Raw genomic sequence first — 219,049 nt, 5'->3', positions numbered from 1 at the left:
CCAGAGCGCGGCGGTAACCCCGCGCATCTATACCCGCCAACCCCGCATCGCCGATGACTGGCATGTCCTGATCGCCGGCGAGGCATCTGGCATGCGCACGCTGGACGACCTTCTGCTGGCCGAGAATTTCATCTCCATCAGCCGCACTGTCGCCATCGGCCCCGGTCGCGTGCCGGGAGAATGTGACGACCTTCTGGTGTTTCGTGCCGACCCGGTGAAGGTGCCGGAATGGTTCCGCGAGCGGCTGTTCCCGCCGGAACTGGAGCGCGCCTGCCGAACCCTGCTGGAGGATGCCCGCGCCGTCGAGGCGCTGCTTTCCACGGCGCCGGCGCCGCTGGAGGTGGCGGTGTTGCGGACGCTGGTGGTGCATCGCTGGCGGCGTGTCGTCCTGCGCCTCCCGGATCTTCCCCCCCAATACCTGCCGCCGGACTGGCCGGGCGAAGCGTGTCGCAATGCCGTCTTCCGCCTTCTCGACCGCCTGCCGCGCCCCTCGCTTGCCGAACTCGAAGCCGGGTGACCGGGTGGTGCCCTGTGCCTAGGCGGGCTCGGGCAAGGTGCGCATTCGGCATCCGGACCCGGATGCATCGTGGCTGCGAACCAGTTGGGAAAGTGGTCGGAGTGAGAGGATTCGAACCTCCGGCCCCTGCCTCCCGAAGACAGTGCTCTACCAGGCTGAGCTACACTCCGACCGTGGGCGCTGCATTAGCGCCCGCGTGCGGGTTTTGCAAGCGCATTATCGCATTTCTTCCCGCCCTTTGCGGGGCGGTGGAATGTCTTCGCCACCGGTCGGAAAATGACGGGTCCGGTGCTTTCCGGAGGTTTCCGGCAGGGCTGCGAACGAACGAAAAACAACGGCCTGCACCGGCAAGGGCAGGCCGTCTGTCGTCGCAATCCCCCGCGGCGGGGGGCGATTACAGGCTGTCGTCCAGTGCCGCCACGATCGCGTCGCCCATCTCGCTGGTGGAAACCGGTGTCGCGCCCTCCTCGGCCAGCAGGTCGGCAGTGCGCACCCCGTCGGCCAGAACCCGGTCCACCGCCGCCTCCAGCCGGTCGGCCTCGGCCCCCTGGTCGAAGGAATAACGCAGCGCCATGGCAAAGCTCAGGATGCAGGCGACCGGGTTGGCCTTGCCCTGCCCGGCAATGTCGGGGGCCGAGCCGTGGACCGGCTCGTACAGCGCCTTGGGCCGGCCGTTCGCCATCCGGGCCCCGAGGCTGGCCGAAGGCAGCATCCCGAGGCTGCCGGTCAGCATCGCGGCGGCATCGGACAGCAGGTCTCCGAACAGGTTGTCGGTCACGATCACGTCGAACTGCCGCGGATTGCGCACAAGCTGCATGGCGCCGTTGTCGGCATACATGTGGCTCAACTCGATATCCGGGTAGTCCTGGTCATGGACCTTCTGCACGACCTCGCGCCACAGCAGCCCCGATTCCATCACGTTGGCCTTTTCCATCGAACAGACCCTGCCCGACCGCTTGCGGGCAAGGTCGAAGGCCGCCCGCGCCACGCGCTCGATCTCGGATTCGGTGTAGCGCTGGGTGTTGATGCCCACGCGTTCGTTGCCTTCCTCGAAGATGCCGCGCGGTTCGCCGAAATAGATGCCGCTGGTCAGCTCGCGCACGATCATGATGTCGAGGCCGGCCACCACCTCGCGCTTGAGCGAGGAGAAATCCGCCAGCGCGTCGAAGCATTGCGCCGGGCGCAGGTTGGCATAAAGGTCCATCTCCTTGCGCAGGCGCAGAAGGCCGCGCTCGGGTTTGACGCTGAAATCGAGATCGTCATATTGCGGCCCGCCCACGGCGCCCAGAAGAACCGCGTCCACCTCTTGCGCACGCGCCATGGTCTCGTCGGTCAGCGGCGTGCCATGGGCATCATAGGAACAGCCCCCCACCAGCCCTTCCTCGACATCGAAGGCCAGGCCGCGCCGGGCGCCGAACCAGTCGATGATCTTGCGCACCTCGGCCATGACTTCGGGGCCGATCCCGTCGCCGGGCAGGATAAGAAGGGAAGGGTTGGTCATCGGGGCTCTCCTTGCACGTCGTTGCCGAGGCCCTAGCGCGCCGCTGCCGGAGGGTCAACCGGGGTGGCGGCCCGGCAGGCCCGCTCCAGCCCCCGGGCCAGCAGATCCCACACCCGGCGGATGCGGGGGGTGTTGCGCATGGCCTGATGGGTTGCCAGCCACACCGGAAGCGGGTCGATCGGAAAGCCCAGGTCCAACTCCTCGACCAGCGGGTCGTCTTTCGCCACGCCCTTCTGGGAAAAGCCGATGCCGCATCCGGCGCGCACCAGTTCCCAGTAGGTCGCCTGGTTGTCGCAGCGGGTGGCAAAGCTTTCCCGCTTCACCGGCCAGCCGCGTTCGCGCATGGCGCGCAGGATCAGGTCGTTTCGGTCGTATCCAACCAGGTCGTGATCCGTCAGCTCCTGCGGCGTGGCAGGGCGCCCGGCCCGTTCCAGATAGCTGCGCGCGGCGAAGACGCCCAGCTCCAGCGTGCCCAGCTTGCGCGCAATGATGTCCAGCTGATCGGGCCGATACATGCGCACCGCGATGTCAGCTTCGCGAAACAGAAGGTTCTCCGAGCTGTCGGTCGGCACCAGTTCAAGCTGGATCGCCGGTTCGCGGGCCCGGATGTCGGCAAGGATCGGCGGCAGGATGTAGTGCGAGGCGAAGATCGAGGCGGTGATGCGGACGGTTCCCCCCACCTCCTGCGCGCGCCCGGCCGCAGTCAGCGAGATTGCGCTCATTGCCTCCCGGATCCGGCGCGCATGAGGGATGAGCGCCGCGCCCGTTTCGGTCGGGCGCAAGCCGCGCGGGTGGCGGGTGAACAGCGCGACCCCGAGCTGCCTTTCAAGCTCGGCGATCTGCCGGCCAAGCGTCGGCTGGCTGCGGCCAAGCCTGCGCGCCGCGCTGGAAAGCGAGCCGGCCTCGGCCACGGTCAGAAAGCTTTGAACGAGCGACCAGTCAAGGGTTTCGAGTGCAATATCCATTCATAAATGAATAGCAGACTTGCAGTTTTTGCCAATATCCCCGTTGATGATGAATGGGCAGGATGAGGCATCACGGCTTCAACCACCTGTTCGGGAGGGCAAGACATGACGGGAACCGCATTGATACTGGGCGCTACGGGGCGCTTCGGACGCAACGCGACAGAGGCATTCGGGGCCGCCGGCTGGCATGTGCGCGTTTTCGATCGGGGGCGGGACGATCTGGAGCGGGCGGCCCGGGGGGCGGATGTGATCGTCAGCGCCTGGAATCCGCCCTATCCCGAATGGCGCCGGCTGGTGCCGGGCCTGCACCGCCGGGTGATCGAGGCCGCCCGGCGCTCCGGCGCCACGGTCATCCTGCCGGGAAACGTGTATGTGTTTGGGCCGGACGTGCCTGCCCCGTGGTCGGAAATGTCGCCCCACCGGGCCTTCAACCCGCTTGGCCGGGTGCGGATCGAACTGGAGGAGGCCTATCGCGCCTCGGGGGTAAGGACAATCGCGCTGCGGGCGGGGGATTTCCTTGATAGCGCGCCGTCGGGCAACTGGTTTGACCGGATCATGGTCGCGAAACTGGACAAGGGTATTCTCGTCTGGCCGGGCGAGCCGGACATCCCGCGCGCATGGGCTTTCCTGCCCGATCTGTGCCGCGCGGCGGTCGAACTGGCGGGAATACGCGCCGAGCTGCCGCGATTTTGCGACGTGCCGTTTCCCGGATACACGCTGACGGGGGACGAGATTGCGCAACATCTCGGCCACCTGACGGGGCGTCCGGTGCGGCTGCGGCGCATGTCGTGGCTACCCTTCCGGCTTGCCCGGCCGTTCTGGCCCATGGGGCGGTGCCTGCTGGAGATGCGCTATCTGTGGAACACGCCGCACCGGCTGGACGGGGCGCGGTTTTCCGCCCTGTGCCCCGGGTTTCACGCGACGCCGCCCGCCGAGGCTCTGTCGGCGGCGATTGCGCATATTTCCGGGCCGCAACCGGGTGGCGCCGCCCGGCCGTTCGAGGCGGACCCGGCGAAAAGCGGCGGATCGGCCTGACCCCACCTCGGGCACGCAAAAAGCCCGCGGCGACAACCGCGGGCCGGTCGCGTCGGTCGTAGCCGGACCTTTGCCGGTACGGCCGTCAGTTGACGGCCTTGGCCTCGACCAGTTCGGGCGCGTCCTTCCTGACCGAGGTAATCTCGATCCGGCGCGGTTTCAGCGCCTCGGGAATCTCGCGCTTGAGGTCGATATGCAGCATCCCGTTTTCATAGCTCGCCCCGGTCACGACCACGTGGTCGGCCAGGGTGAACCGGCGCTCGAAGGCGCGGGTGGCAATGCCGCGATACAGGTAGTTGTGCTCCCCTTCGTCTTCAGCCTTGCGGGCCGACACGATCAGGGTGTTTTCCTTGACCTCGACCGACAGGTCGTCCTCGGAGAATCCCGCCACGGCGATCGAGATCCGGTAGGAGTCCGGTTCCATCTTCTCGATGTTGTAGGGCGGGTAGGACGGTTGGCTGACGTCGTTGCTGAGCACACGATCCATCAGGTCGGCGATCTGTTCGAAGCCGATGGCTGCGCGATGCAGCGGAGCAAAGTCAAAGCTACTACGCATGGTCGTCATCCTCATTTCTTGAGCGATTCACGTTTGGGCCCTCCTCTCGGACGGGCGATTCGCCGGACCCCGCACAGGCGATCCGACATCGAAAAGATGGGAAAGCTCCGGCGTCGTTTCAACCCCCTCCGGGGCGGATGAACTTGGCGCCGATATCGTCGCGCCGACCGTTCACGACGACGCGTTTGCGAAGCGGCGGCGGAGACTGGGCAAAGCCCTTGCCGGCCGCAAGTTCGGCGCGCAGGAACGCGATCTGCCCATCCACCGCCGAGCCGAGCGCGACCTGCGTGCCGCGCAGTTCGGCCTTGGCCGAGATCACCGAAACGATCCGCGGCGCGCCCTCGTCGAACGAAAAGACCGGCGCCCCAGACGAGCCGAAATCGACGTCGCAGGACATTACGATCACGCCTCGCTGACGGGCCATCACGTCGCAGATCCGCTGAAGCGAGGGGGCCTCGGAGCGATCCTTCGCATAGGAGACCACGCCCACCTGCGCGCCCTTGCGCGGACGTTCGGCAATCCCGAAGGGAATGACCGTGGTGTTGCGGATCGGCCGCTGCAGTTCCAGCAGGGCCACGTCGTTGCGCACGCGCTCCGATGTCACCGTCCCGTCGAACACGTAGTCTGGATGGGTGACGGCCCTGCGGACGCGGCGATAGGCCGAGGCCCGCCCATTGCGCCAGCCCGCGAGGAACTCGATCCGCGCCGGGTCGAAGCGCTGCCCCGAGGTCTTGTCGAACAGGCAGTGGGCGGCGGTCAGGACCAGGTCGGGTGCGATCAGCGTGCCTGTGCAGAAGCCTGCGCCGTCGATGTCGATCCGCCCGACCGCATCCCATGCGCGCCCGGTTTCGGCGGTATCGAGGCGCTGCAGGCGCGACGTGTCGGCCTGCCCGGAGATGGGCAGGAGTGCCATGACAATGGCTGTCAGTATCGCTTTCAAACCGGGCTCTCCCGTGCGTGTGTTGCCGTTTCGGCCTTCGGGGCAGCCTAGGGGCCGGTTTTGGCGAAACTGCGGCAAAGGCGCGGCGGATCGCGGCGCGTGACAGGCGGCGGCATGGGCTGGTTCGGGGGGGCAGGGGGGGCTCTGCCCCCCTCGGCCCTGCGGGCCTCACCCCCCGGAGTATTTCGGGCAAGAGGAAGTCAGGGTTGCGCCTGCAGTGCGGGCGGGCGCGGTCCGCCGGTCGCCCAATCGAGCAGTTCGACCGTGTGCACCACCGGCAGATCCGTTCCCGACCCGATCTGGACCATGCAGCCGATATTTCCGGCGGCGATGATGTCGGGTGATTTCGCCTCCAGCGTGGCCAGCTTGCGCGACTTCAGCTGCGCCGAGATCTCGGGCTGCATCAGGTTGTAGGTGCCGGCTGAGCCGCAGCAAAGGTGGCTGTCGGCGGGTTCCACCACCCGGAAACCGGCGCGTTTCAGCAGCGTCTTGGGGTGGGTCTTGATCTGTTGCCCGTGCTGGAGCGAACAGGCGGCGTGGTAGGCGACCGTCAGCTTCTTGTCGGGGCATTGAGGCAAGTCGAGTTTCATCAGCACTTCGCTGACATCCATGGCCAGCGCCGCCACCCGTGCCGCATCTTCCGCAAGCGGGTCGCCCCGGAACATGTGGCCGTAATCCTTCACCGTGGTGCCGCAGCCGGAGGTGTTGATGACGATGGCATCAAGCCCTTTGCCCTTCATCTCGCGCGTCCAGGCGCGGATGTTGCGCGCCGCCGAGGCGTGGCTTTCGTCGGTCTTGCCCATGTGGTGGGTCAGCGCGCCGCAGCAGCCCGCCCCTTCGGCGATCACCACTTCGCAGCCCAGCCGTGTCAGCAGCCGGATGGTGGCATCGTTGATGTCGGTATTGAGCGCTTTCTGCGCGCAGCCGGTCATCAGCGCCACCCGCATCCGGCGCGTTCCCCGAGGGGGGAAGCTTTGCGGGTCGTCGTTGCGGGAAACCGGCGGGATCCGCTTCGGCGCCATCTCGAGCATCGCCCGCAGCCGCGCATCGGGCAGCAGCCGGCGGAACGGGCGGCCGATCTTCGCCGCCAGCAGTGCCAGGCGGAAACGCATGGGATGGGGCAGGATCCAGGCCAGCACCCGGCGCAACGCCCGGTCCATGAAGGGGCGCCTGTGGTTTTGTTCCACGTAGCTGCGGGCCAGGTCGATCAGGTGCATGTAGTGCACGCCCGACGGGCAGGTGGTCATGCAGGCAAGGCAGCTCAGGCAGCGGTCGATGTGACGGACGGTTCGGGCATCAGGCATGCGTTCGTTTTCCAGCATGTCCTTGATCAGGTAGATCCGGCCCCGCGGGGAATCGAGCTCATCACCCAGGATCTGGTAGGTCGGGCAGGTGGCGGTGCAGAACCCGCAATGGACGCAGGCGCGCAGGATCTCGTTCGCTCGGGCAATGCCGGGATCGCGCAGCTGTTCTTCGGTGAAATTCGTCTGCATGTCGCTCAGCCCTCTGCCGGGTTGCCCATCAGGCCCGGATTGAAGATCCCGCGCGGGTCGAAGCGTTCGCGCAGCCCGCGGCTCAGCGCCGCCACCGGGGCGGGCTCGGGGTGGAACATGCCCAGCCGTGCGCGCGTCTCGGCGCTGGCGCGGATCAGCGTCGCGTGGCCGTCGAACCGGCCCGCCCGCGCCCGCAGATCCGTCCCCGCGGGGACAAGCGCCCAGATCAGCCCGCCGCCCCAGTCGAGCAGCACCTCCTCGGCCCCGATCCTTGCGACGAGCCCGGGTGCCTCGGAGGGCCTGACCGACAACCGCCAGACATCGCCAAGGCGTCCATGAAACGGCTCCACGTCGCGCAACTGGCGCCAGATCCGTGCCGAGGTGTCCTCCTCCGCAACTGGTTCAACCTCGCCGAAGCGGCCCAGGGCATCGGCCAGACGCCCCAGGCGGTAGCGGACCGAATCCGCGAATCCTTCTACCCGGATCAGCACCTCATGCCCGTCGCTGCCGGGCGCATATGCCGCCCCCGTGACCTCAAACGGCGAACCCAGCGCCGCAGCCATGGCATGGACCGCCTGCGCGGGGTCAAGCCCGTGTATCCGCAGGCTGGCCTGGGTCTCGGCCCGTGGCAGAACCTTGAGGGAAACTTCGGTCAGAACCCCAAGGGTGCCCCAGCTCCCCGCCATCAGCCGGGCCAGATCGTAGCCGGTCACGTTCTTCATGACCCGCCCGCCGTTGCGGATCACCCGCCCCATACCGTCCACGAAGCGCACGCCCAGAAGGAAATCCCGCGCCGCACCCGCCTGAACCCGGCGCGGTCCGCTGACATTCGCCGCGATCACACCACCGATGGTCGGCTCTCCGGTCGCGCCCAGCAGGCCCCGGTGATCCATCGGTTCGAAGGCCAGCCTCTGGTTTTCCCCGGCCAGAACCTCCTCGATTTCGGCCACCGGCGTTCCCGCCCCGACCACGATGGTCAGCGCACCCGGCTCGTAAAGTGAAATGCCCCGCAGGCCTGAGGCGCTCAGCACCCGGTCATGGGCCGGCACGCCGCGCGTGTTGCTGCCCCGCACCGCAAAAGGCGCATCTGCGCCCGAGATCACATCGGCGAGTTCCGCCTCGTCTTCAGGAATGATCATGTCTTTTTCTGGCCTTCAAATATCCTGGGGGTCCGGGGGCAACGCCCCCGGTTCATTCCGCCGCCACGGGCGCGCTCCGGCGGCCTTCGGTCACCGAAAGCGGAAACACCTTCGCCGGGTTCAGCAGCCAGTCGGGATCGAACACGTCCTTCACCGCCATCTGCGCTTCGAGATCCTCGCGCGAATACTGGTGCAGCATCAGGTCGCGCTTCTCCACGCCGACCCCGTGTTCGCCGGTCAGGCATCCGCCCACCTCGACGCACAGCTTCAGGATCTCGGCCCCGAATTCCTCGCAGGTCTCGAGGTCGCCGGGCTTGTTGGCATCGAACAGGATCAGAGGGTGCATGTTGCCGTCGCCGGCATGAAAGACATTGCCCACGGCCAGCCCGTAATGCTTCGACATCTCGCCGATGCGCCGCAGCACATATGGCAGTTCGGACACCGGGATGGTGCCGTCGAGGCACATGTAGTCGTTGATCTGCCCCATGGCGCCGAAGGCGCTCTTGCGGCCCAGCCAGATCCGTGCCGCCTCCTCCTCGTCGCGCGCCTCGCGCAGCTCCACCGGGTCGTGGCGCCGGGCGATCTCCTTGATCCGGCCAAGCTGGAAGTCGATCTCCTCGGGGCTGCCCTCGACCTCGACGATCAGCAGCGCCTCGCACATCGGATAGCCGGCATGGGCGAAGGCCTCGGTGGCCTCGATGCAGGGGCGGTCCATGAACTCGATCGCCACCGGCAGGACGCCGGCGCGGATGATGTCGGAGACGCAGGCGCCGGCCACCTCGTTGCTGTCGAAGCCGATCAGCACCGGCCGGGCGCCCTCGGGCCGGGGCAGGATGCGCAGCGTCGCCTCGGTCACCACGCCGAGCTGGCCCTCGCTGCCGCAGATCACTCCCAGCAGGTCCAGTCCCCCCGCATCCATGTGCGCGCCGCCGATCTCGACCACGGTGCCGTCCATCAGCACCATCGTCACCCCCAGCAGGTTGTTGGTGGTCACGCCGTATTTCAGGCAGTGCGCCCCGCCCGAGTTCATGGCGATGTTGCCGGCAATCGCGCAGGCCAGCTGGCTGGAGGGATCGGGGGCGTAGAAGAACCCCTCCTCCTCGACCGCGCCGGTCACCGACAGGTTCGTGCGCCCGCTCTGCACCCGGATGAAGCGGTTGTCGTAATCGACCTCAAGCACCGCGTTCATCCGCGCCACGCCCAGGATCACGCTGTCGGTGGTGGGCAGAGCCCCCCCGGCCAGCGACGTGCCCGAGCCGCGCGGGACAACCGGCACCCCCTCTTCATGGCAGATGCGCAGGATGTCCGATACCTCCTGCGTCGAAGCCGGCAGAACCGCCAGCAGCGGCGGGCAGCGATAGGCGGTCAGCGCATCGCATTCATAGGCGCGCGTCTCGGCCTCGTCCTCGATCACGGCATCGGCGGGGAGAACCGTGCGCAGCCGTTCGGCGATTCTCTCCTTCCGGGCCAGAATTCGCGGGTCGGGCTGGGGCATCTGCATGGGGAAAGCTCCTCTTTGGTAAATTAATATTACCAATTTTGCCGAATGGCAAGCCCATCGCGCCTGCCTGCGCCCGAAGGGGTTCGCGTCACGTGCTTGTGACCGCGAAGAAGACCGCGTTGCTCTACAGGTTGGGGGATGAAACGTCTTGCTTCGATCCTTCTGCTTCTGTTCGCCGCGCCAGCATTTGCAGACCCGCCGGTGATCGAAAGCGCCTCCGCGCGGCAGAGCTCCGGCGCGTGGCGCTTCGACGTGACGCTTTCGCACCCCGATACCGGATGGGACCACTATGCCGATGGCTGGCGGGTCCTGGACGCGTCGGGCGGGACGGAACTGGGCATGCGGGTTCTCTATCACCCGCATGTGGAGGAACAGCCCTTCACCCGGTCGCTCGATGGCGTGATGATCCCGCAGGGGGCAAAATCCGTGCTGATCGAGGCGCGGTGCAACGTCAACGGTTGGGCGGGAACGTATTTCCGCGTCGAACTTACGGGGCGCTGAGGCGGTTCCGTTCAGACCCGGTGATAGGGGCGCCCGGCAAGGATGGTCGCCGCGCGGTAAAGCTGCTCGGCCAGCATCACCCGGACCAGCATGTGCGGCCAGACCATGCGGCCCAGCGACAGGCTGAAATCGGCCTCGGCCCGCAAGCCCGGATCCAACCCGTCTGCCCCGCCGATCAGCAGCGCGAGATCCTGCCGCCCCTCGTCGCGCCAGCGCGCCAGCAGGGCCGCGAATTCGGGCGAGGACAGGGTCTTTCCTCGTTCGTCCAGCGCGCACGTTACGGCGCCTTTCGGCAGCGCCCGGCGCAGCAGTTCGGCCTCGGCCCGCATGCCGCCGCGCTTGCGGTCCTCGACCTCGACCACCCTGGCCGGTCCCAGCCCCAGCGGGCGGCCGGTCCGGCCGAACCGGTCCAGATAATCGTCGATGAGAGACTTTTCGGCGCCCGCCCGCAGCCGGCCGACCGCGCAGATGGTCACGCGCATGTCATGGCCTTCCTGCCACCCCGGTCATGCCGGTTGCGCGGCCGGGGGCGCAAAGCTCATGTGGAGGCACCACCGCCCGCCGGCAGCCACATCTTTTCAAGCTGATAGAACTCGCGCACTTCGGGCCGAAAGATATGTACGATCACGTCGCCGGTATCGATCAGGACCCAGTCGCCGGTGTCCTTGCCCTCCACCCGCGCGGTGAAGCCGTAGGCCTGCTTGACCCGGTCGATCAGCTTTTCGGCAATCGACGACACCTGGCGCGACGACCGGCCCGAGGCGATCACCATGTAGTCGCCGATCGCCGTCTTGCCGCGCAGGTCGATCTGCACGACATCTTCCGCCTTGTCGTCTTCGAGAGAGGAAAGGATGCGCGCCAGCAGTTCCTCGCTGGCCGGCATCGGATGGGCCGTTGCGAAACCGGCCCGGTTGTCAGCGGCCATCGCCGCTTCGGCATGAGGTGACAGGACCGTGTCCTCCATTCTGCGCGCCGGCAAACCCCCGGCGCCGGGGCATGTTCAAACTAGCAACCGCGCGGGCGGATTTCAACGAAACCGAACCCGACATCGCCCCCCTGTTGCACCGGCAAGACGGCTGCGGCACATGAGCGGGCGCATCTGCGCCTTGATAGATGCGGTGCGCATCTGTATCTGGTCCTTCATGCAACCCGTTCCGGCCCGTCACATCATCGACCTGCAGGACCGCGCCCGCCTGCGCGAGCGGTTCTTCGGCGCCGCCCGCACGGTTCTGGCCCGGCCATAGGCCGCGCCCGCGACCGACACCCGCATTTCCACGACCCAAACGGGAGAGGACCCATGTCCCCCAAGACGCTCTATGACAAGATCTGGGACGCCCATGTCGCGCATGAGGCCGACGACGGCACCTGCCTTCTGTATATCGACCGTCACCTCGTCCACGAGGTGACCAGCCCGCAGGCCTTCGAGGGGCTGCGCATGGCCGGCCGCAAGGTCCGCGCCCCGGAAAAGACCATCGCCGTGCCCGACCACAACGTGCCGACCACGCCGGGGCGCGAAAACCCCGACCAGATGACCGAGGATTCACGGATCCAGGTCGAGGCGCTGGACCGCAACGCGCGCGAATTCGGCATCCATTACTACCCGGTGGATGACATCCGCCAGGGCATCGTCCACATCGTCGGCCCCGAACAGGGATGGACCCTGCCGGGCATGACCGTGGTGTGCGGGGATTCCCACACCGCCACCCACGGGGCCTTCGGGGCGCTGGCCCACGGGATCGGCACTTCCGAGGTCGAGCACGTCCTCGCCACCCAGACCCTGATCCAGAAGAAGTCGAAGAACATGAAGGTCGAGATCACCGGCACGCTCGCGCCCGGTGTCACCGCCAAGGACATCACCCTGGCCATCATCGGCCGCATCGGCACCGCCGGCGGCACCGGCCATGTGATCGAATATTGCGGCGAGGCGATTCGCGCGCTCTCCATGGAGGGGCGCATGACCGTGTGCAACATGGCCATCGAGGCCGGTGCGCGGGCCGGGCTGATTGCTCCCGACGAAACCACCTTCGAATACGTCAAGGGCCGTCCCCACGCGCCCAAGGGGGCCCAGTGGGAAGCTGCCCTGACCTGGTGGATGACGCTCTATTCCGACGAGGACGCGCATTGGGACAAGGTGGTGACCATCGACGCCTCGGAGATCGAGCCCGTGGTGACCTGGGGCACCAGCCCCGAGGACGTGCTGCCGATCTCGGCCCGGGTGCCGGACCCGTCCGATTTCGAGGGTGGCAAGGTCGAGGCCGCCCGCCGGTCTCTGGAATACATGGGGCTGGAGCCGGGCACGCCGCTGACCGAAATTGCCATCGACACCGTGTTTATCGGCTCATGCACCAACGGGCGGATCGAAGATCTGCGCGCCGCGGCAGAGGTGCTGAAGGGCCGCAAGGTGGCCGAGGGCGTGCGCGCGCTGATCGTGCCCGGATCGGGGCTGGTGCGCGAACAGGCCGAGGCCGAGGGACTGGCCGACATCTTCCGCGAGGCTGGCGCCGAGTGGCGGCTGGCGGGCTGTTCCATGTGTCTGGCCATGAACCCCGATCAGCTGGCGCCGGGCGAGCGCTGCGCCTCAACCTCGAACCGCAACTTCGAAGGCCGGCAGGGCCGCGGCGGGCGCACCCACCTGCTCAGCCCGGCAATGGCGGCGGCAGCGGCGGTGACGGGAAAGCTGACGGATGTGCGGGAACTGATGTAGGGAACGGACCAATGGAAAAATTCACCAAGCTGACCGGGGTTGCGGCCCCGCTGCCGCTGATCAACGTCGATACTGACATGATCATCCCCAAGCAGTTCCTGAAGACCATCAAGCGGTCGGGGTTGGGAAAGAACCTCTTTGACGAGATGCGTTACGATGCCGATGGCAACGAGATCCCGGATTTCGTGCTCAACCGGCCGCAGTACCGCAAGGCGCAGATCCTGATCGCGGGCGAGAATTTCGGTTGCGGTTCCTCGCGCGAACATGCCCCCTGGGCGCTGCTGGATTTCGGCATCCGCTGCGTGATCGCGCCGTCATTTGCCGACATCTTCTATAACAACTGCTTCAAGAACGGGATCCTGCCGATCGTTATGCCGCCCGAGCAGGTAGAGGCCCTGATGAAGGACGCGGAGAAGGGCGAAAATGCCCGCATGACCGTCGATCTGGAGGCGCAGACTGTCACCACCTCGGATGGCGAGGAATTTTCCTTCCAGGTGGACCCGTTCCGCAAGCATTGTCTTCTGGAGGGGCTGGACGATATCGGCCTGACGCTGGAAAAGGTCGCGGCGATTGACGCCTACGAGGCCCGCGCCGCCGCCGAACGCCCCTGGGTCTGATCCACCGCAGATCCGGTGTGCGCCGGCTGGATGCCCGGGTTCGGTGCCCGTGTTCAGTACCGGTGTTCAGTGCTTACGGTCGCCCCGCCCGGGGGCGGCCGTTTTCGTGCCTCTTGTGGCGCTGCCCCTGCCATCCGCAAGATGTTGTAGGGTGACATGATGCTGTCACGCGGTCGTGACGGCGATGATGCAAAGTCGCACCAGTTTCTCCATGTTTTCGCCTGAAATCAGGCGTTTCTTTGAACAACGGCTTGAGCGCGTGACCGAATGGCGGCAGAAATGGGGCCAAAATGAGGCACACCGCCCCGCGGGCGGGTTCAAGTTGGAACAAGGGCTCGGCGACGCATCGGCCTGTCCAGTTTGAAGGGATCGGACAGTGTTTGCACGCATGACAGGCGCAGTTTCGCGCGGATTACTGGTTGCACTCGTGATTGCAGCCCCTTCTCTGCTGTTGCCGGCACGGGCCGGCGCAGGGCCCGAGATCGTGTTGCTGCTGGCGATTCTTGCCGGTCTGATGGTTTTCGTGGAATACAAGACCGACTACCCCAGCTATGTCGAGTTCCGCGACGCCCCCCCCTTCAACCGCATCCGTTTCATCGCCCTGGCGATGATGGTGCTGTTCACCACCCTGGCGGCGCGGCACTACCAGGATCCTGACGGGCTGACGGCGGTATTCGCCGGGCTGGGGGTGCTGGTCGGAAACTGGATGGATTTTCCCTATTCGCCGGTGCGGCTGGTGTTGCTTGTTCTGCCGCCGGATGCGACCGCACAGACGGTCATGCTGGTCCGGGTTGCGGCGGGGATCTCGTATCTTGTCGCGCTGGTGGCCATCGGTGCGTTCCTTGCAGCGATCCGCTTTTCCGGCTGGCCGACGGGAAGCGGCGCCTTCAACGTCTGGGTTAATCTGCCGCTGTTCGACCCCACGCGGGGCGGCGATGTCGTGAGCCGTCTCAACCGGGACGGGCGGATCAACATCGTGGCGGGCGTGCTGCTGCCATTCCTGATCCCGGCCGTGGCCCGGCTGGTTGCGCCGATAACCCGGCCGATCGCGCTGGACGACCCGCAGACGCTGATCTGGGTCATCAGCGCCTGGGCGTTCCTGCCGGCCAGCATGGTCATGCGTGGCGCGGCCTTGATCCGCATTTCCGACCTGATCGCCGCCAAGCGTCGCCGCAGTCATGCCGGCGCCGAGATCATGCAGGCGGCGTGAACCTGTCCGCCTGAAGAGCTGCGGCGGGGCGAGGGGCTCTGCCCCTCTGCGCGCGGCTCGCGCGCATTCACCCCGGAGTATTTCAGGCAAGAGGAAGGACCGGACGGGGGGCCGGTCCCCGCGGGGCCGTCAGACCGACAGGCAGACGTATTTCATTTCAAGGTAGTCCTCGATCCCGTGATGGCTGCCTTCGCGGCCCAGCCCCGACTGCTTGACGCCGCCGAAGGGGCCAAGTTCCGTCGAGATGATGCCGGTGTTGACGCCGACGATCCCGTATTCCAGCGCTTCGGCCACCTTGTAGACGCGGCTGAGGTCGCGGGCGTAGAAATAGGCGGCGAGGCCGAAGATGGTGTCGTTGGCCATGGCGATCACCTCGTCCTCGTCCTCGAAGCGGAAGAGCGGGGCGAGGGGGCCGAAGGTTTCCTCGCGGGCCACCTTCATGTCCTGGGTCACGCCGGTGACGATGGTGGGTTCGAAAAAGGTGCCGCCCAGTTCGTGGGGCTTGCCGCCGGTGAGGACCTGGCCGCCCTTCGCGGTGACGTCGCCGAGATGTTCGAGCACTTTCTCCACCGCCTCCTGGCTGATCAGCGGGCCGGTGGTCACGCCTTCCTCCAGCCCGTCTCCGACCTTCAGATTCTGCACTGCGGCCTTCAGTTTTTCGGCGAATGCGTCATAGACCCCAGCCTGCACGTAGATGCGGTTGGCACAGACGCAGGTCTGGCCGTTGTTGCGGAACTTGCACATCATCGCGCCTTCGACGGCGGCATCGAGGTCGGCGTCGTCGAAGACGATGAAGGGGGCGTTGCCGCCCAGCTCCATCGAGCATTTCTTGATCTGATCGGCGGCCTGGCGCAGCAGGATGCGCCCGACTTCGGTGGAGCCGGTGAAGGTGATCTTGCGCACGGTTGGATTTTCGCAGAACTCCTTGCCGATTTCCGAGGCGCGCGAGGAGGGCACCACGTTGAACACCCCCGCCGGGATGCCCGCGCGTTCGGCCAGAACCGCCAGCGCAATGGCCGAAAGCGGCGTCTCCGAGGCCGGGCGTGCCACGAAGGCGCAGCCCACCGCCAGCGCCGGCGCCGCCTTGCGGGTGATCATGGCGTTGGGGAAGTTCCACGGGGTGATCGAGGCGGCCACGCCAATGGGCTGTTTCAGCACCATGATGCGCTTGTCGCGCTGGTGGCCGGGGATCATCTCGCCATAGACCCGCTTGGCCTCTTCGCCGAAGAATTCCACGAACGAGGCGCCGTAGGCGATTTCTCCCATCGCCTCGGGCAGGGGTTTGCCCTGTTCGGCGGTCAGGATGGTGGCAAGGTCATGGGCGTTTTCCATCATCAGGTCGAACCAGCGGCGGAGAATGGCGGCGCGCTCCTTGCCGGTGCGGGCGGCCCATTCCTTTTGCGCGGTTTCGGCATGGGCGATGGCATCGGCGACTTGTGCCCGGCTGAGGTCGGCCACCCGTGCGATCACGTCGCCGCGGGCCGGGTTGGTCACGTCGAAGGTGCCGTTTTCGCCCTCGATCCATGCGCCGCCCACATAGGCGCGAGTTTCGAGAAGGCCGGGATCCTTCAACAGCGATTTCAGGTTCGTGGTTGTGTCGAGCATGGGGGTCTCCTCCGGCAGGGCTGGGTGAACGCCTGTGTGCGCAGAATGCAGTTGCCGGGCGCAATGTCCAGATCGGCAATGCCGTGCCGGCCAGGGGAAATCGGAACATCCTTGCGTGGCGGGCATGCAGGGCGCGAAATCCTTGCGCGACTCGGCCCGGTTTGGCAGGGAGAAGACGGGCACAGGCGATGGCGTCGCCTCATGCAAGGCATGCGCCCGACTTTCCCAGTCCTGAACGCCGGGACCTTTCTGCAAAGGAGGGTCACATGACCGCACGTCCCGAGATGTACCGTTTCCACAATGGCGAGAAGGCGGCACTGCCTTTTTCGGATACCGAGTACCAGGCCCGCCTGAAGGGTTTGCGCGCACGCATGGAAGAGCTGGGCGTGAATGTTGCTGTGCTGACCTCGATGCACAATATCGCCTACTATTCGGGGTTTCTCTATTGTTCGTTCGGGCGGCCGTACGGGATGGTGGTGACGCCGCACGAGGCCGTCACGATCAGCGCTGGCATCGATTCCGGCCAGCCGTGGCGGCGCAGCTTTTGCGACAACATCACCTATACCGACTGGCAGCGCGACAATTTCTGGCGCGCCGTTCGCAGCGTTGCCGGCACCGGCCGGGTCCTCGGGTACGAGGGCGACCATCTGACGGTGGCCCAGCGCGGCGCGCTGGAGTCCTTTCTCGAGCCGGTGTCGATGGTCGATATCGCGCCCGCGACGATGCGCCAGAGGATGCGCAAGTCGGCGGCGGAAATCGCGCTGATCCGTGCGGGTGCGCAGGTGGCCGATGCGGGCGGTCACGCGATTCGCGAGGCGGTCCGGGAAGGTGCGCGCGAGATCGACGTGGCCATGGCCGGGCGCGATGCGATGGAACTTGAGATTGCGCGGAGATTCCCCGACGCCGAGTATCGCGACACCTGGGTCTGGTTCCAGTCCGGCATCAACACCGATGGCGCGCACAATCCGGTGACGGCTCGCGTCATGCAGCGCGGAGATATTCTGTCTCTGAACGCCTTTCCAATGATTTCGGGCTATTACACCGCGCTGGAACGGACCATGTTCCTGGGCGAGGTGGACGACGCCAGCCTGGGCATCTGGCAGGCGAATATCGCCGCGCACGAATACGGCATGTCGCTCTTGAAGCCGGGGGTGAGTTGCGCGGAGGTGACGCAGGAGATCAACGGGTTCCTCGAGGATCGCGGTCTGCTGCAATACCGGACCTTCGGCTATGGCCATTCCTTCGGGGTGCTGTCGCATTACTATGGCCGCGAGGGGGGGCTGGAGTTGCGCGAGGACATCGACACGGTGCTCGAGCCGGGCATGGTGATCAGCATGGAGCCGATGCTGACCATTCCGCAGGGGCAACCGGGTGCGGGCGGCTACCGCGAGCACGATATCCTGATCATCACCGGGGACGGGGCCGAGAACATCACCGGTTATCCCTACGGGCCCGATTTCAACGTGGTCGGCTGAGGCGGCGCGGCGGGGAACGGCCCCTTGTGGGGCCGTGCCTCCGGCGGGAGTATTTCTGGCAAGTGGAAGGGGCAGCCGGAGCGGATGTCTGCCCGGCTGGACATCGATGGAGCGCCGGGAGTACGTCTGTCATGCGTCGAATGGGCAGAGGAGGGCCGGGGCGGATGTATTCTGGCAGGGCTGCGGGCCCGCGATGATTGCCTTCTTGCGATTCTTCATTCCGTTCCTGGTGGTGCAGACGGTGGTCTATGCGGTGATCGCGCTGCGCGCCCGCGGGCGCGAACGGCGGAGGCTGGAGGCGGAGTGGGACGAAACCGGCGGCGGCGGTGTCGGCCGGGAGGAATTCGTCGATCGCGGGCTCCGGTCCTGGGAACGCTCCTTGCGCCGCAAGCTGTTGTTGGCCATTTACATTGTGCCGTGGGTGGCCCTTGTGGTCATCATCCAGTACGTGAACAGGTAAGCGAGGCAGGCACGATGTGGAGAATTGTGAAGTGGATCTTCCGGGTTCTCGTGATCGGCCTGTTCGCGGCCTTTCTGCACTATACCCTGCCGCAGCATGACGTGGCGCGGATCACCGACGCCTATCCCAAGCGGGTCGATTTCGGCGAGAACTGGTGGTTCTATTCCCACGCCGGGGCGGGGGATGCCGAAAAGGTGGGCAGCCGCGACGTGTTCTTCATTGCCGCGATCCTGAAGAACGGCAAGCCGATGGAATATCGCAACGAGGATACCGGCTGGGGCTGGCCGCCATATTTCAAGTTCAACACCGCCAGCCTGCAGACCAGGGCTTCGGATCTGAAGTCCACCGCCGAGAACCCGAAATGGGTGGTGATTCGCCACTATGGGTGGCGGTCGAATCTTTATTCCATCTACCCCAACGCTCTGGCGATCTGGGAGGTGGACGGCCCGGACGTGCGCATCATCCCGTGGTTCAACATCATCTTCCTGACGGTCCTGTTCGCGGTTCTCTGGGCGATCCGCGTGCGCTGGCGGCGGTTCCGCGCGGCCCGGATCGACCCGCTTCTGGAAGAGATCGGCGACAATATCGATGCCGCGGGCGACGCGATTGCGGATCGGCGCGGCAGGCTGCTGCGCTGGCTGCGGCGGCGCTGACGCCGGGTGCCGGCGACGTCAGTCGGCAAACAGGTAGTCGGTGCGGGCGATCTCCTGCGCCTGTTCGTGCGGAATGGACGCGAAGGCGGCAATCTTTTCGGCGTTCTCTTCCGGCGTGTCGATTTCGCGGATGCGGTGATAATGCGGAAATCCGGCATCGCGGATGCGGTCGGCTTCATGGGCGAAATCGTTGCGGATGGTGGGGATCAGCCGCTCCAGCGTTTCGCGGCTGGTGCGCTCCCCGGCCAGTCCCACGCGCCGGGCATGTCCGATCAGGTAGTCGTCAGAAAACTGGCATTCGATTTCGAGCAGGCGCGTCACCGAGCGGTCGGAATAGAAATCCTGCACGAGGTCGAAATTCGACGGATCGATGCAGAAGACCAGCCGGTCGGTTTCGTAATAGTCGAACAGCATCCGCATGAGCGCGCGGCGATGGCGGGTGCGCTTCTCCAGCGTCGTCTGGATGCCGCCAAGGTCGGGCAGCGGGGTATTTTCCTCGTTGAAAAGATATTCGATTGTCGGAAGGTTGGTCACCTGCTGGATGCGTTCCAGCAGCCGCTTGGCCACGTGCCATTTCTTGCAGGCCACGATCATCAGCTCGCGTTCGCGGCCAAGGGTGCTTTCGGTTTCCCAGAACCGCTGACCGAAACGCAGCCCGATCCGCCCGCGATCGGTCAGGAAGCGATAGAGGTTTCGCCCCTCGTTGGAGATCTGGAACTCGACCCCCCTGGCCGCGTAGAGCCGGCCCAGCCGGGCCTTGAGCTCGGTCGCCTCGGGGCTGATCTTGCGCGCGAACAGGAAATCCTGGTTCAGCAGCAGGTCGTAGTGGTCGTTGTAGAACGTCACCGGCATGCCGTAGTCGGAAAACATCAGGAAGGTGAGCGTCCGCGTCTGGATTTCCCGCTCGGGCACGAGGTGGCGCACGAGGGTCTGGAAGAACGTCTCGTCCGGGATCCAGGTGGTGCGGAAAAACCGCACCACGTCGCGGCGTTCGCGGATGAAATCCAGGATGGCTTCGACCGTCCGGCGGCGCAGGCACCACCACTGGCTGCCGATCTGCACCTGGATGTCGGTCGGGATCTTCCGTTTCAGCCCCAGTTTCCGCTGCAGGCTGACCGAGGCGTAGAACAGCCATTTGTGTTTGCGTTCGTTGAAGAAGTGGCGATAGATCAGCCGCTCTTCCTTCATCCCGGTCTTGATCCAGTCGCTTTCGAAGAAATCGAAGCTTTCGATGAAATCGGCGTCATGCTCGTCCAGAAAGCGGTGGGCGTATTCGGCCGTCTTGATGGCCATGCAATCGCCCGACAGCATGTAGAAATGCGTGGCGCGGGGAAAATCCTCGACCGCCGGTTCCAGCGCGTTGAGCGTGGCCTGCACCAGCGACCATTCCCCCCAGCCGCACTTGATGCGCCTGCGGGCAAAGGTGATGTTGGGATTGTCCGACAGGGCCGAACGGATGCGGTCGTAATCCTCCGCCTTGGCGCGCGCGTCGAAATGGATCGACATGTAGTCGCCGGCGGCGGTCAGGCGCTCGGCCTGCTTGATGATCGCATCCGGATCCTTGTGGCACAGCAGGATGTAGGCGATTCTTGCCATACGCGAAACGGGCGCCCCGGTTTTTTCGTTGCCTGTCTAGATATGCTTGATGCCAGATTGAATAAACAGCGATTATTTGGTTTTTCATGAACAAGGGCCGGGCGCGGCGGCGCCCGGGCAGAACGAACGGAGGCACGGCAGATGGGATTTCCCGGCACCTGGATGACGGAAAGCGAAAGCGTGGTCTATCGCGTGGTGCCGAAATGCGCCTGCTCGACCATAGGGCAGATCCTCTACTATTCCGATCACGGGAAATTCTTCGACGGCGACATCCACGATGCCCGGTCGGGCCTGCACAAATGGGCGATCGAGGAAAGCCGGGAGCCGATCCGCCGCAACGTGCAGGCGCACAAGTCCTACGCCTTCACCTGCGTGCGCAACCCCTATACCCGGATCCTTTCATCCTTCTTCGACAAGATCTGCGGCATTCAGCGCAACGGCCGGCGCTACCGCGGAAACCTGGTGCCGAAGCTGGCCTATGACTACGGGATCGAGGTCGGCGGCGATGACGGCAAGCAGGAATTCGATCAGATCAGGTCGTTCCGCCGCTTCCTGCTTTTTGCCCGCGACACGATCCGCTGGCGCCGCCCGATGGAGCCGGACATCCACTGGTCATCGGTTTCGGGCCATGTCTCGACCTTCATCGTCAATGGCGGGCGCTACGACAAGATATTCTGGACCGAGAAGTTCAACGAAGGAATGCAGGAGGTGCTCGACAATATCGAGACCCGCCACCCCGTGGACCTGGCCCGCATCCCGCGGTTCAACGAATCCGAAGGCCACGGGCCCAGGCGCGCCCACCCGGTCGAGGACTATTTCGACGACCTGTCGATGCATCTTGTCTTCGAGATCTACAAGCGCGATTTCGAACTGTTCAAATACGATTTCGAGGATCCCTCTAACAGGATGCCGGTGGGCGAGATCGACCTTGACGAGGTGCACGCAAAGCTGGCCGAATAGAGGCGGGCCACCGGCCGCGGCGCTTGCGCTGCCCGTCCCGCGGGCATACATCATCGCGTCATGGCAAAGGCGCAGAAAAAAGATCCGAACTACAAGGTGATCGCGGAAAACCGTCGGGCGCGGTATGATTACGCCATCGAGGACGATATCGAATGCGGCATCGTTCTCGAAGGGTCCGAGGTGAAGTCGCTGCGTGCCGGCGGGGCCAACATCGCCGAAAGCTACGCTGCGGTCGAGGACGGGGAGCTGTGGCTCGTCAACAGCTACATTGCCCCCTACGAACAGGCCCGGACCTTCGGCCACCGGGAACGCCGTCGCCGCAAGCTGCTGGTGTCGAAACGGGAACTGGCGCGCCTGTGGGACGTGACCCGGCGCAAGGGCATGACGCTGGTGCCGCTGGTGCTCTACTTCAACCACAAGGGGCTGGCGAAACTGAAACTCGGCATCGCCCGGGGCAAGAAGACCCATGACAAGCGCGAAACCCAGGCAAAACGCGACTGGTCACGCCAGAAACGACGACTGCTCAAGGAAATCCATTGACCGCCGGTCCTGGTTCGCGGCTTTTTCTGGCTGCAAATATCCCGGGGAGCGCGAGGGGCAGCGCCCCTCGCCCGGCCGGGCCGTGCAAGCGGCCCGAAACCATCAGCGCCAGATCTCGGCCCGCAGCCTTTCCATGAGCCGTCCAAGCGTCCGCTGATAGCCCGCCGCCTTCAGGCGACCGTCTTCATTGAAGGCATCCTCGCAATGCGCCACATGCAACTCCGGCCCCTGGAGCAGGCGCGTCTGGAACGGCACCATGTAGAGCCGCAGGATCGACTGCGCCCTCTCGCCGCCCGCGCGGCCGGCGGCCGAGGACATCACGGCCACGGGCTTGTCCAGCCACGGCTTACCGCTGGTGCGGCTGACCCAGTCGAGCGCGTTCTTCAGAACGCCCGGCGGGGCCTTGTTGTATTCGGGAGTCGAGATCACCACCGCATCGGCCTGCGCGATCTGGTCCGCCAGCCGCTGCACCGCCGGCGGGATGCCTTCGCTCTCCTCCAGGTCGGCGTCATACAGCGGCAGGTTCAGGTCGGCCTCGACGAATTCGCAGGGACCGAACAGGCGCGCGGCCTCGCGGATCAGCTTGCGGTTGGTCGCATCGCGGCGCAGCGCGCCGCAGATGCCCAGCAGGGTCGGGACGGACATGACTTGCCTTTGGTTCGTTGCCGAATTTCGCCCGGATAATGCGCACGGCGTCAAACCGCAAGCCTCGGCCCGCATTGCGCCCGCCGATGTCAGACGATGACCAGGTCGTTGGAAAGGAATGCTGTGCCGCTGCCGCCTGCGCCTTCCAGCGTCAGTGTCCCGTCGGCGCCGAAATCGAAGACGATGTCGGTCCCGGTATCCGTTGCCAGGGCCAGCGCCGAATTGACATCGGTCAGCCCCCCGCCCAGCGCCGAGGACAGGACCAGCGTGTCCTTGTCGTCTGTGAAATCGGTGATTCGATCCTGTCCCATGCTGCTTCGGAAAACGAAGAGATCCGCACCGGCGCCGCCGGTCAGAACGTCGTCCCCGCGCCCGCCGAGCAGCCGGTCATTGCCGCCGCCGCCCTGCAGCACATCCGCGCCGCCTCCACCGTCGAGACGGTCGCGGTCGCCATTGCCGAGAAGCGTGTCGTTGCCCCCAAGCCCGCGGATCACGTCCTTGCCCGCCTTGCCCATGATCAGGTTTGCCCGGCCATTGCCGATCAGCGTGTCATTGCCGGCGCCGCCGATCAGGTTTTCGATGTTGACGACGGTGTCGAGCCCGTAACCGGTGTTCTGAGCCGTCTCGATCCTCAGATCGACGCTGGTTCCTCCCGTGGCGCCGGGTGTCGAGGACACCACCAGCGTGTCGATCCCCTTTCCGCCATTGATGTAGTCGTCGCCGCCATTGCCCGACAGCGTATCGTTGCCGCCTCGGCCGAACACGCGGTCGTTGCCGGCGCCGCCTTTGATCAGGTTTGCGCCGCCATCGCCCCGCAGGGTGTCGTTGCCCCTGCCGCCAAGGATGTTCTCGATGCCGACGATCGTATCGTTCCCGTAGCCGGTCGCCTGTGTGCCCGTGATCGCGAGATCGACGGTCACCGGCGTCGTCGAGCCGGGCTTGTAGAACGCCAGCGTGTCGATACCGTTGCCGCCGTCGATCAGATCATTGCCGCCATCCCCCTGCAGCACGTCATTGCCGTTGCCGCCGAAAAGGCGGTCATTTCCCGCGCCGCCCTTGAGCAGGTCGTTGCCGGCGCCCCCACGGAGGTTGTCCCGTCCACCCCCGCCACTCATGAAGTCATTGCCGCCATACCCGTGTGCGCGATCATTCCCGGATCCGAGATCGAACATGTCCTTCCCCGACAGGATCGATTTCAGCACGGCCAGATCGTCAGTCGTGGAAGCGGTAAGAACGGCGGCATAGAAGGTGGTGATCGAGATGGAGAAATCGACCATGCTCCAGGTCTTGACGAAGGCACCGACGGAGTTCGACCAGATCTCTGCAAGGATCGCCTCGATCATCCCTCCCGTGGGGACCCCGGAGGGGTCGAGGGTGATCCCGCTGCCGAAGAAGGTTGTGGTCTTCTGCCCGGAGTCAATCTCGATGGTATACACGTCCTCGAGCGTGCCGCCGTTATAGCTGTAGTAGAACCTGTATCCGAGATAGGAGATGCTGATACCCGCAGCCGGGCTGGTCACATTGGCATTATCGGTGAAACTGTAACCCGAATATCGCGTCGCCAGATCGTTGAGGTTGATCGCAGGCTGATCCCACGCCTGATCCGAGGATGGATAGACCTTAATGATGGCCATGGTGCACCTCCGCAGTATCCGGTTCGCGCGTGAGACTATCCGCTGCCGACATGTTGTTCCATGCGAACGATCCGCGCAGGAATATTGCCTGCACGGTCGTGTTGCATGTCAAGGGCGGAGTTTCTACCTGCCCGGGATCACCACGATCTCGACACGGCGGTTCTTCGCCTTGCCTTCTTCGGTCAGGTTGGTGGCAACCGGCTGTTCCTCGCCCCGGCCGATGGTGACAAGTCGATCATAGGGAACGCCGTAGCTCTGCAACACGTCGGCCACCGCGTTGGCGCGACGCTCGGACAGGCCGATATTGTAGGCCGCGTCGCCGTCGCTGTCGGTATGGCCGATCACCTGCACGGTCGAATCGGGGTATTTCAGCAGGTGCTGCGCCAGCCGGTTCAGGTCGGGCCCGAGTGCGGCGCGCACCGTGAAGCTGTCCTTGTCGAAGGTGATGTCCTGCGGCAGCGTGACGACAAGGGATTCTCCGGTATTGGTGACGGTAATGCCCTCGGTTGCCAGTTGCTGGCGCAACTCGGCCTCCTGACGATCGAGGCTGGCCCCGATCGCGCCGCCGATGATCGCTCCGGCCGTGGCGCCGCCCAGCACGGCGGCCGTCTTGTTGCCGGCCCCCGAGAGCGCGCCAAGCCCCGCGCCCACCAGCCCGCCGAACAGCGCCCCCTGCTTCGTGTTCTTCTGCGGATCGCCCGTGCCAAGCTGCGCCGGGTCGGTGCACGCGCTCAGGACAAAGGCCGCGCAGGTCAGCGCGACGATCGGATTTTTCAGCATGTTCATCGGGATTGCCTTTCTGCTCTGCCCCCGGGGGGATGTTTTGCGGCAGTATAGCACGGCCTCACGGCGATGGCTCAACCCCTTGTGGCAGCAGATCGGCGGGCCCACGCCCGTCATCGGCTTCGGCCCGCGCGGCCTCCCATGCCAGCATGGTGCGCTTGACCGGCAGCCCCCAGTGATAGCCGCCCAGTTCGCCGGATTTGCGCAGGGCGCGATGGCAGGGAATCAGCCAGCTGATCGGATTGCGCCCGACCGCACTGCCCACCGCCCGTACCGCGCGGGGGTTGCCCACGGCCCGGGCGAGCTCGGAATAGGTGGTCACGGCACCTGGCGGGATGTGCAGCAATGCCTCCCAGACCTTGATTTGGAACGGAGCGCCGATCATGTGCAGGGCGGTCTGCCCCCTGCCTTCGAAGGCGGCCTGCACCAGCGGCCGCAGCGCCCGGCCGTCTTCGCGGAATTCGGCGCCGGGCCAGCGTGAGGAAAGATCGCGCATGGCGGCCTCGGCCCCGGTTTCGGCGGCAAAGGCCAGCCCGCACAGCCCGCGCTCCGTCGCCATGGCCAGGGCCGGGCCGAACGGGCTGTCGAACCAGCCCCAGCGGATTGTCAGCCCCTCGCCCCTCCGGGCGTACTGGCCGGGGCTCATCGCCTCCCAGGTCAGGAACAGATCGTGCAGCCGGCCCGTGCCCGAAAGCCCCGCGCCCTGCGCCGCCTCGATGGTCGTGAACCGCTCGCGCAGCAGCCGCCTGGCGTGGTCCAGCGCAAGATACTGCTGGTAGCGTTTCGGGCTGACCCCGACCCAGCGCGAAAAGACCCGCTGGAAATGCGCGGGGCTCATGTTCATCCGCGCGGCCAGCTCTTCCAGCGACAGCGCCTCGCCGCCCGCCGCGTCGATCAGTTCGATGGCGCGGCGGATGACCTCGTAGTGATAATGACGGTCCATTTCGGGCATGGTTCTGCCTGTCCTCGCTCCGGTCGCGGCCAGTCTATGCCGCCAGGGCCGCGCGGGCGACCCGGAAGCTGCTCTTTCCCGTTGCGGGGGCGGCGCCGGCACGGCAAAAAGGCGCGGATGGCACGGCAACTCGACTACCACACGATCCGCGAGATCTTCACCCGCTTCCACGCGGCCGACCCCGAACCGAAGGGCGAGCTGGAGCACGTCAACGCCTATACCCTTCTGGTGGCCGTGGTGCTGTCGGCGCAGGCCACCGATGCCGGCGTGAACAGGGCCACGCGGGCGCTGTTCAAGGTCGCGGATACGCCGCAGAAGATGCTCGATCTGGGCGAGGAGGGGCTGATCGGCTACATCAGGACCATCGGCCTTTACCGCAACAAGGCGAAGAACGTCATCGGGCTCAGCCGCATCCTGGTGCAGGATTACGGCGGTGAGGTGCCCAATTCCCGCGCCGCCCTGCAGGCGCTGCCGGGGGTGGGGCGCAAGACGGCCAATGTGGTGCTGAACATGTGGTGGCATTTTCCTGCCCAGGCGGTGGATACCCACATCTTCCGCGTCGGCAACCGCACCGGCATCGCGGTTGGCAGGGATGTGAGCGCCGTCGAACGGGCCATCGAGGACAACGTGCCGGTGGATTTCCTGCTGCACGCCCATCACTGGCTGATCCTGCACGGGCGCTATCGCTGCAAGGCGCGCAAGCCGCTCTGCGGGACCTGCCTGATCCGCGATCTGTGCCAATATGAGGAGAAGAACCTGTGAAGAGCTATCAACTGGTCGGCATCGGCAATGCCGTCGTGGATGTCATTTCCCATGCCGATGACGTCTGGCTGGCCGAAAACGGCATCGAAAAGGGCATCATGCAGCTGGTGGACCGCGACCGGGCCGAGGCGCTGTTCTCGGCCATGGCCGACCGGATCCGGGCGCCGGGCGGGTCGGTTGCCAACACCATCGCGGGGGCCGGGGCGCTGGGGTTGAAGACCGCCTTCATCGGCCGGGTCAGCGACGACGAGCTGGGGCGCTTCTACGCCGAGGCGATGAACGGGGACGGGGTGGATTTCGTCAACCCTCCGGTGAACGGAGGCGAGCTGCCCACCTCGCGCTCGATGATCTTCGTCTCGCCCGATGGCGAGCGGTCGATGAACACCTATCTGGGCATCTCGGCCGAGCTGAGCCGCGACGACGTGCCGGCCGAGGTCGCAGGAAGCGCGCAGCTGATGTTCCTCGAAGGCTATCTTTTCGACAAGCCGAAGGGCAAGGCTGCTTTCCTTGAGGCCGCGCGCGACTGCCGCAGGGGCGGCGGCAAGGTGGGGATCGCGATTTCCGATCCCTTCTGCGTCGATCGCCACCGCGCCGATTTCCTCGCGCTGATCGAACACGAGATGGATTTCGTGATCGGCAACGAGGCCGAGATCCAGTCGCTGTTTCAGACCGATCACCTCGACGATGCACTGGTGCTGACGGCGGGGCTGTGCCCGCTGGTGGTGTGCACCCGCTCGGGCGACGGGGTGACGGTGATGGAGGGCACGGTGCGTATCGACGTGCCGGTGGAGAAGGTGGTGCCGGTCGATGCCACCGGGGCGGGCGACCAGTTCGCCGCCGGCTTCCTGTTCGGGATGAGCACCGGGCGCGACCTTGAGACCTGCGCCCGCATCGGTACCATCTGCGCCCGCGAGGTGATCGGTCATGTGGGCCCCCGCCCCGAGGCCGACCTGGCCGCGCTGCTGCGTGCCGAAGGGCTGCTGTGAGATGATCCTGCCGGACGGGCTGCACGATATCCCGCCGGGCAAGGTGGCGGCGGTGGTGACGCATCTGGAGATGCATGCTCCCGCCCCTCTCCGCCCGGTGCCTCCGCCCGAAGGGGCCGATCTGCGCCGCGTGCCGGCGCCCGATCCGGCGTGGTATCGGGATCTCTTCACCCGTGTGGGCGGGCATGACTGGCTGTGGTTTTCGCGCCTGCGGATGAGCGAGGACCGCCTGTCAGAGATCATCACGGATCCGCGGGTGGAGGTGCATGCCCTCTTCCGCGGCGGGCGGGCCGAAGGGCTGATGGAGCTCGATTTCCGCCGCGCGGGCGAGTGCGAGCTGGCCTTTCTGGGGGTAACGGCAGAGCTGATCGGTACCGGTGCCGGGCGGTTCCTGATGAACGCGGCGATTTCGCGGGCCTGGTCGCGTCCGATTTCCCGCCTGCATGTCCATACCTGTACGCTGGACCATCCCGGCGCGCTGGCCTTCTACCGCCGCAGCGGGTTCACGCCCGTCCGCCAGCAGGTCGAGATCGCGGACGACCCCCGGCTTGCGGACGGCTTCCCGCGGGATGCGGCGCCGCATGTCCCGGTTTTCGAACCGTAAGCGCCGCCCGGCCCGGGCGGGGTCAGCCGGGCATCTTTTTCAGGACGAGGAAGGTCATCATCCCCAGCGGCGGCAGTTTCCGCCGCTCTTCCAGGGTCAGGGAGTCTTCCTGAAGGACGGTTTCGATCTCGAAATCCGAATGCCAGCCGATCAGGCTTTCGAGCGGAGCGAAGGCGCGTTCCAGAAGGGCCAAGGGCCCCTTGTCCGAGGCGAAGTGGTTGGTGATGATCACGCGCCCGCCCGGTTTGCAGACGCGGGCGATCTCGGACATGACCTGTTCGGGTTCGGGCACCACCGACAGCACGTGCATGGCCACCACCGCATCGAAGCGGTCGTCGGGAAAGTCCAGCGACCGCGCATCCATCTGCCGCAATTCCCGGACGTTGCGAAGGTTCAGCTCGGCCACCCGTTTGCGGGCCTTGCGCAGCATGTCTTCGCTGTAGTCGATGGCGGTGACGTTGACCTGGGGGGCATAGTGCGGCAGCGCCAGCCCTGTGCCGACCCCGACTTCGAGCACCTCGCGCGCGTGGCGGTTGACAAAGCGCGCGGTGCGCAGCCGGCCCGCATTGGTCACGGCGCCGAACGTCTTGTCATATACTGGGGCCCAGCGAGCATAGCTCGCCTGAATCGCCTTTATGTCCATTCGGTCAATCCGGTTGCGTCGGGTTTGGAGGGGAACGTCGGCGCCATGTCAGCAGCGACCACAGGATCGAGCCGGCGTAGAGCGCGCAGACCACGACCAGCGTTATCCACGCATAGGTCAGGATCGCCGCGCCGAGGAAGGCAAAGCCGACCAGAAGGAACTTCACGTTTTCGCGGGAAATGCGCACGGTCTTGAACGACCATGTGGGGATCCGGCTGATCATCAGCAGCCCCACCAGCACCAGCCAGGCGGCGATCAGCGGATCGGGCAGTATCAGTTGCCCATGCGAGGCAAAGGACAGGTACATGGGCAGAAGTGCCATGAGCGCCCCGGCCGGGGCCGGTACGCCGGTGAAATAGCCCGGGCGCAGATCCGATTTTTCCGACTTTGCAGAGACGTTAAAACGTGCCAGCCGCAGCACGCAGCAGACCGCGAAGACCAGGACCGCGATCCAGCCGGCGCGGCTCATGTCCTGGAGCGCCCAGAAATAGAGCACCAGCGCCGGGCCGGTGCGACGCCGAAATTGAGGAAATCGGCCAGCGAATCCAGCTCGGCACCCATCTTGCTGTTGGAGTGCAGCATCCGCGCCACGCGCCCGTCCAGCCCGTCGAGCACGCCCGCCGCAAGAATGAACAGTACCGCCGCGCCATAGCTGCCGATCACGCCCGCCCGGATGGCGGTCAGGCCCGCGCAGATGGCGGCGATGGTCATCATGTTCGGCAGCAGCTGGAACAGCGCGAATTCGGTGCGGATCTTTTCCGGCGGGTTGGTCATGGCTCAGCCGTTCCCGCCACCGTCGCCGAGCTTGAGTTGCGCCAGCATGGTTTCGCCGGCGATCATCGTCTGACCGACGCTCACCAGCGGCTCCACCCCTTCGGGCAGATAGACATCCAGCCGCGATCCGAACCGGATCAGCCCGAAGCGTTCGCCCGTCTGCATCCACAGCCCCGGCGTGACGAAGCACACGATCCGCCGCGCCACCAGCCCCGCGATCTGCACCACCGCCAGCTCCCGGCCATCCTTCAAGCGGATGCACAGGCTGTTGCGCTCGTTGTCCTTGCTGGCCTTGTCCAGAGAGGCGTTCAGGAACTTGCCTGGGCGGTAGGCGACGGCGGTGATCTCGCCGGTGACGGGGATCCGGTTCACATGGCAGTTGAACACCGACATGAAGATGCTGATGCGGGTAAGCGGCGCGTCCTTCATGCCCAGCTCGGCCGGTGGAATGGCGGGTTCGATCATCGACACGGTGCCGTCGGCGGGGCTGACGATCACGCCTTCGCGCTCGGGCGTCACCCGCTCGGGGTCGCGGAAGAAGTAGTAGCACCACACCGTCAGGCCGACGCCGATCCAGCCCAGCACGTCCGAGATCAGAAACAGCAGCAGCGTGACGGCGGCGAAGATCGCGACGAATTTGCGGCCCTCGGGGTGCATCGGCTTGATGAAGGTTCCGAGCATCGTCATGGTGGTTTCGTCCCCGTGCGGTCGTCGCAGCAGCCGTTTACGCCGCATGCGACCAAATTCCAAGCATTTCCGACATCTTGCCGCCCTGTCGGCGGTTGCCGGCGGATTTCAGCGCGCCTCGAGCCAGGGCGCGAAGGCCTCCAGCACCTTCGCATAGACATCGCGTTTGAAGGCGACGATGTGATCGGGAAGATCCCGCGGGTCAAGCCAGCGCCAGCGGCTGAACTCGGGGTGCTCGGTGGCGATGTTCACCTGCGCGTCGCGCCCGAGATAGCGCATCAGGAACCATTTCTGCTGCTGCCCGCGATAGCGCCCGTTCCAGATCTTCGGCACCAGGTCGGGGGGCAGGTCATAGGCCAGCCAGCCGTCGGTCTCTGCCAGGATCTCGACCAGATCGGGGCTGACGCCGGTTTCCTCCTCCAGCTCGCGCAGCGCGGCCGCGCGGGGATCTTCGCCTTCGTCGATGCCGCCCTGCGGCATCTGCCAGGCGTCCTCGAAGCGGTCGCGGCGCTGGCCGACGAAAACCTTGCCATCGGCATTCACCAGCATCACGCCGACATTGCGGCGGTAGGGCAGGCGGGCGATCTCCTCGGGCGTCATCTGCGGCCTCCTTGCGGACATGGTGCCTGTCTAGCATCGGCGCGGGCAGGCGCAAGGGCGCGCCGTGGGCGCCCATGACGCGGCGTTCGGGGTGACAAGGCGGCCCCGGGGGCGCAATTCTGCGCCCCAGCGAAAGGGGGATCTGCCATGACCGATTATCCGCATCTTCTGGCACCGCTGGATCTGGGCTTCACCACGCTGAAGAACCGCGTCCTCATGGGGTCGATGCATACCGGGCTGGAGGAAACCGGCGACTGGAACCGGGTGGCCGAATTCCATGCCGAGCGCGCCCGCGGCGGGGTCGGGCTGATGGTCACGGGCGGCATCGCGCCCAACCGCGAGGGTGCGGTGTTCCCGGGGGCCTCGGGCATGATGAACGACCGCGACGTGGCCAACCATGCCATCGTGACGCAAAGGGTGCATGAGGCGGGCGGCAAGATCGCCATGCAGATCCTGCATGCGGGCCGCTATGCCTATTCGCCCGACTGCGTGGCCCCCAGCGCAATCAAGTCGCCGATCTCGCCCTTCGTGCCGAAGGAGCTGGACGAAGAGGGCATCGAAAAGCAGATCTCCGACATCGTCAACGCCGCCGCGCTGGCCCGGCAGGCCGGCTATGACGGGGTCGAGATCATGGGTTCGGAGGGCTATTTCATCAACCAGTTCCTCGTCACCCATACCAACAGGCGCTCCGACCGCTGGGGCGGACCTTATGAAAACCGCATGCGGCTGCCGCTGGAGATCATGCGCCGCGTGCGCGCAGCGGTGGGGGAGGAGTTCATCATCATCTACCGGCTGTCGATGATCGACCTCGTGCCCGACGGCTCCACCTTCGACGAGGTGGTGCAGCTGGCGCAGGCCATCGAGAAGGCCGGCGCCACCATCATCAATACCGGCATCGGCTGGCACGAGGCGCGCATTCCCACCATCGCGACCAGCGTGCCGCGGGCGGCATTCGCCTGGGTGACGAAGAAGCTCATGGGCAAGGTGGGCATCCCGGTCGTCACCTCGAACCGGATCAATACTCCGCAGGTGGCCGAGGAGGTGCTGGCCGAGGGCTGCGCCGACATGGTGTCGATGGCCCGCCCGATGCTGGCGGATGCGCATTTCGTGGCCAAGGCGGCCGCCGGCCGGGCCGATCGCATCGCCCCCTGCATTGCCTGCAACCAGGCCTGCCTCGACCATACCTTCAGCGGCAAGCTGACCTCGTGCCTGGTCAATCCGCGCGCCTGCCATGAGACCGAGCTGGTGATCGAAAGGGCGCCCGCGCCGAAGAGCGTGGCCGTGGTCGGTGCCGGGCCGGCGGGGCTGGCGGCGGCGCTGACGGCGGCCGAGCGGGGGCATGCGGTGACGCTTTTCGACCGGGCGCAGGAGATCGGCGGTCAGCTCAACATGGCCGCGCGGGTGCCGGGAAAGGAGGAGTTCCGCGGCCTTCTCGACTGGTATCGCACCATGGTTGCCGATGCGGGCATCACCTTGGAACTGGGGCGGGTGGTGAGCGCGGATGACCTGACCGGCTTTGACGAGGTGGTGATTGCCACCGGCGTCAACCCGCGCGACCCGGCCATTCCGGGGCAGGACCGGCCCAACGTGCTGTCCTATGTGGACGTGCTGCGCGATGGGGCACCCGTCGGCCGGCGGGTGGCGGTGATCGGCGCCGGGGGGATCGGCTTCGATGTGGCCGAGTATCTGGTGAACGAGGGCGCCTCGCCCACGATGAACCTGTCCGAGTGGATGAAGGAGTGGGGCGTGGCCGACCCCGAGGCGCATCGCGCAGGGCTGGCGCCGGAAGGTCCGCGGCCGCATGCGCCCGTGCATGAAGTGACGCTCCTGCAGCGCAAGGCCGAGGCGCTGGGCCGCAGGCTGGGCAAGACCACCGGCTGGATTCACCGCGCCGAGCTGAAGAAGAAGCAGGTGAAGATGATCGGGGGGGTGAACTACGAGCGGATCGACGACGAGGGATTGCATATCTCGTTCGGCGAGGCACACGAGAACCCGACCGTGATCGAGGTCGATACCGTCATCCTGTGCGCCGGACAGGAATCCGAACGCACGCTGGCCGATGCGCTGGAGGCGAAAGGCATTTCCCCCCACGTGATCGGCGGCGCCGACGTGGCGGCCGAGCTTGACGCCAAGCGGGCGATCGACCAGGGAACGCGGCTGGCGGCGCGGTTGTGACCGCCCCGCGGGCCGTGCATGACGGGATCGGCAGCCGCCCGTCCCCCGATTCCGGCCCGCAGACCCGGCTTTCAGTCCCCGAAAGGGTGCGAAAGCCGTTTCCATGCCCTTAACGATCCGCGCTAAAACCCTGATATTATCTCAAGGCCGCCCCGTTCTTGCCCATTTTTGCGGGGATAACGGCGGACGACAGGAAAGCAACCGGGGTTTCGAGCATGGACCGACTGACCGAAATGGAAGCCTTCGCCAACGTCGTGGACCAGGGCGGCTTCACGGACGCGGCCAAGAAAATGGGCATCTCCAAATCCGCCGTGTCCAAGCACGTCTCCAGCCTGGAGGCGCGGCTTGGAGCGCGCCTGCTGAACCGGACCACGCGCCGGGTGTCGCCGACCGAGATCGGACTGGCCTATTACGATCGTGCCCGCCGGGTCCTGAACGACGCCGGAGAGGCCGATGCGCTGGTGACCTCGATGCAGTCGGCGCCTTCGGGATTGCTGCGCATCTCGGTGGCGACCGATTTCGGCGTCAACCACGTCTCGCCCATCCTTGGCGATTTCCTGACCGATTTTCCCGATATCACCGTGAACATGGTGCTCAACAACCGCTATGTGGAGCTGATCTCGGAAGGGTTCGACATGGCGTTGCGAATCGGCGAGCTGGAAGACAGCACGCTGCGCGCCCGGAAGCTGGCGGAAACCAACAAGAGGCTGATCGCCAGCCCGGCCTATCTGCAGAAATTCGGCCGCCCGCAGAAGATCGACGATCTCAATGAACACAAGCTTCTGCACTATTCCAGCCAGTCCAGCGGCAGCGTGTGGAGACTGACCTCGCCCACCGGGGAAAAGCGCCAGGTCCGTACCTCCGGCTGGCTGAGCGTCAATGACGGCCAGTCTCTGCTGAACGCGGCGATTTCCGGTCTCGGGATCGCGTTCCTGCCCAGCTATCTGTATCACGAGGCGATGTCCAAGGGGCAGGTCGAGGATGCGATGCCGAACCTGCCGGTCGAGACGCAGGGAATTTACGCCGTCTATCCGCCGGGTCGGTTCACGCAACCCAAGGTGCGCGCCTTCATCGACTTTCTGGCCCACGCCTTTGCCGACAAGGGCCCCGAGGAGTGGTAGGGCCGGCACTCGCCAATGACTCGTTGCTTCCCTTGGCAACCCGACTTCCCCCGCGTCCGACGCGGGGGTTTTTTCAGTTTCCGGCAGCGGGAGAAAGCACGACGCTGACGACCTGAACATGGCCGGCCGTCCGGCTGGCGCTGACCAGGATCCCCATTGCCTCATTTTCGTCGCGCATGGCCGAGAGGAACCGGAAATCGCGCAGGTTCACATACATGTCCGGGGTCTGGGCAATCTCGATTCCGAACAGGAAATCGGCGCCGCCGCAGTCCTGCGCGGCACATTCGAACAGGATGTCATAGCCACGCGCCCGCAGCGCCGCGCGCAGCGGCGCCAGCAGCCGGGCCGATCCCTCGGGCGGCGGGGTGCGCCATGTCCTGCTCTCGACCCAACCCCGGAAGACCAGGACCGGGACGGTGCCGTCCTCGGCGGCGGCGACGGCCAGGGCGTATTCGCCCGCCTCCGTGCTGCGCGACATCAGCTGGACCGAGCCGGGCGGCAGCGGCAGATCCTCCTGTGCCGCGACAGGCAGCGCGGCAAGCGTGGCACACACTGCAAGCAGGCGGATCATCTGGCCTGGGCGTGGTATTCGTCGTTCGGCCACATGGCGGTGGCACTGGCCACGCGGTTGGTCATGTTGAAGAACCCCGCCACGCTGGCAATGTCCCAGATGTCCCGGTCGGAAAAGCCGGCCTCGCGCAGCGCCTGCCGGTCGGCTTCCTCGATGGCGGCGCTGTCGGTGGTCAGTTTTGCGGCAAATTCCAGCATCGCCCGCTGGCGCGGGTCGAGGTCGGCCACGCGCCAGTTCATCACCAGCATCTCGCCCAGGATCGGGTCGCCCGACAGTTGCCGCACGGCGGCGCCATGGGCGACAAGGCAGTAGAAGCACCTGTTGATCGACGAGACCACCACGGCGATCATCTCGCGCTCGAGCTTGGACAGACCCGAATCGCCCAGCATCAGGTCGTTGTACATCGCCGTGAAGGCGTTGAGCTTGTCTATGTCGAAGGCGTGGGCCTTCAGCACATTGGGCACCATCCCCAGCTTCTCGTCGCAGATGTCGAAGTACTTCCGCGTCGCATCAGGCAGGGGATCGACCATCGGCAGGTTCAGCGCGGTGGGCGGTCGGCGGTCGGTCATGGTTCAGCTCTCCTTGGCGGGTCGGCGATAGTGATATTGTCCCACGATCTTCATGCCCAGCGACGAATACAGCGCATTGGCGCCGGCATTGGCACGGGTGCAGACCACGCTCAGCGTATGCGCGCCGTGATCGGCGGCCCAGAAGGCGGCACCGCGCATCATCCATTTCCCCAGCCCCTGGCGGCGCTGATGGGGCAGGATTTCCAGCGCGTGCAGCATGGCCGTTCCTTCGTGAATGGCGACGAAGGCCACCCCGCCGGGCTTTTCGTTGAACCGCGCCAGAAGGGCGGTTTTCGGGCCGCGGGCCCTGTCCATCACCGCAAGCCGCGCGGGGCCGATGCCGCCTGCAGCCCAGATTTCGCGCATGATGGCCAGCGGCGGCCAGATCGGAAAGATCGTGACCGGGGGCAGGGGGATGCCGGTCAGTTGCGCAACCGGGCAGGCCCAGGCATTGACCGGGTCGAACATTTCGTAACCGCGCGCGGCAAGCCGGGCGTCGAGGTCGTTTTCGCCCTCGCGCAGCATGAAGATCGGCACCTGCCCCAGGGCGCGCATGCCGGCCTCGGCGGCGTCGATGTCGGCCTCTGTCACCGGGCCTTCGGCGGTGGCGGCAGAAACCCGGCTGCCGCCGCCCTGCCCCTCGCGCAGGGTGAAGGGGCCGGCGCTAAGGAACCGGGCCGCGGGCCAGGTGCCGTCGATCAGCGCCCCAAGTGAAATGCCTTCGAAGGGAGCGTTCACGATTGCATCTCTCTTGCCAGGCGCATCATTGCCGCATCCACCCGCGTCCCGTCATGGCCACGGATGACGATATTGGTGCCGAAGGCGCCGTCCTTGTGAAACGGGTAGCTGCCGATGGAGAGCTCGGGGAAATCCCTTGCCAGCCGGGCCAGCGGGGTGGCGACCTCGCCCTCGGGGCGCATGATCTGCAGGCTCTGCGACAGCAACGGCGCGCCGCCGGTCAGCTTCGGCAGCACACTGGCCAGCATGGCCTGAAACACCGCCGGCACCCCGGCCATCACATGCACGTTGCCGATGGTGAAGCCCGGCGCCACCGAGACCGGGTTTTCGATCAGCTCGGCACCGTCGGGGATTCGCGCCATGCGCAGGCGGGCCTCGTTCAGGTCCAGCCCGGTTTCGGCGTAATGGGCCTCGAGCAGCGCGCGGGCGTCGTCGCGCACCCCGATGCCGACACCGAATGCCTCGGCGATGGAGTCGGCGGTGATGTCGTCATGGGTGGGGCCGATGCCGCCGCTGGTGAACACATGGTCCCAGGCCCCCGACAGGGCCCGAACCGCCCCGACGATCGCTTCTGCGTCATCGGGAATCATTCGTACCTCGCGCAGGTCGATGCCGTGGCGGGTCAGCTCTCCGGCCAGGTGGTACATGTTGGAATCGCGGGTCCGGCCGGATAGGATCTCGTCCCCGATCACCAGCATCGCTGCGGTTGGATTGGCCATGTTCCGCCTCCCTTCGGGGCGCGCTTGAACCGCGCCGATTGCAGGTATAGGCCGGGGGCCATGCGCTTTCAAACCCCTCTTGTCCCCGCCCGCCTGATCCGCCGCTACAAGCGCTTCCTTGCCGATTGCCGGCTGGAGGAGGACGGGCGCGAGGTGACGGCGCATTGTGCCAATCCCGGCTCGATGGCCGGGCTTGCCGAACCGGGGGTGAAGGTGTGGCTCGAGCCCAACGACGATCCGCGGCGCAAGCTGAAATTCGCCTGGCGGCTGGTCGATCACGAGAACGGCCATTTCACCGGGATCGATACCTCGGTGCCGAACCGGGTGCTGCGCGAGGCGCTGGAGGCGGGCATCATCGCGCCGCTGGCCGGCTATGACAGCATCCGTGCCGAGGTGAAATACGGCGCCGCCAGCCGGGTCGATTTCCTGCTGCGGGGGCGGGGGGTGCGCGATACCTGGGTCGAGGTCAAGAGCGTGACGCTTTGTCGCCGCCCCGGCCTGGCCGAGTTCCCCGACAGCGTGACCGCGCGCGGCACAAGGCACCTTCGCGAGCTGGCGGCCACGGTCCGGGCCGGCGACCGGGCGGTGATGTTCTATCTGGTGCAGCGCACCGACTGCATGCGTTTCGATCTGGCCCGGGATATCGACCCGGCCTATGCAGAGACCTTCGACGAGGCCGTGGCACAGGGGGTGGAATGCCTGGTCTGGCGGGCCGATCTGTCGCCGCAAGGGGTGGCGCTGGGGCCGCGGATCGATTGCATGCCGGGCGGCGGTCTGGCTCTTTCCGGCGGGGCGTCCTAAATAGCCCCTGTCACGGATCGAAGGAGTGCGTGTTGAAAAAGGAATCGAAAGGCCGCGTGACCCGCGACGGCATCCGCATTCACGAGCCGGCCGAGTTTGCCGGGATGCGCAAGGCCGGCGAACTGGCCGCGCGTATCCTCGACGACATCATCCCGCATGTGCATCCCGGCCAGACCACCGGCGAGATCGACCGCATCATCACCGACATGGTCGAGGCCGCCGGTGCGAAATCCGCGACCATAGGTTACAAGGGCTATCGGCACGCAAGCTGCATTTCGGTCAATCACGTGGTCTGCCACGGCATCCCGGGCGACAAGAAGCTGAAGGATGGCGACATCCTCAATATCGACGTGACCGTGATCGTCGATGGCTGGTTCGGCGATTCCAGCCGCATGTATGTGGCCGGCCGTCTTTCCCGCAAGGCCGAGCGGCTGATCCAGGTCACCCATGACGCCCTGTTCAGGGGGATCGAGATGGTCCGCCCCGGCAACACCTTCGGCGATATCGGCCATGCCATCCAGAGCTATGTCGAGGCCCACCGCATGAGCGTGGTGCGCGATTTCTGCGGCCACGGGCTGGGCCGCGTCTTTCACGCGCCGCCCAATGTCCTGCATTACGGCCGCCCCGGCGCCGGGCCGCGGCTGGAAGAGGGCATGTTCTTCACCATCGAGCCGATGGTCAACCTGGGCCGCCCGGAAACCAAGGTCCTGGCCGATGACTGGACCGCTGTGACCCGCGACAAGTCCCTCTCGGCGCAGTTCGAGCATTCCATCGGGGTCACCGCCGACGGGTTCGAGATCTTCACCCTGTCGCCGGCGGGCAAGTTCCACCCCACATGGGGTTGAAACCCCGCCCCCGCTGCAATCGCGACAAGGCCTTTCGAAAGGCCTTGCACACGCGATTTAGAAATCGCGTGACAAGCGGTTTGCAAACCGCTTGTCCGGGCGCAGGCTTGTATCGGGGCTGGGCAGTCAGCCGGCCCTGCGGATCAGCGTTGCATATGTGCTGCCGTAGCGGCGGGTTTCGATCGGCTCGAACCCTTCGGGCGGAGACATGGGGGCATTTTCCTCCCAGACCGCCAGCGCTCCGGGTGCGATCCATCCGCCCCGCAGCGCCGCGTCCAGCGCCCGCTCTCCCAGCCCCTTGCCATAGGGCGGGTCGAGGAACACCAGATCAAAGGGGGCGTCGGGGCAATCGCCGGGCCGGGTCGCATCGCGCCGGATGATGCGCGTCTGCCCGGCGCAGCCGGTCAGCTCGATATTGCGGCGAATCAGCGCCTGCGCGATGCGCCCGTCATCGACGAAGGTCGCCTGTGCCGCCCCGCGCGACAGCGCCTCCAGCCCCATCGCGCCGGTGCCGGCAAAGAGGTCCAGCACCCGCGCGCCTTCGATCGCGCCGCGCGCGGCCAGCATGCTGAACAGCGCCTCGCGCACCCGCTCGGGGGTCGGGCGCAGATGTGCCGCCCGGTCCCCCCTGCCCAGCGCGGCCAGCCTGCGGCCGCGGAACTGCCCGGCAATGATCCTCACGGCCCGAGCAGCGCCTTCAGGTCGCAGCCCGGATCGGCCACCATTTCCGGGTCGGGCGAGCGCCCCGCCTCGATCAGCTTCTTGCCGATCATGTAGGCGCGCGGGTCGTTCATGGCATCCACCGCAAGCAGCTGCGCGCCCCGGTAATACCAGAAGGACACCGCCGCGCCGGCGCCGGGGCGGGTCACCACCCGGTCATGGCCGGTGTTCAGCCCCGCGATCTGCAGCTTCACGTCATACTGGTCCGACCAGAACCACGGCTTCGGCACATATTCGATGCCGGCGCCCAGCATGTTCCCGGCCACGCATTCGGCCATGTCGATGGCATTGGGCACGCTTTCCAGCCGCAGCCGGCCGCCGCGGTAGGGAAACGAGGCACAATCCCCCGCCGCCCAGATCGCAGGGTGCGAGCTGCGTCCCAGCGCATCGACGGCAATCCCGTTGTCGATCTCCAGACCGGCCGCCTCGGCCAGCCGCGTGGCGGGTTCGACCCCGATGCCCACGATCACGAAATCCACCGCCAGTTCGGCCCCGTCGGCCAGCTCTGCGCCACTCACCCGCCCGTCCGAGCCGGTCAGGCGCTCCAGCCCCGTGCCCTCGCGGATATCAACCCCGTGGGCGGCATGCAGGCGGCGGAACCAGTCGCTGGTTTCGGGGGCGGCCACCCTCTGCAGGATGCGTTCGGCCGCCTCGATCAGCGTCACCTTCAGGCCGCGGCTGGCGCAGACGGCGGCGGCCTCGAGCCCGATATAGCCCCCGCCCACGATCAGCACCCGTGCCCCTGCCGTCACATGGGGGGCGAGGGCGTCGATGTCGGCCAGGGTGCGGATCGCGAAAACGCCCTCCAGATCGCCGCCGATCGCGGCGGGCAGGCGTCGCGGCACGGCCCCGGTGGTCAGCGCCAGCTGGTCCCAGCCGATCACCTCTTCGACCACCGTCACGGTCCGGTCGGCCGGGTCGATGGCGCCGACCGGGCGCCCCAGCTTCAGCGCGATGTCCTGCTCGGCATAGAAGCTTTCCGGCCGCAGGAAGAGCCGCTCGCGTCCCATCTCGCCCAGCAGGTAGGCCTTGGACAATGGCGGGCGCTGGTAGGGCGGCACGGGTTCTTCGCCGACCATGGTGATCTGCCCGTCAAAGCCTTGCTTGCGCAACTTCGCTACCAACGAACATCCCGCCTGCCCTGCCCCGATCACGACGATATGGCTCATCTTCATCCCTCAGCCTGAAAAATGCCCTGCGCGCGACCCTACAGGGGCGAAAGGCACGAATGCAATTGCCGCCGGTCACGCACGCCCCGCGTTCAGACGAGGCTGTCCATCTTGCGGGCCAGTTTTGCGTCCAGCGAGGTCACCCCGCCGGCATCGTGGGTGGTCAGCACCACCTCGACCGTCTTGTAGACATTGTGCCACTCCGGGTGGTGGTTCCATTTCTCGGCCCACAGCGCGACCCGGGTCATCCAGCCGAAGGCCTCGATGAAACTGCCGAAGGTAAAGGTCTTGGCGATGGCGTCGCGCCCCTCGACCGGGTGCCAGCCGGTTTCCAGAAGGGGATCGAGCAGCAGCTTGCGCGCCTCGTTCGACAGGGTTTCGGTCATTGCTGTTCCTCCACATTCACCTTTCGGAACGGTCCGAAATCGGTCAGCAGTTCGATCTCTTCGCCGACGGCCTCTGCCTCGGCCTCCAGATAGCGGGCGACGGCCTCGGCAAAACCGGGATCTGCGATCCAGTGCAGGCTGTGGGTGCGCACCGGCAGGTAGCCTCGCGCCAGCTTGTGTTCGCCCTGTGCGCCGGCCTCGACCCGCTTCAGGCCCAGCGCGATGGCCAGTTCGATGGCCCGATAGTAGCACAGTTCGAAATGCAGGAAGGGGTGATGTTTGATGCAGCCCCAATAGCGGCCGAACAGCGCCTCGCGGCCGATGAAGTTGAGCGCCCCGGCCACCGGGTGCCCGTCGCGTTCGGCCAGGAACAGGGCAATGTCGTCGCGCAGCCGCTCCTGCGCGAGATCGAAAAAGGCCCGCGTCAGATAGGGCCTGCCCCATTTGCGCGCGCCGGTGTCCTGGTAGAAGCGCCAGAACGCATCCCAGTGTTCGGGCCTCAGATCATCGCCCCGATAAAGCCGGATTTCGCCGCCGAAGGCATTGGCGCGGGCGCGCTCCTTGCGCAGGCTCTTGCGCTTGCGCGAGGACAGTGCGGCCAGGAAATCCCCGAAATCCCGGTAGCCGCGGTTTTCCCAGTGGAACTGCTGGCTGATCCGGTGCATGAGGCCCAGCCGCGCGCCCTGTTCGGCCTCCGCCCCGGTGCAGAAGGTGACATGCAGCGAAGAGAAGCCGTGATTGGCCGCGAGGCGCACCGCGCCCTGCAGCAGCGCCTTCAGCCCCACCTCTTCGAAACCCGGCCGGACCAGGAATCGCCGCCCCGTGACGGGGGTGAAGGGCACCGCGATCTGGAATTTCGGATAGTAGCGCCCGCCGGCCCGCTCATAAGCATGGGCCCAGGCGTGATCGAAGATGTATTCGCCCTGGCTGTGGGTCTTGGCATACATGGGCGCGCAGGCGATCAGTTGCCCGCCGATGCGGGCGGTCAGATGGCGCGGGCGCCAGCCGGTGCCGGGGCCGACCGAGCCGCTTTCCTCCAGTGCCGACAGGAAGCGGTGGGTGGTGAACGGGTCCAGTGGCCTGCCGCCATTTGCGGCCTCGGGGCAGGCGCAGGCATCCCACTGCGCCGCGTCGATCTTCGACAGCGACGTGAGAATGCCGATTTCCACCTCTGCCCGTGTCATTGCGACATGCTCCATCTGGCCCCACCCCGTTCAGGATCAAGCGGGCAGGGTCGCGCCGAAGCCCTCATAGGTGATGTTGTCGGCGTATCGCCGTGCCGCCCGCGCCGCCGCCTCCGAGCGGACGGTCCAGCACAGGACCGGCACGCCGGCGGCGCGAAGTTCGGCCACGCGCGGATTGTCCAGATCGTCCGAATCGTGGCTGATGAAGCCGGCGCCGACGCGGTCGAAATCGCGGATACCGCGCAGATGCGCGCGTTCGCTTTCGCCGAGGTCCCATTCGTCGTCATCGAAACCCGACGTGACCAGCCCGCGCGGCAGGCCGGGCGCGACCTGTCGCATATGCGCGACGCTGTTGGGGTTGAAGCTCATCACCGCGACCGGGCCGGCATAGCCGGACAGAGCCGCCGCGACCGCCGCCTCCAGCCTCCCGATCCGGGGGCCGAGGCGCCCGTCCTGGTCCTTGATCTCGATCAGCAGCGGCACCGCGCCGGCGATGATGGCCAGCACCTCGACCAGCGTCGGGATGCCCTCTCCGTCGCCATCGCGCAGCGGTACGGCGCCGGCCTCGGCGGCGGTCAGCTGATTGACCGGGCGGTCCTGACCGGTCATGCGCAGCAGCCCCGGGTCGTGAAACACCAGCGCATGGCCGTCGGAACTGATCTGGAGGTCGATCTCGATCCCGTGGCCTGCGGCCATAGCCGCCCGAACCGCCGCACGGCTGTTTTCGGGACGGCCGCGCGCGGCGTCGTGAAGCGCGCGATGGGCGATCGGCAGCTCTAGAAATGCGCGGGGAAGCGGCGGGATCATCGGACCTGGAAGATCCCCTCGATCTCCACCGCCACGCCCAGCGGCAACGAGGCCGCCGACACCGCCGAGCGCGCATGCCGCCCGGCATCGCCCAGCGCCTCGACCAGGAAATCCGAAGCACCGTTGATAACCGCAGGCTGATCGGTGAAATCGACAGTGGAGTTGACAAAACCGGTCAGCTTCACCACCCGCACCAGACGGTCAAGATCGCCATCAAGGGCGGCACGCAGCTGTGCCAGCAGATTGATCGCGCAGCGCCGGGCGGCAGCAGCACCGGCGGCGACATCCATCGTCTCGCCCAGCTTGCCGACAATCAGCCCGTTTTCGTCGTTCGAGATCTGGCCCGAAACGTGCAGCAGATCGCCCACGCGCACGTAGGGAACATAGTTCGCCGCCGGGGCGGGGGCCTCCGGCAGGGTGACGCCCAGCGCCTGAAGTCGGCCTTCGATGCTCATGTCGCTGTCCTTGTGCTGCTTCGGGTGCGGGCGGACGCTAACCGGGATGGGCGCCGCCGAAAAGCCCCAATCGGAACGCCCTCGCGACCTTCCGCCCCCCTGATGCAGAGATGCCCCTTCCTCTTGCTCCAAATACTCCGGGGAGCGCGAGGGGCAGCGCCCCTCGCCCGCGCCGTCCGCGAACCTCGCAAACGGGGAAGGGAACGCAAAGGCGCCGGGCTCAGCTCTCGCGGAAGGCCTTGCGGAAATAGTCGGCCAGCGGTTTGACCAGATAGGCCATGGGGGACCGGTCCACGGTGTGGATGAAGGCTTCGACCGGCATTCCCGGCACCAGTACCGTGCCTTCCGGCAGCCTGTCGAACTCCCCGTCATTGAGGACCACCTCGACCCGGTAGAAGGACAGGCCCCGGTTGGGGTCGTCGAACGCATCGGCCGAAATCTTCGAGACGGTTCCGTTCAGCTCGGGCGTCTGCCGCCGGTCCAGCGCCGAGAGGTTCACGATCACCGGCTGACCGACCGAGATCTCGTCCACGTGGATCGGCTGCACCTGCACGGCCAGCACGAGGGGGCGATCCTGGGGGACGATGAACAGGACCGGCTCGGCCGGGCGGATGACCGAGCGCGGCGTGCGCACCTGCAGCCCGTAGACGATCCCCGAAACGGGGGCGGTGATCTGCAGGCGGTCGAGACGTTCGAGAAGCGAACGACGCTTTTCGCGCAGCTGCAGTTCGGCGTTGCGCAGGTCTCGCAGGCGGGCGATGGCCTCTTCCCGCTGGCGCGAGCCGAGCTTGAGCATCTCGATGTCGATCTCGGTGATCCTGCCCTCGGCCTCGGCCTTTTGCGCCTTCAGCTCGCCCAGCGTGCCGCCAAGGTTCGCGGCCGCCCGGCGAAGGGCAAGCACCCGGGTCGCCTGCGCCAGCCCCCGATCCAGAAGCGACTGCTGGTCGGCCAGTTCCTCACGGATCAGGGAAAGCTGTTCCTCAAGCGCCAGCCGCTGCGATTCGATCCCCTCGATCTGGGCCTCGATCTGGCCTTTTCGTTTCTGGAGCTGATCCATTTCCCGGGCGATGAACTCGCGCCGCGCCTTGAGCAGCCGGACCTGCCCGTTCATCAGCTCGGCCACTTCCGGGTCTTCGGCTGCCCGTTCCACCAGCAGCGGGTCGAACTCGATCCCGTCGCGGCCGTCGCGTTCGGCCTCCAGCCGGCCGCGCCGGGCCAGCGTGTCGAACAGCTGGCCCTCGACCAGGGCAAGGTCCGAGTTCAGCAGGCTGGGGTCGAGGCGGATCAGCACCTGGCCGCGTTCGACCACGTCGCCCTCGTCCACGAGAATCTCGGCGACCACGCCGCCATCGGGGTGCTGGACCACCTGGCGCGAGCGGTCCACCTCGATCCGTCCGGGGGCGACGATGGCACCGGCGATCGAGGTCATCACCGCCCAGGTGCCGAACACCCCGACCAGCAGGAACAGGCCGAACAGGCCCAGCAGGACGGGGCCGCGGGCCGACCATTTCCGTTCCGTCATCGGACCCCTCCCAGGGCGGCGGCCTGGCGCAGCTGTTCGTGGTTGGCCACCATCTCGCGCAGCACCTGATCCTTCGGGCCGAAGGCCGAACGCATCCCGTGATCGAGAACCAGAAGCATGTCGCATTCCTGGATCGCCGCCGGGCGGTGGGCCATGATGAGGACCGAGCGCCCTTCCTCCTTGATCTGCCGGATCGCGAGGTTCAGCGCCGCCGAGCCTTCGGCATCGAGGTTGGAGTTGGGCTCGTCCAGGATCACGATCACCGGATCGTCATAGAGCGCCCGCGCCAGCGCAATGCGCTGCATCTGCCCGCCCGACAGCCGCCCGCCGCCGGGCTTGACCTGGGTGTCGTAGCCGTCGGGAAATTGCAGGATCATGTCATGCGCCGCCGCCTTGCGCGCCGCCGCCACGATCTTTTCGTCATCCGCATCCGGGTCGAGCCGGGCGATATTCTCGGCGATGGTGCCCTCGAACAGCTGCACCCGCTGCGGCAGATAGCCGATATGGCGGCCCAGAACGTCCGGCCCGTACTGATCCAGCGTCGCGCCATCCAGCCGGATGCTGCCACCGGCCGGGCGCCACACCCCTGTCAGCGCCCGGGCCAGTGTCGTCTTTCCCGACCCCGAGGGACCGATCACCCCGACCGCCTGGCCCGGCTCGACGGTGAAACTGAGGGTCTTGAGCTGGGCCCGGCTGTCCCCCGGCGGAACCACCGTCAGCGATTGCACATCCAGCTTCGCCCTGGGCTTCGGCAGAGAGGTGCGCGGCTCTTCGGGCGGGACCTTGCCCAGAAGGTCGGAAAGATTGCTCCAGCCCTTCAGGGCACGCTGCACTGCCGGCCACTGGCCGATGATGATCTCGATCGGCGCCAGCGCCCGCCCAAGCAGGATGGAGGCCGCGACCATGACGCCCGCCGTGACCTCGCCCTGCAGCACCAGATAGGCGCCAAGGCCCAGAATCGCCGATTGCAGGAACATGCGCAGCGCCTTGGTCAGGGACGAAAACCGCCCACCGATGTCGCCCGTGCTCACCGACTCGGCCAGCGATTCGTCGCGCAGCTTCTTCCAGCGGTCGAAAGCGGCCCCGCGCATGCCCATGGACTGGATCATCTCGGCCTCCGAGCGGATTTCCTCGGATGTCAGGTTGGCCCTGTGCGCGGCCTTGTTGGCGCGCAGCACCGGACCGCGCGAAAAAAGCTGGTTCAGCAGCGTGATCGACACCAGGACGATGCCGCCGCCAACCGCCAGCGCCCCCAGCCAGGGGTGGAAGATGGTGATGCCGATCAGGAATACCGGCGTCCAGGGCAGGTCGAAGAACGCCCCCACGACCGGCGAGGCGATCAGCCGCTGGATGGCCTCCAGATCCTGCAGCCCGGTCTGCGCGTTGGGATCGGCCGAGACCGCCGAGCGCCGGATCATCGCGTCGAACACCCGCTGGTCGAGTGCGGCCTGGAAGCGGGCGCCGATCCGGGCCATGATCCGGCCGCGGGCATAGTCGAGAATCCCCATCACCCCGTAAAGGAATGCCACCAGCAGCGACAGCGCCACCAGGGTTTCCTCGGACCGGCTGCCCAGCACCCGGTCATAGACCTGAAGCATGTAGATCGGGCCCGTCAGCATCAGCAGGTTGGCGAAAAAGCTGAAAATCCCGACGAACCAGAAAAGGGGCCGGCTCTGGCGTCGGACCCGCCGCAGTTCCTCGCGCCCCTGATTTTTCTTGTCCGCCATGATCCGTCAGTCGTTTCCGTTCGCGTCGGCCTCGGCCGGGTTGCGCAGGAATGCGCCATTGCCGGCCGGTCACTGTTCCAAAACTGTCACATATGCAATATGTGAGAACCGACCATCTTTGATCCGCCAAATCTTTGTATAGGTGACCCCTTCAATGGTGAAGCAGGAATTGTTTTTCGGACAGCCGACATGATGCGAGCCGGAAAGTCTCTGCGGTTTTTTGCCGGTGTGGCCCTGATGGCCGGCGTTCTTTCCGGCTGCGCGACGGCAAATCCCGGCGAGGGGGCGGCCGGCGGGATCTACGATCCCTATGAGCGGACGAACCGGAAGATCCACGAATTCAACCGCCGCTTCGACGAGGCCGTCTTCCGCCCCGCATCCAAGGGCTATACCACCATCATCCCCGCCCCGATGCTGGACAGCGTGAACTATTTTGCCGACAACCTGACCATGCCCTCTGTGTTCGTGAATTCGCTGGCCCAGGGCAATCTCGACCGCGCGGGCAAGGCGGCGCTGCGCTTCGTCATCAACTCCACCGTCGGGTTTGCCGGCCTGGCCGATCCTGCCACCGAATTCGGGATCGAGCATGTCGATACCGATTTCGGGGCAACGCTCTACACCTGGGGGGTCGGCGAGGGGCCTTACGTGGAACTTCCCTTCTACGGCCCGTCCACGGTGCGGGATTCGATCGGGGTCATCGCGGATCTCCTCACCAATCCGCTGACCTTCGCGCCGCAGCGCCCGGTCAAGAATATCGGGGTCATAACCCAGGTGCTCAGATACATGGGGCAGCGTGGCCGCTATTCGGACACGGTGGATTCGATTCTCTACGGCAGCGCGGACAGCTATGCGCAGGCGCGCACCATCTATCTGCAGAACCGCCGTTTCGAACTGGCGGGAGGGGCGGGCGGCTCCTATGTGGATATCTACGAGGATCCCTATTCCGCGACCGCCACGGAGGGCGGGACGGCATCCTCTCTGGATCCATACACCGACCTGTCCCTGGATCCCTACGCAGAGTAGCGAAAGGCAAGGAAGACGATGGCAGCACCCCGGATCTCCAGACGGTTCTTCATGGCAGCGGCATCCGCGGCGGCGGGGCTTTCGGTCCTGCCGGGGCGGGTTCTGGCGCTGACCGAGGCCGCGGCGCGCGCGCTGGTCGAGGCGGTGGTGGCCGATATCAACCGGGTCATCGCCTCGGGCAAATCCGAATCCGCGATGCTCAAGGAGTTCGAGAAGATCTTCGTGCGTTACGCCGACGTTCCGATCATGGCGCGCTACGTGCTGGGTGTGGACGCCCGGCGGATCAGCCCGGCGCAGCTGCGCGCCTTCACCGCCGCGTTCCAGGGGTATATCTCGCGAAAATACGGCAGGCGGTTTCGCGAGTTCATCGGCGGCAGGGTCGAGGTGACGAAGGCGCGCAAGATCCGGGCCGGCTACGAGGTGCGCTCGATGGTCTATCTGCGCGGCGAAGCCCCGTTCGAGGTTTCCTTCCTGGTGTCGGACAAGTCGGGCCGCGACAAGTTCTTCAACATGTTCATAGAAGGGGTGAACCTGCTGCTGACCGAGCGCACCGAGATCGGCGCCATGATCGACCGCCGCCGCGGCGATATCGACAAGGTCATCGCCGACCTGAAACGCGCCGGCTGAGGCTCAGCGGTTGCGGGCCGCGCGATCGCCGTTGCCGCCGCCGCCGAAAATGTCCCGCAGGATCTGGTCCACGACCCGACCCAGCCCGCCGCCCGTGGCGCCGGCCGCGGCGGTGGTCTCGGTCGTCCGGGTCGGCGGAATCGGTTCCTGCTTGGGCAGCGGCCTGGGGGGGGCTCCGTCCAGCACGCGCAGCATCATCTCGCGCCAGATTTCCGCCGGCAGGCCGCCGCCGGTGACGCCTTTCAGCGGCCTGTTGTCGTCATACCCCATCCAGACGCCGGCCACGTAATCGGCAGTGAACCCGATGAACCACGCATCGCGCGCGGCCTGGGTCGTGCCGGTCTTGCCCGCCACCTCGCGCCCCGGAAGTTGCGCCCGGCGGCCGCTGCCTTCCTGCACGACCTTTTCCATCATCCAGATCAGCTGCCGGGCGGCCTCGGGGCGGATCACGCGCTCGCCGATGCCGCCGGTCTGGTCCATCAGGGGCCTGTCGTCGCCTTGCAGGCGCAGTTCGACCATTCCGTAGGGGCGAACCGATGAACCGCCGTTCAGGATCCCCGCATAGGCGCCGGTCATCTCGATCAGCGTTGCCTCGGACGCGCCAAGGGCAAGCGCCGGCCCGAGCGCGAGATTGCCTTCGAGGCCGAAGCCGCCGGCCACCTTGCGCACATTGTCGAGCCCGACCATCTCGGCCACCTTGACCGCTGGCACGTTGAGCGAATCGCGCAACGCCCGGGCAAAGGTGACTTCGCCGTAGTGCTTGCCGGTGTAGTTCTTCGGGCACCACTGCCCCGAGCCGGGAATGTCTTCGCAGTAGGGTGCATCCAGGACCGTGTCCAGCGGCGACCAGCCAAGGTCGAGCGCGGTGGCATAGACGAAGGGCTTGAACGAAGATCCGGTCTGGCGTCGGGCCTGGGTGGCGCGGTTGAACACGCCTGCAACCCGCGTCTTGCGCCCGCCCACCATCGCCCGCACGGCGCCGTCGGCCGACATCACGACGATTGCCGCCTGCGCCTCGGAATCGTCTGCCACCCTTTCCTGGAAGACCAGTTTCAGCGCCTCTTCGGCAGCCGCCTGGATGTCCTGATCCAGCGTGGTGCGGATCACCACGTCCTCGGTGGTGTTGGCGCCGAAATATTTCGGGATCTCTCCCATCACCCAGTCGGCGAAATAGCCCCCCGCCCGTGCAGCGGCGGCATCTGACAGCCGGGCGGGATTGTCGCGCGCCTCCTGCGCCTGGGCCGCGGTGAGATAGCCCTGGCTCTCCATCAGGTCGATGATGACGCGGGCGCGGTTCTGCGCGCGCTTGAGGTCGTTGGTCGGCGAATAGCGCGTCGGCGCCTTCAGCAGCCCGGCCAGCATGGCCGCCTCGGCCGGGGTCAGCTCGGCGGCCGATTTCCCGAAATAGCGCTGCGAGGCGGCCTCGAAACCCCTTGCCCCGGCGCCGAGGAAGGCGCGGTTCATGTAGATGGTCAGGATTTCGTCCTTGCTGTATTTCGCCTCCATCGCCATCGCGTAGATGGCTTCCTTGACCTTGCGCCACAGGGTCGTCTGCCGGCACTGCGCCTCGTATTCCCTTTCGCTCTGCCCCGAGGTCGGATCGTAGGGCGTGCCGAGACACAGCAGCTTGGCCGTCTGCTGGGTGATGGTCGACCCGCCATTTCCCGAAAGCGGGCCGCGCCCCTCCGACAGGTTGATACGGATGGCGCTGGCGATACCGATGGGATCGACGCCGAAATGGCGATAGAAACGTTTGTCCTCGGTGGCCACGATCGCGTCGCGAAGATAGGGCGAAACGGTATCCGCCGTGATCACGCCGCCGAACTGCTCGCCCCGCCAGGCAAAGACCTGGCCGTTCCGATCCAGCAGCGTCACCGATCCGCGCGCGCGCCCGTCCAGCAGATCCCTGGCCGGCGGCAGGGTGCCATACTGGTAGGTCACCGCGATGGCGATGAGGATTGCGGTGACAAGTCCGACCCGCCAGGTGATGCGCCACAGAAGGGCGAAGATGCCCCCGATCAGCCAGCGCACGGCGCGTGCGAGCATGCCCGACAGCCCGCCGCCACCCCGGCGGCCTCGTGCGCTCCGGCGGGCGGTCGATCTGCGGCGCGACTTGCCGGCGGCCTTGTTCTTGCGGGGGGGCGACGACCGCCGCGCGGGGGCCGGCTTTCTTCTCGACCCGGTCGAATACCGCTTTTCCGCCACGAGAGGAGGTTTCTTCCGTCTCGACCCAGCCATGCCATGTCCTGCCGCCAATTATTGTTGCGCGCAGATTACAGGCTTGGGTGGGGAATGTTTAGAGCCCTTCCGCTCACGGTGGCGCGATTCGTTTCCGATTCGTGAATGACTAAAATTTAATCATAATGACGAAAATGCGCAAAAATTGTGCGCATTGGCCCGCGCCCTCTGATCTGCGGGCGTCGGGCCGCTTCTTCCTGCGGCGTGGTGCGGCGTAGGGCTGTGCCTGTAACGCGGGACTTCCCGCCGAGTGAAGGGGACAGACGTGAAACTCATCATTGCGACAATCAAGCCGTTCAAGCTCGACGAGGTCCGCGAGGCTCTGACCGAAATCGGCGTGCGCGGCATGATGGTGACGGAAATCAAGGGGTTCGGGGCGCAGTCCGGACATACCGAAATCTATCGCGGCGCGGAATACGCGGTGAACTTCGTACCCAAGGTCAAGCTGGAGATCGTCGTCTCCGCGGCCGAGGCCGACGCGGTCGTGGACAAGATCGTGACCACCGCCCGCACCGGCAAGATCGGCGATGGAAAGATCTTCGTCCTGGACGTGGAAAAGGCCATGCGCGTGCGCACCGGCGAAACCGACGAGAACGCGCTCTGACAGGCGCGGTTGCTGCTTTGGAGAAAGAGGAAAAATGAGAAATCTGCTGAAAACTTCCGGGCTGGCCGCCGCGCTGACGGCCTTTGCCCTACCGGCCCTCGCGCAGGAGGGCGGCGATGTCATGGACAAGGGCGATGTCGCCTGGATGATGGTGTCCACGCTGCTGGTTCTGATGATGATCCTGCCGGGGCTGGCGCTGTTCTATGGCGGGCTGGTGCGGGCCAAGAACATGCTGTCGGTGCTGATGCAGTGCACGCTGATCACCGCGCTGGTGATGGTGATCTGGGTGTTCTGGGGCTATTCCTTCGCCTTCGGTGGCGCCGGCACCTTCTGGGGCGGGCTGGACAAGCTGTTCCTGGCCGGCGTGACCATGGACAGCATGGCCGCGACCTTTACCGACGGGGTGGTGATCCCGGAATTCGTGTTCATCGCCTTCCAGATGACCTTTGCCGCGATCACGCCGGCGCTGGTGATCGGCGCCTTCGTCGAGCGGATGAAGTTCCGCGCGGTGCTGCTGTTCACGGCGCTGTGGGTGACCTTCATCTATTTCCCGATCGCCCACATGGTCTGGGGCGAGGGCGGGCTGATCCTCGGCTGGGGCGCGCTGGACTTTGCCGGAGGCACCGTGGTGCACATCAATGCCGGTATCGCGGCGCTGGTCGGCGCGGTCATGCTGGGCAAGCGCGTGGGCTATGGCAAGGACATGATGGCGCCGCATTCCATGACCCTGACGCTGGTCGGTGCGGCGCTTCTGTGGGTCGGCTGGTTCGGCTTCAACGCCGGTTCGAACCTCGAGGCCAACGGCGGCGCCGGACTGGCGATGATCAATACCTTCACCGCCACTGCCGGTGCGATCCTTTCGTGGTCGCTGATCGAAGGGCTGGTTCGCGGCAAGGCGTCGATGCTGGGTGCGGCCTCGGGCATGATCGCGGGCCTCGTGGCCGTGACCCCGGCCGCCGGTTCGGTCGGTCCGGTGGGCGCCATCGGCACCGGCATCTTCACCTCCTCGGCGCTGGGCGGCATCGGCTTCGGCGATGGCGTCACCATGGCGATGCAGGTCTGGGTCCAGATCAAGGGTGTCATCGTGACGATCCTGTGGAGCGGCATCGGCTCGGCCATTCTGTTCAAGCTGGTCGATCTGATCGTCGGCCTGCGGGTGGACGAGGAAACCGAGCGCGAGGGGCTGGACCTGGCCGAGCATGGCGAGAGCGCCTATCACTACTGAGCCGAACAGGGGCAGTTAAGAATGCCGGGGCCGCGCATGCGGCCCCGGTTCGTCTGGTCTGGTGCGTGCCGGTGCGGTGAGGCCTGTGCCTACGGGCAGGCAACGTTCGGATTGAACGGCATCAGTTGACCTGCGGGATTGTCCCGCAGCCAGACATGCTGGTCATAGTGCGGCATGAAACCATGCGCCTCGTCGGCTTCGGTATTCGCGTCGTCCGCCATGCTGTCCCAGGTCCTGCCGGCAAACTCCGGCGGAGCCGAGTTTCCCGCCGCCTTCCACGCGGCCTGAAACACCAGGTTTTCCACTCCGACCAGCAGCATCGAGCCATCAGCCTGCGGTTCGTAGAGCAGGATTGCGGGGGCCATGAAATCGGTATGCGTTCCGGCGCCGTCCACCTTGCCGCCCGGAGGCGCAAGCTTGAGCCTTGCCGGATTGAGGTAGTGAATGCCCATGCTGCCCCATTCCGGCGGCAGGCCTTCCTCTGCGGCGGTCACGCATTTGCCGCTGGGATCGGGGATGAACCCTTCGGCCAGAGCGGTGTCGACATCGCGGTACCTGGCGGTTGCAGCCTCGATCTCGGCGATCAGGGCGGTCGTGTCCTGGGCCGGGGCAAGGGTCGTGGATGCGGCAAGAAACCCGGCCGCGGCACCGATAACGGACAAGAACTTCATGATATTTTCCTTCCGAAATATTAAAAGAAACGACCGCCGCCGGTCACAGGGCGGGCGCGCAGCACCGCTTTCCCGGTGCCTGCGCCGGGAAGGATAACATGAATTTTTCCCGCAACAAAAAACGTGTTCTCGCCGGGGGCCTACGGGACAGCCGGGCCGACCGCCTTTCGGGCGCCGGTCCGGCCCAGCCCGATCCGCCGGCTCAGATCCCCGCGTCCACGATCGCCTTCGCCAGAACCGGGACCGAGCTTTCGTTCAGCCCGGCGATGTTCAGCCGGCTGTCGCCGACCATGTAGATGCCATAATCGGTGCGCAGCTTCTCGACCATCTCGGGGGTGGTGCCGAGGCGCGAGAACATGCCCCGGTGCTGGGCAAGAAAGCCGAAGCGGTCCGACCCGGTCAGCCGCTGCAGCTCGTCCGCCAGTTGCCGGCGAATGGCCAGCATGCCGGTGCGCATCTGTTCCAGCTCGGCCATCCAGTCGGTACGCAGTTCAGCATCGTTCAGGATCATCGTCACCAGGCGGGCGCCGTGATCGGGCGGGAAAGAATAGTTCTGTCGGTTGAGGAAGGCCAGCGTGCCCTGGTTGATCGCCTGGCGCGAGGCGTCCTGCGCCACCGCCATCAGGATGCCGGTGCGTTCGCGGTAGATGCCGAAATTCTTGGAGCAGCTGGCCGCGATCAGGCATTCGGGAACCGAGGACGCCACCAGCCGGGTGGCGGCGGCATCTTCCTCCAGCCCGTCTCCGAACCCCTGGTAGGCGATGTCGATCATCGGCACGAGGCCGCGTTCGTTGATGAGGTCGATCACCTCCTGCCACTGAACCATGTTCAGATTGGCGCCGGTGGGGTTGTGGCAGCAGCCATGCAGCAGCACCACGTCTCCGGCATCGGCGCGGCCCAGATCTTCCATCATGCCGGCGAAATCGACGCCGCGGGTGTCATTGTCGAAATAGCGGTAGGGCACGGTTTCGATCCCGAGATATTTCAGGATCGACAGGTGGTTGGGCCAGGTCGGATCCGAGACCCGGATGCGGGCCGAGGGGGCGGCCATGCGGATCAGTTCGAACGCCTGACGGATGGCGCCGGTGCCGCCCGGCGTGGCGGCGGCGGCGACGTTGGCGCGCGGCACCGCATCGCCGAGGACCAGTCCGATCATGGCGTCGGCAAAGGCGGGGTCCCCGGCCAGCCCGGTATAGGCCTTGGTGGTTTCCTCTTCCCACAGCCGCCTTTCCGCCGCCTTGATGGCGCGCATGACCGGGGTCACGCCCTCGGCATTCCGGTAAACGCCGACGCCGAGGTCGATCTTCTCCGCGCGCGGATCGTCGGCGAACATCTTCATCAGCATCAGGATCTTGTCGGCGGGCTGATCATGCAGGTTTTCGAACATCAGTCGTCTCCGGTGGCGACAGGAAGGGTCGGGAAAGCGCCCCATTCGGCCCAGGAGCCGTCATAGAGCGCATGATCTTTCTTGCCCATGCGTTCGAGCGCCAGCGACAGCACCGCCGCCGTCACGCCCGAGCCGCAGGTGGTGATCGCCGGTTTCGAGAGGTCCACGCCGGCGGCCTCGAACAGGGCGCGGCATTGCTCGGGCGATTTCATGGTGCCGTCGGCGTTCAGCAGCTCGGTGAAGGGCAGGTTCTTCGAACCCGGAATATGTCCGCCGCGCAGGCCCTCGCGCGGTTCGGGCTCTTCGCCGCGAAAGCGGCCGCGCGAACGGGCGTCGATGATCTCGTGGTCGCCCAGCTTCGAGGCCGAGGACACCTGGGTCACGTCGCGCCGCAGGTGGTTCTGCACTCGCACCGTCATGTGCCGGTCGCGGATCACGGGGGGCAGGTCCTCGACCTCGCGCCCCTCGGCCTGCCATTTTGGCAGGCCGCCGTCGAGGACCGCCACGTTCTCCTGCCCCATCAGGCGGAACAGCCACCACACCCGCGGGGCCGAGCAGATCCCCGCCCCGTCATAGACCACCACCTGATGGCCGTCGCCGACCCCCATCGCCCGCAGGCGGGACATGAATTTCTCAGGCGGCGGTGCCATGTGCGGCAGGTCCGAGCGGTGATCGGCGATCTCGTCGATGTCGAAGAAGCGCGCGCCGGGAATATGGGCGGCCTCGTATTCCGCCCTGGCATCGCGCCCGCTCTGCGGCAGGTACCACGATCCGTCGAGAATCCTCAGATCGGGATCCTTGAGGTGCCGCGCCAGCCATTCGGTTGAAACCAGAGTTTTCGGATCGTCCTGCATCGCCGCTTTCCCTGCGTCCGTTTCCGGCCATGCCTAGCCTTTGCCGGGCGAAGTCGCAAGCCGGAGCCGCTATCAGGACGCCGCCGGCGTTGCGATCTCGATCAGGTTGCCGTCGGGGTCGCGGACATAGAGCGAGAGGATCGGCCCGGTGGCGCCGGTGCGGATGACCGGGCCTTCCTCGATCTCGATGCCAAGCCCGGCAAGGCGGGCCTGCCAGTCCTCGACCGGATCATCGGAGAGCAGGCACAGATCGGCGGTGCCGGGCAGCGGTCGGGCGGCGTGCGGCGCGAAAGGCGCCCGGGCCGGGTGCAGGTTGATCTTCTGGCGCCCGAATGTCAGCGCGTGGCGGGTCGAGCCGTCGGCCGCGGTGAAGGTTTCGGCCTTCATGCCGAGAACGCGGCCATAGAAGGCGGCGGTGGCGTCCATGTCGGCCACGGTCAGAACGAGATGGTCCAGCGCGTTGACGGCGGGGGGCATGGGCGATTGTCCTCTCGCTTCACGCGGGTTAGCCTGCGGCCCATGCAGATTGCGCACAGACCTTCCGAGAGTCAAAGCGACGCTATGGACCCGGCCCGCGCGGCGGCGCTTCAGGTGGCACTGGGGCTGACGCCGACGATTGCCGCCGGCACGCCGCTGCCCCCGTTCTTCCACCAGGTCCATTTCTGGACGCCGGTCCCGCCCGCAGGGCTGGGCCGGGACGGTCATCCGAAGACCGGCGGCGGGATCATCCCCGACATGGGGCTGCCGCGGCGGATGTGGGCGGGGGGGCGGCTGCGCTTCGACGCGCCGCTTCTGGCCGGCACGCGGGCCGAGCGGATCACCCGCCTCGAACGGGCCGAGCGCAAGCAGGGCCGCTCGGGCCCCTTGGCCTTCGTCACCCTGCGCCACGAGATCTTCCAGCGCGGGCGGCTGTGCGTGACCGAGTGGCAGGATCTGGTCTATCGCCCCGATCCCGACCCGCAGACGCCCCGGCCGGCCCCGCCCGCCGCCTCGACGGGCGAGAGCCTATGCCAGCGGGTCGGCCATGACACGACGCTGCTGTTTCGCTATTCGGCGCTGACCTTCAACGGGCACCGCATTCATTACGATCAGGACTATGCCCGCCGGGTCGAGGGCTATGAGGGGCTGGTGGTGCATGGCCCGCTTCTGGCGCAGCGGCTGATGCTGATGGCCGAGGAAGAGATCGGCCCGCTTGCCGCCTTCTCGTTCCGGGCCACGGCGCCGCTCATGCATTTCGAGACGGCCGAGCTGTGCCTGAAGGGCGATGAGCTGTGGGTGCGCGGGCCGGACGGGCGGCTGTGCATGCGCGCCCGGGCGGAGCTGCGGTAGATCAGGCCGCCTGCGGCCCCGTTCATGGCCCCGTGCGGGCCTGCTCGAAGAAGCGGGCGATGCTTTCGGCGAAGGGCGCCGCATCGGCCGGCCCCGCGCGCAGCGAGGCCCGCGCCCTGCGGGTGATCTCGGGGCCGAGATCGGCGGCCATTTCCTCGGTCAGGGCGGCGATGAAGGCGGGGCTCATCTCCGGGTGGTGCTGGATGGTGTAGATGTGCCTGCCGATCGCCATTGCCGCCACCTCGCACCTTTCGGACTGCATGAGAAGCGCGGCTTGCCCGGGCGGGACCGCGACCTGCTCCTTGTGGCTGCCATAGAGGTGCAGCGGGTCGGGAAGGGCCTCCATCCAGCCGGTGCGGAACAGGATCCGGTTGCGGATCCGCCCATGCACCCAGCCCCCCGGGTTGGGGCCGACCCTGCCACCCAGCGCAACGGCGATGGCCTGGTGCCCGAAACATGCCCCGAACACGGGCAGCCGGGCGGCGTGCATCTCGCGGATCAGCTCGAACAGCCGACCGATCCACGGCGCGGCTTCGTTCACCGAAGCGGGGCTGCCGGTTATGATGGCGCCGTCGAAACCGGCCATGGCGCGCGGAAACGCCCCGTCCTTGACGGCAAAGACGGTCGTCCTCCACCCCGGTCGCACGCTGCGGATCATGGCCGAGAACTTCTCTCCGTCCTTCGGGTGGTTCCGGGCAAAATCGCTTTCGTCCGTGTTCGTCATCAGGATGGCCAGCTGCATGAGAGTCCCGGGAAGTTTTTTATTTACATATTTAGTGCTGCTTATAATATACACATGTTAACGGGAGGGAAAGCAGAAGATGACGGTCTGGGAGCCGGCCGATGACGGCCATGCCGATCTGAGCAGCCATGACAGCTTCGTGAACGGTCCGCCGCACAACACCTTCGCCCGGCTGCGGCGCGAGGATCCGCTGCACTGGACCGAATATCCGGGCGGGCGGAATTTCTGGTCGGTCACGCGCCATGCCGACATTGTCGAGATGATCCGCAATACCGAGGTCTTCTCGTCGGCCCGCGGCATCCGCATGGAGGATCAGACCGAAGAGGAATACCTCGCCCGGCGCACCTTTCAGGAAACCGACCCGCCGGAGCACACGAAGATGCGGATGAAGCTTGCCCGCGCCTTCGCCAAGCCGGTGATGGCGAAATACGAGGACGACATCCGCGAGCTGTGCCACGACATCCTCGACCGGGCGCTTGAGAAGGGAACCTTCGACGCCACGAAGGAAATCGCCCGGCAGCTGCCCATGCGGATGCTGGGCCGGGTGGTTGGCCTGCCGGAAGAGGATCTGCCCTGGCTGGTGGAAAAGGGCGACGCGCTGATTGCCAACACCGACCCCGATTTCACCGAACACGTCCTCGACCGGATGGAGACGGACGAATACCGGATGCTGCCCTTCAACTCGCCCGCGGGGGCGGAGCTCTACGAATACGCGCAGGAGCTGATGGCCCGCAAGGAGCGCGAGGGCGACACCTCGGGCGTCCTGCACCTGATTCGCGAGCCGGCAGATGATGGCTCGGTCATCTCCGAAACCGAGTTTCGCAACTTCTTCTGCCTGGTGGTGGCCGCGGGCAACGACACCACGCGCTATTCCATTGCCGCGGGTATCCAGGCCATGTGTCACCAGCCGGAACTGCTGGAGCAGATGAAGGAGGGCGGCGACATCTGGAAGACCGCGCCGGACGAGATCATCCGCTGGGCGACGCCGGCGCTCTACTTCCGCCGCACCGCCACCCGCGACTTCGAGATGCACGGCAGGACCATCCGCGCCGGGGACAAGGTGCTCTACTGGTTCGCCTCGGCCAATCGCGACGAGACGGTGTTCGACGACCCCTTCCGGGTCGATCTGTTCCGCAGCCCGAACCGGCACCTGTCCTTCGGGCAGGGCGGGCCGCATGTCTGCCTGGGCATGTGGCTGGCGCGGCTGGAGGTGCGGGTGCTGTTCGAGGAACTCGCCCGGCGCATCCGCGCCATCGAACCGGCCGGCCCGCACCGCTTCCTGCGCTCGAACTTCGTGGGGGGGATCAAGGAGCTCCCGGTCACGGTGACGCCGGCCTGAAGGCGGGGGCTGTTTCATTGCCGGAAAACATGCTGAAAATGGCCGACCCGTCCCGGGCTGGCGGGGTGCGGCCGAGGGGAGGAGATGCCGGATGAAGGACCGCCTGCGCGTTCTGTTCTGCGATCACCTGTCGATCATGCGGGGCAAATACCTGCCGCATTCCAAGATCGGCGACGACAGCACGCGGTTCTGCCGCTCGACCTTCGGCGTGCATTACGACAAGGACCTGCTGAATGCCCCCGGCGCCATGACCTATGCGGGCCTTCCGGACATGGAGCTGCGCTGGCTGCATGACGACATCCGCGAAAGCTGGGATGCCTCCACCCGCGTGGTGCTGGGCGATCTCTACGACGATGCCGGCCGGCCGCTGCCGCTGTGCCCGCGCGGGGCGCTCAAGCGGGCGGTGGCGGCCTGGGTCGAAAAGGGGCTGACGCCCAAGGTGGGGATCGAACTGGAGGCCTTCGCCCTGCAGGCCGACGAGAAGGGCGAGCTGGTGCCCTATGACGCCCCGGGCGGAGTGGTCTACGGCACCGGCCCCTATTCCGACCCGCTGCGCTTCAACGACCGGATCTGGCAGATGGCCGAGCGGCTGGGATTCTCGCTCGACATGATCACGGCGGAATACGACAGCCCGCAATTCGAATACACCCTGACCTTCGACGATGCGGTCAAGGCGGTGGACGACATCGTGCTGTTCCGCCTGATGGCGCGGGAAATCGCGCTGGAATACGGAATCGTGCTGACCTTCATGCCCAAGCCGATCCCGGCGGCGGGCGGGTCGGGAATGCACATCAACTTCTCCTTTGCCGACGAAACCGGAGGCAACGCGCTCAGCTCGGGGCCGAAGGGCGGCCCCGAGCACATGAACGATCTGGCGCGCGGATGCCTCGCCGGGCTCATCCACCACCACAAGGGGCTGGCCGGACTGATCGCGCCGACGGCCAACTCCTACATGCGCCTGCAACCGGGTTCGCTGTCGGGCTACTGGCGCAACTGGGGCGGGGACCACCGCAATGTCACCACCCGAATCAGCGCCGAAGGCGGAGCCAAGGCGCGCCTCGAACACCGCATGGCGGACGCCTCGGCCAATCCCTACACGGCCGTGGCCGCGGTGCTGCACGCAGCGCGGCTGGGGGTCGAGAACGGCTACGACCTGCCGCCCATGGAAACCGGTGACGGGTTCGAGCGCACCGACGCGCGCGAAAGCACCGCCGACAACCTCGCCGGCGCCATTGCCGACCTCGAACGCGACGTGGCGCTGGTAGAGGCGGTGGGCGAGGAACTGGTCGCCAACCACGTCTTCATGAAACGCAAGGAGGTGCGCAAGACCCGCGACCTCGAAGGCGATGCGCTGCGCGACTTCTACATCTACTTCATCTGAGGAATGCGCACATGAAGGTCACCTGGAAACTTCCCGACGGCACCGAAATCACCGCCGAAGTGGCCCACGGGCAGACCCTGATGGAAGCTGCTCTGGCCAACAACGTCCCCGGCGTCATCGGCGAATGCGGCGGCTGCCTGAGCTGCGCCACCTGTCACGTGGTCGTGGACGAGGCCTGGCGCGAGGCCACCGGCACGCCGGGCGAGATGGAGGACGCCATGCTCGACATCACCGCCGCCCCGCGTCAGCCCGCCAGCCGGCTCAGCTGCCAGCTCACCGCCGCGCCGGAACTCGACGGCCTGGTCCTGATCGTGCCCGAGGAATAGCGCGCTCCACTCTTTCCTCTTGCCGAAAATACTCCGGGGTGAATGCGCGCCGCAGGCGCGCAGAGGGGCAGAGCCCCTCCGCACCCCGCCGCCTCACCCCGCGACCGACGCAAAACCCGCCTCCAGCGCCGACAGGATGATATCGGCTTCCTCCGCCGACAGCACCAGCGGCGGCGACATCAGGATGTTCGCCCCGGACATGCGCACCATGGCACCGGCGCGATAGGTTTCCGCGTGCACCTTCGCGATCGTCTCCTTGTCGATGGGCGCCCTGGTGGCGCGGTCGCTGACCAGTTCCAGTCCGGTCATCAGCCCGTGACCGCCGCGCACGTCGCCGATGATCTCGTATTTCTCCTGCAATTCCAGACAGCCCTCGAACAGCTGCGTGCCGCGTGCCGCTGCATTCGCGGCCACGTCCAGGCGCTTCGTTTCCGTCAGGCAGGCCAGCGCCGCCGCCGCCCCCACCGGATGCCCGGAATAGGTGTAGCCGTGGCCGATCGCCGCGCGACCGGATTCGTCGCCCTCGAACACCTCGGCAACCGCGTCCGACACCATCACCGCACCGAACGGGAAATAGCCGTTGGTGATCGCCTTGGCGGTCGTCATCAGGTCCGGCTTCACCCCCCAGTGGCGCGAGCCGGTCCAGTCCCCGGTGCGGCCGAAGGCGGTGATCACCTCGTCGGCGATAAGCAGGATGCCGTGGCGGTCGCAGATCTCGCGCACCCCGGGCATGAAGCTTTCATGGGGCACGATCACCCCGCCGGCGCCCAGGATCGGCTCCATGATCATCGCCGCAATGGTGCCTTCGCCCTGAAAGGCGATCTCGTCCTCCAGGGCGGACAGGCACAGCTGCGCCAGCCGCTCGGGGTCGGTCTCGTCGAACGGGTTGCGGTAGGCATAGGGGGCGGGAATGTGGTGGCAGCCGGCCAGCAGCGGTTCGTAAGCGGTGCGGAAATTGGCGTTGCCGTTGACCGAGGCGCCGCCGAAATGGGTGCCGTGATAGCCCTTCTTGAGGCTCAGGAACTTCACCCGCCCGGCCTTGCCCCGGATCTTGTGATACTGCCGGGCCAGCATCAGCGCCGTGTCCACGCTGTCCGACCCGCCCGAGGTGAAGAAGGACCGGCTCAGCCCGTCGGGGGCGAAGAAGTCGCGCAGCTCCTCGGCCAGCTCGATCACCACGTCGGTGGTGGTGCCGCGGAAGATGGAATAATAGGGCAGGCGGTCGAGCTGCGCGGCAATGGCCTCCTTCACCGGCTGGCAGGAAAAGCCGAGATTGACGTTCCACAGCCCGCCCACGCCGTCGACCACCTCGTGCCCGTCCACGTCGCGGATGCGTACGCCGCCTGCGCCGCTGACGATGATCGGCGGATTGGCGCGGCAGTCGGCGGGATGCGCCATCGGGTGCCACAGCGAGCGGGCGTTGTTCTCCTTCAGGAAGTTCGAATCCTTCATGTCCTGATCTCCTCTCTCACGCCCAGCATCCGCAGGGCCCTGTCATAGCCTGCCGCCGGATCGGCGACGTCGAACTGCACCGCAGCCAGCCCGACGGCACGGGCGCCAGCCACATTACGGGGCTGGTCGTCCACGAACACGCAATCCCGCGCCGCCACCCCCAGCGCGTCGAGGCAGGCGCGATAGGCGCGCGGGTCGGGCTTGAGGATGCCGGTATGGGTGGCATCCACGATCGCGTTGAAATCCGCGAGAAAGGGCAGCCGGTCGCGGAAATCGGCGCCATAGAACAGGTCGAGCTCGTTCGACAGGATCGCCAGCTGCACCCCGGCCGCCCGCGCCCGCGCCATGGCGGCAAGGAATTCGGGCCGGATGACGGCCTGCGGGTCGGCGCCGCGGGCGGCGCGGACGAAATCGGACATCTGCCGCCAGTCGCGCCTGGCCAGCTCTGCCACCTCGCGCGTGCGCCGGTGCCAGTAGTCGCGTTCGCTGATGCGGCCGGCCTGCATGTCCTGCCACAGGGGATCGCTGTCGGGATCGAACGGGCCGCGCCATGTCAACGTGCCCGGCGCCAGGCCCAGCGCCCGTTCGGTCAGGTCGTGGGTTTCGAACAGCGTCCGCGTCACGACGCCGCCGAAATCGAGGATGAGAGCACGGGTCATGCCGCATCCTCCACCGGGTATCCGGGCGGGCAGAACCCTCCGGTGCGCCGGGTCAGATCGCAGGCGCCGCGGCGCAGTTCGGTGCGGATCAGGGATTTCAGGGCCGGGGTCATGCGCGCGACCGGGGCGGCCACCGCGATTGCCCCCACGGGGCGGCAGTCGGGTCCGAAGATCGGCGCGGCGTGCGAGTGAACGTCCGTTTCGAAGGTGCCCACCGTTTCCGCGAGACCCTCGGCGCGGATACGTTCCAGCCGCGTGCGGATCCGGTCGGGATCGGTTTCGGTCTGCGCAGTATGGGCGATGAGGGGCCGGGAAAGGGCGGCATCGACGAAGGATTCGTCGGCGAAGGCCAGGATCGCCAGCCCCGAACTCGTCCCGTGAAAGGACAGGGTTTCGGCATCGTCCATCATCACGCGGGTGGCATGGCGGGGGCTGTAGGCATGGCCGAGCGTTTTCAGGCTGGTCCCCCGCACCAGCGACATGTGCGCGGTTTCCCCGGTTGCGGAGCTGAGCCGGTCGAGGATCTCGCGCGATACCGACATCAGCGGCACCGCCGCCTCGCGCAGCGCGGCAAGGCGCAGCACCTCGGGGCCCAGCCGATAGGCGCGGTCGGGGCCGACCTGTTCGACGAATCCCGCCCGCTGCAATTCGCCCATCAGCCGGTAGACGGTGGCCTTGTTCATCCCCGACAGGCGCGTGAGATCGCTCAGGCCCACCTCGCTGCGGCTCTGGCTGAAATGGGTCAGCAAAGACAATGCCTTGGTGACGGTTCCCATCGCTTCGTCCTGTCGCTTCTCCGGTTCTCGCAGGCCGCCCCGCCCGTTTCCCGGGCCGCATTTCCGGCCCGGCGCCAATGCAAATGTGTTGACAGAGCGAGGGGGAGGCTGTCAATCTATTTTCAAACCAACGGTTTGAATAATGAACCAATCTGATCGGGAGGAGACGATGAAACTCACCACTTTCATTCAGGGCGCGGTGGCGTCCGTGGCGGTTGCCCTTGCGGCGGGTTCGGCGCTTGCCGAATATCCCGAGAAGCCGGTCAACTTCATCGTGCCCTGGCCGCCGGGGGATCTTGAGGACGTGCTGACCCGGATGATCGCCGAGGACTTCCAGAAGGAATACGGCGTCGCGGCGGCAGTGGTGAACAAGCCCGGCGGCGGCGGTGGCCCGTTCCCCGGCGCCATCGAGGTGGCGAATGCGCCGGCCGACGGCTACACGATCGGCTCTTTCGTGATCGGCGTGCCGGTTCTGGGCCACCAGATCGACATCCCGCCGCTGACGCCCGCGAAGTTCGACCCGCTGGGCATTTTCCTCACCTATCCCTTCGTCATCGCCACCTCGGCCGATGCGCCCTATTCGACGATGCAGGAGTTGGCGGAGTATGCTCGCTCGAACGACGTGACGCTGGGGCATTTCGGCGATGTTCTGACGCCGACCAAGGTGACCAAGGCCTATGCCAGGAATGCGGGATTCGAGTGGGGCTCGGATGCCGCATTCGATGCGCTCGACTGCAACACGCTGGCTTCGGGCGATGCGGACGTGATCAACACCACCCTGCAGCTGATCCTGCCCTGCCTGGACAAGGTGAAGGTGCTGGTGGCGATCACCGATTCGCGCATTCCTCTGGTGCCCGATGCGCCCACCATCGGCGAGCTGGACCCGAGCTTGAACATCGCCCTGTGGAATGGTCTGTTCGTGCGCAAGGAAACCCCGGCCGAGGTGCGTGAAAAGATCATCGCCGTGGCCAGGAAAACGGTGATGAGCGAGCGCGCCCAGGACGTGGCCCGGCAGACCGGGGCGTTGGTCTACTGGCAGGGTCCCGAGGAAAGCGCGGCGCGGATCGCCAAGGATATAGAGACGGTGGCCCGCATCGCGGAAATCCTGAAGTGATGCAGGCGTAACCGAACGGGCGGGCCGGTGCCGGGCAACCGGCCCGTTTCCAGCCCCCGGCACAAGAGTTCCCCAGGATGGCTACCGAAAGAGAACGCCGTTTCGTCGGCCCCAGGCGCGGTCAGCTGGTCTTTGCCTTTGCCTTTTTCGTCTTCTCGGCCCTTCTGCTTCTGCTGATCCGGGATCAGACGGTATGGGTGGAAAAGACCCGGCTGGTGGCGCAGCCGCGGTTCTGGCCCGCGATCGGGCTTGGCGCCATGACGCTGCTGGGCGCATTGCATCTTCACCGGCTGCCGTGGCGGCAAGTGACGCGCCGCGACTGGCGCGAGGTGCGAAAATGGGCCTCGGCGCTGGAATTTGCGGGCTGGTTCATGGCCTATGTCCTGCTGGTGCCGGTGCTGGGCTATCTGCCGGTGACGCTGGTGTTCGTGCCGGCGCTGAGCTGGCGAATGGGCTATCGAAGCCGGCCCATGATGGCCGTCAGCCTGGGCTTTGCGGTGGGTGTGGTGGTGCTGTTCAAGGGCTTTCTCGGCGTGAGGATTCCCGGTGCCATGATCTACGAATACCTGCCGGGCGGGCTGCGCAGCCTGTTCATCCTGTACTTCTGAGGAGGTGGGCATGGCGACGGCCTTTCCGGCGGGGCCAGGGATTTCTGGAAAAACCTGGCAACGGTTTCCGAAGCCCTTGCCCGCACCCGCGATGACCGTAGGCACCGACCGCTGATGGACGTGTTTCTTTCCTCCCTCGGCATCCTGATGCGCTGGGACGTGGCGCTGGCGCTGCTGGTGGGCTCGATCGGCGGGGTGCTGATCGGGGCCATTCCCGGCGTCGGCCCGGCGGTGGCCATCGCCATCCTGCTGCCGGCCACCTTTTCCATGGACCCGATTGTGGGGCTGACGGTGCTGCTGGGGATCTATGGCAGCTCCATGTATGGCGGGGCGATACCGGCCATCCTGATCAACACGCCGGGCACAGCGGTCAACGCGCTGACCACCTATGACGGCTATCCCATGACCGCCCGGGGCGAGCCGCGCCGGGCGCTGTCGCTGGCCTATTCGTCGTCCTTCTTCGGCGGCATCTTCTCGGTCATCTGTCTGATCCTGTTCGCCCCGGTGCTGGCGAAGGTGGCGCCGATGTTCGGCAGCCGCGAGATCTTCCTGGCCGCGCTTCTGGGCATCGTTCTGGTGATCGTCGCCCATCGCGGCCAGGCGCTGATCGCCGGGGCGCTCGCGGGCTTCGGCATCTGGCTGCAGACCATCGGGATGGAGCCGGTCAAATACACCCAGCGCTACACCTTCGATCAGCCCTTCCTTCAGGGCGGGATCAACCTGATCGTCGTGGTTCTGGGGCTTTTCGCCATCAGCCAGGCCTTCGTGCTGCTGACCGGCGACGACGAGAAGATCCGCCAGCCGCGCCTGCGCGGCCCGCTGTTGCAGGGCCTGCGCGAACTGGCCCGGCATCCGCGGGTGGCCAGCGTCTCGGCCTCCTTCGGGGTGGTGATGGGCATGATCCCCGGGGTCGGCGAGTTCACCGCGCAGTTCATGTCCTACACCTATGCCCAGCGCACCAGCAGGCGGCCGCAGGATTTCGGCAACGGCGCCTCCGAGGGGCTGATCGCGGCCGAGACTTCGAACAATGCCGTTCCGGCGGCGGCGATGGTGCCGCTTCTGGCGCTGGGTATCCCCGGCGAGGCGCTCACCGCGATGATGCTCAGCGTCTTCTACGTCCACAACGTGGTGCCGGGGCCGGGGCTGTTCCAGAACCGGATGGATTTCGTCGTCGCGCTTTATCTGGCGCTGCTGATCCTGAACGTGCTGGTGATGATCTTCCTGCTGTCGGCGACGGGGCTGCTGGTCAAGGTGGTGAAGATCCCCAACCGCTTTCTCGGGGTCTGCGTGCTGACGCTCAGCTTCGTGGGCGTCTACAGCTTGCGCAACTCGGTTACCGATGCGGTGATGGCCGCGGGCTTCGGGGTGCTCGGCTTCGTCCTCAAGCGCCTGTCGCTGCCGATCGTGCCGATCATCCTCGGCATGGTTCTGGGCGGGATCATGGAGGTGAAGTTGCGCGCCGCCATGGCCCGGGTGAAGACGCCGTGGGACTTCATCGACCGGCCCATCGCCTTCATCCTCTTCGTTGTTATCATCATCGTTCTGGCGGTCCATCTGCGCCATGTGCTGCAGGACCGCAAATCGCTCAGGGAGGCCGAATGGAAATCCAGGCACAGATCGACCAGCTTCGGCGCGCGCCTGTCGCGGCGCAGAAAATTCTTGTTGAAGGAACGTGGCAAGGTGGTTCGGGCGCGCCGGTCGAAACTGTCTCGCCAATCGACGGGTCTTTACTGACCACCATCGAACGGGCCACCGCCGGGGATGTGGAGCGTGCGGTGGCCTCGGCCCGGGCGGCGTTCGAGGACGGTCGCTGGTCGCGCCTGCCGCCGGCGGCGCGCAAGAAGGTTCTGCACGCCATCGCCGCGCGGATCGAGGCCGAGGCACTGGAGCTGGCGGTTCTGGGCATCCGCGACAACGGCACCGAATTCGCCATGGCCTTCAAGGCCGAGCCGGGCAGCGCCGCCGCCACCTTCCGCTATTATGCCGAGGCCATCGACAAGGTGCCGGGCGAGGTCGCCCCCACCGCACCCGACGTTCTGGGGCTGGTCCACCGGGTGCCGGTCGGCGTGGTGGGCGCCATCGTGCCGTGGAACTTCCCGCTGATGATCGGGGCGTGGAAGATCGCCCCGGCGCTGGCGATGGGCAATTCGGTGGTGCTCAAGCCGGCCGAGAGCGCCTCGCTGACGCTTTTGCGGCTGGCGCAGATCTGCCTCGATGCCGGTCTTCCGCCGGGGGTGCTGAACGTGGTCACCGGGCCGGGGGCGGAAACCGGCGCGGCGCTGGCCGCGTCGATGGGGGTGGATGTGCTGGCCTTCACCGGCTCGGGCGCGACCGGGCGGCGGCTGCTGGAGGCCGCGGCGGCCTCGAACCTCAAGCGCGTCTATCTGGAGCTTGGCGGCAAGTCGCCCAATATCGTCTTTGCCGATGCGCCCGACCTCGCGCAGGCGGCGAAGGTGTCGGCCAGGGGGATCTTCCGCAATTCGGGACAGGTCTGCGTGGCGGGCTCGCGGCTTCTGGTGGAACGGGCCATCCATGACGACTTCGTGGCGCTGCTGAAGGCCGAGGCCGAGGCGCTGCGGGTAGGCGACCCGCTGGATCCGGGCAGCGACGTGGGGGCGGTGAACTCCGAGGCGCAGCTGGCGCAGAACCTGCGCTTTGTCGAGCAGGCGGCGGCCGAGGGCGGCCAGGTCGTCACTGGCGGCAGGCGCATCCTGGAGGAGACGGGGGGCTTCTACATGGCGCCGACCATCGTCACCGGCGTGCGCCCCGAGGCGACGCTGTTCCGGCGCGAGGTGTTCGGCCCGGTGCTGGCGGTGACCCCCTTCGAGGACGAGGAGGAGGCCCTGCGCCTGGCCAATGGCACCGATTACGGGCTGGCGGCGGCGGTGTGGACCTCGGACCTTTCGCGCGCGCACCGGATGGTGGCGGGCATCCGCGCCGGCGTGGTGCATGTGAACACCTATGGCGGGGCCGACATCACCGTGCCGCTGGGCGGGGTGGGCCAGTCCGGCAACGGGCACGACAAGTCGCTGCACGCGCTGGACAAATATGTGGACCTCAAGACCGCATGGATCCAGCTGTGATGATGAATGCGGGATACGCACCGCCCGGGGCGCGCAGCGTCCCGGGCATGCGCCCACCACGGGCGGGCCCATGCCCTCTTGCATCGCCATGACGCTCTGAACCGGAGATTTCCATGACCACCGAAAGGACCATCCTCGTCGTGGGCACCTACGACACCAAGGACGATGAACTGAACTACCTCTGCGACGTGATCCGGGGGCAGGGGGGGCGCGTGCTGACCATGGACGTGTCGGTGCTGGGTGAGCCTTCGGCGCCCACCGACATCTGCAAGCATGAGGTGGCCGAGGCCGGCGGCAGCTCGATCCCCGAGGCGATTGCCGCGGGCGACGAGAACACCGCCATGCAGATCATGGCGCGGGGATCGGCGGCGAAGGCGCTGGAGCTTTTCCGCGCGGGGCGCATCGACGCGGTGATCGTGCTGGGCGGGACCATGGGCACCGATCTGGCGCTGGATCTGTGCCGCGCGCTGCCGCTGGGGGTGCCGAAATACATCGTCTCGACGGTTGCCTTTTCGCCGCTGCTGCCGCCCGAGCGGTTGCCGGCGGATGTGCAGATGATCCTCTGGGCGGGCGGGCTCTACGGGCTGAATTCGATCTGCAAGGCGTCGCTGTCCCAGGCCGCGGGGGCGGTGCTGGGTGCGGCCCGCGCGGTCGAGCCGCCGCGCCGCGACCGGCCGCTCATCGGGATGACCTCCTTCGGAAAGACGGTGCTGCGCTACATGGTGGCGCTGAAACCGGCGCTGGAGAAACGCGGCTTCGAGGTGGCGGTATTCCACGCCACCGGCATGGGCGGGCGGGCCTTCGAGGCGCTGGCCGCCGAGGGCGCCTTCGCGGCGGTGATGGACTTCGCCCCGCAGGAGGTATCGAACCACCTGTTCGGCGGGCTGTCCGCCGGGGGTGACCGGATGACCAACGCCGGCCGCGCCGGCATCCCGCAGATGGTGGCGCCGGGCTGCTATGATCTGGTGGATTTCGTCGGCTGGCAACAGGTGCCCGCCCCGCTTGCCGGCAAGGAGACCCACGCCCACAACCGCCTGCTGACCTCGGCCGTTCTGGACGCGGCCGAGCGCCGCCAGGTGGCCCGCGCCATCTGCGAAAAGCTGGCCGGGGCGCGGGCGCCGGTGACGCTGCTGCTGCCGCTGCGGGGGTGCAACGAATGGGATCGCGAAGGCGCGCCGCTGCATGACGGCGCCGGGCTGGCCGTCTTCTGCGACGAGATCCGTGCCCGCTGCCCCGACAACGTGACGCTGATTGAGCTGGACGCCCATATCAACGATGCGGGTTTTGCCGAAAAGGTGCTGGAGATCTTCGACGGCTGGGTGCGGGAGGGGATCCTTCAGGCCCGGTGATCGCGACCGGCAACTGCGAAGGTGACGGAACGTCGTGGCGGCGCCTGCCTCTCGGGTACCGATTTTGTCTTGCCCGCGGGCAATCGCGCTGGCTAGTTTCGCCTGCAGATGCGGAACGATATTCCGCTTCGCGGATCGCAGGGGGTGCGGGTCAGCTCCGGGATTTGCCTTGCGGCGGCGCCTGCGATAGGCAGGGTATATAAACGACCGATCGGTCGGTTTATCGGATGCAACATTCGGCCTGCCCACTGCGGGCCTGGGAACGAGAAGGGAAGACCACCATGAGCGAGGCCGTCGAATACGCGCGCGAGGGCGACATTGCGGTGCTGGCGGTGAACAATCCGCCGGTGAACGCGCTGGGGCAGGCGGTGCGCCGGGGGCTGTGGGACGGCATCGAACGGGCCGAGCGCGAAGGCGCGAAGGCGGTGCTGATCCACGGGCTCGGGCGGACCTTTCCGGCCGGGGCGGACATCCGCGAATTCGGCAAGCCGCCGCTGGAGCCCTGGCTGCCGGATCTGTGCAACCGGATCGAAGCCTCGCCGCTGGTGGTGGTGGCGGCCATTCACGGCACTGCGCTGGGCGGCGGGCTGGAGGTGGCGCTGTCCGCCCATTACCGGATCGCGGTGCCCTCGGCCCGGGTTGGCCTGCCCGAGGTGCATTTGGGCATCCTCCCCGGCGCCGGCGGCACCCAGCGCCTGCCGCGGATTGCAGGGGTGGAAAAGGCGCTCGACATGATCACCACCGGCCGCCATGTGGGCGCGCAAGAGGCGCTGGAGGCCGGGATCCTCGACTGTATCAAAGAGGGAGAACCGCGCGACATCGGCCTTGCTTATGCGCGCGAGCTGCTTGAACAGGGGGCAACGCGCCGACCCACGGGCGAGATGCCCGCGCCCGCACCCATCGACTTCGAGGCCGCCATCGCCGCGGTGAAGAAGCGGGCGCGCGGGCAGATGTCGCCGGTCTGGGCGGCGCGGGCGGTGCAGGCGGCCTGCGAGCTGCCCTTCGCCGAGGGGCTCAAGCGCGAGCGCGAGCTATTCACCGAGCTGATGAACTCCGACCAGCGCGAGGGGCTGGTCCACGCCTTCTTTGCCGAGCGCGCCGTGGCCAAGCTGCCCGAGCTGAAGGGGGTGGAGCCGCGCGCGCTGCAGGCGGTGGGCATCATCGGCGGCGGCACCATGGGGGCGGGGATTGCCACCGCGGCGCTGCTGGCGGGGCTGTCGGTGACGCTGGTCGAGATGACCGACGAGGCCGCTCAGGCCGCGCGGGGCCGCATCGAGGGCAACCTCAAGGGCGCCGTGAAGCGAGGCAAGATCAGCGAGGAGAAATTCGCCGAGCTGACCGGGAGGGCGCTGACGCTCACCACCTCCCATGACGATCTCGCGCAGGCCGATCTGGTGATCGAAGCGGTGTTCGAGGACATGGAGGTCAAGAAACAGGTCTTTGCCAAGCTCGATGCGGTGTGCCGGCCCGGCGCGGTGCTGGCCACCAATACCTCCTACCTGAACATCGACGAGATCGCCGCCGCGACCGCGCGGCCGCAGGACGTGATCGGGCTGCATTTCTTCTCGCCCGCCCATGTGATGAAGCTGCTGGAGGTGGTGGTCGCGGACAGAACGGCGCCGGATGTGGTGGCCACCGGCTTTGCTCTGGGCAAACGGCTGGGCAAGGTCTGCGTGCGCGCCGGGGTCTGCGACGGCTTCATCGGCAACCGGATCCTGGCGAAATACCGCACCTGCGCCGACTACATGGTGCTGGACGGGGCCACGCCCTGGCAGATCGACAGGGCGCTTGAGGATTTCGGCTTTGCCATGGGCCCCTATGCGGTGGCGGATCTCGCGGGGCTCGATATCGGCTGGGCGGTGCGCAAGCGCAAGCGCGCCGAAGGCATTGACCCGCGCGCCCGCGATTTCACCTGGGCCGACAGGCTGTGCGAGGCGGGCCATTTCGGCCAGAAGACCGGCAAGGGCTATTACGACTATGCGCAGGGCCCGAAAAACCGCACGCCCAACCCCGAGGTGATGGCCCTGATCGAGGCCGACCGTGCCGCCCAGGGCATCACCCCGCGCGAATTCACCGATGAAGAGATCGTGCGCCGCTACATGGCGGCAATGGTCAACGAGGCGGCGAAGGTGGTGGGCGAGGGCATCGCGCGGCGCCCGCTGGATGTGGATGTGACGCTGCTTTACGGCTACGGCTTCCCGCGCTGGCGCGGCGGGCCGATGAAATGGGCCGACATGGCCGGCCTGCCCGCCCTGCTGGACGACATCCGCAAATGGGCCGAGGAAGACGAATACTTCTGGCAGCCCGCGCCACTTCTTGAACAACTCGTCGCCGAGGAACGGACCTTCGACGACCTCAACAGGGAAAATTCGTGATGAAACAGGCTGTCATCGTCTCTACCGCCCGCACCGGGCTGGCCAAGTCCTTTCGGGGATCGTTCAACCTCACCCACGGCGCCAGCATGGGCGGGCATATGGTGCGCGCGGCGGTGGAGCGCGCCGGCATCGACCCGGCCGAGATCGAGGACGTGGTGATCGGCTGCGGCTTCCCCGAGGGGGCCACGGGCCAGAACATCGCCCGCCAGATCGGCATTCGCGCCGGCCTGCCGGTCACCGCCAGCGGCATGACCGTCAACCGCTTCTGCTCGTCGGGGCTGCAAAGCGTCGCGCTTGCCGCCAATGCCATCATCACCGAGGGCGCGGGCCCCATGGTCGCCGGCGGGGTGGAGAGCATCAGTCTCGTGCAGCCGGAAACGAAGGTGGTCAAGGAGTCCTGGATCGAAGAGCACAAGCCCGCGATCTACATGGCGATGATCGAGACCGCCGACATCGTGGCCGAACGCTACGGCGTCAGCCGCGAATACCAGGACGAATACGCGCTGCAATCCCAGCAGCGCATCGCCGCGGCCCAGGCGGCGGGCAAATTCGCCGACGAAATCGTGCCGATGACGACGACCATGGCGGTCAAGGACCGCGAAACCGGCGAGATCTCGCACCGCGAGGTGACGGTCGATCGGGACGAGTGCAACCGTCCGAACACCACGCTCGAGGGGCTGGCGGCGCTTGAGCCGGTGCGCGGCCCCGGCAACTACATCACCGCCGGCAATGCCAGCCAGCTTTCCGACGGAGCGGCCGCGGTGGTGGTGATGGATGCGGCCGAGGCCGAGCGGCGCAATTTCGAACCGCTGGGCGCCTTCCGCGGCTTCGCCGTGGCCGGCTGCGAGCCGGACGAGATGGGCATCGGCCCGGTTTTCGCGGTGCCGCGCCTGCTGGAGCGACACGGGCTGAAGGTGGATGACATCGACCTGTGGGAACTGAACGAGGCCTTCGCCAGCCAGTGCCTCTATTGCCGCGACCGGCTGGGCATCAATCCCGAGAAATACAATGTCAACGGCGGTTCGATCGCCATCGGTCACCCTTTCGGCATGTCGGGGACGCGGATGGTGGGGCATCTGCTGCTGGAGGGCCGGCGCCGGGGGGCAAAGCTGGGCGTGGTGACCATGTGCATAGGCGGCGGCATGGGCGCGGCCGGGCTGTTCGAGATCTTCTGACGCGGGGGCGGCGCGCCCCGGGCCGGTCGCCGGCCCGGGCGGCATGAGAGGACAGGGCAGTGCCCGGCCCGATGCGGGGGCGGGGGCCGGCCGGCGGGCGGGCCGCCGCAGAAGGCTCCGCCGGGCGGTTCGAGGAGGAGGACGCGCATGGATCTGAACTGGACGCCCGAGGAGCAGGCCTTCCGCGATGAGGTGCGGGCCTTTCTGGATGAAACCCTGACCGATGACATCCGCGCCAGGGTGCGCGGCCACGGGCAGCTGACGAAGGCCGACATGGAGGGCTGGCACGCGGCGCTGAACGCCCGCGGCTGGCTGGCGCCCTCATGGCCGAAGGAATGGGGCGGCTGCGAATGGAGCGCGGTGCAGCGCCACATCTTCGAGGAAGAATGCGCCATGGCCGATGCGCCGCGCGTGGTGCCCTTCGGCCTGACCATGCTGGGGCCGGTGCTGATGAAATACGGCTCGCGCGCGCAATGCGAATACTATCTGCCGCGGATCCTTTCGGGGCAGGACTGGTGGTGTCAGGGCTATTCGGAACCCGGGGCGGGATCGGACCTTGCCAGCCTCAAGACCCGCGCCGTGCGCGAGGGGGATCACTACATCGTCAACGGGCAGAAGACCTGGACCACGCTGGGCCATTACGCCAACCGGATCTTCTGCCTCGTGCGCACCGATCCCGAGGCGGCCAAGCCGCAGGAGGGGATCTCGTTCCTGCTGATCGACATGGACAGCCCGGGGATCGAGGTGCGTCCGATCATCCTGCTGGACGGCTCGCACGAGGTGAACGAGGTCTTCTTCGACAATGTGAAGGTGCCGGTGGAGAACCTTGTCGGGGAAGAGAACAGGGGCTGGACATATGCCAAATACCTGCTGACGCATGAACGTACCGGCATCAGCGGGGTGGGGTTCAGTCGCGCCGGGCTGGCGATGGTGCGGCGCATGGCGCGGGCCGAGATGCACAAGGGGCGGCCGCTGATCGAGAACCCCCATTTCGCGGCCCGCCTGGCGCAGGTGGAAATCGACCTGATGGCGATGGCGACCACCAATCTGCGCATCGTCAGCCAGGCCGCCGCCGGGCAGGCGCCGGGGGTGGAAAGCTCGATGCTCAAGATCAAGGGCACGGTGATCCGGCAGGAAATCAACGACCTCGCCCGCCGCGCCGCCGGTCCCTACGCGCTGCCCTTCCCCTCCGAGGGGCTTGAGGGCGTCAACGAGCCGCCCATCGGCCCCGAAGATGCCGGCCCGGTGGCGGCGCAGTATTTCAACAACCGCAAGCTGTCGATCTTCGGCGGTTCCAACGAGATCCAGCGCAACATCATCGCCAAGGTGAAACTGGGAGGGGGCCGATGAACTTCGAGTTGACCGAAGAACGCCGGATGCTGCAGGATACGCTGCGCCGCTTCCTGTCGGACCGCTACGACAGCGCCACCCGCAATGCGATCATGGCTGCCCCCGAGGGCATGAGAGCCGAAATCTGGTCCTCCCTGGCCGATCTGGGCGTGATCGGCGCGCTGTTTTCCGAAGCGCAGGGCGGCTATGGCGGCGAGGGCTTCGACATCGCGGTGGTGTTCGAAGAGCTGGGCCGCGCCGGCGTGGTCGCACCCTTCCTCGACACGGCGGTTCTTGGCGGCAGTCTGCTGGCCGCGCTGGGCGACGAGCGGCAGCGGACGCTGCTGGCCGAGGTGATCGGCGGCCGCCTGCAGCTGGCGCTGGCCCATTACGAACCGGGCAGCCGTTATGACATGGAACGCGTGGCCACCACCGCTACCGCGACAGGCGATGCGGTGGTGCTGACGGGTGCCAAGGCGGTGGTGGTGAATGCCGAAGCTGCCGGGCACCTGATCGTCTCCGCCCGCGAAAGCGGCGCGGTGGACGACCCGGGCGGCATTTCGCTCTTCCTGGTGCCGCCCGGGTCCAGGGGGCTGACGCTGCGCGGCTATCCGCTGATCTCGGGCGGGCGCGCGGCCGAAGTGACGCTGGAGGAGGTGCGGGTTCCGGCCGCGGCCCGGCTGGGCGCGCCGGGGGCGGGGTTCGAGGCGCTGCGCGCGGCTCTGGCGCGGGCCAATGTGGCGCTTGCGGCCGAGACGCTGGGGGCGATGGAAACCGCTGTGGAGCTGACCCGCGAATACCTGCTGACCCGCCACCAGTTCGGCCGGCCCATCGGCAGTTTCCAGGCGCTTCAGCACCGCTTTGCCGATATTCTGATCGAGCTTGAGCAGGCCCGGTCGGCTGTCATCAACGCGGCGGGTCATCTCGATGCGCCCGCCGATGAACGCGACCGGCAGATCTCGGCCGCGCGCAACCTGATCGGGCGCGCCGGGCGGCTGGTGGCCGAGGAGGCGATCCAGATGCATGGCGGCATCGGTATGACGCAGGAATACGACCTGGCCCATTTCGCCCGGCGCATCATCATGGCCGATCACCGTTTCGGCGACACCGACTGGCACCTGGAGCGATTCATTGAACTCTCGGCTGCCTGAAGAGGGCGCGCGGCCCATCGACAGCGGCGCGCAGGAGATGGTGGGCTATGTCGTGGACATGGCCACACCCGATGGCGGCGCCCGGGTCACGCTGGATCTGGATGCGCGTCACATCAACAGGGTCGGCAGCCTGCACGGGGGCATCGTTGCCATGCTGCTGGATGCTGCGGCGGGCTTTGCTGCCGCCCGGCACTGGGCGGGGGACGAACCGGACGGAGAGGCGCCGCAACTGGTGACCGTGTCGCTGAACATCCACTATGTCGCTTCGGCCGACGCTGGCCGGGTGGTGGCGACGGGCCGGGTCAGCGGCGGCGGCCGCACCCTTGCCCATGCCGAGGCTGAGTTGCGGCATGAGGACGGCCGGCTTCTGGCCACCGCCAGCGGCGTGTTCCGGCGGGTTCGGGGGCAGGCGCGGCCATGACCGGGGGCGGGGCGCGCTGGCACGGTTTTCTCGACCGCCAGGTGGTGGTGCGGCCCGACGCCCCTGCAGTGAGCGACACGACCGGAACGCGCTGGACCTATGCCGAACTGGGCGCAGCCGTGGACGATCTGGCCGACAGGCTGAAACGGGCCGGGGCCCGGCCCGGCGACCGGGTACTGATGCTGTCGGAAAACTGCGCTGCCACGGTCGCGGCGCTGTTTGCCTGCTCGCGTATCGGGGCATGGGCGGTGCCGGTCAATGCCCGGCTGACCGGGCCCGAGATGTCCCGGATCCTCGCGCACGCGCAACCGGCGGTGGCGCTCCTTACCACTGCCGTATCGCCCGATGCGCGCGCCCATGCCCGGCGCCTGGGTGCGCGGCCGCTGGCAGGCGCCTTCGGGCAGATGCACATGGCCACGCCCTGCCCCTCGGCGCCGCCGGAAGCGGATGACGATGTCGCCGTGCTGCTCTACACCACCGGCACCACCGGCACGCCGAAGGGGGTGATGCTGACCCATGCCAACCTGTGCCATGCCGCGCCGGTTTCGGCGCAGGTCCGCGGGCTGGCGGAACGCGACGATATTTGCGGCGTACTGCCGCTGACCCATGTGTTCGGGCTGGCGTCGGTCCTCACCGCCGGGATCTCGGCCGGCGCCCATGTCCGGCTCGAGCCGCGCTTCGGCGTGGCGCGGCTTTACGATATTCTGCACGAGGGGGTGACGGTGTTCTCGGCGGTGCCGCAGATGCACGCGCAGCTGATGGCCCTCGCCCGTGAACGCGGCGTCGAGAGGCTGCAGGGCGGGCGTCTGCGTTATGTCTCCTCGGGTGCCGCGCCGCTGGATCCCGACTGGAAGCGCCGGGCCGAGGCGTTCTATGGCGTGGCCATGCAGAACGGCTACGGCCTGACAGAGACCACCGCCGGCATCTGCGTCACCCGCAACCGGATCGGCGACCCGGACATCTCGACCGGCCCGCCGCTGCCGGGGGCCGAGCTGCGTATCGACGAGTCGGTTCCGGGCGGCGGCGCCGGCACGGGCGAGGTTCTGACCCGTGGACCACATGTGATGAAGGGCTACTACCGCAACCCCGAAGAGACCGCGCGGGTGCTGGACCGCGACGGCTGGTTCCGCACCGGCGATCTGGGGCGGATCGACGGGCGCGGGCATCTGCACATCCTAGGGCGGAGCAAGGAACTCATCATCCATGGCGGCTTCAACGTCTATCCGCCCGAGGTCGAGGCAGCGCTGAACGAACACCCCAAGGTGGTGCAGTGCGCGGTGGTGGGGCGCCGGAAGGGGGGCGACGAGGAGGTTCTGGCCTTCGTTCAGGCTCTGCCCGGCGACATGCCGGGGGAAGAGGAACTGCGCGCCTTCGCCGCCCGGCGTCTTGCCGGCTACAAGCGCCCGGCCCGGATCGTGGTGGCCACGCGCCTGCCGGCCGCGCCGACCGGCAAGATCCTCAAGCACAAGCTCGTGGACGCCTTCGCCGACCGGTTGCGCTGAGCCGGGATCAGGCCATGCGGCCCGTGGCGGCCTCGGCGGCGCGGCGGATTGCGCGGATGTTTTCGCCATAGGGGGCGGGGTTGTCGGCCGATCCGCCCCGGAACACGGCCGAGCCGGCCACCAGCACGTCGGCACCGGCCGCCGCCACCAGCGGTGCGGTCTGCGGCGTCACGCCGCCGTCGATCTGGATATGGACCGGGCGCTCGCCGATCATCGCCCGCAGCCGGCGCACCTTCTCGGTCATGTCGATGAAGCTCTGCCCGCCGAAGCCGGGGTTCACGGTCATCACCAGCACCATGTCGCAGATGTCCAGCACGTGCTCGACCGCCGCGGCCGGGGTGGCGGGGTTGAGCGCCACGCCGGCCTTCATGCCGGCCGCGCGGATCGCCTGGAGCGTGCGGTGGATGTGCGGCCCGGCCTCCACATGGGCGGTGAGCATGTCGGCGCCGGCCTGCGCATAGGCCTCGATCCAGGGGTCCACCGGCGCGATCATCAGATGCACGTCCATGAAGGTCTTCACATGCGGGCGGAACGCCTTCACCGCCGGCGGGCCGAAGGTGAGGTTGGGCACGAAGTGGCCGTCCATCACGTCCACATGCACCCAGTCGGCACCCTGCGCCTCGATGGCCCGGATCTCGTGGCCGAAATCGGCAAAATCCGCCGACAGGATCGACGGCGCGATCTTGATGGAACGGTCGATGGTCATTTCGGTGTCTCCCTGGATGTCGAAGGTTGCGGGCGGGTGCGGTCAGGCCCGGTAGAACAGGTAGCGGTCGGGCGCGATCGTATCCGGGCCCGGGATCAGGCGGAAGCCGACCAGCGGCTGCCCCGAGACGAGATAGCCGCCGGGCACCATCACCCGCGCGATCAGCGGGCTGAGGCGGGCGGCTTCGGCCACGTCCTCTTCCTTGATGCCGAAGCCGAAATCGTAATGGGCCAGCGCGATGCGCGCACCCCGCCGGGCCAGCTCCTCCAGCATCGGCTCGGCCTCGCCCTGGAGAAAATCGGTCTCGGGCGGAATGCAGGAAGGGTGGCATTGCAGCACCCGGTCGATGACCCAGATGCGGCGGTCGGGCAGGATTTCGCGCAGGTGATCGTAAGTGCGCCCGTTGCCAAGCCCCAGATCGACCACGTCGCCTTCCATCCCGGCGATGCGCTCGGCGGCCCAGTTCAGCCCGTCGCGCTGCGCGGCGAGTCTGCGCAGCATGGAATCAAGTCGGCTCATGAGCTTTCGTCCTTTCCGTTGGTCGGCGCCGGGAAGCGCCAGCGCCGGGCCGGTCCGTCCAGCAGGCGGACCAGCAGCGCCTCGACGAAATCCCAGATCTCGTCGTCGTGGACAAGGTGATGGGTGAGAAGGCCGTAAGGTTCGGCGTTGTCGGCCCGCCCCGTGCGCCGCGCGGCAAGCTGCTGCGCAAGCTGCGCCACCAGCGTCTCCGGCTCGGCCAGCCGGCGCGTGGTCTTCCACGCGATGGGGTCGAGATGGGTATTGATGCATGCCAGCCCTGCCGCGGCTTCCCGCTGCGCGCGCGGCGTGAAGGTCGAGACGGCCGCGTAACCCTGTGCCGCCAGCCCGGGCATAAGCGTGGGTGCAACCCGGTTCCACGGTGGCACGAAGACCGGGCGCAGCTGGGCGCCGAAAAGCGCCTTGAGGCGCGCCAGTCCCTGCGCGGTTTCCGCCAGCATCGTTCCGGTCGGGCGGTGGGGGCCGAATTCGGATTTCCTTTCGCCCTTCGGTGCGTGGTTTTCATGGGCCCATCCGTGAACCAACGGGATGAGGCGCGGATCGTCCGCGACCACGCGGCCAAGCGTCGCTTCGGCCCGCTCGGGGATCACCGCCAGGTGCACCGGCATCTCCAGCCGTTCGGCCAGCGCGGCGAGCCTCTCCAGCTGCGGCGTGGGTGCCACCGTATCGTCGTCACGCCACCACAGCGGCAGTTCCAGCCCCTCGGCGCGCCAGCGGTCCAGTTCGCGTGTCAGCGGGCTCCAGTCCGGTCTCATCCGTGTGCCTCCACCATCTCGCGGGTGATGGCCACGGTCCGGGCCGCGCCGTCGAATGCCGGTCCCGTCCCGCTCCTGCGGCCTTCGCCGATGACCCGCGCCACCGCCGCCGAGAGGGCTTCGCCGGTCAGCTCGGCGCTGGGCAGCACGTCGAAGCCCTGCAGGGTGGCCAGACTTCGGGCCCGCAGGCCCTGTTCGACCTCGTTGCCGTCGTCGAAGGGGATCAGCACTGCCGGGGTGCCGGCCTGAAGCAGGTCGAGCGCGGTATTGTAGCCGCACATGCTGACCGAAGCCGCGGCATGGTGCAGCATCTGCCGGAAATCGGGCCGGGCGGGTTCGATGACGACGTTTTCGGGGGGCGCCATGGCGTGAATCTCGGCCAGCCGCGCGCGCCCGCCGCCGATCAGCAGGCGCCAGCGCCGGCCGGGCATCAGGCGGGCCGCCCCGATCGCCGCACGGAAGATCGGCAGCCCCACCGCGCCGCCACCCGCGCTGACGAGGATTTCGTCTTCGCCTGCCCGCTGCGGGTGCGGTTCGGCCGGCGGCGGGGCCACATAGCCGGTGTAGCGCAACCGACCCTCCAGCCGATCGGTGACCGGCCAGCTGACTGCAAGCGGCGTCATGCGCGGGTCGGAATGAACCAGCACCGCATCATAGCGTTCGAGCACGATCTGCTCGGTGCGGGCGGCTTTCTCGGGCCGCGACGGGGGCGCGAGGATATCGCGGATCGAGGACAGCAGACGCGGGCGGCGGGGCAGGTCCCGCGCCGCATCGAGCAGGGCGAGAAATTCCCCGCTCAGCGCTCGGCGGCCGAACGGGAACAGTTCGGTGATGAGCGCATCGGGGGCAAAATCCCTGATCGCGCTGCACAGCGTATCGCGCCGGGCGGCGAACAGGCGGGCGTCGGCCTGTGCCCCGGTAGCGTCGAGCAGGCGGGAAAAGTCGGTCCCGTCCGACCGCAGCGGCGGCAGTTGCAGAAGGGGCACCCCATGCGTGGCAAGATGAGGCGCGGGCATCCCCCCCGAGGCCAGCAGCACCCGGTGCCCGGCCTCGGCAAAGGCCCGGCCAAGCGTCAGCGCCCGGCTCAGATGGCCGGTGCCAAGCAGATGGGTGACTGCGATCATCATCTTCACGGGGCGTCCTTTCGCGGCCGCAGCCGGAGCAGTTCGGGTTCGGCGGACAGCCGGTCGCCCTCGGCCCGCAGGATGTAAAGGCGGTTGCGCTTGATGCGGAACGGGGCGGGGCCGTCGAAGTTCCAGCCATGGGCGCGCGCCAGCAGAACCCGCATGACACCGATATGGCACACCGCCACCGCGTCGCGGTCAAGCCGCTCCAGCCAGCCCCGCAGCCTTGCCCACAGATCGGCGGGGCTTTCGCCGCCCGGCGGGCGCCAGTCCCAGCCCCAGTCCTCGACATGGCGAAAGCCGCTGCCCGGCTCGGCCAGAAGATCGGCGCCGCGGCGTCCTTCCCACCGTCCCCAGTTCATTTCGGTCAGTTCCGGCGCGGTGCGCGGGTCGCGGCCGGCGACCAGCCGGGCGGTCTCTCGCGCGCGGGAGAGCGGGCTGGACCACAGCTCGGCCCGGTCCCACGGGTCCGGCAGGCGCAGCCGGGAAAGATCCGCCCGCGCCTGCGCGTCCAGCGCGGTGTCGCTGCGCCCCTGGATGCGGCCGGCGCGGTTCCATTCGGTATGGCCGTGGCGCAGCAGGGCAAGGCGGATCATGGGGCGGTCTCCAGCAACGGTGTCACGGTTTTCCAAAATCTGCGCGTGGCGGCGCCGATCAGGTGTTTCCGCGCCACCATGTCCCGCGCCGCGGCGCCGGTCTTGCGCCGCAGGCTGGGATTGTCCAGCATCTCCTGCACCCGCGCCGCCAGCGCCGCCGCCCCCTCGCGCGGCCCGGGGTGCCCGCCGGGCAGTACCACGTCGCGCACGCCGGGGCGGTTCTGGGCCACCACCGGCAGCCCGGCGGCCTGGGCCTCCAGATAGACCATGCCGAAGGCTTCGCCGGCGCCGGGCCACAGCAGCAGCGAAGCGCGGGTATAGGCGCGGTCCAGCGCGGCGCGGTCCAGCTGGCCCAGGAACCTCACGCGCCCGGCAAAGGGGGCCATCAGGGCCTCGACCTGCGCCCGCGCCGGGCCGTCTCCGGCGATGTCCAGCCGCCAGTTGCCGCGCAGATGGGCCAGGGTTTCGGCGATGATCCGGTACGAGGCCAGCTTGTCGCCCGGCCGCATCATGCCCGCCGCCAGCATCGGGCCGTCGCAGGAGGACGGAGGCGGCAGGGTCTCGACCGGCAGGAAGGGGCGCAGGCGCACCAGCCGCTGGCCCTCGGTCCGGTGGCGCTTGATCGTGATCAGATCGTGCGAGGTCAGGTAGAAGATCACCCGCGCCGCGTCGCAGGCTGCTTCGGCGGCCTCGGCAAACCGTGCCCAGGGGCCGGTCAGGCGCTTGCGCGCGCGGGTGGATTCGATCTGCACATAGGGAATGCCCAGTATCCGGCTCATCTCGGGGCCGATCAGGTCCGGGGCCTTGTAGTAGTTGTGATAGGTCACCCAGAGCGCGGGCCTTGCGTCCCGCAATTCGCGGCTCAGGCGGGCGATTTCGCCTTGTGCCGCGCGCCGGGCTTCGGCCTGGCGGTCCGGGTCGCCGGTCTTGTCATGGACGCCCAGCTCGGACACCAGATCGACTGCTGCGCCGCCGGCTTCGAGCGCCGCCATCAGGTTGCGGGCCATTTCCCGGTCGCCAGAGGGGATCGGGCTGCGGGGGGATTTCATCGGCGCGTAGAAGGCCAGCCGGGTCATGCGGCGCGATCCATGACGAGGTGCGCCAGGCGGTCGGACAGGCGCGCGATGCCGGAATCCATTCCGAATTCGGCGCGCAGGCACTCATGCGCGGCCCCGGCCAGCCTGGTGGCGCGGGCGGGATCGGTGGTCAGCGCGGCGATGGCCTCGGCCAGCGCGGCGGGCGTGCCGTCGGTCAGCAGCCCGTGGCGGTCGTGGGTGATGAATTCGGGGATTGCGGCGACGGTCGTGGAGATGATCGGCAGCTTCTGCGAGGCTGCCTCCATCAGCACGTTGGGCAGCCCGTCGCGGTCTCCGTCGCCGGCGATGCGGCTGGGCAGGACGAACAGGTCCGCCGCGCGCATGGCGGCGATCACCTCGGGCTGATCGCTCGGGCCGCGCCAGTCGATGCGGGCCGACAGCCCGGCGGCTTCGGCCTGCGTGGCCAGCTTGTCCGCCAGCGGCCCGCCGCCGATATGGGTCCAGCGCCAGTCGAGACCGGCCGGCAGAAGGGTCAGCGCCTCGATCAGCCGGTCGAACCCCTTCTTCTCGACCAGCCGCCCCACCGACAGCAGGCGCAGCGGCGCATCGGGACGGCGCGGGGCGCGCGCGGGCGGCTCGGGAAAGCGCGACAGGTCCAGCCCGTGATAGATCAGCTCGATGCGCGCCGGATCGTCGGCGAGTTTGCGCAGGTGCCGGGCCCCGTATGCGGTGCAGGTCGTCCCGAACGTCGCGCCGTGGGTCGCTGCCGAGAGCTTTTCGCGCTTTTCCCATTCGGGCGAGGTCCAGATGTCCTTGGCATGGGCCGAGAAGGCCCAGGGCAGGCCGCGCATGATCGCGGCATAGCGGGCGACCGAGGACGGCGTGTGCAGGAAATGAGCATAGAGCGCCCGCGTGCCGGCGGGCAGTTCGGCGGCCAGAACGCAGGCCTGGCCAAAGCGGCGAATGCGGTTGGTGGAGGGGTCGCGGCGCAGGTCGGCGCGCCACGCGGCCCGGGCTTCGGCATAGCCGGGCAGGGCGCGTGCGGCTGCCCGGGCGCGCCAGACGCGGTCAGACTCTTCGTGGAGATACTCCGGCAGATAGCGCACCGGCGCGGCCAGCCGGTCGTGCAGCGGGTGGCGCTTGATGTCGGTGGGGCGGCGCAGCGACCAGATCTCGAATCGGTGCCCGCGTGCCTCCAGCGCCACCAGTTCCTGCGCGATGAAGGTTTCCGAAAGCCGCGGCCAGCCCTTCACCAATACCGCGAGCGGCGGGGAATTTCCGGTCATTCGGCAGCCTGTCTTGCAAGCCCGGACAGGAGCGACTCGATCCGTGCCGTCACGCAGTCGAGCCCGTCCAGCAGGCCGGTGCCGATGGATTCCGAGGGCAGCGGTTGCGACGGCAGGTCGCGGATGGCGCCGATCATGGCCTCGGGGGTCAGCCCGTCGCGGTTCTCGTCCAGCATCCTGACCAGCCCCAGTTCCTCGGCGCGGCTGGCGCGGATCCACTGCTCCAGCCGCGGCACCGTGCGCGGCACGATGACCGCCCGCTTGTCGAAGGAAAGCACCTCGCAGAAGGTGTTGTAGCCGCCCATGCAGACAACCCCGGAGGCGCCGGCGTAAAGCGTTTCGATCTCGGAATCGAAGCCGGTCGCCGTGACCCGTCCGCCCAGCCGCTTGACGCGGGTTTCGAATTCGGCGCGCGTGTCGCCGGACAGGAACGGGCCATAGACGATGATGGCGCGGGGCGAGAGGGTCGGGTCGCGCTCATAGGCGGTCAGGACCAGATCGACCAGCGCCGCGCCATCTCCGCCTCCGCCGGGCGTGACAAGGATGTAGGGCCGTCCTGGCGGGGCGTTGAGCGAGGCAAGCTCGCGTCGCAGATAGCCGGTCCAGTGCATGCGCGCCCTGACATCGGGGCCGAGATCCAGACCGGATATCGGATCATAGACCGAGCGGACACCGTAGATCCAGATTTCGTCGTAATAGGTTTCGGTGGCACGGTCGGCGCCCTTGCGCGCCCATTCCGAGGCAAGGACGCCGGGTTCGTCCAGCACGTCGCGCAGGCCGAGGACGATTCGCGTCCTTCCGCGCCGCATCAGGTCGTCCAGCGTCGGCAGAAGTTCGCCGCGAAAGCCCGTGGGCTCCTTGTCCACGATCAGGATATCTGGTTCGAACCGTTCCGCCGTCGCCCGGATCAGCCCGGCGCGCAGGTCGGTGACTTCGTCGATATCCATGCCGATGGTGCGCGAGGCATAGGTGCCGTCGCTGAGCTTGGTCACGCCCGGCAGCCGGACGTGATCGACGCGCGGCGGAAAGGTGAACCGCCCGGCGATGGGCGAGCCGGTCAGGATCAGTGCCGAGGCGGACGGATCAGCCCGCGTGATTGCCGAGGCCAAGGCCCGCGAACGGCGCAGGTGGCCCAGGCCGAAGGTGTCGTGGCTGTAGAGCATGATACGCGGCGTCCGCTTGCCGCCATGGGCCCTTCCCCTGCCTGTCGTCCCGTCCATGATCCCGCCTAAAGCCTGAGGTCGGCGCCCGACTTGCCGAAAACGCCCTTGATATCATACAGAACCGCGCCCGGTTTTCCCAACGCCCGAATGGCCGCACTGCCCATTTCGACGAACTTCCGATGCGCAACCGCGACCACGATGGCGTCATATGTTCCGGGGCGGGGGCTCTTCACCGGCGAGATCGCGTATTCCGCCTGCACGGCCTCGGGGTCGATCCAGGGGTCATGCACGTCCGCCTGCACCGAGTAGGCGGCCAGCTCGGACAGGATGTCGGCAACCCGCGTGTTCCGGGTGTCGGCACAGTTCTCCTTGAAGGCGAAGCCCATGACCAGAACCCGTGCCCCGGCCGGGTTGATGCCGCGTGCCAGCATCGCCTTGATCAGCTCCTGCGTGACATGCCGGCCCATGTTGTCGTTGATCCGCCGCCCGGCGAGGATCACCTCGGGGTGATAGCCCAGCTGCTCGGCCCGCCATGTCAGATAGTAGGGATCCACCCCGATGCAGTGGCCGCCGACAAGCCCGGGGCGGAAGGGAAGGAAGTTCCACTTGGTTCCGGCCGCCTCAAGCACCTCCAGCGTGTCCAGCCCCAACCGCGAGAAGATCAGCGCGAACTCGTTGACCAGCGCGATGTTGAGATCCCGCTGGGTGTTCTCGATCACCTTGGCGGCCTCGGCCGTGGCGATCGAGCCGGCCCGGTGCAGCCCGGCCCTGACCACGGGGGCATAGATGGCCTCGACCCGGTCCAGCGTTTCCTCGTCCTGGGCCGAGATGATCTTCACCACGCTTTCCAGGGAATGTTCCGCATCGCCCGGATTCACGCGCTCGGGCGAATAGGCCAGCTTGAAATCCTCGAAGGCGCGCAGCCCGCTGGCTTCGGCAAGCGCGGGGGCGCAGATCTCTTCGGTGACGCCGGGATAGACCGTGGATTCGACGATAACCAGCGCGCCGGGGCGCAGATGCGGCGCAATCGTCGCGCAGGCGCCGCGCAGCGGGCCCAGATCGGGCGCCTTGGCATCGGTGATCGGGGTCGGCACCGCGACGATGAAGGCGGTGGAGCCGGCCAGGTCGGCGGGGTCGCTGGTAAAGCGGGCCTTGCTGTCGCGCAGCGACGCTTCGGCGATTTCACCGTTGCGGTCGCGCCCCGCGCGCAGGGCCGCGACATGCGCCGGGTCGGTGTCGAAGCCCACCGTGTCGAAGCCCGCCCGCGACAGGGCCAGCGCCAGCGGCAGGCCGACATAGCCCAGGCCGAGGACGGCGATCCTTTCCGATCCGTTCAGATTTGCCATGTTCCGATCAGTCCCGCCCCCTGCGGCCTCGTCCCGTGTTAGTCAAACCCGGCGGATTTGAAAACACGAATTTCCCGGCGCGGGGCCGCAGCCCCGTGCCCCGTACCTTGTGCCTATTGCCGGCGAAACCCGGCCGGATCATCCCGCCCGCCGTTCGGCGCGGGCGCGGCGGGCCTGTTGCAGCATCGGGATCGAGTAAAGGACCAGCGCCGCCCAGATCATCGGAAAGGCGATCATGCGGGAGCGCCCGAGCGGTTCTCCGAACACGAAGACCGCGATCAGGAAGATCATGGTGGGCGCGATGTACTGCATGATGCCGATGGTGGACAGCCGCAGCAGCTTGGCCCCGTTGGCATAGACCAGAAGCGGTGCGGCGGTGATGACCCCGCAGCCCAGCAGCAGCCAGGTGTCGAGCGCATTGCCGGCAAGGAAGTGTCCCTGCCCGCTCACCCCGAGCCAGATCATGTAGGCCAGCGCCGGCGGGCTGAGCAGCAGCACCTCCAGCAGGAAGCCCTGATTCGGTCCGATGGGCAGGGATTTCTTGAAATAGGCATAGAATCCCCAGCTTCCGGTCAGGATCAGGGCCACCATCGGCAGCCGCCCGGTGTCCCAGGTCAGGATGGCGACGGCGGCCGCGGCCAGTGCGATGGCGGCGATCTGCAGCCGCGTCAGCCGCTCTCGCAGCAGGATTGCTCCCAACATGACGCTGAACAGCGGGTTGATGTAGTAGCCCAGCGCCGCCTCGACGGTTCTTTCGTTGGCGATGGCCCAGACATAGGTGCCCCAGTTGACCGTGATCAGCGTCGCCGTAACCGCCCCCATGGCCAGCACGCGCGGCGAACGGAAGGCGGCGGCAATGTCCTGCACACGCCGCAGGATCACAAGCACCGCCCCCGCGATGGGCACTGACCACACCACCCGGTGGGCGATGATCTCGACCGGGGGGATGTGCGAAATCGCCTTCATGTAGATCGGCAGGATGCCCCACATCAGATAGGCCGAAAGCGCAAAGGCGAAGCCGCGGGGCGTGTCCCGGTTTTCGAGGTTCATGAAATGCTCCGGCGGCGGGTGCCGCGTCAGTGGTCGTAGGGATCCAGAGAATCCCTAAGCCCGTCGCCGAGGAAGTTGAAGGCCAGAACGACCACGATGATCGGAATCATCGGAATCGCCGTCCACGGATAGATCTCGATCGAGGCCAGATTCTGCGCGTCGTTCAGCATCACCCCCCAGCTGACCGCCGGCGCCCTGAGCCCCAGCCCGAGGAAGGAGAGTGCGGTTTCCCCGAGGATCATCGCCGGGATCGACAGCGTGGCGCTGGCGATCAGGTGCGACATGAAATTGGGCAGCAGGTGCTTGCGGATCACCCGGCCCGAGCTGGCCCCCATCATCTCGGCGGCGCGGACGTATTCCTCTTCGCGCAGGGACAGGAACTTGGCCCGCACCGATCGCGCCAGCCCCGGCCAGTCGAGGATTCCGAGGATGATCGAGATGATGAAAAACACCGCCACCGGCCCCCAGTTCGACGGCACCGCTGCGCTGAGCGCCAGCCACAGCGGCAGTTCGGGCAGGGATCGCAATATCTCGATCGCGCGGTTGATGACCCAGTCGATCCAGCCGCCGAAATAGCCCGCCATGCTGCCCAGCAGGATGCCCAGCGAGAACGACACCGCGATTCCGATCAGGCCCACGGTCAGCGACAGCTGCGCGCCGTAGAGGATGCGGCTGAACACGTCGCGGCCCAGCCGGTCCGAGCCGAGCAGAAAGATGGTGGCGCCTTCGGGGGCGCAGAACAGGTGCAGATCGGTCTCGAACAGGCCGGCCAGCTTGTAGCTGCCGCGGCGGCAGAAGAATTCCAGCTTCATCGGCCGCGAGGTGTCGGGCTTGAACACCCACTGGAAGGTCTCCAGGTCGGCCTCGGCGGTGGTCGGATAGACGAAGGGGCCGATGAATTTCCCCTCGTACCACCAGTTGATCGCCTGCGGGGGGGCGTAAAGGCGTTCCTCGTCGCGTTCGTTGGCGGTGTAGGGCGCGAAGAAGCCGGCAAAGGGCAGCAGCAGATAGGCGGTCAGCAGGAAGATGCCCGATATCAGCCCCAGCCGGTGCTTGCGGAACTTGCGCCAGATCAGCAGCCAGTTGGGCGCATCCAGATCGCGCCGCTCGGGCATCTGGAGGCCGGCCCGGGCATCATAGGGCGCATCGTCCACATAGCGGCCGTCGGGGAGACGCGTCATGCCTCGCGTCCCTCGTAGCGGATGCGCGGGTCGAGCATCACCAGCAGGATGTCGGAAATCATCGTGCCGACCAGCGTCAGCAGCGCCACGAACATCAGCACGAACCCCGCAAGGAACTGGTCCTGGGTCTTGAGCGCGGTCAGCAGGGTCGGGCCGATGGTCTGCAGCCCCAGCACGACCGACACCAGAACCGAGCCCGAGACCATGCTGGGCAACAGGTTGCCGATATCGGCGACGAACGGGTTGAAGGCCACGCGCAGCGGGTATTTCATCAGCATCCGGGCCGGCGAGAGACCTTTCGCGATGGCGGTTTCCACATAGGGTTTGCCCAGCTCGTCCAGCATGTTGGCGCGCAGCCGCTGCTGCATGGCCGAGGCGCCCGAGGTGCCGATCACGAAGGTCGGCACGATCAGGTGCAGCAGGATCGACTGGAGCTTGTCCCAGCTCATCGGCTGGCCTTCGAAGGTCGGGTCCATCAGGCCGCCGATGGGCAGGTCGAAATACTTGTGCCCGTAATAGAACATGATCAGCGCCAGCAGGAAGTTGGGCGTGGCCAGCCCCAGATAGCCGATCAGGGCGGTGATGTAGTCGATCCATGTGCGCGACTTCGCCGCCGCCAGCACCCCCAGCGGCAGCGCCGCGGCATAGACGAACATCACGGCGGCGAAATTGACCAGGACGGTCAGCCACAGGCTGTCACCGACGATCTCGGCGACGGGTCGGTCGAATTCGAAGGACCAGCCGTAATCGCCCTGGATCAGCCCCGAGAACCCGTTCGGCCCCGGCATGAAGCCCATCCAGATCATGTACTGTTCCCACAGCGGCCGGTCGAGCGCGTATTCGCGGCGCAGGAACTCGGCCTTGGCCACCCCCGCCGACTGCCCCGAGGCCTTCAGCTCGGCGATCTGGTTGGACAGGTAGTCGCCGGGCGGCAGGTTGATGATGATGAAGATCAGCACCGACACGACCAGCAGCGTCAGCAGCATCGTGCCGAAGCGGTAGATCGTATAGCGCAGGATTTCCATCACGCGTGCCTCCTGTCGGCGTTCAGGTCAGTCGAACCAGAACTCGTCCATCCGGTGCACGCCGAAATGCGCCCCCGGATCCCATGCCCACAGGGCCTTTTCCGGCACGTTGCGCAGCCGCTTGTTGACCACGATCGGCTGCGGCGCCTCGGCCAGTGTGCCGATGGCATAGACCTGTTCGGCATGGATCTGCAGCATTTCGCGCCATACGGCCGCGCGTTCCTCGTCCGAGGTGGCCCGCTCCCACCGGTGCAGCAGGTCCAGCAGCCGCTGCGCCGGCGCCAGGTCGGGCGGTTCGCCCGCGGCGCCGTTGGTCTGGTAGTACTGCCCCCATTTCGGCCAGGACAGGAACACCTGATCGGTCGGCGCCAGATAGGCGGGCGAGGTGTAGGGCTGGGGTATGCCGTTGTCCCAGCCGTACCAGACCGATGCCATCGAGGTGCCGGCAAAGACCCGGTTGCGCAGGATGTCGCGGTCAAGCGGGCGCATCACCAGCCGCACGCCGATATCGCGCCAGTTGTCGGTGATGATCTGAAGGGCGTTCTCGACCTCCTGGCGCTCGCCGGCGGTTTCGATCACGATCTCCATCTTGCGCCCGTCGGGCAGCGTCCGGTAGCCGTCGGAGGTGCGCCCGGTGAGCCCGGCCTCGTCCAGCAGCCGGTTGGCCTGCTCCACGTCATGGGCGGCCCAGGCTTCCCGCAGTTTCGGGTCGAAGAACGGGCTTTGCGGCAGGACGGTCATGGCGCCCGGCTTGGCCAGCTTGAAATAGAGCGCCCGGTTGATGGCGTCGCGGTTGATGGCCAGCGACAGCGCCCGGCGCACCCGCACGTCGCGCAGGACCTTGCGCCAGACCGGATCGATGTAGTTGAGGTTCGGATAGATCGCCACCTGCGAGGCAACGGCGGTCTTCCACAGCAGCGTCCGGTAGTTGCCGCCCTCCGCTTCGCCCTTGCGCAGGATCGAGATGTTGCGGAAATCCAGCCCGCGGCCCTGCAAGTCGGTCTCGCCCGCGTTTGCCTTGGCCGCGACCAGGCCGGGGGCGACGATTTCCATCTCGACCACGTCGATATAGGGAAGCTGCACGCCCCGCGCGTCGATCCTGTGGAAATAGGGGTTGCGCACGAACCTGTGCCGGATCCTCTTGCCCGCGGTGGCGTTGACCCAGGGCTGCAGGGTCGGAAGGTCGGGGTTGTCGAACTTGTACATGTTGTCGCGCTTGTTGTGCAGCGCGGCCCAGCTTTTCACCCGCGCCTTGTCCACCGCCGCCGCCAGCGCCGTGGGCTCGGCATATTTTTCGTGGAACTGCCGCAGGTAGTGCGCCGGGCGATAGATGAAGGGCGGACGGGCCTGGGCGAGCGATTGCAGGAAGTTCGGGTTCGGCCTGTCCCAGGCATAGATGACCGTGGTTTCGTCGGGAAAGCTGACCTTCGGCAGTTTCCCGTCCACGCGCAGGAAATCGGGCGGGCCCGACGGGCTGATCTGGTCGTTGTTGGCCACGTCCTCCCACCAGTAGCGGAAATCTTCCGAGGTGAACGGTGCCCCGTCAGACCACTTGTGCCCCTTGCGCAGGCGCAGGGTGAAGACCCGGTCCCCGTCAATTTCCACCGCCTTGAGGATATCCGGCACGAGCTTGTAGTCCGCGTTGTAGCCGACCAGCCGCGCATAGCCGTAAACGACCATCTGACGGATGTCCTTGCTGCGGGTGATCATCGTCCGCAACGTGCCGCCCTGCTTGCCAAAGCTGCGGCCCTTGGCTTCGAGATCGACGATCAGGGGCTCGCGGGGGATGCGCTCGGAGACGGGGGGCATCTCGCCTGCGGCCACCCTGGCCTGCCAGAACGTGGTTTCCTGCATGTCGCGCGCGGCCGGTGCCGGGGTGGCCGGCAGCAGCGCCAGGCCGGTCAGGGCGGCAAGCGAGCGAAGAAACGTTCTGCGGTTTTCAGGCATGGCATCGCACCTTGTGACCCGGTTGAATTTCCACGAGCGAGGGTATCACGGTGTCGGTGAAACGAAAGGCCTCGTCCCAGCTGTCCGGCGCGCCGGCGCCAAGCGAAACCAGTTCGAGATCGATGGGCCGATCGATATCGGGCGTCGGCTGCGCGGCGATCAGCGCCTTCGTGTAGGGGTGCCGCGGATCGTGGAACAGGGTTTCGGGCGGGGCCTGTTCGACGATCAGCCCCTGCCGCATCACCGCCACCTCGTCGGCGATGCGCGCCACAACCGCCAGATCGTGGCTGATGAACAGATAGCTCAGGTTCATCCGGTCGCGGATGTCCTCCAGCAGCGTCAGGATCTGGTCCTGCACGCTCACGTCCAGCGCCGATGTGGGTTCGTCGCAGACCAGAAGCGACGGCTCCAGCATCAGCGCCCGGGCGATCGACAGCCGCTGGCGCTGGCCGCCGGAGAAGGCGTGCGGGTAGCGCTTGAGCATGTCGGGGCTCAGCCCCACCTCCTTCAGCTTTGCCGCGGCCCGTTCCCGGCGTTCGGCCCGGGTTCCGATGTCGTGGATGTCCAGCGGTTCGGTAAGCGCGTCCTCGATGCGCATCCTCGGGCTGAGCGAAGAATAGGGATCCTGGAACACCATCTGCGCCTCGCGCTGAAAGGCGATGCGGGCGGCGCGGTTCATCTCGTGCACGGCCACGGGGTCGCTTTGCGGGGTCGGGCGGAACAGGATTTCGCCGCCCGGATCGGGCGGCTCGGCCGCCAGCGCGATCCGGGCCACCGTCGTCTTGCCCGAGCCGCTTTCGCCGACGATGGCCAGCGTCTTGCCGCGCGGCAGGTCGAGATCCACGCCCCGGCAGGCCCGGATCAGCGTGGCGGGCTTCCACGGCGCCCTGGCCCGAAGGGTGTAGGTCTTGGCAATGTTCTTCAGTTGCAGGATCAGATCCTCGCCGGGCAGCGGGGGGGATTCGTCGGTCGCGTCGGGGATCGACGGGGCGGCATCGAACAGCTGCCGCGTGTAGGGATGGGCGGGCGCGCGCAGCATCGGCTCGGCGGCGCCCGATTCCATGACCCGGCCCCTGTACATGACCACCACCTTTTCGGCCATGTTGGCGACGACCCCGAGATCATGCGTGACGAGGATCATCGCCATGCCGGTTTCGCGCTGAAGCTCCTTCATCAGGCCCAGCACCAGCGCCTGCGTGGTCACGTCCAGTGCCGTGGTGGGTTCATCGGCGATCAGCAGGTCGGGCTTGGCCACCATCGCCATGGCGATCATCGCCCGCTGGCGCATCCCGCCCGAGAGCTCGAACGGATAGGATCTGTAGGTGCGTTCCGGATCGGGAAAGCCCACGCGCTCGAAGGTTTCCAGAACCACGCGTTTGGCCGCGCGCTCGGACATGCCGCGATGCAGCCACAGAACCTCGGACACCTGGTTGCCGATCCGGTGCAGCGGCGACAGCGACCGCATCGGCTCCTGGAAGATCATCGAGATCATGTTGCCGCGCACATGGCGCATCCGCCGTTCGCTCAGATCCGAGAGCACATGGGTCCCTTCGCTGTTCCTGAGCACGACCCGGCCCGACCGGTACCGGGCCGAGCGGGGCAGGATGCGCAGGATGGCCCGGCAGGTGACCGTCTTGCCGGAGCCCGATTCGCCCACCAGCGCAAGGGTTTCGCCGGGATCGACGGAAAAGCCGACATCCTCGACGACCGGCTCTGCGGCGCCAAAGGCGATGGTCAGATTCTCGACTGTCAGCAGCGGGGCCATTCAGGCGGCACCACCGGCAGGTTTCTTGCGCGGCATCGGGGGTCTGGCTTCTCCCTGTCTTGCCGGGCCACCTTGGCTTGGCGGGCGGGGCCGCGTCAAACCCCTAATCACGGGAAAGCGGGGATTTGATCGGCTTGCGGCCTACACTTCCGGCCACGGTTCTGGCAAGACGGAGCGAGGGCCCCGGATGGGGCGTGAACGGGAGTTTCCATCTTGAGCCGACTGGACGTTTTCATCGACCGCATGGTGTCGCAACGCGCCTGCCTCGATTTTGCCATTGCCGAAACGGCTGCCTTGCCCGGCCCGGTTTTCGAACTGGGGCTGGGCAACGGGCGCACCTATCACCACCTGCGCGAAAAAATCGCCGGCCGCGACATCTATGTTTTCGAACGGAAGATCGCCTCGCACCCCGATTCGACTCCGCCGCCGGAATTCACGATCCTCGGCGATGTGACCGAGACGCTGCCCCGCGCGCTGGAGAGGTTCGGTCCGACCGCCAGCCTGATTCACGCCGACCTGGGCGGTCACAACCTCGCCAAGAACGACCAGTTCGCGCGCAGGATCTCGCCGCTGATCGAACCGATGCTGGCGCCGGGCGGGATGATGGTTTCCAGCGACCGGATGTATTTCGAGGGGCTGGAGGAACTGCCACTCCCCGAAGGTGCCGTGGAGGGGCGCTGCTTCGTCTATCGCCGTTGAACGGCGCGTGCGGGCGGGGCTATCGTGCCCCAGGACCGCGCAACCCGAGGACCGACCATGATCTTCTACGACTGCCCGACCGCCCCCAACCCGCGCCGCGCACGGATGTTCATCGCCGAAAAGGGGCTGCAAATCGAAACCCGCGAGATCTCGATGATCAGGGGCGAACAGCTTTCGCCCGCGTTCCTGAAGGTCAACCCCTTGGGCACCATTCCGGTTCTCGTCACGGAGGCCGGCAACGTTCTGACCGAGAACGTAGCCATTGCCGCCTATCTGGAGGAACGGCACCCGGAGCCGCCGCTGCTGGGCCGGGATGCCGAGGAACGGGGGATGGTGATCAACTGGAATGCCATTGTCGAACAGCAGGGCGGGCAACCCATCGCCGAGGCCTTTCGCAATTCGCACCCGGCGATGAAGGGTCGCGCCATCACCGGCCCGGAAGATTTCGAACAGATCCCGGACCTGGCCGAGCGCGCCTTCCGCCGCATCGACCTGTTCTTCGACCTGATGGAAAGGCGCCTGGGACAAAGCGAATACCTCGCTGGCGACCGGTTCACCCTGCCCGACATCACCGCCTTCGTGATGATCGAATTCGCCCGCGTGATCAGACGGAGGATCCCCGAGGGCAACACCGCCACGCTGCGCTGGCACGCGGCGGTGAAGGCGCGCCCCAGCGCCGCGGCCTGAGGGGCGGTTGCGCCCTGCCGCGCCCTGCCGCATCATCGGCCCAACAGGATGCAGGGCCGAGAGGGAACCATGGCTGAAACGGCGGATGCCATCATCATCGGAACCGGGGTGATCGGCGCGGCCGTCGCCTTCGAACTGGCGAAGAAGGGGTGGAAAACCCTGTCGCTTGACCGCAACGCGCAGGCCGGACACGGATCGACCTCCGCCAGCTGCGCCATCATCCGCATGCACTACTCCACCTTCGACGGCACCGCCTTCGCGTGGGAGGCCTGGCACCACTGGCGCGACTGGCGCGACCACCTCGGCCTGCCCGATGGCACCGAACTGGCGCGGTTCCGCCAGACCGGATGCCTGGTGATGAAGACTCCGGCCAATGATTTCATGGAAAGGCACATGGAATTCAGCGCCGCGCTGGGCTGCCCGTTCGAGGAATGGGACGCGGCGCAGATAAGGCGCCGCCTGCCGATCTATTCTCTGAAAAGTTTCGCCCCTCCCCGCCGCCCCGACGACCCGGATTTCGGCAAACCCAATGGCGACCGTCTGGAGGCGGCGGTTTTCTGGCCGCAGGCGGGCTATGTCACCGATCCGGCGTTGGCGGCGCAGAACCTGATGGAGGCCGCACAGGTGCACGGCGCCCGGCTGCGCGGCCGGGCCGAGGTCGCCGAGATTCTGCAAACGGGCGGCCGGGCGCGGGGGGTGAAGCTGGCGACCGGCGAAGTCATCCACGCGCCGGTGGTGGTGAATGTGGCCGGGCCGGGATCGGCGGCCATCAACCGCTTGGCCGGGGTGACCGGGGACATGACCATCGAAACCCGCCCGCTGCGGCAGGAGGTGGCGCATGTTCCCGCCCCCGAAGGGTTCGATTTCGAACGCCACGGCACCATCGTCTCCGACAGCGACATTGGCTGCTACTGCCGGCCCGAACGTGGCAATCACATCCTGATCGGCAGCGAGGACCCCGCCTGCGATCCGCACATGTGGGTTGAGGACGACGTGCATTTTGACCGCAACTTCACCGACCAGTGGACGATCCAGGCGATGCGTTACGGACAGCGCGTGCCGAGTCTGGGGATTCCGTCGAAAATGCGCGGCGTGGTGGATCTCTACGACGCCTCGACCGACTGGATTCCGATCTACGACAAGTCCGCGCTGCCCGGCTTCTACATGGCCTGCGGCACCAGCGGAAACCAGTTCAAGAATGCCCCGCTTGCCGGCCGCCTGATGGCCGAGCTGATCGAATATTGCGAGGGCGGGACAGATCACGACACCGCGCCGCTGCGCTTCCGGCTTCCCAATATCGGCCGGACCATCGATGCAGGCTTCTACTCGCGCAAGCGCCCGGTCAACAGGGATTCGAGCTTCTCCGTCCTCGGCTGACCTCCCGGCTCTTTTTCTGGCGGAAAATATCCCGTGGGTCCGGGGGCTGGCCCCCGGTCCTGCACCGGCCGCCTCGACCACACGCGGCCCGGCCCGGCCGTGCCCGCCCCCGCCAACAGCGGCGGCAGACGCATTTTGCCGTCAGGGGCTGGAACAGATGCCGAAAATGCTTCAAGAATTTCAGTGACCTGAACGGGCGGAACCGGCATCGGGCCGGCGCCGCGGTGGCATCGAAAGGCATGCGATGAGCATTCGATTCTTTTCCGACAGAAGCCGGCCGGTTCACCTTGGTCCCTACCCTCTGGAGCGGCTTGCCCGGGCCGACGCTGTGCCCGACCTGTCGGCCGTGCCCCCGCAGCCGGTGCCGGATTTTCACCGCCCCGAGCGCCCCGAAAGCATCGTCAACGCGATGGGCGAGTTCCAGGCGATGATGGACGCCATCCGCGACGGGTTCGTGAATCCTGCGCGGGCCGAGATCCCCGCCGATCCGGTCGCGCGCGCCAACCATCTCAAGGCCTTCGGCTATTTCAACGACGCCTCGATGGTGGGCTGTGGACCGCTGCCCGATGCCGCGCGGCTGGCCGCCCCCCGCCGCAACCCCGACATCGACCGCCTGGCCGAGGCCCTGCGCACCCGCCAGACGAAGACGCTGGCCAGCGGCATCGACCTGATCATGGCCGACCTCAAGGAGAGCATGGAGGCCCCGCCCCGGCCGATGGACGCACATGCCCATGCCATCGTCTTTCTCTACGAACACTGGCGCGACCCGGACCCGGAAGAGCCGGGCAGCGACTGGATCCTTGATGCGCAGGACCACCGCGCCTGCATCCGTGCCACCGAGACGGCGGTGGTGATCGCCAACTACATCCGCGCGCTTGGGTTCGAGGCCCGGGCGCATACGCCCACCACCTCGGACGTGGATCTTGGCCGGCTGGCGGTGGCGACGGGGCTGGTCTGCGTTGAGGGGGGCGTGCTGCAGGCGCCGTGGCTGGGGCCGCGCTTCGGGCTGGCGGCGGTGACGACGACCATGGAGATCGCCCATGACCGGCCGCTGCTGCCGCTGTCGCGCCAGCCGCGGCGCGCGTTGAAGGGGCTTGGCTGGAAGCTGGGTATCGGGCACGCGAAATCGGCGCTCAACCGTGACCCTTACGCCCGGCGGCGCTATGTGGACGGGGCCCACCCCTTCGAGCGGCTCAGGCGCGTGGACCGCCCCACCACCTATATCGACGAGGAAAATGTCGCCCGCGTGCCCAAGCGCGCCGACCTCTTCGCCCGTGCCCAGTTCGGGGATCTCGGCCCGAAGGTGCAGAAAGGGGCCACGGGCGGGCATTACGTGCGCAAGTCTGCCCCCTCGCTGGCCCAGCGCCGGGCGCTGGGGGCCTTCGTGCTGCTTCAGGACGGGGATCCCGACCCCACCGGGGCGCGGCCTGCGGATGCGCAACGCAATGCCGCCAACCTGAAGGCGGCCAGCTATTTCCTGGGCCTCGACGCGGTGGGGTTGTCGCGCTGCCCCGACTGGGCGTGGTATTCCCACGACGCGCTGGGCGAGCCCATCGACCCGCCCCATGACCAGGCGATCAGCATGATCGTCGATCAGGGCTACGAGACGATGGAGGGTGCGTCGGGCGATGACTGGATCAGCGTGGCCCAGTCCATGCGCGCCTATCTGCGGTTTTCCCTGCTGGGCGGGATCATTGCCCGGCAGATCCGCAATCTCGGCTACAAGGCCAAGGCGCATACGGTGATGGACGGCGACGTGCTGCAGCCGCCGCTGCTGCTGCTGTCGGGGCTGGGCGAGGTCAGCCGCATCGGCGAGGTGATCCTCAACCCCTATCTCGGGCCGCGGCTGAAATCGGGGGTTGTGACCACCGACATGCCCGTGACGCATGACCGACCCGTCGATTTCGGCCTGCAGCGGTTTTGCGAATCCTGCAACAAATGTGCGCGTGAATGCCCTTCGGGCGCGATCACCGCCGGGCCGAAGCTGATGTTCAATGGCTACGAGATCTGGAAGTCCGACAGCCAGCGCTGTGCCACATACCGGATCACCACCGAGGGCGGTGCCATGTGCGGGCGCTGCATGAAGACCTGCCCGTGGAATCTTGAGGGGATCCTTGCCGAGGCACCGTTTCGCTGGGCCGCCATGCACATCCCCGCCACCGCCCCGGCGCTTGCGCGGCTGGACGATGCGGTGGGCAATGGCGGGCTGAACGATGTGAAGAAATGGTGGTGGGATATCGAGCTGGCCGAGGACGGCGCCTATCGTCCCTCGCCGCACCCGGTGAACCGGCGCGACCTGCAAAAGGATCTGGATCTGAGATACGAGGATCAGACGCTGGCGGTCTATCCCGCGCCGCTGGCGCCGCATCCCTGGCCGTACCCGTTCCCGATGGACCGCGAGGCCGGCATCGAGGCCTACCGGGCGCTGATCGGGGCCGGGGAATACCGCGCACGACTGGCCCGCGGCGACAGATCGGCGGTGCATCGCTACACCGCCGCCGAGGGGGCCTCTCCGGTGATCCGGGTGGTGGTATCGAAGGTCGAGCGGATGACCCCGGCGATCACGAAATACGAATTCCGCGCGCTTGACGGGTCGGACCTGCCGGCATGGACGGCGGGGGCGCATGTGGACGTGCTGGTGGCGCCCGAGTTCCTGCGGCAATATTCGCTGTCGGGTGATCCAGCAGACCGGTCGAAGTACCAGATCGGCGTGCTGCGCGAAGATGAGGGACGGGGTGGCTCGAAGCTTATGCACCGGATTTTCCGCGAGGGGCGCAGGGTCTTCATCTCGCACCCGATCAACCATTTCGAGCTGGACGAGACGGCGGAAAAGACCTTCCTGATGGGCGGCGGCATCGGGGTGACGCCGATGCTGGCCTTCGCCCATCGTCTGCATGCGTTGGGGCGTGGCTTCGAGCTGCACTACTCGGTCCATTCGCGCAGCGAAGCCGGCTATCTGGACGATCTGGCGGCGGCGCCCTGGGCGGAGCGGGTGGTGCTGCATGTCTCGGACGAGGGCACGCGGGCCGATTTCGATGCGCTGCTGGCGGGGTGGCGACCGGGCTGGCATGTCTATGTCTGCGGGCCGGATCGGTTCATGTCGGCGGTGATCGAGGCGGCCGCGCGGCAGGGTTTTCCCGAAGAGGCGCGGCACCTGGAGTATTTCAGCCTGCCCGAGGAGCCGGAATACGAAAATCACGAGTTCGTTCTGCGGCTGGTCCGGTCGGGGCGGGAGATTGTCGTTCCGGCAGACCGGACGGCTGCCGAGGTGCTGAACGAGAACGGTATTCGCGTTGACGTGAAATGCTCCGACGGGCTGTGCGGGGTGTGCAGCTGCGGGCTGGTTTCGGGCGAGGTGGAGCACCGCGATTTCGTGCTGTCGAGCAGGCAGCGGCAGGACAGGATCATTCTTTGCCGGTCGCGGGCGGCGCAGGCCGGTGGTGTGGTGGAGATCGATCTTTGAGCTTCGGTCGCGTGGGTGGAGGGGGCTGTCTGCCCCCTCTTGGCCCGTGCGGGCCAATTCACCCCCGAGAGTATTTGGGGCAAGAGGAAGGGGGTGGGGTCAGCTTTGCCAGCGGCCCTCGAAATCTTCGGGAATCAGCAGGTTGTGGCGGCCAAGGTCGGTGACTTTCCTTTCGCCGCAGAAGGCCATGGTGAGGTCCAGTTCGCGGTGGATGATCTCGAGTGCCCGGGTCACGCCTTTTTGCCCCATCGCGCCCAGCCCGTAGATGAAGGCGCGGCCGATATAGGTTCCCGTCGCGCCCAGCGCGACCGCCTTGAGGACGTCCTGGCCGGTGCGGATGCCGCCGTCGAGGTGGACCTCGATATCGCCGCCCACCGCGTCCATGATCTTCGGCAGCATGCGGATGGAGCTGAGCGCGCCGTCAAGCTGCCGGCCGCCGTGGTTGGAGACGATGATGGCGTCAGCGCCGAGTTTTACCGCCATTCTTGCGTCCTCCGGGTCGAGGATGCCCTTGAGGATCACCTTGCCGCCCCACTGTTTCATGAGTTTTTCGACCTTGCCCCAGTCGAGCGCGGGGTCGAACTGCTCGGCCGTCCAGGCGCCGAGCGACGAGGTATCCGAGATGCCCTGGACATGGCCCACGATGTTGCCGAAATTGCGCCGTTTGGCGCCCAGCATTTCGATCCCCCAGCGCCATTTGCTCATCAGGTTGGCGATGGTTTTCGGGGTCAGTTTCGGCGGGGCCGAGAGGCCGTTCTTCAGGTCCTTGTGGCGCTGGCCGAGGATCTGAAGATCCAGCGTGATCACCAGCGCCGAGCAGCCCGCATCGCGTGCCCGCCGGATCAGGCGCGAGGTGTAGTCGGTATCCTTCATGGTGTAGAGCTGGAACCAGAAGGGCGCGCCGGTGGCCTCGGCGACTTCCTCGATCGAGTTGATCGACATGGTGGAGAGCGTGAAGGGCACGCCGAAATCGCGTGCCGCCAGAGCGGCCTTGATCTCGCCATCGGCGTGTTGCATGCCCGTCAACCCCACCGGTGCCAGTGCAACCGGCATGGCCACGTCCTGCCCGATCATCTGCGTGGCAGTGCTGCGGCCGGTCATGTCCACCGCCACGCGCTGGCGCAGGCGGATGTCGCGGAAGTCAGACACGTTGTCGTGAAAGGTCTGTTCGGTCCAGCTGCCGCTCTCGGCATAGTCGTAGAACATGCGCGGCACGCGGCGTTCGTAGAGGCGCTTGAGGTCTTCGATGCAGGTGATGACGGTCATGATGGCGATTCCCGCTGAATTGGTAAGGCGCCATTACCAATCATGGGCAATTTGGGCAATGAGTGTCTTGCGGGGCATTTCGGCGTCTTTTCCGGCGGCAGTCAGACACCGCAACCGCCCCCCGTTGCGCCCGACCGTGTAATGGGGCCCAGGTTCGAATCGAGCCAGCCCTTGACGAGGCTCCAGCCCCGGCCCGAGAAATACTGTTCGCTGACAAAGGTTCGGGGATCGATTTCGGAAAAGTCGCGATCCCGGGTGATCAGGAAGAAGGCGGCCACGTCGATGGCCTGATCGGGAAACCAGAAGGCGTTGAAATTCCTGGCGGCTTCGTAGAGTTCGTCTTCGCTCGCGCCGGTGGCGGCGAGGATTTCCAGAACGCCCAGCAGTGCCATGCCGTGGTTGCAGTCGGGAAAGGCGGTGGAGTTGCCGCAGCAGGGGCGGAAGGTCGTCTCGGCCACGCGCAGAAGGCGGGCCTGTTGTTCATCGCTCAAGGTGACCAGGCGGCTGGCGGCGAAGATCTCGTCGAGCGGCCTCCGGGCGATGGTCCAGCCGCCGGTCGAGGCGAAATCGCCGATCCGCCCGGCGCCGTAGCCTTTCAGCTGGCCGTCGGTGAGAATCGGGTTGTCATTGGCCAGACCGAAGGCCCAGAACAGGTTGAGCAGGAAATAGGCGTTGTCGCGGGTGATCGTGATCGGGGCGTCCAGCCCTTCGGGCTCGAAGATGCGCCGCTGTTCCGCGCTCAGGGGGCGGCCGGCCCTTTCGTAGACGGCGGCGAACTTGTCGAAGTCGATCACCCCTGCATCCACCAGCCGGTAGCCGATATTTCCGAAGCTGACGCCGATGGTGAACCCCTCGGCCGGCAATACCTGTTCGGGCAGCGCCGCGAACCGGCGTTCCAGTGCGAGATCCTCGGCCGTGGGGGCGGTGATGCCGTCGCGCTGGAAGGTCAGCTTGTAGCGGTCCGGGACGAGGGGCAGCAGATACAGCGTGGCGATGGCCCCGGCGATCACGGCAAGGCCGGTGATCCGGCGGCGCATCCTTCGTTCCGGCGGGCATGCTCCCGCGATCACCTGCGCCGAGCGGGTCAGGGAAAAGCCGAGCAGCGCGATCGCCAGAAGCCGGATCTCGAGCCCCTGCAGCGGGAACGCCGCCAGCGAGCCGGCAATGCCCAGAAGCGGAAGCAGCCAGGCACCGCAGACCGGGCAGCCGCTGGCCACCGCCGCGGTCAGGCTTCCGGCAGCGGTGCCGGGCATGGCCTCGGCCCCGGCCCGCCCCCGGGTTCGGAAAACCTGCGCCATTGCCGCCCCCGACAGGCCGAACAGTACCGCCGTCGCCACGCTCAGCGCGATGAGGGCGCCGTTGAAAAGGGCGGTGTTCTGGGTCGCCATGATCCGTGGCGTGGTGCTTTGGGTCAGAAAGATGTAGTCCAGCGCGAGGTAGTTGAGGGCAAGGCTGACGGCCACCACGATCTGCAGGCGGTCCCGGAAGGTTTCGGCAAGCGCCGCCATCAGAATGCGCATTTCCACTCTCCCCGTTTCGGTTGATCGCCGCCCGCCCTGTAGTGCTGCGCAGTCGCTTTCCGGCGATGATAGCGACCCGTGGATGGGGGCGACTTGATACCGGTCAAATCCGGGAAAGGCGATGGGCGTGTCGCTTCAGGCGGAATGCGCGCCATCTGCAAGGCTGCGGACGAAATCCAGCACTTCGGATACCGGCCTGCCGTCGCCGATCCTGGCGACGATCGCCGATCCGACCACGGCACCGTCGGCAATGCTGGCGATGGCCTGCGACTTGTCGGGAGTGTTGATGCCGAAGCCGACGATCACCGGAAGATCCGTCGCCGCCTTGATCCGCGCGACCTCGGGGGCGACCTCGGCCGCCTGGGCCTCGGCCGCGCCGGTGATGCCGGTGATCGAGACGTAATAGACGAAACCGGAGGTGTTCTGCAGCACCTTCGGCAGGCGTGCATCATCGGTGGTGGGGGTGGCGAGGCGGATGAAGTTCAGCCCCGCCTTCTGTGCCGGGATGCACAATTCGTCATCTTCTTCGGGCGGCAGGTCCACGACGATCAGCCCGTCGACCCCGGCGGCCCTCGCGTCGGCCAGGAACCTGTCCACGCCGCGGTTGTAGATCGGGTTGTAGTAGCCCATCATCACGATCGGGGTGGTGTCATCCGTCTTGCGGAACGCGGCCGCCATGTCGAGCGTCTTCTGAAGCGTCTGCCCCCCCTCCAGGGCGCGCTGACCGGCAAGCTGGATGGTCGGGCCGTCCGCCATCGGGTCGGTGAAGGGGATGCCCAGTTCGATGATGTCCACGCCCGCGCCGGGCAGGCCTTTCACGATCTCCAGAGAGGTGTCGTAGTCGGGATCGCCCGCCATCACATAGGCGACAAAGGCTTTGCGGCCGGAGGCTTTCAGCTCGGCGAACTTGGCGTCAATTCGGGTCATGGCGGATCTTTCGATGTTGTCGGAACCGATGTGCCCAATGTTCACGGGGAAATCAATCCCGGCCCCCGGCATGGCGCCCGCCCCCGCGGAGGTTCTAGAGGCGCCGGTGCCAGCGCAGAAGCAGGGCGTTGACGCCGGGATTGATCCGTCCGGTTCCCGCGTTGGACGCATGGGTCAGGGCAAGGGAGACGGCGTTGTTTTCATCCAGCCGATAGCCGATGCTCAGAAGACTGCGAATCTCGAACGAGTTGCCCAGGTCGTTGACCGAAAGATTCGGGGAAAAGAAGCCGGGCATTACGCTGGCTTCGATGAACCAGGGCTGATTCAGGTTGTACAGGAAGGAAAGACCGAAGCCGACAAAGGCATCCCCCCGCTGGTCCACGTTGATCGAGGCGGCCAGGCCGAGGTCGGATCGCTGGCCCGAGCGGAACGGCGCGGCCCGGTACTCGATGGCGAAGAAGGCGCCATCCTTCGCGCCGCTGAACGAGAAATCTGCCGCCCCCGCGCCGAGAACGAGTTCCTGAGCCGCGGTCGGTGCGGGTGAGGCCATGGTTGCGGCCGACAGCAGCGCAGCCGCGGCAAGGGATCTTCCGGTCATCCTGATCTGCTTGATCTTCATCTTCGGCTCCTGCCCGGGTTTTCATCCCATGCAGATGGAGCAGCGGGGCGCCGGTTGCAAGGCCTGCTTTCGTGCTCCGGTTCCGGCGTGGATTTTCGATTCCCGCCGGTGGTGCGTCTCGGCGCCCGGATCGGGGGCGGGTTTGCGGGGCGCGCGATTTCGCAGGCCCTCATGCCGGGCAGGGGTTGACCCCGCCCCGCCGCCTTACATAGATGCGCCGTCACAATCCGGGAAAGGGCTGGCAGATGGGTTTCAGGATGGGGATCGTCGGGCTTCCGAATGTGGGGAAGTCCACCTTGTTCAATGCATTGACGCGAACGGCGGCGGCGCAGGCAGCGAATTTTCCTTTCTGCACCATCGAACCCAATGTGGGCGAGGTGGCCGTGCCCGATGCGCGGCTGGACCGGCTGGCCGAGATTGCCGGTTCGAAGCAGGTCATCCCGACGCGGATGACCTTCGTGGACATTGCCGGGCTGGTTAAGGGGGCGTCGAAGGGTGAAGGGCTGGGCAACCAGTTCCTGCACAACATCCGCGAGGTGGATGCCATTGCCCATGTGCTGCGCTGCTTCGAGGATGGCGACGTGACCCACGTGGAAGGCCGTGTCGATCCGGTGGCCGATGCCGAGACCATCGAGACCGAGCTGATGCTGGCAGATCTTGAAAGCATCGAGAAGCGGCTTGCCAACCTGTCGCGCAAGATACGCGGCGGCGACAAGGAAGCGGTGCAGCAGGAGCGGCTTCTGAAAGCGGCGCAGGCGGCGCTGGAGGCGGGCAGGCCCGCCCGGACCGTCGACGTCGAGGCCGAGGACGCCCGCGCCTGGCGCAACCTTCAGCTGTTGACCACCAAGCCGGTGCTTTATGTCTGCAATGTCGGCGAGGAGGACGCAGCCAGCGGCAATGAATGGTCCGAACAGGTAGCGCGGATGGCGGCGGAGCAGGGCAATGCCCATGTGATCATCTCGGCCCGGATCGAGGAGGAGATCAGCCAGCTCGACCCGGACGAGGCGCAGATGTTCCTGGAAGAAATGGGGCTGGAGGAAGCCGGGCTGGATCGTCTGATCCGCGCGGGCTACGAGCTTTTGCAGTTGGAGACCTTCTTTACCGTGGGGCCGAAGGAGGCCCGCGCCTGGACGATCCGGAAGGGCACGCTGGCGCCGCAGGCGGCAGGCGTGATCCATGGCGATTTCGAAAAGGGCTTCATCCGCGCCGAGACGATCTCATACGAGGATTTCGTCGCCTGCGGTGGCGAACAGGGTGCGAAGGAGGCCGGCCGGATGCGCGCCGAGGGCAAGTCCTATGTGGTGCAGGACGGCGACGTGATGCATTTCCTGTTCAATACCTGATCGCGGCGAGGGGGGCCGGTCATGGCGAGGGGGCGCTGCCCCCTCCGGGCCTGCGGCCCGTTCACCCCCGGAGTATTTTTCGGCAAGAGGAAGGGGGGCGGTTCGCCACCACCGGCGCGGGTCCGGCCCGGCCGCGGGGCATGTGTTTCGGCATGTGCAGGCGGACGCGGCCGGCGACAGTGAAGATGTCTTACCGTGTGGGAACCGGTGTTTCGCCCCGGTAGTCGTAGAACCCGCGTTGCGTCTTGCGGCCCAGCCAGCCGGCCTCGACATATTTGGTCAGCAGCGGGCAGGGGCGGTACTTGGTGTCGGCCAGCCCGTCATGGAGCACGTTCATGATGGCAAGGCAGGTGTCCAGCCCGATGAAGTCGGCCAGCTCCAGCGGCCCCATCGGGTGGTTCGCGCCCAGCCGCATCGACTGGTCGATGGAGCGCACATTGCCGACCCCTTCGTAGAGCGTATAGACGGCTTCGTTGATCATCGGCATCAGGATGCGGTTGACGATGAAGCCGGGGAAGTCCTCGGCACTGGCGGCGGTCTTGCCCAGCCGCTCGACCACGCCGAGGCAGGTCTTGTAGGTGGCCTCGTCCGTGGCGATGCCGCGGATCAGCTCGACCAGCTGCATCACCGGCACCGGGTTCATGAAGTGAAAGCCCATGAACCGTTCGGGCCGGTCGGTGCGGCTGGCCAGGCGGGTGATCGAGATCGACGAGGTGTTCGAGGTCAGGATCGTATGCGGCTGCAGATGCGGCTGGAGATCCTCGAAGATCGCCTGCTTGATGCTTTCGCGTTCGGTGGCGGCCTCGATCACCAGGTCGGCGGCGCCGATGTCGGGCAGGCTCAGCGTCGGAGTGATTCGCGCCAGGGCGGCCTCCATCTCGGCCTGCGAGATCTTTCCACGCGACGCCTGACGGGACATGTTGTTGCGGATGGTGGCCATGGCGCGGTCGAGCGCCTCCTGGCTCACGTCGGACATGATCACGTCATATCCTGCCAGCGCCATCACATGGGCGATGCCGTTGCCCATCTGCCCGGCGCCGATCACCCCGATTTTCCCGATCTCCATGAACCCAGCCTCTCGATTGTTCGCCCGAACCTTACCGGGCCGTCCGGGCGGGGGAAAGAGGGATGGCCCGCGACATTTTTCTGCAAATGCGAAGATTAGCGGAATGGAAAGAATTGCAAGCCCAGAATCGCCCCGGGTGAACAAGATCGGTGGGAGAGATGAGCTACGAATCAACGGGTGCGGCGGCGCTCGGGGGACCGACATGCCGTTACGGGATATCGCGGTTGCTGGTGCGCGGACCGCGGCGGGAGCTGGATGGCCCATACCTGGCCTTTCTCGGTGGTGCGGAGACTTTCGGGCGGTTCGTCGAGGCGCCGTTCCCCGCCCTCGTGGAAGAGGCGTTGGGGCGGGTGTGCGTCAATCTGGGCTGCGTCAATGCGGGGCTGGATGCCTTCATTCACGACCCCGAGACGATGCGCATCGCTCAGGGTGCCGAGATGGTGGTGATCCAGCTGCCCGGTGCCCAGAACCTGTCAAACCGGTTCTACCGGGTTCATCCCCGGCGCAATGACCGGTTTCTGGCAGCCTCGCAGATCCTGACCGCGATCTACCCGGAGGTGGATTTCACCGAGTTCCACTTCACGCGTCACATGCTGGGCGCGTTGCGGGCGGTCTCCGAGGATCGCTTTGCCCTGGTTCGGAGCGAACTGGAACAGGCTTGGCTGGCGCGGATGCGTCTGAAGATCCGCGCCATCGGTCGCCCGGTCTGCCTGCTCTGGCTGCGCTACCGGGAGGGCGTGGATTCGGTGCTTGGCCCCGATCCGCTTTTTGTCGCCGACGAGGCCGTCAATGTCCTGCGCCGGGATGCGGCCGACCTGGTCACGGTCGAGGTGACGGGGGCGGGCATGGCCGGCGAGCTGGGCGACATGTCGGCTCGCGCCGCATCGGCTCCGGCAGCGGCGCATCTGGTGGGGCCTGCGACCCACCGGGATATCGCCGCCTGTCTTGCCCCGGTGCTGGCGCAGCATCTCTGAATCGGAAAAGGCCCGCCTTCGGGGCGGGCCTTTCGCGTTCCTGCATGGCTCGAAGGGGCCGCGGCGGGGCCGGAGTCCGGTTTCCGCCTCAGTCCAGCTTTTCGATCAGCTCCGGCACTGCCTGGAACAGGTCGGCGACAAGGCCGTAATCGGCAACCTGGAAGATCGGCGCCTCTTCGTCCTTGTTGATGGCGACGATGATCTTTGAATCCTTCATCCCCGCAAGGTGCTGGATCGCGCCCGAGATCCCCACGGCGACGTAAAGCTCGGGGGCGACGACCTTGCCGGTCTGGCCCACCTGCCAGTCGTTCGGCGCATAGCCCGAATCGACCGCCGCGCGCGAGGCGCCCACTGCCGCGCCCAGCTTGTCGGCCAGTTTCTCGATCAGGGCGAAATTCTCTTCCGAGCCCACGCCGCGGCCGCCCGAGACCACCACCTTGGCCGAGGTCAGCTCGGGGCGGTCGCTTTCGGCCACCTTGTCCTCGACCCATTCCGACAGGCCTGGATCGGCCACGGCCGAAACGGTTTCCACCGGAGCCGGGGCCTGCTCGCCGGCGGCATCGAAGGTCGAGGTGCGGATGGTGACGACCTTTTTCGGATCTTTCGAGCGCACCGTCTGTACCGCGTTGCCGGCGTAGATCGGGCGTTCGAAGGTGTCGCCATCAACGATGCCGGAGACATCCGAAATCACCATCACGTCCAGCAGGGCAGCCACGCGCGGCATGACATTCTTGGCATCGGTAGTGGCCGGGGCGACGATGTGGTCGTAGTCGTCCGCAAGGCTGACGATCAGCGCCGCGGTGGCTTCGGCCAGCCGGTGGCCCAGCGAGGGATCCTCGGCCACCAGGACCTTTTTCACGCCGTCGATCTTCGCGGCCGCTTCGCCCGCTGCGGCGGCATGGGCGCCCGCGGCCAGAACGGTGACGTCGCCAAGCTGGCGCGCCGCTGTCACGGCCTTGGCGGTGGCGTCCAGCGCCAGTTCGCCGTTGTTGACTTCGGCCAGAAGAAGAACAGCCATCACACCACCCCCGCTTCCTTGAGTTTCCCGACCAGTTCGTCCACCGAACCCACGATGACGCCTGCCGCCCGCGCCGGCGGTTCCTCGGTCTTGAGGACTTCCAGCCGCGGCGACACGTCCACCCCGTAATCGGCGGCGGTCTTTTCCTCCAGCGGCTTCTTCTTGGCCTTCATGATGTTGGGCAGCGAGGCATAGCGCGGCTCGTTCAGGCGCAGATCGACGGTGACGATCGCGGGCATCTTCACCCGGATGGTCTGCAGCCCGCCATCCACCTCGCGGGTGACCAGGGCGTGATCGCCCTCGATGTTCAGCTCGCTGGCGAAGGTGGCCTGGGCCCAGCCCAGCAGCGCGGCCAGCATCTGGCCGGTGGCGTTCATGTCGTTGTCGATCGCCTGCTTGCCGGCGAGGACGAGGCCGGGCTGTTCCTCTTCGACGACCTTGGCGAGAATCTTGGCCACCGCAAGCGGTTCGATGTCGGTGTGGACGTCATCGGCGGCCACCACCAGAATCGCCCGGTCGGCACCCATGGCCAGCGCGGTGCGCAGGGTCTCCTGCGCCTGCTTGACGCCGATGGAGACGACGACGATCTCGTCGGCCTGGCCTTTCTCCTTCAGGCGGATCGCCTCTTCCACGGCAATCTCGTCGAACGGGTTCATCGACATCTTGACGTTGGCGAGATCGACACCGCTGCCATCCGCCTTGACGCGGACTTTCACGTTATAGTCGATCACGCGCTTGACGGGCACAAGAACCTTCATCTTCGCGCTCTCTCCTTGCAGGTTCGGCAAGCCGCCCAGGCGACTCCCGGATTGGTCTCGCGGCACAGATACCGGCAGATGCGGCGTCGCAACAGGGCAAAATCGTCACGTTAGCGCTCAACGACGTCGCGTTCTGCTGCAATCGCGCAACAATATTGCGAGAATGTTTCTGATCGACGTCCTGAGATGCCGTGGCGCCGGGTGGACAGGGGGCGTCGCGCTCAGCGGTTCGCGCCCGGAACCCAGAGGATGTCGTCGCGCCCGCCATTGTTGGCCACGCGCGCAGCGACGAAGAACCAGTCGCTCAGCCGGTTGAGATAGCGGATTGCGGCCGGGTTCACCTCTTCTTCCGCAGCCAGCGCCACGGCAAGCCGCTCGGCCCGGCGGGCGACGGTGCGGCAGACATGCAGTTGCGCAGCCAGCGGCGCACCGCCGGGAAGGATGAAGCTGCGCAGCGGCTCCAGCCCGGCATTCATGGCGTCGATCTCGATCTCGAGCCGCTCGACCTGGGCCGGAACCATGCGCAGGGGCGGGTAGTCGGCTTCGGCATCCTTGCTCATGTCGGGCCGGCAGAGATCGGCGCCGAGGTCGAACAGGTCGTTCTGGATGCGCGAAAGCGCATCGTCCATGTCGTCGTCATCCCCGACCTCGAGCCGGGCGACGCCGACGAACGCATTGAGTTCATCCACGGTGCCATAGGCGTTCACGCGGGCTGCGTTCTTGGGCACGCGCCGCCCATCGCCAAGCGCGGTGTCGCCGGCATCGCCCGTGCGCGTGTATATCCTGTTCAGGACCACCATGCCCGTCACCCGCTTCGTGTGCGCAGATAGACGTAGAGCACGATCAGCACCACCGCGATGGCCTGGAACAGGATGCGCAGGCGCATCATCAGGTTGGCGTATTTCGCGTTGAACCTGCCGCCCTTGGCGAAGCCGCCGATGCCGATGGCCAGCACCACGACCACCGCCAGCATGGCCACGAGGATGAGGGTATAGAGGGGATCGTTCATGCCGTTTTCCGCGCGTTCCGTCACTGTCTCCGGTCTAGACCGTCGTGGGGGAAATTGCGACCGGCTTTTTGCCTCACAGGCGGGAAAGTATCCGGTCGATCGCGCGCACGGGCAGGATCCGGCGCAGCAAGGCCGCCAGCCGGGTCGGTGTCGTCACCCGGTAATGCGCGCGCGGGCGCGGCGATTCGAGTGCATGGATCAGCCTTTCCGTGACCGCCGAAGCCGGCAGTTCGAAGCGGTCCGGTCCGCGGCTTTCATAGAGGCGTTTGAGCAGGCTTTTCTCGTATTTCTCGCGCAGGGCCGAGTTTTCCCAGTCGATGTAGCGTTCGAACCAGGGGATCGAGTTTTCCCGGATGCGCGAGGTGATCGGGCCCGGCTCGATCAGGATGACGTGGATGCCGCTGCCGCGCAGTTCCAGCCGCAGCGTGTCGGTCAGACCCTCCAGCGCGAATTTGGTCGCCACATAGGCGCCCCGCCAGGGAAAGGCGATGAAGCCCAGAATCGACGAGTTCTGCACGATCCGTCCCGCGCCCTGTGCCCGCATGACCGGGATCACCTGTCGGGTCAGCTCGTGCCAGCCGAAGAAGTTGGTCTCGAAAATCTGGCGCAGGGCCTCGGTGGGCAGATCCTCGACCGCGCCGGGCAGGCCGTGGGCGCCGTTGTTGAACAGCGCGTCCAGCCGCCCGCCGGTGGCCTCAAGAACCTCGGCCAGCCCGGTTTCGATGCTGGCGGGCTCGGTATAGTCGATGCGCGGGCTGTCGAAGCCTTCGGCGCGCAGCCGTGCGCAGTCCTCCGCCTTGCGGCACGAGGCGAAGACGCGCCAGCCGCGCCCCTTCAGGCCCCGCGCCGCGTCCAGTCCGATGCCGCTGGAACATCCGGTGATGAGAATTGTCCTGCCGTTCATGATCGCGCCGTTTCCTGCCCTTCGCCGGACGTTAGATCATGACGGTGCACGGGCAAAAGGGAAATTTCTTCCGCCGGCCTCGCGCCACGGGCAGGGCCGATTTGCCGTGGATAACCTCGTGGTGCGGCTTTACCCTGCGCGTCGAGGCGCGTATCACAGCATCTATGACCGACACCGTGGATGACCCCAACATGAAGTTGCCGGACAGAGGGCAGGAAATATCCGAGCCGTTGCGCCGCGCGATCGGCGAACGCTACCTCACCTACGCCCTGTCCACCATCATGCACCGGGCGCTGCCCGATGCCCGGGACGGGCTGAAACCCGTTCACCGGCGCATATTGTTCGCCATGCGTGAACTGCGGCTGTCGTCCTCGGGCGGGTTCCGCAAGTCGGCCAAGATCAGCGGCGACGTGATGGGCAACTATCACCCCCATGGCGACGCGGCCATCTACGACGCGATGGCGCGGCTGGCGCAGGATTTCAACGTCCGCTATCCGCTGGTGGACGGGCAGGGCAATTTCGGCAATATCGACGGCGACAACCCGGCGGCCTCGCGCTATACCGAGGCCCGCATGACCGTGGTCGCCGAGGCGCTCTTGGAGGGGCTCGACGAGGACGCGGTCGATTTCCGCGACAACTACGATGGCACGCTGCGCGAACCGGTGGTGCTGCCTGCCAGCTTTCCCAACCTTCTGGCCAACGGCGCCAGCGGCATCGCGGTGGGCATGGCCACCAACATCCCGCCCCACAACATCGCCGAGCTGGTCGATGCCTGCCTGCATCTGATCCGCACGCCGGATGCGCGCGACGACACGCTTCTGAAATACGTTCCCGGCCCCGACTTTCCCACCGGCGGCGTCATCGTCGAGCCGCCCGAAAACATCGCCCGGGCCTATCGCACCGGGCGGGGGTCCTTCCGGCTGCGCGCCAGCTGGAAGAAAGAGGATCTGGGCCGCGGCCAGTGGCAGATCGTGGTCACGGAAATCCCCTATCAGGTCCAGAAATCGAAGCTGATCGAGAAGCTGGCCGAGCTGATCCAGACCCGCAAGGTTCCCATCCTTGCCGATGTCCGGGACGAAAGCGCCGACGACATCCGCCTGATCCTCGAACCCCGCTCGCGCAACGTGGACCCGGAGGTGCTGATGGGGCTGCTCTTCCGCAACTCGGATCTGGAGGTGCGGTTCAGCCTGAACATGAACGTGCTGATCGACGGGGTGACGCCGAAGGTCTGTTCGATGAAGGAGGTGCTGCGCGCCTTTCTCGACCATCGGCGCGAGGTGCTGCTGCGCCGGTCGCGGCACCGGCTGGGCAAGATCGACCACCGGCTGGAAGTGCTGGAAGGCTTCATCATCGCCTTCCTGAACCTCGACCGGGTCATCGACATCATCCGCTATGACGACGACCCCAAGGCCGCGCTGATGCGCGAGGACTGGGGCCGCGACCACCCCCGCGCCCTGTCCGAAAAGGACTACCTGTCGCCGGCGCCCGACGCGGACGGGCAGCTCAGCGAGGTTCAGGTCGATGCCATCCTGAACATGCGGCTGCGCTCTCTGCGGCGGTTGGAGGAGCTGGAGCTCGTGCGCGAGAGGGACGCGCTGATGGAAGAGCGCGTGGCACTCGAAGATCTGCTCGAGGACGAGTCCCTGCAATGGGCGAAGATCTCGGACCAGCTGAAGGAGACGAAGAAGAAGTTCGGCAAGGACTGGCCCGGCGGCGCCCGGCGGACCCGCTTCGCCGAGGCCGGCGCCGACGAGGAGGTGCCCATCGAGGCGATGATCGAGCGCGAGCCGATCACCGTGGTCTGTTCGAAAATGGGCTGGATCCGGGCCATGACCGGCCATATCGATCTCAACCGCGAGCTGAAGTTCCGCGACGGCGACGGGCCGCGGTTCATCTTTCATGCCGAGACCACGGACAAGTTGCTGGTGTTCGGCTCGAACGGGCGGTTCTATACGGTTGCCGCGGCCAACCTGCCCGGCGGGCGCGGGCTGGGGGAACCGCTGCGCCTGATGGTCGATCTGCCCAACGAGGTCGAAATCGTGGATCTGTTCGTGCACCGGCCGGGCGCGAAATTGCTGGTGGCATCCAGCGCCGGCAACGGGTTCATCGTGCCCGAGGACGATGTGGTGGCGCAGACCCGGGCGGGCAAGCAGGTTCTCAATGTCAAGGGCGACGACCGTGCCCGCGTCTGCCGCCGGGTCGAGGGCGATCACGTGGCGGTGGTCAGCCAGAACGGCAAGTTTCTCGTCTTTCCGGTGTCGGAGTTGCCTGAAATGACCCGTGGCAAGGGGGTGCGGCTTCAGAAATACAACATGGCGCGGGGGCGGCAGGGCACGCTTGAACTGGATGGCGGGCTGTCCGATCTGACCACCTTCAACTGGTCCGAAGGGTTGAGCTGGGAGATGGGCGGCGGCAAGACCCGGCACGAACCCGACCTGAGCGAATGGCTGGGCAGGCGGGCCGGCGTCGGCAGGAAGCCGCCCTACGGGTTCCCGCGTGACTGGCGTTTCCGCTGAGCGGCGCGCGCCGGCGCCCCCGTGCCGATGCGCGGGCGCGCGAATTGCGATGATGCGGCCGGTGCGCTATCAGCGGCCGCATCCTGTTGGACTGGAGATGCCATGACCCGGATTCTTGCCCTGTTGATCGGTCTGACGGTTCTGGTCGGTTGCGCCCGGACCGAACCGATGGTCGTGGACGAGCCGATGCTCGACCTCGGAGATTTCGAACTGGGCTACAACGTCGTGGTGGCGCCCAAGATGCAGAAGGGCCCGATTTCGCGCGAGGCCACCAAGGAAGAATGGATCGACGCGCTGACATCGGCGATCGACGCGCGGCTGGGACGCTACGACGGCGGGGCTCTTTATCACCTTGGCATCAGCGTCGAAGGCTACATGCTGGCGCCGCGGGGGGTGCCGCTGGTCTACACGCCGAAATCGGCGCTGATCCTGTTCGTCACGGTCTGGGACGATGCCGAGGGGCGCAAGCTGAACGACAAGCCGCACCAGATGATCGTGTTCGAGGACACCGAGGCCTCCTCGTTCCTGGTCGGGTCGGGCAACAGCCGGACCCGCGAAGAGCAGCTCAACGGCCTGGCCTTCAATGCGGCGAAGATGCTGGAGCAGTGGCTGGCCGAGCAACGCGCCGAATACGGCTGGTTTACCGACGATCCGGTGTTCAATCCGCCCGAGAAGAAACCGCAGGCCGCCACCAAGTGAGCGCCACCGCCCGCCGGCTGTCTCCGGGGCGTCTGGACGCTTGATTTTCCGTGCCGAACCCAATATGTCGCGCGCGCAGACGCAAACCGGGTCGCGTGACCCCGAAATTCAGCAAAAGGGCGCCTCAGGATGGCAAAGGAAAAGTTTGAGCGGACGAAACCGCATGTGAACATCGGCACGATCGGCCACGTTGACCACGGCAAGACGACGCTGACGGCTGCGATCACGAAGTATTACGGCGACTTCAAGGCCTATGACGAGATCGACGGCGCGCCCGAGGAGAAGGCCCGCGGGATCACGATCTCGACGGCGCATGTGGAATACGAGACCGAGAACCGCCACTACGCCCACGTGGACTGCCCCGGCCACGCCGACTACGTGAAGAACATGATCACGGGTGCGGCGCAGATGGACGGCGCGATCCTGGTGGTGTCCGCCGCCGACGGCCCGATGCCGCAGACGCGCGAGCACATCCTGCTGGCCCGCCAGGTGGGTGTTCCGGCGCTGGTGGTCTACATGAACAAGGTCGATCAGGTTGACGACGAAGAGCTGCTGGAGCTGGTGGAGATGGAGATCCGCGAGCTGCTGAGTTCCTACGAGTTCCCCGGCGACGACATTCCGATCATCAAGGGCTCGGCGCTGGCCGCGCTTGAGGGCAACAACCCCGAGATCGGCGAGAACTCGATCCGCGAGCTGATGAAGGCGGTGGACGAGTACATCCCGACGCCCGAGCGCGCGGTCGATCAGCCGTTCCTGATGCCGATCGAGGACGTGTTCTCGATCTCGGGCCGCGGCACGGTCGTGACCGGCCGGGTCGAGCGCGGGGTGATCAATGTGGGCGACGAGGTGGAGATCGTGGGCATCCGCCCGACGCAGAAGACCACCTGCACCGGGGTCGAGATGTTCCGCAAGCTTCTGGATCGTGGCGAGGCGGGCGACAACATCGGCGCTCTGCTGCGGGGCATCGGCCGCGACGAGGTGGAGCGCGGTCAGGTGCTGTGCAAGCCGGGCTCGGTGACGCCGCACACCAAGTTCGAGGCCGAGGCCTACATCCTGACCAAGGAAGAGGGTGGTCGTCACACGCCGTTCTTTGCCAACTACCGTCCGCAGTTCTACTTCCGCACGACGGATGTGACCGGGACGGTGACGCTGCCCGAGGGGACGGAGATGGTGATGCCGGGGGACAACGTGTCGTTCTCGGTCGAGCTGATCGCACCGATCGCCATGGAGGACGGCCTGCGCTTCGCCATCCGCGAGGGCGGCCGCACCGTCGGCGCCGGCGTCGTCTCCAAGATCATCGAGTGATCGCGCAGACGCCGACGTTTCAGATGACATCGCAATGCCCGGTCGATTGGCCGGGCATTTTGCGTTTTCCCGGGGGGGGGGGGGCAGCCGCCGCGACGGGCCGGGCCGCCCGTCACCTTTCCTGCCGGTCACTCTTTTCCGGCAGGCGCCCCGCGGCGCGGTCGGCGGCATCGGTCACCGCGTTCAGCGCCTCCTGAAGCTTCTGGCGCAGGGTCTCGGTTTCCTCGTCCGAAGGCTTGCGCGGCACCGTTTCCTTCCATTCCCGGCACATCAGCACGCCGCGCGAAAACGGCACCGGCAGCCACATGCGGTCCCATGTGGGCAGCTCCAGCACCCGGTTGGCGGAGAAGCTGACCACGAAGATCCGGCAGCCCGAGGCGCGCGCCCAGACCAGGGGCACGGTCGAGGCCACGCGGGCCGGTCCACGGGGGCCGTCGGTGGCGATGCCGATCGAATGACCGCTGCGGATCTTGCCCAGTACCTCGCGCGACAGGGCGACATGGCGGCGGTGGCTGTGCATGGCGATGGTGCCGAAGCCGAAGCGGGCCTGCACCTGCCCGGCAAGCCGTCCGGCGCGCGCCCCCGAGGTCAGGGTGCAGATCGGCCCCAGCCGGGTATCGAACAGGTAGGGCGACATCATCAGCCGCTGATGCCACAGGGCGACGATCACCGGCTCGCCCGCGCGCAGCGCGGCGTCCATCGGCTCGAACCCGATCCGGCGCCATTTCGACCGGTCATGGGCAATGCGGATCCAGCCGGCCACCGCCGCCTCGACCGAGCGGTTGAACCAGGCGCTGTCGGCGATCCGCTTTCTCAGGCTCACGGCTGGGCTTTCCTCGGGATGTCTTGCTTCTGGCCCGCGCCACTCATAGACAAACCCGCCCGTCTTGCAAGCCGGACGCAGGGAAGGCGGGCAGGAGACATTTTTCCCTCTTGCCCAGTCCGGGTTGCTCTGGCATAGGACGGGCCGACAGTTAGGGGTATAGCTCAGTTGGTAGAGCGACGGTCTCCAAAACCGTAGGTCGCGGGTTCGAATCCTGCTGCCCCTGCCATTTTCCGGACGCCACCACATCCGGTTATCCGCCTCCGCTCTGCACGGGCGAGGGCATTCGCCTTGAAATCGCCGCGCGGTCCCGTTATGTGCCCCGGCATACCGATACAAGAGCGGGCAGATCCATGGCCTCCACCAACCCCATCCAGTTCATCCAGCAGGTCCGCGCCGAGATCTCCAAGGTCGTCTGGCCGACCCGGCGCGAGGTGTTCCTGACCACGGTCATGGTGTTCATCATGGCCGCCCTGACCGCCGTCTTCTTCTCTCTGGTCGATCTCATCATCAGGACCGGGCTGCAGGGGCTGCTGGCCTATTTCGGCTGACGCCGGCGGTGCGGGGCGGTTCGTTTTCCGTCTTTCCCGATCGCCCTCTTGATCCTGCGGCATTTGCCGGTTAGGTGACGGCCTTGTTGTGGAACGGGCGTGCGGCGATTCGAGTTGCGCGCCGCTTTTTGTTCCTCAAGGCGGTGGTCGCTCCACCGGGGAAATCACGTTTGCGGCGGCCCTGTCCAAGGGTGCCGGACAGGACGAAGGACGACAAGGGTCATGGCGAAGCGGTGGTATTCGGTCAGCGTTCTCTCGAATTTCGAGAAAAAGATCGCCGAGCAGATCAGGACCCTTGTTGCCGAGAAGGGACTTGAGGACCAGATCGACGAGGTTCTGGTGCCCACCGAAGAGGTGATCGAGGTGCGCCGCGGCAAGAAGGTCACCACCGAGCGGCGCTTCATGCCGGGCTATGTTCTCGTGCACATGGAAATGTCGGACGAGGGCTACCACCTCATCAACTCGATCAACCGGGTGACCGGGTTCCTGGGGCCGCAGGGGCGCCCGATGCCGATGCGGGATGCCGAGGTGAACCAGATCCTGAACCGCGTGCAGGAAGGCGAAGAGCAGCCGCGCACGCTGATCCACTTCGACGTGGGCGAAAAGGTGAAGGTCAACGATGGCCCCTTCGAGGATTTCGAGGGCATGGTCGAGGAAGTGGACGAAGACAGCCAGAAGCTGAAGGTCACCGTCTCGATCTTCGGTCGGGAAACCCCGGTCGAGCTGGATTTCACCCAGGTTACCAAGCTGAACTAGGCCGGTAACCGGGGATCGGGCCGTCAGGCCCATCAGCGCGGGAGGCCGCCGGCGACGCGTCGCCGGGGCCGGACCGCACAACGGTGGCGGAGCATTCCGCCGGAAACAACCCGAGGGGCGCGCCCCGAGGGCGTTGGAAAAGGAGAAAGGCCGATGGCCAAGAAACTCGTAGGCACGCTGAAGCTTCAGGTGCCCGCAGGTCAGGCGAACCCGTCGCCGCCGGTGGGTCCGGCGCTGGGTCAGCGCGGGATCAACATCATGGAGTTCTGCAAGGCGTTCAACGCCAAGACGGCAGATCTGGAACCTGGCGCGCCCTGCCCGACCATCATCAGCTATTATCAGGACAAGTCCTTCACCATGGAAATCAAGACGCCGCCGGCGTCGTATTTCCTGAAGAAGGCCGCCAAGATCCAGTCGGGCGCCAACAAGCCGTCGCGCGAGACGGTGGGCACCGTGACCGTCGCGCAGATCCGCGAAATCGCCGAGGCGAAGATGAAGGATCTGAACGCCAATGATATCGAAGCGGCGATGAAGATCATCGTCGGCAGCGCCCGGTCCATGGGCATCGAGGTGAAGTAGGATGGCCAAGATCGGAAAACGCATGCGCGCTGCGCGCGAACTGGTTGCGGACAAGAAGAACCTGCCCGTGGACGAGGCCGTCAAGCTGGTCAAGGAAACGGCGAAGGCGAAATTCGATGAAACCGTCGAGATCGCGGTCAATCTCGGCGTCGATCCGCGCCATGCCGACCAGATGGTGCGCGGCGTCGTGACCCTGCCCAACGGCACCGGCAAGGATGTTCGCGTTGCCGTCTTCGCCCGCGGACCCAAGGCCGACGAGGCGAAAGAGGCCGGGGCCGACATCGTCGGTGCCGAGGACCTGATGGAACAGATCCAGCAGGGCAAGATCGACTTCGACCGCTGCATCGCCACCCCCGACATGATGCCGATCGTCGGCCGTCTGGGCAAGATTCTGGGTCCGCGCAACCTGATGCCGAACCCCAAGGTCGGCACGGTGACCATGGACGTGGCCGAGGCGGTGAAGAAGGCCAAGGGCGGCGAGGTCCAGTTCAAGGTCGAGAAGGCCGGCGTGATTCATGCCGGCGTGGGGAAGGTATCCTTCGATGCCGAAAAGCTGGCCGAGAACGTGCGCGCCTTCGTCAGTGCGGTCGCCCGGGCCAAGCCCTCGGGCGCCAAGGGCACCTACATGAAGAAGATCTCGCTCAGCTCGACCATGGGGCCGGGCGTCAGCGTGGATGTGGCCGACGCCAACAGCGAAGAGTGATCCGGCCGTCCTCCCCGGGGGAGGGCGATCCGCGCGGCGCGCCTTTCGGGGCGCGCCGTTTCGCTTTTGTGCCCAGGCCCGCGGCCTGCCGGCGGGATGAAAAAGAGCCGGATTTGCTCTTGGCATCGGGCGCGATCCGGCTTAAGCAGGCGCCGCGAGGCAAAGCGTGCGATTCGTCGTGCGCTTTGTTTCGTTTCGTCCAAGACGGCGGGTGGCCCGCGAGCCGGGTCTTAATCTTCCTGCCCGAGACGGGAAAGACCAGATTGGCCGAGGGCTCTGCCTTCGGGCGCATCTTGGCTCAGCCCCGTAATTCGGACCTGAACGTCGGATCTGATCCGGCAGACTTGAGCCGGGGCGCACAGGACGCGTCCCAAACTTGGAGTAAAACTGTGGATAGAGCCCAGAAAGAGAAAGTGGTCGAGGAACTCGGCCAGATCTTCGAAAGCTCTGGCGTCGTGGTGGTTGCCCACTACGTCGGTCTGACAGTTGCCGAAATGCAGGACCTGCGCGCGCGTGCACGCGAAGCGGGCTCGTCCGTGCGTGTTGCCAAGAACAGGCTCGCCAAGATCGCCCTGGAAGGCAAGCCGTGTGAACGCATGGCCGAACTGCTGACGGGCATGACCGTTCTCACCTATTCCGAAGATCCGGTGGCGGCCGCCAAGGTCGCCGAGGATTTTGCCAAGGCGAACAAGAAGTTCGAGATCCTTGGCGGCGCAATGGGCGAGACGTTCCTGGACCGGGCCGGTGTCGAGGCCGTGTCGAAGATGCCGTCGCGCGAAGAGCTCATCGCTCAGATCGCCGGCATGATCGGCGCCCCCGCATCGAACATCGCCGGGGCCATTGGCGCACCTGCAAGCAACATCGCAAGCATTCTTTCGACCATCGAAGAGAAGGCGGAAGCCGCATAAGCGACGGCATTGGACTGACTGGCGCGGGGGTTGTCTCTCCGGCGTTGGAACACACAAACTGGAAACGGAAAGAGCTGAACAATGGCTGATCTGAAGAAACTGGCCGAAGAAATCGTTGGCCTGACCCTCCTGGAAGCCCAGGAACTGAAGAACATCCTCAAGGACGAATACGGCATCGAGCCCGCCGCTGGCGGCGCGGTGATGGTGGCGGCGGCCGGTGGCGATGCCGGCGGCGCGGCCGAAGAGGAAAAGACCGAATTCGACGTCATCCTGAAGTCGCCCGGCGCCTCGAAGATCAACGTGATCAAGGAAGTGCGCGCCCTGACCGGCCTGGGCCTGAAAGAGGCCAAGGAGCTGGTCGAATCCGGCGGCAAGGTCAAGGAAGGCGTGAGCAAGGAAGAGGCCGAAGAGGTCAAGGGCAAGCTGGAAGCCGCCGGCGCCGAGGTCGAAGTGGCCTGAGGATGCGCGGCGGGCCTTGCCCGACGCTGTTTGAAACTGGGCTGGGTCCGGGATTCCCGGGCCCGGCCGAACCTGTCTTGGAAAGGGCCTCGACGCGCGGTCGAACCGCGCCGGGCGGGGCGCTTTCCAGGGCGGAGTTCGGGGATCGGGAGGCCATCGGTCGGGATGGTGGCCATGAATTGATCCTGACACGCTGTCTCGAATGGTCAGGGGGGCCGGTGCCCGGCGGCCCGCCCGACCGGTGAGAACTGATAGAGGTGACCTCTGACATGGCGCAAAGCTTCATTGGCCAGAAACGTCTTCGCAAATATTACGGCAAGATCCGCGAAGTGCTGGAGATGCCGAACCTGATCGAGGTTCAGAAATCCTCGTACGAGCTGTTCCTGAAGTCCGGCGAAGGCCCCGAGCCGCAGGATGGCGAAGGGATCATGGGCGTCTTCCAGTCGGTGTTCCCGATCAAGGATTTCAACGAAACCGCCGTGCTCGAATTCGTGAAATACGAACTCGAGAAGCCGAAATACGATGTCGAGGAATGCATGCAGCGCGACATGACCTACAGCGCGCCGCTGAAGGTCACGCTGCGGCTGATCGTGTTCGACGTGGACGAGGACACCGGCGCGCGCTCGGTCAAGGACATCAAGGAGCAGGACGTGTTCATGGGCGACATGCCGCTCATGACCCCCAACGGCACCTTCATCGTCAACGGCACCGAGCGGGTGATCGTCAGCCAGATGCACCGCTCTCCGGGCGTGTTCTTCGATCACGACAAGGGCAAGACGCACAGCTCGGGCAAGCTGCTCTATGCCTGCCGGATCATTCCCTATCGCGGCTCGTGGCTGGATTTCGAATTCGACGCCAAGGACATCGTCCATGCCCGCATCGACCGGCGCCGCAAGCTGCCGGTGACGACCCTGCTGTATGCGCTGGGGCTGGACCAGGAAGGCATCATGGATGCCTATTACGACTCCGTCACCTACAGCCTGCGCAAGGGCGAGGGCTGGGTGACCGAATTTTTCCCCGACCGTGTGCGCAGCACCCGCCCGCAGTACGATCTCGTGGATGCCGATACCGGCGAGGTGATCTGCGAGGCAGGCAAGAAAGTCACGCCGCGCATGGTCAAGAAGTGGAAGGAAGAGGGGAAGATCACCCATCTTCTGGTTCCCTTCGATCATATCGCCGGCAAGTTCGTGGCCCGCGACATCATCAACGAGGAAACCGGCGCCATCTATGTCGAGGCCGGCGACGAGCTGACGCTGGAATACGACAAGGACGGCATGCTGACCGGCGGCACCGTGAAGGAGCTGCTCGATGCCGGCTTCACCGAGATCCCGGTGCTCGACATCGACAACATCAATGTCGGCCCCTACATCCGCAACACCATGGCGGTGGACAAGAACTGGAACCGCGAAAGCGCGCTGATGGACATCTATCGCGTGATGCGGCCGGGCGAGCCGCCCACCGTCGAGGCCGCCAGCGCCCTGTTCGACAGCCTGTTCTTCGACAGCGAGCGCTATGACCTGTCCGCCGTGGGCCGGGTCAAGATGAACATGCGCCTGGCGCTGGACAAGCCCGACACCCAGCGCACGCTGGACCGCGAGGATATCGTCGCCTGCATCAAGGCCCTGGTCGAGCTGCGCGACGGCAAGGGCGAGGTGGACGACATCGACCATCTTGGCAACCGCCGGGTGCGCTCGGTGGGCGAGCTGATGGAGAACCAGTATCGCGTCGGCCTGCTGCGGATGGAACGCGCCATCAAGGAGCGCATGTCCTCGGTGGAAATCGACACGGTGATGCCGCAGGATCTGATCAACGCCAAGCCGGCGGCGGCGGCGGTGCGCGAGTTCTTCGGTTCCTCGCAGCTGAGCCAGTTCATGGACCAGACCAACCCGCTGTCCGAGGTGACCCACAAGCGCCGCCTCTCGGCGCTGGGGCCGGGCGGTCTGACCCGCGAGCGCGCCGGCTTCGAGGTGCGCGACGTGCACCCCACCCATTACGGCCGGATGTGTCCGATCGAGACGCCGGAAGGGCCGAATATCGGCCTGATCAACAGCCTGGCGACATTCGCGCGGGTGAACAAGTATGGCTTCATCGAAACCCCCTACCGGGTGGTGAAGGACGGCAAGGTGACCGACGAGGTCCATTACATGTCCGCCACCGAGGAGATGCGCCACACCATCGCCCAGGCGAACGCGACGCTGGACGAAGAGGGGCGCTTCGTGAACGACCTGGTCTCCACCCGCCGCGCCGGCGATTACATGCTGGCCCCGCGCGAAACCGTGGACCTGATCGACGTCTCGCCGAAGCAGCTGGTGTCGGTGGCGGCGTCGCTGATTCCCTTCCTTGAGAACGACGACGCCAACCGGGCGCTGATGGGCTCGAACATGCAGCGCCAGGCGGTGCCGCTGTTGCGGGCCGAGGCGCCGCTGGTGGGCACCGGCATGGAGGGCAAGGTGGCGATCGATTCCGGTGCCGCCATCCAGGCCCGCCGCGGCGGCGTGGTCGATCAGGTCGATGCCCAGCGCATCGTCATCCGCGCCACCGAGGATCTGGAACTGGGCGATGCCGGGGTGGACATCTACCGGATGCGCAAGTTCCAGCGCTCGAACCAGAACACCTGCATCAACCAGCGGCCGCTGGTGAAGGTGGGGCAGAAGGTCGAGAAGGGCGAGGTCATCGCCGACGGCCCCTCCACCGACATGGGCGAGCTGGCGCTGGGCAAGAACGTGGTCGTCGCCTTCATGCCCTGGAACGGCTACAACTACGAGGACTCGATCCTGATCTCCGAGCGCATCGCCCAGGACGACGTGTTCACCTCGATCCATATCGAGGAGTTCGAGGTCGCCGCCCGCGACACCAAGCTGGGCCCCGAGGAAATCACCCGCGACATTCCCAATGTCGGCGAGGAGGCGCTGCGCAATCTCGACGAGGCCGGCATCGTCTATATCGGCGCCGACGTGCAGCCGGGCGACATCCTGGTGGGCAAGATCACCCCCAAGGGCGAAAGCCCGATGACGCCGGAAGAAAAGCTGCTGCGCGCGATCTTCGGGGAAAAGGCCTCGGACGTGCGCGACACTTCGCTGCGGGTGAAGCCGGGCGATTTCGGCACCGTGGTCGAGGTGCGCGTGTTCAACCGCCACGGGGTGGAAAAGGACGAGCGTGCGCTGCAGATCGAACGCGAGGAGGTCGAGCGCCTGGCCCGCGACCGCGATGACGAGCTGGCGATCCTCGACCGCAACATCTATGCGCGGCTGAAATCGCTGCTTCTGGGCAAGACCGCGGTCAAGGGCCCCCGCGGCGTCAAGGCAGGCTCCGAGATCACCGAAGAGCTGCTGGAGACCCTGACCCGCGGCCAGTGGTGGCAGTTGGCACTGGGGGACGAGGCCGATGCCCAGGCGGTCGAGGCCCTGCACGAGCAGTACGAGGCGCAAAAGCGCGCCCTCGATGCCCGCTTCGAGGACAAGGTGGAGAAGGTCCGCCGCGGCGACGACCTGCCGCCGGGGGTGATGAAGATGGTCAAGGTCTTCGTCGCCGTCAAACGCAAGCTGCAGCCGGGCGACAAGATGGCCGGGCGCCACGGCAACAAGGGCGTGGTCTCGAAGGTGGTGCCGGTCGAGGACATGCCGTTCCTGGCCGACGGCACGCCGGTGGACATCTGCCTCAACCCTCTGGGCGTGCCCTCGCGGATGAATGTGGGCCAGATTCTCGAAACCCACATGGGCTGGGCGGCGCGCGGTCTGGGTCTGAAGGTGGACGAGGCGTTGCAGGAATATCGCCGCTCGGGCGACCTGACCCCGGTGCGCGAGGCGCTGCGCCATGCCTATGGCGAGGATGTCTATGAAGAGGGCATCAGGGATCTGGACGAGGACCGCCTGGTCGAGATTGCCAGCAACGTCACCCGCGGCGTTCCCATCGCCACGCCGGTCTTCGACGGCGCCAAGGAGGCCGACGTGAACGACGCGCTGATCCGCGCGGGCTTCGACAGTTCGGGCCAGTCGATCCTCTATGACGGCCGCACCGGCGAGCAGTTCTCGCGGCCCGTGACCGTGGGCATGAAGTATCTGCTCAAGCTGCATCACCTGGTGGACGACAAGATCCACGCGCGCTCGACCGGGCCCTACAGCCTGGTCACCCAGCAGCCGCTGGGCGGCAAGGCCCAGTTCGGCGGTCAGCGCTTCGGCGAGATGGAGGTCTGGGCGCTGGAGGCCTATGGTGCCGCCTACACGCTGCAGGAGATGCTCACCGTCAAGTCGGACGACGTGGCGGGCCGGACCAAGGTCTATGAAAGCATCGTCAAGGGCGAGGACAATTTCGAGGCGGGCGTTCCCGAGAGCTTCAACGTGCTCGTCAAGGAAGTTCGCGGACTCGGCCTGAACATGGAACTCCTGGATGCGGAGGTCGAGGAATAAGGGCTTTCGAAAGCCCTTGGGAAGGCGTTTGAAAACGCCTTCCTGCCGCGTCGCACCGACTTCCGCACGATTTTGAGGACATCAACCAGATGAACCAGGAACTGACCAACAACCCGTTCAACCCGCTGACCCCGCCCAAGGTGTTCGACGAGATCCGCGTCTCGCTGGCCAGCCCCGAGCGGATCCTCAGCTGGTCCTATGGCGAGATCAAGAAGCCCGAGACCATCAACTACCGCACCTTCAAGCCCGAGCGCGACGGGCTGTTCTGCGCCCGCATCTTCGGCCCCGTCAAGGATTACGAGTGCCTGTGCGGCAAGTACAAGCGTATGAAATATCGTGGCGTGGTCTGCGAGAAATGCGGCGTCGAGGTAACGCTGCAGAAGGTCCGGCGCGAGCGCATGGGCCATATCGAGCTGGCCGCTCCGGTGGCCCATATCTGGTTTCTGAAGTCGCTGCCCTCGCGCATCGGCCTGATGCTGGACATGACCCTGCGCGATCTTGAACGGGTGCTCTATTTCGAAAACTACGTCGTCATCGAGCCCGGCCTGACCGATCTGACCTACGGGCAGATGCTGACCGAAGAAGAGTACATGGACGCTCAGGACCAGTACGGCATGGACGCCTTCACCGCCAATATCGGCGCCGAGGCGATCCGCGAGATGCTGGCCATGATCGACCTCGAAGCCGAGGCCGAACAGCTGCGCGCCGATCTGGCCGAGGCCACCGGCGAGCTCAAGCCCAAGAAGATCATCAAGCGGCTGAAGGTGATCGAAAGCTTCATCGAATCCGGCAACCGCCCGGAATGGATGGTGATGACGGTGATCCCGGTGATCCCGCCCGAGCTGCGCCCGCTGGTGCCGCTGGACGGGGGCCGCTTTGCGACCTCGGACCTGAACGACCTCTACCGCCGGGTCATCAACCGCAACAACCGCCTCAAGCGTCTGATCGAGCTGCGCGCCCCCGACATCATCGTGCGCAACGAAAAGCGCATGCTGCAGGAGGCGGTGGATGCGCTGTTCGACAACGGCCGGCGCGGGCGCGTCATCACCGGGGCCAACAAGCGGCCGTTGAAATCGCTTTCGGACATGCTCAAGGGCAAGCAGGGCCGCTTCCGCCAGAACCTTCTGGGCAAGCGGGTGGACTTCTCGGGCCGCTCGGTGATCGTGACCGGCCCCGAGCTGAAGCTGCATCAATGCGGCCTGCCCAAGAAGATGGCGCTGGAGCTGTTCAAGCCCTTCATCTATTCGCGGCTTGAGGCCAAGGGCCTGTCCTCGACCGTCAAGCAGGCCAAGAAGCTGGTGGAAAAGGAGCGCCCCGAGGTGTGGGACATCCTTGACGAGGTGATCCGCGAGCACCCGGTGCTGCTCAACCGCGCGCCGACGCTGCACAGGCTGGGCATCCAGGCCTTCGAGCCGGTGCTGATCGAGGGCAAGGCGATCCAGCTGCATCCGCTGGTGTGTTCGGCCTTCAACGCCGATTTCGACGGCGACCAGATGGCCGTGCACGTGCCGCTCAGCCTCGAGGCCCAGCTGGAGGCGCGGGTGCTGATGATGTCCACCAACAACGTCCTCAGCCCGGCCAATGGCAGCCCGATCATCGTGCCGTCGCAGGACATGATCCTGGGCCTCTACTATGTCACGCTGCAGCGCGAGGGGATGAAGGGCGAGGGCAAGATCTTCGCCTCGATCGAAGAGGTGGAACACGCCCTGAACGCGGGCGAGGTGCATCTGCACGCGCGCATCACCTGCCGCATTCCGCAGATCGACGACGAAGGCAACGAGATCGTCAAGCGCTACGAGACCACGCCGGGCCGCGTCCGGCTGGGTGCGCTGCTGCCGAAGAATGCCAAGGCGCCCTTCGACCTGGTCAACCGCCTTCTGCGCAAGAAAGAGGTGCAGCAGGTCATCGACACCGTGTACCGCTATTGCGGGCAGAAGGAGTCGGTCATCTTCTGCGACCAGATCATGACCATGGGCTTCCGCGAGGCATTCAAGGCCGGCATTTCCTTCGGCAAGGACGACATGCTGATCCCCGAGGAGAAGTGGAAGATCGTCGAGGAGACGCGCGAGCTCGTCAAGGATTTCGAGCAGCAGTACATGGACGGCCTCATCACCCAGGGCGAGAAGTACAACAAGGTCGTCGATGCCTGGTCCAAGTGCAACGACCGCGTGACCGAGGCGATGATGGCGTCCATCTCGGCGGTGAAGCGGGACGAGAATGGCGCCGAGATGGAGCCCAACAGCGTCTACATGATGGCCCATTCCGGCGCCCGGGGGTCGGTGACGCAGATGAAGCAACTGGGCGGCATGCGCGGCCTGATGGCCAAGCCCAGCGGTGACATCATCGAGACGCCGATCATCTCGAACTTCAAGGAAGGCCTGACCGTGCTGGAGTATTTCAACTCCACGCACGGCGCGCGCAAGGGTCTGTCCGATACCGCGCTCAAGACGGCCAACTCGGGTTATCTTACCCGCCGCCTGGTTGACGTGGCGCAGGACTGCATCGTGCGCGAACAGGACTGCGGCACCGACCGCGCGATCACGGCTACCGCGGCCGTAAATGACGGCGAAGTGGTCGCCACCCTGTCCGAGCGGCTTCTGGGCCGGGTGGCTGCCGAGGACATCGTCGCTCCGGGTACCGACGAGGTGATCGTCGCGGCCGGGCAGCTGATCGACGAACGCATGGCCGAGAAGATCGAACAATCCGAGATCCAGTCCGCGCGCATCCGCAGCCCGCTCACCTGCGAGGCCGAGGAAGGCGTCTGCGCCATGTGCTATGGCCGGGACCTAGCCCGCGGCACCATGGTGAACGTGGGCGAGGCCGTGGGGATCATCGCCGCCCAGTCGATCGGCGAGCCGGGCACGCAGCTGACCATGCGGACCTTCCATATCGGCGGTGTCGCCCAGGGTGGCCAGCAGTCCTTCCAGGAGGCCAGCCAGGCCGGCACCGTGGTGTTCGAGAACGCCATCACGCTGGAGAATGCGGCGGGCGAGATCATGGTGATGGGACGCAACATGAAGCTCGTCATCCGCGACGAGCACGGTCAGGACCGTGCCAGCCACAAGGTGGGTTATGGCTCCAGGCTGTTCGTCCGGGACGGCCAGAAGGTGGAGCGCGGCGACAAGCTGTTCGAGTGGGATCCCTACACCCTGCCGATCATCGCCGAGAAGGGCGGGATCGCGAAGTTCGTGGATCTGGTCTCGGGCGTGGCGGTGCGCGAAGAGACCGACGATGCCACCGGCATGACCCAGAAGATCGTCATCGACTGGCGGGCCGCGCCCAAGGGCAACGATCTCAAGCCCGAGATCATCATCGTCGATCCCGAAACCGGCGAGCCGGTGCGCAACGATGCCGGCAACCCGGTGACCTACCCGATGTCGGTCGATGCGATCCTGTCGGTCGAGGACGGGCAGGAGATCAGGGCCGGTGACGTGGTGGCGCGGATCCCGCGCGAGGGCGCCAAGACCAAGGACATCACCGGCGGTCTGCCGCGGATGGCCGAACTGTTCGAGGCACGCCGCCCCAAGGACCATGCGATCATCGCGGAGATCGACGGCTACATCCGCTTCGGGCGCGACTACAAGAACAAGCGTCGCATCACCATCGAACCGGCCGACGACAGCCAGGAGCCGGTCGAATACATGGTGCCCAAGGGCAAGCACATCCCGGTGCAGGAAGGCGACTTCGTGCAGAAGGGCGACTACATCATGGACGGCAATCCGGCGCCGCATGACATCCTGAACATCCTGGGTGTCGAGGCCCTGGCCGAATACATGATCAACGAGGTGCAGGAGGTCTATCGCCTTCAGGGCGTGAAGATCAATGACAAGCACATCGAGGTCATCGTGCGCCAGATGCTTCAGAAGTGGGAGATCACCGATTCCGGCGATACCACGCTTCTGAAGGGCGAGCACGTGGACAAGCAGGAGCTGGAGGCCGCCAACGCCAAGGCCGAGGCCAAGGGCGGCCGCCCGGCCCAGGCGCAGCCGGTTCTGCTGGGGATCACCAAGGCGTCGCTGCAGACGCGTTCGTTCATCTCGGCGGCGAGCTTCCAGGAAACCACCCGCGTGCTGACCGAGGCCAGCGTGCAGGGCAAGGTGGACAAGCTTCTGGGGCTGAAGGAGAACGTGATCGTCGGCCGCCTGATCCCGGCAGGGACCGGCGGGGCGACCCAGCGGGTTCGCCGCATCGCGCAGGAGCGCGACAACAAGGTGATCGAGGCACGCAGGGCCGAGGCCGAGGCCGCGGCCGCACTGGCTGCACCGATGATGGACGACGTGGTCGGGGGCGACGAATTCGACACCCTCGTGGACACGCCCGAAAGCCGCGAATAGGCGCGACCGGACAGCTCACACCGAAAACCGCCCCCGCGCCCGCCCGGCGCGGGGGTTCTTTCTTCCGCCGCGCCGGCCTGCGCGGCGGAAGGCGCCGGTGCAAATGCGGCCTTTCCTTCCGCGCCGCGGCGGTGTTTGTTGGGGCCGTTGTCGGCAGAGGGTTGAGGGGGCATGGCGGTCAGTGCGAAAACCATCGGGGTGCTTCGGTTCTCGGTTCTGAGCCCGACCTTCTATACTGACGAGCTCGGCTCGGTCGAAGCGGTTGCCGCGCATATCTTTTCCCCCGACCGGCTGGAGCTGCGCTTTCACCTGTTCGAAAAGCTGTGCCTGCCTTCGCTGGTTTCCCAGACGGACCAGGAATTCGACATGGTCATCCTGACCGCCGAGGCGCTGCCCGCGCCCTGGATGGAGCGGCTGGAGGATCTGCTGGCGCCGCACCCGAACCTGCATCTGCTCAAGGCCGCGCCCGACAACCATTACCGCCTGATCCAGCGTGCCTATGCCACCATTCCCACCGGCGAGAGCACGCATCTGTTCCAGTTCCGGCTGGATGACGACGATGCGCTGGACCGGGACTTCGTCGCCCGGACCAAGCGCCTGGCCCACGGCCTGCTGGCCTTTCAGGACCCGGGGATGCCGTTCATCATTGCCCATGGTCGCGGGTTCTACGTGATCCGCGGAGAAGGCGGGAACGAGGTCTTCGATTCGACCGAGCGCGCCCCGCTATCGGCGGGCACGACGCTGGTCGCCCCGGTGGGCTACGGGCGCAACCCCTACAGGTACGTGCACCGCAAGCTGCTGCAGCACTACACGACCTATTCCGACATTTCCGTGCCGGCCTATATCCGCACCGTGCATGGCGACAACAAGTCGGAAACGCCGCGCATGGGGATCGTCGGCCGCTGGCGCCCGCGGCTTCTGGACCGTCAGCTTCGGCAACATTTCGGGATCACGCTCGACGAATTGAGGGCACTCTGAACCATGTCGCCGAACGCGCGGGGCGCGCTGTTGATGATGGGCTCGATGGCGGCCTTCACCCTGAACGATACCGCCATCAAGGCAGTCGGTCACGCCCAGCCGCTGTTCCAGATGATTGCCATGCGGGGGATCCTGACCACGGTTCTCATCTATCTGCTCGCGCGGCACCTGGGGACGTTGCGGCTGCGGCTGCCGCGCGGGGACTGGGCGCTGATCGCGCTGCGCTGCGGGGCCGAGATCGGGGCGACCGCATTCTTCCTTACCGCGCTGATGAACATGCCGCTGGCCAACGTGACCGCGGTGCTGCAGGTTCTGCCGCTTTCGGTCACGCTGGGCGCGGCGCTTTTCTTCGGTGAGCCGGTGGGCTGGCGCCGGCTTCTGGCGATCGTGGCGGGATTTTCGGGGATGTTGCTGATCGTGCGACCGGGGCCGGACGGGTTCAGCCTCGATTCCCTTTACGCCTTGGCGGCGGTGCTGTGCGTCACGATCCGCGATCTGTCCACCCGCCGGATGTCGGCCGAGGTGCCTTCGATGACCGTGACGCTGCTTTCGGCCCTGTCGGTCACCCTGTTTGCGGCGCTGGCGTCGGCGGGAGCCGGCTGGCAGCCCGTCACCGCGCAGAACGCCGCGCTCATCGCCCTGGCCTCGGTCCTGATACTCGGGGGGTATTTCCTCAGCGTTCAGGTCATGCGGGTGGGCGAGGTTTCCTTCACCGCGCTGTTTAGGTATTCGGGCCTGCTCTGGGCGCTGGTCTTGGGTTGGCTGGTGTTTTCGGACTGGCCCGACCCGCTGACCATGGCGGGCGCCGGGATCGTCATCGCCTCGGGGGTGTTCACGTTGTACCGCGAACGCATGGCGAGACGTCACGCATCCGAATAGACCCGGCGGACGTGATCGGCGTCGATGTTGAAGGTGGCCCGGAAATGCGCCTCGCCCGCGGGATCGAGAGGGATCAGCCGGATCGGCCTGACCCGCGGCGACTGGCGCGAGTCGTTGAAGTCGCCGTGCCCGCGCACCAGCATGTCTTCGTCGGGAAAGCTGACGGTGGGCATGATCTGTGCAAGCTTGTGGTGGGCGAAGTTCATGATGCTCAGCCTCGCCCCGGGTCTGGTCATCAGGCCAAGTGCCGCGGTGGTGAAGGGTTCGGTCGTCGGGGCGACCGAGAGGCCCTCGGGGCCGGGGCGGGCGATGTAGCCCCGGTTGAAATCGATCGCCAGAAAGCGGTGCTTGCGCGCCAGCGCCTGCAGGTCGCGCGCCGCCTCGCGCAGCCGTTCCACGAACACCCGCGCCACCGCGTCGTCGTCGTCCATGCGGAATTGCAGGCAAGGCTCGCCAGCGGGGCGGCGGACGGAGTTGATCGCCTCCTGCATCACCTGCCGGTGCGGTCCCGGCGGGCGGGGCTGGATCACCGCCTGCGGCATGTCCTGAAGCAGCGCCTCCAGCCGATCGCGCCAGCGGGCGGGAAGGCTGTCGCCGATCACCACCAGAAAGGTGAAATCGTCATCGGTCTGCGCCTTCAGCGCCGGCAGGGTCATGGTTTCGAAGCTGCGGAAGCGTTCCTCCATCCGCGCGGGCGCGTAAAGCCAGGCGATGCGCTCGTCGAGCGATTCGTGCTCGACCTGAAACCCGCCCAGCCCGGGCCAGGAAAACCGGCATATTCCGATGACCTGCACGATGCCGTCCCGTCTTGTCCCCCGATGCCCATTTGTTCCATGTCCGGGGGCGCATATGCAAGCTTGCGGTCCCGGCAACGGAGCCCTTGCGGGCGCGGTTATCGGCATGGCCGTGCAGCGGGCTGTTGACAGGGGGCGCGACTCCCCATATACGCGCGCCTATCTCGGCACCGGGGCGTGTCCCCATGCGCCGACTTCAGTACTGGAGTGGTCACGATCCGGCCTGCGGGCCCGATCCTCTGGATACCCACCGCGTCGTTCCCGGAAATTGGGGGCGAAGGCGGTTTTTGCGCTTTGCGGACGCGCCGGGCGCTTTTGAGTTCAACCGCACGCCAGGCGTGCACAGACACATGTGTTGCGAAACGGGGAAAGAACCGGAATGCCAACGATCCAACAGCTGATCCGCAAGCCGCGGCGGCCGAAAGTGAAACGCTCGAAGTCCATGCATCTGGAGCAGTGTCCGCAGAAGCGTGGCGTGTGCACCCGCGTCTATACCACCACGCCGAAGAAGCCGAACTCGGCCATGCGGAAGGTGGCCAAGGTGCGCCTGACCAACGGCTACGAGGTGATCTCGTACATTCCGGGCGAGAGCCACAACCTGCAGGAGCACTCGGTGGTTCTGATCCGTGGCGGCCGCGTGAAGGACCTCCCCGGTGTCCGCTATCACATCCTGCGCGGCGTTCTGGATACGCAGGGCGTCAAAGACCGCCGTCAGCGCCGTTCGAAATATGGCGCCAAGCGTCCGAAGTAAGAGGATAGAAAGATGTCCCGTCGTCACCGCGCCGAAAAACGCGAAGTTCTGCCCGACGCCAAGTATGGCGATCGCGTGCTGACCAAGTTCATGAACAACCTGATGATCGACGGCAAGAAGTCGGTCGCCGAGCGCATCGTCTACAACGCGCTGGAACGTGTCGAGGCGAAGATCAAGCGCGCCCCGGTCGAGGTGTTCCACGAGGCGCTCGAGAACATCAAGCCATCGGTCGAGGTGCGCTCGCGCCGGGTCGGCGGCGCCACCTACCAGGTTCCGGTCGAGGTTCGCCCCGAACGCCGCGAGGCCCTCGCCATCCGCTGGCTGATCCAGGCCAGCCGCAACCGCAACGAAAACACCATGGAAGAACGCCTCGCCGGCGAGCTGCTGGACGCCGTCCAGTCGCGCGGTACCGCCGTGAAGAAGCGCGAAGACACCCACAAGATGGCAGAAGCCAACAAGGCCTTCTCGCATTATCGCTGGTAATCCCCGGAAGGACCCAGACCAATGGCACGCGAATATCCGCTCGAGCGATACCGGAATTTCGGTATCATGGCTCATATCGATGCAGGCAAGACCACCTGTACCGAGCGCATCCTGTATTACACTGGCAAGTCCCACAAGATCGGCGAGGTGCATGACGGCGCCGCGACGATGGACTGGATGGAGCAGGAGCAGGAACGCGGTATCACCATCACCTCGGCGGCGACGACCACCTTCTGGGAACGCACCGAGGACGGCAAGACTCCGCAGACCGAGAAGCACCGCCTGAACATCATCGACACCCCCGGCCACGTGGACTTCACCATCGAGGTGGAACGCTCGCTGGCCGTGCTTGACGGTGCAGTGGCAGTTCTGGATGCCAATGCCGGCGTCGAGCCGCAGACCGAAACCGTGTGGCGTCAGGCCGACCGCTACAAGGTGCCGCGGATCGTGTTCGTCAACAAGATGGACAAGATCGGTGCCGATTTCTTCAACTGCGTCCACATGATCGCGGACCGCACCGGCGCCACGCCGGCGCCCGTCCAGATCCCGATCGGGGCCGAGGATCAGCTGGAAGGCATCGTCGATCTGGTCACCATGGAAGAGTGGGTCTGGACCGGCGACGATCTGGGTGCGAGCTGGGAAAAGCGCCCGGTGCGCGACGAGCTGAAGGACACCGCCGAAGAGTGGCGCGGCAAGCTGATCGAAACCGCGGTCGAGATGGATGACGAGGCCATGATGGCCTATCTCGAAGGCGAAGAGCCGGATGCCGACACGCTGCGCAAGCTGATCCGCAAGGGCACGCTGTCGCTGAGCTTCGTGCCGGTCCTGTGCGGTTCGGCCTTCAAGAACAAGGGCGTGCAGCCGCTGCTGAACGCGGTGCTCGACTATCTGCCCAGCCCGCTGGACGTGCCGGCCTACATGGGCTTTGCCCCCGGTGACGAGACCGAGACCCGCAACATCGCCCGTCATCCCTCGGATGACGAGCCGTTCTCGTCGCTGGCCTTCAAGATCATGAACGACCCGTTCGTCGGCTCGCTCACCTTTACCCGCATCTATTCGGGCGTCCTGAAGAAGGGCGACCAGATGCTGAACTCGACCAAGGGCAAGCGCGAGCGCGTCGGCCGGATGATGATGATGCACTCCAACAATCGCGAGGAAATCGAAGAGGCCTTCGCGGGCGACATCATCGCGCTGGCCGGGCTGAAGGCGACCACCACCGGTGACACGCTGTGCGATCCGGCCAAGCCGGTGGTTCTGGAAACGATGACCTTCCCCGATCCGGTGATCGAGATCGCCATCGAGCCCAAGACCAAGAACGACCAGGAAAAGATGGCCCAGGGCCTAGCGCGGCTTGCCGCTGAAGACCCCTCCTTCCGGGTCGAAACCGACCTCGAGTCCGGTCAGACCATCATGAAGGGCATGGGCGAGCTTCACCTGGACATCCTGGTGGACCGGCTCAAGCGCGAATTCAAGGTCGAGGCCAATATCGGCGCGCCGCAGGTGGCCTATCGCGAGACCATCTCGCGGCAGGTGGTGCATACCTACACCCACAAGAAGCAGTCGGGTGGTTCGGGGCAGTATGCCGAGGTCAAGCTGGAGATCACCCCGACCGAGCCGGGCGAGGGCTATTCCTTCGAATCCCGCATCGTCGGCGGTGCGGTGCCCAAGGAATACATCCCCGGTGTCGAGAAGGGCATCCAGTCGGTGATGGATTCCGGTCCGCTGGCCGGCTTCCCGGTGATCGACTTCAAGGTGGCGCTGGTGGACGGCAAGTATCACGACGTGGACTCGTCGGTGCTGGCCTTCGAGATCGCCGCGCGCATGTGCATGCGCGAAGGCATCAAGATGGCCGGGCCCAAGCTGCTGGAGCCGATCATGAAGGTCGAGGTGATCACGCCCGAGGAATATACCGGCAACATCATCGGCGACCTGACCTCGCGCCGCGGCCAAGTCACGGGCCAGGAGCCGCGCGGCAACGCGGTGGCGATCAACGCCTTCGTGCCGCTGGCCAACATGTTCGGCTACATCAACAACCTGCGTTCGATGTCCTCGGGCCGGGCGCAGTTCACGATGCTGTTCGACCACTACGATCCGGTGCCGCAGAACATCTCGGACGAGATTCAGGCGAAATACGCATGAAGCGGTGCGTGGGAAACCACGCACCCTACCACCCGTAGGGTGCGCCGCCCGGCGCACCGCCAATGAAACAAGGAGGCCACCATGGCAAAGGAAAAGTTTGAGCGGACGAAACCGCATGTGAACATCGGCACGATCGGCCACGTTGACCACGGCAAGACGACGCTGACGGCTGCGATCACGAAGTATTACGGCGATTTCAAGGCCTATGACGAGATCGACGGCGCGCCGGAGGAGAAGGCGCGGGGGATCACGATCTCGACGGCGCATGTGGAATACGAGACCGAGAACCGCCACTACGCCCACGTGGACTGCCCCGGCCACGCCGACTACGTGAAGAACATGATCACGGGTGCGGCGCAGATGGACGGCGCGATCCTGGTGGTGTCCGCCGCCGACGGCCCGATGCCGCAGACGCGCGAGCACATCCTGCTGGCCCGCCAGGTGGGCGTTCCGGCGCTGGTCGTTTACATGAACAAGGTCGATCAGGTTGACGACGAAGAGCTGCTGGAGCTGGTGGAGATGGAGATCCGCGAGCTGCTGAGTTCCTACGAGTTCCCCGGCGACGACATTCCGATCATCAAGGGCTCGGCGCTGGCCGCGCTTGAGGGCAACAACCCCGAGATCGGCGAGAACTCGATCCGCGAGCTGATGAAGGCGGTGGACGAGTACATCCCGACGCCCGAGCGCGCGGTGGACCAGCCCTTCCTGATGCCGATCGAGGACGTGTTCTCGATCTCGGGCCGGGGCACGGTCGTGACCGGCCGGGTCGAGCGCGGGGTGATCAATGTCGGCGACGAGGTGGAGATCGTGGGCATCCGTCCGACGCAGAAGACCACCTGCACCGGGGTCGAGATGTTCCGCAAGCTTCTGGACCGTGGCGAGGCGGGCGACAACATCGGCGCGCTGCTGCGGGGCATCGGCCGCGACGAGGTGGAGCGCGGTCAGGTGCTGTGCAAGCCGGGCTCGGTGACGCCGCACACCAAGTTCGAGGCCGAGGCCTACATCCTGACCAAGGAAGAGGGTGGTCGTCACACGCCGTTCTTTGCCAACTACCGTCCGCAGTTCTACTTCCGCACGACGGATGTGACCGGGACGGTGACGCTGCCCGAGGGGACGGAGATGGTGATGCCGGGGGACAACGTGTCGTTCTCGGTCGAGCTGATCGCACCGATCGCCATGGAGGACGGCCTGCGCTTCGCCATCCGCGAGGGCGGCCGCACCGTCGGCGCCGGCGTCGTCTCCAAGATCATCGAGTAACACGCTCGGGTTCGACGAGGGCCACCGGACGGTCCGGTGGTCCTCCTATCAACTCCAAGGCCTGAAAGGGCGACAACAATGCAAAGCCAAAACATTCGCATTCGGCTCAAGGCGTTCGACTACCGCGTGCTGGATGCCAGCACGCAGGAAATCGTGAACACCGCCAAGCGGACCGGCGCGCAGGTGCGCGGCCCGATTCCGCTGCCGAACAAGATCGAGAAGTTCACGGTTCTTCGCGGACCGCATATCGACAAGAAATCCCGCGACCAGTTCGAGATCCGCACCCACAAGCGGCTCTTGGACATCGTGGATCCGACCCCGCAGACGGTGGACGCGCTGATGAAGCTCGACCTTGCCGCCGGCGTGGATGTCGAGATCAAGCTGCAGTAACGGACCAGGAGGGTAATCGAGATGCGCTCTGGTGTTATTGCCAGGAAGGTCGGGATGACCCGGCTGTTCATGGAGGATGGCCGGCAGGTTCCGGTCACCGTTCTGCAACTGGACAACGTGCAGGTGGTCGCGCAGCGCACCAAGGAGAAGGACGGCTACACGGCGGTTCAGCTCGGTGCCGGCTCGGCCAAGGCGAAGCGGGTGAGCAATGCCATGCGCGGCCATTTCGCGACCGCCAAGGTCGCGCCCAAGCGCAAGCTGGCCGAATTCCGCGTGGCGCCGGAAAACCTGATCGAGGTGGGGGCCGAGATTTCGGCCGCGCATTTCCTCGAAGGGCAGAAGGTGGATGTTTCGGGCACGTCGATCGGCAAGGGCTTTGCCGGTGCCATGAAACGGCACAATTTCGGCGGCCTGCGGGCTTCGCACGGTGTGTCGATCAGCCACCGCAGCCACGGCTCGACCGGGCAGTGCCAGGATCCCGGCAAGGTGTTCAAGGGCAAGAAGATGGCCGGTCACATGGGCGCGGTCCGGGTGACCACCCAGAACCTGGAAGTGGTCAAGACCGACGTCGAACGCGGCCTGATCATGGTCAAGGGCGCGGTTCCGGGGGCCAAGGGCGGCTGGGTCACCATCAAGGACGCGGTGAAGAAGAAACTGCCCGAGGGCGTTCCGTTTCCGGCCGGTCTCAAGGCCGCCGAGGCTGCCGCGCCTGCGGAAGAAGCACCCGCGGAAGGGGGTGAAGCATGAAACTCGACGTGATCAAACTGGACGGCGGCAAGGCCGGCGCGATCGAACTGCCCGACGAGGTGTTCGGGCTGGAGCCGCGCGCCGACATCCTGCACCGTGTGGTCCGCTGGCAGCGCAACAAGGCGCAGCAGGGCACCCACAAGGTCAAGACCCGCTCCGAGACCAGCTATTCGGGCAAGAAGATCTATCGCCAGAAGGGCACCGGCGGCGCCCGCCACGGTGACCGCAACGCGCCGATCTTCCGCAAGGGTGGCGTCTACAAGGGGCCGGTGCCGCGCAGCCACGCCCATGATCTGCCCAAGAAGGTCCGCAAGCTGGGCCTGCGTCACGCCCTGTCCGCCAAGGCCAGGGCCGGCGAGCTGGTGGTGATCGAATCGGCCGAGGCCGACGGCAAGACCGGCACGCTGGCACGTCAGGTGCGCGAGCTGGGCTGGAAACGTGCGCTGATCATCGATGGCGAAACCGTCAACGAGGGCTTTGCCCGCGCCGCCCGCAATATCGAGGGTCTGGATATCCTGCCGTCGATGGGCGCTAACGTCTATGACATCCTCCGCCGTGACACGCTGGTGCTCACCCGGGCGGCTGTCGAAGCACTGGAGGCTCGTCTGAAATGAGCGCGAAGGCAGAACACTACGATGTGATCCGCAAGCCGATCATCACCGAGAAGGCCACCATGGCGTCGGAAAACGGCGCGGTTGTCTTCGAGGTGGCGATGGAAGCCAACAAGCCGCAGATCAAGGAAGCCGTCGAGGCCCTGTTCGGGGTCAAGGTCAAGGCGGTGAACACCGCGATCATCAAGGGCAAGGTCAAGCGCTTCCGCGGCCGTCCCGGCCGCCGGCGCGACGTCAAGAAGGCCTATGTGACCCTCGAAGAGGGCAACACCATTGACGTGACCACGGGTCTTTAATACCACGGCGCATCCGCGCAGCCCCGGATTCGGTCCGGGGCTGCGTGCTTTCGGTCGGTCTCGGGGCCCGTATCCCGGATTTCCGGCACCTACCGAAGGGCGGGGAAGCCCGCCAGACTGAACCGGGGACCTTCGGGGCCCTATACCCATGGCACCTTCGGGGCCTGAAACATGGCGGGGGCGTTGCCTTCGCATTTGCAAGACGGAAGACAGAAAGCATGGCACTCAAGTCGTACAAGCCGACGACGCCGGGCCAGCGCGGGCTGGTGCTGATCGACCGTTCGGAGCTTTGGAAAGGGCGTCCGGTCAAATCCCTCACCGAGGGGTTGACCAAGTCGGGCGGCCGGAACAACACCGGACGGATCACCTCGCGCCGCCGCGGCGGCGGGGCGAAGCGTCTCTACCGGATCGTGGATTTCAAACGTCGCAAGTTCGACGTTCCGGCCACGGTCGAGCGAATCGAATACGATCCGAACCGGACCGCCTTCATCGCCCTGGTGAAATATGAAGATGGCGAACAGGCCTACATCCTGGCGCCGCAGCGGCTGGCCGTGGGCGACCAGGTGATCGCCAGCGCCAAGGCCGACATCAAGCCGGGCAACGCGATGCCGTTTTCGGGGATGCCGATCGGTACCATCGTTCACAATATCGAGCTCAAGCCCGGCAAGGGCGGCCAACTGGCCCGTGCCGCCGGCACCTATGCCCAGTTCGTCGGCCGCGATGGCGGCTATGCGCAGATCCGCCTGTCCTCGGGCGAGTTGCGCATGGTCCGGCAGGAGTGCATGGCCACCGTCGGTGCGGTCTCGAACCCCGACAACAGCAACCAGAATTTCGGCAAGGCCGGCCGGATGCGTCTCAAGGGCCGCAGGCCCCGTGTCCGCGGCGTGGTGATGAACCCGATCGATCACCCGCATGGCGGCGGTGAAGGCCGGACCTCGGGCGGCCGTCACCCGGTGACGCCCTGGGGCAAGCCGACCAAGGGGGCCAAGACCCGCAAACGGAACAAGGCGTCGAGCAAGCTCATCGTTCGCTCGCGGCACGCCAGGAAGAAGGGGCGCTAAGACATGGCTCGCTCTGTTTGGAAAGGCCCGTTCGTTGACAGCTACGTGCTGAAAAAGGCCGAAGCTGCGCGCAAATCCGGGCGCAACGAGGTGATCAAGATCTGGTCGCGTCGCTCCACCATCCTGCCCCAGTTCGTGGGGCTCACCTTCGGCGTCTACAACGGCCGCAAGCACATCCCCGTGCTGGTGACCGAGGACATGATCGGCCAGAAGTTCGGCGAGTATTCGCCGACGCGGACCTATTACGGTCACGCCGCCGACAAGAAAGCGAAGAGGAAGTAGGTCATGGGCAAGGCAAAGAACCCGCGCCGCGTGGCAGAAAACGAAGCGATGGCGAAGATTCGCATGCTTCGCACCTCGCCGCAGAAGCTGAACCTGGTGGCGGCCATGATCCGCGGCAAGAAGGTGGACCAGGCGCTGAACGTGCTGACCTTCTCGAAGAAACGCATCGCGCAGGACGTGAAGAAGTGCCTGCAATCGGCCATTGCCAATGCCGAGAACAACCACGGCCTTGACGTGGACGAGCTGATCGTCGCCGAGGCCTGGGTCGGCAAGAACCTGACCATGAAGCGCGGGCGCCCGCGTGCCCGTGGCCGGTTCGGCAGGATCATGAAGCCGTTTTCCGAGCTCACCATCAAGGTGCGTCAAGTCGAGGAGCAAGCCTAATGGGTCAGAAAGTCAATCCGATCGGCATGCGCCTTCAGGTCAACCGCACCTGGGACAGCCGCTGGTATGCCGACACCAGGGATTTCGGTGATCTTCTGCTGGAAGATCTGAAAATCCGCGACTTCATCAAGAACGAATGCAAGCAGGCCGGCGTGTCCCGCGTGATCATCGAGCGCCCGCACAAGAAGTGCCGCGTGACGATCCACACCGCCCGCCCCGGCGTGATCATCGGCAAGAAGGGCGCTGATATCGAGGCCCTGCGCAAGAAGCTCTCGCGCATGACCGACAGCGAACTGCACCTCAATATCGTCGAGGTGCGCAAGCCCGAGCTCGACGCTCAGCTGGTGGCCGAATCCATCGCCCAGCAGCTGGAACGCCGGGTCAGTTTCCGCCGCGCGATGAAGCGGGCGGTGCAGAACGCCATGCGCATGGGGGCGCTGGGGATCCGGGTCAATGTCGCCGGCCGCCTTGGCGGCGCCGAGATCGCCCGGACCGAGTGGTATCGCGAGGGCCGCGTGCCCCTGCACACCCTGCGGGCCGACATCGACTATGCCACCGCCGAGGCCAAGACGCCCTACGGCATCATCGGCATCAAGGTCTGGATCTACAAGGGCGACATCATGGAGCACGACCCCTCGGCCCATGACCGCCGCCTTCAGGAGCTCCAGGCAGGTCCGGCACCGCGCGGCGCCGGTGGCCGCCGCTAAGGAGGAAACGAGATGCTTCAACCAAAGCGCACGAAATTCCGAAAGATGCACAAGGGCCGTATTCGCGGTCTGGCCAAGGGCGGCTCGGACCTGAATTTCGGCCATTACGGCCTGAAGGCGCTCCAGCCCGAGCGGGTGACCGCCCGCCAGATCGAGGCCGCGCGCCGGGCCATGACCCGCCACATGAAACGGCAAGGCCGCGTCTGGATCCGCATCTTCCCGGACACCCCGGTGACGTCGAAGCCGACCGAGGTGCGGATGGGCAAGGGGAAGGGCTCGGTCGATTACTGGGCCGCCAAGGTGAAACCGGGCCGGATCATGTTCGAGATCGACGGCGTTTCCGACGAGATCGCCCGCGAGGCGCTGCGCCTCGCCGCGATGAAACTGCCGATCAAGACCCGGATCGTGGTTCGCGAAGACTGGTAGGCCATGGCCGGGGCACGCCCCTTCATGGAATGAACGCTCCCCCGCCGGCTGTCCGGCGGGGGATTTTTCGCAAAGACCGTCGCAAAGCCGTTTTCCTCTTTCCGCAACAGCGCATCGGGACAAGCCTCATGTCGCAGATCGAATCGCTTTTCGTCACGCGCCTTTATCGCGCCCGGCTGGACGAGTTTCCCCCCGCCATCGATACCGAAGAGCTGGAGGGATCGTGCCTGTCCATTGCCGCCGACGACGAGGCCGGGCAGGCGTGGTGCGCGGAAAACGGCTATCCGGGCTATACCTCCTATGCCTCGCTGACCGATCTTCCCTGGCGCTTTCCGGTCTTCGCCGATCTGGTCAAGGCGCTGGACCGGCACGTGGCCGCCTTCGTCGAGGATCTGGAATTCGACCTCGACGGGCGCACGCTGCGGCTGGAGGATCTGTGGATCAACATCCTGCCCGAGGGCGGCACCCATTCATCGCACATCCATCCGCACAGCGTCATCAGCGGCACCACCTATGTGGTGGTCCCGGACGGGGCAGGGGCGCTCAAGCTCGAGGATCCGCGTTCGGCACGGATGATGGCGGCGCCGGTGCGGCGCAAGGGCGCGCGGCGCGAATTGCAAAGCTTCGTCTACGTTGCGCCGAAGGCGGGCGAGGTGCTGCTGTGGGAAAGCTGGCTGCGCCACGAGGTGCCGATGAACATGGCCAATCGGGAGCGGATCAGCATCAGCTTCAACTATGCCTGGAGTTGAGGCCGGGTTTCCCCGGTTCGCAGGGCTGCGCGCGGGGGCAGGGGGGGCAAAACTTTTTCTTGCCCTCGGCGGGCCCCTCTCTTATAGAGCGGCATCCCGCGGAGTCCTCCCAGGGGAGGGATTCGCGTGTTCGTCATTCATCCACCAGGTCAAGGGTGACCCGTGACGGGGCTCTCTGGTGTTTTGAGAGAAGGAAAGACAGGCGATGGACGCCAATGAACTGCGGGCCAAGACCCCGGATCAGCTCCGCGAGGAACTGGCCAACCTCAAGAAGGAAGCTTTCAACCTTCGTTTCCAGCAGGCCACCGGCCAGCTGGAGAACACGGCGCGTATGCGCGCGGTTCGCCGTGACGTGGCGCGGGTCAAGACCGTGCTGAACGAAAAAGCCGCCGAAGCGGCACAGTAAGGAGCGGTTGAGACCATGCCCAAACGTATCCTGCAAGGTACCGTGACCTCGGACGCCAACGACCAGACCGTGACGGTTCTGGTGGAACGCCGTTTCCGCCACCCGGTTCTGAAGAAGACGGTGCGGAAGTCGAAGAAATACCGGGCGCACGACCCGAAGAACAGCTTCAAGGTCGGCGATACCGTTCGCATCGTCGAATGTGCGCCGAAATCGAAGACGAAACGCTGGGAGGTTCTGGAGGCATAAGCCCCCAAGCCTTCCGGTTTGATCGAAACCCTGGGGGAGTGAACGAGAACAGCCCCCACAGGTCGGGAGAAACCACATGATCCAGATGCAGACCAATCTGGATGTCGCTGACAACTCCGGCGCCCGCCGGGTTCAGTGCATCAAGGTTCTGGGCGGATCCAAGCGGAAATATGCCTCGGTCGGCGACATCATCGTCGTCTCGGTCAAGGAGGCCATCCCGCGCGGCCGCGTGAAGAAGGGCGACGTGCGCAAGGCCGTCGTCGTGCGCACCGCCAAGGAGGTCCGCCGCGAGGACGGGACTGCCATCCGCTTCGACCGCAACGCGGCGGTGATCCTCAACAACAACAACGAACCGATCGGCACCCGCATCTTCGGGCCCGTGGTGCGCGAGTTGCGTGCCAAGAACTTCATGAAGATCATCTCGCTCGCCCCGGAGGTGCTGTAAGATGGCCGCGAAACTGAAGAAGGGCGACAAGGTGATCGTGCTTGCCGGCAAGGACAAGGGCAAGCAGGGCACCATCCTGTCGGTCGATCCCAAGACCGGCAAGGCTGTGGTCGAGGGCATCAACATCGCCATTCGCCACACGCGCCAGAGCCAGACCAGCCAGGGCGGCCGCCTGCCCAAGGCGATGCCGATCGACCTGTCCAACCTGGCGATCGTTGACAAGAACGGCAAACCGACCCGCGTCGGCTTCCGCGTGGAAGACGGCAAGAAGGTTCGTTACGCCAAGACCACGGGGGACGTGATCGATGCTTGATGCCGCAAACTACACCCCGCGTCTGAAGGCCGAATACCGCGACCGCATCCGCGCCGCGCTCAAGGAAGAGTTCGGTTACCGCAACGACATGCAGATCCCGCGTCTGGAAAAGATCGTTCTCAATATCGGCTGCGGCTCCGAGGCAGTGAAGGACTCCAAGAAGGTCAAGTCGGCCCAGGAAGATCTGAGCCTGATCGCCGGCCAGAAGGCGGTGATCAACAAGGCCAAGAAGTCGATCGCCGGTTTTCGCGTTCGCGAAGGCATGCCGCTGGGCGTCAAGGTGACGCTGCGCGGTGACCGGATGTATGAATTCCTTGATCGCCTGATCACGATTGCCCTGCCGCGCGTGCGTGACTTCCGCGGCGTGAAGGGTTCGGCCTTCGATGGCCGCGGCAACTATGCCATGGGCCTGAAAGAGCACATCGTGTTCCCGGAAATCGACTTCGACAAGGTCGACGAGGTTTGGGGCATGGACATCGTGATCACCACCACAGCGAAAACCGACGCTGAAGCCAAGGCGCTGTTGAAGCATTTCAACATGCCGTTCAACAGCTGAGCCTGGGAGAAAGACATCATGGCTAAGAAAGCAATGATCGAACGCGAGAAGAAGCGCCAGCGCCTGGTGGCCAAGTATGCCGCCAAGCGGGCCGCGCTGAAGGAAATCGCGAATGACGAAAGCCTGCCCATGGAGGAGCGCTTCAAGGCGCGCCTGAAGCTGGCGAAACTGCCGCGCAACAGCGCGCCTTCGCGGCTGCACAATCGCTGTCAGCTGACCGGCCGTCCGCATGCGTATTATCGCAAGCTGAAGGTGTCGCGGATCGCGCTGCGGGAACTGGGCTCTCAGGGCCAGATCCCCGGCCTGGTGAAATCGAGCTGGTAAGGAGGTCATGCAATGAACGATCCTATCGGCGACATGCTCACCCGGATCCGCAACGCGCAGATGCGCGGCAAGTCCACCGTGGTCACGCCGGCCTCCAAGCTGCGGGCCTGGGTGCTCGACGTGCTGGCGCAGGAGGGCTATATCCGCGGCTACGAGCGCATCACGGACGAGCGCGGCCACCCAGCCATCGAGATCAGCCTGAAATACTACGAAGGCGAACCCGTCATTCGCGAGCTGAAGCGGGTCTCCAAGCCCGGGCGCCGCGTCTATATGGGCGTCAAGGACCTGCCCTCGGTCCGTCAGGGCCTGGGCGTGTCGATTGTCTCCACGCCCAAGGGCGTGATGTCGGATGCGAATGCACGCGCGGCCAATGTCGGCGGCGAAGTGCTTTGCACCGTCTTCTGAGGAGGGTCCGGAATGTCTCGTATTGGTAAGAAACCGGTCGAGTTGCCTAGCGGCGTGAGTGCGACCGTCTCGGGCCAGACCATCGAAGTGAAGGGCCCCAAGGGCGTGCGCAGCTTCACCGCCACCGACGACGTGGCGATCGAGGTGGCCGACAACGTGGTGACCATCACCCCGCGCGGCAAGTCCAAGCGCGCGCGCCAGCAGTGGGGCATGTCGCGCACCATGGTGGCCAACCTGGTGACCGGTGTGACCCAGGGCTTCCGCAAGGAGCTGGAGATCAGCGGCGTCGGCTACCGGGCCCAGCTTCAGGGCAAGGCGCTCAAGCTGAACCTCGGCTACAGCCACGACGTGACCTATGAACCGCCCGAGGGGGTGACCGTCACGGTGCCCAAGCAGACCGAGATCGTCGTCGAGGGCATTGACCAGCAGCTCGTCGGTCAGGTGGCGGCGGAGATCCGCGCCTGGCGTGCGCCCGAGCCCTACAAGGGCAAGGGGATCAAGTACAAGGACGAGTACATCTTCCGCAAGGAAGGCAAGAAGAAGTAAGGACGAACAGCATGGCAAACAGCAAGAGAACCCTGTTTCTGAAGCGCCGCCTGCGCGTTCGGAACAAGCTTCGCAAGGTCAATGCCGGCCGCATCCGGCTGAGCGTTCACCGCTCGAACCGCAATATCAGCGCCCAGCTGATCGACGACGTGCGCGGGGTGACGCTGGCCTCGGCCTCGACGCTGGAAAAGGAGCTGGGCGTGGTCGGCAAGAAGAACCTCGAAGCCGCGGCCAAGGTTGGCGCGGCGATTGCCGAGCGGGCCAAGAAGGCCGGCGTCGAAGAGGCATATTTCGATCGCGGCGGCTATCTCTACCACGGCAAGGTGAAAGCCCTGGCCGATGCCGCGCGCGAGGGCGGGCTGAAGATCTGAAGCGAAGTGCGGGCGGCGTTCGCGCCGCCCCGATGATCCGGGAATGCCCGCCCATGACGCGGGGATTCACCAGGATTGGACCAACAGGCGCCTGGCGCCAGGATGAAAGGAATGCCTCATGGCAGAACGTGACAACCGCCGGGGCCACCGCCGCGACCGCGACGAAACCCCGGAATTCGCAGATCGCCTCGTCGCGATCAACCGAGTGTCCAAGACCGTCAAGGGCGGCAAGCGTTTCGGCTTTGCCGCGCTGGTGGTGGTCGGTGACCAGAAGGGCCGTGTCGGTTTCGGCAAGGGCAAGGCCAAGGAGGTTCCCGAGGCCATCCGCAAGGCCACCGAGGCCGCCAAGCGCAACATGATCCGCGTGCCGCTGCGCGAGGGCCGCACCCTGCACCACGATATCGAGGGCCGTCACGGCGCCGGCAAGGTGGTGATGCGGACCGCGCCGGAAGGGACCGGGATCATTGCCGGTGGCCCGATGCGCGCCGTGTTCGAGATGCTGGGCATCAAGGACGTGGTGTCCAAGTCGATCGGTTCCCAGAACCCCTACAACATGATCCGCGCCACCATCGACGGGCTGAAGAAGCAGCAGTCGCCGCGCCTTGTGGCGCAGCGCCGCGGCAAGAAGGTCGCCGAGATCCTGCCGCGCCGGGACGAGGCCCCCAGGGCCTCCAGCCAGACGGCAGAAGCGTAAGGAGAGCGAGCCATGGCCAAAACCATTGTCGTCAAGCAGATCGGCAGCCCGATCCGCCGCCCGGCCAAGCAGCGCCAGACGCTGATCGGGCTGGGCCTGAACAAGATGCACAAGACGCGCGAGTTGGAGGACACGCCGGCCATTCGCGGCATGATCCGCAAGATCCCGCATCTGGTGGAGATCATCGAGGAGCGCGACTGAACCAAGGCCCTTCGAAGGGCCTTGGCAAGCGTTTTCGAAAACGCTTGCCCGCGTTGCGGATGAGGAAAACGCCCCGGCGGCAACGCCGGGGCGTTTTCCGTGCCGCGCTGGTGACGGGGCGCCCTTGATTCCCTCCTGCCTTGGGTCTATACGCGCCCGGTGGCCCGTTGGGCCGCACGACTCAGGACACGACAAGCCGCGTTTGGCCCCGCTTCGCTTCGGGGGCCACATCCGGCATCAGGAGAAGCGACATGAAACTTCACGAACTGCGCGACAATCCGGGCGCGACGAAGAAGCCCAAACGGGTGGGGCGCGGCCCCGGCTCGGGCATGGGCAAGACCGCCGGGCGCGGTATCAAAGGCCAGAAATCCCGCTCGGGCGTGGCCATCAACGGCTATGAGGGCGGCCAGATGCCCCTTTACATGCGGCTGCCCAAGCGCGGCTTCAACAAGCCTAATCGCAAGAAATTTGCCGTGGTCAACCTGGGCCTGATCCAGAAGTTCATCGACGCCGGCAAGCTGGACGCCAAGGCCGCGATCACCGAGGACGCCCTGGTTGCCAGCGGTCTGGTGCGGCGCCGCCTGGACGGTGTGCGGGTGCTGGCCAAGGGCGACATCACCTCGAAGGTGAGCCTCGAGGTGACCGGCGCGTCGAAGGCCGCGGTGGAAGCGGTCGAGAAGGCGGGCGGTTCGCTGAAGGTCACAAACGCGCCGGCCGCGTAATTGCGACTTGTGAGCGGCGCCTTCGCCGCTTACATAGTTCCCAGTTTTCCCCGACGCCGCCCGAGCCGGAAAACGGTTCCGGGCGGCGTTTCACAAGAAGAGACCGTGATCGATGGTATCAGCAGCAGAGCAGATGGCGGCCAACACCAGCTGGGCCGCTCTTGGCAAGGCCACGGATCTGCGCAACCGCATCCTTTTCACCCTCGGGCTTTTGATCGTCTATCGCCTTGGCACCTTCATCCCGGTTCCGGGCATTGACGGCGCGGCGCTGCGCCAGTTCATGGAACAGGCCGGGCAGGGCATCGGCGGCATGGTGTCGATGTTCACCGGCGGCGCGCTGGGGCGGATGGGGATTCTTGCGCTTGGCATCATGCCCTACATTTCGGCGTCGATCATCGTGCAGCTTCTGGCTTCGATGGTTCCGTCGCTGGAGCAGCTCAAGAAAGAGGGCGAGATCGGCCGCAAGAAGCTGAACCAGTACACCCGCTACGGTACGGTCGCGCTGGCCACGCTGCAGGCCTACGGGCTGGCGGTGTCGCTTGAGGCCGGGGACCTGGCCACCGATCCGGGCATGTTCTTCCGCATGTCCACGATGATTACCCTGGTGGGGGGCACCATGTTCCTGATGTGGCTGGGGGAACAGATCACCAGCCGTGGGGTGGGTAACGGCATTTCGCTGATCATCTTCGTCGGCATCGTCGCCGAGGTCCCGGCCGCGCTGGCGCGTTTCCTCGCCTCAGGGCGCAGCGGCGCGATCAGCCCGGCGGTGATCGTCGGCGTCATCATCATGGTGGTCGTGGTCCTGACCTTCGTGGTGTTCATGGAGCGCGCGCTGCGCAAGATCCACATCCAGTACCCGCGCCGGCAGGTGGGGATGAAGATCTATGACGGCGGTTCGTCCCACCTGCCTGTCAAGGTCAACCCGGCCGGCGTCATCCCGGCGATCTTCGCAAGTTCGCTTCTGCTGTTGCCGACGACCATTTCGACCTTCAGCCAGGGCGCGGCGAATGGTCCGATCATGTCGTGGCTGCTGGCGTTCTTCGGCCCCGGTCAGCCGCTCTATCTTCTGTTCTATGCGAGCATGATCGTGTTCTTCGCGTATTTCTACACCTTCAACGTGTCGTTCAAGCCCGACGAAGTGGCCGAGAACCTGAAGAAGCAGAACGGCTTCGTTCCCGGTATCCGCCCCGGCAAGAAAACCGCCGAGTATCTGGAATACGTGGTCAACCGGGTGCTGGTTCTGGGCTCGGCCTATCTGGTGGCGGTGATGCTGCTGCCCGAGGTGCTGCGCAGCCAGTTCGCGATCCCCTTCTATTTCGGCGGCACGTCGCTGCTGATCATCGTCAGCGTGACCATGGACACGATCCAGCAGATCCAGAGCCACCTTCTCGCCCATCAGTATGAAGGCCTGATCGAGAAGTCGCAGTTGCGCGGCAAGGGGAAACGCAAGCGGGGCAAGAGGAGCCCGACGCGGCGATGAACATCATACTTCTGGGCCCGCCGGGGGCGGGCAAGGGGACGCAGGCGCGCATCCTGGTGGAAAGCCGCGGAATGGTTCAGCTGAGCACCGGCGACATGCTGCGCGGGGCCAAGGACAGCGGCACCGAGCTGGGCGACCGGGTGGCCGGGATCATGGCCCGGGGCGAGTTGGTGACCGACGAGATCGTGATCGATCTGATCCGGGAAAAGATCGAATCGGCGGGCGACGGCGGCGGTTTCATTTTCGACGGCTTCCCCCGCACGCTTGCCCAGGCCGATGCCCTGGGGGAGTTGCTCGACTCCATCGGCCAGCATCTGGATGCGGTGATCGAGATGCAGGTGGATGACGAGGCTCTGGTCGCGCGCATCACCGCGCGCTCGGTCTGTGGCAATTGCGGCGAGGTCTACAACGACATCACCAAGCCGATCCCGGAAGACGGGAAATGCGCGGTCTGCGGGGCGTCGGACTTCCGTCGTCGCGCCGATGACAACGAGGAAAGCCTGCGCAAGCGGCTGATGGAGTATTACAAGAAGACTGCGCCACTGATCGGCTATTACTATGCCAAGGGGCTGTTGCGGACCGTCGATGGCCTTGGCGACATCGACCATGTCCGGGACCAGATCGCGGCCATCCTTGACGGGGGGGACGAGAGGCGCGAAATCAGGGCTTGACGGACCGGGAAAAAGCCCATATCGACCCCCATCCCGGAAGGGAATCGATTTTGCGCGCGGGATTCGCCCGTTTGCGCAAGACCACCTCTTAGGATTGCTGGACCCGCTGGCGGCACTGCCAGAGTCCATGTGTTGTGAAAAAAGGTTCTGGAGTTACGGAACCGCAACGAAAGGAAAGCGAAACGTGGCACGCATTGCCGGCGTCAACATCCCGACTGCAAAGCGGGTTCCCATCGCCCTCACCTACATCCACGGTATCGGCCGTTCGTCGGCCGAACAGATCTGCGAAGCGGTCGGTATCGAGCCGTCGCGCCGCGTGAACGAACTGTCGGACGCCGAACTCCTGCGGATCCGGGAGCATATCGACGCCAACTACACCGTCGAAGGCGACCTGCGCCGCGAGGTGCAGATGAACATCAAGCGGCTGATGGACCTGGGCTGCTATCGCGGGCTGCGCCACCGCCGGAACCTTCCGGTTCGCGGTCAGCGTACCCATACGAACGCGCGCACCCGCAAGGGCCCGGCGCGTCCCATCGCCGGCAAGAAGAAATAAGGAGGCAGGACCATGGCACGAGACAAGACCCGCCTTCGCCGCAAGGAGCGCAAGAACATCGCCGCCGGTGTGGCGCATGTGAATTCGACCTTCAACAATACCAAGATCCTGATCTCGGACGTGCAGGGCAACGCGATTGCCTGGTCGTCGGCCGGCACGATGGGCTTCAAGGGGTCGCGCAAATCGACTCCCTACGCCGCCCAGCTGGCCGCCGAGGATGCCGGCCGCAAGGCGCAGGAGCATGGCGTCAAGACGCTTGAAATCGAAGTTCAGGGCCCCGGTTCGGGCCGTGAATCCGCACTGCGCGCGCTGGCCGCCGTGGGCTTCAACATCACGTCCATCCGCGACGTGACGCCGATCCCGCACAACGGTTGTCGCCCGCCCAAGCGTCGCCGCGTCTGATCCGGCAAGATATCGCTGGGGCCGTGTCTTCGCACGGCCCCAGTTCGCCGTTTTGAAACCTCGGGCGTCTGCGCCTTTCGGACATGGGGCACAGACAGGAATGGAGGGAATTGCATGATCCACAAGAACTGGCAGGAATTGATCAAGCCGACGCAGCTGGACATCCGCCCCGGCAACGACCCTGCGCGTCAGGCCACCATCATTGCGGAACCGCTCGAGCGCGGCTTCGGCCTCACGCTGGGCAACGCGCTGCGCCGCGTCCTGCTGTCCTCGCTGCAGGGGGCCGCGATCACCAGCGTCCAGATCGACAATGTCCTGCACGAATTTTCCAGCGTCGCCGGCGTGCGCGAGGACGTGACCGACATCATCCTGAACCTCAAGGGCGTGTGCCTGCGCATGGAAGTCGAGGGGCCCAAGCGGCTTTCGATCTCGGCCCGCGGGCCGGCCGTGGTCACCGCCGGCGATATCAGCGAAAGCGCCGGGATCGAGATCCTCAACCGCGATCACGTGATCTGCCATCTCGACGATGGCGCCGATCTCTACATGGAACTGACCGTCAACACCGGCAAGGGCTATGTCTCCGCGGACAAGAACAAGCCCGAAGATGCGCCGATCGGCCTCATTCCGATCGATGCCACCTATTCGCCGGTCAAGAAGGTGTCCTATGACGTTCAGCCGACCCGCGAAGGGCAGGTTCTGGACTATGACAAGCTGACCATGAAGGTGGAGACCGACGGCTCGGTCACTCCCGAGGACGCGGTGGCCTTCGCCGCGCGCATCCTGCAGGATCAGCTGTCCATTTTCGTCAACTTCGAGGAACCCGAGGCCGCCGGCCGCGAGACGGAGGAAGACGGGCTGGAGTTCAACCCGCTGCTGCTCAAGAAGGTGGACGAGCTGGAGCTTTCGGTGCGCTCGGCCAACTGCCTGAAGAACGACAACATCGTCTATATCGGCGACCTGATCCAGAAGACCGAGGCCGAGATGCTGCGCACGCCGAACTTCGGCCGCAAGTCGCTCAACGAGATCAAGGAAGTGCTGTCGGGCATGGGTCTGCATCTGGGGATGGATGTCGAGGACTGGCCGCCGGACAACATCGAGGAGCTGGCCAAGAAATATGAGGACGCCTTCTGAGGCATGTCCTTTCCGGCCGGGCGGCGCGCAGGCCGCGCCCGCCCGACCTGATGCCCGGATTGTCCGGGGAACGATGGGCCCCGCGCCCCAAGGAGAGCGGCCTGCACGCACGGGTCGCCGGACAAAGCATAAAGCGAAAGGAAGACAACCATGCGTCACGCAAAAGGCTATCGCCGCCTGAACCGCACCCATGAACACCGCAAGGCCCTGTTCGCCAACATGGCCGGTTCGCTGATCGAACACGAACAGATCAAGACCACGCTGCCCAAGGCCAAGGAGCTGCGCCGCGTCGTGGACAAGCTGATCACGCTGGCCAAGCGCGGCGACCTGCATGCCCGCCGCCAGGCCGCGGCCCGGCTCAAGCAGGACAAGCATGTGGCCAAGCTGTTCGAGGTTCTGGGGCCGCGCTACAAGGAGCGCAATGGCGGCTACACCCGCGTTCTCAAGGCCGGGTTCCGCTATGGCGACATGGCGCCCATGGCGATCATCGAACTGGTCGATCGCGACGTGGACGCCAAGGGTGCCGCCGACAAGGCCCGCCTTGCCGCGGAAGAAGCCGCAGAAGAATAATCCCGCTCCCCCGACCGGGGAAAGGAATGACGCCGCCCGGGGCCTCCCGGGCGGCGTTTTTCGTGCCGCCAGTGCAGATGCCGGCGCGCGGGGCGCGCTACATCGCCTCCAGTTCCGCCTTGATCAGCGTCTCCAGCTTGCGCACAGGGTGATTGGTCAGGGTCTTGGGAATCTCGGCCACCACGCGGGCGGCGACCTCGGGATGCATCTCTTCGCGCAGCGCGCCCAGGACGTCGGGGGCAGCCGCGATCACCAGGCGTTTGAATGCGCCCTTGTGCGCGCGGGAATACAGAAGCGCCGCTAGATCGCGGGCAAAGCTGTCGCGGGCCAGGTCGTGCCATTCATCGGCTTCATTGACCGCCGATTTCTGCCCCGGCCCGGTATCGGCGCGCCGCCCCGCCTGGCTCTCGGGGCGGAAGGCGTCCGAATCGAATTCCTCCTTTCGGATCACCTGGAAATTGGGATCCTGGTGATCGGTCAGATTGCGCAGGAACAGCGCCTTTTCCGCGTCCGCGACCACGATCCAGGTTCCGTTCTTGAGTTCGACCATTGTGCTTACCTCTCGAAATTCGCCCCTCGGGTCAGGGGCCGGCAATCCGACTTTCCCGATTCGATCTTTGCATTCTGCGTCCGTCCCGCAAGGGGGGTGAGGCGTTCGGGCGCGGGCATTCTTGCATTCGGCCGGGTGGCCGCGCATATCAAGACCTGACCCCGAGGAGGCGCAATGTTCCGGATCCTGCTCATCCTTCTGACCCTCGCATCCGCGTCGGTGGCAACGTCGCAGACTCGGGCGCCGCAATCGGCGCCCGAAATCACGCTGAGTTTTGCGCCGGTGGTGAAAAAGGCCGCCCCGGCGGTGGTCAACATCTATGTCCGCACCGTGACCGAAGAGCCGACCCCGTTCACCGGCGACCCGTTCTTCGAGCAGTTCTTCAGGGGGTTTGCAACACCGCGTCCGCGGGTGCTTCGGTCGCTGGGGTCGGGGGTGATCCTGACCGGCGATGGCATCGTGGTGTCGAATTATCACGTGGTCGGTCGTGCCACCGACATTCGCGTGGTGCTCAAGGACCGGCGCGAGTTCAACGCCCGCGTGCTGCTTGCCGACAAGGAGGTGGACCTGGCCATCCTGAAGCTGGAAGAGGCGCGGGACCTGCCGTTTCTGGAGCTGCGCGATTCGGATCGGGTCGAGGTGGGCGAGCTGGTGCTCGCCATCGGCAATCCCTTCGGCGTGGGCCAGACCGTGTCCAGCGGCATCGTCTCGGGGCTGGCGCGGACCGGAACGGCGACCACCAATGCGCGCGGCTATTTCATCCAGACCGATGCGCCGATCAATCCCGGCAACTCGGGCGGGGCGCTGGTGGACGTGAACGGCCGGCTCATCGGCATCAACACCTCGATCCTGACCCGCTCGGGCGGCTCGAACGGGATCGGTTTCGCCATTCCGGCCAATCTGGTGGCCGAGTTCCTGGCCCAGGCGCGCCGCGGCAACGACCGGTTCGAACGCCCCTGGGCGGGCATGGCCGGGCAGCCGGTCGATGCCGACCTGGCGGCCTCGCTGGGTCTGCCGCGGCCCGAGGGGCTTTTGATCTCCGACCTGCACCCTGCCAGCCCCTTCGCCAAGGCGGGATTCCGCGTGGGCGACGTCATTACCGCCGTTGACGGAAAGGAGGTCAATTCGCCCTCCGAGATGCTGTTTCGGATGATGGTCGCGGGAATCGGTCGCACGGCGGTGGTCACGCGGCTGCGCAACGGACGCGCGCAGGACATCCGGGTGGCCATGATCCTGGCCCCGGACGATCCCCCGGCCGAAGAACTGGTGCTGGGCGAACGCACGGTCCTGCCGGGGCTGAAAGTGGCCCGGGCCAATCCGCGCATCATCGCCCACCTGGGCCTGCCGCTGTCCACAAGGGGCGTTGTGGTGACCGACCCCGGCCCCTATGGCGCGCGGGCGGGGTTGCAGCGCGGCGACGTGCTGCTGGCGATCAACGGCAACGCCGTCCGGCGCAGCCGCGACGTGGCCCGCGCTCTGTCCCGAACCGGCCGTTGGCTGGCGCTTGACCTGCTGCGCGCCGGCCAGCGCGTGACCCTTCGGCTGAGGCTCTGAGCGCATGCCGGATCTGTTCGATACCCCCGCCGGCAAGGGCGACCGGCCCGGCCCCGCCCCCCGGCGCCCTCTGGCCGACCGGCTGCGCCCGCAATCCCTGGACGAGGTGATCGGGCAGGACCAGATCCTCGGCCCCGACGCGCCGCTGAGGGTGATGCTGGAGGCGGGGGCCCTGTCCAGCCTGATCCTCTGGGGGCCGCCGGGGGTGGGCAAGACCACCATTGCGCGGCTTCTTGCGGATGCAGGCGGTCTGCATTTCGTCCAGATCAGCGCCATCTTCTCGGGCGTGGCCGAACTCAAGCAGCTGTTCGAGGCCGCCCGGATCCGGCGCGACAACGGGCAGGGCACGCTGCTGTTCGTGGACGAGATCCACCGCTTCAACAAGGCGCAGCAGGACAGTTTCCTTCCTCACATGGAGGACGGCACCATCCTTCTGGTCGGGGCCACGACCGAGAACCCGTCATTCGAGCTGAACGCGGCGCTGCTCAGCCGGGCGCAGGTTCTGGTGCTGGAACGCCTCGGCCTTGCCGATCTGGAGCGCCTCACCCAGCGGGCCGAGAAGGAACTGGGCCGGGCACTGCCGCTGACCGCGCAGGCGCGCGAGGCGTTGCAGGAAATGGCCGATGGCGACGGGCGGGCGCTGCTCAACATGATCGAGCAGATTTCCGCCTGGCAGGTGGCGCGGCCGCTGGATACTGAAGAGTTGTCGCGCCGGCTGACACGCCGGGCAGTCAGATACGACAAGGGCGGGGACGAACACTACAACCTGATCTCGGCCCTGCACAAATCGGTGCGCGGGTCGGACCCCGATGCCGCGCTCTACTGGCTGGCGCGGATGCTGGCCGGGGGCGAGGATCCCCGCTATGTGGCCCGCCGCATCACCCGCATGGCGGTCGAGGATATTGGCCTTGCCGATCCGCAGGCGCAAGGCCTGTGCCTGCACGCATGGGAAACATACGAACGCCTGGGCAGCCCCGAAGGGGATCTGGCGCTGGCTCAGGCGGTGATCTACCTGGCGCTGGCGCCGAAATCGAATGCCGGCTATGCGGGCTGGAAGGCGGCTGTGAAGCTGGCACGCGAGACCGGCAGCACGCCGCCACCGAAACACATCCTGAATGCCCCCACCCGTCTGATGCAGGAACAGGGCTTTGGGGCCGGCTACCAGTACGACCACGACGCCGAGGACGGGTTCTCCGGCCAGAACTACTTTCCCCAGGGCATGAAGCGCCCGCTTCTCTACCAGCCACCCGAGCGCGGCTTCGAACGGGAACTGAAGCGGCGCGCCGACTATTTCGCCCGCCTCCGCCGCAAACGTCAGTCGAAGAACTGACGGCCCGCAGGTTTCTTTTTCTGGCCGAAAATATCCCGGGGGGAGGCCGAAGGCCGGGGGGCAGAGCCCCCCTCGCGGGCCCGCCTTCCCTTGACATGGCGCCGGTTGCGCGCGACAGACCGCCCATGATTTCGACGCTTTCCCTTGTTGCCCTCGGGGGCGCGATCGGCGCAACCCTGCGATATCTCGCGGGGCTGGGCGTGGTACGCCTTCTGGGGCATCACGACTTTCCCATGGCCATCCTCACCGTCAACGTGATCGGATCGTTCCTGATGGGGGCCTTCGTCACGCTGGCCGCCCAGAAGGGCCTGACCCATCTCAGCCCGCTGGTGGTCACAGGGTTTCTCGGCGGCTTCACCACCTTTTCCACCTTTTCACTGGAAACCGTGAACCTGATCGAACGCGGAGATCCGGGGCAGGCGGCGCTTTACGTGTTGCTGTCGGTGGGTGTGTCGATCGGTGCGCTGGTGGCGGGCATCGTGATTGCACGGGGCGTGCTGGCGTGAGCGGCGTGCGCAGCATCACCGTCGCCGAGGGCGAGGGCGGCCAGCGCCTTGACCGCTGGTTGCGCCGACGCTTTCCGCAACTTTCGCAGGGGCGGATCGAAAAGATGTGCCGCAAGGGCGAGCTGCGCGTCGATGGCGGCCGGGTGAAGGCCTCGACCCGCGTCGAGGCCGGGCAGACAGTGCGCATCCCGCCCTTGCCCGAGCTTTCGGACCGTCCCCCGGCACCGGCCCGGCCCGCCGTCACCGAGGTGGACGCCCGGATGATCCGCGACTGCGTGATCTGGCGCGACGACCACGTTCTGGCCCTGAACAAGCCCCCCGGCCTTGCCGTTCAGGGCGGCAGCGGCCAGCGTCTCCATGTGGATGCGCTGGCCGAGGCGCTGCGCTTCGGGCAGGCGGAAAGTCCCCGCCTCGTTCACCGGCTGGACAAGGACACCTCGGGCGTGCTGCTGCTAGCCCGCAGCCGGGCGGTGGCGGCGGCGTTGACGGCGGCGTTCCGGCACCGGCAGACGCGCAAGATCTACTGGGCTGCGGTGGCCGGGGTTCCGCAGCCGAAATCGGGCGAGATCGTGACCGGGCTGGTCAAGGCGCCGGGGCGTGGCCGCCACGGCGAGGGCGAGAAGATGCTGTGCATCCACCCGCGCGAGATCGACGCAACCCCCTCTGCCCGTCGCGCGGTCACCGAATATGCGGTGATCGAGGCGGCGGCCAGACGCGCCGCCTGGGTGGCGCTGAATCCGGTCACAGGGCGCACGCATCAGCTCCGGGCGCATATGGCCGAACTTGGCCACCCGATCGTGGGCGACGGGAAATATGGCGGCTCGGGCCAGGTGAATCCGGGCGACGGATGGGGCGCACAGCTGGGAGGAGAAGTCAGCCGCAAGCTGCACCTGCACGCGCGCTCGATCAGCCTTCGCCATCCGGTGACGGGCGAGTCGCTGCATCTTGTCGCGCCACTGCCCGCACACATGGCACGCACATGGGAACTGTTTCAGTGGGACCCCGACGAAGCACCGACCGATCCTTTCGAGGGTGACGAATGATCCCGCCTCTGCGCCTGGTGGTGTTCGACGTGGACGGGACCCTGGTGGACAGCAGGGCCGCCATCGGGCAGGCCATGGACGCCGCCTTTGCCGAGGCCGGCCTGCCCGCGCCGGACCGGGACGCCGTGCTGTCGGTCGTGGGGCTTTCGCTGGACATGGTCATGGCGGTGCTGGCCCCGGATCTTCCCGAAACGCGCCGGGGCGAACTGGTTGCCGCCTATCGCAGGGCGTATTCCGCCCACCGTGTCGCGTCGGGTGCGCAGGCGGCGCCGCTGTATCCGGGGGCGCGTGAGGTGCTTCGCCAGCTGGCCGCGCGGCCCGACGTGATTGTCGGGGTTGCAACCGGCAAATCGCGGCGCGGGCTGGAGGCGCTGATCGAGGCTCACGGGATCGAAGGCGTCTTTGTCACCCGGCAGGTGGCGGACGATCACCCCTCCAAGCCGCACCCGTCCATGCTGCTGGCCGCCATGGAGGAGGTCGGGGCCGATCCGGCAGGCACCGTGATGGTGGGCGATACCTCCTTCGACATGGACATGGCCCGCGCGGCGCAAGTGCCGGGTATCGGCGTCGCATGGGGGTATCACCCCGTCACCGAACTGAGATCCGCGCATTGCGTCATTGACGATTTCGGGCAGCTTGCCGAAGCCCTTGAACGCATCTGGAACGGGAACGCATGAACGAGTGGAAACGCAAACGATTCTGGAAAACGGTCGCCGTGACGGAAGAGGACAGTGCATTTCTGGTCGAACTGGACGGGCGCCGGGTGCGCACGCCGGCCAAGGCGCCTCTTGCTCTGCCCACGCAGGCGCTGGCCGATGCGGTCGCCGCGGAATGGGATGCGCAAAGGGACGAAATCGACCCCCGCCTGATGCCGTTCACGCGATCGGCCAATGCCGCGATCGACAAGGTGACGCCTCAGTTTTCCGAGGTTGCCGACATTGTTGCCGCCTATGGCGATTCCGATCTGTTGTGCTATCGTGCCGAACATCCGCAAGGGCTTGTGGACAGGCAGGCGGCCCAGTGGGATCCGCCTCTCGAGTGGGCCGCCGCGGCACTGGGCGTGCGCATGGCCGTGCATCGCGGCGTCATCCATTGCCCGCAGGACCGGGACGTCATCGCCCGCCTGTCGGCGCGGGTGCATGCGCTCACGCCCTTTCAGCTTGTCGCCTTCCACGACCTGACCAGCCTGACGGGGTCGCTGATTCTCGGGTTCGCCACCGTCGAGGGCTGGCGCGATCCGGATTCGATCTGGATCCTGTCGCGGCTGGACGAGATATGGCAGCAGGAAAAATGGGGCGAAGACCAGGAGGCCCGCGCCGTGGCCGAAGCAAAACATGAGGCGTTCATGCACGCTAAACGTTTCTTTGATGCGGCAACTTCGCCTGTGCCCGGTTGACCTAACGGAAGGCGGGTCGAACAACAACGGCGAAACTCCATCTGTTACTTGACCTTTCGGGATGAATCCGACCAAACTCGGACCCACTGAAAAGGGGGGCGACCCTCTTTTCCGGCTTCAAAATCGGCATGAATGTGCCGGTAAAAAACCGTCCCGTCACGAGGCGGGAAATCAGGAAGAGGTAAAAATGAAGAAAACCGTACTTTTGGGCGCGCTGGCTGTCGCCGGTCTGGCTGCAGGGGCTGCCGCTGCGGGCACGTTGGACGACGTCAAGGCGCGCGGCAAGCTGAACTGTGGCGTGACCACCGGTCTGGTGGGTTTTGCGGCGCCGGATGCCAATGGGGAGTGGCAAGGCTTTGACGTTGCCGTCTGCCGCGCGGTTGCCGCGGCGGTCCTGGGCGACCAGACCAAGATCGAATTCGTTCCGACCACCGGCAAGACCCGCTTTACTGCCCTGGCATCGGGCGAAGTGGACATGCTGGCCCGGAACACCACCTGGACCTTCACCCGCGACGTGGACCTCAAGTTCGAGTTCGTCGGCGTGAACTACTACGACGGTCAGGGCTTCATGGTTCCGAAATCGCTGGGCGTGAGCTCGGCCAAGGAGCTGGACGGCGCCACCGTCTGCATCCAGACCGGCACCACGACCGAGCTGAACCTGGCGGACTTCTTCCGCTCCAACAACATCAGCTACGAGCCGGTTCCGATCGAAACCAACGCCGAGGCGCAGCAGCAGTTCCTGGCCGGCGCCTGTGACGTGTATACCACCGACGCTTCGGGCCTGGCCGCGACGCGTGCCACCTTCGAGAACCCCGGCGACTATGTGATCCTGCCGGAGATCATCTCGAAAGAGCCTCTCGGCCCGCTGGTTCGCCATGGCGATCAGCAGTGGGGCGACCTGGTGCGCTGGACCCTGAACGCGCTGATCTCGGCCGAAGAGCTGGGCATCACCTCGGCCAATATCGACGAGCTGAAGAAGGGCACCAACAACCCCGAGATCAACCGTATCCTGGGCACCGAAGGCAAGCTGGGCGAGATGCTCGGGCTTGATGCCGACTGGGCCTATCGTGCGATCAAGGCGAACGGCAACTATGGCGAAATCTTCGCCAAGAACATCGGCGAATCCACCCCGGTGGGCCTGGCCCGTGGCCTGAATGCCCAGTGGAAGGATGGCGGTCTGCTCTACTCGCCGCCGTTCCGCTAAGACAATCAACGCAAGGGGCGCAGGTATCCTGCGCCCCTTTTGCATTACAAGAACGGTTCCGGTCTTTGCAGAGCAGGGAACAACCCTGACGTAGGACAAGACCGGAGATCCACGGGAAAATTTCGGTCATGACCACACTTACTGACCCGCCGAAGGAGCAGTTCCGGCTGTCGATGCTCCTTTACGATACGCGGTATCGATCCGCCACGCTCCAGGTCATTGCCCTGATGGGGTTCATGTTGCTGGCCGGCTGGATCATCAGCAACACCGCCAACAACCTTCAGGAACTGGGCAAGCCGATCGATTTCGGTTTCCTGCAAGAGCCGGCAAGCTACGACATCAACCAGCGCCTGCTGGAATACACCTCGCGCGACACCCATCTGCGCGCCGCTTTCATCGGGTTTCTCAATACCATCGTCGTCGCGGTTCTGGGCTGTATAACGGCAACGATCCTGGGGGTCATCATTGGCATCCTGCGCCTGTCACGGAACTGGCTGGTTGCGCGGCTGATGACGGCCTATGTCGAGGCGTTCCGCAACGTGCCGGTGCTGCTGTGGATCGTCTTTACCATGGCGATCCTGATCGAAACCCTGCCTGCACCGCGTGCCTTCCGCGGGGACAACGCAACGGCCAGCATGGTTCTGGGCGACTCGGTCGCCTTCACCAACCGTGGCGTCTATATCCCCGAGCCGCTGTTTTCCAACAGCCTTGGAAATGTCCACCTGTTCGGAGAGTCGAGCCTGCGTTTCGACGTGAGCCTGGATCTTCTGCTGATCGTGGCCGTTCTCGGGCTGGGGCTGTGGGCGTCGCGCCTGATCAGGCGCCGCGCCGACCGGATACAGGAGGCAACCGGCGACCGGCCGGTGACATGGTATCTGCGGCTTGGAGTCATCATTCTGCCGACCGTTGCCGTGCTGTGGTATCTCGGCTTTCATCTCGGCTATCCCGAGCTCAAGGGCTTCAACTTCAAGGGCGGCACGCATCTGCGCAACTCGCTGATTGCGCTGTGGCTGGCGTTGTCGCTTTACACGGCGGCCTTCATCGCCGAAATCGTCCGTGCCGGGATCCTGGCCATCTCTCACGGCCAGACCGAAGCGGCGGCGGCGCTGGGCCTGCGTCCGCAGAAGATCATGCGGCTGGTCATCCTGCCGCAGGCGCTGCGGGTCATCATCCCGCCGCTGATCTCGCAGTTTCTCAACCTCACCAAGAACTCGTCGCTGGCGATCGCCGTGGGTTACATGGACATCACCGGCACGCTGGGCGGGATCACCATGAACCAGACCGGGCGCGAGCTGGAAAGCGTTCTGCTGTTGATGCTGATCTATCTGCTCATCAGTCTGAGCATTTCCGCCGTGATGAACTGGTACAACGAGTCCGTGAAGCTGAGGGAGCGCTGACATGACGCAGAAAGCTTTTGTCCGCACCGAAATGCTTCCCCCCCGGGAAGCGCCTTCCTCGGTGATCGGGCCGAGGGCCTGGTTGCGGGAAAACCTGTTCTCCAACTGGTTCCATTCCATCCTGACGATCCTTTCCGGGGCCTTCGTGCTGCTGGTTCTGATCGAAACGGTGCCGTGGCTGTTCTCGCCCACATGGGGGGGGACGTCGCTCAACAACTGCCGTGAAATCCTGGCCGAAGCGGGACGGGACGGCGGCGCCTGCTGGGGCGTCATCAGCGAACGCTGGCCGCAGCTGATGTTCGGTTTCTACCCGAGCGAACTCTACTGGCGCCCGATCCTGGCCTTCATTCTGCTGGCGGTGGCGATGGCGCCGGTGCTGTTTTCCGACAAGGTGCCGGCAAGCTGCTGTATTTCACGGCGGCCTATCCGTTCATCTTTCCATGGCTTCTGTGGGGTGGCAGCGTCTGGACCCCCATCATGGTCGCGGCCGGGTTCGCAGTGGGCTGGGGCATCTATGCCGTGGCCGATCGCGTCGGCAACGGCCTTCTCGCGGTGATATCCGGCATCGTCGCGGCGCTGGTGTGGTGGCTGTTCCTGGCAAGTCCGGTGGCCGAGGCGGTGAATGCGATCATTCCGCTCGGGCTCGAGGCGGTGGAGAGCCGCAAGTTCGGCGGTTTCATGCTGTCGATCACCATCGGCGTGGTCGCCATCGCCGCATCCCTGCCGCTGGGCATCGTCCTGGCGCTGGGCCGGCAGTCGGACCTGATGATCGTGAAGTATCTCAGCGTCTGGTTCATCGAGTTCATCCGCGGCGTGCCGCTGATCACGCTGCTGTTCGTGGCCTCGACGCTGCTCAACATCTTCATGCCGCCGGGGACCGATTTCGACATCATCCTGCGGGTTCTCATCATGGTGACGCTGTTCGCATCGGCCTACATGGCCGAGGTGATCCGCGGGGGTCTCGCCGCGCTGCCCAAGGGGCAGTATGAGGGCGCCGCCAGCCTCGGGCTGAACTACTGGCAGTCGCAGCGGCTGATCATCATGCCGCAGGCGCTGAAGATCTCGATTCCGGGCATCGTCTCGACCTTCATCGGGGTGTTCAAGGATACCACGCTGGTGTCGATCATCGGGCTTCTCGATCCGCTCGGGCTGTCCAATGCAATTCGCGCCAACGCGGCCTGGAACGGGATCGTCTGGGAACTGTACGGCTTCATCGCCCTGCTGTTCTTCGTCTTCACCTTCTCCATGTCCCGCTACTCGATGTACCTGGAGCAGAAGCTCCACACGGGTCACCGTCGTTAAGGAAAGAACACATGTCTGATCTGGCAATAGACCGCGAAATCGATCGGTCGAAGATGACGGTCTCGGACGAGGTCGCCATCGATATCATCAATCTCAACAAGTGGTTCGGTTCGTTCCACGTGCTGCGCGACATCAACCTGACGGTGAACAAGGGCGAACGCATCGTCATCGCCGGGCCGTCGGGGTCGGGCAAGTCGACGCTGATCCGGTGCATCAATGCGCTCGAGGAACATCAGGAAGGCAAGATCATCGTCGAAGGGACCGAGCTTTCGAGCGATCTGAAGAACATCGACAAGATCCGCTCGGAAGTGGGGATGGTGTTCCAGCACTTCAACCTGTTCCCGCACCTGACCATCCTGGAAAACTGCACGCTGGCCCCGATCTGGGTGCGCAAGACCCCTCGCAAGGAGGCCGAGGAAACGGCGATGCATTTCCTGGAAAAGGTGAAGATTCCCGAACAGGCCAACAAGTATCCCGGCCAGCTGTCGGGCGGTCAGCAGCAGCGGGTGGCGATTGCGCGCTCATTGTGCATGAAGCCGCATATCATGCTGTTCGATGAACCCACCTCGGCGCTTGATCCCGAGATGATCAAGGAGGTGCTCGACACCATGATCGAGCTGGCCGAAGAGGGCATGACCATGCTGGTCGTGACCCATGAGATGGGCTTTGCCCGTCAGGTGGCCAACCGGGTGATCTTCATGGACCAGGGCCAGATCGTCGAGCAGAACGAGCCCGAGGAGTTCTTCAACAACCCGAAAAGCGAACGGACCAAGCTGTTCCTCAGCCAGATCCTCGGCCACTGATCGGGCCGGGCAGAAACGGGAAGGGCCGGGCAGTGCGCCCGGCCCTTTGTCATTCGCCCATCAGTTCGCGGGGCACCACGAAATCGACCACCTCCCCGCCGCGCCACTTGATGCGGTCCCAGCTGTCCTCGTCGAACCGCAGAACCAGCGTCGCGCCGGTTGGAAAGTCCTCGAAGCGCGGATGTTCGGGGGGTTCGGCCACGATGCCCTGGGCGAATCCCGAAATGCCCGGATTGTGGGCCAGAAGAAGGACCGTGTCGCCACTTGCGCGTGACAGGGCGCGCAGGATCTGGTTGGCGGTGGCGCGGTAGAGCTCGGGCAGGTATTCCACCTTCGCATCCAGCCGCAGGTGCCCGAAGGTTTCCTTGGTGCGGATGGCGTCCGAGCACAGCACCTGATCGGGAAGGTAACCCTTTTCCCGCAGCCAGTTTCCGAGGGCCTCGGCGGAGCGACGCCCGCGCTTGTTGAGGGGGCGGTCGTGGTCGTCGAGGCCGGGGTGATTCCAGCTCGACTTGGCGTGACGCATCAGGATCAGGGTCTTGGTCATTTCGGGTGAAACGCTTTCATGTGCAGGGCGGATTGCTCCGGTTGTCGATCGGCGCCGCGACTCAGCGGACAGGCCAGCCGCGCGGCGCACCCGTTCATCATACAGGCATTCCCCGCCGGTGTGTCCAGATGGCTGTGGCAACCTGCCACGTCATAGGGGCGGCCTTCGCGCAGCGCTCCGACCGGACAGGCGGAAATGCAGGGGCGGTCGGCGCAGCTGATGCAGGGAGAGGGGGTGCCGCCGGCAGGAATGCCGATTTCCTCATTCAGGTGAAGCGCCCCGCGATACGAGATCATCAGCCCCACGGTATCATGCACCAGCATGCCCGTCGGGCTCTGGAAAGCGCGCCCCGATTTGAGCGCCCAGTCGGTGAAGGGCTGGTGCGGCGGCCCTCCGAACGGGTAGAGCGCCCGGGCACCGAATCTTTTCGCCAGCGCATCGACCACCCGCCTTGACCAGCGATCGACCGGATCGGGGGCTCCGTCGGCCGCTTCGGGCGAGGTGCGAAAGACCGGCCAGAAGCCGGCACCCGCGCCCAGCAGGATCAGCGTGCCGTGACCGGGCCGGCGCGCGCCCGAGCGGGCCGGATGCAGCGCGCCCATGACATCAAGCCCCTCGCCTCGTGCGGCCTGTTCGATCAGGTCGAGGATGCGGCCGCCGGTGGTGGAGGGCGTATCGGTCAATCGTCCGGCCGGATCAGGGATCCGGCGCCATGTTCGGTGAACAGTTCCAGCAGGCAGGCATTCGGCGCGCGCCCGTCGAGGATGACGACCGCGCGCACGCCGCCTTCGATCGCGGCCAGCGCGGTTTCGGTCTTGGGGATCATACCGCCGGCGATCACGCCGTTGCGGATCATCCGCCGGATGTCCTCGGCCTTGAGCTCGGTCACCACCTCGCCACTGGCATCCTTGACCCCGGGGACGTCGGTCAGCAGCAGGAGCCGGTCGGCCTTCAGCGCCGCGGCGATGGCGCCGGCCGCCGTGTCGCCATTGACGTTGAAGGTTTCGCCGCCCCGCCCGGCACCAAGAGGGGCGATGACCGGGATCATGTCGCTGGCAAACAGCGTCTGCAGCAGTTGCGGGTTCATCTCGGCCGGCGTGCCCACGAGGCCCAGCGCGGGGTCGGCCTGGTCGCAGATCATCAGCCGGGCATCCTTGCCCGACAGCCCCACGGCCATGCCGCCCTGGGCATTGATGGCCTGAACGATGCGCTTGTTGACCAGGCCCGAGAGGACCATCTCGACCACTTCCATGGTTTCCTTGTCGGTCACCCGCTTGCCGCCCACGAATTCCGAGGCGATGTCGAGCCGTTTCAACATGGCATTGATCATCGGTCCGCCCCCGTGAACGACGACCGGATTGACCCCCACCTGTCGCATCAGCACCACGTCGCGAGCAAAGCTTTCCATCGCCTCGTCGCTGCCCATGGCATGGCCACCCAGCTTGATGACCACGATGGCGTCGTTGTAGCGCTGCAGGTACGGCAGGGCGTGCGAAAGCGTGTGTGCGGTTGCAATCCAGTCGCGTTTCATGGGGCGTGTCTTCATGGGTCCGGTCATCCGTTTGCCCCGGTGGTGTCACGGAATGGAGTGCTGTGCAAGATGGATGGGCGAGTTAACCAGGGGGGCGCTGCCCCCCTCCTGGCCTGCCAGCCAGTTCACCCCCCGGAGTATTTCGGGCAAGAGGAAGGTCTGGCGGGTCAGGCGAGATCGGCGATGATCGCGCGGAGGGTCGGGATGCCTTCGCCCTTGGCCGAGGAGGTCAGAACGATCTCGGGGAAGGCGGCGGGGTGGCTTGCAAGGGCGCTTCGGACCTGCGCCAGGACCCGGTTGCGGTCCTTCGCCTTTACCTTGTCGGCCTTGGTCAGCACGCACTGGAAGGTGACGGCGCTGGCGTCGAGCAGGGCGAGGATTTCTTCGTCCACCGCCTTGACCCCGTGGCGGGCGTCGATCAGCACGAAGGCGCGGCGAAGCGTGGAGCGGCCGCTCAGGTACCGTTTGAGAAGGCGCTGCCAGCGTTCCACCACCTTCACCGGTGCATTGGCGTAACCATATCCCGGCAGGTCCACCAGGTAGTGGCTGTGCCCCAGAGTGAAGTAGTTGATTTCCTGTGTGCGCCCCGGTGTGTTCGATGCGCGGGCAAGGCCGCTGCGTCCGGTCAGGGCGTTGATGAGGCTGGATTTGCCGACGTTCGAGCGGCCGGCAAAACAGACTTCGATCCGATCGGCCGGGGGCAGTCCGGACAGGGCCACCACGCCCTTCAGAAAACTCACCTCGCCGGTAAAGAGTTTCCGGCCGCGTTCAAGTGCGCCCTCGTCCGGCGTTTCGGCAAGCGGAAAGTCGAGTTGCATCAGCCGATGACCTCGACCGGGTCGCCTTCGCGCAGGGTGCCGCCCCGGGTGACCTTTGCGTAGACGCCGCAATCCTGGTGTCCCCAGCCCCCGCGCAGCGCCCGAAGCGTGTCGGCATCGCGCTCGCCAGTTTCCGGGTTGGCGGTGGTGGCCGAGCAGCGGGCGATCCGTTCGACGACTTCCAGCTCGACCTCGCCGAGCCGGATCGTCTTCCAGAGCCAGTCGTTTTCGGCCCAGGGGGCAAGCCCTTCGATCAACAGGTTGCCGCGCCAGCGGAGAGGCGAGATGTCCTGCCCCAGACGCGCGGCCACCTCGCGGTGCGAGGCGAGATTGATGATCGAGATCGACGGGAAATCGGTATCGGTCATGGGGGTGTCGCCCGCCCGTACCAGCCGGGCCGGAAGCAGGCGGTTGCCGTTGGAAATCGGCATCACCCACTGGATGAACCTGTTCGCGCCGTCTTCGTTGTCGGGATCGATGGTCAGGTCCGGCCGGTCGGGGTGGCGAAGCGTTATGGTTCGCCGCCAGGGATCGACTTGTGCCCAGATCGCCTGCAGCCGCGGGGATTTGGCCCCGCGCGAGAATTCGGTGCAGGGCTGCCAGCGGGGGTTGTCGATATCAAAGCACGAGCGTTCATGCGCCACGGCCCAGCGCCTGTCCCACGGGATTGCCTGCCCGGGCGCGAGCTTCACCATGTCGATGCGCTCGCGCCCGTGCGACTTGATCGGGTGACGCCAGATTTCCGCGACGCGGGCGGTCATTTCTTCTCGGCCCTGGGCTTGCGCTTGAAGCTGGTCCGGATGTTGGCGAACAGGTCCGGGCGTTTCCCGTGGATGGACATGATCGAATACTGCTGGATGAAGGTGATCGTGTTGTTGGTGATCCAGTAGAGCACCAGCCCGCTGGCGAAGCGGCCCAGCATGAACATGAATACCCAGGGCATCCAGGCGAAGATCATCTGCTGCGTGGGATCGGTGGGCGCGGGGTTCAGCTTCTGCTGGAGCCACATGGATATCCCCAGAAGCAGCGGCAGGATGCCGATGAAGATCGTGGCCATGAGAGAGCCGGGCTCCGGTCCGCTCCACGGCAGCAGGCCGAACAGGTTGAACAGCGATGTCGGGTCCGGTGCGCTGAGATCCTGGAAGGGGCCGAACCACGGTGCTTGGCGCAGCTCGATGGTGACGAAAATCACCTTGTAGAGCGAGAAGAAGATCGGAACCTGAAGCAGCACCGGCAGGCAGCCCGCAGCTGGGTTCACCTTTTCCTTCTTGTAGAGTTCCATCATCGATTGCTGCAGCTTCTGCCGGTCGTCGCCCGCAGCTTCCTTGAGCGCCTCCAGTTGCGGCTGGAGTTCCTTCATCTTGGCCATCGAGATGTAGGACTTGAAGGCGAGCGGCAGAACGATTGCCTTGATGATGATCGTCAGGCCGATGATCGACCAGCCCATGTTGCCGATCAGGGCGTTGAGGTTGTGCAGCAGCCAGAAGATCGGCTTGGTCAGGAAGAAGAACCAGCCCCAGTCGATGCTGTCCACGAAGCGATCGACCCCGGCCTTCTGATAGTCGCGGATCGTCGCCCATTCCTTGGCGCCCGAGAACAGCCGGGTCGTGGCGGTGCTGCTGGCGCCATCGGCAAGCGTCTGCGTCGGCAGCATGGCCGTGGTCTGGTAGATCTTGCGCTGCGGGTCGAAGGTGGCCACGGACTTGAACGACTCGCCACCGGCCGGGATCAGCGTGGACATCCAGTAGTGGTCGGTGAACCCGATCCAGCCGCTGTTCTCGACATTGGTGATCTCGGTCGGCCCACCCCACTGGGGGGAGGTCGCATAGTCGCGCATGTCCTTGTACTTGGCTTCGGTGAGCTCGCCGTCGGCCATGGCGATCAGGCCTTCATGCAGGATGAAGAACTTCTTGAGGTCCGACGGTTCACCCTCCTTGCCGGTCCCGCTGCGGGCGAGGATGCTGTAGGGGGCAAGGCTCACGGTCCTGCCCGAGTGGTTCTCGACCGTCTGGGTGACGGTGAACATGAACTTGTCATCCACCGAGATCTCGCGCCGGAAGATCAGGCCCTTGCCGTTGTCCCAGGTCAGTGTCACCGGGCTGTCCGGGGTCAGCCTTGCGCCCGGTTGTGCACGCCACTCGGTGTTGGGGCCGGGCACCTCGTCGATGGCCAGTCCCTGCCCGGGGGCCCAGCCATAGACGGCATAAAAGTTTTCCGGCTGGTCGGCCGGGGTCAGGACCCGGACGATATCGGCATCGTCTTCGATCGAGACGCGATAATTCTTCAGCGACAGGTCGTCGATGCGCCCGCCCAGAAGCGAGATCGTGCCGGTCAGGCTGGGCGTGTCCACAGGAATGCGCGGCGCCTTGGCCAATGCGCTGTCGGCGGTATCCGGGCGGGCGGCATTGCCGGCATCTGCGGCCGGTGCGGAACTCGCCGGGGCGGTGGCAGGGGCCGTCGGCGCCTCCGGCGTGTCCTGTGTCGTTGCGGTGGCCGGTTGTTCGGCGACGGTCTCCGGCTCCGGCGGGGGAAAGAGCAGGAACCAGACGAGGATCACCAGAAAGCTGAGCGCGGTTGCAAGGATGAGATTCTTGTTCTGATCGTCCATCGGGGACAGCCACCTTGTGCCGAGGATAACAAGGGTGCGTTCAACAGAGTGCGGTCTCAAAGGTCAAGCGGATTCGCTTCGATTGGCAGATCACTGTCGCCCTTGCACCTACACGATCATGCGATCTTTAGCCGGTTTTCCGCTGAATTGGCGGGGCATCCTGCAATTTCGCCCTGTGGGCGGCGATCCAGGCGGTGGTATCGGCGAAGGGCATGGGACGGCCTATGCCGAAACCCTGAACATGATCGCAGCCGAGCTGGGCAAGAAGCGCATGCTCCCCCACCGTTTCGACGCCTTCGGCCAGTGTTTCCAGCTCCAGCCTTTCGGCGAAGGTGAGAATTGCGCCGATCATGCGCTGCTGATCGGGATCACGGTCGGCGCGCGTGACGAAGGAGCGGTCTATCTTGATCCGCGAGACCGAGAACCGGCGGATGGCCGAGATGGAGGCCCGGCCGGTGCCGAAATCATCCAGTTCGATCGCACAGCCCATCGCGCCCAGTTCGGCGATATTGCGCAGAACCGTGTCGTCGGGCCGGTCCGCCACCACTGTTTCCAGGATCTCGATGCTCAGGCGATCCGGGGTCAGCTGGAAGCGGTCCAGCTCCCACCGCACGCGGTCGGCAAGCGAGGGGTCGCGCAGTTCTTCGGTGGCGAAATTGATCGCGACCCTGGGCACGGCAACCCCGGCCGCGTCCCAGCTGCGCAATGCCTGCAGCGCGTGGTGCAGCATGACCTGACCCATCCGGGGCATCAGACCGGCCTCGGTCATGGCAGGCAGGAAGGCATCTGGGGCCAGCGTGCCAAGCTGCGGGTGCTCCCAGCGGACCAGCGCCTCGAACCCCGATACCTGGCCGGTATCGGTCGAGATCTGCGGCTGGAACCAGGGGCGGATCTGCCCGGTTTCCAGCGCCTCCGCCGCTTCGAGCGCGAGTTGACGGCTGCGCCCCGGACGCAGGGGCATGTCGGCAGCAAAGGCGCGAATCGAGGACGGCCCGTTCTGTCGGGCCTCGGCCAGTGCCGAGGCGGTGGCCTCGAACCAGTCGGTTGCTGTCGGGCCGGGCGAGCGGTTACGCATGCAGAATCCGATCGAACAGGAAACGTAAAGCGTCATCCCGTCGATATGCGCGGGTTCCTCGATCGCGGCCTGAAGCCGGCCGGCCAGCTGGATGCACAGTTCCAGGTCGAGCTGCCGGACCGGTGCCAGGCAGATCGCAAAGCGGTTGTCGTCCAGCCGGGCCACCACGTCGCCCGTGCGCAGCGCCGAGGTCAGCCGGTCGCCGCAATGTCGGGCAAGCGCTGTCGCCGCTTCGGCCCCATGACGGTCGCAGACCAGATCGAAATCGTCGAGATGAAGCAGAAAACAGGCCGAACGCAGCCCGGTTCCGTTGGTTTGCGCGGTGATGCGTCGCAGTGCCTCGTCGAAGCCGTCGCGCAGCATGAGGCCCGTGGCGCCGTCGCGGCGCGTGTTTCTTCGTGGATCCAGCGCGCCGGTCATGGCCATGGCCAGCGGCAGACCGAGGGCCAGCAGGATCAGCGCGGTTTCGCCGCCGGCCCAGAACGCGCCGAGTACCAGCGCCGGCAGGAAGGCGAGCATCGGCGGGCCGGTCAGCACCGGCAGGAGCCGATCGTGGAATTGCAGCAGTTTTCCCGGCAGCCTTCGCATCCTTCGCCCTTTCCCCTCAGGCATGTTGCCGGCCGAGATTATGCGAAGGGTCTGACCGCCGCGTTAACGCAGGTCGGGGAAGCCGTCCGAATGCTCCGCCTTTCGGCGGGGGTGCAGTTCAAGTCCCTGGAAATCCCACAGTTTCGGGTCCAGCAGGTGCGAGGGCCGCGCATTCATCAGGGCCCGGAACATCACCTGCCGGCGACCGGGGCTGTTGCGCTCCCACTGGTCGAGAATCGCCTTCACCTGCTGGCGTTGCAGCCCGTCCTGGCTTCCGCACAGGTCGCAGGGGATGATCGGATAGTTCATGGCGCGGGCGAATTTCTCGCAATCGGACTCGGCCACGTGGGCCAGCGGACGCAGCACGAACAGGTCGCCTTCCTCGTTCACCAGCTTCGGCGGCATGGTGGCCAGCCGCCCGCCGTGAAAGAGGTTCATGAAGAAGGTCTCGAGGATGTCGTCGCGGTGATGACCCAGAACCACCGCCGAGCAGCCCTCCTCGCGGGCTATGCGGTAGAGATTGCCCCGGCGCAGGCGCGAGCACAGCGCGCAATAGGTCCGCCCTTGGGGGATCTTTTCCTTCACCACCGAATAGGTGTCCTGATACTCGATCCGGTGGGGCACCCCCATCCGTTCGAGGAACTCGGGCAGGACGGTCGAAGGAAATCCCGGTTGGCCCTGGTCGAGATTGCACGCCAGCAGATCCACCGGCAGAAGGCCGCGCCATTTCAGTTCGTAAAGCGCGGCCAGAAGGGTGTAGGAATCCTTGCCGCCCGACAGGCAGACGAGCCAGCGATCGCCCCGCCGGGCCATGCCGTATTGCTCGATCGCCTCGCGGGTCTGGCGCACGATCCGCTTGCGCAGCTTTCGAAACGCCGTGGTCGATGGCGCGCCGGCAAACAGCGGGTGGATGTCGTCCTTGTCGTCCAGCATGGGGCGGCTTTAGAGGGTTTGGCCGCCCCGGGCAAGGCGCGAGGCAAGGGCCGAGGCCAGGATCGGGCGGGCAGAGGCCTCTGCCCGGGCACATCCGCGATTCAGTAGCCGCCCTTGCGCTTGCTCTCGGGCAAGCCGGCGATCCGGCCGCCCTGCTTCGAGGGATCCAGCGGGAAAAGGTCGTAAAGATCCTTCTGCTTGACCTTTTCGCCCCAGGCCGCGCTCATGGCCTTGATGATCGTGCGGGTGTTGGGCTGGTTCCCGCGATTGTTGAAATATTCGTCGCGCAGGTAGTTGATGACGTCCCAGTGCCGGTCGGTCAGCTCGATATGCTCGTTCCTTGCCATGACCTCGGCCATCTCCTCGGACCAGTCGTCCTGGTTGACCAGATAGCCCTGTTCGTTGGTCTCGATGGTCCTGCCCTCGAATTCAAAGGACATGCGTTCTCCTCCCGCGTTTCCCGGCATGCGCCGATCCATTCATACATTCCAATTTTTGATTTTAACCGTGAGGGGAATTCGGTCAAGTCCGATCGTCGTCCTTGCGGCCGTCGCGGGCAGAGCCTGGTTCGGGCACCGGGTCGTAGCCGCTCCCGCCCAGGGGGTGACAGCGACCGATGCGGCGAATGGCCAGCCAGCCGCCCCTGAGCGCGCCGTGCTTCTCCAGCGCCTCCAGCGCATAGACCGAGCAGGTCGGCTGATAGCGGCACCCGTGCCCCACCCATGGCGACAGGACGAGCCGGTAGAACCGGATCGGCAGGGCAAGGAGGCGGGCCATGATGGTCATTCTCGGGCGCCGTGCAGTTTGTTCACCGCGAATGTAAGGTCTCTTGCCAGCGCGTCAAAGGGGCGCGAGATCGTCGCATCGCGGCGACCGATCAGGACATAGTCCCAGCCTTCGCGCCCCAGTTCGGACAGAACCCGGCGGGCAACCTCGCGCAGCCGCCGCCGTGCCCGGTTGCGGGTCACCGCGTTGCCGATCTTTTTCGAACAGGTGAAGCCGACGCGGATGCCGTCCCCCTCGCCGGGGGGGCGCTTGCGCGCCTGCACGATCATGCCGGGGGTTGCGACCGCGCGGCCGCGCGCGGCGGCCAGAAAGTCGCGCCTCTTGCGCAAGGTGGTCAGGGCAGGGCGCACGGAAGCGGACACCGCCGGGGGCGGTTTCCCCGGTCTGGCAGTGCCATCCTGGGGGGCCTCCGGCGGTGTCATCTTCGCGAATGGTCGGGTGCCGGGCCTTACGCGCTCAGCACCTTGCGGCCGCGGGCGCGGCGGGCATTGATGATCTTGCGGCCGGCCTTGGTGGCCATGCGGGCGCGGAACCCGTGGCGCCGCTTGCGAACCAGGTTCGAAGGTTGATAGGTGCGTTTCATCGCTCCGTCTCCAGTCTGTCGGTCGGGTGCGGCGCGGATTCGCCCCCCGTGCATTCGATAGAGGTCCGGTCTCTACTGCGGGTTTTCGCCCAAGTCAAACCCCGCCACGCATGTTTCGGCGGGAAACCAGAGACCGATTGCAACAATTTTCCGGCCGCCTGTGCGGGAAAATGTTTCAATCCGTCGCCAATGCGGCAAAAAGCTCACGAATCCGCCCCGGCGAATCAAGCGGGCGTGAACGGCCTGTTGCCGGGCGGGAAGCGGGCGCATCTTGGTCGGGACATGCAGGACCACAGGACGGACAGGGCCATGACCACCGAAACCGAAGTTCCGGGCCGCGCCCGGCGGGGGCTGACCCGCCATCTGCCGCTTGCGGTGATTCTGACCGTCGCGGCAATCGGCGCCATAAGCCTGCACGACTATCTGAGTTTCGACGCGCTCGCCGCCAACCGCGAGGCACTGCTGGCCCTGCGCGACAGCAATTTCGGCGTCGCGGTGGCGCTGTTCATGGCGGTCTATGTGCTGATCGTGACCTTCTCGCTGCCCGGTGCGACGGTGGCCTCGGTGACCGGGGGCTTCCTGTTCGGCCTGGTTGCCGGCACGGCCTTCAGCGTGGTGTCGGCCACGATCGGCGCAGCGGCGATCTTCCTTGCCGCCCGGCGGGGGATGGGCGAGGTGCTGTCGGCCCGGTTCGAGGCAAGCCGGGGCAGGGCCGCGAGGATCCGGGAAGGCCTGCGCGCGAACGAGGTCAGCGTCCTGCTGGTGATGCGGCTGGTGCCGGCGGTTCCCTTCTTCCTTGCCAACCTTCTGCCGGCCATGGTCGGGGTCAGGACCCGCACCTTTCTGTGGACGACGGCTATCGGCATCGTGCCGGGGGCGACGGTCTATACATGGGTCGGTGTCGGCCTGGGCGAAGTCTTCGACCGGGGCGGCAGGCCGGACCTGTCGATCATGCGCGACCCGCAGGTTTTCGGGCCGCTGATCGCGCTGGGCGCGCTGGCGGCGCTGCCCATCGTCATCCGCGCGTTTCGCCGCAGCAGGGGGGGCTGAACTTCGTGGAGCGGATCAGGACCGACATCGTGGTGATCGGCGCCGGATCAGGCGGATTGTCGGTGGCCGCCGGCGCCAGCCAGATGGGCGCCCGGGTGGTGCTCCTGGAAGGGGGCGAGATGGGCGGGGACTGCCTCAACCACGGCTGCGTGCCTTCCAAGGCGTTGCTGGCAGCCGCCCGCGCCGCCCATGCGCAGGCGCATGCGTCGGGTTTTGGCGTGGCGGATGCGACGCCGCAGGTTGATTTCGCCGCCGTCAGGGACCATGTGGCGCAGGTGATCGCGCAGATCGCCCCGATGGACAGCCAGGAGCGGTTCGAAGGCCTTGGCGTCCGGGTGATCCGCGAATACGGGCGGTTCATCTCGCCCGCGCAGGTGCAGGCCGGCAATCACGTCATCTCGGCCCGCCGCATCGTCATAGCGACCGGATCTTCCCCGCTGGTGCCGCCGATCCCGGGGGTGGACGAGGTGCCCTTCGAGACCAACGAGACGATTTTCACCCTGCGCGCGCGGCCTGCGCATCTGCTAATCGTCGGCGGTGGCCCCGTCGGCGTGGAAATGGCGCAGGCGCACCGGCGGCTGGGCTGCGAGGTCACCCTGGTCGAGGGCGAGAGCATCCTGAACCGCGACGATCCCGAGGCGGTGGAGGTGCTGCGCGCGGCCCTGCAGGCGGAGGGGATCGGGCTGGTCGAAGGCGCACCCGTTTCCCGCCTGCGCCGCAGCGGAGAAACGATCGAGGTCGAAACCGCCGCTGGGCGGGTGCTGCGCGGCTCGCATCTGTTGCTGGCGTTGGGACGGCGGGCCAATACCGAGGGGCTGAACCTGAAGGCGGCGGGGATCGAGGAGACGGGCGCGGGCATCCGGGTGGACGGGCGGCTACGCACCACCAATCGCCGGGTTTACGCCATCGGCGACGTGACGGGGGGGATGCAGTTCACCCATGTGGCAGGATACCAGGCGGGGGTGGTGCTGCGTTCGATCCTGTTCGGCCTGCCGTCGCGCGCCCGCACGGGGCATGTCCCGCGCGTGACCTATACCGACCCCGAGCTGGCCCAGATCGGCTTGACCGAGGCCGAGGCGAGGGCGCGCCACGGTCGGCGGGTCGAGGTCGTCCGCTTCGATTTCGTCCATAACGACCGCGCCATTGCCGAACGCAGCACGCAGGGCTTCGTCAAGGTCATGGTGGTGCGCGGTCGGCCGGTGGGGGTGACGATCGTCGGGCACCAGGCCGGTGAACTGGCCAGCCTCTGGTCGCTGGTGCTGGCCAACCGGCTGAAGATGGGACAGGTCGCGGCGATGGTTTCCCCTTACCCCACCATCGGCGAGGTTAACAAACGCGCTGCGGGCGCCTATTTTTCCCCAAGGCTGTTCGACAGCCCGTTTGTCAAGCGCGTGGTCGGGGCGGTGCAGAGGTGGCTCCCCTGAACCGGAAGGGGACGAGATGCTGAATTCGCTTTCGGGGCGGTTTCTGATCCTCACCACGGTCTTCGTGATGCTGGCCGAGGTGCTGATCTTCGTGCCCTCGATCGCGCGCTTTCGCGAGGACTACCTCCTGGCGCGGCTGGAGCGGGCGCAGATCGCCTCGCTGGCGCTTCTGGCCGACGACATGCTGTCGGACGAGCTGGAGGCCGAGCTGCTCAGGAATGCCGAGGTCTTCAACGTCGTGCTGCGGCGCGACGACATGCGTCAGCTGATGCTCTCTTCGCCCATCCCGCAGCCGGTGGCGGCCACCTACGACCTGCGCAAGCAGCGGCCTTGGGTGCTGATGCGCGATGCGCTGATCCGCCTCGTGACCCCGGAAAACCAGGTGATCCGGGTCATCGGCCGCCCCGTCCGCGACGGCGGAGAGCTGATCGAGATCACCATGGAGACCCGGCCGCTGCGCACGGCGATGATCGACTACGGGCTGCGCATCCTGGTACTGTCGGCGGTGATTTCGGTGATGACCGCCCTGCTGCTGTTTCTGGCCGTGCGCCGCTTTCTGGTGCGTCCGATCAAGGGCGTGGTCGAAGTGATGAAACGCTATGCGGCTGCCCCCGAGGACGCCCGCTCGATCATTCGCCCGTCGGCCGGTATCCGCGAGTTGCGCGAGGCCGAGGAGGCGCTGCAGCAGCTTCAGACCGAGTTGACCCAGGCCCTGAAACAGCGTGAGCGGCTGGCCCAGCTTGGTGCCGCCGTGGCCAAGATCAGCCACGATCTGCGCAACATCCTGACCAGCGCGCAGCTGTTCACCGATCGGATCGAGACCAGCGACGACCCGCTGGTGCGGCGCCTTGCGCCCAAGCTGGTGAGTTCGATCACCCGCGCCGTGTCGCTGTGCGAGGGCACGCTGGCCTTTGGTCGCGCCGAGGAGCCGGCGCCGACGCTGACGATGTTCCAGCTTGCCGACGTGGTCGGCGACGTGCTGGCAAGCGAGATGCTTTCCGTCTCCGACGACAGGGTGGAATTCGTGAACGCGGTGCCGGGCGGGCTGATGGTGCGCGCCGACCCCGAGCAGATGTTCCGGGTGATTCTCAACCTCGTGCGCAACGCGCACCAGGCCATTGCCGGGGCGGGGACGGCTGGAACCGTCACCGTCCGGGCCCGCGAAGAGGACGAGAGCTGGTGGATCGAGGTGGCCGATACCGGCCCCGGCCTGCCCGAACGGGCGAAGGAGCATCTTTTCACCGCCTTCCAGGGGGGGGTGCGCAAGGGTGGAACCGGGCTCGGCCTGGCGATTTCCGCCGAGCTGGTGCGCGGTCATGGAGGCACCCTGTCGCTGAAACGGACCGGTCCCGACGGCACCGTGTTCGAGATCTGCCTGCCGCGCAGCGACGGTACCATTTGAGCCCCGCGCGTGAATGTCGAATTTGGGGTTGCAAAGCTTTTCGGCTGAGTCTACATGCGGACCCCAGTGGACCGATAGCTCAGCTGGATAGAGTACCTGACTACGAATCAGGGGGTCGGGGGTTCGAATCCTCCTCGGTCCGCCACCATATCAAGATAAGCTATTGAAAAGGCACCGATTATATGGTGTCGCAATAAATCTGTCCCCCAGAAAATCCCCCATTGCGGCTGACCTGCCCCCCGCCAACGCCCGCATTTTGAAGTAGAGTCTGCCCGATCAGAAAGGAGCAGACGAATTCGAAAGAGCCGTTTTACGGAGGCGCAAATCATTGCGATGATCAAGGAACAGGAGGCCGGAATGCCGACGGTGGAGGTTTGTCGCCGGCATGGGCTGAGCCCGGCGACGTTCTACAAGTACAAGTCGAAATACGGCGGCATGGGGCTTTCGGACGTGAAGCGCCTGAAGATGCTTGAGGACGAGAATGCCAAGCTCAAGCGCCTGTTGGCCGATGCGATGCTGGACAACGCGGTCCTGAAGGATCTCCTGGGAAAGAACTGACGACGCCGAGCGCGCGGCGTGATGCAGCGCTGCGGGCGATGCGGGATCATGGCATCTCGCAGCGCCGGGCCTGCAGGCTGGTCGGTGTCGATCCCAAGACGGTCCGGCGCGAACGCCCGCCGGACCATCCGGAGATCCGCGAAGCGATGAAGCAGATTGCGGGCAAGCGCCGCCGTTTCGGTTACCGACGGATCGGCGTGTTGCTCGAACGCAAGGGAATGATCATGAACCACAAGAAACTCTATCGCCTGTATCGCGAAGAAGGGTTGTCGGTGAAACGGCGGCGCGGGCGCAAGCGCGCCAGAGGCTCGAGGACGCCAATGCCCGAGGCGATCAGGCCAAACCAGCGATGGAGCCTGGACTTTGTCTCCGACACGTTTGGTGCTTCGCGTCGGTTCCGCATCCTGGCGGTGATCGACGATTGCTGTCGCGAGAACCTCTGCCTGGTTGCCGACACCAGCATCTCGGGCGCGCGTGTGGCGCGCGAGCTTGATGCTCTTGTCCGCCTCCATGGCAAGCCTGAAAGCATTGTTTCTGACAATGGGACCGAGTTCACCAGTCGGGCGATCCTCAAATGGGCGGACGACAATGACGTCGACTGGCATTACATCGATCCTGGCAAGCCTCAGCAAAATGCCTTCATCGAGTCGTTCAATGGCAGCCTGCGTGACGAGCTTCTGAACGAGGAGCTGTTCGATACTCTCGATGACGCCCGCCGAAAACTGGCCCTGTGGCGCTATGATTATAACAACGTCAGGCCCCACTCATCGCTGGGGAACCAGACGCCGGCCCAAGCGCGCCGGACGCTTGAGCGACCCAAAGGCTCCGCGCCCGGCGCGCTTGCCCAAACCGAAACCGCAGATTATGAAAACCAAACCCGCAGACTCTCGTTATGAATGAGGGACCATTGGGGGGCAGGTCACGGCCGGGAACGCCTTGGACGCTGCCGGAATCTCGTGGTGACTGCCAGCAGTTCGTGCGGCGCGTGGCGACCACGCCCGGCAGGGTGCTTTGCGCAGCCGTGTACACCCGGGCAGGGGGCAGGGGTCTTTGATGGCAGCTGCTCCACGGGCTTGGTGGCCGCGGTTGAGAAACTGTAACATCGTGCTCGAAAAGTTGATTCGAGACGGTTTGACTGGTTTCAGGCTCGCGCAAGAAGGTGGATCAGACGCTGGGTGTGAGCGATGAGCATCCAGACGTCGACGGTTTCGAAGGACTTTTCCAATCATTTCCTGGACGGGGGGAGGGCCGAGCCATGCGAAGGTGTGTTCCACACCTTGGGATAGCCCGCGAGGACGAGACCGGCGCCGACACCATCCAGGAGACCGAACTTACCTCGGGACTCTGTTACTGCTGTGTGGTGGTGGGCATTCCCGGCCTGATCTCCAATCTCGGCGGCGACAGGGCGCTGGTGGGCACGGTCCTGCACAACCTGATCTACCTGATCGCCGAGGTCAGCCCCGGTGCCAAGCTGGGCTCGACCGCGCCCTACAGGCGCGCCAGCCTGATTCTGCTGGAGGCGGCAAACCCCCAGCCGTGCTCGATTGGCTGAGAAAAGACGAAACCCAACCCGATCAGCAGGAGCGAAGAGTAGCTTAAGTTACGCGAAAACCTGTCCAAGGATCGGGGAGTAGCTCACCTTTACGACAGCGACGCGATGCGCCGGTTTGCCGGGCTGGAGCTGGGCGAGGACCGTATTCCGGACGAGACCACGATCCTGAATTTCCGCCACCTTCCGGAACGTCATGCACTGACCGAGGCGATCTTTGCCGAGGTGAATGCGTATCTGGCCGAGAACGGCCTGACGCTGCGCTCGGGCACGCTGGTTGATGCGACGATCATCGACGCACCGAGCTCGACGAAAAACAAGGCAGGCAAGCGCGACCCGGAGATGAGCAGCACGAAGAAGGGCAATTACTGGTATTTCGGTATGAAGGCGCATGTCGGCGTCGATGCCGACAGCGGCCTCGTGCACAGCCTGGAGACCACCACGGCCAAGGTCCACGACAGTTGCATTTGGGACGATCTTCTGCATGGCGGTGAGACATCGGTCTGGGCTGACAAGGCCTATGTCAGCGCCGATCGGGCGGAGGCTTTCGCCGGTCCCGGCAAGTTCTGGGGCGTCATGCGCAAGGCCCCCAGGGGCGGCGAGTTGCACGCGGACGACGACTACATCATGCGCCCGAAACCGGGCTCGCATCTCTTCGGCCAACCACAACCTGTCCACCGGATCGGGCCACGGTTCCAGCCGTTCCGTGATCGCCGGTTTATCATCGCCGCCATCGCTGCCGATGCCCGCCCGCACCTTTTCAACGAGCGTGTCCAGAATCGAGACCCGTATCCCGAGCCGCTTTGCCGCGTCTCGCCGCCGCCGTTCATATTCGGCCTGGGTCAGCTCCGCGAGCGCCGCGATTTCGTTCGCCGGGTCGGATTCCACCGGTTGCGCCAGCGCCTGGATGCCATAGCTGGATGCGGCGGCAACTGCGCCGTCCATCGTGACAACCTTTTTCCTGAAGTCCGTCATACCGTGCCCTCCCGGTTCACTCTGGCGGCCAAGACGTCCGCCCAGTCGCGGCCTTCCGGTGCGGGCAACAGGCTGACTTTCCAACCCAGCGCCGAGGCCCGCGCGGCCAGGTGGTTCCCGGCATTCCGGCCCGCTTCGTCACCGTCGGTGGCAATCATCAGCCGGTGCGGTCCTTCGGGCAGGCGCAGCGCCTTCATTCCACTGGTGGACAAGGCGGCCCAGATGGTTGCCGAGCCGCTCAGAAGCCCGCTCAGCAGTGCCAGACCGGTTTCAATGCCTTCGCACACCACCAGCGGCCCGGGGCCGTCCGATAGTCGAACGGCGCCGTCGGCGCACGGCCCCAGCATCATCTTTGCGCATGTCGCCATCCGCTTCCCGGACTTGTCGAAAAACGTCCGGTGCACTCCTCCGGTGGGCGCAACATTTGGCAACATGGCGCAGTCCCATGAGGCGGTGGGCGCGTGGAAGATGTTGGGAGCGAACCGCAGGCTTGCGGGCAGGTCACAGGTGATCCCGCGTTCGCGAAGATAGGCCGCGGCCATGGTCCCGGCGATCGGCTTGCCCCGGCCCCACAAAGACCGGGCCCTGGCCCGCTGTGCGACCTCGAAATCTGCCCGCTTGCGGTCGACTTCAACCCGCGCCACATGATCGATCCGCGCTACACCAAGGGGCAGGTCGACGGCCCGCGCAATGTCCTTGAAGCTGCACCGACGCTTGAAGCAGTAGAACAGAAGCCTTCCGCATTTTTCGGTGATGCTCAAAGCCTTCTGATCGTGCCGCCGCTCAGGCTGGCAGACCGGGCAGGGTGCCGTGCCGGAACGGCCATACCAGCGCCCGCCAAGTGCTTCGGTGAGAGCGCGGGCATCGGGCATTGGTGCTCCTCCCGTTTCCCGCACAAGACGCTTTGACCCGGCAATATCAGGCCGACATCCGGATTCCGGCATCGGTTGGATAGGCTTCAGCGCGCGCGCGGCGCGGGAGCAGGTTGCCCTCGCAAGCTGTTTCAGAGGCGCCATCACGAAGCCCCCCCATTCACGCGGCTAGCGATCCAGGCGTCGATGTCACTTTCGCGCCAACCGACGGCCCTGGGACCCAACTGGATCGGACGGGGGAAATCACCCGCGGCGATCAGTGCATAGATGGTGGACCTGCTCAGCCCGATCCGGGCTTCGACTTCCGGCCTGCGCAAGATTCTATAGGTCACGTTTCCGTCCCTCTCTTTCACAGGGGGGCGAAGTGACCGCACGAAAAAAGCGCAAGACATCAACTCGCCCCCAAAACTTCGGGTAGCCCCGTTCCGCCGCCTATTGCCGGAAGGTCGAGCGCAGTCCATGAGGTACAGCGGGTCGCTTGCTTGTCGGGTCGAGATACCCCGCTCCGCCCAACTTTATCTGTGCTTCCTGCATACGGCGCATGACAGCGGAAATACTCATGTCCGAGAGCATCCCACCGCGCGGCGCAAAGAAAACGTAAGGTGAGCCATCCAGGCGCGGCAGTGATTCCAGAAGCGTCACCGCCTCGGGACTGAGTGGTACGCGATGCGCGCGCCCGTTCTTCATCCGCGAAGCCGGGATGGTCCAGATTGCCCCCCGCGTCGCGAGTGTCGCAGATGTCGCAACGCCTCCGCGTTGGGCAAGGTCAGCCCATCAGCGCGACACGTCGCCCAACGCAAGAGCCGGTTGATTATTGGCCCTCGCCACTTTCGAAGGTTTGGGGAGTATTTCCGACAGGTTGCCTTTCCAGCGAGCCGGGTTGTCACCTGTCCGATGCCCTGCCACTGTCGCCCAGGACCGCACGTTTTCGATACGCCCGCGCAGGCGTGATGCGGTTTCGGTCTTGTCCTTCCAGATCGGTTCTAGCACGCGCAGCACGTCCTGCACCTCGATTTCCGAAACCTGCTTCGGCCCGATGACCGGTGCGGCGTAGCGGTCGAGTGTCGAGCGCCATTGCTTGCGGTGCTTTTCGTTTTGGAACTCCGTCAGCTTGACGGCAAGGTATCTGTCCACCGCCTGCGAGAAGGTCAGCCCTTCACGGGCCTTCCGCTTTTCGGCAAGCGGGTCGCCTCCCAGCATCGCCTTGCCCCGATTCTCCAAGGCCAACCGACGCGCGGTAGCCAGTGATACGGCGGGCGGGCTGCCAAGCCCGAGTTCGCAGCGTTTTCCACGAATGGTGATCCGCTGCACCCATTGCCGGGAACCGTTGGAATTGACGCGAAGGAACAAACCGTGCCCGTCGAAATACTTGCCCGGCTTGGAGACGGTTTCCACGAAGTGCGCGCTCAAGACCTTCTGGGGTTTCCTGATGTTTTCTCTTGGCACGAATTTATCCCCCACTATGTCCCCCATAACAACGTGGATTGAACCGGATTATGCCGGAAGGCATCGCACAAGTGAAGGTATATATGCCACGGAATTTATTGACAAATATGGAAAGTGCCGGAACAGGTCGGATTTGCTCATGGCGGCTCCTCGGTCCGCCACTTCCGCGACAAGGTTTCGAAGGGCCGGGACCGATTGGCGCATTCGCCCGGGCGGAATCCGCGACGTTTTGACCTTGCGCGACATTTTGTCTAGTTTGCGCCCCATGGCCCGCTTGTCCCTGATCGAGAGTCTTCTGCCCGAACTGCGGGCCTATTCGCGCTTCATCACCGCCGGCGGCGATGATGCCGAGGATCTGGTGCAGGACGCCATCGAACGTGCCCTGCGTACGCCCGAACGGCCGACCGTTCTGGCCTCGTTCCGGCCGTGGATGTTCCGGGTGATCCGAAACCTGCACTATGACGAACTCAGAAAGCGCAGGGTGCGCAGGGAATATTCCGACAGCCTCGCGCGTCTGTCTCGTGACGCGCCGCAAACGCAGGATCATGCCCGGGACGTTCTCATCCGGCGGGCTTTCGACAAGTTGACCCCGGAATATCGCGAGGTCTTGTTCCTGGTCGACATACTTGGCATGAGATATGCCGAAGCGGCCGAGGTCATGGATGTGCCGAACGGAACGGTGATGAGCCGGGTCAGCAGGGCACGAAGGGCCTTGCTGAACCTCGTGGAAGGGTCCGGTTCGGACCGAAGGAACAGACAGGCATGAAGTCACTGGCCGATCAGGAATGGGAGCAGCTCAATGCCTGGGCCGACGGCGAACTGACCGGCTCCGAGGCAGAGGATTTCTCCCGGCGGCTGGAGCGCGAGCCCGCCCTGAACGAGGCGTTGACATCGGTGAATCAGGTGAAATCGGCACTTGCGGCCCTTCGCCCCGAGACGGACCGGGCCGACGGCCGGAATGCCGCAAACGACAACCGGCGCCCGTGGCTGTGGCGGCTGGCGGGGGTGGCCGTGGCGGCGATGATTGCGGCGGCCGTCATTCTCGTGACGCCCGATGCGCCGCCCTCGGCACTGGACATTCATCGCCAGTATGTCGCGCAGGAATTCTCTCCCGGCGACCGGTCGGGGCTGCTTCCCGCCTCCGGCTCTGCCGTTGACGGTTTTCCGCAGCTGGATGAGGCCGGCCTGTTCCTGGTGGCATCAAGGGTCGAGGGCAACCTAGCCTCGGCGCATTACGCCGGGCTCAAGGGCTGCCGCCTGACGGTGCTGCGCGGTCCCTTCGCGCCGGCGCCCCTGTCGGAGGGGGTCCAGACACGGCGATGGGCCGCCGACAATACCCGCTATCAGGTGGTCGCGACCGGCATGGATCCGGCAAAATTCGCGGCGACGGCGACTTATCTGGAGCAGTTCACCCAGAACCGCCTGCAGAAGGCCGCCGTCATGGCCCTGCACAAGGCGGTTCAGTCCTCGACGAACTGCCGCTTCTCCAGCAGTTGATGGTCGGGGTAGTTGGGCCGGTCCTCACCGTAATTTGCAGCCAGGTAATCCAGCACCTCGTTCAGTTCGGGCGGGTCAAGCTCGACCATCCCCTGTTCATCGACCATCCACTCGATGAGTTCCGCCCAGCCGTCGCGGGTCAGGCCCTGCTGGGCGACGATCATTTCCGAATGGCAGGCGGTGCAGGTGTAATAGGTGGTTTCCACGCCCTTGGCGACCTTGAGCACCCCGAATTCCGGCTCTTCCTCCACCTCGGGGACGGCGGCTTCTTCCTGCGTGCCCAGTGGCAGCGGCGCGTCCGAGCGGCTGTTGAGATAGGCGATCAGGTCGGCGCGGTCCTGCGCCTTCTTCATCCCGGCATAGCCCATGCGGGTGCCTTTCACCTCGGCCCGCGGCTTGGTCAGGAAGGCGTCGAGGCGCTCGACGCTCCACTCTCCGCCATAGGCTTTCAGCGCCTTGGAGTAGCGGAACCCTTCGACCGAGGCCACCGGCCGTCCGACCACGCCATAGAGATTGGGCCCGGCCCGGTTCTTGCCGCCCTTGTCCACCGTGTGGCAGGCCTTGCACGACTTGAACAGCTTTTCGCCGCGCGCGGCATCGGCCCCGGAGAGAAGTTCGTCCAGTTCGGCCAGCGCCGGGGTCGCGGCCAGAGCGGACAGACAGAGCGACAGCGCCGCCCATGAAGTGGCAGTTTTCATCATTGCGTCCCGTTTTCAGAAGAAGGATGGGCCGGAGCGGCGCGTGACCGCTCCGGCAGTCGTTCAGCCCACGCGCAGCCCGACGCGGTGCATGGAGTTGTTGAGGTACCCCTTGGGATTCCAGTCGATGGCAAAGGGCTGCATCTCGCCGGCGCTGTCGGTGGCCCGCGCCCAGACTTCGTAATAGCCCTTCATCGGGAACTTCACCTTCGCGCGCCAGTTCTGCCAGGCGCCCTCGTTGGCCGGCGCGTCCAGCTCGGCCGGCATCCATGTCTTGCCGAAGTCGATGGTGATTTCCACCTTGTCGATCGAGCGGTCCCCCGACCACGCATGGCCGCGCACCTCGGTTTCCATGGCGGTCATGTCGGTGTTGTTGGCCGGGTAGGTGATGAGTGACTTGACCGGCATCCGCTCGATGATGACGAAATCCTCGGTCGGCACCTTGTCGCCCGGAGCCACCGGATAGGCGGGCACGCGGTAGGACTTGCCGGTCATCTTCGGTCCGTCATGCACCTGGTCGCGCAGCCAGATCCGGGTCAGCCATTTCTGCGAGCACGACCCCGGCCAGCCCGGCACCACCAGCCGCAGCGGCGCCCCGTTCATCGGGTGCAGCGCTTCGCCGTTCATCTCGAAGGCGATCAGCACGTTGTCGGTCATCGCCTTGGCGATCGGTACCCCGCGCGAGATCGGGATCTTGTTCGGATCGCCCGAAAGATGCGTGTCGGCCCCGTAATGGGCGGTATAGATCACGTTCGATTGCACGCCCGCCTTGTTGAGCACGTCCTTCAGCCGCACCCCGGTCCATTCCGAGCAGGCCACTGCGCCATAGGTCCACTGGTTGCCCCTGGCCGGCGGGTCGAAGAAGGCCCGGCCGTTGCCGCCGCATTCCAGCGCCAGCGCCATGGTCACCACCTCGAACTGGTTGCGCAGATCGGCGATGCTCAGCTTCAGCGGGTTGTCCACGAAACCGTCGATGGTCAGCGTCCAGCTGTCGGGATCCATGTTCTCGGGCGGGATCCCGTTGTTGCGGATGAAGTGCCGGTTGGTGGGGGTGATGGGATCGTCCAGCAGCTCGGGCGGGGTTTCGGCGTTGACCGGACGATCGTTCAGCAGGGACAGACCGTCCTTGCCCGACAGGATGTCCTGCGAAGCCAGCGCCGCCGGCACCATCCCGGCCGGCATGTTGGCACCGAAGGGGATGTTGGTTCCGACCATGGCCGCCACGGTGGCAAGCCCGGTCCGCTTGAGAAAGCCGCGACGGTCCGGGTCGGCCGGCTGTTCGGTCATTTCGCCTGGCGAAACGCCCGCGGCGGCCTCATGCCGGTGCGAGTCGCGCTTCTTTTCGTCATCTGTCCTCATGTGATCCTCCCTGATCCACGTCTTGCACGTTTCCCATCCCGCCGGCGCAGGCCGGCAGGATGTGAAAAAGTGACGTTTCAGGGTTCGGTTTTATTCCCGCCCGCGGACAGGCGGCGAAATTCCGCCGTCCTGCAGGGCGCGAGCGGGGGGCGCTATCGGCCGGACGCCTATTCCGCGGCCTTGCGCCGGGTGCCGGTGTCTTCCACGCTGTAGAGATAATCCCGCGTGATCGGCACCGCGTCGATCCGTTTGCCCAGCTGGAACTGGAACACGGCCTGCATGTCTTCTTCGAAGGTCATGTAGCAGGCGGTCAGGTAATAGCGCCACATGCGCACGAAGCGCTCGTCGTAAAGGCGGCGCACCTCGTCGATATGCATGTCGAACCGCGCCAGCCAGTGCCGCAGCGTTTTCGCGTAGTGCAGCCGCAGCACCTCGACGTCGTAGTTCCACAGCCCCGCGGCCTCGATCGGGCCGGCCAGTTCCGACATGGACGGGATGTAGCCGCCGGGGAAGATGTATTTCGTGATCCACCGGCTTTGCGCATAGGGCGGCGAACAGGCCCCGATGGTGTGGATCAGCGCGATCCCGTCCGGCTCCAGCAGATCGGCCACCTTGCCGAAATATTCCCGGTAGTGCGGCACGCCCACATGCTCCAGCATCCCCACCGACACGATCCGGTCGAAGGGTTCGGAAATGGTGCGGTAGTCCTGAAGGCGGAATTCGACCCGGTTCTCCAGCCCGGCCGCGGCCACGCGTGCACGCGCGGTTGCCAGCTGGTTTTCCGACAGCGTGACCCCGACCACCCGCGCGCCGTAGTCGCGGGCCAGCGTCATCGCCATGCCCCCCCAGCCGCAGCCGATATCGAGCACCCTCATCCCCGGCTCGATCCGCAGCTTGGCGGCGATATGGGCCTTCTTGGCCGCCTGCGCTTCCTCCAGCGTCATGTCGGGGTGGGCGAAATAGGCGCAGGAATACTGCATGTCCTCGTCCAGGAACATCCGGTAGAGATCGTCCGAGATGTCGTAGTGATGGGCCACGTTCTTCTGTGCGGTGGATTCGGTGTTGCGCAGGATCCAGGTCTGCGCCAGGTAGCGCGCCTTGCTCAGGGCCCGCACCCACAATGGCATCCGCCGCTCCTGCCGGTTGCGCATCACCACCCGAAGAAACCCTTCCAGATCGTCGTTCTCGGGTATCAGCGTTCCGTCCATGTAGCCTTCGCCCAGTGCCAGTTCCGGGTTCAGGCACAAGGCCCGGATCGTCGCGGGCGAAGTGATCCGCACGCTTGCGCGCGGCTCTTCATCCCGGCCGTAAACCGCCTTGCGGCCGTCCGGGAAGATCACGCTCAACTGACCATCGCTGATCAGGCGCGACACCATCCTGTGAAAAACCGTCTCCCACATCGGTCAACCCCCCGTGTCTGTTCCAGTATCAGACGCTTGTCAGTTCAAGACGTTACACCAGAGTCCCAATTTCACAAATACCGGGGTGTTTCAGGCGGCTTCGGGGCGGCGGCCCTTGACTTCACCGGCATGGCGCGCTGTATCGGCGCGACGTTTCTCACGCCCGAGGGGACAAGACAGATGCACGCCTTCCGCAGCCATACCTGCGCCGAACTCACCAGCGCCGATGTCGGCAGCACCGTCCGCCTGTCCGGCTGGGTTCACCGGGTCCGCGACCACGGCGGTATCCTGTTCATCGACCTGCGCGACCATTATGGCATCACCCAGGTCCTTTGCGACCCCGACAGCCCTGTTTTCGACGAGGTCGAGAAGCTGCGCGCCGAATGGTGCATCCGCATCGACGGCGAGGTGAAGGCGCGCGACCCGGAACTGATCAACCCGAAGATTCCCACCGGCGAGATCGAGGTCTTCATCCGCGACATGGAAGTGCTGGGCCGCGCCGCGGAGCTGCCGCTGCAGGTGTTCGGAGATCAGGAATACCCCGAGGAAACCCGCCTGCGCTATCGCTATCTCGACCTGCGGCGCGAGGCGATGCAGGCCAACATGAAGCTGCGCTCGGACGTGGTGGCCTCGATGCGCCGGCGGATGTGGGATGCGGGCTTCCGCGAGTTCCAGACGCCGATCATCACCGCCTCGTCCCCCGAGGGGGCACGCGACTTTCTGGTGCCTTCGCGCCTGCATCCGGGCAAGTTCTATGCGCTGCCTCAGGCGCCGCAGCAGTTCAAGCAGCTGATCATGGTCTCGGGCTTCGACAAGTACTTTCAGATCGCGCCGTGCTTCCGCGACGAAGACCCGCGGGCCGACCGCAGTCCGACGGATTTCTACCAGCTCGACATGGAGATGTCCTTCGTCACCCAGCAGGACGTGTTCGACACCATCCAGCCGGTGATCGAAGGCATTTTCGAGGAATTCGGCAATGGCGCCAAGGTGGACAGGCACTGGCCGCAGATTTCCTACAAGGACGCCGCGCTGTGGTATGGCACCGACAAGCCCGACCTGCGCAACCCGATCAAGATGCAGGACGTCTCCGAACATTTCCGCGGCTCGGGATTCAAGATCTTCGCCTCGCTGCTCGAACAGGAGGGCACCCAGATCCGCGCCATTCCCGCCCAGGGCGGCGGCAGCCGGAAGTTCTGCGACCGCATGAACGCCTTTGCCCAGAAGGAGGGCCTGCCGGGGATGGGCTACATCTTCTGGCGCGAGGGCGAAAACGGGGTCGAGGCCGCCGGCCCGCTGGCCAAGAATATCGGCCCCGAACGGACCGAGGCAATCCGCCGGCAGCTGGGGTTGGGCAAGGGCGATGCGGCCTTCTTCCTGGGCGGCAAGCCGGCCGCCTTCGAGGCGGTGGCCGCCAAGGCCCGCAACGTGATCGGCGAAGAGCTGGGCCTGACCGAAAAGAACCGCTTTGCCTTTTCCTGGGTCGTCGATTTCCCGATGTACGAGAAGGACGAGGAAACCGGCGCCATCGACTTCTCGCACAACCCCTTCTCGATGCCGCAGGGCGGGCTGGAGGCGCTGAAGGGCGATCCGCTGGAGGTTCTGGGCTGGCAATACGATCTGGCCTGCAACGGCTACGAGATCCTCTCCGGCGCGATCCGGAATCACCGGCTCGACATCATGTTCAAGGCATTTTCCCTGGCCGGATATGACGAGGACGAGGTGCGGCGCCGCTTCGGAGGCATGGTCAATGCGTTTCAGTACGGCGCGCCCCCGCACGGAGGCTGCGCCGCCGGGATCGACCGGATCGTGATGCTTCTGGCCGACACCGCCAATATCCGCGAAGTCATCATGTTCCCGATGAACCAGCGTGCTGAGGATCTGATGATGTCGGCCCCCAGCGAACCCTCGCCCGAACAGCTGATGGAGTTGGGGCTGCGGGTCATCCCGCAGGAGTAGCGCCAGGCGCCGCCAGGGCCCCGCGCCCCCGGCGCAACGGGTGGGGGCAGCCGCGAAATGCCGGCGCGCACCGCGGTCCGCCTGGCCGGAGTTGGCCCGAACCGTGCCGCGCCCCGACGACCGCGGGGAACGGCCGGAACCGGGCAGGCTCAGATCGCTTCGCGTTGCTGCAGCCTTTGTTGTACAAGCCCGGCGACATGCGCGGCCAGTGGCGCGGCGGGCCTGCCTTCACTGCGGGCACGGGCCAGTCGCTCGGCCGCATCGGCGAGCGCGGTGTCGCTCGCGCAGCGGGCGATGCTGCCAACGAACTGGGCGACATAGTCCAGAACGCGTTCGTCCTCGGCGTCGGCCAGAACATCGGCGACATGGGCCATGTCGTCCCGGTAGGTCAGGGGGTCGGGCGAAATCTCATCATCTTGCACCCGCCATGGGCCTGCCGGGCGGCGCTCTTCCGGCAACAGAGTCAGAATCGTGCGCTGGAAGGTCAGCAGCGACGTGACCGGCTTGGCCAGAAACCCGTCGGCCCCGGCGGTGAGGGCGGCGTCCTCGGCAAAGTCGTCGCCGGACATGCCTAGAATGGCGGCCACCCGGGGCGTCGCCCGCGACAGTTCCGAAATCAGTTCAAGACCCGAGCCGTCGGGCAGGCCAAGATCAATGACGATCACCGATGGCCGGTATATCTGCAGGTGACGACGTGCCGAAGCCAGACAGTCGGCGCGGCGGATGCGGGCGCCGCTTCGCAGGCACAGCAGTCGCATGGCGTCGCAGGCATAAAGGCTGTCCTCGACCACGAGGATGGTCAGACCCAGAAGCGGCCGGGCCGGTGTGGGCAGGCGGTGCGGGGCGATTAAGGGATCCGAATCATCCATTGATGGGCCTCCTTTCCGGTTGTCCGGGAAAGCCTAGGCGTGGCTGGCTAATGATCGGTTAACGATGTCGTCCGTCACATCCGTTCAAATGCAGGACCGGCGCCGGACCGCCACGGGCGACCGGAGGGTATGTCCCGGCAATGGGGCTCAGCCCGGAAGGCGAGGTGCCATTTGCAGCGAATTTCGCCCGTCGCAGCCAGGGCGGATGCGCCTTGTGCGGGCAGCGCCCACTTGCTCTTGGATGGACTTGCCCCCATAAACCCTGCGAACCGCAAACCGGAGGAGAAAACTGCATGATCGGCCGCCTGAACCATGTTGCCATCGCCGTTCCCGACCTCGAGGCTGCGGCCGAACAGTACCGCGCCACGCTGGGCGCCAAAGTGGGCGCGCCGCAGGACGAACCGGATCATGGCGTCACGGTGGTGTTCATCGAACTGCCCAATACCAAGATCGAGCTTCTCCATCCCCTGGGCGAGAACAGCCCCATTGCGGGATTTCTGGAAAAGAATCCCTCGGGTGGCATCCATCACCTGTGCTATGAGGTGGACGACATCATTGCCGCCCGCGATCACCTGAAGGCGTCGGGCGCCCGCGTTCTGGGCGACGGGAATCCACGGATCGGCGCGCATGGCAAGCCGGTGCTGTTTCTTCACCCCAAGGACTTCAACGGCTGCCTGATCGAGCTGGAACAGGCCTGAGCGGGAAATGCGCCGGAAATGCAACGGGCGTGGTAACGCCGCCGCTTCGAGGAAAGTAAGCACATGAACATCGTCTCCGGGCTCGTCCTCTACTCGGTCCTGTGGTTCATGACCTACCTGGTGGTGATTCCGATCCGCCTGAAAACCCAAGGCGACGTGGGCGAGGTGGTCCCGGGCACCCATGCCGGCGCACCCCAGGTTCACAACCTGCGCAAGAAGGCCCTCATAACGACGCTGGTCGCCTTTGTCATCTGGCTGATCCTGGCGGCGATCATCACATCCGGCGTGATCAGCTTGGAGGCCATCGACAGGTGGACCGCAGCCACCGGCTGGCGCCCGGCCAACTGACATGTCTCGTCGCCGGCGGTCTCAACGACTGTCGCCGAGCGCGTGATAGATATGGGTAAAGGTGGCCGCGCCCAGGATCGGGATCACCAGGTTCACCAGCGGCACCGACAGCGGCACCGCCATCAGGATGCCGGCCAGCCAGATCGTCGGCGCATGCCGGCTTCGCATCTCCCGCGCGCGGGTGCGTCCCACCCGCCGCATGGCCGCGATGGTGAAATATTCCCGCCCCAGAAGGAACCCGTTCAGCGCCCAGAAGATGAACGGCGCGAAGGGGGCAAAGATCAGGTAGAGAACCAGTGCCAGCAGGTTTGCCACGATCAGCACGCCGAGAAAGCCCGCGGTATCGCGCAGCGCCTCGCTCAGGGGAACCCCGCGCGCCGGGGGCAGATGCGGGTAATGCCGATCCTCGACCGCCTGCGCGACCTCGTCGAGGAACAGCGAGGTAAAGGCCGAGGCCACCGGCACCATCAGGAACACCGACAGCACCAGCATCACCAGGGCCGAGGACCAGGCCAGCATGTCGCCTACCCAGGTCACCTCGCCGACCAGGGGCAGCGTCACCGAGTCGCCCGCCAGAAACCGCACAAGCCATGTGAAGGCGGCAGTGACGGCGACCAGCAGACCAAGCGTGAGCCCCACGCCCAGCATCAGTACCCGGCGAAAGCGCCGGTCGCCGAGCTGACCCAGCGCCAGCAGGAAGGCACGCAGGATCATCGGGAAAGCCAGACGGTCCTGGCGGCGATATCCGGGCGCGGACGCTCAGGCGGGGCGACGGTCTCGGTCCCGATATGGATGAACCCGGCGATGCGCTCATGCGCCGCCAGACCCAGCCCCTGTTCCCGAAAGACCGGATCATGGGCAACCCATCCGCTCAGCCAGTTCGCCCCCCAGCCCGAGGCCAGCGCCGCATTGAGAAGCGCAAGACAGACCGCGCCGGTGGAGTAGGTCTGTTCGACGGCAGGCACCTTCTGCGATTCCACCGGCGACTCGATCACCGCGACGACCGTGACGTCCCGCGCGAACTGGTCGCGCGCCTTCTCGATGTCGCGGGCCTCCTTTCCCAGCGTCCGGCCCCGCTCTTCGGCAAGGGCCGCCAGCCGGGGCATGGCGCCCCGTTCGATCACGATGAACCGCCAGGGCTCAAGCTTGCCGTGATCGGGGCTGCGGGCCGCCGCGGTCAGGAGTGGCATCAACCCCTCGCGCGTGGGCCCCGGCGCGGTCAGGGTCTTTGCCGGCCGCGATCTGCGCGTCAGCAGAAAATCAAGGACGGCCTGGTTGCGTTCGGGCATATGTGAAACCTTTTTACATCGCGTCGCCTCTATCTCGGCCATCCGGGCACGGGATTCAAGATGCGTCGGAACACCCCCCTGCCGGTTCGCCTGTTTCCCCCTTCCTCTTGCGAAAAATACTCCGGGGAGCGCGAGGGGCAGCGCCCCTCGCCACCGTCCCTTCGCCACGGGCACCTGGGGTGGTGGAAACCGACCGCCATCTGGTGCATGATGGGCGCATGGCAAAACCAGGGGCCGGAACCCTTCCCGATCTTGCGAATCTCGCCGTGCCGGGCACCGAGATCACCCTTCGCGTGACCCCGAAGGCCGCGCGCAACAGCCTCGTGCAGACAAGCGAGGGGCTGAAGGCGGCGGTGACCGCGGCGCCGGAAAACGGCAAGGCGAACGCGGCCGTACGGGCGCTGCTGGCGCGCGCAATGAAGGTCGCGCCGACCCGTCTGGAGCTGAAACGCGGCGCGACCTCGCGGCAAAAGACCTTCGTCTATACTGGCCCCTGAACGGATCAGTCCCCGCGCGCCAGCCGCTCGGCCTTCTTGCGCACCAGCACCGTGCGCAGATCATGCATCGCCAGAAGCAGCGCGTCGGTCACCTCTTCCAGCTGTGCATCGGTGGCGCGCGACTGCGCCCAGTGGGTGGTGAGGTTCAGATGATCCACAGCCCGGAATATGTCGTCGATGTCGCGCCGGGCAAGGATTTCCCGACGCTTTTCCATCCATGACCGGATTGCATGCAGGTCGTGTTCGCTCAGTTCCCGCTTGCCATGCGGACGGATCTCGCCATTGCGGATATTAACCACCGCGATCTGATCCATCTCGATTCGGCGGTGCCGGTTCTGCGTGTCCACCCGGAACACGAAAGCCCCGTTTTCGCGGACCCGGAAGTAGAATTCCGGAAGCTCTGCGACCATGCCTCTCCCCTTCTATTTCAACGATGCGCAGAAGGACTGAATGCGCGTGCAGGCCTCTCTCAGCGCCTCGTCGGCCACAGCGTAGCTGATGCGGAAATGTGGCGAAAGCCCGAAGGCCGCACCGGGCACGACGGCGACCTGCGCCTCGTCCAGCAGCGCGCCGGCAAAGGCCTCGTCGCTGTCGATCAGCCGCCCGCCCGGTGTTCTGCTTCCGATCAGCCCCGCGATCGAGGGATAGACGTAGAACGCCCCCTGAGGCACCGGGCAGGTCACGCCGGGGATGGTATTCATCATCGCCACCACCAGGTCGCGGCGCCGGCGGAAGGCGGCGTTGCGGGCGGCGATGAAGTCCTGTGGGCCGGTCAGGGCCTCGACCGCTGCCCACTGGCTGATGGAGCAGGGGTTGGTGGTCGATTGCGACTGGATCTTCCGCATCGCTTCAATCAGCTCGACCGGCCCGCCGGCATAGCCGATCCGCCAGCCGGTCATGGCATAGGCCTTGGACAGCCCGTTGCAGGTGAGCGTGCGCCCGAAAAGGCCGGGCTCCACCTGGGCGGGGGTGCAGAATTCGAACCCGTCGAAGACCAGGTGTTCATAGATGTCGTCGCTCATCACCCACAGGCGATCGTGACGCATCAGCACCTCGGTCAGCGGCTTGAGATCACCGCGCGCATACCCGGCGCCGGTGGGGTTGGCGGGTGAATTGAAGATGAACCACTTGCTGCGCGGGGTGATCGCGGCCTCCAGCGCCTCGGCGGTGAGTCTGAACCCGTTGTCGATCCGGGTTTCCACGATCACCGGCGTGCCGCCGGCCAGGCGCACCATGTCGGGATAGCTGACCCAGTAGGGCGCGGGGATCACGACCTCGTCGCCGGGATCGAGGGTTGCCACAAGCGCGTTGAACAGGATCTGCTTGCCGCCCGAGGCAACGCTGATCTGCGTGCGGTCGTAGTCCAGCCCGTTGTCGCGGGCGAACTTGGCGCGGATGGCGTCCTTCAGCTCGGGGATGCCATCGACGGCGGTGTATCCGGTTCTGCCCTCCTTGATCGCGCGGATGCCGGCGGCACGGATATTGTCCGGAGTGGCAAAATCCGGCTCGCCCGCGGCAAGGCCGATCACGTCCTCACCCGCCGCGCGCATCTGCTGCGCCCGGGTCGAGATGGCGACGGTGGGCGATGGCCTGATGCGGGATACTGTCGCGGAAAGGAAACTCATGGCCGGCCTCGGTTTGCAGCTTGGACCGGACTGTCTTAGGGTGCGCCCGGCAAGCGTTCAAGCGGGTTGGCGCAAGGCCGAGGGCAGGGTGATGGTGGACGAGGACTTCGACTGGTACGGACCGGATGCGGCAACCTTCGGCGACCGTGTGGCTGCCGCGCGCGAAGCCGCCGGCATGTCGCAGGGGCAGCTGGCGCGCCGGCTGGGGGTGAGGAAGTCCACGCTGGAGGCGTGGGAGGCCGACATGTCCGAACCCCGCGCCAACAAGTTGACGATGATGGCCGGGCTTCTCAACGTGTCGATCCCGTGGCTTCTTACCGGCGAGGGCGAGGGCATGACCGAGCCGGCCGAGGAAGGATCGGGCGACGAGGAATGTCGCGAGATCCTGACCGAACTGCGGGCGATCCGAACCGAGATGCGCGCCAGCGCCGAGCGCGTGGCGCGACTGGAAAAGCGCCTGAGGCGCGTTCTCAACGAACGGACGGAATGATGGGCGAGACACATCAACATCGCATCAAGCGGATGAAAATGCGGTCGATGCGGCGGGGCATCAAGGAGATGGACCTGATCCTGAGCGCCTATGCCGAAACCCGTCTGGACGGCTTGAGCGAGCCCGAGCTGGACCTTTACGATTCCCTGCTGGAGGTACCCGACCAGGAGCTGTTCCAATGGATTCTCGGGCGCGCGCAGGTGCCCGACCGTTTTGCCGATCTCGTGGCGGAACTGGCGCGGGTCCTTCAGAAATAGGTGAAAATCCGGCTTAACGGATTATTCGGCAATTGCCGTCATGCTGACTGCGATTGGATCGCGTCGGAGAAGTGGATGAGCATGCAACGGCAGATCGCGCCGGCGGCCCCGCGTGGCTTCATGGCCGGCTATCTTGAAACCCTCGCGCTGGTCGAGCGGCTGCACCGGCTCTTGCTGGACGTCATCAAGGACGAGTTCGAGCGGTTGGGGATCCTCGAACTCAATGCCGTTCAGGCACTTCTGCTGTTCAACATCGGCGATAACGAGGTCACGGCGGGGGAGTTGAAGACCCGCGGCTACTACCAGGGAAGCAATGTCAGCTACAATCTCAAGAAGCTGGTGGAGCTGGGTTACATGCACCACCAGAGATGCGAAATCGACCGGCGTTCGGTCCGGGTGCGGCTGACCGAACGCGGGCGCGAGATCCGCGACATTGTGGCCGCCCTGTTCGCGCGCCATGCCGAAGGGTTGCAAAGCCGGGGCGTGATCGGGCTGGAGGGGATCGACGAGATTGCCGCCACGCTGAAGCGGGTCGAACGATACTGGACCGACCAGATCCGGTACATCTACTGACGGGGCCCGGTATCGGCGGCTGCGTGGACCGGCCCGCGTCCCTCTGCCGTGCGGGCGGGCAAACCGAGGCCGATCGTCACCACCGCAAGTTCGCGCTCCAGCTTGCGCCGCATCGCGCGCTCGTAATCCCTGAACCCCCACGCGATTTCCAGGAACGCCCCGGGCCCGCGCAGGACCTCGTTGCGGTAGAAACCGATCAGTTCGTCATTTTCCTGCTGGTCGGGGCCAAGGATGGCCAACCCGTTCACCTTGGTGCCCTGGAAGGGAAAGGCGCGATAGGCCGAGGCCGGGGGAAACCCCTCGTTGTTCTTCCCGTCCCCGGCCATGTCGAGCGTGCGCGCAAGGCAGTCCGGCCCGCGGTTCAACAACCCTGCGCCATAGCCAAGCGCATAGCCCATTGCCGTCGGGTAATCGTCATTCCCGCGGCGCGATTTCCCCAGCACCCGGGCCGCCGCCACCAGGTCGGCCGGTGTTTCGATCAGGCGCCAGTCGAGCAGCAGGGCCTGCTTGTCTCGTCCGCTCCATTCATAGGCGGCCAGCGCAACCGGCAGGGGGGATGCAAAAAACGCGGCCTGTACGTTGGGCGCAATCAGGGCGGCGGCCAGCCCGCGTCTCTGCAACGCGTCTTCGGCGGCGTCGACCGAAGAGGATACGTCGATCGCCAGAACCAGCGCCAGCCGGCATGGCTGGGCGGACAGGGCTGGCGTCGACAGGGCGGCTGTGACCGCCCCTGCGATCACCAGTGACCGATATTTTCCATACTGACCCATGGCTCGGCCGGCTCCAGAGGGTCGCCATTCTGCAGAAGTTCGATCGAAATGTTGTCGGGCGAGCGAACGAAGGCCATGCGCCCGTCGCGCGGCGGGCGGTTGATGGTGACCCCGTTGTCGATCAGGTGCCGGCATGTCGCGTAGATGTCGTCCACGCCATAGGCGATATGCCCGAAATGGCGGCTGTCGCTGGGCAGGCCCTCGTCCCCGTCCCAGTTCCAGGTCAGTTCGATCGGGCATTCCTCCTGCCCCGGCGGGGCCATGAAGATCAGCGAGAAGCGCCCCTTTTCGCTGTCATGGCGCCGGGTCTGTTTCAGACCGAGAAGTTCGTAAAATGCCATGGATTTTTCCAGGTCTTTCACGCGAACCATCGTGTGCAGATATCTCAGTGCCATGTCGTCCTCCGGCTGTTCGCCCACAGGTTAGCGCATTTCGTTGCAAGAGCCAGCGGCATCGGCCCCGCATCAGAACTTTGATTCCACGCTGAGCGAGAAGGAAAATTCCTTCATGCTGTAGCGGCTGTCATTGGACTCCTTCCGCCCCGCGCGCAGCCGCAGCATGGGGGCAAAGCCGGCATAATCATACCTGGAAAACAGCATGTTGATATCGCCATAGGCCGACCTGTCCTGGCGCCCGCCCGGCACACGGATGAAACCGCCGGACCAGAACTCCGGGTAGTCGGACCAGCCCAGCACCAACCCGGCGCTGAGCCGCACCGGCCCCACCGGCCGCCCGAAGGAATAGCCCAGCCGCATCGAGGCCGCCCGGTAGGTGCCATTGGGGTGGCGCGCGTCGGTGTCGCGCCAGGCCAGTGCCCATGTCACGCGGTCGCCATTGGCAAGCGGGCGGTCGATTTCGGCGCCAAGCTCCACAACGCGGGCATCGTTGACCGAATAGCGCGCCATGAAGCGCCTCTCGGCCAATGCGCGAAGGTCCACGCGGGTTGCGCCCAGTTGCCAGCCGCGTTCGGCACTCACCCGTGCATAGCGGAAACTGCGGTATCCGCCCCACCAGGATTCGCCGCTGGCAACATCGAATGCCGCCGTGCCGCCCCTCTCGCGCGGGCCGGCGCGGAAGCCGTGGCGCAACGACATTTCGACGAAAGTCGAGGCAAAATCGCCATTGCGGGCGCGGGGGGCGATGGCTCGGGCCTCTGCCGACAGGGCCACGCGCTGCACATAAAGGCGGCCGGCAAGTGAGGTGGCACTGTCCCGCGTCTGGCGAAAGCGATAGCTGGACTGGATGTCCGCCGATCCGATCAGGCCCGAAAGCGCCTGTGCCGTGCCCGAAAGCCATCCGGTCACGGGCACCCCGTCTATGATCTGAAGCGCCGAATCCGCCCCCTTGTTGACATTGCTCGACGGGCGCATCTCGGCACGCAGGCGGAAGGCCCACGGGTTAAGGCGGCGCAGCACCCGATAGTCGCGCGCCACAACCGCCTCGGCGCGCGGATCCGGGGCGTGGATGGCCGCGCGGCGCAACCACAGCTGGGCCAGAGTCGGATGGCCTCCGACATAGGCCGCGCGCGCGGCAAGCTGGGCGGCGCCGAACCGGTCCGGTCCGGTGCGCGCATTGCGATAGGCGCGGGCTGCGGCCTGGCGCGCCGGATCGGGGCGGTCGAGTCGCAAGAGCGCCGCGGCCATGACATAGAGGGCAAGGGGATCGTCGGGGTCGGCCTGAAGCAGCCCTTCGGCCGCGCGAACGGCAAGGCCCGGATCGCCCGATTGCAGCGCCAGCACGGCCAGCGCGCGGGTCTGGGCCAGGCTGAGCGTGAAGCTCTCCTCTTCTGCCGCAACACCCGCCGCCGGGGCAATCAGCCCCGCAGCCAGCAGCGCGGCGCGCAGCAGGTCACGGGCGCGGCTGGGTGCAAACCGGATCGGCACCTGCCCCACCGCAGTTCTCCAGAACGAAGACGCCATATTCCTCGACCGTGCCGGGAAGGGCGCCGATATGGCCCTGGCTGAACAGGGTTCCCGCCACCGAGCTGGCGCCGGTGCCGCCGAATATGCCGCCATAGGTGCCAACCACCTGTGCGCCGGCGTCCTGCGTTACGTCGCCGGTGAATACGCCATCGGCATCGATCGGGGCGCCCGCAAGTTCGAGGTTCTCGACCGCCGTTGCCGTGTCCGCGATCACCCGGTTGTAGACGATGCCGTTCACCGTGTTGTCGGCGAAATCGGCGGTGATGAAAATGTCGCCCACCACTTCCGCGGCTTGCGTTGGCAGGATGTCGGTCGGCGTGCCCGGCGTCACCGGCAACAGGTCTTCGCCGCTGCCCGCCGCGTTCAGAAGGCCCACATAGCCCCCCGCATAGGAGACCAGCCCGCCGGCAACGGTGGTATCGGGAGGTGACCAGCTGCCGTCACGGCCGTAGCCGCTGCCGCCGAAATACTGGCCGAACTGTACGCCGGAGACTGTGATCGCGGCGCTCACCCCGTCCCTGGCCTTGACATAGGCCGTGGTGTGTCGCCCCAGGGAGCTTTCCTGCGAAGTATAGGCCTCGTAGCCTTGCCGGTCGAGCGCCGGCTTGCGGGTATAGACCGCCTCGAACGGCGTGTCGTCCAGGCTGACCCCGCGCACGATCAGGGTCTGGGCCACCGGGTCATAGGTGAAACTGGTCAGGTCGCCGGCCAGGTCTGCAGGGATCGACGGCGCTCCGGTTCCGGTCCCCGTTCCGCCGCCCGTCGTCGGGGCGAACGGGTTGCCGCCACTACATGCCGATAGCGCGACGAACGTCGCGACGCCTGCCGAAAACCGCTTCATCTGCCTCAACCTTCATTGTTTTCAGGTTTTGCCCGAGAATCCGCGCCTTTTCCCTGCAAGTCAATGCAAATGAAGCCCCCCGGGCCGGGGCGTGACCAATTGGTGACCCCGCGGGTCCGAGGTTCACCGCGGCGGCGCGTCAAGATAGAGTGGAAGGCGCAACAGATTCGGCGCGAAAAGGAACCGTCCCATGCCCCTGTCCCCCGAACAACAGGCCGAGATCGATGCCCTCCGGTCGCAGCCGCGCCAGACCTTGCGCGCCGTGGCCGAAGGGATGGAGAAGCACCTCTACCTTGCGCATCCGGTTCTGGATCACGGCTTCGTCCGGGTGATCGATTACATGGGCGATGATGCCGCGATCTGTCAGGCGGCGCGGGTGTCCTACGGGAAGGGGACGCGCTCGGTCCAGAACGACGAGGGGCTGATCCGCTATCTCATGCGGCACTGGCATTCGACCCCCTTCGAGATGTGCGAGATCAAGCTGCATGTGAAGCTGCCCGTTTTCGTGGCGCGGCAGTGGATCCGTCATCGCACCGCCAACGTGAACGAATACTCGGCGCGCTATTCGATCCTGGATCGGGAATTCTACATCCCCGCGCCCGAGCACGTGGCGGCGCAGTCGAAGGTGAACAACCAGGGCCGGGGCGAGGTGCTGGACGGGGAGGAGGCCGCGCGGGTGCTGGAGATCCTCAAGGCCGATTCGGCGCGCTGCTACGATCATTACGAACAGATGATCGGTCAGGAGGGCCAGCAGGGGCTTGCCCGCGAACTGGCCCGGATGAACCTGCCGATGAACATCTATACCCAGTGGTACTGGAAGGTGGACCTGCACAATCTGTTCCATTTCCTGCGGCTTCGGGCGGATGCCCATGCCCAGTATGAAATCCGCGTCTATGCAGAGGAAATCTGCCGCATCGTCGCCGACTGGGTCCCCTTCGCCTGGCGCGCGTTCGAAGATTACCGCCTTGGCGCGGTGAACCTTTCGGCACAGATGCTGGCCTGCCTGCGCCGGATGCTGAAGGGCGAGGCGGTGACGCAGGAAAATTCCGGTTTGAGCGCGCGTGAGTGGCGCGAGTTCCAGCAGATCCTGAACGCCCCTGACTGAACCGGGGCGCCACCGCAGGCATTCTGCCGCGCGCCCCTTGAACGCCGTGCCCGCGCCCATAGGTCGCGTATGACACCAACAAGATCGGGGAGCGAATGATGCAGATCATTCTCCACAACGACGATACGATTCACGGATACGACTCTGCCCTCAGGGTTGCGGAAGAGGCGCTTGAGCGGGCGCTCAAGGGGCGCGCGGACCGGCTCAGCAGGGTCGAGGTCTGGGTGGCCGACGAAAACGCCCACAAGGGCGGCCCCGATGACAAGCGCTGCGCGATGGAGGCTCATCCCCGCGGGCGCAAGCCGGTGGGCGTGCGGCACCACGCGGCCGATGTGGCCGCGGCCATTCGTGGCGCGGCGGACAAGCTGGCGCGGGTTCTGGAGCGTGATCTGGCCTGAGGGAACCGGCCCCGTCTGCGGGGCCGGGCCGTGCGCGGTGGCGGAGCTGACGGGGATTTGTCAGAGCGCCCTGAGGTCTCCGGCCATCTGCCGCCCGTCGCGGCCATCGACCAGTTCGAAAGAAACCTTCTGGTTGTCGGCAAGGCCGGTCAGGCCCGACTGTTCGACGGCGGAAATGTGAACGAACACATCCTTGCCGCCATCATCGGGGGCGATGAATCCGTATCCCTTGGTGGTATTGAACCATTTCACGGTGCCGGTCGGCATGTTCCCGTGTCTCCTTCTGACTTGCATTGTTCCGCCCGGGGGCAGGGTCTTGGTGGTGCCGGGGTCGCTCAGGCGACCGGCATTCGTGTCAGGAAGGCGGGAAGTCTGATCGGCTGCGGCGCCGGCGACAGGATTGCACGGATCGGGAAAAAATCAAGGAAAAGGGATGCGCGGGGGGATCGCTGCGGGTAACAGTTGCGGTTGAAACAAGGGGAGGAAAGATGATCCTGTATGGTCTGAAATCCTGTGACACCTGCCGCAAGGCGTTGAAATCGCTTCCCGGGGCGCGTCTTGTTGATGTCCGGGCCGAGGGCGTGCCGGGCGATCTTCTCGCGCGGGCATATGCGACTTTTGGCGCGGCGCTGATCAACACGCGCTCGGCCACCTGGCGCGGGTTGTCCGAATCCGAACGCAACCGGCCGCCGCTGGATCTGCTGGCGGAACATCCGGTGCTGATGAAGCGGCCGCTGATCGAGCGGGGCGGGACGCTGTATCTGGGCTGGAGCGCGGCCACGCGCGCGGCCCTCGGGGTGGGCTGACAGGGGTCATCATCCGGGCAATCTGAAAGGGAAGCTCATGCGCAACGCGGCACTGGTTCTGGGGATCATCGGCGGCATCATCGGGATGTTCGTCGGGTTTTTCAGCTACGGCTACACCGAGGCGGTCGAACGGTTCGGAGAGGTGGAGGGCCTGTTCGAACAGGCTGCCAATGTGGGGGTGATCCGGGCGGCCTCGATCCTGTCGCCGCTGCTGGCGATTGCCGGTGGCGCCATGGCGCGGGCAAGGGCGCTTTGGGGCGGCATCCTGCTGCTTCTGTCGGCGGGGGGGATGTATTACGCCTTCGGTTTCAACGTCTTCACCATGTTCCCCATCGCCTTTACCGGGGTTGCAGGGCTGCTTGCGCTGGGCGCGGGCAAGCCGGACGAGCCCAAGGCGCATTTCTGATCCGGGCGGGGTGCGGGTGCTGCGGGCGCCTGCCCGGGCGGTGGATGCGGCCCGGGCAGGGCGGGTACGATAAGGCGCGGCGGAGCTAGCGCAGATCCGGCGGCGTGGCCTCGCGCGCCAGCTCTTCCGTCACCTCTTCCAGCGGTCGGACGGTGGTTCCCTTCTCGCCCAGCCGGCGGACCGAGACGCTGCGGCTTTCCACTTCGCGCGCGCCCACGGCCAGGATCACCGGCACCTTGGCCAGCGAGTGTTCGCGCACCTTGTAGTTGATCTTCTCGTTGCGGATGTCGGCCTCGGCCCGGATGCCGGCGGCGGTCAGGGTGGAGACCACCTCGTGCACATAGGCGTCGGCCTCGGAGGTGATCGAGGCCACCACCACCTGGCGCGGCGCCAGCCAGAAGGGCAGCTTGCCGGCATGTTCCTCGATCAGGATGCCGATGAAGCGTTCGAAGCTGCCCAGCACCGCGCGGTGCAGCATGACGGGGCGGTGGCGGGCGCCGTCGGGGCCGACATAGCTGGCGTCCAGCCGCTCGGGCAGGACGAAATCCACCTGGAAGGTGCCGCATTGCCAGTCGCGGCCGATGGCGTCGGTGAGGACGAATTCCAGTTTCGGTCCGTAGAAGGCGCCCTCGCCGGGATTCAGCTCGGGCTCGATCCCGGCCTTGCGGGTTGCCGACAGCAGCGCCGATTCCGCCTTGTCCCAGATCGCGTCCGAGCCGGCGCGGGTCTCGGGCCGGTCGGAGAACTTGATCTTGAAATCCGGGAAGCCGAGATCGGCGTAGATCCGCGACAGGAAGCGGATGAACTCCGCGGTTTCGGCTTCGATCTGCTCTTCGGTGGCGAAGATATGCGCGTCATCCTGGGTGAACCCGCGCACCCGCATCAGCCCGTGCAGCGCGCCGGAGGGCTCGTAGCGGTTGCAGGATCCGAATTCGGCCATGCGCAGCGGCAGGTCGCGATAGCTCTTGATCCCCTGGTTGAAGATCTGGACGTGGCAGGGGCAGTTCATGGGCTTGAGCGCGTTGACGGTCTTTTCCCGCGCGTGTTCCTCGTCCACTTCGACGATGAACATGTTTTCCTGGTATTTTTCCCAGTGGCCCGAGGCCTCCCACAGCTTGCGGTCCACCACCTGCGGGGTGTTGACCTCGACATAGCCGCCTGCGCGCTGGCGGCGGCGCATGTAGTCCTGCAGCTGGGTATAGATGGTCCAGCCGTTGGGGTGCCAGAAGATCTGGCCCGGCGCTTCCTCCTGGAAGTGGAACAGGTCCATTTCGCGGCCCAGCTTGCGGTGGTCGCGCTTTGCGGCCTCTTCCAGCATGTGCAGATAGGCCTTGAGCTGATCACGGTTGCGAAAGCCCACCCCGTAGATGCGTTGCAGCATCGGCCGCGAGGAGTCGCCGCGCCAGTAGGCGCCGGCCACATGGGTCAGCTTGAAGGCGTCGCCGGGCACCTGCCCCGTGTGTTGCAGATGCGGGCCGCGGCACAGATCCTGCCAGTGGCCGTGCCAGTACATGCGGATCGGCTCGCCCTCGGGGATCGCCTCGACCAGCTCGACCTTGTAGGGTTCGCCCGAGGCCTCGTAGAAGCGGATCGCGCGGTCGCGGTCCCAGACTTCGGTGGTGACCGGGTCGCGGCGGTTGATGATCTCCTTCATCTTCTTCTCGATGGCGCCGAGGTCTTCGGGGGTGAAGGGTTCCTCCCGGTCGAAATCGTAATACCAGCCGTTGTCGATGACGGGTCCGATGGTGACGCGCGTGTCGGGCCAGATTTCCTGCACGGCGCGGGCCATGATGTGAGCGAGATCGTGGCGGATCAGCTCCAGCGCCTGGGGTTCGTCCTTCATGGTGTGGATGGCGATGGAGGCGTCTTCCTCGATCGGCCATTGCAGGTCCCAGTGGCGCCCGTTGACCGTGGCCGAGATCGCCTTCTTCGCCAGCGAGCTGGAAATGCCTGCGGCCACTTCCGCCGGGGTGATGCCGGCATCGAAGGATTTGACGGAGCCATCGGGGAAGGTCAGGGAGATCTGGGCCATGTCGGCCTCCTCGTCGGTTCGGCGCCCACGGAACGCCCGGTTGCGGGTCTGGTCGCGCCCATGTGGCAGTTGGCCGGAGGCAAGTCAAGCGCCGTGCCGGCGGGGGGCGCTGCCCGTTGTGCCGGAGGCGCACCGCGGGTGCGACGCGCCCCCCGGAGTATTTGGGGCGAGATGAAGTGGATCAGGGGGCGATCCGTTGCAGGGCGGTTTCGGCGTTGGCCCGGGCATGGCGGGCGGATTCGGCGCGCACCGGGCCGAAGCCGCGGATGTGATCGGGCGCCGCGAGGAAGATCATCGCTGCGTCGAGATGACCTTCGGCGATGAGCCGGGCGGCGCGGGGCAGGCCGGTTTCATACCAGTGCAGCAGTTCCCTGTGCAGGCGGGCTTCGGCGTGGTAGCCGAACGGGTTGAACGGGGTGTGGCGCAGCCATTTCAGGCCGGAAAGTGCCCGCATGGCACGCTCCATCCATGGCCCGAAGGCGCGTTTGCGCGGACGTCCGCGGGCGTCGCGCCGCGCGGGCAGGAGCGGCGGGGCGAGGTGGTAGCGGATGCGGAAATCGCCCTCGAACCGCTCGGCCAGGTGTTCGGTGAATTCGCGGCGGGTCATCAGCCGGGCGACCTCGAATTCGTCCTTTGGCGACATGAGCTTGAACAATGCGCGGGCCGCTGTGCGCATCGGTTTTTCCGGGGCCGGGTCGGGCAGCGCGGCGCGGAACCGGGTCAGTGTCGCCCGGTAGCGTTCGGCCCAGGCGGTGTTCTGGTATTCGGTCAGGAAGTCGGCGCGGCGGTCGATCATCTCATCCAGCGACTCGTCGGGCATGGCGGGTGGGTGCAGGTGGTTGGACAGCCGGTCGGGTGCGGCCGCCAGCACCCGGCCAAGGGTGAAGGCGGCGCGGTTGCGTTCGACCTGCACGCCGTTGAGCATGATCGCCTGCATCAGCGCCGCGTCGCTGACCGGCACCAGCCCCTGTTGCCAGGCAAAGCCCAGCATCATCACGTTGGCGTAGACTGCGTCGCCCAGGAGCTGCTCGGCCGCGGCGTTGGCGTCGAAGGCCGAGAGGTTGTCGGCGCCCACGGCGGCGGCGATGGCGGCTTCGCGTTCGGGCACGCGCAGCGAGGCGTCGCGGTGAAGCACCAGATCTCCGGTTGGCATTTCGGCCCGGTTCAGCACCACCCGCGTGCCGCGCCGGTAATGGGTCGAGGCCCTGGGCGAGGAACTGACCACGATGTCGCAGCCGATCACCGCCCGTGCTGCGCCCCGGTCGATGCGCACCTGGTTGAGCGCCTCGGGCCGGGGGGCCAGCCGGATGAAGCTGAGCACCGTGCCGAATTTCTGGGCAAAGCCGGTGAAGTCCAGCACGCTGGCGCCTTTCCCTTCGAGATGCGCCGCCATGGTGACGAGTTGACCCAGGGTGACGACGCCGGTTCCGCCCACCCCCGTGACCAGAAGGTCGTAAGGCTCCGTGAGTGGTGGCAGTTCGGGGGCGGGCAGATCGGCGGCCAGCGTGGCCGGGTCGAGATCGGCGCTCTGCGGTGGGCGCCGTTCGGCCCCTTCGACGGTGACGAAGCTGGGGCAGAAGCCATCGAGGCAGGTGAAGTCCTTGTTGCAGTTCGACAGGTTCACCCGGCGCTTGCGTCCGAAAGGCGTATCGACCGGTTCGACGCTGAGGCAGTTGGAAGCGGCCGAACAGTCGCCGCAACCCTCGCAGACCAGGTCGTTGATGACGACGAAGCGGGCGGGGTCTTCCATCTTGCCCCGCTTGCGGCGGCGGCGCTTTTCGGTGGCGCAGGTCTGTTCGTAGATCAGCACGCTGACGCCCGGCACCTCGCGCAGTTCGCGTTGCAGGGCGTCCAGCTCGTGCCGGTCATGGAAGGTGGTGCCGGGGGGAAAGTCGGCGCGGTCGAACTTGCCGATGTCGTCCGAGACCAGCGCGATGCGCTCGACCCCTTCGGCGCGGCAGGTCTGGGCGATGCCGGAGACGCTGACGGGGCCGTCCACCGGCTGGCCTCCGGTCATGGCGACGGCGTCGTTGTAGAGAATCTTGTAAGTGATGTTGGTGCCCGCGGCGACCGCCTGCCGGATGGCAAGGCTGCCCGAGTGATACCAGGTGCCTTCGCCGAGGTTCTGGAAGACATGGCCGCCGCCGGTGAATTGCGAGGCCGCCACCCAGGGAACGCCTTCGCCGCCCATCTGGGCGTATCCGGCGGTGTTGCGGTTCATCCAGCTTGCCATGACGTGGCAGCCGATGCCGGAATAGGCGCGCGAACTTTCGGGCACATGGGTCGAGCTGTTGTGCGGGCAGCCCGAGCAGAACCACGGCGTGCGCGTGGCCCCCGGCACCTGCAGCAGGATCGGGGGTTCGCGGGTGAGCCCCTCGGCCTTTTCCATCAGCCCCTCGTCGGGAAAGAAGGCATGCAGCCGGCGGGCGATCAGCGGCACCAGCTGCAACGGGCCGAGCTCTCCGGTCCAGGGGACAAGCGGGGCGCCGGTCTCGTCATATTTGCCGACCATGCGCTCGGGCTTGTCTCCGGGCCAGTCGTAGAAATATTCCTTGAACTGGCTTTCGATGATGCCGCGTTTTTCCTCGATCACCATGACTTCGCGCTTGCCTCGCACGAAGCGCATGGCATCGCGCAGCGCCAGCGGCCAGACCATGCCGACCTTGTAGATGTCGATGCCCAGGCGCCGGCAGGCGTCCTCATTCAGCCCCAGCAGGCGCAGCGCCTCCATCAGGTCGAGATGCCCCTTGCCGGTGGTGACGAAGCCGAAATGGGCATCCTCGATGTCGTAGATCCGCCGGTCGATCGGGTTGGCCTCGACAAAGGCGCGCACAGCGCGCAGTTTGTGGCGGATGCGGGTTTCGATCTCGGGGCTGGGCAGGTCGTTCAGCCGCACATGCAGCCCGCCGGGGGGCAGCTCGTCCAGCTCGGGCAGAAGGAACGCGCGGTCGGGTTTCAGCTCCACCGAGCGCGCCGATTCTACGGTTTCCGAGATCGCCTTGAACCCGACCCAGGTGCCGGAGTAGCGCGACAGCGCGATGCCGTATTCGCCGAATTCAAGATATTCGCCTACCGTGGCCGGGTTCAGTGTCGGCATGAACCACGCCATGAAGGCCACGTCCGACTGATGCGGCATCGAGGACGACACGCAGCCGTGATCGTCGCCGGCCACCACCAGCACGCCCCCCTTCGGGGCCGAGCCATAGGCGTTGCCGTGACGCAGCGCATCGCCCGAGCGGTCCACGCCGGGGCCCTTGCCATACCACATGGAAAAGACGCCCTCGACCTGCGCGGAAGGGTCAAGCGCGGCCTGTTGCGCGCCCAGAACCAGCGTGGCGCCGAGATCCTCGTTCACCGCCGGCTGAAAGGTGATGCGGTTTCCCTCCAGCCACTGGCGGGCGCGCCACATCTCCAGATCCAGCCCACCAAGCGGCGAGCCGCGATAGCCCGACACGAAGCCGGCCGTATTCAGCCCCGCCGCGCGGTCGCGTCGGGCCTGGTCCAGCATGATCCGTACCAATGCCTGGGTGCCGGTCAGGAAAACCCGGCCCGTGGTCAGGCGATAACGGTCTTCCAGATCGTAGGTGCGCATGTCGGAACTGTGGCGGGTCATCCCGAAGGTTTCCGTTGAAATGTCTTGTGGGGAAATATTATCCGCGATTCGGTGAAAAATTGTTCCAGAATCGCCCAAAATTTCTTTCAATATGGTTGAATTGTTCGATAACCTGGCTGCTGGAGAAATGAGGAACCGAAGGCATGCAACTTGACGCCCGCGATCGCAGGATTCTGGCCCTTCTTCAGCGGGACTGCCGGATCTCGAATGCCGATCTGGCTGCGGCCGTGGGCATGTCGCCTTCGGCCTGCTGGCGGCGGGTGCGGGCGCTGGAAGAGGCGGGCGTGATCGAGGGCTATGGCGCCTTCGTCAATCCCGAGTCGATGGACCTTGAATTCCAGGCGATCGTGCATGTCCATCTGACCCGGCACGACCCCGACCGCATCGTGGAGTTCAACCGCGCGGTCGAACAGCGGCCCGAGGTGCAGGAATGCTATGCCACCACCGGCCAGGCGGATTATCACATGCGGGTGCTGTGCCGCGACCTGGAGGCGTACAACAGGTTCCTGGAAGATTTCCTGTTCCGGCAACCGGCCGTGGCCAATGCACAGACCAACGTCGTACTGCGAACGCTCAAGCAGGGCGGCATCCTGGCAGATTGATGGTGCGGGGGGCGGGGCAGGCAGCCAGATTCTCGCGCACACGAAATTCAGAGTTTCCTGATCGGAAACAGTGATACTTCGGGGTGAGGCTTTGGTTCCAGTTTCATTCGAGATTCGGCTGTCTTCGGGCCGTCTGGGCGAAAAAACTTGCGCGATGGCAGCTGCGTGCAAAAGATGAATGCACGGGCGAGGTTACCGGTGCAGTCCTGAATTCCTGAATTGCCGGGGGACGGGGTTGTAATGGGAAGAGGTCCAAAGTCGGGCCTTGTGTCGTGTCGATGGCGGTCGGTCTGCGTTGCCACGCACCGGTCCCGGCAGATGGTCCTGTTGCAGCCCCGGTTCTCCTGTCCGCCCGGTCCCACCGTCATCGGATGCCATCACCGGATGCGCCGCCTGAAACACCGGCCATACGTGCGACGGGCGCCTACATGGCGGCAAAACGGACCCACGCCCAGACCATGGCGATATAGGTGAACTGGTGGAGGGCCTGATCCAGCCCCGCCGCGCGCCAGAATCCGGCCTGAAAGGGATCGAAGTCGCGCGAATCGCAGTAACGCGCCTTGATCCAGTCGATATGGAAATGCGCGATCCATTCCAGAACCACGAGGATGGCGATGAAACCGGGAGGCGCGCCGATCAGCCCGAACGCGATCGCCGACCCGACGACATGCACGCCGGCATGTTGCGCCCGGCCCAGGTGCAGATATTCGCCCCGCCCCGACAACATCCGCCTCGTCTGCAGGAAGTAGTCCGCAAACATGTGCTTGATCTGCACGAGGCTGAACAGAATCAGGACCATCCCGACGATATCCGACAACCCGATCCCTCCCCTCCGGTTGGTCGCGGTCAGCTTAGGGCCTATCGTCGGCACCTGCAAATGCCCTGACCGATGTTCCGTCGCGTCGGGAAACGAATCCGTTTGCACGGCCCGTTGCGGGATTGTTACCCTTGGACGATCGCCCGCCCGTCGGCGGGCCACAGGCGCGCGAATGCGCAGGACCGTTCCTTGCGTCACAGTTCGGAGTTGAAGAAATCGAACCTTCGCTTTTCCGATTCATCTGGAAATACTCGAAACGTGATCAGCTGATCCTTCTGCTGGTCACGGTGGCGCTCTTTCCGCTGCTCTACCTCACTCTGGAGTTGCCCAAGCGCATCATCAACGATGCCATCGGTTCGTTCAGCGCAACCATCGATGTGCTGGGCTACCGCGTCGATCAGATCGTGTTCCTGTGGATCCTGTGCCTGGCCTTTCTGGCGGCGGTGCTGGCCCATGGCCTGCTGAAAATGCGCATCAACACCATGAAGGGTGTCCTCAGCGAACGGATGCTGCGCCGTTTCCGCTATCAGCTGATCTCGCGGGTTCTGCGGTTCCCGCAACCCTACTTCGAGCGGGTCAGCCAGGGCGAGCTGGTCTCCATGATCACCGCCGAAAGCGAACCCATGGGCGGCCTGATGGGGGATGCGATCAGCCAGCCGGTCCTGCAGGCGGGGCAGATGGGCACGATCCTGTTCTTCCTGTTCTCGCAAAGCCTGTGGTTCGGGCTGGCGGCGGTGGCGCTGATCCCGTTGCAGGCGTGGCTGATCCCGCGGATGCAGCGCCAGATCAACCAGCTCAACAAGAGGCGCATCCAGGAGGTGCGCGCGCTTGCCGGCGAGATCGGCGAAACCGCGACGGGGGCAAGCGCCCTGCGCACCAGCGGCGGCTGGCGGTATCGGCGGGCACTGATCACCCGGCGGCTGGGGCGGCTGTTCGAGATCCGCTTCCAGATCTACCAGAAGAAATTCTTCATGAAGTTTCTCAACAACTTCATCACCCAGCTCACGCCGTTCTTCTTCTACGCGGTGGGCGGCTATCTTGTCTTGCAGGGGGAGGTGTCGCTTGGCGCTCTGGTGGCGGCGCTGGCGGCCTACAAGGACTTGAGCTCGCCGTGGAAGGAGTTGCTGACCTACTACAACCAGACCCAGGACATGGCGGTTCGGTGGGACATCATCATCGAGCGCTTCGCTCCGCCGGGCATGATCGACGAATCCCTGTTCGAGGGCGATCCCGAGGAAATCCCGCGCCTGACCGGCGACATCGTGCTGGATCACGTCAACGTGCGCGACACCGACGGCAATGTCGTGCTTGAAGATCTCGCCGTCACCCTTCCCGGCGGCAAGACCTGCGCGATTGCCGTTCCGGACGAAGAGGACCGCCGGGCGCTTGCCGCCCTGCTGACGCGCGAAGTTCTTCCATCCCGGGGCGAAGTGACCATGGGCGGCCTGCGTCTGCGCGATCTGCACCAGAAGGTCATTGCCCTGCGCATCGGTCATGCGACATCGAAGCCGGCGCTGTTTCAGGGCACGTTCGGGGACAACGTCTTGATGCCGGTCCGATACCGCCCGGTGGGGGAACCCGCCGACCCCGGCGCGCTGGCCGAGGCGCTGCGCACCGGCAACAGCCCCGATCCCTTCGACGCGGACTGGACCGACCCGACACTGGCCGGGTTCGAGTCCGAGGAAGAACTCCGCCGCTGGTGGTTGCGGCTGATTTCGGGGCTGGGGCCGGGCGCGGCGCTGTTGCGCCGCGGGCTGGAGCAGGAATTCGATCCCGCCGCCCATCCCGAACTTGCCGCGCGCCTGGTCGAGTTGCGCCCCAAGGTCCGGCAGGCGGTGAAGGATGCGGGGCTTGACCAGTATACCTATTTCTTCGATCCGGACCTTTACAACCCGGCCCTGCCGGTGGCCGAGAACCTCCTGTTCGCCATACCCCGCGTCGAGATCACGCAAGAGGTTCTGGCCCGCCAGACCGCGTTCCTGGCCCAGCTTCACCGGCTCGGGCTGGACGAGGGGCTGGTGCGCATGACCCGCGACGTGATCGACATGCTGCGCCAGATCTTCGGGCGCGACGGCACCGATCACCCGCTGTTCCGGCGGCTCGGGGTCGAGCCGGCCACCTATGAGAAGGTGGTCGATCTGGTGGACCGGACCCGCGATGCCGGCGCCTCGGCCCTGTCCGACGAAGAACTCTCCTACCTGCTGACGGTGCCGATCCGCATCTCGGCCGAACAGATCGGCCCGGCCTTCACCGATGACATGAAGGCGCGCATTCTCGAGCTTCGCCAGACTCACGGGCGCGAGCTTCTCGCCACCCTGGACGGCCTGTTCGAGCCACTGGACGAGAGCCGGTTCTCGCCCGGGCTGACGGTCCTGGAAAACGCGCTGTTCGGAAAGGTGTCGGAAATCGCCGGGGCCAAGGCGGACGAGGTGCGCAGGCTGGTGGCGGACGTGCTGACGGAAAACGGCGCGCGGGATCTTGTGGTGGAACTGATCTACGACCTGCCGATCGCCGTTGGCGGGCAGAACCTTCCGGCCACCTTCGCCGAGCCGCTGGCGTTCTGCCGGGCCACGATCAAGCGGCCCGACATCCTGATCCTCGACCGGGCGCTGGCAAGTTTCGACATGGAGACGAAGATTGCCGTGTTCCGCAATCTGCGCGGCTTGCTGCCGGAAGCCACGTTGATCTATCTTGAACCCTCATTCGAACATGCAGACGCGTTCGACATGTTCGTGGAGGTCGAACAGGGCCGGATCGTGAGCGAAGAAGTCCATATCCGCGAAGAGGAGGAAAGCGCCGCCAGTGCCGACCTTGCGCGCAAGGTCCGGGCGTTGGAGCAGGTCCCGATGTTTTCCGGCCTCGACCGCCGCCATCTGCGGCTTCTCGGTTTCGGCGCGCGCTGGTATCATGCCAAGGCGGGCGAGGCGGTGTTCCACAAGGATGACGACCCCACGGACGGTGCCTACGTGGTGATCGAGGGCGAGGCCGGCCTCTACCTGCCCCATGAAGACCGCGAAGACGAACTGATCGCCAGGGTCGGTCCCGGCGCGCTGGTGGGCGAGTTGGGCCTGATCCGCAAGGAGCCCCGCGCACTGAGCATGATCGCGGAAACCGACCTGACCTGCCTGCGCATCGGGGAAGAGGAATTCCTGGCCGTGGTCGAAAACGACGCGGCCGTGGCCTACAAGCTGTTGCAGGTGGTCGCGGGTTACGTTTCGAACTGAATCGCTCCGGCTGCCGGGCTTCTGCTTCGGTGGCGGGTGGCCGCCGGCGCTCAGGCCTGCGGTTCTTTCTCCTTGCCGCAGAACAGGGAATACAGCAGGCCGATGACCTGCTCGGTCTTGTCGTCTGCCAACGAATAGTAGATCGTCTTGCCGTCCCGCCGGGTGGCGACCAGCCCTTCCTCGCGCAGGCGGGCCAGCATCTGGCTTACCGCTGCCTGCCGGATGCCCAGAAGCTGTTCGAGTTCGCCGACAGATTTTTCGCCCGCCCCCAGGTGGCACAGGATCATCAACCGCCCTTCATGTGCCAGCGTCTTGAGATAGGCTGCCGCGTCGGTCGCGTTCGCCGCCATTTCGTCGGTGGCATTCGGGGTCATCTTCTGCGCAGGTTGAACTGTCACGGGGCACCCATCCTGAAAATATTCAATTCTCGGTATGCTATCACGACCGCGCCGCGGATGTGAAGTCACTCCTCCTGTGCCGGCGCGCCACCCTGAAAGGTGTTCCCTCGCGCATGGTCGCAGGGGGCCTCCTGCATCTGGAGATGCAGCCCGTCGCCCGACCAGGGATGGGCGCGGGCAAGATCTTCATCCACCTCGATCCCGAGGCCCGGCGCGTCGGGCGGGGTGACGAAGCCGTCTTCGACGCGAATGCCTCCCCCGATCAGCGCATCGTGAAACGGTGTTTCGATGGTTTCCAGCAGCAGGAAATTGGGAATCGAAGCGGCCAGGTGGACGTTCGCCGCCCATTCCACCGGCCCGGCATAGAGATGCGGTGCCACCTGCGCATTGTGTGTCTCGGCGATCACGACGATTTTCCTGGCCTCCCAGATGCCGCCCGCCCGCCCCAGCGCGGGCTGCAGGATGCTGGCCGCGCCCGCGCGCAGCACGGCGGCGAATTCGCCCTTGGTCGTCAGGCGTTCGCCGGTGGCGACGGGAATGCGCACGGCCCGCGCCACCTGCGCCATTGCCGCCACGTCGTCGGGCGGGACCGGTTCCTCGAACCACAGCGGCAAGAACGGCTCCAGCGCCTGCCCCAGCCGGATCGCGCCGGCGGTCGAAAACTGACCGTGGGTGCCGAACAGCAGGTCGGCACGCTCGCCCACCGCCTCGCGGATCGCCTCGCAGAACCGGACCGAAAGCGAGATGTCCCGCATTCCCGGCATGTGCCCGCCGCGGATCGTGTATGGGCCGGCAGGGTCAAATTTCACGGCGGTGTAGCCGCGCCGGACCATTTCGGCCGCAGCTTCCGAGGCCATCTCCGGCGAGGTCCAGAATTCCCGCATCGGGTGATGGGGCAGGGGGTAGAGGTAGGAATAGGCGCGCAGCCGGTCGTTCATTCGCCCGCCCAGCAATGCCCATACTGGTCGCCCGCGATCCTTGCCGAGAATGTCCCAGCAAGCGATCTCCAGCCCCGAAAACGCCCCCATCACCGTAAGGTCCGGCCGCTGGGTGAAGCCCGAGGAATAGGCGCGGCGGAACATCAGCTCGATATTCTCGGGACTCTCGCCCGCCATGTGGCGGGTGAACACGTCGCGGATCACGTGGCCCATCGCCTCCGGGCCGACCGAGGCGGCATAGCATTCCCCCCAGCCGACAATCCCGGTATCCGTGGTCAGCTTGACCAGAACCCAGTAGCGCCCGCCCCAGCCCGGCGCCGGCGGGGCGGTGACGATGATGTCGAGATCGGCAAGCTTCATGGCCGGCTCATCTCATCGCGCCTCGCCTGACAGTGCCAGCTTCAGCCCCAGCGCCACCAGCAGCACGCCCAGGGTCCGGTCCATCCACCGCCCGAAGGTCGGGTTGTCCCGCAGTCCGGCCATGAGGCGATGGGCCAGCACCACCAGAAGCGGCTCGACCAGTGCCGCGACGGCGATGATCAGCATCCCGTGCAGGAGCAGCTGCGCCGGCACCGGCCCGGCGCCGGGCACCACGAACTGCGGCAGGAAGGCGAGGAAGAACACCGCCACCTTGGGGTTGAGCAGCGCGATCAGGATGCCCTGCCGGAACACCGCGCCCGGGCGCGGCGGCGGCCCGCCCGCGGCCCCGGACACGAAGCGCCGGCCGCCCGAGCGCAGCGCCTGCACGCCCAGCCAGATCAGATAGGCCGCCCCGATCCACTTCACCGCCGTGAAGGCTGTGGCCGAGGCCACCAGCACCGCCGACAGCCCCAGCGCGGCCATCAGCACATGGCCGAAGGCGCCGGCCGAGATGCCGAACATCGCGGCAAATCCGGCGCGCCGCCCGCCCTGCGCGGTCCGTCCCAGGATGAAAGCAATGTCCGGCCCCGGCGACAGGTTCAGCAGAACCGCCGCCCCGAAGAAGGTGGTCCAGTGCAGCAGCGAATAGTCGAACATGCCTCAGTCTCCGAAGACGATCACGTTGCGCCGCGCGCCGCCGGCCCTGGTGTCGGCGATTGCCTCGTTGATCTGCTCCAGCCGCCAGCGCCCCGAGATCAGCGCGTCCAGCTTCAGCCGCCCCTGTTCATAGAGGTCGATCATCCACGGGATATCGCGCTGGATCACCACGTCGCCCATCTTGGAGCCGATCATGCCCTGGCCGATGGCGGCCATGACCACGGGTTCGTAGCGGGCCTTTTCGCCCGAATGCGGCATGCCGACAAGAACGGCCCGCCCGCCCCGACACAGGTAGCGCGGCGCCTGTTCATAGGCCGCAATCGCCCCCACGGTGACCAGAACCAGGTCCGCCCCGCGCCCGCCCAGCGCCTTGTAGCTGGCCCGCCACGGCGATTTCTCGGTGGTCAGAACTCCGTGGGTCGCACCGAATTCGCGGGCGACTTCAAGCTTCTCCTCGCTCATGTCCACGGCGACGATGCGCCTGGCGCCGGCAATGCGCGCGCCCTGGATGGCATTCAGCCCCACGCCGCCGGCCCCGATCACCACCACGTCCTGGCCCGGCCGAATCCCGCCCGCGTTCACCACTGCGCCCACGCCGGTGATGACACCGCATGACAGCAGGCAGGCCACGTCCTTGGGCATGGTCTGCGGGATCTTCACGACCTGGCTGTGATCCACCACGACCTTTTCCGCGAATGCCCCGCAGGCCATGGCCTGAAACAGCGGCTCGCCATCGACGGTCGTGATCGGCCCCTTCAGGCCATCGATCGGCGCCTCGCAGATGGTCGGCCTGCCCGAGGCACAGGACGGGCACGACCCGCAGGCGCGGATCAGGGTCACGATTACCGCATCTCCCGCCTCGATCCCGCCCGCGCCGGGGCCGACCGCAGTCACCGTACCCGCAGCCTCGTGTCCATAAACGGCGGGCAGGGGGCCTCCCCACGCGCCTTCCGCATAGGAAATGTCGGAATGGCAGACCGCGACCGCGCCCAGCGTCACCTCGATCTCGCCCATGCCGGGGGGGGCGATGTGAATGTCCTCGATCACCAGCGGCGCACCAAATTCCCGGCACAGGGCGGCCTTGATCTTCTGCATGGCGCTTTTCTCCCTCCTCCTGCTCCGTCCCAGCTTCCCGCTACCGTGAACCGGGCGCGCGCCACAGACAAGAGATCTCCGGCGTCGCGCCGTCACGTTCTTTTTCTGGCCTGCAAATATCCCGGGGGAGTCGCCCGGCACGGGCGACGGGGGCAGAGCCCCCGGCAGGCGCGTGCACCCCTTTCCCCCCCCCCCTGTTTCCCCCGCGCCGGCGCGATCTTTTGCCGGCTCAGCCGGCAAGCGCCCGCGCGGCGGCGGCAAAGGCGCGGGCCTCGTCGGGCGCTCGCCCCATCTGCCGCGACGGATCGAACAGGGTGGCCACATCAAGCCGGGGCCAGTCCCGCGCCACCAGATCGGTCAGCGAGGCGCCACTTTCCATCGCTTCGCCACACAATGCCTTGGTCGCGGCCTGCGCCTCGGGTCGCGGCAGGCAGGATGCCAGTGCAAAACTCAGCGCCTCGGCGTGGATGAGGCCCCCCGTGGCCTCCAACGCCGCAGCCATCGCTTCGGGGCGGGGCGCCATTGCGGCACTCAACCCGCGGGCAATGCGGGCCGCCGCGGCCGCCCCCAGGACGATCTGCGGCAGACACATCCACTCGGCAAACCATGCTCCGCCGTCGCGCTGGTGACGCTGAACCGCTGCGTTCTGGAGGATGCCCACAAGCCCCGCCACCTGCCGGGACAGCGCGACCAGCACCGATGGCGCCACCGGGTTGCGCTTCTGCGGCAGGGTCGAGGACGCGCCCGCCCCTCCCGGATCCAGTTCCCCGACCCCGGTCTGCGCCAGCTCGACCGCATCCTCGCCCAGCTTGCCAAGGGCGATCGTCAGGCGGGCCAGCCAGCCGCCGATCTTCAGCACCGGACCCCGGTCGGTGTGCCAGTCGCGGCCGGGATCGGACAGCCCCAGCGCGGCGGCCAGATCCGCCCGCAGCGCCGCCGCCTGCGGACCCAGCTGCGAGGCAGTCCCCGTCGCCCCCGACAGCGACACCAGCAGGCAATCCTCGCGCAGACCGGGCAGCTCTTCCAGCAGCCCCGCCAGGGGCCAGCCCCAGCCCGCCACCACCGCGCCGAAACTGGTGACATTCGCGTGCTGGCCGAAGGTCCGGGCCGGCATCGGCAGATCGGCATGGGCTTCGGCCAGCCGCGCCAGATCACCAAGCATCGCCTTCACATCGGTCTCGATCAGCGCCAGAGCCCGGCGCAGCCGCAGCATCAGGGCGGTGTCGATCACGTCCTGCGATGTGGCGCCCCAGTGGACGTATTGCGCATGTTCAGGTGCCGCCATCGCCTCGCGGAAGGCCGCGACGAGGCCGGGCACGCAGACCCCGTTTTCGCCGGTGGCTTCGGCCAGCCCCGCGGGATCGATCCCGACCTCCATCGCCGCGCGGTCGATTGCCGCGGCGCTTTCGGCCGGAATGATCCCGCGCGCGCCCTGCACCCGCGCCAGCGCCCCCTCGACCAGCAGCATGGCGCGGATTTCGGCGCTGTCGGTGAACAGCTTCCCCGCCTCGCCGGTGGGAAAGAGGCGCGCGAAGATGGCGCTGTCGAACAGGGATGCGGCCATCAGAGATGCCCCACATCGCGCAGGAAATCGGTCAGGATGCGGGCATATTCCGCCGGTTGCTCGACACAGGGGAGGTGGCCGGCGCGGCGGATCAGGTGAAAGCGCGACCCCGGCACCAGATCCACGGTCTCGCGCACCAGATCGGCCGGGGTCGAGCCGTCATCCGACCCGGCAATGCCCAGCACCGGCAGGCGCAGTCCGCTGGTGGTAGTGTAGAAATCGGTTCCCGAAATCGCCGCCGAGCAGCCCGCATAGCCCTCGGCCGGCTGGCGCACCAGCATGTTGCGCCACAGCGCCAGCTCCGGTGTGGCGCGGAAGGCGCGGGTGAACCAGCGCTCCATGGTGGCATCGGCCAGCGCCTCGATCCCGTGCGCCTTCACTGCGGCGATGCGTTCGTCCCAGATCTCGGGCGTGCCGATCTTCGCGCCGGTGTTGGACAGCACCAGCGCCCGCACCAGGTCGGGCCGCTTCACCGCCAGCCCCTGGGCGATCATGCCACCGATCGAGAGGCCCACGAACACGCAGTCGCGGACCTCCAGCCGGTCGAGCAGGCGTTCGGTATCGCGCACCAGCGCGCCCATGGTGTAAGGCCCCGGCGGCAGCGAGGACAGCCCATGTCCGCGCTTGTCATGGCGGATGATACGCAGCCCCTTCGGCAGCAGCGGCACCACCGCATCCCACAGCCGCAGATCGGTGCCCAGCGAATTGGCAAAGACCACCGGCGCGCCCTCGGGGTCGCCGTCGATGCGGTAGTGCAGCTGAACATCCCCCAGATCGGCCATGTGCATGGATCATTTCCCCCTCGTGTCCGGCAACGGGTATATCGAAGCGGCCGGCGCGGCGCAAAGCGTTACGGCGCAAAGCGTTCCAGCGCCGTGCGGAACAGCGCTGCATCCACATTGCCCCCCGAGACGACCACGATCACCGTGTCCGCTTCGATCCGGCTGCGGTGAAACAGCGCCGCCGCCAGCGCCACCGCCCCGCCCGGTTCGGCCACGATCCTGAGCCGCGCGAAGGCCTCTGCCACGGCCCGCATGGCCTGATCGTCGGTGACGGCAAGGCCCGGCCCGCACAGGCGCTTGAGGATCGGGAAGGTCAGCCGGCCCGGCGCAGGCGTCAGGATCGCGTCGCAGATCGAACCGGCAAGCCGGTCGTTGCCGACGATCCGGCCCGCGGCCAGCGAACGGGCGGTGTCGTCAAAGCCCTCGGGCTCGACCGGGCGCAGGCGCATGCCCGGCGCGCGTGCCTCCAGTGCCAGGGCGACGCCCGCGCTCAGCCCGCCGCCGCCGCAGGGCACCAGCACCTCGGCCCGGCTCACCCCGAGCTCTGCGGCCTGTTCGGCGATTTCCAGCCCCACCGTGCCCTGCCCGGCAATCACCGCCGGGTCGTCGAAGGGCCGGATCGGCGTCAGCCCGCGCGCATCGGCCAGCTCGGCGGCGATGGCGTCGCGGTCGTCGTTGGCGCGGTCGTAGAGAACCAGTTCGGCCCCCAGCGCGCGGGTGCCCTCGATCTTCGCCCGCGGGGCGTCGCGCGGCATCACGATCACCGCCGGCACGCCGCTGCTGCGCGCCGCCATCGCCACGCCTTGGGCATGGTTGCCACTGGAAAGGGCGATGACCCCGCGCGACCGCAGCGCCGGATCCAGCGCCGAGATTGCCGCCCAGGCGCCGCGGAACTTGAAGCTGCCGGTATGCTGGAGGCATTCCGCCTTCACCAGCACCCGCCGCCCGGCAATCTCGTCAAGGGCGGGGGCGCTCAGCAGCGGCGTGCGGCGGGCGCGGCCGGCCAGCCGCCCGGCGGCGGCCTCGATCATGGCCAGCGAGGTCATGCCGATTCCCCCGGCCCGCCCCGCTGCCCGGCGATTGCTGCCGGCCCCGTCACCGGATGCCCGCCAGCGCCGGAATGCCGGTCAGGTCCGCCACCACATGCGCCGGTTTCCACGGCAGGCGTTCCATCGGCTCGTCAGCGCGGTTGGCCCAGACGCTGACAAAGCCGAACCCCGCCGCCGACGCCGCGTCCCACCCGTTCGACGACACGAACAGGACCTCGTCATCGGCGCAGCCGAAGTGCTGCCCGACAAGCGCATAGACCCGCGCGTCGGGCTTGAAGACGCCGACGTTTTCCACCGACAGAACCGCATCGAGAACGCCCCCGATCCCGGCCGATCTCACCGCCCCGTCCAGCATGTCGGGCGAGCCGTTCGAAAGGATCGCGGTCTTCAGCCCCGCTTCCTTGAGGGCCTCCAGCATCCCCGGCACCTCCGGGTAGGCCTGGAGTTCCCGGTAGAGATCCAGCAGCCGCCGTCGCAGCGCCGGGTCCCCGTCAAGGCCGGTGGCCTCCAGCGCCCAGTCCAGCCCGTCCTGCGTGACGGACCAGAAATCGGCATGGGCATCGGCGATTGCGCGCAGCCATGTATATTGCAGCTGCTTCGTCCGCCAGTGCGCGGCAAGCTCGGCCCAGCGCCCGGCCAGGGCCGGAAACTCCGGCCCGGCGGCGGCCTGGCGTGCAGCGGCCGAGACATCGAACAGCGTGCCATAGGCATCGAAAACGCAGGTGGTGATCGGCATCGGTCATTCCCCTTTCTCCGGCGACAGTGGCACGGTGGCTGGCGACAGGGAAGGGGGGTGCCTATCTTGTCCTTCACCGTGCCACAGACAGGGGAACATCGGGC

General features: G+C 66.1%; 224 protein-coding genes, 3 tRNA genes and 3 pseudogenes (1 of these 230 only partly in view). 123 read left to right on the top strand and 107 right to left on the bottom strand.

What is annotated here, in order from left to right; all coding sequences use genetic code 11:
* A protein-coding gene (locus tag ACZ5CM_RS14540; RefSeq protein WP_464639655.1) for a PaaX family transcriptional regulator crosses the window boundary here: on the top strand, nt 1-517 show its 3' portion. Its footprint begins 281 nt before the window's first position; only the last 517 of its 798 coding nucleotides appear in the window; its start codon lies beyond the left edge, outside the window; its stop codon occupies nt 515-517.
* A 93-nt stretch (nt 518-610) separates the two neighbouring features.
* Here the strand turns inward: ACZ5CM_RS14540 and ACZ5CM_RS14535 are convergent.
* The 3 genes from ACZ5CM_RS14535 to ACZ5CM_RS14525 all read right to left on the bottom strand — a co-directional run bounded on the left by ACZ5CM_RS14535 (nt 611) and on the right by ACZ5CM_RS14525 (nt 2,983).
* Nucleotides 611-687: transfer RNA gene (locus ACZ5CM_RS14535), tRNA-Pro, on the bottom strand.
* A gap of 224 nt (nt 688-911) precedes the next feature.
* Entirely contained in the window at nt 912-2,018 is a 1,107-nt protein-coding gene (gene leuB / locus ACZ5CM_RS14530; protein ID WP_464639653.1) for a 3-isopropylmalate dehydrogenase, read from the bottom strand.
* Nucleotides 2,019-2,050: 32 nt separating this feature from the next.
* Nucleotides 2,051-2,983, bottom strand: a complete 933-nt coding sequence (locus ACZ5CM_RS14525; protein ID WP_464639651.1) for a LysR family transcriptional regulator — start codon at nt 2,981-2,983, stop codon at nt 2,051-2,053.
* Nucleotides 2,984-3,088: 105 nt separating this feature from the next.
* On the opposite strand from ACZ5CM_RS14525, the gene ACZ5CM_RS14520 reads away from it, so the two are divergent.
* Entirely contained in the window at nt 3,089-4,018 is a 930-nt protein-coding gene (locus tag ACZ5CM_RS14520) for a Rossmann-fold NAD(P)-binding domain-containing protein (RefSeq protein ID WP_464639650.1), read from the top strand.
* Nucleotides 4,019-4,103: 85 nt separating this feature from the next.
* Here ACZ5CM_RS14520 and ACZ5CM_RS14515 read toward each other — a convergent pair whose 3' ends face one another.
* The 5 genes from ACZ5CM_RS14515 to ACZ5CM_RS14495 all read right to left on the bottom strand — a co-directional run bounded on the left by ACZ5CM_RS14515 (nt 4,104) and on the right by ACZ5CM_RS14495 (nt 9,647).
* Nucleotides 4,104-4,574 carry an Hsp20 family protein gene (locus ACZ5CM_RS14515; protein WP_464639649.1) on the bottom strand — a complete coding sequence of 157 codons (471 nt, stop codon included), beginning with the start codon at nt 4,572-4,574 and terminating at the stop codon, nt 4,104-4,106.
* A 118-nt stretch (nt 4,575-4,692) separates the two neighbouring features.
* Nucleotides 4,693-5,487 (bottom strand): trypsin-like serine peptidase, encoded by a 795-nt coding sequence (locus tag ACZ5CM_RS14510; RefSeq protein ID WP_464639647.1) that lies wholly within the window; start codon nt 5,485-5,487, stop codon nt 4,693-4,695.
* A gap of 227 nt (nt 5,488-5,714) precedes the next feature.
* Nucleotides 5,715-7,007 carry a glycolate oxidase subunit GlcF gene (gene glcF / locus ACZ5CM_RS14505; RefSeq protein WP_464639645.1) on the bottom strand — a complete coding sequence of 431 codons (1,293 nt, stop codon included), beginning with the start codon at nt 7,005-7,007 and terminating at the stop codon, nt 5,715-5,717.
* A gap of 5 nt (nt 7,008-7,012) precedes the next feature.
* Entirely contained in the window at nt 7,013-8,146 is a 1,134-nt protein-coding gene (locus ACZ5CM_RS14500) for an FAD-binding protein (protein ID WP_464639643.1), read from the bottom strand.
* A 52-nt stretch (nt 8,147-8,198) separates the two neighbouring features.
* Nucleotides 8,199-9,647 (bottom strand): FAD-linked oxidase C-terminal domain-containing protein, encoded by a 1,449-nt coding sequence (locus tag ACZ5CM_RS14495; RefSeq protein ID WP_464639641.1) that lies wholly within the window; start codon nt 9,645-9,647, stop codon nt 8,199-8,201.
* A 138-nt stretch (nt 9,648-9,785) separates the two neighbouring features.
* On the opposite strand from ACZ5CM_RS14495, the gene ACZ5CM_RS14490 reads away from it, so the two are divergent.
* The gene (locus ACZ5CM_RS14490; RefSeq protein ID WP_464639639.1) at nt 9,786-10,148 is read left to right on the top strand and encodes a hypothetical protein; all 363 of its coding nucleotides are present in this window, start codon (nt 9,786-9,788) and stop codon (nt 10,146-10,148) included.
* Nucleotides 10,149-10,159: 11 nt separating this feature from the next.
* Here ACZ5CM_RS14490 and rlmH read toward each other — a convergent pair whose 3' ends face one another.
* Entirely contained in the window at nt 10,160-10,630 is a 471-nt protein-coding gene (gene rlmH / locus ACZ5CM_RS14485) for a 23S rRNA (pseudouridine(1915)-N(3))-methyltransferase RlmH (protein WP_464639637.1), read from the bottom strand.
* Between the two features lie 56 nt (nt 10,631-10,686).
* Nucleotides 10,687-11,073: a ribosome silencing factor gene (gene rsfS, locus ACZ5CM_RS14480; RefSeq protein ID WP_464642630.1), complete on the bottom strand. Its 387-nt coding sequence runs from the start codon at nt 11,071-11,073 to the stop codon at nt 10,687-10,689.
* Nucleotides 11,074-11,233: 160 nt separating this feature from the next.
* On the opposite strand from rsfS, the gene ACZ5CM_RS14475 reads away from it, so the two are divergent.
* The 4 genes from ACZ5CM_RS14475 to ACZ5CM_RS14460 all read left to right on the top strand — a co-directional run bounded on the left by ACZ5CM_RS14475 (nt 11,234) and on the right by ACZ5CM_RS14460 (nt 14,679).
* The gene (locus tag ACZ5CM_RS14475; RefSeq protein ID WP_464639635.1) at nt 11,234-11,392 is read left to right on the top strand and encodes a hypothetical protein; all 159 of its coding nucleotides are present in this window, start codon (nt 11,234-11,236) and stop codon (nt 11,390-11,392) included.
* A 53-nt stretch (nt 11,393-11,445) separates the two neighbouring features.
* The gene (gene leuC, locus ACZ5CM_RS14470) at nt 11,446-12,852 is read left to right on the top strand and encodes a 3-isopropylmalate dehydratase large subunit (protein ID WP_464639634.1); all 1,407 of its coding nucleotides are present in this window, start codon (nt 11,446-11,448) and stop codon (nt 12,850-12,852) included.
* An 11-nt stretch (nt 12,853-12,863) separates the two neighbouring features.
* The gene (gene leuD, locus ACZ5CM_RS14465) at nt 12,864-13,469 is read left to right on the top strand and encodes a 3-isopropylmalate dehydratase small subunit (protein ID WP_464639632.1); all 606 of its coding nucleotides are present in this window, start codon (nt 12,864-12,866) and stop codon (nt 13,467-13,469) included.
* Nucleotides 13,470-13,857: 388 nt separating this feature from the next.
* Nucleotides 13,858-14,679: a hypothetical protein gene (locus ACZ5CM_RS14460; RefSeq protein ID WP_464639630.1), complete on the top strand. Its 822-nt coding sequence runs from the start codon at nt 13,858-13,860 to the stop codon at nt 14,677-14,679.
* Between the two features lie 129 nt (nt 14,680-14,808).
* On the opposite strand, the gene ACZ5CM_RS14455 is transcribed toward ACZ5CM_RS14460, so the two are convergent.
* Nucleotides 14,809-16,284: an NAD-dependent succinate-semialdehyde dehydrogenase gene (locus ACZ5CM_RS14455; RefSeq protein WP_464639628.1), complete on the bottom strand. Its 1,476-nt coding sequence runs from the start codon at nt 16,282-16,284 to the stop codon at nt 14,809-14,811.
* 266 nt (nt 16,285-16,550) lie between these two features.
* Here ACZ5CM_RS14455 and ACZ5CM_RS14450 point away from each other — a divergent pair, with 266 nt between their 5' ends.
* The 3 genes from ACZ5CM_RS14450 (at nt 16,551) to ACZ5CM_RS14440 (ending at nt 18,872) form a co-directional block, all read left to right on the top strand.
* Entirely contained in the window at nt 16,551-17,759 is a 1,209-nt protein-coding gene (locus ACZ5CM_RS14450) for an aminopeptidase P family protein (protein WP_464639626.1), read from the top strand.
* Nucleotides 17,760-17,964: 205 nt separating this feature from the next.
* A complete protein-coding gene (locus tag ACZ5CM_RS14445) occupies nt 17,965-18,219 on the top strand; it encodes a hypothetical protein (RefSeq protein ID WP_464639624.1) in 255 nt (84 codons plus the stop codon).
* Nucleotides 18,220-18,233: 14 nt separating this feature from the next.
* The gene (locus tag ACZ5CM_RS14440) at nt 18,234-18,872 is read left to right on the top strand and encodes a DUF1523 family protein (protein WP_464639623.1); all 639 of its coding nucleotides are present in this window, start codon (nt 18,234-18,236) and stop codon (nt 18,870-18,872) included.
* 18 nt (nt 18,873-18,890) lie between these two features.
* Here the strand turns inward: ACZ5CM_RS14440 and ACZ5CM_RS14435 are convergent, their stop codons facing one another.
* Nucleotides 18,891-20,468 (bottom strand): DUF5928 domain-containing protein, encoded by a 1,578-nt coding sequence (locus tag ACZ5CM_RS14435; protein ID WP_464639621.1) that lies wholly within the window; start codon nt 20,466-20,468, stop codon nt 18,891-18,893.
* 141 nt (nt 20,469-20,609) lie between these two features.
* On the opposite strand from ACZ5CM_RS14435, the gene ACZ5CM_RS14430 reads away from it, so the two are divergent.
* Both ACZ5CM_RS14430 and smpB read left to right on the top strand, forming a co-directional pair.
* Nucleotides 20,610-21,428 carry a sulfotransferase family protein gene (locus ACZ5CM_RS14430; protein WP_464639620.1) on the top strand — a complete coding sequence of 273 codons (819 nt, stop codon included), beginning with the start codon at nt 20,610-20,612 and terminating at the stop codon, nt 21,426-21,428.
* Between the two features lie 60 nt (nt 21,429-21,488).
* Entirely contained in the window at nt 21,489-21,968 is a 480-nt protein-coding gene (smpB, locus tag ACZ5CM_RS14425) for an SsrA-binding protein SmpB (protein WP_464639618.1), read from the top strand.
* Between the two features lie 102 nt (nt 21,969-22,070).
* On the opposite strand, the gene ACZ5CM_RS14420 is transcribed toward smpB, so the two are convergent.
* From ACZ5CM_RS14420 to ACZ5CM_RS14405, 4 genes are all read right to left on the bottom strand, one after another.
* Nucleotides 22,071-22,613, bottom strand: a complete 543-nt coding sequence (locus tag ACZ5CM_RS14420; RefSeq protein ID WP_464639616.1) for an NADPH-dependent FMN reductase — start codon at nt 22,611-22,613, stop codon at nt 22,071-22,073.
* Between the two features lie 89 nt (nt 22,614-22,702).
* A complete protein-coding gene (locus ACZ5CM_RS14415; RefSeq protein ID WP_464639614.1) occupies nt 22,703-24,247 on the bottom strand; it encodes a calcium-binding protein in 1,545 nt (514 codons plus the stop codon).
* A gap of 123 nt (nt 24,248-24,370) precedes the next feature.
* Nucleotides 24,371-25,033, bottom strand: a complete 663-nt coding sequence (locus tag ACZ5CM_RS14410) for a YiaD family glycine zipper/OmpA-like lipoprotein (RefSeq protein ID WP_464639612.1) — start codon at nt 25,031-25,033, stop codon at nt 24,371-24,373.
* A 58-nt stretch (nt 25,034-25,091) separates the two neighbouring features.
* Entirely contained in the window at nt 25,092-25,982 is an 891-nt protein-coding gene (locus ACZ5CM_RS14405; RefSeq protein ID WP_464639610.1) for a methylated-DNA--[protein]-cysteine S-methyltransferase, read from the bottom strand.
* Nucleotides 25,983-26,099: 117 nt separating this feature from the next.
* Here ACZ5CM_RS14405 and nth point away from each other — a divergent pair, with 117 nt between their 5' ends.
* The 3 genes from nth to ACZ5CM_RS14390 are packed head-to-tail and all read left to right on the top strand — an operon-like array spanning nt 26,100 to nt 28,334.
* Entirely contained in the window at nt 26,100-26,744 is a 645-nt protein-coding gene (nth, locus tag ACZ5CM_RS14400) for an endonuclease III (RefSeq protein WP_464639608.1), read from the top strand.
* Nucleotides 26,741-27,730 carry an adenosine kinase gene (locus ACZ5CM_RS14395; RefSeq protein WP_464639606.1) on the top strand — a complete coding sequence of 330 codons (990 nt, stop codon included), beginning with the start codon at nt 26,741-26,743 and terminating at the stop codon, nt 27,728-27,730. The genes nth and ACZ5CM_RS14395 overlap by 4 nt, the downstream gene beginning before the upstream one ends.
* Nucleotides 27,731-27,734: 4 nt before the next feature.
* A complete protein-coding gene (locus ACZ5CM_RS14390) occupies nt 27,735-28,334 on the top strand; it encodes a GNAT family N-acetyltransferase (protein ID WP_464642628.1) in 600 nt (199 codons plus the stop codon).
* 22 nt (nt 28,335-28,356) lie between these two features.
* On the opposite strand, the gene ACZ5CM_RS14385 is transcribed toward ACZ5CM_RS14390, so the two are convergent.
* The 4 genes and pseudogenes from ACZ5CM_RS14385 to ACZ5CM_RS14370 form a co-directional block, all read right to left on the bottom strand.
* Nucleotides 28,357-28,977: a class I SAM-dependent methyltransferase gene (locus ACZ5CM_RS14385; RefSeq protein ID WP_464639604.1), complete on the bottom strand. Its 621-nt coding sequence runs from the start codon at nt 28,975-28,977 to the stop codon at nt 28,357-28,359.
* A gap of 4 nt (nt 28,978-28,981) precedes the next feature.
* Nucleotides 28,982-29,751 (bottom strand): annotated as a pseudogene (gene pssA / locus ACZ5CM_RS14380) (CDP-diacylglycerol--serine O-phosphatidyltransferase).
* A gap of 3 nt (nt 29,752-29,754) precedes the next feature.
* Nucleotides 29,755-30,486 (bottom strand): phosphatidylserine decarboxylase, encoded by a 732-nt coding sequence (locus tag ACZ5CM_RS14375; RefSeq protein ID WP_464639602.1) that lies wholly within the window; start codon nt 30,484-30,486, stop codon nt 29,755-29,757.
* A gap of 60 nt (nt 30,487-30,546) precedes the next feature.
* On the bottom strand, nt 30,547-31,038 hold the full coding sequence (locus tag ACZ5CM_RS14370) for an RNA pyrophosphohydrolase (protein WP_464639601.1): 492 nt from the start codon (nt 31,036-31,038) through the stop codon (nt 30,547-30,549).
* 147 nt (nt 31,039-31,185) lie between these two features.
* Between ACZ5CM_RS14370 and ACZ5CM_RS14365 the strand changes: the two genes are divergently transcribed.
* Both ACZ5CM_RS14365 and ACZ5CM_RS14360 read left to right on the top strand, forming a co-directional pair.
* On the top strand, nt 31,186-33,213 hold the full coding sequence (locus ACZ5CM_RS14365; protein WP_464639599.1) for an FAD-dependent oxidoreductase: 2,028 nt from the start codon (nt 31,186-31,188) through the stop codon (nt 33,211-33,213).
* Nucleotides 33,214-33,428: 215 nt separating this feature from the next.
* Nucleotides 33,429-34,334 carry a LysR family transcriptional regulator gene (locus tag ACZ5CM_RS14360; protein ID WP_464639597.1) on the top strand — a complete coding sequence of 302 codons (906 nt, stop codon included), beginning with the start codon at nt 33,429-33,431 and terminating at the stop codon, nt 34,332-34,334.
* A 73-nt stretch (nt 34,335-34,407) separates the two neighbouring features.
* Here the strand turns inward: ACZ5CM_RS14360 and ACZ5CM_RS14355 are convergent, their stop codons facing one another.
* Genes ACZ5CM_RS14355 through ACZ5CM_RS14340 form a run of 4 tightly spaced genes read right to left on the bottom strand, consistent with a single transcriptional unit; the run spans nt 34,408 to nt 36,931 of the window.
* Nucleotides 34,408-34,905 (bottom strand): hypothetical protein, encoded by a 498-nt coding sequence (locus ACZ5CM_RS14355; RefSeq protein ID WP_464639596.1) that lies wholly within the window; start codon nt 34,903-34,905, stop codon nt 34,408-34,410.
* Nucleotides 34,902-35,474 (bottom strand): peroxidase-related enzyme, encoded by a 573-nt coding sequence (locus ACZ5CM_RS14350; protein WP_464639595.1) that lies wholly within the window; start codon nt 35,472-35,474, stop codon nt 34,902-34,904. The genes ACZ5CM_RS14355 and ACZ5CM_RS14350 overlap by 4 nt, the downstream gene beginning before the upstream one ends.
* Nucleotides 35,475-35,477: 3 nt before the next feature.
* A complete protein-coding gene (locus tag ACZ5CM_RS14345) occupies nt 35,478-36,212 on the bottom strand; it encodes a GNAT family N-acetyltransferase (RefSeq protein WP_464639593.1) in 735 nt (244 codons plus the stop codon).
* Complete coding sequence (locus ACZ5CM_RS14340) at nt 36,209-36,931, bottom strand: competence/damage-inducible protein A (protein WP_464639591.1); 723 nt, start codon at nt 36,929-36,931, stop codon at nt 36,209-36,211. Before ACZ5CM_RS14340 ends, ACZ5CM_RS14345 begins: the two co-directional genes overlap by 4 nt.
* A gap of 60 nt (nt 36,932-36,991) precedes the next feature.
* Here ACZ5CM_RS14340 and sfsA point away from each other — a divergent pair, with 60 nt between their 5' ends.
* Nucleotides 36,992-37,732, top strand: coding sequence for a DNA/RNA nuclease SfsA (sfsA, locus tag ACZ5CM_RS14335; RefSeq protein ID WP_464639590.1), 741 nt, complete (start codon nt 36,992-36,994; stop codon nt 37,730-37,732).
* Nucleotides 37,733-37,764: 32 nt separating this feature from the next.
* On the top strand, nt 37,765-38,577 hold the full coding sequence (map, locus tag ACZ5CM_RS14330; protein ID WP_464639588.1) for a type I methionyl aminopeptidase: 813 nt from the start codon (nt 37,765-37,767) through the stop codon (nt 38,575-38,577).
* A gap of 126 nt (nt 38,578-38,703) precedes the next feature.
* On the opposite strand, the gene rsmD is transcribed toward map, so the two are convergent.
* From rsmD to ACZ5CM_RS14290, 8 genes are all read right to left on the bottom strand, one after another.
* Nucleotides 38,704-39,258: a 16S rRNA (guanine(966)-N(2))-methyltransferase RsmD gene (gene rsmD / locus ACZ5CM_RS14325; protein WP_464639586.1), complete on the bottom strand. Its 555-nt coding sequence runs from the start codon at nt 39,256-39,258 to the stop codon at nt 38,704-38,706.
* Complete coding sequence (locus tag ACZ5CM_RS14320; protein ID WP_464639584.1) at nt 39,255-40,466, bottom strand: NAD(P)/FAD-dependent oxidoreductase; 1,212 nt, start codon at nt 40,464-40,466, stop codon at nt 39,255-39,257. The genes rsmD and ACZ5CM_RS14320 overlap by 4 nt, the downstream gene beginning before the upstream one ends.
* Before the next feature lie 92 nt (nt 40,467-40,558).
* Nucleotides 40,559-40,852, bottom strand: a complete 294-nt coding sequence (locus ACZ5CM_RS14315) for a 4a-hydroxytetrahydrobiopterin dehydratase (RefSeq protein WP_464639582.1) — start codon at nt 40,850-40,852, stop codon at nt 40,559-40,561.
* Nucleotides 40,849-42,036, bottom strand: coding sequence for a GNAT family N-acetyltransferase (locus tag ACZ5CM_RS14310; RefSeq protein WP_464639580.1), 1,188 nt, complete (start codon nt 42,034-42,036; stop codon nt 40,849-40,851). Before ACZ5CM_RS14310 ends, ACZ5CM_RS14315 begins: the two co-directional genes overlap by 4 nt.
* Before the next feature lie 36 nt (nt 42,037-42,072).
* Nucleotides 42,073-42,843, bottom strand: a complete 771-nt coding sequence (locus tag ACZ5CM_RS14305; RefSeq protein WP_464639578.1) for a glycerophosphodiester phosphodiesterase family protein — start codon at nt 42,841-42,843, stop codon at nt 42,073-42,075.
* Nucleotides 42,840-43,298: a RidA family protein gene (locus ACZ5CM_RS14300; RefSeq protein ID WP_464639577.1), complete on the bottom strand. Its 459-nt coding sequence runs from the start codon at nt 43,296-43,298 to the stop codon at nt 42,840-42,842. The genes ACZ5CM_RS14305 and ACZ5CM_RS14300 overlap by 4 nt, the downstream gene beginning before the upstream one ends.
* A 220-nt stretch (nt 43,299-43,518) precedes the next feature.
* The gene (locus ACZ5CM_RS14295) at nt 43,519-44,820 is read right to left on the bottom strand and encodes an HlyD family type I secretion periplasmic adaptor subunit (protein WP_464639576.1); all 1,302 of its coding nucleotides are present in this window, start codon (nt 44,818-44,820) and stop codon (nt 43,519-43,521) included.
* The gene (locus ACZ5CM_RS14290; RefSeq protein ID WP_464639575.1) at nt 44,817-46,547 is read right to left on the bottom strand and encodes a type I secretion system permease/ATPase; all 1,731 of its coding nucleotides are present in this window, start codon (nt 46,545-46,547) and stop codon (nt 44,817-44,819) included. Before ACZ5CM_RS14290 ends, ACZ5CM_RS14295 begins: the two co-directional genes overlap by 4 nt.
* Before the next feature lie 189 nt (nt 46,548-46,736).
* Here ACZ5CM_RS14290 and ACZ5CM_RS14285 point away from each other — a divergent pair, with 189 nt between their 5' ends.
* Both ACZ5CM_RS14285 and ACZ5CM_RS14280 read left to right on the top strand, forming a co-directional pair.
* Nucleotides 46,737-47,570 (top strand): MlaA family lipoprotein, encoded by an 834-nt coding sequence (locus tag ACZ5CM_RS14285; RefSeq protein ID WP_464639574.1) that lies wholly within the window; start codon nt 46,737-46,739, stop codon nt 47,568-47,570.
* 51 nt (nt 47,571-47,621) lie between these two features.
* On the top strand, nt 47,622-48,197 hold the full coding sequence (locus ACZ5CM_RS14280; RefSeq protein WP_464639573.1) for an MlaC/ttg2D family ABC transporter substrate-binding protein: 576 nt from the start codon (nt 47,622-47,624) through the stop codon (nt 48,195-48,197).
* Between the two features lie 3 nt (nt 48,198-48,200).
* Here ACZ5CM_RS14280 and ACZ5CM_RS14275 read toward each other — a convergent pair whose 3' ends face one another.
* Complete coding sequence (locus ACZ5CM_RS14275) at nt 48,201-50,435, bottom strand: transglycosylase domain-containing protein (protein ID WP_464639571.1); 2,235 nt, start codon at nt 50,433-50,435, stop codon at nt 48,201-48,203.
* Nucleotides 50,436-50,700: 265 nt separating this feature from the next.
* Here ACZ5CM_RS14275 and ACZ5CM_RS14270 point away from each other — a divergent pair, with 265 nt between their 5' ends.
* Together ACZ5CM_RS14270 and ACZ5CM_RS14265 are read left to right on the top strand one after the other, a co-directional pair.
* Nucleotides 50,701-51,039 carry a P-II family nitrogen regulator gene (locus ACZ5CM_RS14270; protein WP_464639569.1) on the top strand — a complete coding sequence of 113 codons (339 nt, stop codon included), beginning with the start codon at nt 50,701-50,703 and terminating at the stop codon, nt 51,037-51,039.
* 34 nt (nt 51,040-51,073) lie between these two features.
* Complete coding sequence (locus ACZ5CM_RS14265) at nt 51,074-52,264, top strand: ammonium transporter (protein WP_464639568.1); 1,191 nt, start codon at nt 51,074-51,076, stop codon at nt 52,262-52,264.
* A gap of 89 nt (nt 52,265-52,353) precedes the next feature.
* Here ACZ5CM_RS14265 and ACZ5CM_RS14260 read toward each other — a convergent pair whose 3' ends face one another.
* From ACZ5CM_RS14260 to ACZ5CM_RS14245, 4 genes are all read right to left on the bottom strand, one after another.
* Nucleotides 52,354-52,935 (bottom strand): hypothetical protein, encoded by a 582-nt coding sequence (locus ACZ5CM_RS14260; RefSeq protein WP_464639567.1) that lies wholly within the window; start codon nt 52,933-52,935, stop codon nt 52,354-52,356.
* A 202-nt stretch (nt 52,936-53,137) separates the two neighbouring features.
* Nucleotides 53,138-54,322 (bottom strand): amino acid aminotransferase, encoded by a 1,185-nt coding sequence (locus tag ACZ5CM_RS14255; protein ID WP_464639566.1) that lies wholly within the window; start codon nt 54,320-54,322, stop codon nt 53,138-53,140.
* Complete coding sequence (sseA, locus tag ACZ5CM_RS14250; protein ID WP_464639565.1) at nt 54,322-55,176, bottom strand: 3-mercaptopyruvate sulfurtransferase; 855 nt, start codon at nt 55,174-55,176, stop codon at nt 54,322-54,324. The genes ACZ5CM_RS14255 and sseA overlap by 1 nt, the downstream gene beginning before the upstream one ends.
* Before the next feature lie 72 nt (nt 55,177-55,248).
* A complete protein-coding gene (locus ACZ5CM_RS14245) occupies nt 55,249-55,653 on the bottom strand; it encodes a VOC family protein (RefSeq protein WP_464639564.1) in 405 nt (134 codons plus the stop codon).
* An 84-nt stretch (nt 55,654-55,737) separates the two neighbouring features.
* Here ACZ5CM_RS14245 and ACZ5CM_RS14240 point away from each other — a divergent pair, with 84 nt between their 5' ends.
* The gene (locus tag ACZ5CM_RS14240) at nt 55,738-56,505 is read left to right on the top strand and encodes an HTD2 family dehydratase (RefSeq protein WP_464639563.1); all 768 of its coding nucleotides are present in this window, start codon (nt 55,738-55,740) and stop codon (nt 56,503-56,505) included.
* Between the two features lie 22 nt (nt 56,506-56,527).
* On the opposite strand, the gene ACZ5CM_RS14235 is transcribed toward ACZ5CM_RS14240, so the two are convergent.
* Complete coding sequence (locus ACZ5CM_RS14235; protein ID WP_464639561.1) at nt 56,528-57,247, bottom strand: type 1 glutamine amidotransferase; 720 nt, start codon at nt 57,245-57,247, stop codon at nt 56,528-56,530.
* A 79-nt stretch (nt 57,248-57,326) separates the two neighbouring features.
* Here ACZ5CM_RS14235 and ACZ5CM_RS14230 point away from each other — a divergent pair, with 79 nt between their 5' ends.
* The 3 genes from ACZ5CM_RS14230 to ACZ5CM_RS14220 all read left to right on the top strand — a co-directional run bounded on the left by ACZ5CM_RS14230 (nt 57,327) and on the right by ACZ5CM_RS14220 (nt 60,293).
* Entirely contained in the window at nt 57,327-58,586 is a 1,260-nt protein-coding gene (locus ACZ5CM_RS14230; protein WP_464639559.1) for a cytochrome P450, read from the top strand.
* Between the two features lie 91 nt (nt 58,587-58,677).
* Nucleotides 58,678-59,967 carry a type I glutamate--ammonia ligase gene (locus ACZ5CM_RS14225; RefSeq protein WP_464639557.1) on the top strand — a complete coding sequence of 430 codons (1,290 nt, stop codon included), beginning with the start codon at nt 58,678-58,680 and terminating at the stop codon, nt 59,965-59,967.
* 11 nt (nt 59,968-59,978) lie between these two features.
* Entirely contained in the window at nt 59,979-60,293 is a 315-nt protein-coding gene (locus tag ACZ5CM_RS14220) for a 2Fe-2S iron-sulfur cluster-binding protein (protein ID WP_464639555.1), read from the top strand.
* 93 nt (nt 60,294-60,386) lie between these two features.
* Here ACZ5CM_RS14220 and ACZ5CM_RS14215 read toward each other — a convergent pair whose 3' ends face one another.
* Genes ACZ5CM_RS14215 through ACZ5CM_RS14205 form a run of 3 tightly spaced genes read right to left on the bottom strand, consistent with a single transcriptional unit; the run spans nt 60,387 to nt 63,180 of the window.
* Nucleotides 60,387-61,745 carry an aminotransferase class III-fold pyridoxal phosphate-dependent enzyme gene (locus tag ACZ5CM_RS14215; RefSeq protein ID WP_464639553.1) on the bottom strand — a complete coding sequence of 453 codons (1,359 nt, stop codon included), beginning with the start codon at nt 61,743-61,745 and terminating at the stop codon, nt 60,387-60,389.
* On the bottom strand, nt 61,742-62,404 hold the full coding sequence (locus ACZ5CM_RS14210; protein ID WP_464639551.1) for an HAD-IA family hydrolase: 663 nt from the start codon (nt 62,402-62,404) through the stop codon (nt 61,742-61,744). The genes ACZ5CM_RS14215 and ACZ5CM_RS14210 overlap by 4 nt, the downstream gene beginning before the upstream one ends.
* Nucleotides 62,401-63,180 carry an IclR family transcriptional regulator gene (locus ACZ5CM_RS14205; protein ID WP_464639550.1) on the bottom strand — a complete coding sequence of 260 codons (780 nt, stop codon included), beginning with the start codon at nt 63,178-63,180 and terminating at the stop codon, nt 62,401-62,403. Before ACZ5CM_RS14205 ends, ACZ5CM_RS14210 begins: the two co-directional genes overlap by 4 nt.
* A gap of 169 nt (nt 63,181-63,349) precedes the next feature.
* Here ACZ5CM_RS14205 and ACZ5CM_RS14200 point away from each other — a divergent pair, with 169 nt between their 5' ends.
* From ACZ5CM_RS14200 to ACZ5CM_RS14150, 11 genes are all read left to right on the top strand, one after another.
* Nucleotides 63,350-64,294 carry a tripartite tricarboxylate transporter substrate binding protein gene (locus tag ACZ5CM_RS14200; RefSeq protein WP_464639548.1) on the top strand — a complete coding sequence of 315 codons (945 nt, stop codon included), beginning with the start codon at nt 63,350-63,352 and terminating at the stop codon, nt 64,292-64,294.
* 77 nt (nt 64,295-64,371) lie between these two features.
* Complete coding sequence (locus ACZ5CM_RS14195; protein WP_464639547.1) at nt 64,372-64,902, top strand: tripartite tricarboxylate transporter TctB family protein; 531 nt, start codon at nt 64,372-64,374, stop codon at nt 64,900-64,902.
* A 114-nt stretch (nt 64,903-65,016) separates the two neighbouring features.
* A complete protein-coding gene (locus tag ACZ5CM_RS14190) occupies nt 65,017-66,636 on the top strand; it encodes a tripartite tricarboxylate transporter permease (RefSeq protein WP_464639546.1) in 1,620 nt (539 codons plus the stop codon).
* Between the two features lie 5 nt (nt 66,637-66,641).
* Nucleotides 66,642-67,985 (top strand): aldehyde dehydrogenase family protein, encoded by a 1,344-nt coding sequence (locus ACZ5CM_RS14185; protein WP_464642626.1) that lies wholly within the window; start codon nt 66,642-66,644, stop codon nt 67,983-67,985.
* A 113-nt stretch (nt 67,986-68,098) separates the two neighbouring features.
* Nucleotides 68,099-69,334: a Tm-1-like ATP-binding domain-containing protein gene (locus ACZ5CM_RS14180; protein WP_464639544.1), complete on the top strand. Its 1,236-nt coding sequence runs from the start codon at nt 68,099-68,101 to the stop codon at nt 69,332-69,334.
* 281 nt (nt 69,335-69,615) lie between these two features.
* Complete coding sequence (locus ACZ5CM_RS14175) at nt 69,616-71,709, top strand: FAD-dependent oxidoreductase (RefSeq protein ID WP_464639543.1); 2,094 nt, start codon at nt 69,616-69,618, stop codon at nt 71,707-71,709.
* Nucleotides 71,709-72,884: an acetyl-CoA C-acyltransferase gene (locus ACZ5CM_RS14170; protein ID WP_464639541.1), complete on the top strand. Its 1,176-nt coding sequence runs from the start codon at nt 71,709-71,711 to the stop codon at nt 72,882-72,884. Before ACZ5CM_RS14175 ends, ACZ5CM_RS14170 begins: the two co-directional genes overlap by 1 nt.
* A 147-nt stretch (nt 72,885-73,031) precedes the next feature.
* Complete coding sequence (locus ACZ5CM_RS14165; RefSeq protein WP_464639539.1) at nt 73,032-74,234, top strand: acyl-CoA dehydrogenase family protein; 1,203 nt, start codon at nt 73,032-73,034, stop codon at nt 74,232-74,234.
* A complete protein-coding gene (locus ACZ5CM_RS14160) occupies nt 74,231-75,364 on the top strand; it encodes an acyl-CoA dehydrogenase family protein (RefSeq protein ID WP_464639537.1) in 1,134 nt (377 codons plus the stop codon). The genes ACZ5CM_RS14165 and ACZ5CM_RS14160 overlap by 4 nt, the downstream gene beginning before the upstream one ends.
* Nucleotides 75,345-75,785 carry a PaaI family thioesterase gene (locus ACZ5CM_RS14155; protein ID WP_464639535.1) on the top strand — a complete coding sequence of 147 codons (441 nt, stop codon included), beginning with the start codon at nt 75,345-75,347 and terminating at the stop codon, nt 75,783-75,785. The genes ACZ5CM_RS14160 and ACZ5CM_RS14155 overlap by 20 nt, the downstream gene beginning before the upstream one ends.
* Nucleotides 75,782-77,287, top strand: a complete 1,506-nt coding sequence (locus tag ACZ5CM_RS14150; RefSeq protein WP_464639533.1) for a class I adenylate-forming enzyme family protein — start codon at nt 75,782-75,784, stop codon at nt 77,285-77,287. The genes ACZ5CM_RS14155 and ACZ5CM_RS14150 overlap by 4 nt, the downstream gene beginning before the upstream one ends.
* Before the next feature lie 7 nt (nt 77,288-77,294).
* Here the strand turns inward: ACZ5CM_RS14150 and rpe are convergent, their stop codons facing one another.
* The 14 genes from rpe to ACZ5CM_RS14080 form a co-directional block, all read right to left on the bottom strand.
* Nucleotides 77,295-77,993, bottom strand: a complete 699-nt coding sequence (gene rpe / locus ACZ5CM_RS14145; protein ID WP_464639531.1) for a ribulose-phosphate 3-epimerase — start codon at nt 77,991-77,993, stop codon at nt 77,295-77,297.
* A gap of 42 nt (nt 77,994-78,035) precedes the next feature.
* A complete protein-coding gene (locus ACZ5CM_RS14140; RefSeq protein ID WP_464639530.1) occupies nt 78,036-78,512 on the bottom strand; it encodes a class I SAM-dependent methyltransferase in 477 nt (158 codons plus the stop codon).
* Entirely contained in the window at nt 78,509-79,285 is a 777-nt protein-coding gene (locus ACZ5CM_RS14135; protein WP_464639529.1) for a polysaccharide deacetylase family protein, read from the bottom strand. Before ACZ5CM_RS14135 ends, ACZ5CM_RS14140 begins: the two co-directional genes overlap by 4 nt.
* Nucleotides 79,282-80,418 (bottom strand): glycosyltransferase family protein, encoded by a 1,137-nt coding sequence (locus ACZ5CM_RS14130; RefSeq protein WP_464639527.1) that lies wholly within the window; start codon nt 80,416-80,418, stop codon nt 79,282-79,284. The genes ACZ5CM_RS14135 and ACZ5CM_RS14130 overlap by 4 nt, the downstream gene beginning before the upstream one ends.
* Nucleotides 80,415-81,005: a histidine phosphatase family protein gene (locus ACZ5CM_RS14125; protein ID WP_464639525.1), complete on the bottom strand. Its 591-nt coding sequence runs from the start codon at nt 81,003-81,005 to the stop codon at nt 80,415-80,417. Before ACZ5CM_RS14125 ends, ACZ5CM_RS14130 begins: the two co-directional genes overlap by 4 nt.
* Nucleotides 81,002-82,081, bottom strand: coding sequence for a glycosyltransferase family 4 protein (locus ACZ5CM_RS14120; protein ID WP_464639523.1), 1,080 nt, complete (start codon nt 82,079-82,081; stop codon nt 81,002-81,004). The genes ACZ5CM_RS14125 and ACZ5CM_RS14120 overlap by 4 nt, the downstream gene beginning before the upstream one ends.
* A complete protein-coding gene (locus ACZ5CM_RS14115; RefSeq protein ID WP_464639521.1) occupies nt 82,078-83,328 on the bottom strand; it encodes a glycosyltransferase family 4 protein in 1,251 nt (416 codons plus the stop codon). Before ACZ5CM_RS14115 ends, ACZ5CM_RS14120 begins: the two co-directional genes overlap by 4 nt.
* On the bottom strand, nt 83,325-84,548 hold the full coding sequence (locus tag ACZ5CM_RS14110; RefSeq protein ID WP_464639519.1) for a glycosyltransferase family protein: 1,224 nt from the start codon (nt 84,546-84,548) through the stop codon (nt 83,325-83,327). Before ACZ5CM_RS14110 ends, ACZ5CM_RS14115 begins: the two co-directional genes overlap by 4 nt.
* A gap of 8 nt (nt 84,549-84,556) precedes the next feature.
* Complete coding sequence (locus ACZ5CM_RS14105; protein ID WP_464639517.1) at nt 84,557-85,837, bottom strand: nucleotide sugar dehydrogenase; 1,281 nt, start codon at nt 85,835-85,837, stop codon at nt 84,557-84,559.
* 138 nt (nt 85,838-85,975) lie between these two features.
* Nucleotides 85,976-86,887 (bottom strand): EamA family transporter RarD, encoded by a 912-nt coding sequence (gene rarD / locus ACZ5CM_RS14100; RefSeq protein WP_464639515.1) that lies wholly within the window; start codon nt 86,885-86,887, stop codon nt 85,976-85,978.
* 26 nt (nt 86,888-86,913) lie between these two features.
* Nucleotides 86,914-88,068 carry an ABC transporter permease gene (locus ACZ5CM_RS14095; protein WP_464639513.1) on the bottom strand — a complete coding sequence of 385 codons (1,155 nt, stop codon included), beginning with the start codon at nt 88,066-88,068 and terminating at the stop codon, nt 86,914-86,916.
* Nucleotides 88,065-89,093 (bottom strand): ABC transporter permease, encoded by a 1,029-nt coding sequence (locus ACZ5CM_RS14090; protein ID WP_464642624.1) that lies wholly within the window; start codon nt 89,091-89,093, stop codon nt 88,065-88,067. The genes ACZ5CM_RS14095 and ACZ5CM_RS14090 overlap by 4 nt, the downstream gene beginning before the upstream one ends.
* A gap of 27 nt (nt 89,094-89,120) precedes the next feature.
* Nucleotides 89,121-91,040: an ABC transporter substrate-binding protein gene (locus ACZ5CM_RS14085; protein WP_464639511.1), complete on the bottom strand. Its 1,920-nt coding sequence runs from the start codon at nt 91,038-91,040 to the stop codon at nt 89,121-89,123.
* Nucleotides 91,033-92,805, bottom strand: coding sequence for an ABC transporter ATP-binding protein (locus tag ACZ5CM_RS14080; protein WP_464639509.1), 1,773 nt, complete (start codon nt 92,803-92,805; stop codon nt 91,033-91,035). Before ACZ5CM_RS14080 ends, ACZ5CM_RS14085 begins: the two co-directional genes overlap by 8 nt.
* Before the next feature lie 213 nt (nt 92,806-93,018).
* Here ACZ5CM_RS14080 and ACZ5CM_RS14075 point away from each other — a divergent pair, with 213 nt between their 5' ends.
* From ACZ5CM_RS14075 to ACZ5CM_RS14060, 4 genes are all read left to right on the top strand, one after another.
* Entirely contained in the window at nt 93,019-93,504 is a 486-nt protein-coding gene (locus ACZ5CM_RS14075; RefSeq protein ID WP_464639508.1) for a class I SAM-dependent methyltransferase, read from the top strand.
* Nucleotides 93,505-93,561: 57 nt separating this feature from the next.
* Nucleotides 93,562-94,191 carry a glutathione S-transferase family protein gene (locus tag ACZ5CM_RS14070; RefSeq protein ID WP_464639506.1) on the top strand — a complete coding sequence of 210 codons (630 nt, stop codon included), beginning with the start codon at nt 93,562-93,564 and terminating at the stop codon, nt 94,189-94,191.
* A gap of 69 nt (nt 94,192-94,260) precedes the next feature.
* Nucleotides 94,261-95,568, top strand: coding sequence for an NAD(P)/FAD-dependent oxidoreductase (locus ACZ5CM_RS14065; RefSeq protein WP_464639504.1), 1,308 nt, complete (start codon nt 94,261-94,263; stop codon nt 95,566-95,568).
* Between the two features lie 244 nt (nt 95,569-95,812).
* The gene (locus ACZ5CM_RS14060) at nt 95,813-99,031 is read left to right on the top strand and encodes a 2Fe-2S iron-sulfur cluster-binding protein (protein WP_464639503.1); all 3,219 of its coding nucleotides are present in this window, start codon (nt 95,813-95,815) and stop codon (nt 99,029-99,031) included.
* A gap of 99 nt (nt 99,032-99,130) precedes the next feature.
* Here the strand turns inward: ACZ5CM_RS14060 and ACZ5CM_RS14055 are convergent, their stop codons facing one another.
* From ACZ5CM_RS14055 to ACZ5CM_RS14040, 4 genes are all read right to left on the bottom strand, one after another.
* The gene (locus ACZ5CM_RS14055) at nt 99,131-100,297 is read right to left on the bottom strand and encodes an alpha-hydroxy acid oxidase (RefSeq protein WP_464639501.1); all 1,167 of its coding nucleotides are present in this window, start codon (nt 100,295-100,297) and stop codon (nt 99,131-99,133) included.
* Nucleotides 100,298-100,398: 101 nt separating this feature from the next.
* Complete coding sequence (locus ACZ5CM_RS14050) at nt 100,399-101,817, bottom strand: hypothetical protein (protein ID WP_464639499.1); 1,419 nt, start codon at nt 101,815-101,817, stop codon at nt 100,399-100,401.
* Nucleotides 101,818-101,952: 135 nt separating this feature from the next.
* A complete protein-coding gene (trpA, locus tag ACZ5CM_RS14045; protein WP_464639497.1) occupies nt 101,953-102,744 on the bottom strand; it encodes a tryptophan synthase subunit alpha in 792 nt (263 codons plus the stop codon).
* A 94-nt stretch (nt 102,745-102,838) separates the two neighbouring features.
* Entirely contained in the window at nt 102,839-103,363 is a 525-nt protein-coding gene (locus ACZ5CM_RS14040) for an acyloxyacyl hydrolase (protein WP_464639495.1), read from the bottom strand.
* Nucleotides 103,364-103,608: 245 nt separating this feature from the next.
* Here ACZ5CM_RS14040 and ychF point away from each other — a divergent pair, with 245 nt between their 5' ends.
* Nucleotides 103,609-104,706 carry a redox-regulated ATPase YchF gene (gene ychF, locus ACZ5CM_RS14035; protein ID WP_464639493.1) on the top strand — a complete coding sequence of 366 codons (1,098 nt, stop codon included), beginning with the start codon at nt 103,609-103,611 and terminating at the stop codon, nt 104,704-104,706.
* 190 nt (nt 104,707-104,896) lie between these two features.
* Here the strand turns inward: ychF and ACZ5CM_RS14030 are convergent, their stop codons facing one another.
* On the bottom strand, nt 104,897-105,772 hold the full coding sequence (locus tag ACZ5CM_RS14030; protein WP_464639492.1) for a 3-hydroxybutyryl-CoA dehydrogenase: 876 nt from the start codon (nt 105,770-105,772) through the stop codon (nt 104,897-104,899).
* Nucleotides 105,773-105,930: 158 nt separating this feature from the next.
* Here ACZ5CM_RS14030 and ACZ5CM_RS14025 point away from each other — a divergent pair, with 158 nt between their 5' ends.
* Entirely contained in the window at nt 105,931-106,746 is an 816-nt protein-coding gene (locus tag ACZ5CM_RS14025; protein WP_464639490.1) for a DUF6473 family protein, read from the top strand.
* Between the two features lie 88 nt (nt 106,747-106,834).
* Here the strand turns inward: ACZ5CM_RS14025 and ACZ5CM_RS14020 are convergent, their stop codons facing one another.
* From ACZ5CM_RS14020 to ACZ5CM_RS14000, 5 genes are all read right to left on the bottom strand, one after another.
* Nucleotides 106,835-107,764 carry an electron transfer flavoprotein subunit alpha/FixB family protein gene (locus ACZ5CM_RS14020; RefSeq protein ID WP_464639488.1) on the bottom strand — a complete coding sequence of 310 codons (930 nt, stop codon included), beginning with the start codon at nt 107,762-107,764 and terminating at the stop codon, nt 106,835-106,837.
* Nucleotides 107,764-108,522: an electron transfer flavoprotein subunit beta/FixA family protein gene (locus tag ACZ5CM_RS14015; protein ID WP_464639486.1), complete on the bottom strand. Its 759-nt coding sequence runs from the start codon at nt 108,520-108,522 to the stop codon at nt 107,764-107,766. Before ACZ5CM_RS14015 ends, ACZ5CM_RS14020 begins: the two co-directional genes overlap by 1 nt.
* Before the next feature lie 221 nt (nt 108,523-108,743).
* A complete protein-coding gene (locus ACZ5CM_RS14010; protein ID WP_464639484.1) occupies nt 108,744-109,322 on the bottom strand; it encodes a cob(I)yrinic acid a,c-diamide adenosyltransferase in 579 nt (192 codons plus the stop codon).
* Between the two features lie 5 nt (nt 109,323-109,327).
* Nucleotides 109,328-109,531, bottom strand: a complete 204-nt coding sequence (locus ACZ5CM_RS14005) for a twin transmembrane helix small protein (protein ID WP_464639482.1) — start codon at nt 109,529-109,531, stop codon at nt 109,328-109,330.
* Nucleotides 109,532-109,604: 73 nt separating this feature from the next.
* Nucleotides 109,605-110,435, bottom strand: a complete 831-nt coding sequence (locus tag ACZ5CM_RS14000) for an SDR family oxidoreductase (protein ID WP_464639481.1) — start codon at nt 110,433-110,435, stop codon at nt 109,605-109,607.
* A 164-nt stretch (nt 110,436-110,599) separates the two neighbouring features.
* On the opposite strand from ACZ5CM_RS14000, the gene ACZ5CM_RS13995 reads away from it, so the two are divergent.
* The 3 genes from ACZ5CM_RS13995 to tuf (ACZ5CM_RS13985) all read left to right on the top strand — a co-directional run bounded on the left by ACZ5CM_RS13995 (nt 110,600) and on the right by tuf (ACZ5CM_RS13985) (nt 114,955).
* The gene (locus tag ACZ5CM_RS13995; RefSeq protein WP_464639480.1) at nt 110,600-112,951 is read left to right on the top strand and encodes a DNA topoisomerase IV subunit A; all 2,352 of its coding nucleotides are present in this window, start codon (nt 110,600-110,602) and stop codon (nt 112,949-112,951) included.
* 102 nt (nt 112,952-113,053) lie between these two features.
* On the top strand, nt 113,054-113,650 hold the full coding sequence (locus ACZ5CM_RS13990; protein WP_464639478.1) for a hypothetical protein: 597 nt from the start codon (nt 113,054-113,056) through the stop codon (nt 113,648-113,650).
* 129 nt (nt 113,651-113,779) lie between these two features.
* The gene (gene tuf / locus ACZ5CM_RS13985; RefSeq protein WP_464639450.1) at nt 113,780-114,955 is read left to right on the top strand and encodes an elongation factor Tu; all 1,176 of its coding nucleotides are present in this window, start codon (nt 113,780-113,782) and stop codon (nt 114,953-114,955) included.
* Nucleotides 114,956-115,067: 112 nt separating this feature from the next.
* Here tuf (ACZ5CM_RS13985) and ACZ5CM_RS13980 read toward each other — a convergent pair whose 3' ends face one another.
* Nucleotides 115,068-115,778 carry a lysophospholipid acyltransferase family protein gene (locus tag ACZ5CM_RS13980; RefSeq protein ID WP_464639476.1) on the bottom strand — a complete coding sequence of 237 codons (711 nt, stop codon included), beginning with the start codon at nt 115,776-115,778 and terminating at the stop codon, nt 115,068-115,070.
* 153 nt (nt 115,779-115,931) lie between these two features.
* On the opposite strand from ACZ5CM_RS13980, the gene ACZ5CM_RS13975 reads away from it, so the two are divergent.
* From ACZ5CM_RS13975 to ACZ5CM_RS13925, 11 genes are all read left to right on the top strand, one after another.
* A tRNA-Trp gene (locus ACZ5CM_RS13975) sits at nt 115,932-116,007 on the top strand.
* A gap of 124 nt (nt 116,008-116,131) precedes the next feature.
* Nucleotides 116,132-116,329, top strand: a complete 198-nt coding sequence (gene secE / locus ACZ5CM_RS13970) for a preprotein translocase subunit SecE (protein ID WP_464639475.1) — start codon at nt 116,132-116,134, stop codon at nt 116,327-116,329.
* Between the two features lie 222 nt (nt 116,330-116,551).
* Nucleotides 116,552-117,085, top strand: coding sequence for a transcription termination/antitermination protein NusG (nusG, locus tag ACZ5CM_RS13965; protein ID WP_464639474.1), 534 nt, complete (start codon nt 116,552-116,554; stop codon nt 117,083-117,085).
* Between the two features lie 153 nt (nt 117,086-117,238).
* Entirely contained in the window at nt 117,239-117,664 is a 426-nt protein-coding gene (gene rplK, locus ACZ5CM_RS13960; RefSeq protein ID WP_464639472.1) for a 50S ribosomal protein L11, read from the top strand.
* A 1-nt stretch (nt 117,665) separates the two neighbouring features.
* Nucleotides 117,666-118,367: a 50S ribosomal protein L1 gene (gene rplA, locus ACZ5CM_RS13955; RefSeq protein ID WP_464639471.1), complete on the top strand. Its 702-nt coding sequence runs from the start codon at nt 117,666-117,668 to the stop codon at nt 118,365-118,367.
* A 389-nt stretch (nt 118,368-118,756) separates the two neighbouring features.
* Complete coding sequence (gene rplJ / locus ACZ5CM_RS13950; protein ID WP_464639469.1) at nt 118,757-119,275, top strand: 50S ribosomal protein L10; 519 nt, start codon at nt 118,757-118,759, stop codon at nt 119,273-119,275.
* 81 nt (nt 119,276-119,356) lie between these two features.
* Entirely contained in the window at nt 119,357-119,734 is a 378-nt protein-coding gene (gene rplL, locus ACZ5CM_RS13945) for a 50S ribosomal protein L7/L12 (RefSeq protein ID WP_464639467.1), read from the top strand.
* A gap of 269 nt (nt 119,735-120,003) precedes the next feature.
* A complete protein-coding gene (gene rpoB, locus ACZ5CM_RS13940; RefSeq protein WP_464639466.1) occupies nt 120,004-124,140 on the top strand; it encodes a DNA-directed RNA polymerase subunit beta in 4,137 nt (1,378 codons plus the stop codon).
* 89 nt (nt 124,141-124,229) lie between these two features.
* The gene (gene rpoC, locus ACZ5CM_RS13935; protein WP_464639464.1) at nt 124,230-128,474 is read left to right on the top strand and encodes a DNA-directed RNA polymerase subunit beta'; all 4,245 of its coding nucleotides are present in this window, start codon (nt 124,230-124,232) and stop codon (nt 128,472-128,474) included.
* Nucleotides 128,475-128,645: 171 nt separating this feature from the next.
* A complete protein-coding gene (locus ACZ5CM_RS13930; RefSeq protein ID WP_464639462.1) occupies nt 128,646-129,452 on the top strand; it encodes a glycosyltransferase in 807 nt (268 codons plus the stop codon).
* A gap of 3 nt (nt 129,453-129,455) precedes the next feature.
* A complete protein-coding gene (locus ACZ5CM_RS13925) occupies nt 129,456-130,331 on the top strand; it encodes a DMT family transporter (RefSeq protein WP_464639460.1) in 876 nt (291 codons plus the stop codon).
* Here ACZ5CM_RS13925 and ACZ5CM_RS13920 read toward each other — a convergent pair.
* Nucleotides 130,316-131,125 carry a putative rhamnosyl transferase gene (locus ACZ5CM_RS13920; protein ID WP_464639458.1) on the bottom strand — a complete coding sequence of 270 codons (810 nt, stop codon included), beginning with the start codon at nt 131,123-131,125 and terminating at the stop codon, nt 130,316-130,318. The genes ACZ5CM_RS13925 and ACZ5CM_RS13920 overlap by 16 nt on opposite strands.
* Nucleotides 131,126-131,504: 379 nt before the next feature.
* On the opposite strand from ACZ5CM_RS13920, the gene rpsL reads away from it, so the two are divergent.
* From rpsL to rplQ, 32 genes are all read left to right on the top strand, one after another.
* A complete protein-coding gene (gene rpsL, locus ACZ5CM_RS13915; protein ID WP_464639456.1) occupies nt 131,505-131,876 on the top strand; it encodes a 30S ribosomal protein S12 in 372 nt (123 codons plus the stop codon).
* A gap of 12 nt (nt 131,877-131,888) precedes the next feature.
* Nucleotides 131,889-132,359: a 30S ribosomal protein S7 gene (rpsG, locus tag ACZ5CM_RS13910; RefSeq protein WP_464639454.1), complete on the top strand. Its 471-nt coding sequence runs from the start codon at nt 131,889-131,891 to the stop codon at nt 132,357-132,359.
* 21 nt (nt 132,360-132,380) lie between these two features.
* Nucleotides 132,381-134,498, top strand: a complete 2,118-nt coding sequence (fusA, locus tag ACZ5CM_RS13905; RefSeq protein ID WP_464639452.1) for an elongation factor G — start codon at nt 132,381-132,383, stop codon at nt 134,496-134,498.
* Nucleotides 134,499-134,579: 81 nt separating this feature from the next.
* Nucleotides 134,580-135,755, top strand: coding sequence for an elongation factor Tu (tuf, locus tag ACZ5CM_RS13900; protein ID WP_464639450.1), 1,176 nt, complete (start codon nt 134,580-134,582; stop codon nt 135,753-135,755).
* A 78-nt stretch (nt 135,756-135,833) separates the two neighbouring features.
* Nucleotides 135,834-136,145: a 30S ribosomal protein S10 gene (rpsJ, locus tag ACZ5CM_RS13895; RefSeq protein WP_104008578.1), complete on the top strand. Its 312-nt coding sequence runs from the start codon at nt 135,834-135,836 to the stop codon at nt 136,143-136,145.
* A gap of 21 nt (nt 136,146-136,166) precedes the next feature.
* Complete coding sequence (gene rplC, locus ACZ5CM_RS13890; protein WP_464639447.1) at nt 136,167-136,892, top strand: 50S ribosomal protein L3; 726 nt, start codon at nt 136,167-136,169, stop codon at nt 136,890-136,892.
* A complete protein-coding gene (rplD, locus tag ACZ5CM_RS13885; RefSeq protein WP_464639445.1) occupies nt 136,889-137,506 on the top strand; it encodes a 50S ribosomal protein L4 in 618 nt (205 codons plus the stop codon). Before rplC ends, rplD begins: the two co-directional genes overlap by 4 nt.
* The gene (locus tag ACZ5CM_RS13880; RefSeq protein WP_464639443.1) at nt 137,503-137,799 is read left to right on the top strand and encodes a 50S ribosomal protein L23; all 297 of its coding nucleotides are present in this window, start codon (nt 137,503-137,505) and stop codon (nt 137,797-137,799) included. Before rplD ends, ACZ5CM_RS13880 begins: the two co-directional genes overlap by 4 nt.
* Before the next feature lie 218 nt (nt 137,800-138,017).
* Nucleotides 138,018-138,860 (top strand): 50S ribosomal protein L2, encoded by an 843-nt coding sequence (gene rplB, locus ACZ5CM_RS13875; RefSeq protein ID WP_464639441.1) that lies wholly within the window; start codon nt 138,018-138,020, stop codon nt 138,858-138,860.
* A gap of 3 nt (nt 138,861-138,863) precedes the next feature.
* Nucleotides 138,864-139,142: a 30S ribosomal protein S19 gene (rpsS, locus tag ACZ5CM_RS13870; protein ID WP_464639439.1), complete on the top strand. Its 279-nt coding sequence runs from the start codon at nt 138,864-138,866 to the stop codon at nt 139,140-139,142.
* A 3-nt stretch (nt 139,143-139,145) separates the two neighbouring features.
* A complete protein-coding gene (gene rplV, locus ACZ5CM_RS13865; RefSeq protein ID WP_464639437.1) occupies nt 139,146-139,526 on the top strand; it encodes a 50S ribosomal protein L22 in 381 nt (126 codons plus the stop codon).
* A complete protein-coding gene (gene rpsC, locus ACZ5CM_RS13860; protein ID WP_464639435.1) occupies nt 139,526-140,233 on the top strand; it encodes a 30S ribosomal protein S3 in 708 nt (235 codons plus the stop codon). Before rplV ends, rpsC begins: the two co-directional genes overlap by 1 nt.
* Before the next feature lie 12 nt (nt 140,234-140,245).
* Entirely contained in the window at nt 140,246-140,659 is a 414-nt protein-coding gene (gene rplP, locus ACZ5CM_RS13855; RefSeq protein ID WP_464639433.1) for a 50S ribosomal protein L16, read from the top strand.
* A gap of 128 nt (nt 140,660-140,787) precedes the next feature.
* Nucleotides 140,788-141,408: a 2OG-Fe(II) oxygenase family protein gene (locus tag ACZ5CM_RS13850; RefSeq protein ID WP_464639432.1), complete on the top strand. Its 621-nt coding sequence runs from the start codon at nt 140,788-140,790 to the stop codon at nt 141,406-141,408.
* 205 nt (nt 141,409-141,613) lie between these two features.
* Complete coding sequence (gene rpmC, locus ACZ5CM_RS13845) at nt 141,614-141,814, top strand: 50S ribosomal protein L29 (protein ID WP_464639430.1); 201 nt, start codon at nt 141,614-141,616, stop codon at nt 141,812-141,814.
* Between the two features lie 15 nt (nt 141,815-141,829).
* The gene (gene rpsQ / locus ACZ5CM_RS13840) at nt 141,830-142,060 is read left to right on the top strand and encodes a 30S ribosomal protein S17 (RefSeq protein ID WP_464639428.1); all 231 of its coding nucleotides are present in this window, start codon (nt 141,830-141,832) and stop codon (nt 142,058-142,060) included.
* A gap of 76 nt (nt 142,061-142,136) precedes the next feature.
* Entirely contained in the window at nt 142,137-142,505 is a 369-nt protein-coding gene (rplN, locus tag ACZ5CM_RS13835; protein WP_011567679.1) for a 50S ribosomal protein L14, read from the top strand.
* Nucleotide 142,506: 1 nt separating this feature from the next.
* Nucleotides 142,507-142,818, top strand: a complete 312-nt coding sequence (gene rplX / locus ACZ5CM_RS13830) for a 50S ribosomal protein L24 (RefSeq protein WP_464639426.1) — start codon at nt 142,507-142,509, stop codon at nt 142,816-142,818.
* Nucleotides 142,811-143,374 carry a 50S ribosomal protein L5 gene (gene rplE / locus ACZ5CM_RS13825; protein WP_464639424.1) on the top strand — a complete coding sequence of 188 codons (564 nt, stop codon included), beginning with the start codon at nt 142,811-142,813 and terminating at the stop codon, nt 143,372-143,374. Before rplX ends, rplE begins: the two co-directional genes overlap by 8 nt.
* Nucleotides 143,375-143,392: 18 nt before the next feature.
* Nucleotides 143,393-143,698, top strand: a complete 306-nt coding sequence (gene rpsN / locus ACZ5CM_RS13820) for a 30S ribosomal protein S14 (protein WP_464639422.1) — start codon at nt 143,393-143,395, stop codon at nt 143,696-143,698.
* 12 nt (nt 143,699-143,710) lie between these two features.
* The gene (gene rpsH / locus ACZ5CM_RS13815; RefSeq protein ID WP_464639420.1) at nt 143,711-144,103 is read left to right on the top strand and encodes a 30S ribosomal protein S8; all 393 of its coding nucleotides are present in this window, start codon (nt 143,711-143,713) and stop codon (nt 144,101-144,103) included.
* A 12-nt stretch (nt 144,104-144,115) separates the two neighbouring features.
* Nucleotides 144,116-144,649: a 50S ribosomal protein L6 gene (gene rplF / locus ACZ5CM_RS13810; protein WP_464639419.1), complete on the top strand. Its 534-nt coding sequence runs from the start codon at nt 144,116-144,118 to the stop codon at nt 144,647-144,649.
* 11 nt (nt 144,650-144,660) lie between these two features.
* The gene (gene rplR, locus ACZ5CM_RS13805; RefSeq protein WP_464639417.1) at nt 144,661-145,020 is read left to right on the top strand and encodes a 50S ribosomal protein L18; all 360 of its coding nucleotides are present in this window, start codon (nt 144,661-144,663) and stop codon (nt 145,018-145,020) included.
* 118 nt (nt 145,021-145,138) lie between these two features.
* A complete protein-coding gene (rpsE, locus tag ACZ5CM_RS13800; protein WP_464639416.1) occupies nt 145,139-145,714 on the top strand; it encodes a 30S ribosomal protein S5 in 576 nt (191 codons plus the stop codon).
* Between the two features lie 12 nt (nt 145,715-145,726).
* Nucleotides 145,727-145,915 carry a 50S ribosomal protein L30 gene (gene rpmD, locus ACZ5CM_RS13795; RefSeq protein ID WP_464639414.1) on the top strand — a complete coding sequence of 63 codons (189 nt, stop codon included), beginning with the start codon at nt 145,727-145,729 and terminating at the stop codon, nt 145,913-145,915.
* A 251-nt stretch (nt 145,916-146,166) separates the two neighbouring features.
* A complete protein-coding gene (gene rplO / locus ACZ5CM_RS13790) occupies nt 146,167-146,637 on the top strand; it encodes a 50S ribosomal protein L15 (protein ID WP_464639412.1) in 471 nt (156 codons plus the stop codon).
* Between the two features lie 112 nt (nt 146,638-146,749).
* Complete coding sequence (gene secY, locus ACZ5CM_RS13785) at nt 146,750-148,117, top strand: preprotein translocase subunit SecY (RefSeq protein WP_464639411.1); 1,368 nt, start codon at nt 146,750-146,752, stop codon at nt 148,115-148,117.
* Complete coding sequence (locus tag ACZ5CM_RS13780) at nt 148,114-148,788, top strand: adenylate kinase (protein ID WP_464639409.1); 675 nt, start codon at nt 148,114-148,116, stop codon at nt 148,786-148,788. The genes secY and ACZ5CM_RS13780 overlap by 4 nt, the downstream gene beginning before the upstream one ends.
* A gap of 184 nt (nt 148,789-148,972) precedes the next feature.
* Nucleotides 148,973-149,341: a 30S ribosomal protein S13 gene (rpsM, locus tag ACZ5CM_RS13775; RefSeq protein WP_464639408.1), complete on the top strand. Its 369-nt coding sequence runs from the start codon at nt 148,973-148,975 to the stop codon at nt 149,339-149,341.
* A gap of 12 nt (nt 149,342-149,353) precedes the next feature.
* The gene (rpsK, locus tag ACZ5CM_RS13770; protein WP_464639406.1) at nt 149,354-149,743 is read left to right on the top strand and encodes a 30S ribosomal protein S11; all 390 of its coding nucleotides are present in this window, start codon (nt 149,354-149,356) and stop codon (nt 149,741-149,743) included.
* A gap of 114 nt (nt 149,744-149,857) precedes the next feature.
* The gene (locus tag ACZ5CM_RS13765; protein ID WP_464639404.1) at nt 149,858-150,874 is read left to right on the top strand and encodes a DNA-directed RNA polymerase subunit alpha; all 1,017 of its coding nucleotides are present in this window, start codon (nt 149,858-149,860) and stop codon (nt 150,872-150,874) included.
* A 150-nt stretch (nt 150,875-151,024) separates the two neighbouring features.
* Nucleotides 151,025-151,444 carry a 50S ribosomal protein L17 gene (gene rplQ, locus ACZ5CM_RS13760; RefSeq protein WP_464639402.1) on the top strand — a complete coding sequence of 140 codons (420 nt, stop codon included), beginning with the start codon at nt 151,025-151,027 and terminating at the stop codon, nt 151,442-151,444.
* A 97-nt stretch (nt 151,445-151,541) separates the two neighbouring features.
* On the opposite strand, the gene ACZ5CM_RS13755 is transcribed toward rplQ, so the two are convergent.
* Nucleotides 151,542-151,994, bottom strand: coding sequence for a host attachment family protein (locus ACZ5CM_RS13755; RefSeq protein WP_464639400.1), 453 nt, complete (start codon nt 151,992-151,994; stop codon nt 151,542-151,544).
* Between the two features lie 174 nt (nt 151,995-152,168).
* On the opposite strand from ACZ5CM_RS13755, the gene ACZ5CM_RS13750 reads away from it, so the two are divergent.
* The 10 genes and pseudogenes from ACZ5CM_RS13750 (at nt 152,169) to ACZ5CM_RS13705 (ending at nt 162,529) form a co-directional block, all read left to right on the top strand.
* A complete protein-coding gene (locus ACZ5CM_RS13750) occupies nt 152,169-153,548 on the top strand; it encodes a trypsin-like peptidase domain-containing protein (protein WP_464639398.1) in 1,380 nt (459 codons plus the stop codon).
* 4 nt (nt 153,549-153,552) lie between these two features.
* Nucleotides 153,553-154,878, top strand: coding sequence for a replication-associated recombination protein A (locus tag ACZ5CM_RS13745; protein WP_464639396.1), 1,326 nt, complete (start codon nt 153,553-153,555; stop codon nt 154,876-154,878).
* Nucleotides 154,879-155,003: 125 nt separating this feature from the next.
* Nucleotides 155,004-155,384, top strand: a complete 381-nt coding sequence (gene crcB / locus ACZ5CM_RS13740) for a fluoride efflux transporter CrcB (RefSeq protein WP_464639395.1) — start codon at nt 155,004-155,006, stop codon at nt 155,382-155,384.
* The gene (locus ACZ5CM_RS13735) at nt 155,381-156,427 is read left to right on the top strand and encodes an RluA family pseudouridine synthase (protein ID WP_464639394.1); all 1,047 of its coding nucleotides are present in this window, start codon (nt 155,381-155,383) and stop codon (nt 156,425-156,427) included. Before crcB ends, ACZ5CM_RS13735 begins: the two co-directional genes overlap by 4 nt.
* A complete protein-coding gene (locus tag ACZ5CM_RS13730) occupies nt 156,424-157,104 on the top strand; it encodes an HAD-IA family hydrolase (protein ID WP_464639393.1) in 681 nt (226 codons plus the stop codon). The genes ACZ5CM_RS13735 and ACZ5CM_RS13730 overlap by 4 nt, the downstream gene beginning before the upstream one ends.
* A complete protein-coding gene (locus ACZ5CM_RS13725; protein WP_464639391.1) occupies nt 157,101-157,823 on the top strand; it encodes an ATP12 family chaperone protein in 723 nt (240 codons plus the stop codon). The genes ACZ5CM_RS13730 and ACZ5CM_RS13725 overlap by 4 nt, the downstream gene beginning before the upstream one ends.
* A gap of 187 nt (nt 157,824-158,010) precedes the next feature.
* Entirely contained in the window at nt 158,011-159,027 is a 1,017-nt protein-coding gene (locus tag ACZ5CM_RS13720) for an amino acid ABC transporter substrate-binding protein (protein ID WP_464639390.1), read from the top strand.
* A 128-nt stretch (nt 159,028-159,155) separates the two neighbouring features.
* The gene (locus tag ACZ5CM_RS13715) at nt 159,156-160,424 is read left to right on the top strand and encodes an amino acid ABC transporter permease (RefSeq protein WP_464639389.1); all 1,269 of its coding nucleotides are present in this window, start codon (nt 159,156-159,158) and stop codon (nt 160,422-160,424) included.
* Nucleotide 160,425: 1 nt separating this feature from the next.
* A pseudogene (locus ACZ5CM_RS13710) lies at nt 160,426-161,726 on the top strand (amino acid ABC transporter permease).
* An 11-nt stretch (nt 161,727-161,737) separates the two neighbouring features.
* Nucleotides 161,738-162,529 carry an amino acid ABC transporter ATP-binding protein gene (locus ACZ5CM_RS13705; RefSeq protein ID WP_464639388.1) on the top strand — a complete coding sequence of 264 codons (792 nt, stop codon included), beginning with the start codon at nt 161,738-161,740 and terminating at the stop codon, nt 162,527-162,529.
* Between the two features lie 49 nt (nt 162,530-162,578).
* Here ACZ5CM_RS13705 and ACZ5CM_RS13700 read toward each other — a convergent pair whose 3' ends face one another.
* The 12 genes from ACZ5CM_RS13700 to rpmH all read right to left on the bottom strand — a co-directional run bounded on the left by ACZ5CM_RS13700 (nt 162,579) and on the right by rpmH (nt 171,998).
* Complete coding sequence (locus tag ACZ5CM_RS13700) at nt 162,579-163,076, bottom strand: SixA phosphatase family protein (RefSeq protein ID WP_464639387.1); 498 nt, start codon at nt 163,074-163,076, stop codon at nt 162,579-162,581.
* On the bottom strand, nt 163,073-163,759 hold the full coding sequence (locus tag ACZ5CM_RS13695; RefSeq protein ID WP_464639386.1) for a ferredoxin: 687 nt from the start codon (nt 163,757-163,759) through the stop codon (nt 163,073-163,075). The genes ACZ5CM_RS13700 and ACZ5CM_RS13695 overlap by 4 nt, the downstream gene beginning before the upstream one ends.
* The gene (gene argB, locus ACZ5CM_RS13690; protein WP_464639384.1) at nt 163,756-164,622 is read right to left on the bottom strand and encodes an acetylglutamate kinase; all 867 of its coding nucleotides are present in this window, start codon (nt 164,620-164,622) and stop codon (nt 163,756-163,758) included. The genes ACZ5CM_RS13695 and argB overlap by 4 nt, the downstream gene beginning before the upstream one ends.
* A 152-nt stretch (nt 164,623-164,774) precedes the next feature.
* A complete protein-coding gene (gene yihA / locus ACZ5CM_RS13685; protein ID WP_464639382.1) occupies nt 164,775-165,425 on the bottom strand; it encodes a ribosome biogenesis GTP-binding protein YihA/YsxC in 651 nt (216 codons plus the stop codon).
* A complete protein-coding gene (locus ACZ5CM_RS13680; RefSeq protein ID WP_464639381.1) occupies nt 165,425-166,186 on the bottom strand; it encodes an MOSC domain-containing protein in 762 nt (253 codons plus the stop codon). The genes yihA and ACZ5CM_RS13680 overlap by 1 nt, the downstream gene beginning before the upstream one ends.
* Nucleotides 166,183-168,033, bottom strand: a complete 1,851-nt coding sequence (gene yidC, locus ACZ5CM_RS13675) for a membrane protein insertase YidC (protein WP_464639379.1) — start codon at nt 168,031-168,033, stop codon at nt 166,183-166,185. The genes ACZ5CM_RS13680 and yidC overlap by 4 nt, the downstream gene beginning before the upstream one ends.
* Before the next feature lie 127 nt (nt 168,034-168,160).
* Nucleotides 168,161-169,696: a putative bifunctional diguanylate cyclase/phosphodiesterase gene (locus ACZ5CM_RS13670; RefSeq protein WP_464639378.1), complete on the bottom strand. Its 1,536-nt coding sequence runs from the start codon at nt 169,694-169,696 to the stop codon at nt 168,161-168,163.
* A 63-nt stretch (nt 169,697-169,759) separates the two neighbouring features.
* Nucleotides 169,760-170,629 carry a tRNA 2-thiocytidine(32) synthetase TtcA gene (gene ttcA, locus ACZ5CM_RS13665; RefSeq protein ID WP_464639377.1) on the bottom strand — a complete coding sequence of 290 codons (870 nt, stop codon included), beginning with the start codon at nt 170,627-170,629 and terminating at the stop codon, nt 169,760-169,762.
* Nucleotides 170,630-170,730: 101 nt separating this feature from the next.
* Nucleotides 170,731-171,069 (bottom strand): TusE/DsrC/DsvC family sulfur relay protein, encoded by a 339-nt coding sequence (locus ACZ5CM_RS13660; protein ID WP_464639375.1) that lies wholly within the window; start codon nt 171,067-171,069, stop codon nt 170,731-170,733.
* Nucleotides 171,070-171,151: 82 nt separating this feature from the next.
* Nucleotides 171,152-171,415, bottom strand: coding sequence for a membrane protein insertion efficiency factor YidD (yidD, locus tag ACZ5CM_RS13655; RefSeq protein ID WP_464639373.1), 264 nt, complete (start codon nt 171,413-171,415; stop codon nt 171,152-171,154).
* On the bottom strand, nt 171,412-171,837 hold the full coding sequence (gene rnpA / locus ACZ5CM_RS13650; RefSeq protein ID WP_464639371.1) for a ribonuclease P protein component: 426 nt from the start codon (nt 171,835-171,837) through the stop codon (nt 171,412-171,414). The genes yidD and rnpA overlap by 4 nt, the downstream gene beginning before the upstream one ends.
* Nucleotides 171,838-171,863: 26 nt before the next feature.
* On the bottom strand, nt 171,864-171,998 hold the full coding sequence (rpmH, locus tag ACZ5CM_RS13645) for a 50S ribosomal protein L34 (protein ID WP_104007595.1): 135 nt from the start codon (nt 171,996-171,998) through the stop codon (nt 171,864-171,866).
* Between the two features lie 309 nt (nt 171,999-172,307).
* Between rpmH and ACZ5CM_RS13640 the strand changes: the two genes are divergently transcribed.
* The 7 genes and pseudogenes from ACZ5CM_RS13640 to ACZ5CM_RS13610 form a co-directional block, all read left to right on the top strand.
* The gene (locus tag ACZ5CM_RS13640) at nt 172,308-173,048 is read left to right on the top strand and encodes a TVP38/TMEM64 family protein (RefSeq protein WP_464639369.1); all 741 of its coding nucleotides are present in this window, start codon (nt 172,308-172,310) and stop codon (nt 173,046-173,048) included.
* Nucleotides 173,049-173,053: 5 nt separating this feature from the next.
* On the top strand, nt 173,054-174,472 hold the full coding sequence (locus ACZ5CM_RS13635; protein WP_464639367.1) for a dihydrolipoyl dehydrogenase family protein: 1,419 nt from the start codon (nt 173,054-173,056) through the stop codon (nt 174,470-174,472).
* Nucleotides 174,473-174,488: 16 nt separating this feature from the next.
* A complete protein-coding gene (locus ACZ5CM_RS13630) occupies nt 174,489-175,874 on the top strand; it encodes a sensor histidine kinase (protein WP_464639365.1) in 1,386 nt (461 codons plus the stop codon).
* A gap of 68 nt (nt 175,875-175,942) precedes the next feature.
* A tRNA-Arg gene (locus tag ACZ5CM_RS13625) sits at nt 175,943-176,019 on the top strand.
* A 149-nt stretch (nt 176,020-176,168) separates the two neighbouring features.
* Nucleotides 176,169-177,328 (top strand): IS3 family transposase gene (locus ACZ5CM_RS13620; RefSeq protein WP_464637742.1). Its coding sequence is split into 2 segments (ribosomal slippage): nt 176,169-176,418 and nt 176,418-177,328, totalling 1,161 coding nucleotides; the frame shifts between segments, so codons are not numbered across the junction.
* A 359-nt stretch (nt 177,329-177,687) separates the two neighbouring features.
* Complete coding sequence (locus tag ACZ5CM_RS13615; RefSeq protein WP_464639363.1) at nt 177,688-177,984, top strand: type I-E CRISPR-associated protein Cas7/Cse4/CasC; 297 nt, start codon at nt 177,688-177,690, stop codon at nt 177,982-177,984.
* Between the two features lie 105 nt (nt 177,985-178,089).
* Nucleotides 178,090-178,539 (top strand): annotated as a pseudogene (locus ACZ5CM_RS13610) (IS5 family transposase); the annotation flags it as partial.
* A 413-nt stretch (nt 178,540-178,952) separates the two neighbouring features.
* Here the strand turns inward: ACZ5CM_RS13610 and ACZ5CM_RS13605 are convergent.
* Nucleotides 178,953-179,498, bottom strand: coding sequence for a toprim domain-containing protein (locus ACZ5CM_RS13605; RefSeq protein WP_464642622.1), 546 nt, complete (start codon nt 179,496-179,498; stop codon nt 178,953-178,955).
* Nucleotides 179,499-179,600: 102 nt separating this feature from the next.
* Here ACZ5CM_RS13605 and ACZ5CM_RS13600 point away from each other — a divergent pair, with 102 nt between their 5' ends.
* Complete coding sequence (locus tag ACZ5CM_RS13600) at nt 179,601-179,864, top strand: hypothetical protein (protein ID WP_464639361.1); 264 nt, start codon at nt 179,601-179,603, stop codon at nt 179,862-179,864.
* 107 nt (nt 179,865-179,971) lie between these two features.
* On the opposite strand, the gene ACZ5CM_RS13595 is transcribed toward ACZ5CM_RS13600, so the two are convergent.
* Nucleotides 179,972-180,220, bottom strand: a complete 249-nt coding sequence (locus ACZ5CM_RS13595) for a helix-turn-helix transcriptional regulator (protein WP_464639359.1) — start codon at nt 180,218-180,220, stop codon at nt 179,972-179,974.
* A gap of 382 nt (nt 180,221-180,602) precedes the next feature.
* The gene (locus ACZ5CM_RS13590) at nt 180,603-181,238 is read right to left on the bottom strand and encodes a tyrosine-type recombinase/integrase (RefSeq protein WP_464639357.1); all 636 of its coding nucleotides are present in this window, start codon (nt 181,236-181,238) and stop codon (nt 180,603-180,605) included.
* Nucleotides 181,239-181,539: 301 nt separating this feature from the next.
* Here ACZ5CM_RS13590 and ACZ5CM_RS13585 point away from each other — a divergent pair, with 301 nt between their 5' ends.
* Nucleotides 181,540-182,040, top strand: a complete 501-nt coding sequence (locus ACZ5CM_RS13585; protein WP_464639355.1) for an RNA polymerase sigma factor — start codon at nt 181,540-181,542, stop codon at nt 182,038-182,040.
* Nucleotides 182,037-182,771: a hypothetical protein gene (locus ACZ5CM_RS13580; RefSeq protein ID WP_464639354.1), complete on the top strand. Its 735-nt coding sequence runs from the start codon at nt 182,037-182,039 to the stop codon at nt 182,769-182,771. Before ACZ5CM_RS13585 ends, ACZ5CM_RS13580 begins: the two co-directional genes overlap by 4 nt.
* On the opposite strand, the gene ACZ5CM_RS13575 is transcribed toward ACZ5CM_RS13580, so the two are convergent.
* From ACZ5CM_RS13575 to ACZ5CM_RS13565, 3 genes are all read right to left on the bottom strand, one after another.
* Nucleotides 182,735-183,472 (bottom strand): c-type cytochrome, encoded by a 738-nt coding sequence (locus ACZ5CM_RS13575; RefSeq protein WP_464639352.1) that lies wholly within the window; start codon nt 183,470-183,472, stop codon nt 182,735-182,737. The genes ACZ5CM_RS13580 and ACZ5CM_RS13575 overlap by 37 nt on opposite strands.
* Nucleotides 183,473-183,532: 60 nt before the next feature.
* Nucleotides 183,533-184,828 (bottom strand): sulfite oxidase, encoded by a 1,296-nt coding sequence (locus tag ACZ5CM_RS13570; RefSeq protein ID WP_464639350.1) that lies wholly within the window; start codon nt 184,826-184,828, stop codon nt 183,533-183,535.
* 167 nt (nt 184,829-184,995) lie between these two features.
* Nucleotides 184,996-186,228, bottom strand: a complete 1,233-nt coding sequence (locus tag ACZ5CM_RS13565; protein WP_464639348.1) for a class I SAM-dependent methyltransferase — start codon at nt 186,226-186,228, stop codon at nt 184,996-184,998.
* A gap of 180 nt (nt 186,229-186,408) precedes the next feature.
* Between ACZ5CM_RS13565 and aspS the strand changes: the two genes are divergently transcribed.
* Nucleotides 186,409-188,184, top strand: coding sequence for an aspartate--tRNA ligase (aspS, locus tag ACZ5CM_RS13560; protein ID WP_464642620.1), 1,776 nt, complete (start codon nt 186,409-186,411; stop codon nt 188,182-188,184).
* A 149-nt stretch (nt 188,185-188,333) separates the two neighbouring features.
* Here aspS and ACZ5CM_RS13555 read toward each other — a convergent pair whose 3' ends face one another.
* A complete protein-coding gene (locus ACZ5CM_RS13555) occupies nt 188,334-189,053 on the bottom strand; it encodes a response regulator (protein WP_464639346.1) in 720 nt (239 codons plus the stop codon).
* Nucleotides 189,054-189,346: 293 nt separating this feature from the next.
* Between ACZ5CM_RS13555 and mce the strand changes: the two genes are divergently transcribed.
* Nucleotides 189,347-189,751 carry a methylmalonyl-CoA epimerase gene (gene mce, locus ACZ5CM_RS13550; RefSeq protein ID WP_464639344.1) on the top strand — a complete coding sequence of 135 codons (405 nt, stop codon included), beginning with the start codon at nt 189,347-189,349 and terminating at the stop codon, nt 189,749-189,751.
* Nucleotides 189,752-189,814: 63 nt separating this feature from the next.
* The gene (locus tag ACZ5CM_RS13545) at nt 189,815-190,099 is read left to right on the top strand and encodes a DUF1467 family protein (RefSeq protein ID WP_464639342.1); all 285 of its coding nucleotides are present in this window, start codon (nt 189,815-189,817) and stop codon (nt 190,097-190,099) included.
* Between the two features lie 21 nt (nt 190,100-190,120).
* On the opposite strand, the gene ACZ5CM_RS13540 is transcribed toward ACZ5CM_RS13545, so the two are convergent.
* Nucleotides 190,121-190,813 carry an EI24 domain-containing protein gene (locus ACZ5CM_RS13540; protein WP_464639340.1) on the bottom strand — a complete coding sequence of 231 codons (693 nt, stop codon included), beginning with the start codon at nt 190,811-190,813 and terminating at the stop codon, nt 190,121-190,123.
* Nucleotides 190,810-191,388 (bottom strand): nitroreductase family protein, encoded by a 579-nt coding sequence (locus ACZ5CM_RS13535; protein WP_464639338.1) that lies wholly within the window; start codon nt 191,386-191,388, stop codon nt 190,810-190,812. The genes ACZ5CM_RS13540 and ACZ5CM_RS13535 overlap by 4 nt, the downstream gene beginning before the upstream one ends.
* A gap of 218 nt (nt 191,389-191,606) precedes the next feature.
* Here ACZ5CM_RS13535 and ACZ5CM_RS13530 point away from each other — a divergent pair, with 218 nt between their 5' ends.
* Nucleotides 191,607-191,885 carry a DUF167 domain-containing protein gene (locus tag ACZ5CM_RS13530; RefSeq protein ID WP_464639336.1) on the top strand — a complete coding sequence of 93 codons (279 nt, stop codon included), beginning with the start codon at nt 191,607-191,609 and terminating at the stop codon, nt 191,883-191,885.
* A 5-nt stretch (nt 191,886-191,890) separates the two neighbouring features.
* Here ACZ5CM_RS13530 and ACZ5CM_RS13525 read toward each other — a convergent pair whose 3' ends face one another.
* Nucleotides 191,891-192,295, bottom strand: a complete 405-nt coding sequence (locus tag ACZ5CM_RS13525) for a hypothetical protein (RefSeq protein ID WP_464639334.1) — start codon at nt 192,293-192,295, stop codon at nt 191,891-191,893.
* 12 nt (nt 192,296-192,307) lie between these two features.
* Nucleotides 192,308-193,510, bottom strand: a complete 1,203-nt coding sequence (locus ACZ5CM_RS13520) for a pyridoxal phosphate-dependent aminotransferase (RefSeq protein ID WP_464639332.1) — start codon at nt 193,508-193,510, stop codon at nt 192,308-192,310.
* A gap of 91 nt (nt 193,511-193,601) precedes the next feature.
* On the opposite strand from ACZ5CM_RS13520, the gene ACZ5CM_RS13515 reads away from it, so the two are divergent.
* The 3 genes from ACZ5CM_RS13515 (at nt 193,602) to ACZ5CM_RS13505 (ending at nt 194,830) form a co-directional block, all read left to right on the top strand.
* A complete protein-coding gene (locus ACZ5CM_RS13515; protein WP_464642618.1) occupies nt 193,602-194,000 on the top strand; it encodes a helix-turn-helix domain-containing protein in 399 nt (132 codons plus the stop codon).
* On the top strand, nt 193,997-194,257 hold the full coding sequence (locus ACZ5CM_RS13510; RefSeq protein WP_464639330.1) for a succinate dehydrogenase assembly factor 2: 261 nt from the start codon (nt 193,997-193,999) through the stop codon (nt 194,255-194,257). Before ACZ5CM_RS13515 ends, ACZ5CM_RS13510 begins: the two co-directional genes overlap by 4 nt.
* A 75-nt stretch (nt 194,258-194,332) precedes the next feature.
* Nucleotides 194,333-194,830 (top strand): MarR family winged helix-turn-helix transcriptional regulator, encoded by a 498-nt coding sequence (locus ACZ5CM_RS13505; RefSeq protein ID WP_464639328.1) that lies wholly within the window; start codon nt 194,333-194,335, stop codon nt 194,828-194,830.
* Here the strand turns inward: ACZ5CM_RS13505 and ACZ5CM_RS13500 are convergent.
* From ACZ5CM_RS13500 to ACZ5CM_RS13485, 4 genes are all read right to left on the bottom strand, one after another.
* Nucleotides 194,824-195,600, bottom strand: coding sequence for a DUF1194 domain-containing protein (locus ACZ5CM_RS13500; RefSeq protein WP_464639326.1), 777 nt, complete (start codon nt 195,598-195,600; stop codon nt 194,824-194,826). The genes ACZ5CM_RS13505 and ACZ5CM_RS13500 overlap by 7 nt on opposite strands.
* Nucleotides 195,567-195,995 (bottom strand): VOC family protein, encoded by a 429-nt coding sequence (locus ACZ5CM_RS13495; RefSeq protein ID WP_464639325.1) that lies wholly within the window; start codon nt 195,993-195,995, stop codon nt 195,567-195,569. The genes ACZ5CM_RS13500 and ACZ5CM_RS13495 overlap by 34 nt, the downstream gene beginning before the upstream one ends.
* Nucleotides 195,996-196,064: 69 nt before the next feature.
* Nucleotides 196,065-197,483 (bottom strand): tetratricopeptide repeat protein, encoded by a 1,419-nt coding sequence (locus tag ACZ5CM_RS13490; protein WP_464639324.1) that lies wholly within the window; start codon nt 197,481-197,483, stop codon nt 196,065-196,067.
* Nucleotides 197,449-198,363 (bottom strand): thymidylate synthase, encoded by a 915-nt coding sequence (locus ACZ5CM_RS13485; protein ID WP_464639323.1) that lies wholly within the window; start codon nt 198,361-198,363, stop codon nt 197,449-197,451. Before ACZ5CM_RS13485 ends, ACZ5CM_RS13490 begins: the two co-directional genes overlap by 35 nt.
* A 190-nt stretch (nt 198,364-198,553) precedes the next feature.
* Between ACZ5CM_RS13485 and thyX the strand changes: the two genes are divergently transcribed.
* Both thyX and ACZ5CM_RS13475 read left to right on the top strand, forming a co-directional pair.
* The gene (thyX, locus tag ACZ5CM_RS13480) at nt 198,554-199,468 is read left to right on the top strand and encodes an FAD-dependent thymidylate synthase (protein ID WP_464639322.1); all 915 of its coding nucleotides are present in this window, start codon (nt 198,554-198,556) and stop codon (nt 199,466-199,468) included.
* A gap of 95 nt (nt 199,469-199,563) precedes the next feature.
* Nucleotides 199,564-199,866, top strand: a complete 303-nt coding sequence (locus ACZ5CM_RS13475; RefSeq protein WP_464639320.1) for an HPF/RaiA family ribosome-associated protein — start codon at nt 199,564-199,566, stop codon at nt 199,864-199,866.
* 60 nt (nt 199,867-199,926) lie between these two features.
* On the opposite strand, the gene ACZ5CM_RS13470 is transcribed toward ACZ5CM_RS13475, so the two are convergent.
* On the bottom strand, nt 199,927-200,133 hold the full coding sequence (locus ACZ5CM_RS13470; RefSeq protein WP_464639318.1) for a cold-shock protein: 207 nt from the start codon (nt 200,131-200,133) through the stop codon (nt 199,927-199,929).
* A gap of 221 nt (nt 200,134-200,354) precedes the next feature.
* Between ACZ5CM_RS13470 and ACZ5CM_RS13465 the strand changes: the two genes are divergently transcribed.
* Nucleotides 200,355-200,672, top strand: coding sequence for an arsenate reductase family protein (locus tag ACZ5CM_RS13465; RefSeq protein ID WP_464639316.1), 318 nt, complete (start codon nt 200,355-200,357; stop codon nt 200,670-200,672).
* A gap of 37 nt (nt 200,673-200,709) precedes the next feature.
* A complete protein-coding gene (locus ACZ5CM_RS13460; RefSeq protein ID WP_464639314.1) occupies nt 200,710-201,078 on the top strand; it encodes a hypothetical protein in 369 nt (122 codons plus the stop codon).
* Between the two features lie 85 nt (nt 201,079-201,163).
* Here the strand turns inward: ACZ5CM_RS13460 and thrS are convergent, their stop codons facing one another.
* The gene (gene thrS / locus ACZ5CM_RS13455; protein WP_464639312.1) at nt 201,164-203,110 is read right to left on the bottom strand and encodes a threonine--tRNA ligase; all 1,947 of its coding nucleotides are present in this window, start codon (nt 203,108-203,110) and stop codon (nt 201,164-201,166) included.
* Nucleotides 203,111-203,291: 181 nt separating this feature from the next.
* Nucleotides 203,292-206,723, bottom strand: a complete 3,432-nt coding sequence (locus tag ACZ5CM_RS13450) for an indolepyruvate ferredoxin oxidoreductase family protein (RefSeq protein ID WP_464639310.1) — start codon at nt 206,721-206,723, stop codon at nt 203,292-203,294.
* 143 nt (nt 206,724-206,866) lie between these two features.
* On the opposite strand from ACZ5CM_RS13450, the gene ACZ5CM_RS13445 reads away from it, so the two are divergent.
* A complete protein-coding gene (locus ACZ5CM_RS13445; RefSeq protein WP_464639309.1) occupies nt 206,867-207,325 on the top strand; it encodes an Lrp/AsnC family transcriptional regulator in 459 nt (152 codons plus the stop codon).
* 424 nt (nt 207,326-207,749) lie between these two features.
* On the opposite strand, the gene ACZ5CM_RS13440 is transcribed toward ACZ5CM_RS13445, so the two are convergent.
* A complete protein-coding gene (locus ACZ5CM_RS13440; RefSeq protein ID WP_464639307.1) occupies nt 207,750-208,124 on the bottom strand; it encodes a DUF3307 domain-containing protein in 375 nt (124 codons plus the stop codon).
* Between the two features lie 233 nt (nt 208,125-208,357).
* On the opposite strand from ACZ5CM_RS13440, the gene ACZ5CM_RS13435 reads away from it, so the two are divergent.
* Nucleotides 208,358-211,366 carry a cyclic nucleotide-binding domain-containing protein gene (locus ACZ5CM_RS13435; RefSeq protein WP_464642616.1) on the top strand — a complete coding sequence of 1,003 codons (3,009 nt, stop codon included), beginning with the start codon at nt 208,358-208,360 and terminating at the stop codon, nt 211,364-211,366.
* A 50-nt stretch (nt 211,367-211,416) separates the two neighbouring features.
* Here ACZ5CM_RS13435 and ACZ5CM_RS13430 read toward each other — a convergent pair whose 3' ends face one another.
* From ACZ5CM_RS13430 to ACZ5CM_RS13395, 8 genes are all read right to left on the bottom strand, one after another.
* A complete protein-coding gene (locus ACZ5CM_RS13430; RefSeq protein WP_464642614.1) occupies nt 211,417-211,716 on the bottom strand; it encodes an ArsR/SmtB family transcription factor in 300 nt (99 codons plus the stop codon).
* A 113-nt stretch (nt 211,717-211,829) separates the two neighbouring features.
* A complete protein-coding gene (locus ACZ5CM_RS13425; RefSeq protein WP_464639306.1) occupies nt 211,830-213,062 on the bottom strand; it encodes a mandelate racemase/muconate lactonizing enzyme family protein in 1,233 nt (410 codons plus the stop codon).
* A 12-nt stretch (nt 213,063-213,074) separates the two neighbouring features.
* On the bottom strand, nt 213,075-213,719 hold the full coding sequence (locus ACZ5CM_RS13420; RefSeq protein ID WP_464639305.1) for a LysE family translocator: 645 nt from the start codon (nt 213,717-213,719) through the stop codon (nt 213,075-213,077).
* 3 nt (nt 213,720-213,722) lie between these two features.
* Nucleotides 213,723-214,814 carry a Zn-dependent alcohol dehydrogenase gene (locus tag ACZ5CM_RS13415; protein WP_464639304.1) on the bottom strand — a complete coding sequence of 364 codons (1,092 nt, stop codon included), beginning with the start codon at nt 214,812-214,814 and terminating at the stop codon, nt 213,723-213,725.
* Between the two features lie 229 nt (nt 214,815-215,043).
* On the bottom strand, nt 215,044-216,378 hold the full coding sequence (locus ACZ5CM_RS13410) for a lyase family protein (RefSeq protein ID WP_464639302.1): 1,335 nt from the start codon (nt 216,376-216,378) through the stop codon (nt 215,044-215,046).
* On the bottom strand, nt 216,378-217,166 hold the full coding sequence (gene pcaD / locus ACZ5CM_RS13405; protein WP_464639300.1) for a 3-oxoadipate enol-lactonase: 789 nt from the start codon (nt 217,164-217,166) through the stop codon (nt 216,378-216,380). The genes ACZ5CM_RS13410 and pcaD overlap by 1 nt, the downstream gene beginning before the upstream one ends.
* A 62-nt stretch (nt 217,167-217,228) precedes the next feature.
* Nucleotides 217,229-218,206 (bottom strand): threonine ammonia-lyase, encoded by a 978-nt coding sequence (locus ACZ5CM_RS13400; protein ID WP_464639298.1) that lies wholly within the window; start codon nt 218,204-218,206, stop codon nt 217,229-217,231.
* 49 nt (nt 218,207-218,255) lie between these two features.
* On the bottom strand, nt 218,256-218,945 hold the full coding sequence (locus ACZ5CM_RS13395) for a haloacid dehalogenase type II (protein WP_464639296.1): 690 nt from the start codon (nt 218,943-218,945) through the stop codon (nt 218,256-218,258).
* Nucleotides 218,946-219,049: the final 104 nt, after the last annotated feature.

This window comes from Piezobacter thermophilus, from assembly GCF_055386745.1.
This window is presented reverse-complemented; position numbering and strand designations above follow the sequence as displayed.

Excerpts from the sequence above, each read along its gene's own strand:
- ACZ5CM_RS13395 (WP_464639296.1), bottom strand. The coding sequence starts at position 218,945 with ATGCCGATCACCACCTGCGTTTTCGATGCCTATGGCACGCTGTTCGAT.
- ACZ5CM_RS13510 (WP_464639330.1), top strand. The coding sequence starts at position 193,997 with ATGATGGGCGAGACACATCAACATCGCATCAAGCGGATGAAAATGCGG.
- ACZ5CM_RS13765 (WP_464639404.1), top strand. The coding sequence starts at position 149,858 with ATGATCCACAAGAACTGGCAGGAATTGATCAAGCCGACGCAGCTGGAC.
- ACZ5CM_RS13475 (WP_464639320.1), top strand. The coding sequence starts at position 199,564 with ATGATGCAGATCATTCTCCACAACGACGATACGATTCACGGATACGAC.
- rplP (WP_464639433.1), top strand. The coding sequence starts at position 140,246 with ATGCTTCAACCAAAGCGCACGAAATTCCGAAAGATGCACAAGGGCCGT.
- ACZ5CM_RS13925 (WP_464639460.1), top strand. The coding sequence starts at position 129,456 with ATGTCGCCGAACGCGCGGGGCGCGCTGTTGATGATGGGCTCGATGGCG.
- rnpA (WP_464639371.1), bottom strand. The coding sequence starts at position 171,837 with ATGACACCGCCGGAGGCCCCCCAGGATGGCACTGCCAGACCGGGGAAA.
- ACZ5CM_RS14450 (WP_464639626.1), top strand. The coding sequence starts at position 16,551 with ATGACCGCACGTCCCGAGATGTACCGTTTCCACAATGGCGAGAAGGCG.
- ACZ5CM_RS14520 (WP_464639650.1), top strand. The coding sequence starts at position 3,089 with ATGACGGGAACCGCATTGATACTGGGCGCTACGGGGCGCTTCGGACGC.
- ACZ5CM_RS13995 (WP_464639480.1), top strand. The coding sequence starts at position 110,600 with ATGACCGACACCGTGGATGACCCCAACATGAAGTTGCCGGACAGAGGG.
- ACZ5CM_RS14430 (WP_464639620.1), top strand. The coding sequence starts at position 20,610 with ATGGGATTTCCCGGCACCTGGATGACGGAAAGCGAAAGCGTGGTCTAT.
- ttcA (WP_464639377.1), bottom strand. The coding sequence starts at position 170,629 with ATGCTGGACGACAAGGACGACATCCACCCGCTGTTTGCCGGCGCGCCA.
- ACZ5CM_RS13640 (WP_464639369.1), top strand. The coding sequence starts at position 172,308 with ATGACCACCGAAACCGAAGTTCCGGGCCGCGCCCGGCGGGGGCTGACC.
- ychF (WP_464639493.1), top strand. The coding sequence starts at position 103,609 with ATGGGTTTCAGGATGGGGATCGTCGGGCTTCCGAATGTGGGGAAGTCC.
- rpsS (WP_464639439.1), top strand. The coding sequence starts at position 138,864 with ATGGCTCGCTCTGTTTGGAAAGGCCCGTTCGTTGACAGCTACGTGCTG.
- ACZ5CM_RS13660 (WP_464639375.1), bottom strand. The coding sequence starts at position 171,069 with ATGTCCTTTGAATTCGAGGGCAGGACCATCGAGACCAACGAACAGGGC.
- rplN (WP_011567679.1), top strand. The coding sequence starts at position 142,137 with ATGATCCAGATGCAGACCAATCTGGATGTCGCTGACAACTCCGGCGCC.
- ACZ5CM_RS14510 (WP_464639647.1), bottom strand. The coding sequence starts at position 5,487 with ATGGCACTCCTGCCCATCTCCGGGCAGGCCGACACGTCGCGCCTGCAG.
- ACZ5CM_RS13505 (WP_464639328.1), top strand. The coding sequence starts at position 194,333 with ATGAGCATGCAACGGCAGATCGCGCCGGCGGCCCCGCGTGGCTTCATG.
- ACZ5CM_RS14055 (WP_464639501.1), bottom strand. The coding sequence starts at position 100,297 with ATGACCGTCATCACCTGCATCGAAGACCTCAAGCGCCTCTACGAACGC.
- ACZ5CM_RS14280 (WP_464639573.1), top strand. The coding sequence starts at position 47,622 with ATGGCAGCGGCATCCGCGGCGGCGGGGCTTTCGGTCCTGCCGGGGCGG.
- ACZ5CM_RS13555 (WP_464639346.1), bottom strand. The coding sequence starts at position 189,053 with ATGGATGATTCGGATCCCTTAATCGCCCCGCACCGCCTGCCCACACCG.
- ACZ5CM_RS14005 (WP_464639482.1), bottom strand. The coding sequence starts at position 109,531 with ATGAACGATCCCCTCTATACCCTCATCCTCGTGGCCATGCTGGCGGTG.
- crcB (WP_464639395.1), top strand. The coding sequence starts at position 155,004 with ATGATTTCGACGCTTTCCCTTGTTGCCCTCGGGGGCGCGATCGGCGCA.
- ACZ5CM_RS14300 (WP_464639577.1), bottom strand. The coding sequence starts at position 43,298 with ATGAGCATCGAAGGCCGACTTCAGGCGCTGGGCGTCACCCTGCCGGAG.
- ACZ5CM_RS14235 (WP_464639561.1), bottom strand. The coding sequence starts at position 57,247 with ATGCAGCTGGCCATCCTGATGACGAACACGGACGAAAGCGATTTTGCC.
- ACZ5CM_RS13715 (WP_464639389.1), top strand. The coding sequence starts at position 159,156 with ATGACCACACTTACTGACCCGCCGAAGGAGCAGTTCCGGCTGTCGATG.
- ACZ5CM_RS14375 (WP_464639602.1), bottom strand. The coding sequence starts at position 30,486 with ATGCGGCGTAAACGGCTGCTGCGACGACCGCACGGGGACGAAACCACC.
- sseA (WP_464639565.1), bottom strand. The coding sequence starts at position 55,176 with ATGCAGGACGATCCGAAAACTCTGGTTTCAACCGAATGGCTGGCGCGG.
- ACZ5CM_RS13990 (WP_464639478.1), top strand. The coding sequence starts at position 113,054 with ATGACCCGGATTCTTGCCCTGTTGATCGGTCTGACGGTTCTGGTCGGT.
- ACZ5CM_RS14190 (WP_464639546.1), top strand. The coding sequence starts at position 65,017 with ATGGACGTGTTTCTTTCCTCCCTCGGCATCCTGATGCGCTGGGACGTG.
- tuf (WP_464639450.1), top strand. The coding sequence starts at position 134,580 with ATGGCAAAGGAAAAGTTTGAGCGGACGAAACCGCATGTGAACATCGGC.
- ACZ5CM_RS13670 (WP_464639378.1), bottom strand. The coding sequence starts at position 169,696 with ATGCGAAGGCTGCCGGGAAAACTGCTGCAATTCCACGATCGGCTCCTG.
- ACZ5CM_RS14025 (WP_464639490.1), top strand. The coding sequence starts at position 105,931 with ATGAGCTACGAATCAACGGGTGCGGCGGCGCTCGGGGGACCGACATGC.
- ACZ5CM_RS14460 (WP_464639630.1), top strand. The coding sequence starts at position 13,858 with ATGACAGGCGCAGTTTCGCGCGGATTACTGGTTGCACTCGTGATTGCA.
- ACZ5CM_RS14495 (WP_464639641.1), bottom strand. The coding sequence starts at position 9,647 with ATGCAGATGCCCCAGCCCGACCCGCGAATTCTGGCCCGGAAGGAGAGA.
- ACZ5CM_RS13615 (WP_464639363.1), top strand. The coding sequence starts at position 177,688 with ATGCGAAGGTGTGTTCCACACCTTGGGATAGCCCGCGAGGACGAGACC.
- ACZ5CM_RS13755 (WP_464639400.1), bottom strand. The coding sequence starts at position 151,994 with ATGGTCGAACTCAAGAACGGAACCTGGATCGTGGTCGCGGACGCGGAA.
- ACZ5CM_RS13605 (WP_464642622.1), bottom strand. The coding sequence starts at position 179,498 with ATGGCCGCGGCCTATCTTCGCGAACGCGGGATCACCTGTGACCTGCCC.
- fusA (WP_464639452.1), top strand. The coding sequence starts at position 132,381 with ATGGCACGCGAATATCCGCTCGAGCGATACCGGAATTTCGGTATCATG.
- ACZ5CM_RS14175 (WP_464639543.1), top strand. The coding sequence starts at position 69,616 with ATGAGCGAGGCCGTCGAATACGCGCGCGAGGGCGACATTGCGGTGCTG.
- ACZ5CM_RS14255 (WP_464639566.1), bottom strand. The coding sequence starts at position 54,322 with ATGTTCGAAAACCTGCATGATCAGCCCGCCGACAAGATCCTGATGCTG.
- rpsJ (WP_104008578.1), top strand. The coding sequence starts at position 135,834 with ATGCAAAGCCAAAACATTCGCATTCGGCTCAAGGCGTTCGACTACCGC.
- ACZ5CM_RS13570 (WP_464639350.1), bottom strand. The coding sequence starts at position 184,828 with ATGAGGACAGATGACGAAAAGAAGCGCGACTCGCACCGGCATGAGGCC.
- ACZ5CM_RS14050 (WP_464639499.1), bottom strand. The coding sequence starts at position 101,817 with ATGCGCATTCTGATGGCGGCGCTTGCCGAAACCTTCCGGGACCGCCTG.
- rpmD (WP_464639414.1), top strand. The coding sequence starts at position 145,727 with ATGGCCAAAACCATTGTCGTCAAGCAGATCGGCAGCCCGATCCGCCGC.
- ACZ5CM_RS14315 (WP_464639582.1), bottom strand. The coding sequence starts at position 40,852 with ATGACCGAAACCCTGTCGAACGAGGCGCGCAAGCTGCTGCTCGATCCC.
- yidC (WP_464639379.1), bottom strand. The coding sequence starts at position 168,033 with ATGGACGATCAGAACAAGAATCTCATCCTTGCAACCGCGCTCAGCTTT.
- rplB (WP_464639441.1), top strand. The coding sequence starts at position 138,018 with ATGGCACTCAAGTCGTACAAGCCGACGACGCCGGGCCAGCGCGGGCTG.
- secY (WP_464639411.1), top strand. The coding sequence starts at position 146,750 with ATGGTATCAGCAGCAGAGCAGATGGCGGCCAACACCAGCTGGGCCGCT.
- ACZ5CM_RS13930 (WP_464639462.1), top strand. The coding sequence starts at position 128,646 with ATGGCGGTCAGTGCGAAAACCATCGGGGTGCTTCGGTTCTCGGTTCTG.
- rplL (WP_464639467.1), top strand. The coding sequence starts at position 119,357 with ATGGCTGATCTGAAGAAACTGGCCGAAGAAATCGTTGGCCTGACCCTC.
- ACZ5CM_RS13630 (WP_464639365.1), top strand. The coding sequence starts at position 174,489 with ATGCTGAATTCGCTTTCGGGGCGGTTTCTGATCCTCACCACGGTCTTC.
- ACZ5CM_RS14265 (WP_464639568.1), top strand. The coding sequence starts at position 51,074 with ATGAGAAATCTGCTGAAAACTTCCGGGCTGGCCGCCGCGCTGACGGCC.
- rplA (WP_464639471.1), top strand. The coding sequence starts at position 117,666 with ATGGCCAAGATCGGAAAACGCATGCGCGCTGCGCGCGAACTGGTTGCG.
- rpsC (WP_464639435.1), top strand. The coding sequence starts at position 139,526 with ATGGGTCAGAAAGTCAATCCGATCGGCATGCGCCTTCAGGTCAACCGC.
- rpmH (WP_104007595.1), bottom strand. The coding sequence starts at position 171,998 with ATGAAACGCACCTATCAACCTTCGAACCTGGTTCGCAAGCGGCGCCAC.
- rpsQ (WP_464639428.1), top strand. The coding sequence starts at position 141,830 with ATGCCCAAACGTATCCTGCAAGGTACCGTGACCTCGGACGCCAACGAC.
- rpsK (WP_464639406.1), top strand. The coding sequence starts at position 149,354 with ATGGCACGAGACAAGACCCGCCTTCGCCGCAAGGAGCGCAAGAACATC.
- ACZ5CM_RS13575 (WP_464639352.1), bottom strand. The coding sequence starts at position 183,472 with ATGATGAAAACTGCCACTTCATGGGCGGCGCTGTCGCTCTGTCTGTCC.
- ACZ5CM_RS14410 (WP_464639612.1), bottom strand. The coding sequence starts at position 25,033 with ATGAACATGCTGAAAAATCCGATCGTCGCGCTGACCTGCGCGGCCTTT.
- rplF (WP_464639419.1), top strand. The coding sequence starts at position 144,116 with ATGTCTCGTATTGGTAAGAAACCGGTCGAGTTGCCTAGCGGCGTGAGT.
- ACZ5CM_RS13470 (WP_464639318.1), bottom strand. The coding sequence starts at position 200,133 with ATGCCGACCGGCACCGTGAAATGGTTCAATACCACCAAGGGATACGGA.
- ACZ5CM_RS14285 (WP_464639574.1), top strand. The coding sequence starts at position 46,737 with ATGATGCGAGCCGGAAAGTCTCTGCGGTTTTTTGCCGGTGTGGCCCTG.
- yidD (WP_464639373.1), bottom strand. The coding sequence starts at position 171,415 with ATGACCATCATGGCCCGCCTCCTTGCCCTGCCGATCCGGTTCTACCGG.
- ACZ5CM_RS14475 (WP_464639635.1), top strand. The coding sequence starts at position 11,234 with ATGAGCGGGCGCATCTGCGCCTTGATAGATGCGGTGCGCATCTGTATC.
- ACZ5CM_RS14355 (WP_464639596.1), bottom strand. The coding sequence starts at position 34,905 with ATGATCCGCCTGCTTGCAGTGTGTGCCACGCTTGCCGCGCTGCCTGTC.
- rplX (WP_464639426.1), top strand. The coding sequence starts at position 142,507 with ATGGCCGCGAAACTGAAGAAGGGCGACAAGGTGATCGTGCTTGCCGGC.
- ACZ5CM_RS13730 (WP_464639393.1), top strand. The coding sequence starts at position 156,424 with ATGATCCCGCCTCTGCGCCTGGTGGTGTTCGACGTGGACGGGACCCTG.
- rarD (WP_464639515.1), bottom strand. The coding sequence starts at position 86,887 with ATGAACCTCGAAAACCGGGACACGCCCCGCGGCTTCGCCTTTGCGCTT.
- ACZ5CM_RS14125 (WP_464639525.1), bottom strand. The coding sequence starts at position 81,005 with ATGATCCGCCTTGCCCTGCTGCGCCACGGCCATACCGAATGGAACCGC.
- ACZ5CM_RS13535 (WP_464639338.1), bottom strand. The coding sequence starts at position 191,388 with ATGCCCGAACGCAACCAGGCCGTCCTTGATTTTCTGCTGACGCGCAGA.
- ACZ5CM_RS13850 (WP_464639432.1), top strand. The coding sequence starts at position 140,788 with ATGTCGCAGATCGAATCGCTTTTCGTCACGCGCCTTTATCGCGCCCGG.
- ACZ5CM_RS14500 (WP_464639643.1), bottom strand. The coding sequence starts at position 8,146 with ATGATCATTCCTGAAGACGAGGCGGAACTCGCCGATGTGATCTCGGGC.
- ACZ5CM_RS13525 (WP_464639334.1), bottom strand. The coding sequence starts at position 192,295 with ATGGTCGCAGAGCTTCCGGAATTCTACTTCCGGGTCCGCGAAAACGGG.
- rplQ (WP_464639402.1), top strand. The coding sequence starts at position 151,025 with ATGCGTCACGCAAAAGGCTATCGCCGCCTGAACCGCACCCATGAACAC.
- rpsG (WP_464639454.1), top strand. The coding sequence starts at position 131,889 with ATGTCCCGTCGTCACCGCGCCGAAAAACGCGAAGTTCTGCCCGACGCC.
- ACZ5CM_RS14210 (WP_464639551.1), bottom strand. The coding sequence starts at position 62,404 with ATGACCCGTGCTCTCATCCTCGATTTCGGCGGCGTCGTGACGCGGACG.
- ACZ5CM_RS14120 (WP_464639523.1), bottom strand. The coding sequence starts at position 82,081 with ATGACCCGGCTGGCCTTCTACGCGCCGATGAAATCCCCCCGCAGCCCG.
- ACZ5CM_RS14040 (WP_464639495.1), bottom strand. The coding sequence starts at position 103,363 with ATGAAGATCAAGCAGATCAGGATGACCGGAAGATCCCTTGCCGCGGCT.
- ACZ5CM_RS14245 (WP_464639564.1), bottom strand. The coding sequence starts at position 55,653 with ATGCCCCCCGCCGTCAACGCGCTGGACCATCTCGTTCTGACCGTGGCC.
- ACZ5CM_RS14220 (WP_464639555.1), top strand. The coding sequence starts at position 59,979 with ATGAAGGTCACCTGGAAACTTCCCGACGGCACCGAAATCACCGCCGAA.
- ACZ5CM_RS14260 (WP_464639567.1), bottom strand. The coding sequence starts at position 52,935 with ATGAAGTTCTTGTCCGTTATCGGTGCCGCGGCCGGGTTTCTTGCCGCA.
- nusG (WP_464639474.1), top strand. The coding sequence starts at position 116,552 with ATGGCGAAGCGGTGGTATTCGGTCAGCGTTCTCTCGAATTTCGAGAAA.
- rpsE (WP_464639416.1), top strand. The coding sequence starts at position 145,139 with ATGGCAGAACGTGACAACCGCCGGGGCCACCGCCGCGACCGCGACGAA.
- ACZ5CM_RS13425 (WP_464639306.1), bottom strand. The coding sequence starts at position 213,062 with ATGAAGCTTGCCGATCTCGACATCATCGTCACCGCCCCGCCGGCGCCG.
- ACZ5CM_RS14160 (WP_464639537.1), top strand. The coding sequence starts at position 74,231 with ATGAACTTCGAGTTGACCGAAGAACGCCGGATGCTGCAGGATACGCTG.
- ACZ5CM_RS14420 (WP_464639616.1), bottom strand. The coding sequence starts at position 22,613 with ATGTCCGTCCCGACCCTGCTGGGCATCTGCGGCGCGCTGCGCCGCGAT.
- ACZ5CM_RS13440 (WP_464639307.1), bottom strand. The coding sequence starts at position 208,124 with ATGGTCCTGATTCTGTTCAGCCTCGTGCAGATCAAGCACATGTTTGCG.
- ACZ5CM_RS14165 (WP_464639539.1), top strand. The coding sequence starts at position 73,032 with ATGGATCTGAACTGGACGCCCGAGGAGCAGGCCTTCCGCGATGAGGTG.
- ACZ5CM_RS13400 (WP_464639298.1), bottom strand. The coding sequence starts at position 218,206 with ATGACCTCGCTGGCCATGATCGAGGCCGCCGCCGGGCGGCTGGCCGGC.
- thrS (WP_464639312.1), bottom strand. The coding sequence starts at position 203,110 with ATGGCCCAGATCTCCCTGACCTTCCCCGATGGCTCCGTCAAATCCTTC.
- rplK (WP_464639472.1), top strand. The coding sequence starts at position 117,239 with ATGGCCAAGAAACTCGTAGGCACGCTGAAGCTTCAGGTGCCCGCAGGT.
- ACZ5CM_RS14140 (WP_464639530.1), bottom strand. The coding sequence starts at position 78,512 with ATGAGCCGACTTGATTCCATGCTGCGCAGACTCGCCGCGCAGCGCGAC.
- ACZ5CM_RS13515 (WP_464642618.1), top strand. The coding sequence starts at position 193,602 with ATGGTGGACGAGGACTTCGACTGGTACGGACCGGATGCGGCAACCTTC.
- rplD (WP_464639445.1), top strand. The coding sequence starts at position 136,889 with ATGAAACTCGACGTGATCAAACTGGACGGCGGCAAGGCCGGCGCGATC.
- rsfS (WP_464642630.1), bottom strand. The coding sequence starts at position 11,073 with ATGGCCGCTGACAACCGGGCCGGTTTCGCAACGGCCCATCCGATGCCG.
- ACZ5CM_RS14295 (WP_464639576.1), bottom strand. The coding sequence starts at position 44,820 with ATGACGGAACGGAAATGGTCGGCCCGCGGCCCCGTCCTGCTGGGCCTG.
- ACZ5CM_RS14070 (WP_464639506.1), top strand. The coding sequence starts at position 93,562 with ATGATCTTCTACGACTGCCCGACCGCCCCCAACCCGCGCCGCGCACGG.
- ACZ5CM_RS14135 (WP_464639529.1), bottom strand. The coding sequence starts at position 79,285 with ATGAGACCGGACTGGAGCCCGCTGACACGCGAACTGGACCGCTGGCGC.
- argB (WP_464639384.1), bottom strand. The coding sequence starts at position 164,622 with ATGAAGACACGCCCCATGAAACGCGACTGGATTGCAACCGCACACACG.
- ACZ5CM_RS13420 (WP_464639305.1), bottom strand. The coding sequence starts at position 213,719 with ATGTTCGACTATTCGCTGCTGCACTGGACCACCTTCTTCGGGGCGGCG.
- aspS (WP_464642620.1), top strand. The coding sequence starts at position 186,409 with ATGCACGCCTTCCGCAGCCATACCTGCGCCGAACTCACCAGCGCCGAT.
- ACZ5CM_RS13545 (WP_464639342.1), top strand. The coding sequence starts at position 189,815 with ATGAACATCGTCTCCGGGCTCGTCCTCTACTCGGTCCTGTGGTTCATG.
- ACZ5CM_RS13500 (WP_464639326.1), bottom strand. The coding sequence starts at position 195,600 with ATGGGTCAGTATGGAAAATATCGGTCACTGGTGATCGCAGGGGCGGTC.
- pcaD (WP_464639300.1), bottom strand. The coding sequence starts at position 217,166 with ATGCACATGGCCGATCTGGGGGATGTTCAGCTGCACTACCGCATCGAC.
- ACZ5CM_RS14020 (WP_464639488.1), bottom strand. The coding sequence starts at position 107,764 with ATGGCTGTTCTTCTTCTGGCCGAAGTCAACAACGGCGAACTGGCGCTG.
- rpe (WP_464639531.1), bottom strand. The coding sequence starts at position 77,993 with ATGACCATCGACCGTTCCATCAAGATCGCGCCGTCGATCCTGTCGGCG.
- rpoC (WP_464639464.1), top strand. The coding sequence starts at position 124,230 with ATGAACCAGGAACTGACCAACAACCCGTTCAACCCGCTGACCCCGCCC.
- rpsH (WP_464639420.1), top strand. The coding sequence starts at position 143,711 with ATGAACGATCCTATCGGCGACATGCTCACCCGGATCCGCAACGCGCAG.
- ACZ5CM_RS14205 (WP_464639550.1), bottom strand. The coding sequence starts at position 63,180 with ATGGGAACCGTCACCAAGGCATTGTCTTTGCTGACCCATTTCAGCCAG.
- ACZ5CM_RS13460 (WP_464639314.1), top strand. The coding sequence starts at position 200,710 with ATGCGCAACGCGGCACTGGTTCTGGGGATCATCGGCGGCATCATCGGG.
- sfsA (WP_464639590.1), top strand. The coding sequence starts at position 36,992 with ATGCGCTTTCAAACCCCTCTTGTCCCCGCCCGCCTGATCCGCCGCTAC.
- ACZ5CM_RS14180 (WP_464639544.1), top strand. The coding sequence starts at position 68,099 with ATGACCACCGAAAGGACCATCCTCGTCGTGGGCACCTACGACACCAAG.
- ACZ5CM_RS14310 (WP_464639580.1), bottom strand. The coding sequence starts at position 42,036 with ATGACACGGGCAGAGGTGGAAATCGGCATTCTCACGTCGCTGTCGAAG.
- ACZ5CM_RS14000 (WP_464639481.1), bottom strand. The coding sequence starts at position 110,435 with ATGAACGGCAGGACAATTCTCATCACCGGATGTTCCAGCGGCATCGGA.
- ACZ5CM_RS14290 (WP_464639575.1), bottom strand. The coding sequence starts at position 46,547 with ATGGCGGACAAGAAAAATCAGGGGCGCGAGGAACTGCGGCGGGTCCGA.
- ACZ5CM_RS14030 (WP_464639492.1), bottom strand. The coding sequence starts at position 105,772 with ATGGAGATCGGGAAAATCGGGGTGATCGGCGCCGGGCAGATGGGCAAC.
- ACZ5CM_RS14305 (WP_464639578.1), bottom strand. The coding sequence starts at position 42,843 with ATGATCCCGCCGCTTCCCCGCGCATTTCTAGAGCTGCCGATCGCCCAT.
- ACZ5CM_RS13450 (WP_464639310.1), bottom strand. The coding sequence starts at position 206,723 with ATGACCCGCCACAGTTCCGACATGCGCACCTACGATCTGGAAGACCGT.
- thyX (WP_464639322.1), top strand. The coding sequence starts at position 198,554 with ATGCCCCTGTCCCCCGAACAACAGGCCGAGATCGATGCCCTCCGGTCG.
- smpB (WP_464639618.1), top strand. The coding sequence starts at position 21,489 with ATGGCAAAGGCGCAGAAAAAAGATCCGAACTACAAGGTGATCGCGGAA.
- ACZ5CM_RS13445 (WP_464639309.1), top strand. The coding sequence starts at position 206,867 with ATGCAACTTGACGCCCGCGATCGCAGGATTCTGGCCCTTCTTCAGCGG.
- ACZ5CM_RS13410 (WP_464639302.1), bottom strand. The coding sequence starts at position 216,378 with ATGGCCGCATCCCTGTTCGACAGCGCCATCTTCGCGCGCCTCTTTCCC.
- ACZ5CM_RS13705 (WP_464639388.1), top strand. The coding sequence starts at position 161,738 with ATGTCTGATCTGGCAATAGACCGCGAAATCGATCGGTCGAAGATGACG.
- ACZ5CM_RS14455 (WP_464639628.1), bottom strand. The coding sequence starts at position 16,284 with ATGCTCGACACAACCACGAACCTGAAATCGCTGTTGAAGGATCCCGGC.
- ACZ5CM_RS13580 (WP_464639354.1), top strand. The coding sequence starts at position 182,037 with ATGAAGTCACTGGCCGATCAGGAATGGGAGCAGCTCAATGCCTGGGCC.
- ACZ5CM_RS13415 (WP_464639304.1), bottom strand. The coding sequence starts at position 214,814 with ATGCAGAAGATCAAGGCCGCCCTGTGCCGGGAATTTGGTGCGCCGCTG.
- ACZ5CM_RS13680 (WP_464639381.1), bottom strand. The coding sequence starts at position 166,186 with ATGACCGCCCGCGTCGCGGAAATCTGGCGTCACCCGATCAAGTCGCAC.
- nth (WP_464639608.1), top strand. The coding sequence starts at position 26,100 with ATGGCACGGCAACTCGACTACCACACGATCCGCGAGATCTTCACCCGC.
- ACZ5CM_RS13780 (WP_464639409.1), top strand. The coding sequence starts at position 148,114 with ATGAACATCATACTTCTGGGCCCGCCGGGGGCGGGCAAGGGGACGCAG.
- ACZ5CM_RS13700 (WP_464639387.1), bottom strand. The coding sequence starts at position 163,076 with ATGACCAAGACCCTGATCCTGATGCGTCACGCCAAGTCGAGCTGGAAT.
- ACZ5CM_RS13485 (WP_464639323.1), bottom strand. The coding sequence starts at position 198,363 with ATGAAGCGGTTTTCGGCAGGCGTCGCGACGTTCGTCGCGCTATCGGCA.
- ACZ5CM_RS14085 (WP_464639511.1), bottom strand. The coding sequence starts at position 91,040 with ATGCCTGAAAACCGCAGAACGTTTCTTCGCTCGCTTGCCGCCCTGACC.
- ACZ5CM_RS14340 (WP_464639591.1), bottom strand. The coding sequence starts at position 36,931 with ATGGCCAATCCAACCGCAGCGATGCTGGTGATCGGGGACGAGATCCTA.
- ACZ5CM_RS13430 (WP_464642614.1), bottom strand. The coding sequence starts at position 211,716 with ATGGCGGCGAACGCGACCGACGCGGCAGCCTATCTCAAGACGCTGGCA.
- ACZ5CM_RS14195 (WP_464639547.1), top strand. The coding sequence starts at position 64,372 with ATGGCTACCGAAAGAGAACGCCGTTTCGTCGGCCCCAGGCGCGGTCAG.
- rpsN (WP_464639422.1), top strand. The coding sequence starts at position 143,393 with ATGGCTAAGAAAGCAATGATCGAACGCGAGAAGAAGCGCCAGCGCCTG.
- ACZ5CM_RS14370 (WP_464639601.1), bottom strand. The coding sequence starts at position 31,038 with ATGACGCCCGAGGAGATCGCCCGCCTGCCCTACCGCCGCAATGTCGGC.
- rplR (WP_464639417.1), top strand. The coding sequence starts at position 144,661 with ATGGCAAACAGCAAGAGAACCCTGTTTCTGAAGCGCCGCCTGCGCGTT.
- ACZ5CM_RS13595 (WP_464639359.1), bottom strand. The coding sequence starts at position 180,220 with ATGTCTTGCGCTTTTTTCGTGCGGTCACTTCGCCCCCCTGTGAAAGAG.
- ACZ5CM_RS13530 (WP_464639336.1), top strand. The coding sequence starts at position 191,607 with ATGGCAAAACCAGGGGCCGGAACCCTTCCCGATCTTGCGAATCTCGCC.
- ACZ5CM_RS14060 (WP_464639503.1), top strand. The coding sequence starts at position 95,813 with ATGAGCATTCGATTCTTTTCCGACAGAAGCCGGCCGGTTCACCTTGGT.
- ACZ5CM_RS13565 (WP_464639348.1), bottom strand. The coding sequence starts at position 186,228 with ATGTGGGAGACGGTTTTTCACAGGATGGTGTCGCGCCTGATCAGCGAT.
- ACZ5CM_RS14115 (WP_464639521.1), bottom strand. The coding sequence starts at position 83,328 with ATGACCGGAAATTCCCCGCCGCTCGCGGTATTGGTGAAGGGCTGGCCG.
- ACZ5CM_RS14360 (WP_464639597.1), top strand. The coding sequence starts at position 33,429 with ATGGACCGACTGACCGAAATGGAAGCCTTCGCCAACGTCGTGGACCAG.
- ACZ5CM_RS14095 (WP_464639513.1), bottom strand. The coding sequence starts at position 88,068 with ATGACGCGTCTCCCCGACGGCCGCTATGTGGACGATGCGCCCTATGAT.
- ACZ5CM_RS14525 (WP_464639651.1), bottom strand. The coding sequence starts at position 2,983 with ATGGATATTGCACTCGAAACCCTTGACTGGTCGCTCGTTCAAAGCTTT.
- ACZ5CM_RS14170 (WP_464639541.1), top strand. The coding sequence starts at position 71,709 with ATGAAACAGGCTGTCATCGTCTCTACCGCCCGCACCGGGCTGGCCAAG.
- ACZ5CM_RS14240 (WP_464639563.1), top strand. The coding sequence starts at position 55,738 with ATGGACCCGGCCCGCGCGGCGGCGCTTCAGGTGGCACTGGGGCTGACG.
- ACZ5CM_RS14150 (WP_464639533.1), top strand. The coding sequence starts at position 75,782 with ATGACCGGGGGCGGGGCGCGCTGGCACGGTTTTCTCGACCGCCAGGTG.
- rplE (WP_464639424.1), top strand. The coding sequence starts at position 142,811 with ATGCTTGATGCCGCAAACTACACCCCGCGTCTGAAGGCCGAATACCGC.
- ACZ5CM_RS14405 (WP_464639610.1), bottom strand. The coding sequence starts at position 25,982 with ATGCCCGAAATGGACCGTCATTATCACTACGAGGTCATCCGCCGCGCC.
- ACZ5CM_RS14200 (WP_464639548.1), top strand. The coding sequence starts at position 63,350 with ATGAAACTCACCACTTTCATTCAGGGCGCGGTGGCGTCCGTGGCGGTT.
- ACZ5CM_RS13585 (WP_464639355.1), top strand. The coding sequence starts at position 181,540 with ATGGCCCGCTTGTCCCTGATCGAGAGTCTTCTGCCCGAACTGCGGGCC.
- secE (WP_464639475.1), top strand. The coding sequence starts at position 116,132 with ATGGCCTCCACCAACCCCATCCAGTTCATCCAGCAGGTCCGCGCCGAG.
- rplV (WP_464639437.1), top strand. The coding sequence starts at position 139,146 with ATGGGCAAGGCAAAGAACCCGCGCCGCGTGGCAGAAAACGAAGCGATG.
- ACZ5CM_RS14350 (WP_464639595.1), bottom strand. The coding sequence starts at position 35,474 with ATGACCGACCGCCGACCGCCCACCGCGCTGAACCTGCCGATGGTCGAT.
- ACZ5CM_RS13725 (WP_464639391.1), top strand. The coding sequence starts at position 157,101 with ATGAACGAGTGGAAACGCAAACGATTCTGGAAAACGGTCGCCGTGACG.
- ACZ5CM_RS14215 (WP_464639553.1), bottom strand. The coding sequence starts at position 61,745 with ATGAAGGATTCGAACTTCCTGAAGGAGAACAACGCCCGCTCGCTGTGG.
- yihA (WP_464639382.1), bottom strand. The coding sequence starts at position 165,425 with ATGCAACTCGACTTTCCGCTTGCCGAAACGCCGGACGAGGGCGCACTT.
- ACZ5CM_RS14080 (WP_464639509.1), bottom strand. The coding sequence starts at position 92,805 with ATGGCCCCGCTGCTGACAGTCGAGAATCTGACCATCGCCTTTGGCGCC.
- rplC (WP_464639447.1), top strand. The coding sequence starts at position 136,167 with ATGCGCTCTGGTGTTATTGCCAGGAAGGTCGGGATGACCCGGCTGTTC.
- ACZ5CM_RS14320 (WP_464639584.1), bottom strand. The coding sequence starts at position 40,466 with ATGAGCCATATCGTCGTGATCGGGGCAGGGCAGGCGGGATGTTCGTTG.
- rpoB (WP_464639466.1), top strand. The coding sequence starts at position 120,004 with ATGGCGCAAAGCTTCATTGGCCAGAAACGTCTTCGCAAATATTACGGC.
- ACZ5CM_RS14440 (WP_464639623.1), top strand. The coding sequence starts at position 18,234 with ATGTGGAGAATTGTGAAGTGGATCTTCCGGGTTCTCGTGATCGGCCTG.
- ACZ5CM_RS14365 (WP_464639599.1), top strand. The coding sequence starts at position 31,186 with ATGACCGATTATCCGCATCTTCTGGCACCGCTGGATCTGGGCTTCACC.
- ACZ5CM_RS13720 (WP_464639390.1), top strand. The coding sequence starts at position 158,011 with ATGAAGAAAACCGTACTTTTGGGCGCGCTGGCTGTCGCCGGTCTGGCT.
- ACZ5CM_RS14490 (WP_464639639.1), top strand. The coding sequence starts at position 9,786 with ATGAAACGTCTTGCTTCGATCCTTCTGCTTCTGTTCGCCGCGCCAGCA.
- ACZ5CM_RS14225 (WP_464639557.1), top strand. The coding sequence starts at position 58,678 with ATGAAGGACCGCCTGCGCGTTCTGTTCTGCGATCACCTGTCGATCATG.
- ACZ5CM_RS14415 (WP_464639614.1), bottom strand. The coding sequence starts at position 24,247 with ATGGCCATCATTAAGGTCTATCCATCCTCGGATCAGGCGTGGGATCAG.
- ACZ5CM_RS13540 (WP_464639340.1), bottom strand. The coding sequence starts at position 190,813 with ATGATCCTGCGTGCCTTCCTGCTGGCGCTGGGTCAGCTCGGCGACCGG.
- rpsL (WP_464639456.1), top strand. The coding sequence starts at position 131,505 with ATGCCAACGATCCAACAGCTGATCCGCAAGCCGCGGCGGCCGAAAGTG.
- tuf (WP_464639450.1), top strand. The coding sequence starts at position 113,780 with ATGGCAAAGGAAAAGTTTGAGCGGACGAAACCGCATGTGAACATCGGC.
- ACZ5CM_RS14090 (WP_464642624.1), bottom strand. The coding sequence starts at position 89,093 with ATGGAAATCCTGCGCTATACGATCTACCGCTTCGGCACGATGCTGCTG.
- trpA (WP_464639497.1), bottom strand. The coding sequence starts at position 102,744 with ATGACCCGAATTGACGCCAAGTTCGCCGAGCTGAAAGCCTCCGGCCGC.
- rpmC (WP_464639430.1), top strand. The coding sequence starts at position 141,614 with ATGGACGCCAATGAACTGCGGGCCAAGACCCCGGATCAGCTCCGCGAG.
- ACZ5CM_RS13465 (WP_464639316.1), top strand. The coding sequence starts at position 200,355 with ATGATCCTGTATGGTCTGAAATCCTGTGACACCTGCCGCAAGGCGTTG.
- ACZ5CM_RS13600 (WP_464639361.1), top strand. The coding sequence starts at position 179,601 with ATGATCGATCCGCGCTACACCAAGGGGCAGGTCGACGGCCCGCGCAAT.
- leuB (WP_464639653.1), bottom strand. The coding sequence starts at position 2,018 with ATGACCAACCCTTCCCTTCTTATCCTGCCCGGCGACGGGATCGGCCCC.
- ACZ5CM_RS13745 (WP_464639396.1), top strand. The coding sequence starts at position 153,553 with ATGCCGGATCTGTTCGATACCCCCGCCGGCAAGGGCGACCGGCCCGGC.
- glcF (WP_464639645.1), bottom strand. The coding sequence starts at position 7,007 with ATGCAGACGAATTTCACCGAAGAACAGCTGCGCGATCCCGGCATTGCC.
- ACZ5CM_RS14435 (WP_464639621.1), bottom strand. The coding sequence starts at position 20,468 with ATGGCAAGAATCGCCTACATCCTGCTGTGCCACAAGGATCCGGATGCG.
- ACZ5CM_RS14515 (WP_464639649.1), bottom strand. The coding sequence starts at position 4,574 with ATGCGTAGTAGCTTTGACTTTGCTCCGCTGCATCGCGCAGCCATCGGC.
- ACZ5CM_RS14275 (WP_464639571.1), bottom strand. The coding sequence starts at position 50,435 with ATGGCTGGGTCGAGACGGAAGAAACCTCCTCTCGTGGCGGAAAAGCGG.
- ACZ5CM_RS13750 (WP_464639398.1), top strand. The coding sequence starts at position 152,169 with ATGTTCCGGATCCTGCTCATCCTTCTGACCCTCGCATCCGCGTCGGTG.
- leuC (WP_464639634.1), top strand. The coding sequence starts at position 11,446 with ATGTCCCCCAAGACGCTCTATGACAAGATCTGGGACGCCCATGTCGCG.
- mce (WP_464639344.1), top strand. The coding sequence starts at position 189,347 with ATGATCGGCCGCCTGAACCATGTTGCCATCGCCGTTCCCGACCTCGAG.
- ACZ5CM_RS14230 (WP_464639559.1), top strand. The coding sequence starts at position 57,327 with ATGACGGTCTGGGAGCCGGCCGATGACGGCCATGCCGATCTGAGCAGC.
- ACZ5CM_RS14015 (WP_464639486.1), bottom strand. The coding sequence starts at position 108,522 with ATGAAGGTTCTTGTGCCCGTCAAGCGCGTGATCGACTATAACGTGAAA.
- rplO (WP_464639412.1), top strand. The coding sequence starts at position 146,167 with ATGAAACTTCACGAACTGCGCGACAATCCGGGCGCGACGAAGAAGCCC.
- ACZ5CM_RS13495 (WP_464639325.1), bottom strand. The coding sequence starts at position 195,995 with ATGGCACTGAGATATCTGCACACGATGGTTCGCGTGAAAGACCTGGAA.
- ACZ5CM_RS14110 (WP_464639519.1), bottom strand. The coding sequence starts at position 84,548 with ATGGACGGGACGACAGGCAGGGGAAGGGCCCATGGCGGCAAGCGGACG.
- ACZ5CM_RS14010 (WP_464639484.1), bottom strand. The coding sequence starts at position 109,322 with ATGGTGGTCCTGAACAGGATATACACGCGCACGGGCGATGCCGGCGAC.
- ACZ5CM_RS14105 (WP_464639517.1), bottom strand. The coding sequence starts at position 85,837 with ATGGCAAATCTGAACGGATCGGAAAGGATCGCCGTCCTCGGCCTGGGC.
- ACZ5CM_RS14065 (WP_464639504.1), top strand. The coding sequence starts at position 94,261 with ATGGCTGAAACGGCGGATGCCATCATCATCGGAACCGGGGTGATCGGC.
- ACZ5CM_RS13880 (WP_464639443.1), top strand. The coding sequence starts at position 137,503 with ATGAGCGCGAAGGCAGAACACTACGATGTGATCCGCAAGCCGATCATC.
- ACZ5CM_RS14385 (WP_464639604.1), bottom strand. The coding sequence starts at position 28,977 with ATGGACATAAAGGCGATTCAGGCGAGCTATGCTCGCTGGGCCCCAGTA.
- ACZ5CM_RS13520 (WP_464639332.1), bottom strand. The coding sequence starts at position 193,510 with ATGAGTTTCCTTTCCGCGACAGTATCCCGCATCAGGCCATCGCCCACC.
- leuD (WP_464639632.1), top strand. The coding sequence starts at position 12,864 with ATGGAAAAATTCACCAAGCTGACCGGGGTTGCGGCCCCGCTGCCGCTG.
- rlmH (WP_464639637.1), bottom strand. The coding sequence starts at position 10,630 with ATGCGCGTGACCATCTGCGCGGTCGGCCGGCTGCGGGCGGGCGCCGAA.